The sequence below is a fragment of the Kribbella sp. NPDC049584 genome, assembly GCF_040675555.1.
Taxonomy (GTDB): domain Bacteria; phylum Actinomycetota; class Actinomycetes; order Propionibacteriales; family Kribbellaceae; genus Kribbella.
Window position 1 is genome coordinate 224,841 of sequence record NZ_JBFAPF010000005.1, and the last position, 218,513, is coordinate 443,353.

Sequence of the window (218,513 nt, forward strand, 5' to 3'; positions counted from 1 at the left end):
CTCGGACCGCCGAGCAGATCGAGGCGGACATCGCCGCCACGCGGTTGCGCCTGGCCTCGACCGTCGACGAGTTGGTCGACCGCGCGAACCCGAAGAACGTGGCCCTGCGGCAGGTCGAGCAGGCCAAGTCCCAGGTCTTCGACGAGCAGGGCCGGCTGCGGACCCAGAAGCTCGCCGCGGTCGCCGGTGCGGTGATCGGCGTCGTCGGCATGCTGCTGGTGATCCGCCGGCTGGTGGGTCGCCGGTGACTCCACGCAAGCGGCTGTCCGACGACAAACTCCCGATCCGGATGCTGCACGACCGCGTCCTGGTCTCCCTCGAGCAGGAGGGCGAGCGAAAGTCGTCGGCCGGCATCTTGATCCCTGCCACCGCCCAGATGGGCCGCCGGCTCGCCTGGGCGAAGGTGGTGGCGGTCGGCGCGAACGTACGGACAGTGGAGGTCGACGACCGCGTTCTCTTCGACCCGGAGGACCGGGCCGAGGTGGAGGTGCGCGGCGACGACTACATCCTGCTGCGCGAGCGCGACCTGCACGCGGTCGCGGCCGGCCGTCTCGAAGACGGCCAGACCGGCCTCTATCTCTGAAACCGGCCCTATCTCTGAAATCGGAAGTGGGCCGGAGTGTCCGGCCCACCCGTGACCAGGTCACGGACGAACGCGCCCACCAGCGGCACGAACTTGAAGCCCTGGCCGGAGAACCCGGCGGCCACGGTGATCGGTCCGGCCCGGTCGATCACGAAGGTGGCCGAGGGCGTGTTGTCGTAGAGGCAACTGATCGGAGTGGACCGGGAAGGATCCAGCCCGGGGTACCACTGCTCGACGTACTCCAGCAGCGCCGAGTCCCGCTCCGGCTCCGGCCGGAAGTCGCGCGTGTCCGGGTCGACTTCTGGTCCGCTCGCATGCAGGCCCACCTTCACTCCGGACCCGGGCTCGTAAAGGCCATAGCTGTCCGGACCCCAGTGCACGAAGCTCGGCCACTCCATGTTCTCGGAGAGCGGTGCAAAGAACCGCGGCTGCTCCTGCGTCACTCTGAACTGCGGCAACGGCACCAGACCGCTCAGCAACTTCGGAGTCCACGGTCCAGCGGTCACCACAACCTGCTGCGCCCGCACAGCCCCACCCGGTACGTCGAGCTCCACCATGGCGTCGTGGATCCGTAGCGCCCGTACTGGTGACTGCACGCGGAACTCCGCGCCTAGCCGAGCAGCCACCGTCTGCAACGCGTGCACCGCGCGATCGGCGTACAGCCGACCTGATCCTGGCTGGTAGAGCACCGGACTCTCGAACCGGAACCCGGGCCACCGCTCCGCAGCCTCTTCGGCGGCGAGCACCGACCCGGTTGCCGCGTGCAACAACCGGAACGTGTCGACCGACTCGGGACTCATCCCGTGGTCGATCCCACCGGTCTCCTCGAGCAGCGTCTCGCCCGAGTCGGCCTCCAGTTCGCGCCACAACGGCCGCGCCCTCTCGGTCAGCTCGGCCACCTCGGCGTCGTCCGCAGCCGGCCGGAACAACCTGGTCGCGCCGTGCGAGCCACCTCGCTCGTGGCCGAGCGTGAACTGCTCCAGTACGACGACCTCGCGCCCCGCAGCCGCCAGCGCACGAGCCGCCGCCGACCCCATCGCACCGGCCCCCACCACCGCTACGTCGTACGTCATCCCAGCAGAGTACGGGCGGCGCGCAGACGTCAGAAGGCGTCAGGTTCTCGCGGAGCGGGCAGGCGGAGGCGGTGCGATCGGCAGGCGGGGGAGAATAGGCCCGTGATCTTCGAGACCTCCAGCCGGTTGCCAGATTTCCCGTGGGACAAGCTCGCCCCTTACAAGCAGAAGGCGGCCGAGCATCCCGACGGCATCGTCGACCTGTCCATCGGCAGTCCGGTGGACCCGGTGCCCGAGCTGGTGAAGAAGGCGCTGGCCGACGCCGCGGACGCCCCGTCGTACCCGACGACTCTTGGTACGTCGGCAGCGCGGCAGGCGGCTGTGGACTGGATGGCCCGGCGTCTCGACGTGACCGGAGTGGACCCGCTGACCGGCGTACTGCCCGTGATCGGCACGAAAGAGCTGATCATGATGCTGCCGACGCTGCTGGGCATCGGCGCGGGTGACACCGTCCTCATCCCGGATCTGGCGTATCCGACGTACGAGGCTGGCGCTGCGCTCGCCCGCGCGACCAGCGTGCCCGTGGCGGACCCCACGACGTACGACGGGCCGGCGCGGGTCGCGTACCTCAACTCGCCGCGCAATCCGTCCGGTGAGATCACCTCTGCGGACGATCTGCGCCGGGCGGTCGAGTGGGCGCGGGCGAACGACGTACTGCTGGTCAGCGACGAGTGCTACACCGAGTTCGGCTGGGACGAGAAGCCGGTGTCTGTGCTGCACCCGGACGTGTCCGGTGGCAGCTTCGACAACCTGCTCGCGGTGCACTCGCTGTCGAAGCGGTCCAACCTGGCCGGGTACCGCGGTGGCTTCGTGGCCGGTGACCCGACCGTGGTGACCGAACTGCTTGCCGTACGCAAGCACGCCGGGCTGATGGTGCCGTCGCCGATTCAGGCTGCGATGGCTGCCGCTTTCGCGGACGACGTACACGTGGAGGAGCAGCGTGCTCGCTACCTCCGCCGGCGTGCGGTACTGCGGGAAGCGCTGACCGATGCGGGCTGGGAGATCACGCTGTCCAACGGCGGGCTCTACCTGTGGGCGTCGCACCCGTCGTACGACGCGTACGGCTCGGTCGGGGCGCTGGCGGACCGCGGCATCCTGGTCGCTCCCGGCGCGTTCTACGGCGCCGCTGGTGAGCGACACGTCCGCGTCGCGCTCACCGGGACCGACGAGCGCATCGACTCAGCGGTGAAGCGGCTGCAGGAGTAAACGAAGTCCACGCTCCCCTGTGACGTCTCCCGGTGTGGCCGCCTCTTATAAAGGGTAGGACTTGTCGAGGGGAGGGTGAGGCGGATGAGACGCTTCGTTGGGGTGGCTGTTGCGGTGCTGCTGGGTCTGGGGCCGGTGGGTGTCGCGCACGCGGACGACTCGCCGTCGCCCGGAGTCACGCCAACCGAGACGCCCGCTACGGCGACCCCGACACCTAAGCCGGTGGTGACGCCCGCGGCTACCCCTACGCCTGCCCAGACTCCCACGCCTGCTGCGACACCGACCCCCGCTGCGACCCCAACGCCGGCCTGGTCGATCACCCTGGATCAGCCGGCCGCGTCCTGGGAGGACAAGCCGACGGTCTTCACCGGCAAGATCAGCCAGCCGATCACCGGGTCGTACATCACCTTGTGGCAGCGCGTCCCCGGCGCCTGGGTACTGCGTGCGTCGACCCGCACTACTACCGGCGGGGTGTACCGCTTCAGCTACATCTCGGCGTACACCGGAACCTGGGCGTTCCGGACGATGATCGGTGTGAAGGCGGAGACGGCGCTCGCCATCTCGGCGTACCGGACCGTGCCGATCCAGGACCGGAAGATCCTGATCAACACGCCGGCGGCCTGGTACGCCACGCTCACCGGCGTCTCGGTGACCGGCCGGATGGTGCCGGCCGAGCCGGGCAAGGAGCTCGCGCTGCAGAGCTATCTCGGCAGCGGCAAGTGGCAGCTGCTCAACATCGGGATCATGGATGCCAAGGGCAACTTCCGGCTCCGGCTCCCCGACGACCTTCCGGCCACCCGGACCGTGCGCGTCGTCACCAGGTACGTCAGCCAGGCCGCGATGGAGTACTCCGGGCTCGCCACGATCGTCATCAAAGCCGCCCTGAACCCCAAGGTGTACGCCGTCTCCGCCGCCATGGTGCCGAACACGTACCGGGCCGGCTGTCCGGTCGCGCCGGCGTCGCTGCGGCTCCTGCAGCTGAACTACTGGGGTTTCGACGGCCACGTACACCGCGGCGAGCTGATCCTGCGGGACGCCGCCGTGGCGAAGATGATCACGGTCTGGACCACGACGTTCGCCTCGAAGTTCCCGATCCGGCAGATGCGGCGCGTGGACGTGTTCGGCGGCAGCGACGTGAAGTCGATGGCGGCCGACAACACGTCGGCGTTCAACTGCCGGCGGGTGACCGGTGATCCGTACTCGCTGTCGCCGCACTCGTACGGGTGGGCGATCGACATCAACACCGTCGAGAACCCGTACCTGGCCGCGAACGGCGTCTGGTACCCGTCGAACGGGCTCGCGTACCGCACGCGTACGCCGGCGCATCCCGGCATGCTGTTCGCGAGCAGCGTCGCCACCAAGGCACTGGTCGGGCAGGGCTATTTCTGGGGCGCCGGCTGGGCCAAGCCCGACTACCAGCACTTCGAGCCCAAGTGAGACGTGTCGGGAGCGGCTGGAGTGGCCGGCGCGGAGGCGTCGGTGTCGCTGGGGTGCTGGCCGTCGTACTCGCGGGCTGCACCTCGAACTCGGCTGCCCAGCAGCCCGCACCGGGTGTCGTCCAGCAGTCCGCCACGCCGGTGATCCCGAGCACCGTCGGAGGCACTGTGCCGGTGCCGCCCGCCACGATGAGCACCGCCAAACCCACGGATGCGGCCGTCCCACCGGAGCTGCCGGAGCAGGCGACCGCGCCACCACCCGTCAACGCCGGACCGCTCACGGCCCACAACCTGCCGACTCCCGACAAGCTCGGCCCCGGCTGGAAGACCTACACCGACCCAGGCGGCGCCGAGGCCGGATTCATCGGCAACAACACCTGGACGCGCCGCCGCGACCCCCACCAAGCCTCCTACGAGGCCCTACCGTCCGGCTGCGCAGGTAAGCCCGTCACCGGCACCCTTCCCATCCCGGCGTACGCCCTGACCGGCAGTTACCGCACAGCCGACAACCAGCCCGCCACCGCCCTCCTGCTGCGCTTCAAAGACTCCGGGCAGGCGACGAGCTACTACGCCGGATACCAGGCCCGCATGAAGGCATGCGGCTCGGGCGGCGACCTGTCTGTCAAAGAGCTCTGGACCACAGCCACCGCAACTGCGGCAGTTCGTACCTACGCCGCAGCCGAGTCCTACGTAGACCTCTCGGTGGTCCACGGCTCCACAGTCGCCCTGCTCGCAACCACCTCCGCCCAGCCCGACAAACAGTCCGACTGGGCGCACACCGTCGTACCCGCCCTGGAGCAGGTGATAGACGAGTCCTAACCCCTCGCTCCCGGCGCCGGAGGCGCCGTGCTTCTTCTGGTTACTGTGATTCCGCAGAAGTTGTATTACCTTTCAGTATTCTGTGACCTACACTCCGGTTATGGGTGACTTCGACCGGTATGCCCGTCTGACCGCGGGTCTCGACGCGCCGTACGCGGTGATCGACCTCGACGCCTTCCGCCGGAACGCGGACGACCTGGTCCGCCGCGCCGCGGGTACGCCGATCCGCGTCGCGTCCAAGTCGGTCCGCTGTCGTGCGCTGATCGCCGCGGCGCTGAAGCGTCCGGGCTTCCACGGCGTGATGAGCTATGCACTCCCCGAGGCCCTCTGGCTGGCCCGCAACGGCGTCGACGACATCCTTCTCGGCTACCCGACCACCCACCGCACCGCTCTGCGCGAGCTCTCCGAAGACCCGGAAGCGGCCGCGAGGATCACGCTGATGATCGACTCGCCGGAGCACCTCGCATACATCAAGGCGGCTGCCACCGGTACTGCCCGCATCCAGGTCTGCCTCGACGTCGACGCATCCCTCCGCGTCCTCGGCCAGCATCTCGGCGTACGCCGTTCGCCGCTGCGGACCCCCGCCGACGTCGCGGCCCTCGCCCGTACGGTCGCCGCCGACGACGCGTTCGAGCTGACCGGCGTGATGTTCTACGAGGCGCAGATCGCCGGCCTGCCCGACACCTCACCGGCCGTCCGTTGGGTCAAGCGGCGTTCGGCAGCCGAGCTCGCCGATCGCCGCGGCGCGGTCGTTGATGCCGTCAAGCAGGTCGCCGCGCTCCGGATCGTCAACAGCGGCGGGACGGGCAGCCTGGAGATCAGCAGCGCCGACCCGTCCGTCACCGAGGTCACTGCCGGCTCCGGTCTCTACGGCCCGACCCTCTTCGACAAGTACGACATCTTCCAGCCCGAGCACGCAATGGCGTACGCGCTCGACGTCGTACGCCGTCCGGCGCCGCGCATCGCCACGCTCTTCGGCGGCGGCTACGTGGCGTCGGGGCCGGCGAAGAAGTCGCGTTTGCCCTTGCCTGCTTGGCCGTCCGGCCTGAAGCTGCTCGGCACCGAAGGCGCCGGCGAGGTGCAGACTCCGGTCCAGGGACAATCGGCCGATCGGCTGAATCTCGGCGACAGGGTCTGGATGCGCTACGCGAAGGCGGGCGAGCTGCTGGAGCGGTTCGACGTCGTGCACGCGATCGGCTCAGGCGAGTCGGGCGATCAGGTGAGTGAGTTGATCACCTACCGCGGCGAAGGGAAGAACTTCGGATGAGCACCTGGCGGAACTGGTCCGGCACGGAGTCGGCGACCGGGATCGAGACGCTGCGCCCAGGGTCGACCGACGAGCTCGCGGCCGCGGTCAAGTCCGCCGCCGAGCAGGGCAAGAAGCTCAAGGCGGTCGGCTCGGGGCACTCGTTCACGGGTTGCTCGGTGCCGCAGCAGGTGATGATCCGCCTCGACGGACTGTCGTCGATCACCCATGCCGACAAGGATTCCGGCCGGGTGACGGTCGGCGCGGGCACCGGCCTGCGGAAGCTCAACGCGGGGCTGGCCGCCTTCGACCTCGCGATGGCGAACCTCGGCGACATCGACAAGCAGACGATCTCCGGTGCGATCTCCACCGGCACGCACGGGACCGGCGCGGGGCTCGGCGGCCTCGCCACGCAGGTCGTCGCGCTCGACCTGGTCACCGCGGACGGCTCGGTCCTGCACTGCTCGGCCGAGGAGAATCCGGACGTCTTCGCCGCGGTCCGGGTCTCGGTCGGCGCGCTCGGCGTGATCAGCTCACTCACACTGCAGTGCGTGCCGGCGTTCCTGCTGCGCGCTCAGGAGATGCCGTTACCGCTCGGCGAAGTACTGGACGGCTTCAACGAGCTTGCCGACGGCAACGATCACTTCGAGTTCTACTGGTTCCCCCACACCGACATCGCGCTGACCAAGCGCAACAACCGCGTCGCGCCGGGCGTCGATGCAGCTCCGGTCGGCCGGATCCGCGGCTGGGTCGACGACGAACTGCTGTCCAACAAAGTCTTCGAGCTGACCAACCGCCTCGCCGTACGCCGGCCCGGCATGGTTCCGCGGATCAACCAGCTCGCCTCGCGCGCATTGTCGGCGCGGGAGTACGTCGATGCGTCGTACAAGGTGTTCTGCTCCGAGCGCAACGTGATCTTCCGCGAGTCGGAGTACGCCGTGCCGCGCGAGCACGTGGTCGAGGTGATCCGCCGGCTGCGGGACTGGATCGACACCTCGGGGTCGCGGATCCCGTTTCCGATCGAGGTGCGGGTGGCCGCGCCGGACGACATCTGGCTGTCGACCGCGTCGGGGCGTGAGACGGCGTACATCGCGATCCATCAGTACCACCGGCTGCCGCACGATCCGTATTTCCAAGCGTTCGAGAACATCGTCGCCGAGTACGACGGGCGTCCGCACTGGGGCAAGCTGCACACGCTCACCGCGACCGAGCTACGAGCGCGGTACCCGCACTTCGACGACTTCCTCGCCGTCCGCGACCGCCTCGACCCGCAGCGCACCTTCGAGAACGCCTACACCCGGCAGGTCTTCGGCTGAGCGCTCGCCGGGCGATAGCCTGCCAGGCATGAATGCTGCGGAGGGGCTCGAGCCACTGGCCGAGGATTGGCAGAAAGCGCTGGCGATTGTCGCGCACCCGGACGATCTCGAGTGGGGATCGGCGGCCGCGATCGCGCGCTGGACCGGTCAGGGCAAGCAGATCGCGTACTGCCTGCTGACGTCCGGCGAGGCGGGGATCGACGGCGTCGACCCGGCCGAGTGCGGACCGCTGCGGGAGGCCGAGGAGATCGAGTCGGCCCGGATCGTCGGGGTGTCCTCGGTCGAGTTCCTCGGCCAGCCCGACGGGACGATCGAGTACGGCGTACCGCTGCGGCGCATCATCGCCGCCGCGATCCGCCGGCACCAGCCGGAGATCGTCATCACCGGCAACTTCCGCGACACCTGGGACGGCGACGTGGCGCTGAACCAGGCCGACCACATCAACACCGGCCGCGCGGTGGTCGACGCGGTCCGGGACGCCGCCAACCGGTGGATCTTCCCGGACGCCGGCGACAAGTGGGACGGCGTACGGCAGGTCTGGGCGGCCGGCTCACCAAACTCGCGGCACGGGGTGGACACGACCGACACATTCGAGCTCGGGTTGCAGTCGTTGAAGGCACACCAGGCCTACATCGACGGGCTGAACCGCGCCTTCGACCCGGAGGAGTTCCTCGAGGGCGTCTCGCGTCCCGCCGGCACTCGGCTGGGCACGAAGTACGGCGCGCGGTTCGAGGTCTTCACTCCGTAGGGAGCTCGCGGGACGCCTTCAGGTGCGGAGGCATCGGCTTCGGGTGCCGCGGCTCGCGATCGCCGGCGGTGCCCGGGCCGGGCGGGTTGCCCGGGCCGACCCACGAGCGGACCAGCGCGCGGCCGCCCTTGCGGGTCATCCGGACCAGGTCGATCTGCTGGACCTGGCTGGCCGGGATCCCGAGCTGAGCCAGGCTCCGGTTCGCCATCGCACACGCGGCGTCGTGCTTGCGCGGCGAGAGGTTCTGCTGGAGGACGATCGCGATCGTCCCGTCCGGAAGATCTTCGACCCGCTGGAACCGCATGCCCTTGTCGAGCGACCAGGACTTGAGGGCGAGTTCGAGGTAGGCGGAGTCGGTCAGTCGCCGATCGGTCTTCGCGCGCGCAACCACTTCGTAACGGGCCATATCCCGATCATCCGTCGCCCTGCCGACGTTTTCCAGGAATCTGCGATCAGCGAAGTGCGTTGATCGCCGCCGCGACCTCGGTCGGGTCGGAGATCATCGTCAGGTGATTGGCGTTCGGGATCAGCGTCGGCGCGGGTGCTCCGATGCGAGTGGCGGTCTCGGACGCGTTGCCGCCGTTGGTGTCGAGCGCGCCGAACACGACCGACTTCGGGACGGGCAGCCGGCGGAGTTCGGTCAGGCGATCGGCGGACACGGCCGGGATCCCGTGCGCGGTCATCTGCCAGACCGCCTTCTCGGCGCCCGGCTGCCGGAACGGACGCGTCCAGTCGTCGACGTTCATCGCCGGGCAGTCGGGGGAGCAGACGCTGTTGTAGATCTTCTTGAGCAGCCAGCCCTGGTCGAGCACCAGCCGGAACAGCGAGGTCCGGTACGGCGGGACGATCAGCCACCGCGGCGGCCCGGCCTGCCCGCCCGGCAACGGCAGCGCGTCCCCGTCGAGGAACATGATCCCGGCCATCCGGCTCGGCGCCTCCAGCGTTGCCTCGGCGACGACGCCCGCACCGAGCGAGTGCCCGACCAGGATCGGACGCGGTTCACCGGGCCCGCCGAGGTGCATCGCGTCGAGGAATCCGAGCAGCTGCGTCGCGAGATGCTCGATCGTGTACGGCGCCTTGCGCTCGGAGTACCCGTAGCCGGTGATGTCGTACGCGTAGACGCGGTGGGTCGTCGCGAGCAACGGGACGAGTCGCGACCAGGTGTCGACGGATTCCGCCGCACCGTGGACGAGGACGACGGGCGTGCCCGACGTACCCCAGGTCTCGTAGCGGGTGTTCAGATCGCCGGTCCGGACGTACTTCAGGCCGGGAGGCGGTGTGGCGGTCTTGTCGGTGGCGAGGTTGTAGCCGAGCGATGCTGCGGTGACGATCAGCCAGAGCCCGAGAAGTCCCAGGAACCCCCGCCACAGGAACCGTTTCACGCCCTCAGTCTCGCAGGACCCTCAGACACCCTCTTGCAGCTGCAGGATGCGCTGCGACTCGGCGAGGACCGCGGGGGAGGCCAGCGACTGCCAGCGCGGGATCTGCTCGGCGAGGAACGGAGCGAGTTTGACCGCGCGCTCGGCATCGTTGTCGAGGACGTCGAGCTCGTTGACGATCGTCAGGTCCACGAACTCGCGCAGGTCCTCGGAGCCGAGCTCTTCCGACGTACCGGTGAAGCGATCGGTGACCGTGCGATGCTCGGCGAGGTCGCGCCAGGTGGTCTCGCGGTCGCAGGCGCCGTACCGGTAGACGAGCTGCTCGGCTTCGGCACCGATCACCGCCTCCAGGACCGGACGTTCGGTCTGCCAGTCGAACAGGTGGGTGGGAAAACCGTCCGTCCCGTACGCCGCATGCGCGAGGCCGGCGAGCACCAAGGTGTCGGAGGCGCCGAGGGATCCGAGGCGCTTGGCGACCCGGTGCAGGTGGACGTACAGGCTTCCGCCCGCGTGGTCGATCTCGTCGGCGCCGCGCACCAGCAGCAGCGAACCCAAGTCCTGAAAAGTGCTCATCTGACCTCTTCTCACCCCGGAGCGGCCAAATCGCTCGAACAGATCAGGGCCTGCGGACCGACCCAGGTCACCCACGGTAAGGCCAACCACCCACCCCCGCCCACAGCTCCGGCGTGCCGTTTCGGTCACACCCCGTTCATTTCCTGTTCCCCGAGGTGGCGGCCGAGGCTTCGGCGGTCAGGACTTCACCGGACCGCATCCCGGACCGTCCCCTGAAACCCGGGCTCACCCATTCCCACCGGCGATGCCGCTGCCCACCATGAATCCATGAGTAACGCCGCAGCCCGCTGGACCTTGATCGCCGTCATGGCCACGATGACACTGCTCACCATCACGCTGACCAGCGCGCTGAGCTAAGTCGTTGCTGTCGGCAAGGGATGCAGCGCGCGCCGGGTCTCCTCCAGGAGACGGTGCAGGAGGGGATTCGCGCTGTGTTTGGGCCAGATGAGGGCCAGCACGTTCGGCGTCGCGTCGACCAGCGGCAGCCAGGTGAGCTTGGGATGGGCGAAGTACGTGACGGTCGACGCCGGCGCGATCCAGCAGCCGTGGCCCGCCGCGACCAGGTGCAGACACTCCTCCGGAGTGCGCGCCTGGGGTCCGAAGACCGCGCGGCTGCCGTCCGGCCGCGGGTCGATGAACCAGAAGTTCACCACCGCTTCCGGCATCCCGTCCCGCGGACCGACCACTGGTACGTCGGCGAGATCCTCGATGGACAACGACGTACGCGTCTCCAGCCGATGTCCTGGAGGTAGCGCGACCCAGCGCTCTTCCTCGAGCAGTGGGTGGACGGTGAAGCGCGGATCGTCGCCGATCGGCAGCCACAGGAACGCCGCGTCCGCCCGCCCCTCGACGAGCGCGGCGATCTCGTCCGGCAGGGTGTGGGACGCGATCGGCCGTACTTCGACCTCGGGCGCTCCGCGTCGTAGGGCAGCCTCGACCGCGGGCATGAAGTGCGCCGTGCTCTGCGCCTTGAACGTGATCCGCAGCGGATCCGGCCGACCGGCCGCCGCCACCCGCGCCTCGGTGACCATCGCCTGTGCGGAGGACAACAACGCCGCGCCCTGCTTGAGGACGACCTCGCCTGCCGCGGTCAACTCGATGCCGGTCGGGCGCCGCTCGACCAGCGGGGTCCCGATCACCCGCTCCAGTTGACGGATCTGTCCGCTCACTGCCTGCTGCGTCAGATTCAGGACTCCGGCCGCGCGCGTCATGCTGCCCTCGGCCGCAACGGCTTCGAGCGCCTCCAACAGCCGCAGGCTCAGATCCACGCTGCCCACGCTGTCCATGCCGTCCACGCCGTCCTCGCATCCACGCAGTCATCGTGCCACAACGATCCTTTGTGGCCTCGCCAACAAGTCTCTGTTTCCACCGGGCCGCGCTCTGGCAGGACGATCGAAGCAGGTCTCGGAAGGGAGAACGCAGAGGATGACGCTGAACGGGAAGACGGCGCTGGTCACCGGCTCGTCGAAGGGGCTGGGCCGGGCCATCCTGCTCCGCCTCGCCGCCCAGGGTGCGAACGTCGTGGTCAACTACTCCCGCGACGAGTCCGCCGCGAACGAAGTACTCGACGCGGCCAAGGCCCTCGGCGTGCGGGCCATCTCGGTCGCCGCCGACGTGTCCCAGGTCGACGGGATCCAGCGGCTGTACGACGCGACCGTGGACGAGTTCGGCCAGGTGGACATCGTGGTCGCGAACGCCGGCATGGAGAAGGTGAACGTCCCGGTCGCCGACGTCACCGAAGACGACTTCGACCTGCTGTTCCGCGTCAACACCAAGGGCCCTTACTTCGTCCTGCGCGAGGCGGCCCGCCGGATCGCGGACAACGGCCGGATCATCACGATCTCGTCGAACACCACGACCGTCCCGCAGTTGGGCGTCGGCCTGTACGGCACCAGCAAGGTCGCCACCGGCTACCTGGCCCGGGTGCTCGCGCTGGAACTCGGCCCGCGCGGGATCACCGTGAACACGATCGTGCCGGGGCCGATCGACGGCGCGGGGATCTTCACCGACCCGGCCAACGACGAGTACAAGCAGAGCCTGATCGCGATGGTGCCGATCGGGCGGCTGGGCACCACCGAGGACGTGGCCGGGATCGCGTCCTTCCTTGCCAGTGACGAGGCCGGATTGATCACCGGCCAGCAGATCGTCGCCGACGGCGGAATGCACTGAGCCGAATCTGCCGGCCGGATCTAGAGGCCGAACCGACTGCTACAGAGGAGAGAAATGACTGGAACGATGCGAGCTGCCCAGGTCCAGCAGGCCGGCGGCCCGTTCGTGGTGACCGATGTGCCGATCCCGGAGCCCAAGGCCGGCCAGATCCGGGTGAAGGTCCACGCCTGCGGTATCTGCGGCGGTGACGCGATCCCGCGGAACGCGCTGTTCGGCACCGTGCTGCCGCGGATCCCCGGGCACGAGATCGCCGGTGTCGTGGACGCGGTCGGCGAGGGCGTCACGGTCTGGGAGGTCGGTCAGCGGGTCGGCGTCGGATGGTCCGGTGGCGTCGACTTCACCTGCGAGTACTGCCGGCGCGGCGACTTCACGAACTGCGTGAACCGCACGATCGTCGGTACGTCGTACGACGGCGGGTACGCCGAGTACATGGTGGCGCCGCAGGACGCGGTGGCGCGGATCCCGGAGGGACTGTCCTTCGAGGACGCGGCGCCGTTGATGTGCGGCGGGATCACGGCATTCAACGCCCTTCGGCATGCACACGCGGGTCCGGGAGACACGATCGCGGTGCAGGGCGTCGGCGGTGTCGGTCACCTGGCGATCCAGTTCGCCGACAAGATGGGCTTCCGGACGGTGGCGATCAACCGCGGCCGCGACAAGGAGAAACTCGCCCGTCAGCTCGGGGCGGACGAGTACATCGACAGCACCGAGGGCGATGCCGGCGAGGCGCTGCAGGCGCTCGGCGGTGCGGCCGTCGTCCTCGCGACCGTCTCTCGCGCTGAGCTGCAGTCGGAGCTGGTGAAGGGTCTGCGCCGGAACGGTCAGCTCATCGTGCTCGAGGGCAGCGACCCGATCCAGGTCACCGGCCATGCGCTGTCCGACGGCCGGCTGTCGGTGTCCGGCTGGTACTCCGGGGTTTCCCAGGACTCCGAGGAGACGTTGAACTTCGCGGTGCTGAAGGGCATCCGGCCGATCATCGAGACGTTCCCGCTCGAGGAGGCCGAGGAGGCCTGGCAACACCAGCCCAAGGCGAACCTCCGCATCGTGCTCAAGACCCAACCCGAGTAGATCCCCCAGAACCCGTCCGCAACCACCTCACACAGCTGCGGACGGGTTCTGCATTTGCTGCCCGTGGTGATCAGGGAAGGTGACTACCACGGGGAGTCCTGCGTCGGGATCGGGCTGAACTCAATCCGGCCAGACTCAATCGGCCGGAGGTCAGTCCAGGTCGGCGAGGGCCTTCTTGGCGGCTTCCAGTTCGGCCTCGAGCGCGGCGACCTTGGCGGCCTGCTGGGAGCGGGCCTCCTCGATGACCTCGTCGATCGGGGTCGAGAGGTCCTCGTGCAGCTCCTTGGCCGCGCGGGACACCGCGGCCGCGGCAACGGCCAGGTCGCGCGCCAAGTACGTCGTGCCCTGCTTGAGCTCGGCGTGCCACTCGCCGTCCGCCGTCCCGGTGACGGTGAGTGTGAGCTCGATGGTCTTCGCCTTCTTGCCGGCAGCCTTCTTCGCCGGCGCCTTCCTGGCCTTGGGAACTTCGACCGGAGCGGCTTCGGTCGTCGCCTCGGTCGTCGTTTCCGGCGTGGTCGCCGACGGGTTGATCGGGTCGGGAGTGTCGGCGAGGTCGGACGGCGTCTCTACTGCCAGAGTGTCTACAGTCATCGTTGCGGCGATCTCCTTCTGGGACTGGCGCTGTGTGACTATTAGAACACATGTTCGATTCGTAGGCCAACCAGCTTCACCAGGAAGCGGTCGATCTGGTCTGCCAGCGGCGGTAGGTCGGCCTCCGGTTCGTTGATCCGGATCGAGACCGCGCCATGCACGGCGGCGCGGAGATCCAGGGCCACCGCGGTCGCGTCGTCGTCGGGCGCCAGGCCGGCATCCATACAGGCTTGGACGGCGGCCTTGGCCCGGATCCCCAGCTCATCCTTGAAGGCCAGATTCATCCGCCGGTTCAGCGTGCTCTCGTGCAGCACCTTGTAAAGACCGGAGTACTCGCGCACCCAACCGGCGAGGAACAGGAGCCGCGCGCGGAGCCGGCGTACCGGATCGTCGCCGGCGCTGTCCTCTGCCTGCTCGAGGTCGCGGAGCAGGTCGGTCGTGGACTTCTCCAGCGCCGCGAAGACGAGTTCGTCGCGGTCGGCGAAGTGGATGTAGACCGAGGTTGCCGCGATCCCGACCTCGCGCGCGACCGCGCGGAGCGAGAGCGCCTCGTCGTCACCGAGCTCGTTCAGCATCCGCAGCGCGGCCTCGATGATCTCCTGCCGCAGCAGTTCCCCCTGCCCTCGACGGTTCCGGCTCCGCGACGTTCCAGCATCCATAAAGCCGATTGTATTGCAACGCACGTTGCCTTACAGTCGTAGCACTACAGCTGTTCACTTAAGGATGACCATGAGCGAACGCAACAAACAAGCCGTCCTCGACTTCTACGAGACCGGCTTGAACCAGAAGGACTTCCACGCTGCCGCCAAGCTGATCGGCGACACCTATACGCAGCACAACCCGCGGATCGCGGACGGCACCGCGATCGTCGACATCTTCCGTCTCGACGAGGACGGACGGATCGTCGAGCACTGGGACGTCATGCAGCCGATTCCGGGCGCAGCTGCCAACGCGAACGGGATGTTCTGATGGCGGCCACGCAAGCGCCGGCGGAGCTCGACGTGCGGCGGTGGTGGGCGCTCGGGGCGGTGGCTACGGCTCAGTTGATGGTTGGGGTTGATCTGACCATCGTGAATATCGCGTTGCCGTCGGTGCAGCGGGCGTTGGGGATGTCGGATCCGGCGCGGCAGTGGGTGATCACGCTGTTCGCGCTCGGGTACGGCGGTTTGCTGCTGCTCGGTGGACGGATGAGCGACCTGATCGGGCGGCGCCTTGCGCTGCTCGTCGGGCTGACCGGGTTCGCGGCAGCCTCAGCGCTTGGTGGTGCGGCGACCGGTCCGGCGATGTTGCTGACCGGACGTGCACTGCAAGGGGTCTTCGGCGCATTGCTGACTCCAGCGGTGCTGGCGACGCTGGCGGCGTCGTTCCCGTTGCCGGCTGAGCGCGGGAAGGCGTTCGGCATCTACGGGACGGCGATGGGCAGCGCGTCCGGTTTGGGGGTACTGCTCGGCGGCGTGCTCACGCAGTACCTCGACTGGAGGTGGTGCATGTTCGTGAATCTCCCGATCGCCGCACTGGCAGCAGGAGGTGTCCTGTACGCCGTACGTCCGGTCCCGCGCGTCCCCGGAGTGCGAGTCGACCTAGTCGGTGCGCTGCTGGCGACGGCAGGGCTGATGGCGGTGGTGTTCGGGTTCGCTCGAGCGGAGTCGGACGGCTGGAGCGCACCGGCGACGTACGCGTCCTTGGCAGGCGGAGTGGTGCTGTTAGCCGCCTTCCTGGCCGTGCAGGCACGGGTGAAGTCGCCACTGCTGCCTTTGAGGGTCGTGGCAAACCGCAAGCGGGGTGGCTCGTACGTGGCCGTCTTCAGCGTGGCGATCGGCATGTTCGCCGCGCTGTTCTTCCTGACGTTCTACCTACAGAACATCCAGCACTACTCACCTGTGAAGGCCGGTGTGGCGTTCCTGCCGTTGACAGCGGGGCTGATGGTCGGAGTGCGTGCGGTGAGCACACTGCTCGCCAAAGCTCGAGTGCGGTCCCTCATCTGCCCTGGGCTGCTCACCATCGCCGCTGGACTCGGACTGCTCGGCTTGCTGAGGGCTGACAGCAGCTACTGGCCGCACGTGATGCCGGTGTTGTTCCTCGTCGCTCTGGGGACCGGATGGGTCCTGGTGACCGCCAACAGCACCGCAACCCTGAACGCCGGCCCCGACACCGCGGTGGCCGGTGCCATGGTGATGACCTCTCAGCAGATCGGCGCATCACTCGGCACTGCGCTGCTCAGCACAGTCGCCGGCACAGTCGCCGCCCACTCCGATGCTGTCCACGGGTTCAACGTGGCGAGTCTCGGAGCGGCCGGCTTCCTGTGCGTAGCGGCGGTAGTCGTCTACTGGGTGCTCTCGGAGCGGTCGCCCGACCACTCCAGGTGGAAGCTGCCCTCACGGTCGACGCGCTTGTAGGTGTGCGCACCGAACAGGTCGCGCAGACCCTGGATCAGCGCGGCCGGCAGTCGCTCGGCCCGCAGCCCGTCGTAGTACGACAGCGCCGCCGAGAATCCCGGAGCCGGTACGCCGACCGTCGCGGCGGCAGCCACCACCCGGCGCCACGCCTCCTGCCCGTTGGCGACTGCTTCCTTGAAGTAGTCGTCGACGAGCAGTGAGGGCAGGTCCGGGTTCCGGTCGTACGCCTCTTTGATGCGGTCGAGGAACCGCGCCCGGATGATGCACCCGCCGCGCCAGATCGTCGCCATCGCACCGAGGTCGATGTCCCAGCCGTACTCGTCGCTGGCCGCCCGGATCGCGTCGAAGCCCTGTGCGTAAGCGACCAGCTTCGACGAGTAGAGCGCGTGCCGTACGTCGTCGATGAACGCCTGCCGGTCTGTTGTGTCATGGTCCAGCTTCGGCTGCGCAGGGCCGGGCAGTACGCCGGCCGCCGCCTCCCGCCGTACGACGTCACCCGACAGGGACCGGGCGAAGACGGCCTCGGCCATGCCGCTGACCGGGATGCCCAGGTCGAGCGCGGACTGTACGGTCCAGCGGCCGGTGCCCTTCTGCTCCGCCTGGTCCAGGACGATGTCGATGAACGGGCCGCCCGTGGTCGGGTCGGTCTGGCTGAGCACCTCCGCGGTGATCTCGATCAGGAACGACTCGAGGTCACCGGTGTTCCAGTCGCGGAACACGTCGGCCAGCTCGGCGGGGGACAGGTCGAGGACGTGCCGGAGCAGGTCGTACGCCTCCGCGATCAGCTGCATGTCGGCGTACTCGATGCCGTTGTGCAGCATCTTCACGAAGTGGCCGGCGCCGTCCGGACCGACGTGCACGCAGCACGGCTCGCCGTTCACGTGGGCGGAGATCTTGGTCAGCATCGGCTCCAGCGCCGCGTAGGACTCCGGCGAACCGCCCGGCATGATGCTCGGGCCGTTCAGCGCGCCCTCCTCGCCGCCGGACACGCCGCTGCCGACGAAGTGCAGACCCTTCTCCTTCAGCGCGCTCTCCCGGCGCCGGGTGTCGAGGAAGTGCGCGTTGCCGGCGTCGACGACGATGTCGCCTTCGTCGAGCAGCGGCACCAGTTCGTCGATGACCGCGTCGGTCGGGGCACCGGCCTTCACCAGGATGATGATCTTGCGCGGCTGCTCCAGCGACTCGACGAAGCCGGCCAGGTCGGTCGACGGGACGAAGTCGCCCTCGGAACCGAACTCCTCGACCAGCGAGTCCGTGCGGGCCTGGGTACGGTTGTGCAGAGCGACGCTGAACCCGTTGCGCGCGAGGTTCCGGGCCAGGTTGCGACCCATCACCGCGAGTCCGGTGACACCTATCTGGGCTTTAGCAGAGCTCATCGAATCTCCCGCAGTCTCAAGTTGTGTGCGAGGTCCAGTCTGCTGCCCCTGGCAACCCTGTCGTCCAGCGGGTGCCAGGTCGTGGACAGTTGGACCTTAGGCTCGGCTCGTGAATCCTCTCGAGTCCCGCCGTACTGCGCTCATCCTGATCGACCTCATGCCGCGGATCATCGCGCTGGACACTGCGCCTTTGAGCGGGCCGGTTGTGCTCGAACGATCCGTTGCGCTGGCCGCGGCGACGCGGGCGGCGGGTGGGCTGGTGGTGAACGTGCGGGTCGAGCGGCCCGGCGTCGAGGTGCAGCCCGAGGGGAGCTCGTTCGCGACCGAGGTTGTGCCGCAGCCGGGCGACCTGGAGATCGTGAAACGCACGATCGGCGCGTTCGGCCGCTCACCGCTCGATGCCGAGCTCCAGTCGCGGGAGATCGCGAACGTGGCCCTCGCCGGAATCGCGACCAACTTCGGCGTGGAGTCCACCGGGCGGGCCGCGTCGGACCTCGGCTACGAGACGTTGTTCATCACGGACGCGATGACTGGGTTGGACGCGGCGGCACACGAGTTCGCTGTCACCAAGGTCTTCCCCCGCATCGGCGAGGTCTGCACGACCGCCGAGTACCTGGCCAGTCTGAAGTAGCCCGCCGCGTGCTAGCGGAAGAGTCCGGCGTTCTCGCGGACCCAGGTCTGTAGGGTGCGGGCCGGTCGGCCGGTGACGTCGGTGACGGTGTTGTTGACCGATGTCTCGTCGATGGTCCCGTCCCCGAAGAAGGACTCGATGGCCGCGGCGTACGGCGCCGGCATCGAGGCGAGCAGCGCGTCATGTGTCTCGGACCGACTCATCGGGTCCGCCGTCAGCGCCCGTCCGATCCCCTCACCCAAGATCGCCACCTGCTCGATCGGCGTCAGCGCGACCGGCCCGGTGAGCCGCAGTACCTCACCGTCCGACGAGCCTTGCAGAGCTGCTACCGCGACATCCCCGATATCCCGCGGATGGATCGTCGACACCGGCACCTCCGGGAACTGCACCCGGACCTCGTCGCCGGCCTTGAGCTGATCCAGCCAGCGCAAGGTGTTGGACATGAACGAGTTCGGCCGCAGAAAGGTCCAATCCACGTTCGCCGCGCGGACTGCTTCTTCCGTTGCGTGGTGGTACGCCGCGACCGCGTTCGTCAGCTCACCGTCGAGTGAACTGCTCGACAGCACCACGACCTTCCGGACGCCTGCAGCTACTGCATTCGCGAGCAGTTCCTCGAGGCGGTCGTAGCCGCTCAGCAGGAAGATCGCGGTGACGCCGGTGAGCGCGTCGACGAACGTGTCCGGCTTGTTCAGATCGCCGTACATAGGCTCGATGCCGCTCGGCAGGCTGGCTTCGGAGCGGATCAGCGCACGCGCCGGGACGCCTTGTGCTGCGAGCGATTGCACGACCGCGCCACCCGCGTTGCCGGTCGCGCCCGTCACCAGGATCGTCATAGCTCGTAGCCTGCCACCTCGAGGGCCGACCGCAGGCAGATTCCCGGATCGTCCTCGTGGTAGATCCGCTCGTCGGGCTCGATGTTGTCGAGGAAGCGCTGGTACATCAGCGCATACGTCAGCGGTCCCAGCACGCTCATCGGCCGGAGCGCGCGCAGCGGCTCACAGCCAGGGTGTTCCCGCTGCCAGGCCGCCGACCAGACCTCGCGTGCATGCTCGCGCTTCTCCGCCGGCAGGAAGTCGTGCAGCCGCCTGATGTCGGTCGCCGGATGACCGATGAACGTGTCGGCCCAGTCGACGATCACCCGCTGCGTACCGTCAGACCGCCAGTTCCCCGGATGGAAGTCCCCGTGCACCAAGGAGATCGGCAGCCCCGCGGACTCGAGCTCACCGACGATGGCCGGCAGCCGATCCACCAGCTTCAGCAGACCGTCCACCTCGTCGTCGGACAAGGCAACCCGTGGAATCAGCGCCGCGACCTCGTCCGCCAACTCGTCCGGCAACAGCCGAGGTGCGTCGAGCTCGTCCACCTCCTCGGCGAGAGCCGCCTGGGCCGCGACCCAACGAGGCACGACGCTCTCGACCGACGGCCGGTCCGGCTCCCAGCAGTCCGTCCCCGGCGCGTGGGCGAGCAGCGACCAGCGGTTCTCCCGGGACGTCGCAAGGACGGCGGGCGCGAGTGTCTCGTCGTACCGCCGGACGTGCTCGATGATGTCCGCGTCGACACTGCAGAACCGGCTGGTGGCCTTCGCCCACGCGCCCGGGAACCGCATCAGACATGAGAGGTTCCACGTCTTCACCTGCACGGCGTCGTGCGGTCCGATGACGCTCTGGGCCCACGCGATGAGCCGCGACGGTCCGCCGACCTCGGCCCAGGTCGACCGGTGCGGTTGCGCCGCGATGATCGAATCCCAGTCAGGCAACGGCGTTTCATCGAGTACGCCGGAACTCGGCTCGCCCAGCGCCTCGACGTGGTACACCACCCGCCCGCCGCGTCCGATCACAGCCTCGTCCGCGTGGACGAGCCGCAGTACCAACGTCGGAACGCCCAGCAGTTCGTCGAGGTGCCGGGTGATGGCCTCGACCTCGGACCACCACCCCGGCTCCACGTCGAACGCCGGCGGCCGGCCCACGTACCGGGTGCCAACGCTCACCAAGGCCTCTACCGTCTTGAATTCCACCGGCCTACTGTCGCGTGATCCGGTGCCAAGTGCGAGCGCCCGACTTCAGTACGACGTCTGTCCCGAGGTCGACGGACGCTGCCGGATCATCCGTCCGTACGCCGTTGATCGTCACCGCGCCCTGCCGCAGCAGACGACGCAGCTCGGAGTTGCTGTCCTCAGGCCGAGCCGCCCGCAACAGGTCGAACGCCGTCGCCACGTCACCGCGCACAACCACCGAGGGCATCTCGTCGGGCCGGCCGCGGTCCGAGAAGGTCTGCCGGAAGGCGGCCAGCTCCGTGCGCGCAACGCCCGCGCCGTGGTACCGCGTGACGACCGCCGCGGCCAGCCGGAGCTTGGCGTCGCGCGCCGCCGGACCACCCGAGGCGGCGGAGTCCGCGAGCGCGGCGACCGTCTCGAGCGGCAGTTCGGTGTAGACCCTCGCGTACGGCTCCACCAGTTCGTCCGGGATGCTCATCAGCTTGCCGAACTTGTCCCGCGGGCTGTCCGTCAGCCCGATGTAGTTGTTCAGCGACTTGGATTGCTTGGCCCGGCCATCGATCCCCGGCGTGATCGTCGTCGTGATCACCACCTGCGGCGGCGCCCCCAAGCGCTGCTGGAAGTGCCGTCCCAGCTGCTCGTTGAACAGCTGGTCCGACCCGACGATCGTCAGATCCCTGTCCATCGCGAAGCTGTCGTAGCCCTGCAAGACCGGGTAGACCAATTCGTGGACGGCGATCTCCCGCCCGGCCGCGACCCGTTCGCGGAACATGTCGCGGCTCATCAGCTGAGCCTGCGTGACCTGGGCGAACAGGCCCAACAGCTCCGCCACGGCCATCGCGTCGTACCACTCGGAATTCCGCCGTACTTCGAACACCTCGGGGTCGGTGCGCAGGACCAGCGAGACCTGTTCGAGGAATGACGCGGCGTTCGCATCGATCTGCGAAGGGGTGAGCACCGGACGGGTCTCGGAGCGGCCGGTCGGGTCGCCGACGCGGGTGGTCAGATCGCCGAGCAGGAACACGACCCGGTGCCCGAGGTCCTGCAGTTGCCGCATCATCCACAGGTTGACCGCGTGGCCGAGATGCAGGTCCGGCGCGGTGCAGTCGACGCCGTACTTGATCCGCAGCGGGCGGCCGGAGTCCAGTCGCTCGCGCAGGTCGTCTGCGCCGATGATGGTGTCGGTCGTACGGCGTAATCGTTCGATCACGAAGTTCACGTCAGGGTTCCTCTCAGCGGCGAGGCACCGCCAGTGCCTCCGGCAACGGAAAGAGGCAGGAACCGGACGGTTCCTGCCTCGGAGGCTCTGGGTGGAGCGAGTGCGGGTACTACCGAAGACCGGCTCCTCCCAGAGCCGGTCGATATGCCACGCGTCGCTCGATCACGCGCCCAGATTAGCAGACAGCGCTTAAGCTCGACCGCGTGAGCGACGAGCGGGTAGTGCTGGTGGACGAGGGCGGGTACGCGATCGGGACCGAGGCGAAGGCAACGGTCCATCACGCGGCGACCCCGCTGCATCTCGCGTTCTCCAGCTATGTGATCGACGCGGAGGGCAGGGTCCTGCTCACGCAGCGGGCGTTCGAGAAGCCGACCTGGCCCGGTGTCTGGACCAATAGTTGCTGCGGGCACCCACTTCCGGACGAGCCGGTCGAGCAGGCGGTACGGCGGCGGCTGGCCGACGAGCTCGGGATCGTCGTGGACTCGGTGGATCTCGTGCTGCCCGAGTTCCGGTACCGCGCCGAGATGCCGACCGGCATCGTCGAGAACGAGATCTGCCCGGTCTATCGGGTCAGGTGGACCGGCGACCCGAGGCCGAACCCGGCCGAGGTCGCGGCGTACCGCTGGGTCGAATGGGACGAGCTGCGCGACATCCCCGACCTGTCGCCCTGGTGCCTCCTGCAACTGGACGTGCTCAGTACGCCGCCGGCCGACTGGCCGATCGCCGATCCGACCCGGCTACCACCCGCTGCCCAGGTCTAGCTCCAGAAGATCGTTGTGTACGGCGACAGCCGCCGTGCTCGCATGACCTGCTGCGCCGATCGCGAGCAGTGCCGGCGCCGCCGTCGTACCGACCGCGTAGACACCAGGCACCGTGGTCCGTCCACCCTCGTCCGCGACGACCGCGCCGTCGGCGACCTGGCAACCGAGCTTCTCGGCGAGATCGCTCTGCTGATGCTGGCGCACCACGACGAACAGCCGCTCCGGCGCGAGCACCTCTCCGCTCTCGAGCACTACCCGAGGGGCTGACACCTCCGCGACACGCTCGGTCCTGACCTTTACTCCAGCCAGCGACAGCCGATCGAGCTGCGCGTCGGTCAGCTCGTCCCCGTCCGTGCACAGGACGACGTCAGCGCTCCATCGGCTCAGCAACAACGCACGTGCGACCGAGCGATCCGGAGTACCGCGCATCCCCAGCTGCACCAGCGGTTGATCCCGCACTTCCCACCCGTGACAATGCGGGCACGCTACGACCGACCGACCCCATCCTTCAGCGACGCCGGGCACATCGGGCAGTTCGTCCCACAGCCCGGTCGCCAGCACGACGGCCCGAACCTGTACCCCGTCGACCACGAACCCGTCGTCGTCCACGGTCACGTCCTCGACCCGGGCGTCCCGGAGCTCGACGCCGTACGCCGCGACCTGCCGCCGTCCGGCGGCGAGCAACTCACCCGGCGCCGGATCCTCCGCGCCCAGATAGTTGTGCACATGCTCCGCCGCCCGGTTCCGCGGCTGCCCGTCGTCGAAGAGCACGACCCGCCGTCGCGCCCGTCCCAAGGTCAACGCCGCCTGCAGTCCCGCCAGGCTCCCACCGATCACCGCTACGTCCATGTGATCAATATACGAGAAGATTCGTCTCATACTCTAAAATTGGCGAGCGCCGAGATGATCACGCGCTGCCTAATGGGCGAATGATCGAGATCCGGCCGGTGACGACGGATGCGGACTACGAGGCCTGGCGTCAGGTCCGTATCGCCGTCCTCCCGCACGAGCGGTGTCCAAGCATCGCCGAGCTGCGGGAGTTGGAGACGCCGGAGCGGCTGCTGGTGCTTGCCGAGCTGGACGGCTCTGTCGTCGCCAACGGGCTCGCCGACAGTTCCGACGAGGCTGGGCGCGGCTTCGTGTCACCACGGGTTCGGCCCGAGGCACGCCGGCGCGGAGTCGGCACGAGGTTGCTCGAAGCGTTGGCGGATCACGCGGGTGCGTTGGGCTTCGAGGTCGTCGGGTCGGGCGTCGAGGACGAGGGATCGTTCGCATTCGCCCAGCACTTCGGCTTCGTCGAGACCGGGCGCCAGGTGGAGCAGGTACGCCGGATCGGCGCCGAAACCTGGCCCGCGCGACCGACGGAGTACGACATCGTCACCGTTGCGGAGCGCCCGGAGTTGTGGGCGACGGCGTACGAGCAGGTTGCGCTGCCGACGTTCCCGGACATGGACACTTCGACCCCGCTCCAGGTGTCGGCGGAGGAGTGGGCGACCGAGTGGATCAACGATTCGGCGGCGATGTTCCTGGCTGTCGTCGGGGATGACGTGATCGGGGTAGCCGGGCTGATGCTCGATACCGACAAGCCGGAGCGCGCCGAGGTCGCCTACACCGCCGTACGGCGGGATTGGCGTGGGAAGGCGGTTGCGTCGACCCTCAAGCGGACGAGCATGGCGTGGGCGGCCGAGCATGGCATCAGCGAGGTCTACACCTGGACCCAGCAGGGCAACGCGAACATGCGGCGGCTGAACGAGCACCTCGGCTTCAGCTATGGCGCCGTGAGCATCAACGTACGAGCGAACCTACCGCTGGAGTTCCCGGAGCAGCTCAGCTCCTGACCAGGCCCGGCGATCGGTTTCGGCGGCGCGGATCAGCTCGACCAGCCTCTCGTTGACCGGCGCGGATCGTCCGAGCGACTCCGCGAGCCGGACGACCTCGCCGTTCAGATAGTCGATCTCGGTCGGCCGTCCTGCCTCCAGGTCCTCCCACATCGAGGTCCGCGCGAGCGGGTCGATCGCCAGCATCTTGGACGCGAGCCGGCGGAACAGGAAGTCGGGCAGCCGCAGGATCGCCGGGAACCGGTGCATCGGAACCGCGAGCAACTGCGCCGGCTCGATCCCGGCGATCTCCAGAATTCCCAGCGTTTCGGCCTGCGCCGCAGCCAGACAGCGCCGGTACGCGCGCTGCGACAGCTCGTCGCGCAAGGGCACGTTCGACAGTGCGTTGATCGGGTTGTTCAGGTTCAGCAGGAGCTTCGCCCACTGCACCGGCAGGATGTCGTCGTGCTGCGTCAGCGGCAGCCCGGCCCACTGGAACGCCTCGACGTACGGCGCCAACGCAGCATCACGCTGGACGTCGAGCGCTCCCTCGGTGCCCTGATGAAACACGCCGGCGCCCCGGTTGAGCACGTTGAACGGAACCATCCCGGCCACGACGATCTGCTCGGTCAGCCGCAACCTCAGCAACTCCCCGTTCCGTACTCCGTTCTGAAAACTCACCACCACCGCACCGGGCTTCAACACCGCCGCCAACTCCGCAGCCGCGCCCTCGGTAGCCGCTGACTTCACCGTGACAAGCACCAGATCCGCCCCAGTGGCCGCATCGGGCGTCGTTTCGAAGTCCACGTCAGACACGCGAAGATCCGCACCCAGATAGTCGGTCAGGTGCAGCCCGTGTGCCCCCAGCTCGTCGGCCATCCGCTGCCGCCCGACGAACGTCACAGCCGTCCCGGACGCCGCGAGCCGTCCCCCCACATAACACCCGATCCCCCCGGCGCCGTACACCACGATCTTCACGCAGACAACGTACCGAACGTACCTAGGGACAGGAGGTGCTCGGGAGGTTCTGCCTGGCGTCCGCCCAAGATCGCCAGGTAGAACGCACACCTCCTGTCCTTCGGTGCCACCCCAGGGCGAAACCCGACCAAGGAACCCCGGGAGCTAATGCAGTCGAACGCGTGGATCCAGTACGGCGTACCCGATGTCCACCAGGATGTTCGCCACCACGACGGCCGCCGAGGCGAACAGTACGATCCCGATGATCACCGGCAGGTCCTGCTGGTTGATCGCGACCACGGCGGTCTGACCGAGGCCGGGCAGGCTGAACACGGTCTCCGTGACCACCACACCGCCGATCAGCTGACCGAGGTCGATGCCGAACTGCGTGATCACCGGCGTCAACGCACTCCGCAGACCGTGGACGACGACCACCCGGCTCTCGCTGATGCCCTTCGACCGCGCGGTCCTGATGTAGTCCTCGCCGAGCACGTCCAGCATCGAACCGCGGGTCAGCCGGGTGTACGTTGCTGCCAGCAACAACGCCAGCGCGACCCACGGCAGCACCAGGTGCTGGAACCACGGCCCGACGCCGGCGGCGATCGGCGAGTAGCCGCCGGCTGGGAACCAGTTGAACCCTGCGAGGGTGAGGCGGAAGTACAGGAAGTACAGCAGCAACAGCCCGAGCAGGAACGACGGGAACGAGTAGAAGAACAGCGCGAACAACGTCAGTCCGCGGTCCGCCAGCGACCGTGGGTGCGTCGCCGAGATCACGCCGTTGAACACACCGAGCAGCAACCACAGCACGGCCGCGCCGAGCGCCAGCGACACCGTGATCGGCAGCGCCTGCGCGATGATCTTGGTCACCGGCACCTGGTGGTAGTAGTCGTACCCCAGATTGCCCTTGAGCGCGTTGCCGAGGAAGTGCAGGTACTGCTTCCAGACCGGCAAGTCGAGCCCGAGGCGGTGCTTGATCAGCGCGATCGTCTCCGGCGTCGCCTGCCGGCCGGCCAGCGTCTGCGCGACGTTGCTCGGAGCAACGAAGAACAGGCCGAACACCGCGATGCTGATCAGCCACAGGACCAGGATCCCGTGACCGATCCGGCGAATCAGGAACATGGCCATGGTTCAGGTCCGATCTGCGCGGGGGTCGAAGGCGTCCCGGACGCCGTCACCGAACAGGTTGAAGGCGAGCGTGGTGATCAGCAGCGCCAGACCGGGGAACAGGATGAACCACCACGCGGTCGTGTAGTAGTTCTGCGACGCGCTGATCATCCCGCCCCAGTCCGCCGTCGGCGGCGGCAGACCGAGCCCGAGGAACGACAACGTCGCCTGGGTGACGATCACGACCGGGATCAGCAGCGTGGTGTAGACGATCACCGGCGCCATCACGTTCGGCAGGATGTCGACGAACATGATCCGGCCGTCGCCCGCCCCGAGCGAGCGGGCCGCTTCGACGAACTCACGCTCCCGTAACGACAGCACCTGACCACGGACGATCCTGGCCACCGACGCCCAGCTGAAACAGCCGATCACCAGCACCGTGACGGTCAGACTGGGACCCGTCACCGACACCAGCGCGATCGCCACCAGCAGGAACGGCACCGACAGGACCACGTCGATCAGCCGGGCCAGGATGGTATCGGTGATCCCCCCGAGGAACCCCGCCGCCAATCCCAGCACGACTCCGATGACCACGGTGATGGCGGTCGCGATCACGCCGACCAGCAGCGAGACGCGAGCGCCGTACGCGATCCGGACCAGGACGTCCCGGCCGAGATCGTCGGTCCCGAGCCAGAACGTCCCGTTCGGCCCGCGCGGCAGGCCGTCCGGCGTCAGCCCGATGTCGCGATACTGCTCGTTCGGCGGATGCCCGGTGATCGCAGTGAACACCGGCGCGAAGATCGCCATCAGCACGATCAGCAGGATGACGACGAGCGAGATCATCGCCACCTTGTCCTTGCGCAACCGGTGCACGGCGAGGACGAACGGACTACGACCCTCGATCGCCTTCGGCTCGTCGAGGACGTCGACCATCTCGATGGCGGCGGTCATGATGCCTTCAGATCTGGTACGGCGGTGGACAGGTCCTCGCCCACCGTCAACGGGTAGAAGCAGGCTGTGCGGTGCTGCGAGGAATCGTCGAGGACGGCCTCGAGCGGCGGCTCCTCGCCCGCGCAGTCCAACTTCGCCTTCGGGCATCGCGTGTGGAACCTGCAGCCCGGCGGCGGATTCGTCGCGGAGGGGATGTCGCCGCCGAGGATGATCTGCTCACGGCTGTCCGCCGTGTCCGGGTCCGCCACCGGCAAGGCCGACAGCAGCGCTCGGGTGTACGGATGCCTGGTCTGGCCGAACAGGTCGTCGGTCGGCGCCAGTTCGACGATCTTGCCCAGGTACATCACCGCGATCCGGTCACTCACGTGCCGGACCACGGACAGGTCGTGCGAGATGAACACGTACGTCAGGTCGAACTCCTGCTGCAGATCCGCCAGCAGGTTGATGATCTGCGCCTGGATGGACACGTCCAGCGCCGACACAGGTTCGTCGCAGATCACCAGCTTCGGTCGCAGCGCGAGCGCTCGCGCCACCCCGATCCGTTGCCGTTGGCCCCCACTGAACTCGGCCGGGAACCGGTTGTAGTGCTCGGGGTTGAGCCCGACCAGCTCCATCAGTTCCTGGACCTTCTTCTTCCGTTCATTGCCCGAAGCAATGTTGTGGATCGCGAACGGGTCACCGATGATCGAACCGACCCGGCGGCGCGGGTTCAGCGAGCCGTACGGGTCCTGGAAGATGACCTGGACGTCGCGCCGCAGCGGACGCATCGCCTTGCGCGAGAGCTTGGTGATGTCCTTGCCCTCGAACGTCACCGAGCCAGACGTCACGTCGTACAGGTGGGCCATGCAGCGCGCCAGCGTCGACTTGCCGCAGCCGGTCTCGCCGACCAGACCGAGCGTCTCGCCCTTGTGTACCTCGAGCGAAACGCCGGCGACTGCCTGCACCACTTCTTTGGAGTGCGTGGGGAACTCCTTGCGGACGTTCTCCACCTTGAGCAGGACATCCTCGTTCATGAAGCGATCGCCTCGCTGTTCTCGTGCGGTAGCCAGCAGGCCGACTGGTGCCGCGGATCGCGGGCGACGTCGAGCAGCGGCGGAGCCTCGGCGCGGCACTTGTCGAACACGTGCGGACAGCGGGCCGCGAACGGGCAGCCCTTGGGCAGCCTGATCAGGCTCGGCGGTGTCCCCGGGATCGGGGTCAGCCGATCACCACTGCGGGCCGGCAACGACGCCAGCAGGCCCTGGGTGTACGGATGGTGGTTGCGGTAGAAGATGTCGCGCCGCGGTGCCCGTTCCATCACCGCGCCGGCGTACATCACGACGACCTCGTCGGCCATCTCGGCCACCACACCGAGGTCGTGCGTGATCAGGATGATCGCCGTACCGAACTGCTCCTGCAGGCGGCGCATCACGTTCAGCACCTGGGCCTGCACGGTCACGTCGAGCGCGGTGGTCGGCTCGTCCGCGATCAGCAGGGCCGGGTCGAGCGCCATCGCCATCGCGATCATCACCCGCTGCCGCATCCCGCCGGAGAACTGGTGCGGATAGTCGTCGATCCGCTCCGCGGCCCTGGGGATGCCGACCAGGGTCAGCAGTTCGGCGGCCCGTTTCCGGGCGTCCTGCTTGCTGATCTCGTGGTCGTGCGCCCGGATCATCTCCACGATCTGCCAGCCGATCCGGTACTGCGGATGCAGGCTGGACAGCGGATCCTGGAAGATCATGCCGATCTGGGCGCCGCGCAACCGGCGCAACGTCGACTGGTCCGCGGTGATCAGGTCGGTGCCGTCGAAGAACGCCGTACCGGACACTGTCGCGCCGCGGGTGAGGCCGGTGATGGTCTGGGTGGACACGCTTTTACCGGAGCCCGACTCGCCCACCACCGCGAGCGTCTGGCCGGCTTCAACGTCGTACGACAACCCCCGGACGGCGCGGACGGTGCCGTCCGGGGTGTCGAAGGAGACCCGGAGGTCCCTTACTTCAAGCAGGGCCATGAGGTTCTAGCCGCCCTGCTTGTCTTTGTCGAGCCAGACGTTGGTGGGATCGAACATCTGCATCGCCGGCACGTAGACGGCGTTGTGCACCTGTGCGGCGTAGTAGTTCGGGTTCTTCGGGTTGGTCAGCGGGAAGAACGGCGCGTCGGCCATCACCTGCGCGTCGGCCTTGGCCCACAGGTCCACCGCCTGGTCCTGCGTCGGAGCGGCGATCGCCTGCTTGATCAGGGCGTTGGTCGTCGGGCTGTTGTACAGACCGAAGTTGCTGCCGATCGGCGGGAACGACGGTTCGCCGGAGAACAGCGGGTTGAAGAACGACAGCGCCCCGTTGCCGTACCAGTCAGCACCCCAACCGGCCAGCGACAGGTCCCAGACCCCACGCTGCGCGACGGTCGGCACCTGCAGGTACTTCACGTAGAAGTCCGCGTTCGGCGACGGTACGCCGACGACCTTGATGCCGACCTTCGACAGGTCCTGCTGGATCGTCTGGAACGCCTTGCTGCTGCCCTCGGACGCGTTGCGGTACAGGAACTTGAGCGTCAGGTTCGGGAAGCCGGCCTCCTGCAGCATCTGCTTGGCCTTGTCCACGTTGTTCGGGTACGGATCGATCTGCTTCGAGCCGAGGATGCTGTCCGGCAGCACGTGGGTCAGCGGCGGGTTGATCGTCGGTCCGCCGATGACCTGGAGGATGTGGTCGCGGTTGAGCGCGTAGTTGATCGCCTGCCGGACCTTCACGTTCGCCAGCGCCTTGTTGTTGTTCGGCGACACGGTGTTGTAGACGACGTACGGGTTGCTCGACGCCGTCATGCCCAGGTTCAGCTTCGGGTCCTTCTTCGCGATCAGCGCCGGCAGCTGCGACGGTGGCGGGCCGACGTCGAACTCGAGGTCGGCGGTCGGCGTGCCGGTCTGCAATTGCTGCTGGATCGAGTCCTGGGTGACCGTCTCGTTGACCACGATCTTGTCGACGTACGCCTTGCGCACCGGGTCGGAGGCGGGATCCCACGCGGAGTTGCGGGAGTACGAGATCGACTTGGTCGGCACCCACTTGTCGACCTTGTACGGGCCGTCGGACGGGAAGTTGTTCCCCAGTTCCGTGCTCGCCGGCAGGTACTTGAGCGATTCGACCGGGGCCGGCGAGAAGGCCGGCAGCGTCAGCATGTCGACGAAATACGTCGCCGGCTGGGTGAGGTGGAACTCGATCGTGCTCGCGTCCTTGGCGACGACGCCAGGCAACGGGGTCTTGTCGATGTACGACTGGATCCCGGCGACGGTCTTCGGCGCCTTGGCGAAGCCGTCGGCGAAGGCCTTGTACCCGACGATCAGGCCGGCGAAGTCCGGGATGCCGCCGAACGGCTGGACCGGGTTCGCGGTCCGCTTGACGCCGCGGACCATGTCCTCCGCGGTGACCGCCCGGGCCGGAGTCGTGTCCCACTTCGCGCCGGGCCGGATCTTGATCGTGTACGTCTTGCCGTCGGCGCTGATCCCGCCGTTCGCGGCGGTCGGGATGTCCGTGGCGAGGTCGGCCACCGGCTTGGTGTTGTCGGATCCCGGATCAGCCGGATACGTGAACAGCTGCCTGCTCCACATCCGCAGGTTCAGGTAGCCGATCGAGTAGTAGCTGATGTTGGGGTCCATGTAGTCGACGTCGCCCGCCCCGAGCATGTTCAGGGTGCCGCCGCTCACCGGGGTGGCGGCGGTGCCTCCGGATCCGGACGCCGTTCCGCCGCCGTTGCTGCAGGCCGCGAGCGCAAGACTCGCGGCGGCGGCAAGGGATATTGCCACCAGCCGTCTTCTGGCCATTGGTCCTCCTCCAGGACTCGGTAGGGCCGAAGTTAGGACTTCCGGGCGCAGCCGGAACCGCGGTCACGCAACCGTCAAACAGATGTCAATCCCCGCCCGCCCGAACATGACGGATTCATGACAGCTGTAACCGGCATTGCGCCCGTGCGTGAGCGACACTGGGTCCGTGGCACACAGCTTGCTGCTGGTCGACGACGAGCCGCGGATCCGGCGGGTACTGCGGCTTGCCCTGGAGGACGAGGGCTACGAGGTGGCGGAAGCGGCCAACGGGTACGACGCCCTGGCCGCGCTGCGCCGGGAGCCGCCGGACGTGGTGCTGCTGGACCTGATGCTGCCGGACCGGGACGGGTTCACCGTCTGCCGGGAGATCCGGCGGTCCAGCGACGTACCGGTGATCATGGTGACCGCGCGGACCGACAGCCACGACGTGGTCGCCGGACTGGAAGCCGGCGCGGACGACTACGTGACCAAACCGCTGGTCGCGAAGGAGCTGTCGGCCCGGATCCGGGCCTTGCTCCGTCGGGTCGAGCCGTCCAACGCGCGGCAGGCCGAACTGGTCGAGGTCGGCGACCTGCGCATCGACGTACCGGGCGCCGAGGTGACGCGGGACGGCGAGACGCTGCCGTTGACGCGGACCGAGTTCAAGCTGCTCGCCGAGCTGGCGGGCGCCGAGGGCAAGGTGCTCAGCCGCGAGCAGTTGCTGTCGAAGGTCTGGGGCTACGGGTACTTCGGTGACAGCCGGATCGTCGACGTGCATGTCCGCCGGCTGCGGCTGAAGATCGAGCGCGACCCGGCCAGCCCGAAGCATCTCGTCACCGCCCGCGGCCTGGGCTACCGTCTGGTGAGCTGACCTTGCTGGGACGGTTCAGCCTGCGGAATCGCGTCATGCTGGCGTACGGGCTGCTCGCGCTCGTGCTGTCGACCGTCCTGGCGATCGTGACCTGGGGCGTGGTCTCCGACTACCTCAACAACCAGCGGGATTCGTCCGCGGTGACGATCACGTCCGACAACGCGGCTGCGCTGCGGTACGGGCTGTTCGGCGTACCGCAGCCGTGCAATCCGGCGCGGGTGCGGGGCGAGTGTCAGAGCCCGGAGGTCGTGTCCGGCGTGCACGTGATGGACCTGCTCAACAGCCTGCCGTCCACGGACGCGGCGGCGTCGATGCTCTACTTCGAGGACCACTGGTACGCGTTGACCGGCAAACCGTCCGATCTGCCGCCGGACCTGATCCAGTCGGCGCTCAACGGGAACGTCGTGAGCCGCCGGGTCGAGGTCAGCGGGCAGCCGGTGCTCGCGGTCGGCGTACCGGTGGGGCGGCCGAACGAGGCGTTCTTCGAGTGGCATCCGTTGACGGCTCTCGACAACACACTGCTGAAGCTGAAGCTCACGCTGATCGCGGCGGCGATCGCGACCGCGCTGGCCGGGCTCGCCGTCGGGCGGCTGGCGAGCACGCTGGCGCTGCGGCCGCTGGCCGAGCTGACCCGGGTCGCGGATGCGGTCGCCCGCGGGAAGCTGGACGCGCGGCTGCTGGCCGAGAAGGACCGCGATCTCGGTGGGTTGGCGCGTTCGTTCAACCAGACGGCCTCAGCTCTGGAACGCCGGGTGGCCGCCGATGCACGGTTCGCGGGGGATGTGAGCCATGAGCTGCGTACGCCGTTGATGACGATGCTCAACTCGATGCAGCTGATCCAGAACCACCGCGCCGAGCTGCCGGCCGCCGTACGGGAGCCGGTCGAGCTGCTCGGCGACGACCTGGATCGCTTCCGGCGGTTGGTGATCGACCTGCTGGAGATCTCCCGCGACGACGGCGGCGACCGGGGGAGCCGGGAGATCGTCCGGATCGCCGATCTGGTCCGCGCGGCCGCCGACGCGACCGCCGGGCGGGAGGTGACGACGGTCGAGCCCGACGCCGAAGGGCTCACGCTGCAAGCCGACAAACGCCGTCTCGAACGGGTGATCGCGAACCTGGTCGAGAACGCCGAGGACCACGCCGGCGGGTGCAAGGGCGTGGGCGTCGAGGCCGGCGGTCTGGGCGTCGTCATCACGGTCGACGACGCCGGTCCGGGCATCGCCGCCGAGGACCGCACCCGCATCTTCGAACGCTTCGGCCGCGGCGAAACCTCCGGCCGCGGCCGCGGCGTAGGACTCGGCCTGGCCATCGTCGCCCGCCACGTCCAATGGCACCACGGCACCATCCAGGTAACCACCCGCCCCGGCGGCGGCGCCCGCTTCATCGTCGAGCTTCCGGCAAAAACCAGCTGACGGTTCTTGAGGCCTCCGGTTACTGTGAAGGTATGGCTACTTGCCTCTGTGTCTAGCTGGCGCACTCCATCTGACAGGTGAAGTGCGTCTACTAGTAATCACGGAGAGTAACCATCATGATCACCGCTCGCGGTGTTGATATTCGTGTCGGCGCTCAGCTGCTGCTGGCCGACCTTTCGTTCACAGTCGGCGCGGGGGACCGCGTCGGGCTCGTCGGCCGTAACGGCGCCGGCAAGACCACCCTGCTCACCACGCTGGCCGGCGAACGGCGCCCGGCGGCGGGTGACATCGCCGTCACCGGCTCCGTCGGCTACCTGCCGCAGGACCCGCGGGCGGCCGATCCCGCGATCAGCGTCACCGACCGGATCCTGTCCGCGCGCGGCCTCGACATCGCCGTACGCGATCTCCGCGCGGCCGAGACCGCGATGAGCACCGCGACCGGCGAGGCGCAGGAGAAGGCCATGGCGGCGTACGCGCGCGCTGAGGCAGCCTTCCAGGCCGGCGGCGGATACGCGGCCGAGGCGGAGGCGGCGCGGCTCGCGGCCGGTGTCGGCCTGCCCAATCGCGCGCTGGAACAGCCGGTCGGTCACCTGTCCGGCGGTCAGCGCCGCCGGGTCGAGCTGGCCCGGATCCTGTTCGCGCAGCACGACATGCTGCTGCTCGACGAGCCGACCAACCACCTCGACGCCGATTCCGTGCTCTGGCTGCGGCAGTTCCTGCTGTCGTACGCCGGCGGCCTGATCGTGATCAGCCACGACACCGAGTTGCTCAAGGCAACGGTCAACCGGGTCTTCCACCTGGACCCGCAGCGGCTCACGATCGACATCCACAACACCGGCTGGAAGAAGTACCGCGAACAGCTGGACGTGGACGAGCGGCGCCGGCAGCGCGAGCGTGCGGTCGCCGAGCGCAAGGCGGCGGTCCTGCACGCCCAGGCGGCGAAGATGCAGGCCGGGGCGAGCACCGCCATGGCGGCCAAGAACATGGCCCGCCGCGCGGACAAGCTGCTGTCAGACCTCGAGCCGGTACGCCGGTCCGCGCGCGTCGCCAAGATCCGCCTGCCCGCACCGGCGCCCTCGGGCAAGACCCCGCTGTCCGCCGTCGGCCTGAAGAAGGCGTACGGCGGGTTGCAGGTGCTGAACGGCGTCGACCTGGCCGTCGACCGCGGCAGCCGGGTCGTCATCCTCGGGCTGAACGGCGCCGGCAAGACGACCCTGCTCCGGCTGCTCGCGGGCCGGGAACAGCCGGACGCCGGTCGCGTCGTACCCGGTCACGGCCTGCGGCTCGGGTACTTCGCGCAGGAGCACGACACGCTCGACCTGGCCGGCACCGTCCGGCAGAACCTGGCCGCGGTCGCGCCCGGGCTGACCGACGGCGAGGTCCGGAACGTGCTCGGGTCGTTCCTGTTCAGCGGCGACGACGTCGACAAGCCGGCCGGCGTCCTGTCCGGTGGCGAGAAGACGCGGCTCGCGCTCGCCGGGCTGGTTCACTCGAGTGCGAACGTGCTGCTCCTTGACGAGCCGACCAACAACCTCGACCCGGTGTCGCGGGACGAGGTGCTGGGCGCGGTCGGCAGCTACCCGGGTGCGATCGTGATGGTCACGCACGACGAGGGCGCGATCGAGGCGCTCCGTCCGGATCGAGTGCTGATCCTGCCGGACGCCACCGAGGACCTGTGGTCCGACGACTACCTGGAGCTGGTGTCGCTCGCATGAGTCAACCCTGGGGTTGAGGCTCGGGTTCCACCCGGGTCTCACCTCCGGGCTGACGTCCGGGCGGCCGATTCCGGGGAGTGTTGTCATCAACAACAACTCCTCGGAAGGAACACAGAAATGTCGGCCGTGATCGGTATCTTGGTGGGTCTGCTAGTGCTCGTGCGCGTGATCGGCCGGCAGGTGACCGGTTCGCTCGTCACCCAGAAGTCGCTGTTCCTGATGCCCGTGATCCTCCTGGGCGTCGGTCTCTTCTCGGTCTCGTCCGCCGTCCACGGTGCGACCTCCGGCCAGCTCGCGTTCGTCGTCCTCGACTGCGTTGTACTGGCCGGTCTCGGTATCGCCCGCGGGGCCAGCGTCCGGCTCTCGCCGACCGACCAGGGTCTGTTCCAGAAGGGCACCGCCGCGACGCTGGTGCTCTGGCTGCTGACGATCGCGCTCCGGGTCGGTACGTCGTTCGCCTCCGCCGCGCTCTGGCCGCACAACTCCTTCGGTACGTCGACCCTGGCGCTGACGATCGGCGTCACGCTCGCCGCCCAGAGCGCGATGATCTACCGCCGCTCGCTGGCGATGAACCTCCCGTTCGCCGCCGAACGGGTCTGATCCGGGCATGATGAGGGCATGAGCTCCAGGCTGGCCGACCAGGTGCGGGATTCCTCCGTGCCTGGTCTGCTGCTGCGCGCGATCCCGAGCGTCGTGACGATCCTCTCGGTCGTGCTGGCCGCCCGTCACCCCGACGAGCACCGGCTGCCGTATCCGGTGATCGTCGCGCTCGGTGTGATCGTTGTCATCAGCAACTTCTCGCTGTACTTGCAGCGGTTCGGCGAACCGCTCGGCCGGGCCGGCTACGGCCTGCTGGTGTTCGCGGTCGCCGGATCGGTGCTGTGGTACGCACTGCCCGCGAGCCCGATGATCATCGCCCCGTTCTGGGTCACGCGATCCGCGGTCAGGTTCTACCGGCCGACGCCGCTCGCGTGGGTGATCGTCGCGATCGGCATCCTCGGCGCGAGCGTGCCGGTCTACGTCACGACGCGGTCCGGGCCGGCTGTCGTCGGCGTCGCGTTCGGGGTGGTGGCGCTGACCCTGGCCTCGATCAACCGGCGGAGCCGGGAGCAGCAGCTGGAGGATCTCGAGGTGTCGCTGGCTCGTAAGCAGGCCGCGATCGAGGAGCACGAGCGGGCCGCCGCGCTGGCCGAGCGGGCGCGGATCGCGCGCGACGTGCACGACGTACTCGCTCATTCGCTGGCCGGGTTGTCGCTGAGTCTGCAGGGTGCGCGGCTGATGCTCGTGCGGGACGGCGCGTCGGCGGAAGCGGTCGAGCAGGTGACGCGGGCGCAGGGGCTGGCGGCCGAGGGGCTGGCCGAGGCGCGGCGGGCGGTCGCGGCGCTGCGGGAGGACGCGGTTCCCGACGTACGGGCGCTCGGCGATCTCGTCACGGCGTACCGGCTGGAGAGCGGGGCGACGGCGGAGTTCGACGTGGACGGTACGCCGCGGGAGCTGCCGGCTGACGTGATGAGCACGCTGTACCGGACTGTGCAGGAGGCGCTGGCGAACACCCGCAAGCACGCGCCGGGCGCACCGGTGCACGTCACGCTGTCGTACGGCGACCTGGTCGGCCTGACCGTCGAGGACAGGCCGGGGAAGCGACCGGATCGCGCGGCGCCGGGCGGTTATGGTCTGGTCGGGATGCGTGAACGGGCCGACCTGGTCGGCGGATCATTGGAGGCCGGGCCGACATCCACCGGCTGGCGGGTCGAGCTCAAGGTGAAGGCATGACTGTGCGGGTAGTGGTCGCGGACGATCAAACGGTGGTGCGGGACGGGCTGGTCACGCTGCTCAAACTGCTGCCCGGGATCGATGTGATCGCGGCGGCGTCGGACGGCCAGGAAGCGGTCCAGTTGGTCGCCGAGCACGACCCGGATGTGCTGCTCGTCGATCTCCGGATGCCGACGATGGACGGCGTGGAGGCGACCCGCCTGGTGCGGGCAGATCATCCACGGACCGAGGTCGTCGTACTCACGACGTACAGCGACGACGACTCGGTGCTGTCTGCGCTCCGGGCCGGCGCTCGCGGGTTCCTCACCAAGGACGCCGACGCCGAGTCGATCGGCCGCGCGCTCGAGGCCGCCGCCAACGGCCAGTCGATCGTCGACGCCGAGGTCCAGCGCCGCCTGATCGAAGGCGCCAGCCTCAAACCGCCCGAGCCGACCGACACCGGCCTCACGCCCCGCGAGATCGAGGTGCTCCGCCTGATCGCCGAGGGCCTGTCCAACGCCGAGATCGCGAGGCATCTCGTCGTCAGCGAAGCGACCGTCAAGACCCACATCAACCACCTCTTCGCCAAGGCCAACCTCCGCGACCGGGCCCAGGCCGTCGCCTACGCCTACCGCCTCGGTCTCGCCTGAGATGCGACTAGGTTGCATCTAGAGGTGGACCGGCGTTTACTGACAGATCGTGAGGCGGATGGATGTCAGTAGGCGCGAGTGGGGTGCGATCGGTGGGATGGCGGCGTTCGTGCTGCTGTTGCATCTGGCCGGTTGGGGCGTGCTGGCGCTGATCGTGGCGCCGCGGCATTATCTGCTCGGATCGGCCGGCGTATTCGGGGTCGGGCTCGGCGTGACGGCGTACACGCTCGGGATGCGGCACGCGTTCGACGCCGACCACATCGCCGCGATCGACAACACGACCCGGAAGCTGATGGCGGACGGGCGGCGGCCGTTGTCGGTCGGGTTCTGGTTCTCGCTCGGGCACTCGACCGTGGTGTTCGTGCTGTGCTTCCTGCTCGGGATCGGCGTCCGTACGCTCGCCGGGCAGGTCGCCGACGACTCGTCCCGCCTGCAGCAGGTCACCGGCGTCATCGGCACGGCGGTCTCGGGTGTCTTCCTGTACCTGATCGCCGCGCTCAACCTCGCCGTCCTGGTCGCCGTCGTCAAGGTGTTCCGCCGGATGCGCACCGGCGAGTACGACGAGGCGTCGCTCGAGCAGCACCTCGACAAACGCGGCCTGATGAACCGGATCCTGGCCGGCGTCACCAAGGCCGTCACCCGTCCGTGGCAGATGTACCCGATCGGCTTCCTCTTCGGCCTCGGTTTCGACACGGCGACCGAGGTCAGCCTGCTGGTGCTGGCCGGTGGCGCGGCCGCGTTCAGCCTGCCGTGGTACGCCGTCCTGACGCTGCCGATCCTGTTCGCGGCCGGGATGAGCCTGCTCGACACCATCGACGGCTGCCTGATGAACTTCGCCTACGGCTGGGCCTTCGCGAAACCGGTCCGCAAGGTCTACTACAACATCACGATCACCGGCCTGTCGGTCGCGGTCGCGCTGGTGATCGGCAGCATCGAGCTGCTCTCGATCCTGACCGACAAACTGCACATCGAGCACGGCCCGCTGGCCGCGATCGCCGACGTCGACCTGAACTACGTCGGCTACGCGATCGTCGGCCTGTTCGTGCTCACCTGGGTCATCGCCCAGGCGATCTGGAAGTACGCCCGGATCGAGGAGAAGTGGTCGGCCGCCCGCTGATCGCCTGCTGCCACTCCGCTGCCTCTGCGCTGCCTCTTCGCTGACTGTCCGCCGACCGTCGCTGCGCCGAACCGTTGACACCCGGCCCGGATTCGGTGTCTGATCTGCGAAAGCGCTTTCGCCTACTCGTGTAGATCGGAATGAGGCCGCCCATGCTCGGTTCGCTTCGGAAGCTCGTGGCAGTGCTCGCGGTCGGGTTGCTCGCGGCCGGCCAACTCGCCGTACCGGCGCAGGCCGCGGGTGATCCCGGGATCGTCTTCAGCAGCCCGGTCGCGGCCGACGGTGTCGCCGCCTGGCCCGGCGACGCGGACAAGACTCCCGAGCACGCCGCGTCGACCCGGCTCGGGGTGCCGTGCTGGCAGACGAGCAACGACCCCAAGGACCAGTACATCTACCTGAACATCGACGCGGCCCGGATCCCGGCCGGCGCCACCGACGCGGTGCTCACGGTCAACTACTTCGACACCCCGGGCCAGCAGCTGACAGCGCAGTACGACAGCGTCAGCGCCGCCTTCACCCCGCTGCCGTGGTTCACCTCTCCGGGCAGTGGTGCGTGGGCGAGCACGCAGTTCCGGATGTCCAACGTCAACTTCCAGAACCGCGCGAACGGCGCCGACATCCGGCTGATGGCGAATGCACCTGGTGGTGTCATCAGCTCGGTCTGCATCAGCTCGGTGAGCATCTCGTTCGCGGACACCACCGGTATCACGGTCACCAACCAGAGCCTGGTCTTCCAGCAGGGAACCGGCAGCGTCACGCTCACCTCGACCGCATCATCGATTGCCTGGAGCATCACCGACGACCAGTACCTTCCCGTTGCCTCAGGCAACACCATCAACGGCTCGGTCAACGTGGCGAACCTCGGGCCAGGTTTCTACAACCTCCGTCTGACCGCGGGCAACACCGTCGTCGGCACGACGCTGGCCGTCATCCCACCGCTGCCTGCAGGAATCCAGTCCCCGCAGGGCAAGTGGGGCGTGAACACCCACATGAACCACTACTACAACCTCAGCAGCGCCCTGATCCGCACCCTCGCTCTCGCCGGCTTCTCGCATATCCGGGAAAGCCTCGAGTGGCCGCGGATCGAGTCCGGTTCTCCGGGCAACTACGCGGTCGATCCGCTGGAGGACGCGGTGATCGCGGATGCCAAGGCGAACGGTCTGACCCCGCTGCTGGGTACCGGCTACCGCAACCCGCTCTACGACGGCGGTCACACGCCGAGCACTCCGGAAGGCCTCGCGGCGTACGGCCGCTACCAGAGCTGGTGGCTGAAGCATTTCGCAGGCACGACCAACGACATCGGGACGTACAACGAGTACTACCAGACCGGCTTCAACGACAGCGCCTGCGGTATCACGGGTGCGTGCTTCGTCCAGCTGATGAAGGTGGCGTACGAGCAGACCCATGCCGACAACCCGAACGCGAACGTCCTCGCGGACATCGGCCCGAACAAGGGCGACACGTCGTTCCGTGACCAGATCCTGTCGCTGGGCGGGCTGGCCTACGTGGACTCGATCGACGCACACATCTACACGTTCGCCGGCCCCGAGGGCGATCTGGACACCCAGATCCAGAGCCTGCGTACCCAGGCCGACGCGCACGGGGGCGCCGGCAAGCCGATCTGGATCAGCGAGGAGGGCTACCCGACCGCGCCGAGCTTCGGCGGCTCGATGCTCGACCAGGCCCGCAAGTCGATCCGCAACGACGCGATCATGATCGCGAACAACGTCAGCCAGTTCTACTGGTACGACGCGCTCAACGACGGCACGAACCTCGACGACAAGGAGAGCACGTTCGGCCTCCTGCAGGCACCGGCCGGACCGATCGCCGGCATGGCGCCCAAGCCGGGCCTGGTCGCGAAGGCGACCACGATCCGTGCCCTCACCGGCCTCGCTTACAGCGGCCGCGACACGTTGGCGGCGCCGCTGTACTCGTACCGCTTCGGCTCCGGTACGTCGACCACCCGCGTGCTGTGGTCAACCGGAACCGGCACGTCCTCGGTGCAGCTCAACACCACGGTCCCGCTCGAGGTCACCGATATGTACGGCCACAAGACCACGCTGACGCCGACGGCGGGCGTGGTCACCATGACCGTCGACCAGGATCCGGTCTTCGTGAAGGGCGCGGCCACGGGTGTCGCCGTCACCGCGACGCCTCAGGCAACGGTCGCCGCGGCCGACCCGTCGAACTCCCAGGAGCCGACGGCGGTCACGGTGACGATCAAGGGCTCCGTGCACAACGCCGGTCCGGCAGCCGTGACGGTCGCGGGTCAGACCAAGCAGACGCTGGTAGTGCCTGGGCGGAACACCACCGTCACGATCCCGGTCCCGGCGAGCGACACGCTCGGTCTGCGACACGTCGTCGCTACCGTCTCCCGGCTCGGCAAGACGACCGCTCGCCTGGTCGCCTGGACCAGCGTCGAACCGGCCACGAAGATCCGGGTCGTCCCGCAGCTCACAGCGGCCGCTCCGACCGGTCTCGGTGTCGAGCTGACCAATACGCGAGCCAGCTCGTCGGCGACGATCCAGGACCTGAGCTGGACAATCGCCGGCCAGCACGGTACGGCGGGTGCCGGACAGTCGATCGCGCCGGGGCAGAAGGCAACGATCAGCATCCCGGTGCCAGGCCTGGCGCCGTGGAAGGCGTACGCCTACACCGTCGACCTGACCACGTCCGACGGCAACAAAGTCTCCGCGAAGGGCACCACGGCGTTCGACCCGATCGTGCCCTCAGCAACGACTCCGGCAAGCTCGATGAACCTTGCCACCGACGCCAGCTGGATCGCCTTCACCCGCCCCTGGGGCGGCGCGGCCGACCTGTCCGGTTCGGCCAGCTTCCAGTACGACGCGACTGGTCTGACCATCAACGCAGCTGTCACGGACGACGTCTTCTCGCAGACCGAAACCGCTCCGAATCTGTGGCGCGGCGACAGCCTCCAGTTCGCGATCAGCAACGGGCTTCCCGGCGAGAACGCGACCGCGACAGAGCTCGGCGCCGCACTGCTGCCGACCGGCCCTGCTGTTTATACGTTCGGTACGTCGGACGGCAGCCCGACCGGGACCACACCCGGCGCGACGGCCGCGATCACGCGTGCCGACGGCGTCACGTCGTACCAGGTGAAGGTGCCGTGGACAGCGCTCGGGTTCGCGACTCAACCGGCCGGGCCGGTCGCGATCTCGCTTGCGCTCAACGAGAACGACGGCGCGGGGCGGGCCGGAGCGCTGCAGTGGGGGAGCGGCATCGTCACCGGGAAGACAACGACCCTGTTCCTGCCGGGCACTTTCACGAGTTAGTTGCGGTAGGCGGCGGCGATCGCCTACCGTTGACATATGAACAGATCTGCAGATGTGCAGGCCATTGACGCTTGCAACATCAAGCTGGTCGACCCGGAGCGGGTCGCGAGCGTCAACGCCAGGATGCCCGGCGAGGACGACATCGTCGACACCGCGGACGTTTTCGGGCTGCTCGGCGACCCGCGGCGGCTCAAGCTGCTGGTCGCCCTGCTCGACGGGGAGCTGTGCGTCTGCGATCTCGCCGCGATCACCGGGCTGAGCGAGTCCGCGACGTCGCATGCCCTGCGCCTGCTCCGGGCGCACCGCGTGGTCTCGGTACGGCGGGACGGCCGGAACGCGTTCTACCGCCTCGACGACGCGCATGTCCGGATGCTCGTCGACCTGGCCGTCACACACACCGAGCACACCGACGCCATCCACCCGGAGCGGTCCGAATCATGAGCACCGGCCACGGGCACGAGCAGGACCATGGACAGGACCACGGACAGGGCAACGGGCATGGGCACGGGCATGGTCACGCGGTGAGCGCTGCCGCGGACAAGAAGCTGCTCGGCGGGGCGCTCGCGCTGATCGTTGGCTTCATGGTCGCCGAGGTGATCGTCGGCTTGGCGGCCGGTTCGCTGGCCCTCGTCACCGACGCTGCCCACATGCTGACCGACGCGATCGCCCTCGCGCTCGCGCTGCTCGCGATCCGGCTGGCCGCGAGGCCGCCGGCGGGCGGATTCACGTACGGCTTCAAGCGGGTCGAGATCCTCTCCGCGCAGGCCAACGGCATCACGTTGCTGCTGCTGGCGGCGTACTTCGTCTACGAGGCCGTCAACCGGATGATCCATCCGCCCGAGGTCAAGGGTGCGCTGGTGCTGATCACCGGTGTGGTCGGCATCGCGGTGAATCTGCTCGCCACCTGGCTGATCAGCAAGGCGAACCGGTCCAGCCTGAACGTCGAGGGCGCGTTCCAGCACATCCTCAACGACCTGTTCGCGTTCATCGCGACGGCGATCGCGGGTCTCGTCGTCCTGCTCACCGGGTTCGCCCGGGCGGACGCGATCGCCGCCCTCGTAGTCGCCGTACTGATGCTGAAGGCCGGCATCGGACTGGTCCGCGACTCGGGCCGGATCTTCCTCGAGGCCGCGCCGAACGCAATCGACCCGCAGGCGCTCGGCGCCGAGCTGTGCGCGATCGAGGGCGTCGTCGAGGTCCACGACCTGCACGTCTGGGAGATCACGTCGGGCGAGCCGGCCGCGTCCGCGCACATCATGGTTGCCGAGGGCCTGGACTGTCACCAGATCAGGATCCAGATCGAGCAGGTGCTGGCCGAGCGCCACCACCTGACGCACTCCACGCTCCAGGTCGATCACGCCACCGCCGACGACCGCTCCGCACACTGCAGCGACTCACACGGCGCCGTCCATCGGTCGATCACAACCGCTGCGCAAGCACCCGACCCGGCCAGTCCGGCCCATTGACGCGCGGTACGGCGAACGCGACGTCCTGCGTGAAGCCCTGCGACTCGTAATACCGGACGAGCGCGCCGTCGCCGCCCGCGAAGCAGTCGACCCGCAGCACGCGCACGCCGGCAGCCCGCGCCAGCTCGCGAGCATGGTCGAGCAGTAGCCCGCCGATGTTCTGCCCGGCGGACGCGCGCTCGGTGACCAGGAGCCGAACGTACAGCTCGGGCTCAGTCGCCGGCGGCACGTACTCCATCGCCGCGCCGACCGCGAGCGCGCCGACGACGCGACCCTCCTCCACGCCGACCCATAGCCCGCCGTCCTCGGCGAACCCGGTGATCTGCGTGACCCGGCGCGGGCTGGTCGAGTGCGGCGCCGTACCCCACTGCTCGGTCTGTCCGCGAGCGACCAGCCACTCGGTGGCCCCGTCGAGCAGCGCGAGCACCGCCGGTACGTCGTCCCGCCCGGCCCGGCGGATGATCATCTGCACCTTCCCAGAATAGGTTGGCCCTGGATGTCGAATGCCTGTCCACAGTCTCTACCTAGGGGTGTAGAGAGGAGCTCACCATGAGCAACAAGACCGGAAAGCTCGACAAGACCTTCACCGCGCCGCTGCTGAAGAGCGACGCCAAGGGCGGCTGGACCTACGTGCAGATGCCCGATTCGGCCGAGTACTTCGGCACCCGCGGTCTGGTCAAGGTCCGCGGAACCATGGACGGCCACCCGTTCGAGAGCTCCTTCATGGCCCTCGGTGACGGGACGCACAAACTGCCCGTCAAGGGCGACCTGCGCACCCAGCTCGGCAAGGAGCCGGGCGACGAGATCACCGTGCACCTGGAAGAGCGCCTCGGCTGAGGTTCACCCCGGCGGTCCGCGTGTACACCGGCACGACGTCGAGCGGCACGTCGCGGGTGACGAGTCCGGCGGCGACGGGCTCACCGGTCCAGGCGTCGTACCAGGTGCCCTCGGGGAGGTACGTCGTCCAGGTGGTGGCGCCAGGTTCCAGGACCGGGTTGACCAGCAGGTCGTCACCCAGCAGGTACTGGTACGGATGGTCCCAGATCTCCGGGTCGTCGGCGTGGTCGAAGAAGAGCGGCCGGAGCAACGGACGGTCGGTGGCGATCGTCCGCGCGGCCTGCTCAGCCAGATACGGGACGAGTTGTTCGCGGAGTACGGCGTACCTGCGGAAGATCGGTACGACGCGGTCGTCGCCGGTGGTCTCGGCGACGTGCCACGGCGTCCGGTCGCGGAGCGGACGCTGATGGTGGTTGAACTCCGAGTGGTATTGCATGATCGGCAGGAAGGCCGACGCCGCGGTCGCGCGAAGGTACAGCTCCGCGTCCGGCACCGGCCCGGAGAAGCCGGACAGATCCCAGCCCCAGTAGACGATGCCGCACGACGCGGCGGTCAGGCCGGCCGTGATCGATGACCGGAACGCCTCCCAGGTCGAGTCCTCGTCGCCGGCCCAGAAGATGCCGTGTGCCTGCGAGCCGGTGAAGCCGGCCCGCGAGAACGTCACCGGCGCCTTGCCCGCCGACCGCAGCAGGTCGCCGAAGGCCCGGGCATAGTGCACCGGGAAGAGGTTGTTCCCCTCGTCTCCGCGGCGGCCGTCGGCGTACCGCAGGTCGTGACCCCAGGCGTGCTCACCGCCGTCGGTCTTGAAGCCGTCGACATCGAAGTCCTCGATCAGGTAGCGGCGCTTCTCGGTCCACCAGTCCCGCGTGCGCTGCACGGAGAGGTCGGGCATCAGCGCCTTCGGAAACCACCATCCGCGGTTGTGGTACGGCGTGCCGTCGGCCTCCAGTACTGCGTGACCGTCGCGCACCATCGCGGCGGCGTCGGCGGCGACCTGCCCGGTGTCGAACTCGCTCTTCTGGAGCGGGATCTGCCAGAGCACGACCTTGATATCCCGACGGTGCAACTCGTCGATCATCGCCGCGGGGTCGGGCCAGGCGCCGTCGCTCGGGTAGCTGAAGTCGGCAGCCTTGTGGGCGGTGCCGTCGGATGTGACGGCGTACTGCGCGTCACGCCAGATCGTGATGCCCTCCTCGTCGCTCCAGGCCTCGATCACCACGACGCCAACCGGGATCTCCAGCTCCCGATGGGTGTCCATCCGTGCCATCACCAGGTCCTGGGTGTTCCACTCGTTGCCGGAGGCCCACAACCGGAAGATCCAGTCCGGCAGTTCCTCGGCCCGACCCACTTCGTCCAGGAACGCGGTCAGCACCTCGGTCGGCGATCCCTGGTAGATGCCCAGGTCAACCACCGGTTCATTGCCCAGTGCAACCTCTACGGTGAGGCCGGAACTGTCGGAGGTGAACCAGGTCCGGCGCGACGTCCGCACGTGGAATCCCCAGCCGCCGTTCACCACGTGCGCGAAGGGCATCGGCAGGTACGTGCGCCCGTGCACGCCCTGCGCCTTGTACTGCTCGAACACCACCGCGTCGAGCCGCTTCCCGCGCTGATCCAACTGGTCGTACCGCTCACCGAATCCGACCAGGTGATCGCCGGGCTGCAACGGCATCCTGAACCGCGCCTGATGTACGCCGTCCGCCGACACCAGCCACTCGACGTCGGTCACGCGATCCTCGCCGCCGCGCAGCTCACCGCCTTGGTGCGTCCAGCGCGCCGGTGAGACCTGGAACCACGCCGTGGTCTCGGCGGCAGTGCGGAACCGGTAGCGTACCGGTTCGGTGACCGGCGGAGTCACTACCGACCAGCTGTCGTCGGAGCCGAGCGACGTCGCCTGTGCCGCGCTGAGGTGGCCTTCGCCGCCGGCCAGCGCCGCCGCGTCGGCCGTCGCGGTCTCGGCGGGTGACATGTCCAGCGTCAGCGACCCCCACTCGCACACGACGCCGGTGACATCAGGGGAAGCGACCACACCCAAGCGGAGCTGTTCTCCGACCAGCGGGAGTACCGGCACGCGCTGGTCCGGCGAGTTGGCGTACGGGTGTTCGATGCCGTACGGGCGATGGATGAGCATTCACACCTTCTCGGGGAGCACGCCGAGCTCGTCGGCGAGGATCAAGTACATGCCGTGGGACCAGAGCAGGGGAGTGGCAACACTGCCCCAGCGGGCGATCCACTCGTCCCGGGACCCGGGGTGGAGCAGATGGTGGGGAACCTGCTCAGGAAGCTCGCCCTCCGGCGTGGCCTGCGCGGCGATCCAGCGAAGGTGCCGCCACGCGCCGGCCGTGTCGCCCGCGACAGCCAAGTTCCATCCGAGCAGCGCGGACAGCAGGATCCACTGGCCACCGCCGTAGAAAACGTCAGCTGTGAAGCGGTGTACACCGCCGTCCACGTCGAGGTCGTCGGCCACCGCCGTCAGTGTCGCCGCGCCGACGTCACCGTTGACCAGTCCGAACGGGACCACGCAGGCCGGCAACGATCCGTCGACCGCCTCTGTCCCGAGCCACTTGGTCAGGTGGCCATCATGGATGCCTTCAGCAACTACTAGGGAACGGATGCGCTCGGCAACATCCAGAACGGGGACGTCCGTGTACGGCGCGATGGCAACCAACCCACCATGGATCGCGCCGAGCGTCGACACATGCCGCTGTTCGACGTGCTCCTCCCACCAGTCGTAGCAAGGACGGTCCCAGAACGCGACGAGGTAGTCGACCGCGACGTCGATCCCGCCTCGCCACCGGTCCAGCTCCAGCCCGTGCCGAGCCGCGTGGCTGACCACCGACCACAACCAGATCCCGTAACCGTCGGTCTGGAAGTCCCACCACGGCTCCGACCCGTCGGCCCCGTCGAACGTGAACCGCGTCGGCAGCATCTCGGCGTCATCGGGCCGCTCTCCTCGAGCATGCGCCGCACACAACGCGTCAACCTGGCGGCGGCGTCCCCGCAGTACGCCGTCCACCCAGTCGTGAAACCGATCCGCCGACGCGACGTCGCCGTACCGCGAGACCCCCTCGGCGGTAAACGATCCGTCCCGCAACCACGCATACCCCCGATACGCCGAGAAGACGGGCGCAGCCGGATACGCCCCACCGACATCCTGATGCCGGGTGATGACTGCGTGGCTAGACACGGCCAGCTCACGCAGTCTTTCAACCCCGATTCCTGACGCAATCACTTCTTCAGGAGGCCGTTCACCTTGGACTGGGCGTCTGCCAGTGCTTTCTCGACCGTCTTGCGGCCGGCTGCCGCGGCGGTCAGTTCTTGCGTCACCGTGTCCTGCATCTCCTGCTGGCGTTCGACGACCGGAGGCAGGACCGGCTGCTCGAGCGCGGTGAAGACTGCCTCGCGGTTGGCCGGCTTCGGCTGGTCGAGGTAGCTCTTCAGCTTGCTCTCGTCCGCGATCGGCGGCAGCTCCCACGACGACGCGAGCCGGGTCTTCGTGGTCTCGTCGGACGAGGAGAGATAGGTGATCCACTTCTGCGCGGCATCGGCGTTCTTCGATGCCGCGTTCACCACCAGGCCGTTCGCGAACATCGCCGACGCCTTCTGCGTATTGCCCGGCTCGACCACCACGTCCCAGTCGAACTTCGCGCCGGCCAGCGCGGAGAACATCCAGATCCCGGTGTGCCACATCGCGAGCTTCCCGGACGTGAACAGCTTCGTGTCGAAGTCCGGCGTACCCGCGCCGTCCGCCTCGGTCGGCATCGTCCTGCCGACCTTGTCCACGAGGAACTTCGCTGCCTCGACACCCTGCGGAGAGTTGAAGGTCGCCTCGGTGCGGTCCGTGTTCAGGAACGTGCCGCCGTTCTGCGCCAGCACCTTGTAGAACTCGTTGTACGACACCGGCTGGTAGTCGCCCCACACCTTGGTCGCCTTGTTCGTCAGCTTGGCGGCAGCGGCCTGCTCGTCCTTCCAGGTCCAGTCAGCCGTCGGCTCGGCCACCCCGGCCTGCTTGAACAGCGCCTTGTTGTAGAACAGAACGACGTTCGAGAACGACTCGGGTACGCCGTACTGCTTGCCGTCGGAGTTGAAGGCGTCGTACAGCGACTTCTTGTAGACCGACGAGTCGACGCTCTTCAGCTCGGCCAGCGAACCGTTCGTCGCGTACGTCACGAAGTTCTCGTAGTTCAGCTCGAACGCGTCGGCCGCGGTGCCACCGGCGACCGCGGTCTGCAGCTTGGTGAAGTAGTCCGCGTAAGGCACGGTCTCGACCTGCACCGTGATGTCCGGGTTGGCTGCCTGGAACGCGTTGACGATCGCGGTCAGGTCCTTCTCGTGACCGTCGTTCGACGAGAAGTTCATGTACCGGACGACCGACTTGCCGGCCGGCGCGGCGGCCTGCTTGGTCGCGGACCCCTGCCCGCAGGCGGTCAGCGCGAGCGCGGCCGTCAGCCCGACGGCCGCGAATTTCAGTAGACGCATGATGTGTCCCCTCCTACTTGATGCCGGGCCTATTTGATTCCTGTATGGGCGACACCGGCGATGATGTGGCGCTGCGCGAGCAGGTAGATGACGGCGATCGGCACGATCGAGACCACCGAACCTGCCATCACGACGTTCCATTGCGTGGTGAACTGACCCTGCAGCGTGGACAGGCCGAGCGGCAGCGTCATGAACTCCGGCGACCGGATCACCACCAGCGGCCAGAGGAAGCTGTTCCAGCTGCCCATGAACGCGAACACCGCGACGGTCGCGAGCGCGGGCCGGATCAGCGGCAGCACGATCGTGGTGAAGATGCGCAGATGCCCGGCGCCGTCGATGGTGGCCGCCTCGTCCAGTTCGGCCGGTACGGCGCTGACCGCCTGCCGGAGCAGGAACACGCCGAACGCGGACGCGATCGTCGGCGCGAGCAGGGCGAAGTACGTGTCCTGCAGGTTCAGCGTCTTCATCTCGATGAACAGCGGTACGACGAGCACCTGCAACGGCACCATCAGCGTGGCCAGGTAGCAGGCGAAGATCACGTTCTTCAGCGGGAAATGCAGCCGCGCGAACCCGTACGCCGCCATCGAACCGGTGATCAGCTGGAACCCGGTCGAGGCGATCGCGATCAGCAGCGAGTTCACCAGGATCCGCCAGATCGGCATCGCGTCGAGCAGGGTGCGGTACGCGTCCACGGTCGGGTTGTGCACGATCAGCGTCGGCCCGTCGGCCAGGGAGCCGTCCGGGGTGATCGAGGTGATCACGGTCCACAGGAACGGGAAGAGCATCGCGGCCGCGCCGACCACGACAGCGGCGTACAGCCAGAACCTACGCATAGTGCACCCACTTCCGCTGGCCGCGGACCTGGAGCACGGTGATCAGCAGGATCACGGCGAACAGGATCCAGGACAGCGCGGAGGCCTCACCGGCGCGCCCGTACCGGAACGTCAGGTCGTAGATGTGCCCGACCACGACCTGGCTGCTGCCGGACGGGCCGCCGCCGGTCATCACGTACACCTGATCGAAGACCTGGAAGCCGTTGATCAGCGAGATGACCACAACGAAGAACGTCGACGGTGACAGCAGCGGCAGCGTGATCCGCCAGAACCGTTGCCAGGCGTTCGCGCCGTCCACCAGCGCGGCTTCGTACACGTCCGACGGGATGGCCTGCAGCCCGGCGAGCAGGATCACCATGACGAACCCCAGGTCCTTCCAGGCCGATGACAGGATCACCGCCGGCAAGGCCCAGTGCGGGTCCGTCCACCAGCCGGGCCCGGGCACTCCGAAGAATCCGAGGATCTGGTTGACCAGTCCGTTCGCGGGGTTCAGCAACCATTTCCAGACCAGCGCCACGACCACCCAACTCGTCACGACCGGCAGGAAGTACGTCGCTCGGAGGAAGGCGCGGCCCTTCAAGCGCTGGTTGAGCACCAGCGCCAGCGCCAGCCCACCGGCGTACACCAGGGGGAGGTAGCCGACCACGTAGATCAGCGTGTGCAGGAAGACCTGACGCGTCGTCGGGTCGGTCAGCAGGTTGGTGTAGTTGTCGAGACCCACCCACTGCATCGGTGAGATCAGGTTCCACTTGTGCAGGCTGACCCACAGGCTGGACACCATCGGCACCAGCGTGAAGGCGACCAGCGGTATCGCGCTGGGCAACAGGAAGAACAGCACCCACCCCAAGTTCTTCGCCCTCACGAGGCTCCCAGCCGGGCGCGGACCAGACGGCTCTGCTCGCCCCCGTTCCCGGCGGCGTCGAACGGTGACGCCAGTACCAGGGACGCCGCCCCGCGGGCCCACTGGTCCTCCGTCCACGGCTCGACCAGCACCTGCACGTTTTTGCGGGCCGGCAGCAACGACCGCCGGAAGGACGGCTCGAACCCGCTCTGCCAGAACTCCCATCCGTCCACCCCTTCACCGAGCAGTACGACGACCTCCGGGTCGACCGTGTGGATCACTCCCGCCAGCGCCCGACCGAGCAATTCGCCCGCCTCGGCGTACACCGCCCGGGCCGGCCCGTCGCCAGTTGTTGCCGCACGCAACAGTCCGGCGAGCGTTCCGCGCGGGCCGATCACGCCGCGCTCGCGCGCCGTACGGATCAGCCCGTCGGCGCCGATGTAGGCCTCGAGGCACCCGGTCGAGCCGCAGGTGCAGACCGGCTGGTCCGCGTCGGCCCAGACCGGGATGTGGCCGATCTCCCCGGCGCCGCCGTTCGCGCCCCGGTAGATCGCCCCGTCGACGACGATCCCGCATCCGATCCCGCGCCCGATCGTGACGACCAGGTACGACGAGTGCTCGCGGCCGATCCCGTACAGCCGCTCGGCCGCGGCCAGCGTGTTGACGTCGTTGTCGACGAGCACCGGCGTACCCACGGCCTCCCGCAGGATCGGTCCGACCTGCGCGGCCCGCCAGCCCAGCGTCGGCGCGTCGACGATGCCGGAGGCCTGTGAGTCGACCGATCCGGGCACGCCGACGCCGACTCCCAGCAACTGGTCGTCGAGCTCCGCGACCTCCGCGGTGAGAATGCGGCCGAGCCGGTCGAGCGCGTCGACAGCCCCCGGCTCGAAGTCGTGCGATCGGCTCGACCGGACGGTGCCGTCGAGCTCGACCGTCACGACCGCTACGTGGTCGGCGGTGACCTTGGCGCCGAGGGCGACGCCGGCCTGGCTGACCAGACCGAGCAGCCGTGCGGGCCGGCCGCCGTTCGACGGGACGGACTCGAGCTCCTCGACGATCCCGCGGGCGATCAGGTCCTTCGTCACCTGGGTGACCGTCGCCGGGCTGAGGTCCAGGCTGCGGGCGATGGCGGTCCGGGACGTGGGTCCGCGGGTGCCGAGCAACACCACGATGCCGGACGGCACCAGCTCACCACCACGAGGGCTCTGACCGCTCACCGAACCACTTCCTTCAGGACTAAATTTAGTCCGAAAGTAAGCATTCCGAGGCAGGCTGTCAAGAGTTCTGTGCGGCAGGCCGATGGGAGAACACTCCGAGTGACAGTGACTTCCGTTTGATCTGAGATCACCGTCACAGCCGGTCATGTTCTGAGTAAGGACTCTGTGAAGAATCGGTCCTGACCGGCTGCGCGGGTGGGGATCATCGCGGGCCTGACCGTAAGTTCGATTGTGGGTGGTCCATCGAAGTCAGGAGTGAACGAAGTGCTACGGGGCTCACGGGGTGTGCCGTCGGCATGCCCACAACCAGCAGATCCGGTCTGACCGTGATCACGCTGAACAAGATTCTCGGCGCGGCCGGGGTGGTGCTGCTGCTCGTCGGCGGCCTGCTCGGGTTCCGCTCGGTCTCGGCCGGCGGCGCCCGCTGCGGCTCGGCGTTCCAGCCGGCTGGTGGGATCACACCGATGGCTTGCGACAACGCGCTGAACGGTGCGAGCATGCTGGTCACGATCGTGATCAGCGCCGGTGTGGTCTGCCTGATCGCCGCCGTGGCGGTCAAGGTGGTCCGGGATCGGGCTCACGCCAGGGTCGTCGCCTGAAACCATCTGCTCCGCTGTGGCAGGGTGCCAGGGTGACGATCGAACCGTTCCGGCTGGATGTGCCGGAGAGCGAGCTGGACGACCTCCGCCGGCGCCTCGACCTGGTGCGCTGGCCTGCTGAGCTACCCGGCGCGGAGTGGTCCCGCGGTGTCCCTTTGGCCTACCTCCAAGACCTGGTCGCCTATTGGCGGGACGGGTACGACTGGCGCGCTGCCGAGGCGCGGTTGAAAGAGTGGCCGCAGTACACGACGGTGATCGACGGTGCTCAGGTCCATTTCGCGCATGTTCCGTCGTCGGATCCGTCGGCGGTTCCGCTCGTTCTCACCCACGGGTGGCCGGGGTCGGTCGTCGAGTTCACCGAGGTCGCGAAGCTGCTGACCGACTTCCACCTGGTGATCCCGACCATCCCGGGGTTCACGCTGTCCGGCCCGGTGCAGGAGCCCGGCTGGGAGTTCAAGCGCGTCGCCCGCGCCTGGACTTCGCTGATGACCCGGCTTGGTTACGAGCGGTACGGCGTACAGGGCGGCGACTGGGGTGCGGCGATCTCACGCGAGGTCGGGCGGATCGATCCCGCGCGCGTGATCGGCGTACACCTCAATCTGATCCCTGGTGCGGGTGCGACCTCCGAGCCGACGCCGGAGGAGCTTGCGCCGCTCGATCCGGCCGAGCAGGAACGTACGTGGGCGTCGTGGCGCCGGCAGCAGGCATTCGCCTCGGAGCAGCAGGGGTACGCCGATCTGCAGTCGACGCGACCGCAGACGGTGGCTTATGCGTTGACCGATTCGCCTGTGGGGCAGCTGGCGTGGATCGCCGAGAAGTTCGCGACCTGGTCGGATCCGGCGACGCCGATCGACCGCGATGTGCTGCTGACGAACGTAATGCTCTACTGGCTCACCCGGACCGCGGGATCGGCCGGCGCGATCTATTACGAGCGTGCGCATGCGTCGTACTGGGGTCAACCCGCCGAGCCGTCGCGTACGCCGACGGCGCTGCTCGACCTGGCGCACGAGAACTTCATCCCGCTGCGGCACAAGGTCGCTCGGACCGACAACGTCGTTCGCTGGACCAGTCATCCGCACGGCGGTCATTTCGCTGCTCTTGAACAGCCCGCCGTGCTGGCCGCCGATATCCGGGCGTTCTTCAGGGCTTGAGGATCAGCTTGCCGGTGGTCCGACGGGCCAGGAGATCCTCGTGGGATCGACGCGCATCTTCGAGCGGGTACTCCGCGCCGACGAGCGGGCTGAGCTTCTTCGCAGCGGTGAGTGCGAGCAGCTCGGTCAGCGGTTCGGCGTACCCGTTGGGGAGGTCCATCGCCGGCACCAGCCAGAAGCCGGCGACCGAAAGGTTGCGTTGGGCAAGCGCGCTCGGGTCGACGGACGGTCGACCTTCGCGGCCGGCGTTGCCGTAGTTCACCAGTCGGCCGAATCCGTTGAGACATTCGAGTCCGGCCAGCATCGTTGCCCCACCTGTCGAGTCCAGCACGACGTCGACGCCATCGGTTGCCTTGAGCACCCTCTCGACGTAGCCGTCAGGGTTGTTGTCAACGGCAACGTCTGCGCCGAGCTCCCGGGCGAGCTCTCGCTTGGCGTGCGTCGACGCTGTCGCGATGACCCGCCTGGCCCCGAAGTACTTCGCGAGCTGGATGGCCAGCGACCCGACTCCACCTGCGGCGGCGTTGACCAGGACGGTCTCGCCCGGGCTCAGTTTTGCGCTGTTCTTCAGTACATGCCACGCGGTCAATCCTTGGATGTGCAGCGCGAGCGCCTGCCCGTCGCTGACCTCGTCCGGCACATCGATCGCGCGGTTGACCGGCGCGACGGCGTATTCGGCGTACCCGCCTCCGGTCCCGAAGATGGGGGAGAGGATGCGGCGGCCCGCGTCGGTGCGTCCGACGATCTCGACGCCGGGGACGAACGGGAGCTTGACGCCGCCGCGGTAGGAGCCGTCCGTGCGATGGGTGTCGGCGAAGTTCACTCCGGCGGCGGTGACCTCGACCAGGAGCTGGTCCGGTCCGGCGACCGGTGGGTCCAGCTCGGTCGGGACGAGGACCTCGGGACCGCCGAACTGGGTGACCTGGATCGCGCGCATGGGGGTGTCTGTCCGTTCTGTCGGGCGAACTATCGTTGCCGCATGAGTTTTACCGGGTTTCCGGCTGCGGCGCTGGATTTCTACGACGATCTCGAAATGGACAACACCAAGTCGTTCTGGACGGCGCACAAGCAGGTGTACGAGGAGTCCGTCCGCGCACCGATGGCCGCGCTGCTCGCGGAGCTCGAGGAGGAGTTCGGTACGGCGAAGCTGTTCCGCCCGTACCGCGACGTCCGCTTCGCGAAGGACAAGACGCCGTACAAGACCCACCAGGGCGCGTTCATCGACCTGGCTCCCTCGATGGGCTGGTACGTCCAGGTCTCCGCGCCCGGCGTACGAGTAGCCGCCGGCTTCTACGACGCAACCTCCGAACGCCTCGCGCGGGTCCGCACCGCCATCGACGACGACCGCCGAGGCAAACAACTGGAGAAAATCCTCGCCAAGCTCACTAGAGCCGGCTGGACCGTAGGCGGCGACAAACTGAAGACCAGCCCCCGAGGCTACGACCCGGACCACCCCCGCATAGACCTACTCCGCCACAAGTCCCTCACGGTCTCCAAGTCCTACGGCTTCGAGCCCATCATCCACACCCCCCAACTAGCCACCCAGATCCGCATCGACTGGCAAGCCACCAAACCCCTCCTAACCTGGCTAACCGACAACAGCTGACGGACCGTGAGGGCGCTTGTACCGTGCGAATCCGACCAGTGATAATGGCGGCGATCTCGAATCCGTGAGGTCGGAAACGCGAGGTTGTGGAAAATGCCGAGGCCAGCTGGTCCGCCGACCGTTCGGCTTCGTCGGCTCGCGACTGAGCTGAAGAACCTCCGTGCCGAGGCGCAACTGACCCGCGAGCAGGTCCAGGAACAGAGCGGCGTCAACCAAGGCACCCTCTGGCGCATCGAAAAGGGCCAGGCCAAACCCCACACCGGCACCCTCGAAACCCTCTTCGACCTGTACGACGTCCCACAACCCCGCCGCGCCGAACTCCTCGAAATGATCCGGGGAGCGAGGCAGCCCGGCTGGCTGCGTCAGTTCAAGGATGTGATTCCTCAGGACTACGCCGCCTAGATCAACTTCGAGTCAGAGGCGAAGCTCGTCCACAACTACGAATCGTCGTACATCCCGGGACTCCTGCAGACGGAGGAGTACGCCAGGGCGACAGTGGCTGATTTCCTGCCGCTGGAGCCTGACGTGATCGAGCGGAACGTGCAGGCGCGGATGGAGCGTCAGATCGCCCTGACCGGAAAGCGGGAGGGACGAGCGCCGCTCGAGCTCTGGGCAGTCATCGACGAGGCCGCGCTCCGCCGGGAGGTCGGCAGCCGGGCTGTGATGCGGGCCCAACTCGGCCGCCTGCTGGAGATGGGCGAGCGCTCGAACGTCACGCTCCAGGTGATCCCCTTCGACCGCGGAGCTCATCCCGGAATGACCGGTGCGTTCGTCCGGCTCGCCTTCGGGTCCATGGCACCAGACCTCGTGTACGTCGAGAGCCTTGCCGGCGACATCTTCCTGGAAGCCGAGGCGGAGATCGACCGTTACGGCCTGGTGTTCGATCACCTCCGGGCGATCGCGCTCAGCCCACGCGACTCGACGGCCATGATCGCGGGACTGACCACGCAGTAGTTATCCACAACCTCGCGTTTCGGCCGCGTTCCGGTACGGAGTGGTGCTCGGAATGACCTCTGAGCGAACCGTTCGGGCCGCCTGGATTCGTATGGTGCCGGGGCTCGTCCGGTCCGTACGGTCGTTGCATGGCGATCGCGGCGATGAGTCTGGAGTTCTGGCCCGGCAGCTCACCGGGTCCGGAGTCGGGCACTCAGCGCATCCTGTACTGCTATGCCCACGGGCGCCTCGCTCGGCGGCTGCGTGATCTCGTCGAGGTCCGGAAAGCGGCGCTCCATGCGGCGGAGCAGCGCGGCTATCGCCTTGGGCCGCTCTTCGTCGAAGAAGACGATTCCGGCCAAGCCATGCAGGCGCTGATCGACGCTGCTATGGCACACGCGGGCAGGGCCGCAGTCGCGGTGCCTCATCGCGGACACCTCATCCCGCTCGGCGCACCGCGCGAGTGGCAGCAGTTCCTCGAGGAACTCGTCGATCATCCACTGGTCTTCACCGGCCACACCTCATGACCAGCGGGGCGGGCATGCCGGGTCCCTGACGCCCGTGCCCGTCCCGCTTTCCGCACCGTGCAGATCGGAAGGATCGACCATGCCCAACACGCCGACCGGACGTGCGCAAGCGGCTCTCGATCAGTCCCGGCGAATCTGGGACTGGCGCGTGTCAGCGTTCGAAGTCTTTGCGGATGTCGGTGAGGATGTCGCGGGTTTTGTTCGGGGGTGGGGCTGCGACGCAGAGGGCTTCCATGGTGGCTGTGTACTGGTCGAGGTCTTCGAGCTTGTCCAGGTAGAGGGCGCTCGTGAGGTGCTCGATGTAGACCATGTCGGGCAGGTCCTGCTCCGGGAAACGGAGGATGCTGTAGGCGCCGCCGGTGGCTGCGTGGCCGCCGACGCTGAACGGCATCACCTGGAGGGTGACGTTCGGCATTTGGGACGCGTCGATCAGGTGGTTGAGCTGCTCGATCATGCTCTTGACGCCACCGATCGGCCTCCGGAGGACTGCTTCGTCCACGACGGCCCACAGGCGGACCGGCTCCGGGCGGGTCAGGACGCCCTGGCGGTTGGTCCGCAGCGTCACGCGACGCTCGACCTCGTCGGCCGGGATCATGCCGCGACCCAGCTGGACCACCGCACGGATGTATTCGGGCGTCTGCAGCAGGCCGGGAATGAACTGCAGCTCATAGACACGGATCAGCTGCGCGGCGGCCTCGAGGTCCAGGTACGAGTGGAACCAGCTCGGCAGCACGTCGCCGTACCGGTGCCACCAGCCAGGGTTGTTCGCCTCCCGCGCGAGACGAAGGAGCCGCTCGCGCTCTTCCTCGTCGTCGAGTCCGTAGAGACTGAGCAGGTCGCCGACGTCGCGTTCCTTCAGGCCGACGCGGCCCAGCTCCATCCGGCTGATCTTGGACTCCGACGAGCGGATCTCCCAGCCGGCGTCGGAGCGGCTGATACCGGCGGCCGCCCGCATGCGGCGAAGGTGCGCTCCGAGAATGACGCGAAGCGCGGTCGGTCCGCTTTGCGCGCCCGACTCCGTCACCCCAACCTCCCAGCGGCCCCAGCGGTCTCCATCAACAGCAACCTCACCCGCAAGTGCACATCATCGCACGGCGAGGCGCTGATCTGCCGAAGTTCTTACAAAAGAGCGTCGAATCCGCAGCAGCGATCACGGAGCGTAAGAATAGCCGATCCGCTCCACCCCCGATTTGTCAGTACATACTACTCGAGCAACGTGCCGTCGAACGCCGTTCGGCAGCGGTTGATCCAGCCTGATTCAGGCGGGAGGAGGGCCCTTGTGGTCTCGAATTGGAAAACGTGCGGATGCACGTGCATCGGGCGCTTGCATTCGTCGCGTGCCGACGCCATGATTGCTTCATGCACAGAAGGTGAGCTGGATCTCGCGAAAAGTGACATCGCGTGATCCGGCAGGCCGGTCCTTACAGAGCGCCAATGGCCCCCCGTTGGCTTGACTGGTTGGGGAACCCGAGTCGATGAACGACAACGACAGTGAAGTTGTGGAGCAGACCGCCGGCATCGTCGACGGCCGCGCGCCCGAGGAGCTGACGGAGCGGGAGATCCAGGATCTGGTTGCGCGTTGCCCTGAGCAACAGCGTTGGGCCTTCGAGGGCTGGTTGCGTGGCGTTCGTCAACTCGACGGCGACCCCATCGTGAGCCTGGCTCCATGACCACCGACAGAGCAGTAGGAGGACGGAAGATGGTGCGGATCTGGCTGGGCGACCACCTGATCGCCGAGTACGTCGCCGAGCCGGACCGCGCGTCGCGGTACCAGCGGGTGATGACGCCGAAGTTCACCGGATTGCGAATCACCGTTGACAATGCGGCCACCGGGAAAGCATCCGAGCTGCCGAGCGAACAGCTCTGGCCGCTCACCGTCCAGTAGTTCCGTACTCGCCCCTCAGACACGCCAGGGCTGACTCTCGCCGGAGAGTCGGCCCTGGCGTTTCCATGTGCCGGGCTGATCGTCCAGGCCGCGCCGAAGGGCCCGCCGGCCGCCGTGTCACGTGGTTACGCCGGCCACCCTGCTCCAGCAGTCAGCCGGCTTTCGGGCGCACGAAAGGGCCCCTTCGTCACTCGCCTGGCGAAGGGGCCCTTGCTTCGGTGTTGCCGCTGTGTGTTGTTCAGGCGAGATAGTCGAACTCGCCGTCCTGAACGCCGCCGAGGAACGCCTCGATCTCGGCCTTCGTGAACACCAGGGCCGGGCCTTGGGTGAAGCGCGAGTTGCGCATCGCCACACCACCGTCCGGCAGCTTCGCTACCTCGACGCAGTTGCCTTGGGGGCCGCTTCGCTGGCTCTTCTTCCAGATCAGCTCACTGTTCGAGTCGCCGGGCATGCCGTTGTAGATCGCAGTCATCAGCTGCACCTTCCATACGTCCTTGGCATATGCACGTGCATTTGGCCTTGCATCTGCATCGTACACACTTTTGGGTCATGTGTCCGCTCCCTTACTTCCTGTAACCGTGTCGCGGTCAAACGCTCGTTGGACGGCGTGTCTGGTCGCGATCAGTGACGGTTCCGAAGTTTGTGCATGAAAGCCTGAAGGTGGGGTACGTTTCTCTTGCAGGCATGACCGTGGTTCAGCGAAGTGCCACGCCGTGACGAGACAGTCGCGAGGTCATACCAAATGGTTACGAGCACCATGGAGCGGGTTTCCACCCGCTGCGCCACTCCGGCCGATCGGGCCGCACGTGAAGCAGCTACCCGGGAGCTGATGGAACGCCGGGCTGCCAGCACCGATGAAGGCGAACGGCAGGAACTTCTCGAACAGGTCGTCGAGCTCAATCTGGAAATGGCACAGGGCATCGCCCGCCGTTTCCGCGGGCGAGGCGCCGAGGCGGACGACCTGGAGCAGGTCGCGTACCTAGGGCTGGTGAAAGCAGCCCATCACTACCGGCTCGAGGCGGACACCCCGTTCATCGGGTTTGCCATCCCGACCATCCGCGGCGAGGTCAAGCGGTACTTCCGCGACTGCGCCTGGACGGTCCGGATCCCGCGCCGGCTGCAGGAGATGCAAGGCACGATCGCCACCAAGCTGCCGGAGCTGGAGCAGCAGCTGAATCGCGAGCCGACGCCGGCGGAGATCGCGGAGTACCTCGAGGTCGAGGTGGCCGAGGTCGAGCAGGCGCTCGCGGCGAAGGGCTGTTTCAACGTGTTGTCGCTGGACCGTCCCGCCGAGGCCGACGCCGAACTGACGTTGGCCGACGTGGTCGCGGACGACGACGACGCAAGTATCGACCAGTTGGAGACGGTCGAGATGCTGGAGCCGGTGCTCGCCGATCTCGGTGAGCGCGACCGCCGGATCCTTCAACTGCGCTTCATCGAAGGCTGGACGCAGTCGGAGATCGGCAACGACATCGGCGTCAGCCAGATGCAGGTATCCCGGGTCCTCCGCCGGATCCTCGACGACCTGCGGGACAAACTCGCCCCGGCCCAGGCCGCGGCGTAAGAGTTGCCCGCAGCAACCGTGCCCTGCCGGTCGTAAAGGCACCAGGTGCCGCCGGTCCGTCGTCCCAAAGAGCTGCGACGGACCGGCGCACCGCCTGGTGCGATAGGACACGGCCGGCCTTCCCGTCGACGCCCCGATAGCACTTCTAGACTCGCGGGTCGTTGAGTCTCACCGTCTGTGTCGAGTGGCGGCACAATGGGGGTGGACGAGGGGATACGTAGTTGCTGTTGGCCTTGCGCATGTTCAAGACCGTGCCCGCGGACGCGGTCACGGTACTGCGCGCGTACCCGCCGATGGTCGTGTGCTTCGCGGCCGCGCTCACCGGCACCGCGCTCGTCTTCGACATCTTCTATCTCGTCGCAAGTCCCGGCCTCACGCTGGCACTCGTCTATACAGTGCCGGTGCTCGCCGGTCTGATCGCGGGACTCGTGGCCGCGGCCGACGACGTCGGGCTCGAGCGGCGAGTACTTCTTTGTACGGTCGGTCTGGCGATCGCCCTGGGCATCACCAACGCCATCGTTGTGGCGATGATCGCCGCGATGTCCCGCACCGACCCGTCGAACTGGGCGGCCGGCGGCCAGTCGGTTCTCTTCGCCGGCTGCACGGTGCTCGCCGTCGCGGTCTCGATCGTTGCCTGCAGCAAACTGATCGATGCGCTCGGCATCGAACTGCGCACCCAGCTGCCGCACCGCCGCCGTCCCGTCCCGGCTCCGACCGTTTCACTCGTGGCACCGCGTCAGCGGGTGAGCAAGGAGTCCGCCGCGCGCGCCCATCCCGCCCCGCCGCCTCCTCCTCCGCCGGTGGTCCCGGAGGATGAGGAGGAGACAATCCCAGTCTTCGTCCCGCCACCCCTCAAGGTGGTCGACCCTGACGAGGCCCGCCCGGTGACCGCCTCCGGCCAGATCACCCCCCGCACCCCGCGCACGCGCCGCACCCCCCGCGGCAGCAACAAGCCCGGCCGCCGCCCCGGCACCTAACCCTCCGGTCCCGGGCACTCAACGCCCCACATGCCTGGGCACTCAACGCTCCAGCCCCGGCACGCACTCGCGGCTCAGCACCTAACTCCACGGCTGATGCGAGGTGTGCAGGTCTGCCTGCTGGATCCGGGTTCGCATGGCGCGTGAGGAGTTGTGTGCCGGAACCGTCCTCAAGGCGCGTGGGGAGTTGTGTGCTGGCCCGGGCCCGCATCACGTGTGGGGAGTGCGTGCCGGACCCGGGCTCGCATGGCACATGGGGAGTGCGTGCTGGACCCGTGCTGAAGTCGCGCGTGTTGAATTGCGCGCTGGATCCCGGCTCGCATGGCGCACGGGGAGTGCGTGCCGGAGCCGCGCTCAAGGCGCGTCGGGAGTTGTGTGCTGGCCCGGGCGCGCATCGCCTGTGGGGAGTGCGTGCCGGACCCGGGCTCGCATGGCACATGGGGAGTGCGTGCTGGACCCGTGCTGAAGTCGCGCGTGTTGAGTTGCGTGCTGGATCCGGGCTCGCATGGCGCGTGACGATTGTGTGCCCGACCCGGGCTCGCATGGCGTGTGGGGAGTTGCGTGCCGGACCGGTGGTGAAGTGGCGTGTGGGGAGTTGCGTGCTGGACCCGGGCTGGAGTGGTGCGTCGGGGGTGCTGCGAGACTGGTGTTGTGTGGGATCTGGTGATTGTGGGGGCCGGGCCGGCGGGAGCCGCGGCGGCGCTGGGGGCGTTGGGGGCGGATCCGAGTCTGTCGGTGCTGTTGGTCGACCGGCACGACTTTCCGCGGGACAAGGCCTGTGGGGACGGGATCGCGCCGCACGTACTCGATCTGCTCGCCGGCGTCGGCGTCAAGGGGATCCTCGACGACTGGACCCCGGTACGGCGGTTCGTGCTCAACCGCGGAAGCGCCGGCGTGGATCGGGAGATGTCGCGCCCGACCTGGGTGGTGCCCAGGATGGTGTTCGACCAGCGGCTCGTCGAGGCGGCGCAAGCGGCTGGGGCTCAGTTGATCCGGCGGCGGGTTCGCAGTCTCGCGATACAGCGGCAGTCCATCACGGTCGACGGCGACCTCCACGGCCGTTTCGTGGTCGGCGCGGACGGCGCCCATTCCGTCGTACGCCAGGAGCTCGGCACGAAACCCGGTCCGGTCGCGCTCGCGATCCGCGGTTATGCCCCGACGCCGGCGGCGCGGGCGGCGAGTCAGGTGATCGCGTACGGTCCCGGCCGGCAACCGTCGTACGCGTGGTCCTTCGATCGCGGCGACGGCTGGTCGAATGTTGGGTACGGCGAACTCCTCGCCGGCACCCGCCCCACGCGCGCCGACCTGCTCAAGAACCTCGAGACACTCCTGCCGGGAGCGACCGACGGCGGCAAGTCGTGGTGGGGCCATCATCTGCCGCTCGCCGGCTGGTCCTGGCGACCGCGGAGCGGGCCGGTGCTGCTCGCCGGCGACGCGGCCGGTCTCATCAACCCGATGACCGGTGAGGGCATCTACTACGCAGTCGCAACCGGGCTGCTCGCGGGCCGCTCGATCGCGGACGCGCTGAGGGCAGGCAGCTCAGACGCAGGTACGCCGTACCGTCGCCGGACGTCCCGCCTGCTGTCCAGGCACCTGCGACACACCGCACTCGTCGCGCAGCTCAGCCGCTCCGACCGCATCCTCGACGCAGGCATCCGTGCCGCCAACGCCGACCAGGGCATCTTCGACGACCTCGTAGAACTAGGCCTCGCCGACGGTCACCTAACCCGCCGCCTCCTCCGAAAACTCCTGCCTTAACACCACATCCGACCGCACCCGTCACACGCTCGATAGGCCGGTTCAACTTGGTCGCGAGCTCGTCGGGGGTCAGCAGCCGGTCGCATTCCACGGAGCGGTGAGAACAGAGAGACAGTCCTGGAAGCCTGCTCCGCCGGGCATGTCCGCACTGAGCCGCTGGAAGAACTCGGCCATCTGCGTGAGCCGCTCGCCCGCCGGGTGTCGCGCCCGACCAGGTCGACGCCTCCGGCGGCGGTCTCGGCCCAGTTGAAGTTGGTCCGCGCGCTGATCTCCCAAGCTCTCAGCCAGACGTCCTCGGCGATCACCTAGAGCTGAAGCCGCCGCTCAGGGTCGGGCTCACGATGAACCGTGGCCCACCCGCTCGAGGCATCCGACCGCCTCCGAGATCGACGACGGCCTCACCCGCAACTCCCGCACGAGATCGGCCGCTCTGAGTGTGCGCGAGTCAGACGTATAGAGCAGTGCGCGCACCCGCGACACCATCCACGACAGCCCGCCGTCCACCATCATCTCCGGGAGCCGCCTGACGTACGCCGCGCGCCGTACGACGACCCGCGCCCGCCGTACGACGGCCCGCGCCCGCCGTACGACGGCCCGCGCCCGCCCGTACGACGACCCGCGCCCGCCGTACGACGGCCCGCGCCCGCCGTACGACGACCCGCGCCCGCCCGTACGACGGCCCGCGCCCGCCGTACGACGACCCGCGCCCGCCCGTACGACGACCCGCGCCCCCCGTACGACGACCTGCATCCGCCCGTACGACGACCCGCGCCCCCCGTACGACGACCTGCATCCGCCCGTACGACGACCCGCGCCCGCCGTACGACGACCTGCATCCGCCGCCGTACGACGACAGGCATCCGCCGTATGACGACCCGCATCCATCCGCGGCACGGCGACTTACATCCGGCCGGCGTCGTGCCTGGGACGCCGTCGCGTGGTGTGTGAGTCCGGCTCGAAGGTCACCGAACGCCGCGAGAGCCCTCCGCCGCGTCGCCTGATGGCAGGGTCGCCTGATGACCGGTTGGCCTGATGGCCCGGGTCGCCTAATGGCTGGGTGACCGGGTGATCCGCGCCGTATGACGGCCGGTGGCTCGATGGCCGACAGCGCATGACGGCGTGTCGCCCGAACGCCGCGCCTCGCCCGATGGCCCGGGTCGCACGACGGCCGAGTCGCATGATGGAGGGATGATGCAGGCGTGGGTAGTCGAGCGTCCCGGTCCGATTGACGGCGGTCCGCTCCGCAAGGTACGGCGTCCTGTGCGGGAGCCGGGACCCGGTGAGGTTCTCGTCAAGGTTGAGGCGTGCGGGATCTGCCGTACCGACCTGCACCTCACCGAAGGCGATCTCGCACCGAAGCGCCCCGGCGTCGTACCAGGTCACCAGGCCGTCGGAACGGTAGTCGCCGTAGGCAGAGCGGACCGCCGAGGCACGGCCGACAGCTCCGTGACCGGTGACGGCCCGGCGATCGGTGACCGCTCGGCGACGGGTGATTCCGTGGCGACTGACGACAGCTCCGCGACTGGTGACAGCTCCGCGACCGGCGACGGCTCCGGGCCCAGCGGCCGCTTGGCGGCTGGTGACCGCTCCGTGGGTGGTGAGCGGATCGGGGTGGGGGATCGGGTTGGGATTGCTTGGTTGCGGGGGACGTGTGGGGTGTGTGAGTTCTGTCGTGGGGGTAACGAGAATCTCTGTCCACGGTCGACGTACACGGGCTGGGATGCCGATGGCGGATTTGCGGAGTACGCCGTGGTGCCGGACGACTACGCGTATGCGTTGCCGGCCGACCGGCCCGCGGAGGAGCTGGCGCCGTTTCTGTGTGCGGGGATTATCGGCTACCGCTCGCTGCTTCGCGCCAACCTGCCACCTGGTGGCCGGCTCGGGATCTACGGGTTCGGGTCCAGCGCGCACCTGACTGCACAGCTCGCGATCGCGCAGGGCGCCGAGCTGTTCGTGGTGACGCGTGGCGAGAAGAATCGGGCGCTGGCCCGCGAGCTCGGTGCAGCCTATGTGGGGGACCAGCCGCCGGTGCCGCTGGACTCGGCAATCGTGTTTGCCCCGGCAGGCGACGTGGTCCCGCACGCACTCGAGGCGCTGAAGCCGGGCGGGTCTGTGGCGGTCGCCGGCATCTACCTGTCCGACGTACCGGTGCTGAACTACGAGCGGCATCTCTTTCACGAGCGCGACCTTCGCAGCGTCACCTCCAACACCCGCCGCGACGGCGAAGAGCTGTTCCGCCTGGTGGCCCGTCTGCCGGTTAGAGCGCATACGACGGTCGTCTCGTTCGACAAGGTCGACCAAGCCCTCGCAGACGTCGCCCACGGCCGCGCGAGCGGCTCCCTGGTCGCTGTCCTCGACGGTTGAACCAGTCCGCCCTGCGGCACGTTTCAACTTGGTACGGGAGCGTTAGAAGTGGGTGAAGATTCCGCACGGCGGCCGAGCTGAACTTCAGAGCTGACTGCTAGCTGCGTTAGATTTGATCAAATCTCGCGGATGAGTCGACAGCTGCCAGGGAGTGTGAGCATGCATAGGTGGGATCCGGCCAGGCAACAGCGGTCGATCCTTGCTGCCGCTCCCCGAGAGGACGGCCGGTGCTGAGCAAGGTCCTCGGCGCGGTGGGTCTTCTCCTGCTGATCGTCGGGGCGGTGTTCGCTGTCCGGCCGGTGCACGCCGGTGGTGGCGGCTGCGGCTCGGTCTTCCAGCCCGACAAGGGCATCACGCCGATGCAGTGCGACGCCCGGCTCAGCAGCCGCGCCAACCTGGTCACCGGGTTCGGCGCCGGCGGTGCCGCGCTCGTCGTCACCGCCGTAGCAGTCGCCGCGATCCGCGACCGCCGTACCCGCGTCACTTCCTCCTGACCCCTGACTTTGGGCACCCACCAACCGTTTACGGGGTCGATCGATGGTTGACGGGTGCTCAAGGACGATGAGCGCACGATCGGCGGACGGTCAGCGCACGGATCAGCGCACGATCAGCGCACGATCGTCGCGAGGACGTCGTTGAAGGCCTCGGTTGACGACGGGTGCGTGTAGATCGAGTCGCGCAGTTCGGCGGCTGTGATTCGGTGGCGCATCGCGAGCGTGACGACGTTGATCAGTTCCTGGGCGTCCACGCTCAGCAGCGCCGCCCCGAGGATCTCGTCGGTCTCGGCGTCGATCACGAACTTCATCGCGCCGCGGGTCTCCTCGACGATGTACGCGCGCGGCATCGCGATGATGTCCGCGACGTTCTGCATCCCGATCCGGACCCGGTACCCCGCCTCGCGCGCGGCCTTCTCGGTCAACCCGACGGTCGCGAGCGGCGGCGACATGAACAGCGTCTGCGGTACGGCGACGCGATCGGCCGTCGATCGCTTCCCGCTACCGAGCAGCTGATCCAGCACGATCCGGCTGTCGTCCAGCGAGATGTAGGTGAACTGCGGCCCACCGTTCACATCGCCCAGCGCGAAGATGTGCGGCTGACTGGTCCGCAGATACGAGTCGACCTCGATCGCCCCGGATGCCGTCGTACGGACGCCGGCGTTCTCGAGCCTCAACCCAGCGGTGACCGGCGCACGTCCGGTCGCAGCCAGGATCGCGTCGACCGTGAGCGTGTGCTCGCGCCCGCCCTTGCGGTAGACGACGGTGTCCTCGTCTCGGATCTCCAGTACTTCGGCACCGGCAACGATCTCCACGCCCTCGCCGGTCAGGATGTCCGCCGCCACAGCCGCGACATCGTCGTCCTCGCGGCCGAGGATCCGGTCCGACGACTCGAGCACGGTGACCTGCGTCCCGAACCGGCGGTAGATCGACGCGAACTCGATGCCCTGGTACCCGCCGCCGATCACGGCCAGCCGACCGGGCAGGTGCGCGGTGTGGATCAGATCCACGTTCGTCACGGTCCGCGGGCTCTCGCGCAGACCGGGGATGTTCGGGATGACCGACTCCGAACCGGTGTTGATCAGGATGGTCTCAGCGGTGATCCGTACGTCGCCGACCGCGACGGTGTGCTCGTCGACGAAGGATGCCGTCCCGGTGAGGAGGGTGATGTTCTCGGCGTCGTTCAGCGCGTTGTAGTTCCCGGCCCGGAACGTCGAGGTCAGGGCCTGCACCTCGGCGATCGACCGCTCGAACCACTCTTCGGGCGAGTCGTCGGGCCGCCGCTTGCTGGAGTGATGGACCAGTTGTTTGGTCGGCACACAGCCGACGTTCGGGCAGGTCCCGCCGTACATCTGGTCGGAACGTTCGATCAGGATCACCCGGCGCCCGGCCCGGCCGAGTGCCGCGGCCGTCACCTTCCCGCCCTTGCCGAAACCGATGACGACGACATCTGCCGTCAGGTTGGAAGTCATGCTCTTGAGTCTGCGACGTAGGCTTGAGACGGAACAGTCGGTAAAAGCTCAATTTCCTGCTGAGGCGTCTCATGGATCTGATCAGCCACCTCGTCGGGCTCGCCCGTATCGGGGCGAGGGTCGACAAGCGCTGCCTGTTCGCGGCCGCCACCGAGATGAAGGTTCCCGCGTACGCCGACGACCAGGCCGCGTTCCACTTCATCCTCGACGGCGAGTGCACGCTGGAGTTGCCCGACCGCTCCATCCAGCTGACCGCAGGTGACGCGGTCCTGCTTGCCGGCAGCCCCGCGCATATCGTCCGTACGCCGGGCGCGGGCCGGCCGCGGGCATCCGTCGAGACACCGGGTACGGCGTTCGACACCGTGAACAGCCCGTCCGGCGAAGTCATCACGGACATCTTCTGCGGCCACTACACGGTCGGATCGGGGTCCGGCGTACTGCTCCTGCGCAGCCTGCCTGATCCGCTGGTCGTGTCGTTCGGTCCCGACGAATCGATCCGGACGCTCGCCGAGCTGCTCCGCGCCGAGGCCCGCGAAGAAGGTCCTGGTACGTCGGCGATCCTGGACTCACTGTGTGCCGCGCTGCTCGCGATGATGCTCCGCCGCGGCGGCCTGCCCGGCGCCGCGCCCTGGACCGCCCTGGCCGACCCGCGCATCGCGGCCGCGGTCGAGGGGGTACTGCGGGATCCCGGCGCCGACTGGACCCTCGAACGGCTGGCTGCGACGGCCTCGATGTCCAGGGCAACCTTCGTCCGCCACTTCGCCCGGCTGACCCCGGTCAGCGTCGCTGCTTTCGTCACGCAGCTACGGATGATGGTGGCCGCCGACCTGCTGACCGACGCCGACCAGACCGTGGCAACGGTTGCAGCTCAGGTCGGGTACCGCTCGGAATCGGCGTTCAGCAAGGCGTTCCGGTCGGCCACGGGCAGCACGCCCGGAAGGTACCGCCGTACCCTCGAGGCTTGACCTTGACACTGTGTCAAGCCGGAAGGTCGTGGCATGTTCACTATCGGAGACTTCGCCGCGTTCGGTCAGGTGTCGGCGCGGATGCTGCGGCACTACGACGCGCTCGGGCTGCTCCGCCCGGCCGTCGTCGACGAGGTGACCGGGTACCGGTTCTACTCGGCCGACCAGTTCAGCCGGCTGAACCGCATCGTCGCGCTCAAGGACCTCGGGTTCACCCTGCAGCAGGTCGGCGAGATCGTCGACGCGAAGCTGTCGGCCGACGAACTGCGCGGCATGCTGCGGTTGCGGCAGGCGCAGCTCGAGGACGAGCTCGCCCGCAGTACTGCCCGGTTGACCAGCGTCGAGGCGAGGCTCCGACTCATCGAGAGGGAAGGTCACATGCCTACCGACGACGTCGTCCTCAAACGCATCGCCCCGACACGGGTCGCGGAGCTGTCCGCGATCTCACCGAGCTACGACGGTGAGGACATCGGTCCCGTGCTGCAACCGCTGTTCGGTCAGCTCTTCGAACGCCTCGGGACGGCCGGTCTCAACCCGTGCGGCTCACCGGTCGCGTACTACGAGCAGGCCGACGGCGAGACGATCCGCGTCCACGCCGCCGTACCAGTCGACACCGGCGCTGCTGCCGACGTCGACGTCCTCGAGCTGCCCGAGATCACGCAGGCGGCCACCATCGTCCACAAGGGCGACATGATGGAGGCCGACCGCAGCATGCAGACGCTGGCGCGATGGATCGAGGACAACGGCTATCGCAGCCAGGGGTACGCGCGCGAGGTCACGCTCCAGTTCGACCCGGACAACCCGGCGAACTGGGTGCACGAATTCCAGATCCCGGTCACCAAACCGGTCACAGGACAACGCTGACCGTCGCAAAGGAATGCGGCGGCAGCGTCACCCGCAGGCCGCGGGGTTCCGGTTCGACGCTGAGCGGAGCCGGAGCCACCGCGTCCGGATCGCCGGCCGTGTTACAGGATTGCGGATTGGTTGCCGTCAGCAACCGTCCGGCCGGCTCGCGCACGTCTGCACCGCGCAGATCCAGTACGACGTCCAGCGCCGCGGTCGGATCGAGATTGCTGACCGAAACCAGCGCCCGCCCGTCCTTCACCGACGCGGACGCCGACACCAGTTCCATCGACTCGTACGTCGGCTGCTCGACCACATGCACCGGTACGGCGGTCGCGTCGTGGTGCCCCTTGTTCATCTCGAACACGTGGTACGTCGGCGTCCGCACCAGCCCGCCTTCGTCGTCGGTGAGCAGCATCGCCTGCAGGACATTCACGGTCTGCGCGATGTTCGCCATCACCAACCGCTCCGCGTGCTTGTGGAACACGTCGAAGTGCAGGCTCGCCACCAGCGCGTCGCGCATCGCGTTCTGCTGGTACAGGAAGCCCGGGTTCGTGCCCGGCTCGACGTCCCACCACGTGCCCCACTCGTCCAGCACGAGGCCGAGTTTGCGCTCCGGGTCGTAGGCATCCATCAGCGCGGAGTGCCCGCGGATGACCCGGTCGATGTCCTGCGCCTTGCGGATCGTCGCGTAGTACTCGTCGAGACCGAAGTCGGTCGCGCTGCCCTTGTGCTCCCACGTTCCCGCGACCGTGTAGTAGTGGAACGAGATCGCCTGGAAGAGGTTCTTCGGACCCCGCTCGCACCCGAGACAGCTGACGGCCTTGAGCAACGCCTCGGTCCACGCCAGATCGTCGTCGGACGCACCGGCCGCGATCCGGTACAGCTTGTTGTCGCCGTGATCTTTGAGGAACGTCGCGTACTGCCGGGCCAGATCGGCGTACGCGTCCGCCCGCATGTTGCCGCCGCAGCCCCAGGCCTCGTTGCCGATACCCCAGAACGGGATCTTCCACGGCTCGTCCCGGCCGTTCGCCTTGCGCTCGCGGACCATCGGGCTGTCGCCGTCGCGGGTCAGGTACTCGACCCACTCGCTCATCTCCCGCACGGTGCCGCTGCCGACATTCCCGTTGACGTACGGCGCTGCGCCGAGCAGCTCGCACAACGCCATGAACTCATGGGTGCCGAAGTGGTTGTTCTCCTCGACGTTGCCCCAATGGGTGTTCACCATCGACGGGCGGTCCGCCTTCGGCCCGATCCCGTCCTTCCAGTGGTACTCGTCCGCGAAACACCCACCCGGCCAGCGCAGGTTCGGGATGTTCAGCGCCCGCAGCGCCTCGACCACGTCCAGCCTGATACCGCCCTCGTTCGGGATCGGGGAATCCTCGCCGACGTAGAAACCGCCGTAGATACATCGCCCGAGATGCTCGGCGAAGTGCCCGTACAGATGCCGGCTGATGGTCGGCCCGGGTACGTCGAGATCGATCACGACGCGGGCATTAGAAGCTACGGACAACGGATTTCTCCTTGAGCTGGATAGGGTGGGCGACATGAAGAAGGGCACGACCGCGGTCACGATGGCTGACGTCGCGCGGTCCGCGGGGGTGTCCACGATGACCGTTTCGAACGTGATCAACGGCCGCCCGCGGGTCGGCGCCACTACGCGCGAACGGGTCCTGGCCGCGATCAGCGACCTCGGGTACCAGGTCAATCTGGCCGCCCGGCACCTGCGCGCCGGCCGGACCGGAGTGGTCGGTCTCGCCGTCCCCGAACTCGAGCGCCCGTACTTCGCCCAGCTGGCCGGACGGCTCGCGGACCGGTTCGAGGCGCACGGGCTGCGCATCGTGATGGAGCGCACCGGAGCCAGCCGCGAGGGGGAGGCGGACGCGGTCGCGTTCTCCCGGCTGCGGATGTACGACGGCCTGGTCCTGAGCGTGGTCGACAGCGACCCGGCCGAGCTGACCCAGCTCGGCAGCGACGCGCCGGTGGTGATGATCGGGGAGCGGGCGCTGCCGTCGCGGTACGACCACGTGATGATGGACAACGTCGACGGCGCCCGGCAGGCGACCGCGCACCTGCTCGCTACCGGCGCCCGGCGCATCGCGATGCTCGGCGGCAACCCCGACTGGATCGCGAACATGCCTTCCCTGCGCGCCGAGGGATACGGACTCGCGCACACCGACGCCGGCGTACCGATCGATCCGGAGCTGACGGTCCGCTGCCACTTCACGATGCAGCAGGGGTACCACGCGATCCGGTCGCTGATCGATCGCGGCATCGCCTTCGACGCGGTATTCGCACTGACCGATGTGGTCGCGCTGGGCGCGCTGCGGGCGCTGGCCGACGCGAATCTGCGGGTGCCCGACGACGTCCAGGTGGTCGGCTTCGACGATATCGACGAGGCGGCGTACCTGGTCCCGGCGCTGTCCAGCATCAACCCCGGGCACGAGGAGATGGCGGACTCGATCGTCGCGCTGCTGATGGCCCAGATCAACGACGGACCGGGCGATGAACCACAGGAAGTGATCGCGCCGGCGCGGCTGATCCAGCGCGGCACCACCAAACCTGTCGTCTGACACCACGGCCCACCTCGTCACGCAGCGCGGGAGTTGTTGAGCAGAGATATATCGATAAACCAGCCTCGTGACAAGCCTTCGGCCCGGAACCGCGCTGGGCGGTTACCGGGCCGAGGTGGAGGTGGCTAGTTCTCGATGAGGGTGGCGATCTCCGCCAGTTGGTCGCTCCCGAGCGGGCCGAACGCCATCGCGCCGGCGTTCTCCTCGGCTTGCGCGACGGTCCGGAAGCCCGGGATCGGCACGGTCTTCGGGCTCCGCGCCCACAGCCACGCGAGAGCGCCTTGAGCCAGCGTCCGGCCGTCGCTTTGCAATAGCTCGCGGATCGCGGACACCTTGTCCCACCACTCGGGCGCCGGTACGCCGCCTTCCGCGAAGTACCGCAACCAGGAGGGCGGCAGCGTCCGGATGTCGGCGCCGGTCGCCGGCCTGCTCGCGTCGCGGCGGCCGAGGATGCCCATCCCGAGCGGAGTCCGGTTGATGCTGATCAGATCCTCGCGCTCGCACAGCGCGAAGAAGTCCGGCGCGTCGTGCAGAACGCTCGCCTCGTGCTGTACGGCGGCGCAGTGCTTGCCCTGGGCAAAGAGCTCCGCGCTGTGCAGCGTGTCGGTGCTCCACGCGTAGCTGCGGATCAGCCCTTCGCGCACGAGCTCCTCGCACGCCTCGCGCAGCGGCAACGCGATCTCGTCGGTCGTGTCGAAATGCAGCTGGTACAGATCGAGATAGTCGGTCCCGAGCCGGTCGAGCGAAGCCCGCACTGCTTTGTGTACGTATTCGGGTGTCGTGTCCTGGTGGTGCATGACCCTGGTTGACTCGTCGAACGTGTTGCCCCACTTGGTGGCGATGACCACCTGGTCGCGCATCCCGGCGAGAGCCTTGCCGAGCACGCGCTCGCTGTGGCCCGCGCCGTACACATCGGCGGTGTCGAAGAAGGTCACGCCGAGCTCGACGGCCCGCCGGATCGCCCGCACCGACTCGTCGTCGTCGACCTCGCCCCAGCCCAGCGGCTCGCCGGCCGGGTTACTGAAGGGACCGCCGATCGCCCAGCACCCGAATCCGACCGGGCTGACCTCGATCCCTGTTCGTCCTGATCCGCGCATATCCATGCCATTGACTCAACCAGCCGACGATTCATCCGTCCAATGAATCTTCTGCCAGCAGTTGATGCGCTCAGTGCATCGTTCAGTGCATCATTCGGTGCGTCGTTCGGTCAGGAAGCAGTCGCGCGGGCAGCGAGGGCGCGGTTCATGGCATCGAACTGCGGCTTGATGGTGTTCTTCAGCATCGACCGGGTGAACGGGATCGCCGCACCGGTGAACTTCTCCTCCTGGACCAGGCGCGTGCGGCCGCCTGGCAGTGCGGTCAACCGGAACGAGTGCTCGCCGTCGAACAGTGCGCCGGGCGGGACCTTGCCGATCCAGCGCAGCTCCTGGTCGGGCACGACGGCCAGCAGCGTCGGGGTGAACTTGGTTTCGCTGCCCTTGGTGTCGCGGAGCACGTTGGTGATCTTGTCGCCGACCTTCAGGTCGCCGGTCGAGGAGATGATGAACGGGTTCCACTCCGGGTAGGTCTGGCGGTCCGTCAGCACCTTCCAGACCTGCGCGGGTGACGCGTCGATCTCGAGCTCGGTGTGCAGGGTGAACGGCCGGACGACCGTGTAGACCGTGTAGCCGGCCAGCAGGACGAGAACGCTGCCAAGGGCAACGAGGAACTTCTTCATGACTTCTCCGGTCCGAGAGTGCTGTGCACCAGCGCCCTCACGTAGGCGGGATCGATCGGCTCACCCGTGACGAGGAGCCGGTAGTAGAGCGGTCCGACGAGCTGGTCGACGACGACACCGGGATCGGCGTGTGCCGGCAACAGCCCTTCGGACTGGGCCTGGGCGACGACTGCAGTGACGGCGGCGTGGCGCTCCGCCCAGAGGGCACGGACGCTGTCGCCGACGCGCGGTTCGCGGGCGGCCGCGGCGGTGAGGTCGGCGACCAGTGTGGTCGGGATGACCTCCAGAGTGGCGGCGATGCCGGTGACGAGCTCGGTGAGATCACGTCGCGCATCCCCGCTCGGCTCGAACGGTACGGCGCTGCGCAGGCCGGCGATCATCGCGACCACCAGCTCCGCCTTGCTCGGCCAGCGCCGGTAGATCGTGGTCTTGGCGACCCCGGCCCGCTCGGCGACGCGGTCGACCGACATGCCGTCGTACCCACGGGCGCGCATCTCGGTCATGGCGGCCTCGAGTACGCGCGCCTCGACCCCGGCGTCCCGCGGTCGTCCTCGTCCCACCATCACGGATCCTCTTTTCGCTACTGCGGTGTCGAAAAGAACGGTAGCTCGGACTGATGATTTACGCAACCGGCGTAGCGTAAAAGGATCACTGCCAGCGATTGTCAGGTTTTGCTGCCACCGTTGAGCAGGTGACTTCGAGAACCCGCCTGCTGCTGCCCGCAGCGTTCATCACGTCCCTCGGCAACAACATCCAGCTCCTCGGCGCCGCGCTCCTGCTCGTCCGCGCGCAGGGCTCGATGCTCGACGTCGGCTGGCTGTTCATCGCCGTCGCAGTACCGCAGGCGATCCTCTCGCCGTACTTCGGGCGCCTGGCCGACCGCTTCGACCGGCGCCGCCTGTGGGTGACCTGCGACGTGATCAGCGCCGTCGCCGCTCTGGCGCTTCCCGTCGGCCTCGCTGTGGGCGTCGCGCAACAGCCTCTCGTCTACGCCACCAATTTCACCCTGGCGATCATCGCCGCCCAGTTCACCCCGGCCAGCGCCGCTCTCATCCGCGAACGCGTCCCTGCCGCAGACCTCCGTACCTTCAATGCCCACTACGAGATCGCCCTCCAGTCCGGCATGCTCCTCTCGGCGTCCCTGGGCGGCGTAGCCCTCCAGTACTTCGGCCCCCAACCCCTCTTCATCTTCAACGCGCTAACCTTCGCCCTCTCAGCCGCCCTGGTCCTCGCAGTCGGCGCGAGACACCCCAATGGGTCGCCCGAGGCAACCACCCGCGACAGTCACCCGGCGGCCGAGGCCTCCCCGGCCTCCTCGGCTGGGTCGGTCAGCTCGGTCGGCCCCGTGCGATTGCCGCTTGGGCCTCTTGCCTTGTTGTTTGGGCAGGGGCTGGTGGTGGTGACGGTGTTCAACGCCTTGCTTCCGGTGTTGCTGATTGGTGAGTGGCGTCGTGGGCCGGCTGTTCTTGGCGTGGTCGATGCGGTCGGCGGCGTTGGGTTCCTGCTTGCCGCCGCGGTCTACCGGCGGTCGGCGGCGCGGCTGGGTGATCTGAGGCTCGCGACCGGCGGCTTCCTGGTGTGCAGCGGATTGTTGGTGTTTCAGCCGTTGTTCGGCGTACCCGCGCTGATGGCTCTTGTGCTGCTCGGTGCGTTCCTCTTCGGTCAGGCGCGTATCGCGACCCGCTCGTTGCTCATGACATCGGTCGACGAGTCCCGCGTCGGCCACGCGTTCGGGATCGCCAACGGGTACGGCCTGGCGGCAACGATCGTCGTCATGCTGATCGCCTCCCTCGTCACCGGCCACACCGACACCCGCTACGGCTTCGCAGTACTCGCTTTGATCAGCATCCTCGCCGCCGCCTTCGCCGCCCTCCGGCTGTCAACCTTCTCCAAGCGGACGGCATCGAAAGATCCAGGTGTGACAGCACTTATATAAGTACTGTTATGATCACCTCATGGACGACCCTACCGAGCAGAGTCAGTGGCGGCCGCTGCACGAGTTGCTGGCCCGGATGGATGCCGAGATCGGGCGGATCTACACCGATCGGGAGATCAAGGGCCTGAGGCCGAGCTACGTGCGCGAGCTGATCCAGCTCCACCTCAAGGGCCCGATGACGATCACCGAGCTGGCCGACACGATCGGCCGGACCCACTCGGCGCTCAGCCAGAAGGTCTCCGCGATGCGCACCGCCGGTCTGGTCCGGACCGTGCCGGGCGCGGACGCGCGCAGCAAGAAGGTCACGCTGACCGCCAAATCGAAGAAGCTCGTCGAGCTCCTGACCGCCGAGTGGCAGGCGACCGAGGCAGCCATCGCCGACCTCGAGGCCGAGCTGCCGTACCCGATGACGCAGGTGGTCCGCGATATCGAGCAAGCGCTGGCCCGCAAGAGCTTCCACGACCGCATCACCGAGAAGTTGCAGGGATCCGACCGGTGAAGAACGCGCTCATCGACCTCGCCCCGCTGCGGGTCACGGCGTACCGGCGCCTGTGGATCGGGCAGGTGCTGTCCGGCTTCGGCGGGCAGTTGACGTTCGTCGCGGTCATGTTCCAGGTCTGGGACCAGACGTCGAGCCCGGCCTGGACCGGTGCCGTCGGCCTGGCGCAGGCGCTGCCGCTGATCGTGCTCGGCCTGTTCGCGGGCACCCTCGTCGACCGGCTCGAACGCCGCCGGATCTACCTGATCACGACCTGCGGACAGTTGCTCGCAGCAACAGTCATGGCGAGTCAGTTGCTGTTCGGCCGGGTGCCCGTCGGCGTGCTGCTCGCGCTCATCGCCGTCCAGGCATCGTTCGGCGCGACCGCCGGCCCGGTCGCGCGGACGGTTCTGCCGCAGATCCTGTCCCGCGACCAGCTCGCCGCCGGGATCGCGCTCAACCGGATCGGGTTCCAGGGCGCGATGCTGCTCGGCCCGGCGCTCGGCGGTGTGATCATCGGCGCGTGGGGTGTCGGCGTCTGCTACCTGATCGACGCGCTCAGCTTCCTCGCGGCGCTGTACGGCGTACTCGGACTTCCCCGGATGCGGATCGAGGGGACCGCCAAGCCGGGGTTGCGCGGCGTGTGGGACGGGTTGACGTTCGTGGCGTCGACGCCGGTGATCCGTGGGGCGTTGATCACGGATCTGGCGGCAACTGTGCTGTCGATGCCGATCAGCCTGTTCCCGGTGATCAACGCCGAGCGGTTCGGCAACAATCCGCGGACACTGGGCTTGTTCCTGACCGCGATCGCTGTCGGTGGGGTCGCCGCTTCGCTGTTCTCGGGGTCGTTCACGCGTCTGCCGCGTCATGGCGTCGTGATGCTGTGCGGTTCGGCGGCCTGGGGGATCGCGTTGCTGTTGTTCGCGTTCACGCCGGTCCCGTGGTTGGCCTTGGCCTGTCTGGCGTTCGCCGGCGCGGCGGACACTGTCGCTGTCGTCTCGCGGAGCACGATCGTTCAGCTGCACACGCCGTCCGAGTTGCTCGGCCGGGTCAGCGCCGCTGAGCAGATCGTCGGCCAGGCCGGTCCCGACCTCGGCAACCTCCGCGGCGGCGTGGTCGCACAGCTCACCTCGCCGGTCGCGTCCCTCGCATCCGGCGCACTGCTGTGTGTCGCGGCGGTCGCCGCAGTTGCCGTGAGTACGCCGGGATTGCGGCGGCCCGCGGTCACTCAGGACGCGTGAGGCCGACGGTACGGAAGCCGGCGTTCCCCATCGAGGACTCGGGCGTATTGGAGGATCGGGCAGCGTTGCGGTAGCGGTTGCAGTACGAGTCGTGGCACAGGTACGAGCCGCCGCGGATCACCCGGGCCGCACCGAGCGACGGTCCGGTCGGGTTCTCGTGAGGGGAGAACTTGTAGTACCGCGGGCCGAACCAGTCCCCGCACCACTCCCACACGTTCCCGACCATCTGCCACATCCCATAGCCGTTCGGCTGGAAGGTGCGGACCGGAGCCGTCGTGAGGAAGCCGTCCTCCTCGGTGTTCGACCGCGGGAAGTCGCCCTGCCAGATGTTGCAGCGCCACTCGTCGTCGATCAATTCGTCGCCCCACGGATATCGCGCACCATCGAGGCCGCCGCGGGCCGCGTACTCCCACTCGGCCTCCGTCGGCAGTCGTCGTCCCGCCCACTTGCAGTACGCGACTGCGTCGTTCCAACTCACATGTACGACGGGATGCTCGTCGAGACCGTCCAGGTCGGAGCGCGAGCCGCCCGGATGCCGCCAGTCGGCGCCGCGGACGCCGGCCCACCACGGCGTACCGGACGCGGGCCCCATCAGCTCCTCCGGCTCGGCGGCGAGGGCGAGGTGGAACACAGCGGAGTACCCGAAGATCTCGGCCTCCGTCCGGTACCCGGTCGCGTCGACGAACCGAGCGAAGTCAGCATTCGTCACACTCGTCGCGTCGATGCTGTACGCCGACAGCTCGACCGTGTGCACCGGCGTCTCGCCGTCGCCGGCGTTCTCGTCACCGTTCGTGTTGCCCATCGCGAACGAACCGCCCCCGAGCACCACCTGCTCGATCCCGTGCTCGCCGCGCCCCATCGGGGCCGGAGGAGGCGGCGACGCCTCGTCACGGGAGGGCGCGCAGCAGGACGGGTGCTCGTTCATACCACCAAGCTTCTCAACTCACGACGGAACGAGCGTCCTCAGGTCCTGATGATTGAGATAGACCACGATCTGCCATTCGCCGTCGACCTTGCGGAGCAGATACGTCGACCTGAAGATCGTGCCCTCCGGGACGCTCGACGACTGGGTACGTTCGAGCCGCCAGGTCGACCGCACCAGCGTGTGCTGCTCGTCGACAGGCGACTCCTCGAGCGAGTCCAGGGTCATCCCGGTGATGCCCAGCCGGGCGAAGAACTCCTTGCGTCTGGGCAGGCTGGCGACCACCTGCTCGCGGGTCACCGGCGTCACCGACACGGGGTCCAGCGTGAGCAGGGTGGGATGGAACCCAGCTCCGTCGCTCGCAGTGGCGAACCGGTCGAAGAACTCGGCCACGTCATCGCGTACCTTCATCGAACCCCCCAAGACCTACCATGGGTAGCAGTCTAGACAGTAGCTGTCGCGACAGCAATGCGGAAGGAGGCCGGACATGCCGGGTCCACGGCTCGTGCTGACCAGTTTGGTGACCCAGGTCGCCCGCGGGGTCCGCACGGCACTCGACCAGCGCTTCGGCGAGTTGGGTCTGACTTCGCAGCAGGCCGGCGTGCTCCTGCACGTCTCCGGCGGTACGACGAGTCCGCGCAAGCTTGCCGACCTTCTCGGGACCGATACCGCCGGCATGACGCGCCTGGTCGACCGACTCGTGGAGAAGGCCTACCTCGACCGCCTGCCGGCCACGGACGACCGGCGGACGATCACGGTTGCCCTAACGTCCGCCGGCCGCAAGATCCTTCCCGCGATCAAGCCGATCTTCGACGAGGTCGCCGACACGATCACCGCGGACATCCCGGCGGAGGTGCTGCCCGACGTACTGAAGGCGCTCGAGGCAATGCGAGCCGCTGTGCGGATCAGCTGAGACTCGGCGGGCCTTGCTCGATCCGGCGCAGGACCGGTTCGAGGCGGAAGAAGTCCTTGCCGCGGATCAGCTGCCGCTCGTCCCACCAGGTCGCGCCCGCCTCGGCGAGCGGCTCGATGATCGCGCGGGACTGGGCCGGGTCCGCAGGGCTGATCCCGCCGACGATCACGTCGTACGGCGTACTCCGGTCTTCGCGCTGGTCCTGGATGAAGCTGACCAGATTGCGCAGCTCGTCGACCGGCGGAGCCTCGCCGTGGTTGGCGCTCGCGAACAGCGGTACGGCGCCGTCCCAGCGGGCGGCGCGCCGCATCGGAGCCTTCTTCGGCCAGTAGCCCGCGATCCACACCGGCGGCCGCGGACTCTGAACCGTTGCCGGCAGCATCTCCACATCGTCGACCCGGTAGTGCTTGCCGGTGTGTTTGACCCGTTCGCCGGCCCAGTACGCCGCCAGCAGGTCGAGGCCCTCGTCGAGCCGCTCGGCCAGCACCTTCGGATCGGTCGTGTCGCCGAAACTGCCGAACTCGTCCGCGATCGGGCCGCCTAGACCGGCGCCGAAGATCACCCGGCCGTTGCTCATCGAGTCCAGTGTGGCCACCTGCCGCGCGAGCTGCTCGGGCCTGCGCCGCGCGACCGGCGTGACGAGCGGTCCGAGCTTGATTCGCGAGGTCGCCAGCGCGGCCGCCGTCATCAGCATCCACGGATCGCCGAACGGCTGCCCGCGCCGCTGCTCCTTGCTGTGGACGACGTGGTCCCACAGGAAGAGCCCGTCCCAGCCGGCCTCCTCCGCAGCGGCCGCGACTCGCGCGACCGTGTGCGCGTCGGCGAAATCCCCGAAGTTCGGAATGTTGATCGAAAAGCGCATCGTCACTCGCCCAACCGTAGTTCGACAAAAGGAATCGTGTCGCCGGGCAGCAGGTATGTCTCCACTTCGACGAACCCGTGCGCCTTCGCAAACCGCAGACCGTCCTCGTTGCTCGCCAGGACGTGCGTCTCGAACGTGTCGCCCAGTTCCTGCCCTCGTTGCAGGCAGTGCTGATAGATCGCGTCACCGACTCCACGCCGCCTGTACTCCGGGAGCACTCGCGCGATCACCGTCACCGCTGCGGTCTCCTCCGACGGCGGTCGGACGGTGGAGCATCCGATCAGCGCGTCACCGTCGTACGCAACCTCGAGGACGTTCCGCGTCAGCCGCTCGCGGATGTCGTCGACCGACAACGGCGCCGTCGGGATGATCTCGTTGTGCACCCGCTGCCAGTCCAGCAGCGTGGCGTCGTCCTCCACCGGCACGATCCTCATCCCGCCAGCCAACAGCCCACCGGCTGAACCGGTCAAACTGATTCCGGGGGTAGTACCGTCCGTGTCGTGCGGATTCTCTTCGTGGGTAACAGCTTCACGTCGCGGAACAACCTGCCCGGGTTGATCAAGGGCATGGCCGCCGCGCGGGGGATCGAGGTCGAGCACAAGCTGATCTCGGCGGGCGGCGCCTCGCTGCGGCAACACCTCAACGCGGGCAAGGCTCTCGAGGCGATCGCGAGCGGCGGCTTCGACACCGTCGTACTGCAGGAGCAGAGCACGCTGCCGATCAAGAGTCCCGCGCGTTTCCGCGACAGCGCCCGTGACTTCGTCGCTGCTATCACCGCGGCGGGCGCGCGTACGGCGTTCTACCTGACCTGGGCGCGCCGGAACGCCCCGGAGACGCAGAAGGCCCTGACGGACGCGTACGGCGGCGCGGCAGCCGAGCTCGGTGCGGACCTGGTTCCGGTCGGCCTGGTCTGGGAACGCTTTCTCGCCACCCACGACGAGCCGGCCCTCCATGACGCAGACAACAGCCACCCGGCCCTTGCCGGGAGCTACCTCGCGGCGTGCGTCTTTCTGATCGCCCTTCTCCAGGAGGACCCGGTAGGCATCGCCACTCCGGTCAAGTGCCTGGACCCCGACACGGCCGGCCTCCTCCGCCAGTCCGCCTGGGACATCTGCACCGAGCTCACCACCTGATGCCCAGGCCTTTCGACGTGGGCTGCAAGGGTGTTCCGGTTTAGCTGGATGATGTCGAATCAGGCGGGATGTGTTCGACGCAGGGGTGAATGGCCGCCTACCGGGGTCGCCTAAGCATTCGAGGAGCGCACTATGACTGCCATCTACACCTTCGACGTCTTCGCCAGCCTCGACGGGTTCGCGTCGTACGACAACGCCGACTGGGGACCGTACTGGGGCAAGCAGGGTCCCGAGTTCCTGGACCGGCGGATCGCGCAGTACGACGAGGAGCAGCGGATGGTGTTCGGAGCGGACACGTTCCGGCTGATGATGCAGATGATCGGCTCGAGCAAGATCGCGTCCGAGGAGCTCGACCCGGTGAACGCGCGAATGCGCCCCATGCCGACCACAGTGGTGTCGTCAACTCTCGAAGGACCGTTCGACTGGCCCGACGCAACCGTCGTCACCGGCGACGCCGTCGAGCTGATCGCCCGCCTCAAGGAGGAGTCCGACGTCCCCCTCCGCTCCCACGGCAGCCTCTCCCTCAACCGAGCCCTCATGGCCGCCGGCCTCGTAGACCGCGTCCAACTAACCATCTTCCCCGTCATCGCCGGCCAAACCGGCGTCGAGCCCGTCTTCGGCGGCGCCGCCGACTTCGACCTGGAACTCCTCGAATCCCACACCTTCGACGGCCGCACCCAAGAACTCACCTACCACCCAACCCTCCACGGCTGATCCGTCCGCACTGGCACGGCAGCAACTAACCTCGCGGCATGAGCGAAGCAATCCGGGCCGAAGGAGTGTGGCGGCCGATCGAGTACGCCGAGGCATGGGCCGGGTTCTACTCTCGCTTCGACTTCAAGCCTGACTTCTACGAGCCTGCCGTGCCTGCCATCCGGCTGCCAGAGGTCTGTGTCGTGATCGACCTCGGTCCGATCTTTGCCCACGAAGGTGCCCGGTTCGCGGCTGCCGAGGCGGCGATCAATGCCGTCGCCCTCCGCAGCTTCGTGTGGCTCGCCGACGAGGAAGAGCTGACCGCGCTGGATTGGCAGCACACTCCGTACCGCTACCCACCGGCCAAGCACGCGCTTTTGGAGCTTGGATGGCCCGTCCCGGTGTTCCCGAACGGCGACTACTACATCCACACCACATCGGATCTGAGGTGGGGCACGTTCGGTCACCCGTGGCAGCAGTCGTTGACCGTCTGGGGCGAAGAGCTGGTGCACACCCTCGGCACAGAACTCCTGACCTGGCTACCACGCCACAGGCAATCCCCGTAAATGCAGAGTCGCACAGGATGAATGCCGCCTGACCATCCCTCGTCCGCGTGCGTCGGTGCTGTCTTCCTGGCAGGTCAGGTCCAGCTGTCGGATGTGGAGTTGGGCAGGCGATGCGTGCCAGTGGGGCCGACCTCGAACCTGAACCCGTGGGGCGTGGTCCATTCCAGCGTCTTCACGTCGACGCGGCGGACGTCCCAGCCGCTGGCGTAGGTCTTGACCCGGTGGGCGAACCTGCTGAGCGGCGCAAGATTGCGAGTGCTGGTTTGGCCGGTCGGGCCGTTGGGATCGTAGGGCTGGATGTGGTCGAGGTCGATGGTGCGATGGGTCTCGCGGGTACCGTACGGAAACAGCTCGACCGGGTAGGTGAGCCGTACCCGCTCACGGATCCGGGTCGGGATTTCGTACGCGTCGACGCTGACGGTGTCGTTGAGGTCGATCACCGGCTTGACGGTGTACGGTCCGTGGCCGACGAGTTCGGTGAGCTGATCGGCGAGCAGCGGTCCGATTCCCTCGGCGCGGAGTACCCCGGTGCCAGTGGTCAGCGTGAGGTCGGTGAGGTGCACGACTACCTCGGTTTGTCCAGGACGCAACTGTTTACTCGTGCTCCCGGGGCTCGCCGGGTTCGCCGCGTTAGCGGCGTGCGCGTAGGCGTCGCGTTTCATCTGCGCGAGGCGTGCGTTGAGTGCCCGCTGGGCGGCGGTGTCCAGGGGCTTGCCTTCGTCGGGTTCGCTGCGCGGGCCGGGGATGTACTCGGTCGGCCGGCTGTCGAACGGGTCACTCGGCGGATCCGGATCGTACGGCCCCACACCGTCTTCCAACGGTGGCTCTCGCAGCTCGACCGGGCTAGCTATGGGGTCAGCGATGGAGTCAGTGATCGGATCGGCCAGGTGGGCGTGCAAGCGTTCGGGCGACGGGCTCGCCGTGAGCACCGCAGTGGCACCGCGAGCCGGGTCTGTCGTCGCGGCGTCGCTCGTGTGGTCGAGCGGACCGAACGACCCAGGGTTTGCGGCCGCCGAATGCCTGCTAGAGGTCGGAGCTCGCCGTGAGGTATCCGCAGGCGTGGCGATGGCGTCTGCGGAGGGGGCTGTGGAGGTCGTTGTTGGGGCCGGGTGGTTGCGGGCTTGAGTCAGGAGTTCTTGGGTGAAGCGGGGATCGGCGATGATGCCGATCGCGTCGGCGCGGCGGTGCTGAACCTGCCTGGTGTCACCGAAGGTCTTGAGGGCTTCGGCGATCGCGGCGATGGTCGCGTCGTGGCGGATGACCGCGCCGGCGGGGGCCTTGGCGTAGATGGTCTTGTTGCCGTGGTGGTCGCTGCGGCCGACGAACACACCTCGCTCGCGGGCTGCCTCGGCGGCCTCGTCGCGGGCCAGGTCGGGGTCGGCGTGGAACTTGGCAGCGCGGATGATCGTGTCCAGCCGGTACGGGGTGATCGCGTCGATCAAGGGCGCGACGCGCTTGTCGACGTACCGGGCTGCCCCCTCGGACAGCTTCACGCAGTATGCGACGAGCCGGCGCGCCTTCCACGGGGTGGCATCACCGGCAAGTACCCGGGCCCAGGTGAACGGGAACCGATGACGCAAGGCCAGCGCCTCACCGAGGAGCCCGCGGGCGACCATCGGCGAGACAGCGAGCATCACACCGAACTCGGCGATCGCGAACTCCGCGATCTCCGGACAGCCGTCACCGCCCAGCATCACGGCCCGTTCCCGCCCGTCGGCGGCTCGGCGGCCGGGCCGGACTCCACACGCGGACGGGTGGAAGCGGTCGGCATAGATCTGGGCGTGCTGCAGCAGCCGCGCGTCGGCCTGGTTGGCCAGTGCGCGGTGCTCGGCGGCTGATTCCAGCAGCTCGGCCGTCGAGAGCTCGCTCAGATCGTCATCGAACATGTGTTCGATTCTATCTCTTCGAGACTCGCCTGCCAAATCGGGGCGACCGTCGAAGCGCCTTATTTACAAGGAGAATTGATCCGTGCCCCAATTGCGGTGAGGTTCTGTGGCTGAGTCAGCAGTCTGTGCGAGGGCCGGTTGGTCGCGGCAGGATTTGCAGCTGGGGACGCGGGTCCGGTCGACGTGCCACCAGCGACTGTAGGTCGGGTGCCGCGGGGTGGGGTGCGGTTGGGCGCGCGGGGGTCCGGCAGTAGTGGTTGGGGGGGCCGGTTTGTTGGATGGGTCCGGGTGCGGTGATGGTTCGTGGTCGCCGCCGGAGGCGGCCAATAGAACAGTCGCCGCGGAGCGGTGTCCGATTGACTCCTACCCACATCCACGTTCACGCCTGACGGGTGCGGGCGGGTGGACGATCAGGCCCACCGCCGGAGGCGGCCAATAGAACAGCCGCCGCGGAGCGGTGTCCGTTTTTACTTGGCGTCGTGGAAGACCAAGCCCAGGGTGTGGCGGTGGCCGGATTTGATGGGGGAGACGCCGTGGCGGACGGGGGAGGCGGACCAGCCTCGGGTGGATTTGACGGGGCGGTCTCGGGTGGTGAAGAGGAGGCCGTGGCCTCGGGGGATGAGGGTTGCGGTGCCTCGGGACTGGGCTCGGGGGCGTTGTTCGACCAGGAGGAACTCGCCGCCGGTGTGGTCGACGCCGGGATCGTTCAGGTTGATGACGACCTGCAGCGGGAACACCTTGTCGCCGTACAGGTCCCGGTGCAGCGCGTTCCAATCACCAGCGCCGTACCGCAGCAGGATCGGCGTAGGCCGTGTCTGCCCCGCTGAATGACAAATGTCGAGCCACTCGTCGAGCGTGTCGGGCCACTCCGCCGAGCGGCCCAGCTTCGCGTACCAATCACGCGCGATGGGCAGCAACCGCGGGTACAGCGCCTGCCGCAACGCCTCCACCTCCGCTGGGAAAGGCCGGTCGAAGTACCGGTACTGCCCCTCCCCGAACCGATGCCGCGCCATGTCGATCGTTGCCCGGAAGCGCTTCACGTCGTCGTACAGCGCCGCGATCCGGGCAGCCTCGGTCGGCGTCAGCAACTGAGGGAGCAGTGCGCAGCCGAGATCGTTCACCTCGGCGGTCACGGCGTCCCAGTCGGCTCCGGCTACTCGTCGCTCGTACTTGTTCATACCCATGGAACGCCGTACGCCGCCACCATGTGAGGGCTACCGGGAACCGCGCGACAATTCCTCGAGGACCGTGATCGGCGCCAGCAACGTCGCGTCGTCAAGCGGCCGCTCACCGGTCTCGAGCATTCTCAGGAAAACCTTCAGACCAGGTACGACGTACTCCGCGTCCAACTCGACCGCCTGGCTCGCCAGCCCGGTCTGCCCGACGATCGCCGCATGGAACGGCACCCGCCCATCATCCGTCGGCTTCACGAACTGCAACGTCACCAGAACCCCGTTGCTGCGGTAGCGCGCCACCACAGTCGAGCCGACCCGTTCGACCGAGACCGGACCCGGTTCGCCGGGCGCGAGCCGCTGCGCGAGGTCGGCGATGTGGATGCCGTAGAAGAAGATCCCGCTGTACTCGCTCTCGGGATCAGCCGGCCCCGTCACGGTGACCGTTTGCACCTCGCCGACCTGGGCCTCCGCAAGAGCATCAGCGTCCGCAACCCACCGCACAGCGGAGTACGACGTCACGGGCGCGCCGCCCAGACGCGCCGCATCGAGGATCGCCCGCGCATCCGCCGTACTGGCCGCGAGCGGCTTGTCCACCCAGACCGGGATGCCAGCCTCCAGGAACGGTACGGCGTGCTCGCGGTGCAGCGCGCCGTCGCGGTTGGTGACGATCAGCGCGTCGACCGAGCCGATCAGCTCACCCGACGTGCGGACGACGGCAGCGATCCCGCCAAGAGCCGCGAGCTTGCGGGTCTTCTCGTCGTCGCCGACCAGCGCGACCACCCGCGCGTCCGAGATCTGATCCACATTCAAGGCTCGAACGATGTGGTCGGCGTGGCTGTTCTCCGTCCCGACCAGGGCGATGCGCATCAGGTCTCCTTCAGCTCAACGGGACGCCCCAAGCGGGCAGATTCGTACACAGCGAGCACCGTCGCCAACGACCGGCGCCCGGCCTCCAACGACACGGCCGGGGCACGCCCGTCCCGAACGGCAGCGATGAAGTCGCGGTACTGCGCCAGATGCGCGAGCTCCACCGGGCCCCAATCGGCCGGCCCATCCAGAACAGGCGCCTCAGGCTCACCCGACTCGGCCGAGGCGAAGTACGCGAGCTGATCGTCGTCGAGCACCGCCGTACCTTGATCGCCGTGGATCGTCAGCCGCACCGGACGCCCGGGGTACGCCGCAGTGCTGGCGAGCAGCAACCCGATCGCCCCGCTCTCGAACAGGATCGACGCCCCGGCGAGATCCTCGACCTCGATCCCCGAATGGGCGAGCATGCCGGTCTGCGCGCTGACCTGGACCGGACGTCCGAGCATCCACACCAGCAGATCGAGCGCGTGAATGCCCTGATTCATGAGCGCGCCGCCGCCGTCGATCGCGAGTGTGCCGCGCCAGTCGTCGCCGTCGTAGTACGACTGCGGCCGGAAGAACGCCGACTCGGAGATGCCCGACGTCACGCGACCGAGCGCGCCGGTGTCAATCGCCGTACGGATCTGCGCGACCGGCGGCTGGAAGCGGCGCTGGCTGATGACCGAGACGGTGAGACCCGTGGATCGCTGCGCCTCGATCAGACGGTCGGCGGCCTCGAGCGAGATGTCCACGGGCTTCTCGACGATCACGTGCTTGCCGGCCTGCAACGCCTCGATGGCATACTCCGCGTGCAGCGCGCTCGGCAGGCAGATCGAGACAGCGTCGGCCGACGAAGCGGCGTACACCTCGGCCGGAGTGGCAAACGCTTCGCCGCGGTACTGCTCGACGAGCTTGCCGGCGCGGTCGAGGTCTTGGTCGACCACCGCGACAAGTTCGGCTTCGTTACCGAGAGCTTCGATGAGGCGAGCGTGCACAGTGCCGATGGCGCCGGCACCGATCAGGGCGAAACGCATGAGACCTCTCTTCGATCGGGGATCAAGGGATCAGGGAGTCGTCCAAGGAAGCGGTACGCCGCCGGTCTCGGCGGACTGTTGTGCGAGCAGGGCCAAGCGGGTCGCGAGCAGGCCGCGCTCGGTGGTGATGTCCGGTTCGTTGCCTGCAGCAAGCGCCTGCAAAGGAAGCTCGGCGGGGCGATGGCCGGGCGGCAGCCGCACGTCGTACGGAGCGAGGTCAGTGGTGACGACGAGACGGTTGCGTGCCCAGAGCAGCTCCGCGGTGCCTTCGGTGCCGACGAGCTTCATCCGGTAGTCGCCGTGCATCGGGGAGCCGGCCGGATTCATCCAGTCCACACCGGCGGTGATCAGCGCACCGGATCCGCTCAGCGTCGCCACGCCGTACGACGCGTCAACCACAAAGCCGCTCACGGTCCCACTGGTCAGGCCTGTGAACAGCAGTCCGGCGTCGATGTCGTGGACGGCAAGATCGTTCAGCAAGCCGCCGTACTGCGCTCGGTCGAAGAACCAGGCTGGTCGCGTCGGGCGGTTGAGCTTGTGCGGACCGGAGGCGGTCACACCGTGAATGGTGCCGAGCTGACTGGAGATCTCGAGCGCCGCCAGCGTGACGGGGTAGTAGCGCTTCTCCAGCAGGAGCGTGACGTGGCGGCCGGTGCGTCGCGCGGCTTCGGTGATCGCGTCGAGGTCTTCGAGGGTCGTGCAGAGCGGCTTGTCGGCGATGACGTGGCAGCCGGCATTCAAAGCGTCGACAACCGCCTGACCGCGGTCGCCGTAGATGCCGGCGACCATGACGATGTCGGGCTCGACGTCGCGCAGCATCGCCTGGTGGTCCGTGAACACCTTCGCGTCGTACGGCGCAGCCCATCGCTCGGCGAGCTCCCGGCTCGGATCCGCGACCGCCACCAGTTCGAGCGACTCGACAGCGTCGACCTCCGCGGTCGCATAGGCCACGTGCGGATGGGCAGCTCCGGCGATGGCGATCCGAGTCATCTCGTGATTCCAGCATGCAACCGGTTGCAGGTCAACGCGTCACCCTGCTGGTCACCGCGGCCGTAGTCGCTCTGATCACCAGGTGGGTCGCGATCGTGACGCACTCCGCGGTGGGGTCGTCCAGGAGCTGGATCAGGAGCTTCGCGGCCGCCGTGCCGGCGGTGGCTGCGCCCGCCGAGACGCTCGTGAGCGCCGGCGTGGTGAGCGCGGCGAGCGTGTCGTCGCAGCCGACCAGGCTGAAGTCCGAAGGCACTGAGATGCCGCGCAGTTCGAGCCCGGCCAGAACGCCTTGCGAGACCACGTCGTCGAACGCGATCGCAGCGGTCGCGCCGGACCGCACGATCGCCGACACGGAGTCCCGTCCGGCCGCGTAGCTCGGCCGGCCGACCTCGATGACCTCGACGGTCAAACCCGACGCGGTGGAAGTCAGCACCTCGCGGCGCTGCTGGTCGGACCAGGAGTCACGCGGGCCGGCGAGGTACGCGATCCGCTGGTGACCGAGCTTCTTCAGCAGCATGACCGCCTCGGTCATCCCACCGGAAGAGTCGATCAGCACGCGGGGAATGCCCTCGAGGTCACGGTTCACCAGCACGACCGGACGAGTGGCAGCCAGCTCGCGGATCAGCTCCTCGGACAACCGCGGCGAGGCCAGCACGAACCCCTCGACCTGTGGCGCGAGCCGGGCGATCAGCTTCGCCTCTCGCTCGGCGGACTCGTCCGAGTCGCCGAGGAACACCGCCAGATCGGCAGTCTCCGCGGCCGATTGCAGGCTACGAACCAGCGGCGGGAAGAACGGGTTCGCGATATCGGGTACGACGACCGCGATGTTCCCGAACCGCCCCGTCGACAGCGCTCGCGCCGCCTGGTTCCCGACGTACCCGAGCCGGGACGCGACCGCGCGGACGTGGTCGACGGTCTCCGGACTGAGCAGCTGCGGCCGAGTGAACGCCCGCGACACCGTCGACCGCGAGACCTGGGCTGCGGCAGCGATATCGCCGATGGTGACCCCCGGCGCCCGCTGCAGACGTGGCGACATGCAACAACGATAGTGCAACCGGTTGCAGAATCACTCGCGAACTTCGAAGCGAAGCTCAGGCACGCGCCGGTCGGTCCGGATCACCGCAAGTCCGGCGCGACACGTCCACTGTCTTACCGGTCACGGTGTCTTCATTGATCGCCACCGACGAGTAACACTGGGGAGTGGACGCTTGGTTGGACGACCGGGCGATGGGCACTGGGATGAACATGGTGGACGTCGAGCTGCGGTATTCGCGCATCTGGCGGGCAGCCGTGGGTCTGCTGGCCACAATCGGAGTCATCGCGTCGCTGGTGTTCGTCTCGCCGTCGACGAACCTGGTCGCGTTCCTGGTCGCCGCGTTCACCGCGGGGTCGGTCTGCCTGAGTATCGGCCTGGGCCGCGACCTGCCGTCCGGCGACCTGGTCTACCTCGTCCCGCGGTGGGCGGTGCTCGGCGGACTGTTCGTGCTCGCGGTGTGCGGGTACGCCGCGGCGGTCGGAGCCCGGACGGTCGCGCTCATGCTGCTCGTCGTCGGCGTCTCCCCGCCCATCGTCAGCTGGCTGCGTTCCGGGACGGCCGACCAGCCGCCTCGTGAGGTACGGCGACGCCGGCCGATCAAGTTGCCCACGGCATCGTCCAACTTGCTGCAGGTCATTCAGGCCGACGGCCGTACGGCGGAGGACTGGCCGATGCCGAAGTACCTCACCGCCGTGGTCCGCAGCGTCGGCGAGCTGAGCGACGAGGAACTGTGTCTGGCCTGGCGACGGAGCTTCACCCAGCTCCAGCGGGCCCTCGGTGCGGATCGTCGGCAGGCAATGGTCGACGTACGGCGTGCGTACCTGGACGAACTCGAGCGCCGGCATCCCGACTCGTTCGCCACCTGGCTCGCCTCGAACCCACGGGCCGCCGGGAACCCCGCGCGCTTCTTCACCCACCGCGCCGAGCACTGACGTTGATCACCTGAGCCAATCACCGAGGAGAGTCTTGTCGTGAGCAGCCCGGAGACCGAACAATCGCACCGCACGTTCTTCGGCCATCCGCCGGTCCTGGCCAACCTCTTCGGCGTCGAACTGTGGGAACGCTTCTCGTTCTACGGCATGCAGGGCATCCTGCTCATCTACCTGTACTACACCGCCGAGCGCGGCGGCCTGGGCATCGACGAAGGTACGGCGACCAGCATCGTCGGCGCGTACGGCGGACTTGTCTACCTCTCCACGATCCTCGGCGCCTGGCTGGCCGACCGCCTGCTCGGGCCCGAGCGCACGCTGTTCTACGCCGCGGTCGTGGTGATGGCCGGTCACATCGCGCTGGCGCTGATCCCCGGCCTGGCCGGGGTCGCGGTCGGGCTGGTGCTGATCGCCGTCGGCAGCGGCGGGGTGAAGGCGAACGCCACCTCGCTGGTCGGGACGCTGTACAGCGAGAACGACGACCGCCGGGACGGCGGTTTCTCGCTGTTCTACCTCGGCATCAATCTGGGTGCCTTCGCCGGACCTCTGCTGACCGGCCTGTTGCAGAAGAACGTCGGCTTCCACTACGGCTTCGGGCTGGCCGCGGCGGGGATGTTCCTCGGCCTGGTCCAGTACGGCGCCGGTCGTCGTCGCCTGCCCGACGAGGCCCGCCGGGTGCCGAACCCGCTGACCGCCGACGCACTGCGCCGGGTGGTCATCGCCGCCGCCGTCGCGCTGGTGGTGATCGTCGGGATCCTGATCTCCGGCATCGTGCCCGCCTCGCGGTACGCGCTCGCGGTCGCGGTCATCAGCGCGCTCGCGGCGATCGCCTACTTCGTCGTCATCCTCGGCAGCGGCCGGTTGACCGAGGTCGAACGGAGCCGGGTGCTCGCGTTCATCCCGTTGTTCATCGCGAGCGCGGCGTTCTGGTCGCTCTACCAGCAGCAGTTCACCGTGGTGACCGTCTACTCCGATCAGCGGCTGGACCGGAACATCTTCGGCTGGGAGATGCCGGTGTCGTTCGTGCAGTCGATCAACCCGGTGATGGTGATCATCCTGTCCGGCGTGTTCGCCGCGCTGTGGACGAAACTCGGCTCGCGGCAGCCGTCGACACCGATCAAGTTCAGCGCCGGGCTGGCGATCATGGGCGTCGCGTTCCTGCTGTTCCTGACCATGGCCGGCGGCGGTCCGAACAGCGCGCCGCTGCTCGGACTCACCGGCATCCTGCTGGTCTTCACGATCGCCGAGCTACTGCTCTCGCCGGTCGGTCTCTCCTTGTCGACAAAGCTCGCGCCTGAGGCGTTCCGCACCCAGATGGTCGCCCTGTTCTTCCTCTCCGTCGCGCTCGGCACGGCGATGTCCGGCGTACTCGCGAAGCTCTACAGCACCGATCACGAGACGCCGTACTTCGGTGTGATCGGCGTGGTCGCGCTGGTCCTGGGCGGGCTGCTCGCGCTCGCGTCGCCGGCGATCCGGCGACTTATGAGGGGGGTGCACTGAACGTCGAGCGGAGGTCGGCGCCGATCAGTTCGACCGCATGACGTCCGGCCGACAACGCGGCGGGGAAGTTGAGAAACGCGTGCATGGTGTCGGCGTACTCGACAAGCCTGGTTGGTATACCGGCCTCGTCGAGACGGCTGGCGTAGGCGAGGGCGTCCGGTCGCAGTGAGTCTCGGCCGGCGGCGAGCATCAGTGTGGGCGGGAGGCCTGCGAGCGAGTCTGCGTGGAGCGGTACGCCGGTCGCGGGGATCTCGTCCGTGGCGAAGTACCACTCGTGCCAGTCCTCGTCTGGGTGGAGGTCCAGGGTTGGGTAGCAGAGGATCTGGCGATCGGGGAGTGGGGTGCCTTCGTCCCGCGCCAGCAGGCACGAGCCGGCGGCGAGGGCTGCGCCCGCACTTTGACCGCCGATGACGATCCGGCCGTCACCGTTGAGCTCCGTTCTGTGTTCACGGATCCACTGCAGCGTGTCATAGGTGTCGTGAAGCCCTGCTGGGTAAGGGTTTTCGGGCGCCAGGCGATAGTTGAGTGAGACAACGGTGACGTTGCCGTTGGCAGCGATCCCGGAGGTCGCGTACTCGATGTCGCGCAGGTGACCGCCGATGAAACCGCCGCCGTGCAGCCAGAGCGCGATCGGCCGGGGCTGCGTCGCGTACCGGTAGACCCGCGCTTCCAGCGTGCGTCCCGGTAGTTCGATCGTCAGGTCGTCCAGCGAAACGCGCGGATCGGGTAGGCCGGCCAATGCAGGATCCGGCAGGTCCTCCCGATCCAGAAGCAATGCTTCATAGGAACCGTCGATCGCCGGCGCGTCGGCAAGGACCTTCAGGAGTGCGTCGGTTTCCGAGCCGTACTCCGGGCTGTCGATGAGCTCGTGGTTCATGCGGCGACCGGCTGGAGGTGGCGGGCCGCGTGGGCGAACAGGAATCCGTCCGGCGTCGTGCACACGTATTCGGCCAGAGCCCCGATCCCGCCGTCGAATCCGGCGCCGGTCGACGGGTCGACCCACGCCTGTTCGTCGTACTGCTCGATCTCAGCCAGGACTGCCGCGCCGACGCTGTTGAACCGGTGGAGGACCAGCTCTGACGGGATCCGCCGTCCCGCCTCGACGCCGCCCAGGTTGAGCGCTCGCCCGATCTCGGCGGTCTCCCAGCGCGGGTCGAGGCTCCAGTGCAGCCGGCCCGCTCTGGCATCCCGAAGGACGGCGAGGTTGATCTCGTCCCACATCAGCACGTGGGCGACCAGATCGTGCAACGAGTCGCAGAAGTCCCCGAGCGGGCCGGCGGTCACGTCGTACGGCGCCCGCAGTTCGTCCTCGCTCTTTCCCTTCACCCGGCTCAGTAGGAGTTCCTGGTCCCGGCGGATCATTCCGGCCGCCTGCGCCGGAGTAGTAGTCGGTGTACGCATGCCGACAATCAACCAGCCGGACTGCCCACACCCCGGTGGATTGCGCGAACTTCTCAATCCGTCGCGCGGCTCAGTCGTCAGCTCTCGATCCGAGCGCTGATCCGGGGCTCGCTCGCCGAGCTGGGCTGCCGCGTGAGGACCGCCGCGAACAATGCGCACAGCGTCAGCCCGTAGATCGCAACCCCGACCGGCAGCGCGCTGGTCGCGCTGACGCCGATCATCACGAGCGACCAGATGCCCGCCACAAGCGCGGCGTACCGCTGCCAGCCGGTCCACCCGGGCGAGCGCAGTTCGGCGATGCCGGCCATAGTCAGGCCGATCCCGGTCAGCGCGACACCGAGCCCGAAGAACGCGCCGACCAGTTGCGGACCGGTCTCGTCCAGTCGCTGGTCGGCGATCGGGAGCGAGGCGAATTCGGCGAGGAACAGGATCACCGCGCCGGCCGTGGCGAGCGCGCCCCCGACGCGACCGGCCCGTCGCGTCATCACCTGCAGGAACGCGATCGTCCCGAGGACGACGAGCAGATGGAGTACTGCGTTGGCGATCGAGGCCGGGACCAGGCTGTGACTGGTCCATGGGTAGCTCCACATCTTGTCGGAGACGTCGGATGCCGGTTTCACGACGGCCTCGATGACGATGCCGGACACAGTGGTCAGGGCAGCGCCGACCAGGCCTGCGATGGTCAGATTGCGGTTCATGGTTTCCACCTTTCGACGATTGTGCTTCGACGGTAGGAATCGACGGTTGCGCCGCACATCGGCGGCAGTACGACGTTCACGTAGGTGCCAGCACTGTTGGCGGGACGGTCCGGCGCTGCCACGATGGTGCCGTGCGAGGGCGTCGGCCGGTGCCGGCCGTGATTTTCGGGGTATGCGTGGTCGCGGAGATCGCCGCGATCGGTTTGTCGTGGCGCCTCGAACCGGTCTACGACACGCTGCTGTACGGGCTGTTCGCGCTGGCAACGGTCGGCGCGGGTGCGGTGATCGTGCAGCGGCGGCCGGGGAACGCGATCGGCTGGTTGTTCTGCGGTTTCGGGCTGCTGAACGCGTTCGCGTCGGATCTGGCGCAGGGATGGGGTCTCCGCGCGGCCGCGGAGGGGTGGCCGGGCGGCCCCATCGGCGAGGCGATCTCAGCGGTCAGCTGGCTGCCGAGCGGGTACGGCTGGACGCTGACGTTCCTGCTGTTTCCGACCGGCCGGTTCCTGAGCCGCCGTTGGCGGGCGTTGGCCTGGACCGGCGGAGCCGGTCTGCTGATCAGCATGGCGGCGTGGTCGCTCAGCCCGGACCGTGGTCGCGACTTCGTCTCGGGGCGCAATCCCTGGGCCGTGTCCGCGCTGCCGACCGGGCTGCTGCTCGAGATCGGCATGCCGTTGTTCCTCGGCTCGATGCTCGGAGCGGTCGCCTCACTCGCCGTACGGTTCCGTCGGTCCACCGGACTGGAACGCCAACAGCTGAAGTGGTTCGTGCTCGCCGCCGTGATCGCGGGGATCGCGTTGCCGACCAGCTTCGTGCTCTGGTACGTGAACCCGGCCGCCGGGATCATCGCCGCGATCGCGCTGACCGGGTTGCCGTTGGCGGCGGGCGCCGCGATCCTGCGGTACCGGTTGTACGACATCGACTTCTTCATCAGCCGGACCGTTGCGTATGCAGGCCTGACGATCCTCCTGCTGGCGTCGTACGCCGTCCTGACCGTTGCCCTCGGCGCCTTTCTCGGCCGGGGATCGGCGTGGACGACGGCGGTCGCGACCCTCGTCTGCGCGTTCCTGTTCCGTCCCTTGCGGGGCCGCATCCAGGACGCCGTCGACCGGCGCTTCAATCGGTCCCGGTACGACGCATTGCATCGGATGACGGCGTTCCTCGACGACGTACGCGCCGGCCGACGTCCGCCGGAGGATGTGGAGGCGGTCCTCGGCGAGATCCTCGGCGACCCGACGCTGGAGTTGCTCGTCTTCCTCCCGGAGAGCCGCCGGTACGTCGATCTGTCCGGCGCGACTCGTGAGGACACGGATGCCCGGCACCGGATCGCGATCGAGCGCGGTGATCAGCCGATCGGCGTGGTGCGGTACGACGGGACGAGCGCGCTGGGCCCGGACCTGGTCCGCCGCGTCGTCGAGGACGGCGGGCTCGCGGTCGAGATCGCCCGCCTGCGCGCCGAGCTCAACGTCCAGTTGGTCGAGGTGAAAGCCTCCCGCACCCGCATCATCACGGCCACCCACGCCGAACGCCGCCGCATCGAACGAGACCTCCACGACGGCGCCCAGCAACGCCTGGTCTCCATAGGCCTGGCCCTCCGCCACGCGCAGCACCAACTAGCAACAGCAGCTACCGCAGACATCAGGACCACGTTGGACGGCGCGGTTGCCGAGGCGACTGTTGCCATCGGGGAGTTGCGGGAGCTTGCGCGGGGATTGCCCCCGGCGCAGCTTGACTCGGGGCTTGCCCCTGCATGTGAGGAGTTGGCTCGGCGGGCCCCGTTGCCGGTTTCGGTGCGGATGCCGGGGCGGCGGTTCGACACCGGCGTCGAGGCCGCGGCGTACTTCATCTGTTGTGAGGGCCTCACCAACGCGGTCAAGCACGCCGACGCCACCCGCGTCGACCTGATCGCCGACCACGAGAGCGGGCACCTCGTCGTCCGCGTGGTCGACAACGGCATCGGCGGCGCCGCGCCACGCCGCGGCACCGGACTCACCGGTCTCGCCGATCGGGTAGCGGCGCTCGGTGGCACGTTCCACGTCCAGAGCCGGCCAGGTGCTGGTACGACGCTTGTCGCGGAGCTGCCATGCGGATCGTGATCGCCGAGGACCAGGTGCTGTTGCGCGAAGGGCTCAGGATGCTGTTCGTCGACGGCGGACACGAGGTGGTCGCGACCCTTGGCGACGCGGACGGTCTACTCGAGGCGATCGCGACGTACCAGCCCGATCTTGTCGTCGCGGACATCCGGATGCCGCCGACGCATACGGACGAAGGCGCCCGCGCCGCGCAGGCCGTGAAGAGCGCGTATCCGAAGCTCGGCGTACTGCTTCTTTCGCAGCACATCGAGACGCAGCACGTGGTGGATCTCGTGTCGCGTGGTGGATTCGGGTACCTGCTGAAGGATCGCGTGCTTGACGTGGCCGAGTTCCTCGCCGCGGCCGAGCGGGTCGCGGCCGGCGGTTCGGCGCTGGACCCGCAGGTGGTCGCGGGCCTGGTCGCGCGTCACGATCCGCTCGGGACGCTGACCGACCGCGAGCGCGGCGTACTCGAGCTGATGGCCGAAGGCCTGACCAACAACGGCATCGCCAAACGCCTCTACCTCAGCGAACGAACGGTCGAGGCGCACGTGCGTCACCTCTTCACCAAGCTGTCGCTGCCCGAGAGCGAGGACGGTCACCGCCGCGTGCTCGCCGTACTCGCACATCTCGGCGCGGCCACGCCGGACCGAGGCCGGTGAGTGCGCTCCTCTGTGCGCGCCGCGGTTTCAGTCCTCGGCGAGGCGTTGGAGGAGTCGGGCGAGGGTTTGTTGTTCGGCGTCGGTCAGGCGGGAGAGCTGGCTGACCATCACGTCCCGGCGCTTCTCGCGGAGGGTGTTGAGGATCTGGCGGCCGTCCGGGGTGAGGTCGACGAGGGTGGCCCGCCGGTCGTGGGGGTCCGGCTGACGTTCGACCAGGCCGGCGGCCTCGAGGTCGTCGACGACGGAGGTGGCTGAGCGCGGGACGATACCGAGCTGGGCGGCCAGTTCGCTCAGGCGGAGGGCGCGGTCCGCGCGGTCGAGCGTCCGCAGTACCCGGAACTGCCCGTGCGTGACGCTCTCCCCGAACCCCTCCCGCGAAGCCCGCCGCTGCCGCCGGACAATCCCGTCCAGCAACGCGGCGATCTGTTCCGCAGCATCATCCGGCCCGTGCATGAGCAGAGCCTAGTAGTGCGCGGCCCGTAGGGCCGTCGCGCACGCGAGGGAACAAATGGGGATCTTGTGAGGTCGTCTCATAGTGAGTTAACCTCAGTATAACTGTTCCCTGCCGAAAGGGTCTGTATGTCACAGATTTCTGGACTTCCCGGCGGGGGAGCCGGGGGCGGGCGCGCGATGCGCTCGCTGATGAAAGACTCCTCCGTTCGTCACCACAAGCTTTCCGCCGGCACGCTCCGGCGGATTCTCGGGTTTGCCCGTCCGTACCGCGCCTACCTCGCCTTCTTCCTCGTGCTCGTCGCGTTCGACGCCGGAACCGGCGCGGTCACGCCGCTGCTGTTCCGCGCGATCATCGACAAGGGGATCGTCCCGGGGCATGCCCAGGTCGTCGTCTGGCTCGCCTTCGTCGTCGCCATGCTGGCGGTCGCGAACAGCGCGATCACGCTCGGCGAGCGCTGGTTCTCCGCTCGCATCGGTGAAGGTCTCGTCTACGACCTTCGCACCGCTGTCTTCGACCACGTCCAGCAACTGCCCGTCGCCTTCTTCAGCCGGACGCAGACCGGCGCTTTGATCCAGCGGCTCAACGGCGACGTCCTCGGCGCCCAGCAGGCGTTCACTTCGACGCTCTCGAACGTCGTCAGCAACCTGCTCAGCGTGGCCCTCGTCCTCGGCGCGATGTTCGTGATGTCGTGGCAGATCACGCTGCTCGCACTCGTCGTGATGCCGCTGTTCGTCATCCCGGCCCGGCTCCTCGCCGGGAAGTTGCGTGAGGCAACCGCCGAGACGTACAAACTCAACGCCACGATGGCCCAGACCATGACCGAGCGCTTCAACGTCGCCGGCGCGGTCCTGGCCAAGGTCTTCGGCCGCGCCCAGGACTCGTCGCGTGACTTCGCCGGCAAGGCTGCCCGTGTCCGCGACATCGGTGTCACTACCGCGATGTACGGCAGCATCTTCCGGGTCTCGCTCACCCTCGTCGCCGCGCTCGCGGTCGCTCTCGTGTACGGCGTCGGCGGAGTCTTCGCGGTCGAAGGTGCCCTGGGCATCGGTACGGTCGTTGCCCTGACGGCGTACCTGAACCGGTTGTACGGTCCGCTGACCGCACTGTCCAACATCCAGGTCGACGTGATGACCACGCTGGTCAGCTTCGAGCGGGTGCTCGAGGTTCTCGACCTCCCGCCGATGGTTGCCGACCGCAAGGATGCACGCGAGCTGCCGCCGACCGTGGAGCCGTCGATCGAGTTCGACCACGTCTCGTTCCACTACCCGTCGGCCGAGGAGGTGTCGCTCGCCTCGCTCGAGTCGGTCGCGACGCTGTCGGCCGAGACCGGCGAAGAGGTCCTCAAGGACGTCACGTTCACCGTCGAGCCCGGCCAGCTGGTCGCGGTCGTCGGCCCGTCCGGCGCCGGCAAGTCGACGTTGTCCTCGCTCGTCTCCCGCATGTACGACGCAACCGGCGGAGCCGTCCTCGTCGGCGGCCACGACGTCCGCGAAGTCACGCAGAGCTCGCTTCGCGCGGCGATCGGCGTCGTCACCCAGGACTCGCACATGTACCACGACACGATCCGCGCCAACCTGCTGCTGGCCCGCCCGGATGCCACCAACGACGAGCTGCACAAGGCGCTCGAAGGCGCGCAGATCGCGACGCTCGTCAAGAGCCTGCCCGACGGCTTCGATACCGTGGTCGGCGATCGCGGCTACCGGCTGTCCGGTGGTGAGCGGCAGCGCCTCGCGATTGCCCGGCTCCTGCTCAAGTCGCCCTCGATCGTCATCCTCGACGAGGCGACCGCCCACCTCGACTCCGAATCGGAGGCCGCGGTCCAGGCCGCACTGGCCAACGCGCTGGTCGGCCGGACGTCGCTCGTCATCGCGCACCGCCTGTCGACGATCCGCAACGCTGACGTCATCCTCGTCCTCGACGAGGGCCGCATCCGCGAACGCGGCACCCACGACGAACTCCTCGCCGCGGGCGGCCTGTACGCCGACCTCTACGCAACCCAGTTCGCCAAGGCCGCCTGACCGCCAGCTGGACCCCCGGTCGCGTGGCGGCACGTGCTCGGGGGAGGATCTGCGCATGAGAGATCGGATGACTGCGGCGGCCACCGAACTGACGTACGACGCTCCGGCGGCGGACTGGCTGGAGGCGCTTCCGCTCGGCAACGGCCGGATCGGCGCGATGGCGTTCGGCGGCCCGGGCCGGGACCGGATCGCGCTGAACGACGAGACCCTGTGGTCCGGCAGCCCCGCGACCACCCGCCGCCTGGCCACGCCGGTGGGCGAGGTCGGCGCTGCCGCGGTGGACCGGATCCGGGCTGCGCTGTCGGAGGGCGACGTACGCAAGGCCGAGGAACTCGCGCACGGGTTCCACAGCGGGCACTCGCAGGCGTATCTCCCGCTCGGCGATCTACTGCTCGCCATCCAGGTGACCGGCAGGCTCGACGGCGAAGTCACGAAGTACCGGCGCCGGCTCGATCTGGACAGCGCGGTCGCGCGATCCGAGTACGAGATCGCGGGGGTCGAGGTCTGGCAGGAGGTGTTTGTCAGCGCGCCGGCGCAGGCATTGGTCCTACGTCTGGTCTCCTCGCAGCCGCTTGACGTGACGATCAGCCTGACCTCGCAGCTCCGCGCAACCACGCACACAGTCGACGACAACGGTCTCGCGCTGCTCGCCACCTGTCCGTCGTCCGTCCCGCCGCCGCATGGCAGGGCCGGTCTGGAGATCGAGTACTCCGACGGCGAGGACCGCGGGATGAATGCGGCCGTCGTATTCCGCGCCCGCACCGACGGATCTGTCACGGCGACCGACGAGGCGCTGATCGTCAGCAACTCCACGGACCTCCTGCTCGTGCTCTCGACCGCCACCGGCTATGAGGGCCCGCATACCGCGCCGACCCGGACGGCGTCCGAATGCCGCGATGCCGCCGACACCGCCGTACTCGACGCGCTGGCTCGATCGGAAGAGCTGCGGGACGAGCACGTCGCCGACTACCAGAGCCTCTTCCGGCGTTCGATCCTCACGCTGCCGTCGACCGCAGAGCTGACCACCGACCGTCGGCTGGCGGATGCGTCCGACGATCCCGGCCTGGCCGCGCTGATCTACAACTTCGGCCGCTACCTGATGATCTCCAGCTCCCGCCCCGGCGGTCTGCCGACCAACCTGCAAGGCATCTGGAACGAGCACCTCCAGCCGCCGTGGAGCAGCAACTACACGGTCAACATCAACACCGAGATGAACTACTGGCCGGCCGAGACCACGTCTCTGTCCGAGTGCCACGAGCCGCTGCTCACGTACGTCAAGGACCTTGCCGTCGCAGGACGGCGTACCGCCGAGATCCTGTACGGCGCCAAGGGCTGGGCCGCGCACCACAACGCCGACGCGTGGTGCTGGACCGCGCCCGTCGACGGGAACCCGAAGTGGGCGAACTGGCCGATGGCCGGTGTCTGGATGTGCCGCCACCTCTGGGACCATTTCGCCTTCACCGGCGACCGCGACTACCTCCGCGAGGTCTGGCCCGTCCTGCGGGGCGCGGCCGAGTTCTGTCTCGACTGGCTGATCGAACTCCCGGACGGCACCCTCGGCACCGCGCCGTCCACCTCACCGGAGAACGAGTACATCGCCGCGGACGGCAGCCCGGCCTCGGTCACGATCTCCTCGACGATGGACCTGTCGCTGATCTCCGACCTGTTCGACCGCTGCGTGCAAACGGCGAACGAGCTCGGGCTGGCCGACTCGCTCGTCGACGACCTGGCAACAGCCCGCAAGCGCATTCCCGACCCGCAAATTGGTGGCCGAGGGCAACTACAGGAGTGGCTCGACGACCTGCCGGAAGCGGAACCGCAGCACCGGCACACCTCCCACCTGATCGGTCTGCACCCCGGCGACCAGATCACCCCGGACGGTACGCCGGAACTCGCGCGGGCCGCTGCCCGTACGCTCGAGCTCCGCGGCGACAAGAGCACCGGGTGGTCGCTGGCCTGGCGGATCTCGCTCTGGGCCAGACTGCGTGACGGCGCGGCCGCACACCGTCTCGTCCGCGAGCTGCTCACGCCCGCCGGCGACTCCGGCACGGACTATGTCGGCGACGGTTCCGGCCTGTATCCGAACCTGTTCTGCGCGCACCCGCCGTTCCAGATCGACGGGAACTTCGGGGCCACCGCCGGGATCGCCGAGATGCTCCTCCAGAGTCACACCGGTGAGCTCGAGATCTTTCCCGCGCTCCCGGCCGAATGGTCCGAAGGCGCGATCACCGGCCTGCGGGCCCGGGGCGGCGTCGGCGTCGACCTGGAATGGTCCCCGTCCGCGGCAACCGCCGTACTGACAGCGGATCGGGACACGACAGTGGTGATTCGGTATGGCGATCAGCGCCAGGAGGTGTCGCTCAGCGCAGGTGTCCCGCTGAGCTGTCAGGTCAGGTCGTGAACATGGAGGACGGCGCCGTTGTCGAGGTCGCGGCCGAGAAGCGACCAGATGATGCGGGCCACGTTCTCAGGTTTCGAGAGTTGGCCGAGCGCTTCCATCTCGCGGAACCGGGTCGACTCGGGGACCTCGTCCGGGGTGGACGCCCGGAGCTCGGCCTGCATATCGGTGTCGACCGCGCCGGGTGACACGGAGATCACCCGGCAGCCGGGACTTCGGCGCCGCTGCTCCAGCCCGACCGTGCGCACCCACTGATCGATACCAGCCTTGGCCGCGCAGTAGCTCGACTCACCTTCGTGCGGCTGCATCCCGGCGCCGGACGAGATCATGATCAGGTGCTGCTCGCACTGCCGGCCGGACACTGCGCGCAGGAACGACTGCCCGAGCACCTGAGCGGAAGCCGAGTTCAGCAGAACGTTCCGGGTGTACTGCGCGGTGTCGACGTGATCGGCCGACCCGAGTGGCGTCAACGTCCCGGCGTTGTGGATGAAGATCACCAGTTCCGGATCGCGGGTCGCGATCCGTCGCTGGAAGTCGTCGTCCACCACCGGCCACGAATCCGGGTCGGCCAGATCGACGGCGACGTGGTGCGCGCCCGGCGTACCACCACGACGTGAGATATCGATCAACTCCGCGTTCTCGAACGGAATCGTCGCCGCCAGCGCAGCCCCCAGTCCTGCGGAGGCTCCCGATATCCAGATCAGGATCCGCCGCAGCGAACTCACTTTCCCATCCCCGAGCCCAGGCAAAAATCCAGCATCGTGCAGTTCCCCCCTGCAGCTCCCCACATCCCCTTGGGGCAGTAAGCCTACGACGCAAATCCCTTTAAATGCACCCCTTTCGAGGTTACTGCCTACCAGCTGAGTGTTACCTGAGTGTGGGTGATTACGGCACTCCGAAGAGCCGGCCGTAGTTGGCCGGGCGGGCCCCGCTACCGGCGGCCTGGAGCAAGCCCCAGAGCAATGCGGAGTTCGCGGTCACCACCGGAATCCGCAGATCCTCTTCCAAGGCGGCGATTATGCCGACTGCGCGGAAGCCGTTGCCTCCGATGAAGACCGCATTTGCGTCTGCGGGAGTGTGCCGGACGATCCAGGTGAAGAGTTCCGACGGGTTGATGCTGCGTTGGTTGCTCGGTAGTTCGCAGGAGGCGTGCAGCACGACCTCCAGGCCCTGGGACCGGAAGTACTCCGCGCCGTAGCGGTCCAGTTCGGAGTCGAACCAGGGTGGGTCGAACAACGCGATTCGATCGATGCCTAGTGCACCGAATCCGGCGACGGCGGCGGCACACGGAGCGACCACCGGCATGCCGGCGCGTTCGGTCAAGCGATCGACGACCTTGCGTTCGCCGTCCGGGCCGCCGACGTACGACGAGCTGGTGAAGCCGATGCCGATGGCATTGATCGGTGCTGCGGCCAGCAGGGCCGTGGCTTCGTCGATCGCGGGTGGCTCGACGAAGGCCTGGACGGGTGCCAGCGGGATCGTCGGATCCATCGCTCCGCCGGCCGCCATCCCGCCGAACGGCACGCGGGCCGAGTGGATGCCCACGCCGTCCGGTGCCATCGCCTGCAGTTCTGACTCGGGTCCTACGTCGCCGTGCGGTATCAATACTCCGAGCCGGGTGCGCACATCCCATCCGTCGGATGACCACATGAGCCCCTCCTTCCCCCACAAAGAGTGTGCGCCTCGTTCGGGGTGGTCGGTAGCCTCGCCCGGTGAACAACGACTGGGACTGGCAGTGGGATGCGAGTTTGTACGCCGGGAGCGCTCGGCACTACGCGGTGGGACGGATGGCTTACCCAGTGGCGTTGGGAGAGGCGATCCGGGACGAGCTGGGCCTGGACGGTCGCGGGCGGTTACTGGACGTCGGCTGTGGTCCCGGTTCGCTGACGTTGCTGTTGGCGCCGTACTTCGCGGAAGCGGTCGGGATGGATGCGGACGGTGAGATGGTCGAGGTGGCGGCGTCGCGGGCCGCTGAGCAGAAGCTGAGCAATGTGAAATGGCAGCAGCTGCGCGCGGAGGAACTGCCGGGGGAGCTCGGGACCTTCCAGGTCGTGTCGTTCGCGCAGTCCTTCCATTGGATGGATCAGGCGCTGGTCGCGGACCGGGTGCGCGGGATGCTGGAGCCCGATGGTGCGTGGGTTCATGTCGGCGCGACGACCCATCGCGGGATCGACGGGACGAACGATCTACCCCATCCGCGGCCGCCGTGGAAGGCGATAGAGGGCTTGGTGGCGCGGTATCTCGGCCCGGTACGCCGTGCCGGTAAGAGCGTGCTGCCCGCTGGAACGCGGCCGGGTGAGGAGACGGTGATGCGCGCCGCCGGGTACCGCGGACCGACGCGGCTGGTCGTCGGTGGCAACGAGATCGAGGAGCGCACCGTGGACGATGTCGTCGCCGCGGTGTTCTCCCTCTCGAGCTCGACGCCGCATCAGCTCGGGTCGCAGCTGGCCGCCTTCGAGGCCGACCTCCGGGAACTGTTGACGAAGGCCGCTGACAACGGTCTGTTCTCCGAACAGCGCCGCGAGATCGAAGCCGTCATCTGGCGCTGAACGTAGGCGGGGGTCAAGCCCGGGAGGGCCCGTTCGCCCCGCGGATACAGGGGGCGAACGGGCGAGCCGAGAGGTTAACCGATCACCTGGTCCGGCGGCTCAGGACTCGTTGTCCGGGATGTCGTCGTTCTCCCCGTCGAGGTTGTCCAACTGGTCCTTGGCGGCGTCGGTGCCCTGGTCGATCTTGTCGCCGTACTTGCCGCCGGTCTTCTCGTCGGCGAAGTCGCCGGCCTTGTCCAGACCCTCGCCGACCTTGTCGCCGTGGTCGTCGACCAGGTCGCCGGCCTTGTCCTTCATGTTGTCGAACATGCCCATCGTGTTTCCCCGTTCTCTCGATGGTTGCCTTGCCCTACCAACGCCGTAGTACCCGATCCGCGAGATCGCACACAAGGGGTGGTCAACCGGCAAACGGATTCCGGTCCGCTTGCAACGCCGGCAGGACCGCGCCCGCGAACACGCCGTACAGATGCCGCTGGAACATCGGGCCGAAGCTGATCCGGGCCACGCCTCGCGCTGTGTAGTCGGCGATCGAGTGCGCCCCCTGCCCGTACGCGACATTCACCGGGCCGTCGATCTGCGTCGTCAGCGTGGCGATCAGGTCGAGTTCGCCGACGCCGATCGGGTACACGCAGTCCGCGCCCGCGGCCAGGTAGCGGTCCGCGCGATCGAGCGCGGTCTGTAACTGTTCCTCCGCCGATCCGGCCTTGCGGATGAAGGCATCGATCCGGGCGTTGACGACGAGCTCATCCCCGGCCGCGGCCCGCACCGCGGCGAGGAAGTCCGCCTGCTCGGCCGGATCGACCATCTTCCCGGTCGCGGGATCGGAGTCTTCGAGATTCAGGCCGACGGCGCCGGTGGCGAGGAAGCGTTCGACCAGCTCGGCCGGTGCGAGCCGGTAGCCGCGTTCGAAGTCGACCGTGACCGGCACGGACACCGAGCGGGCGATGTGGGTCGTGGCGGCGAGTACGTCGTCGACCGGGACGTTCTCGCCGTCGTCGTACCCGAGGATCGCCGCCGTGGCGTTGCTGCTGGTGGCGACCGCGCCGAAACCGGCCGCTTCGATAACGCGCGCCGACGCCGCGTCCCAGGCGTTCGGTACGACGAGCGGAGTACCGGGAACATGCAGCTCCCGCAGAGTAGTTGCCAAGGACATCGAAATCAGCTCCTGTGGATCAAAGGCAGCCCGAAGGCGGGGAACAAAGCAGGTTGGTGGAAGGCGAGCACCGACGAGATGCCCGCCGGAGTCAGCGTCAGCACCTTGATCGAGTGCGCGTGGTACTGGTCGTCCGTGCCGCGGATGTAGAGCGCGAAGGCCGGCTGACCGTTCGCCGACGTCTCGACCAGGGCCCGTCGATCCTGACCGGCCCGCAGCTTCGAGTCGAGCAGCCGCAGTACGTCGGAACGCCCGCTGAACCAGGTCGGGATGGGCGGCATCTCCCATCGCGCGTCCTCGGTGAAAAGCCCTTCCAGTACGACGAGATCCTTGCTCTCCATCGCCGCCTGGAACTGGTCGAGCAGAGCCCGCCGCAGTGGCTCGTGCGGCTCGCGCAGCTCGTCCTCGCGGGGCTTCAGCCGGGCCAGCTCGGCGCGCGCCCGCTGCAACGAGCTGTTGACCGCCGCGGTCGTTGTGTCGAGCAACGATGCGACGTCCGCAGCCGGCCAAGTGAGCACTTCGCGCAGGATCAGTACGGCCCGTTGCCGTGGCGGGAGATGTTGCATCGCGGCAACCATGGCCAGACGCAAGCTCTGCCGATCGCCGACCACCGTGGCCGGATCCGCCCCGAGCAACTGATCCGGGAACGGTTCCAGCCACGGCACCTCTAGCGCTTGCGCGTGCAGGTCCTCCGGGTCGTTGCCCGGGGCACCCAGCGCCGACGGAACGACCCGGCGGCTGCTGTGCTGGAGGAGGTTCAGGCACACGTTGGTGGCGATCCGGTACAGCCAGGTGCGGATCGACGAACGGTGCTCGAAGTCCGCATGACCCCGCCAGGCGCGCAGGTAGGTCTCCTGCACCGCGTCCTCGGCGTCGTGCAGCGAGCCGAGCATCCGGTAGCAGTGCGCCACCAGCTCGCCGCGGTGCTGTGCGAACTCCTCCTCGAGGTCCATCAGACTCCTTCCACCACCAACTCGTCGACGTGGTCGTCGGTCCCGGTACGACGGCGCCGCGCCGCGATCGCGAACCCCGAGAGTGCCCCGAGCAACGACAGTACGCCGCCACCCGCGAGCGCCCGCTCGAATCCGTCACCCGTGTAGCCACCGGCCGCCGTGAAGACGGAGCCGAGTACGGCGACTCCGGCCGCGCCACCGAGCTGACGGTTCATGCTGTAGATACCGGACGCGATCCCGACGGCCTCCCGTGGTAGCGCGGACATCGCAGCGCTCTGGGCGGCGGGCATCGCCAACGAGATCCCGCAGCCGCAGATCACCAGCGGTGCAATGAGTTCGTAGTACTGATCGGCGCCTCGGCTCAGCCAGAGCATGCCGATCGTCTGTAGCGCCATACCGATGATGACGAGCGGTCGCTCACCGACGCGATCAACCAGCCGGCCCGCGATCGGTCCGACGACGAACAAGGTCGCCGTCCACGGCAGCAGCTGCAGACCGGCCTTGAACGGCGCCGATCCGAGCTCGGCCTGCATGTACTGCGAGAGGAAGAAGACTGCGCTGATCAGCGCGGCGGTGAGGAAGAAGCCGGCCGAGTTCGCCGCCGTGAACGTCCGGTTGCGGAAGAACGCCAGCGGCACCATCGCGTGATCGGTCCGCCGCTCCCACAGCCCGAACGCCAGCAGCATCACGACCCCGATCGCGAACGCGGTGAGTACTTCGGCACTCGTCCAGCCTGCCGACTCGCCACGCACCGTGCCCCAGACCAGCCCGAGTACGGCGAGACTGATCAGCACCGCGCCGATCAGATCGAGCCGCCTCGCCGGCCCGGTGCTCTCCGGGATCTTCGCCAGCACCAACGCGATCACGACCGCCCCGATCGGCACGTTGATCCAGAAGATCCACTGCCACGACAACCCCTCGGTCACCGCGCCACCGATCAGCGGTCCACCGAGTACGGCGATACCCGTCACGCCGCTGAACACCCCGATCGCCTGCCCGCGACGCTCCGGCGGGAACGCGGCGCCGAGCAGGCCCATCGCCAACGGCATCACCATCGCCGCGCCGACGCCCTGCACGGCCCGGGCCGCGATCAGGAACGGCAGCGTCGTGGCTAGCGCACAGGCGACGGATGCAGCGGTGAACAGCGCCAGCCCGGCCGCATACGTCCGTCGCCGGCCCAGACGGTCGCCGATCGCGGCGGCCGTCATCAGAAGCATCGCGAAACTCAATCCATAGGCGTTGACCGTCCATTCGAGCTGCTCGGCCGACGCGCCGAGGTCGCTCCGGATCGTGGTCAGGGCAGCAGCGACCACGAGGGTGTCCAACGCGACCATGACCGACCCCAAGGAGGTCAGCCCTAGAACCCATCGTTGTTGACCTGTCATTCGTGCAGAAGATTGCTTCACACCAGTACAGACCGGCGCCAGGGCCCGAACTCATCGCCGCGATGAGAAGAAGTTTTCAGCGCTCGGGCTAGGTCAGGGGGACCACGGCTGCTGCGGGCAGGGTTGGGGTGCGGGAGCCGCCTTCGGGTTCGATGGTCAGGCCGAAGGTTGCCATGCCGGTGGTTGAGCCGTTGACCACCTGGGTGATGTCGCCGGTGGAGAGGCCGATTGAGGTGGCCTTGTTGGCGGGGTCCATCATCCAGAGTTGCCAGGTGTGGTCCTTCGGCAGTTTCGGAAGATCGCGGAGTACGACGACCGACTTGTCGGCTTTCGTGGACAGGACGACTGTGGCCTGACCGCCGCCTTCGACCGTGCCGTGGACGGTGCGGGCGTCGGGCTGGGCCAGTACGGCTGCCATCTGCTGGTTGGCGCGCTCGGCGGCGGACCGATCGTGGTACTGGTCGACCGCGACCCCGCCGGCAGCCCCGACCGCGAGCGCCGCCGCGGCCAGGGTGAGTACCGAGCGCCGGGTGAAGCGCTGGGCCTTCGGTGTCGAGGCCGCAGTGGGTACCTGCGGGGGCAACTGGCGAACGTCCTCGATCGCCGCCATCACGTTCGCCTTCAGCCCGAGTGGCGGTGGGGTCGAGACCTGAGTGGCGAGCTTGACCGCGGCTTGTCGCAGTTCGGCGACCTCGGTGGTGCAGAACGTGCACTCGGCCAGGTGCGCCTCGAAGCGGACCCGTTCGTCCTCGGGCAGTGCGTCGAGAACGTACGGGCCGGTCAGGGTGTGTACGTCGGGATCCGTCATGACCTTTGCCCCTCCGTGGTGCCGAGGCAGTCGCGGAGGCGGATCAGGCCGTCGCGCATTCTCGCCTTGATGGTCGGAAGCTTGGCGCCGAGTTGCTGGGCGACCTCCGGGTACGTGTAACCGTTGTAGTACGCCAGCTCGATCGACTCCCGTTGGAGCTCGCTCAGCGATCCGAGACAACGCCGTACCTGCTCGGCCTCGAGGCGCGTGCTGACCGTGTCCGCGACCTGGTCGAAATCGACCTCGGCGGACCGGGCGCCGGCCAGGTCGGTCCGGTCCGCCGCGGCCTGCTCGGAACGCACCCGGTCGACCGCCCGGCGGTGCGCGATCGTGAGGATCCACGAATGCGCCGAGCCGCGGTCGGCGTCGTACCGGGTGGCTGTGCGCCAGACGTCGATCATGACTTCCTGCGTGACCTCCTCCGACTGGGCCGGATTGCGCAGGATCCGGCGTACCAGGCCGAACACCCAGGGGGCGACCCGGTCGTAGAGGGCGCTGAACGCGGCCGTGTCACCGGTCGCGGTCAGCGCGAGCAGGTCACCGTCGGATCGCGCAGGCGATCCGACGGGCCAGGGAAGCGAAGTGGGTTCGTTCACGGTCAGCTTGCCGGGGGCATCAGCACGGAGTCGATCAGGTACACCGTAGCGTTCGCGGTCCGTACTCCGCCGCAGATCACGTTCGCGCCGTTAACCTTCAGGGCGTCGCCGGAGCCGGTGACCGTGACGGTCTGCTTCTCGACGGTCGCGTGCGTGCCGACCACCGCGGACGGGTCGAGCTGACCGGCGACCACGTGGTACGTCAGGATCTTGGTCAGCAGCGCGTTGTTGGTCTTGAGCGTGTTCACGGTAGCGGCTGGGACCTTCGCGAAGGCCGTGTCGACCGGGGCGAAGACGGTGAACTCGCCGCCGTTGAGCGTGGAGACCAGGTCGACTTTCGGGTTCAGCTTGCCGGAGACGGCCGCGACCAGGGTCTTCAGCAGCGGGTTCCCCGAGGCAGCGGTGGCCACCGGTGCGGCTGCCATACCGTCGATCGAGCCGGCGCCGCTCGGGTTGGCCTTCGCGTAGTCGGCGCAACCAGGGCCGACCAGGTCGCTCGAGGCGTTACTCATCGACGGGGTCGCACTCGCGACCGGAGTACTGGAGGCGCTGGCCGGTGCACTGGATGAGCTGCTGCTGTCGTCGGAACCACCACAGGCGGACGCGGTCACGGCGAGTGCCAGCGCGCTGAGGGCGAGACCGGCGCGGGTGAGGTGCTTGGACATGACGTCATCTCTTTCCTGACGAGGTTGGCTGACACCGGTACTTCGGAGCCACTCGCAGGCCGGATGGGTTCGAGATTTTCAAGTGGACAGGCGTGCACCCCGTGCGGCGTACAGTCGCGAGCCGTCCTGGACTGTCACTGGAGAGGGTGGAACAACGTGCTGCGAAAGCTGATCACCGGAGCCGTGGCCGCGAGCACGGTCGGCGGATTCGCGCTACTTGCACCGACCGCGAACGCAACGACGGTGCCGACCATGCCGACGGTGCCGACTGTGCCGACGGTGCCGACTGTGCCGACTGTGCCGACTGTGCCGACTGTGCCGACTGTGCCGAGTGCGCCGGCTGGTGTTCACGAGACCCGGCCGGCGACGTTCGACGGGCTGACCGAGTTGATGATCCAGCGGATCCTGATCGGTGACGACGTCGCGGCGTCGAAGTACTTCAGCGGGAAGCCGGTCGACGACCCGGTCCGTGAGCAGCAGATCCTCGACTCGGTTCGCCGGTCCGCTGTTCAGCTGGGTATCGACCCGGACTCCACCGCGGCGTTCTTCCAGGCGCAGATCGATGCGAGCAAGGTCGTTCAGCGCGGTCTGCTGGCGTACTGGGCCGCCCACCCGGACAAGGCGCCGACCAGCGGGCCCGACCTCAACGTGATCCGTGAGAAGCTCGACGCGCTGGCCACCCAACTGCTGGCCGAACTGGTCCGCGTCGACCACCTTCGCCAGACCGGTCTCCGCTGCGACATCTCGCTCGTCGTGTCCACCGCGACCGGCGAGGCGCGCCACCACCTGGACGTCCTGCACCGCCAGGCCGTGCGGACGGCGTCGGCAACCGTCTGTTAGCCCATGCGCGTGAGCGCGTCTTCGGTGAGCTCGTACTTGAGCGGCTCGTCCGCTGCGAAGCGCTCGATCTCGTCGGCGGTGATGTCGCCCATCTCGAGATAGCACTCGACGGTCGCCGCAGCCTGGTGTGGAGTCAGCAGCACGTTGGCGAGGGTCCGGTACGGGCTGTCGGCCGGTAGCGGCTCCTCGTCGAACACATCCAGCGCTGCGTCGATCCGGCCCGTTCGAAGTTCCGCGAGGAGCGCGGGGGAGTCGATCAGCCACGAGCGGGCGGTGTTGACCAGGGACGAGCCGTCCGGCATGAGGGCGAGCTCGCGGGCGCCGATCAGGTGGTGGGTCTCGGGCAGGGTCGGTGCGTGCAGGGCGACGACCCTGCTGGTGCGGAGCAGCTCGTCCAACGTGGTCCGGCGTACGCCGAGCTGAGCTGCGCGCTCGTCGGTCAGATACGGGTCGTAGACGACCACCTCTGCGCCGAGAGCGACCAGCATCCGGATGTACTCGGAGCCGGTCCGCGAGGCCCCGACCACCCCGATCCGCGACGACCTGAGCCCGTGCTGCGGCGGCGCATCGTCCCGCCACGCACCGTCGTGCATCTGGTGGTCGAAGCGCTGGATCCGGTGCAGCAGGCTCAACGTGAACGCGAGCGACACCTCGGCTACCGGCTCCGCCATCGCCTGCCCCGCCTGGGTGATCCGCAGTCCACGCCGGAAGACCTCGTCGGTGACGAAATGCTTCACCGACGAGGCACTGTGCGCGATCAACCGCAACCGTTCCGCGTGATCCAGCACCTCGGCGGTCAGTGGCGTCGCACCCCACGACGTGATGAGTACGTCGGCCCCGGGCAAGGCCGCCGTCAACGCCGTCGCGTCCCCCGGATCATCGAGTACGACGACGTCCCCAAGCGCCTCCAGCCGCCCGACGCTCGTCGCCCCGAACACCATGTCGCGGAACGACGGCGTCGCCGCCAGCACTATCCGTAGCTTTTCGGCCATGGCCGAATTCTAGTTCACGGAGACGTCGTCGAGCAGGAACGTCGTCGGCGCCCCTTCGTTCTCCGTGCTGGTCCAGGCCAGCGTGACGGCCTTCCCCCGGTACGGCGTGAGGTCGACGGACTGCGTCACGTACGACGACGTACTCCGGCTGAAGGTCTTCACCGCGTGACCGTCAACGGTCAACTGGAGCACGTCATCGCCGCCTGAGACGCGCAGGGCGAACCTCAGAGTCGGATGCCCGAACGAGGGAACGCTCACCCGCTGGCTCAGCGAGTCGGTGTGCGTCGTGCCGGTCCCGCCGAGCCACGCGTATCCGAGCCCGCCGTGGCCGTACTGACCGTCGGCACGGATCACGTCCGGAGTCTGCGCCCAGCCACCGGTGCCGGACTCGAAGTCCCCGTTGGCCACGGCGTTGTTCCGGGTGCTCACTACCCAGCTGATCACGGTGTTGCCACGCGCCTTGGTGGAGTCGGTTCCTGTCACCGTCACCGAATAGGTCCCCGGTGTGGTCGGTCGCCCGTAGATGATCCCGCTCAGCGCGTCGATCTGGAGTCCTGCGGGCAGACCGGTCGCCGAGAACCTCACCAGGCCGTGGCCCGAGTCCGCTGCGCGCGCCCGCAGTGCGACGACCTCGCCGGCCGCAGTGAACTGCTGGGTCGGTGCGGAGATCGTGACGCGGTTGGCCTTGGTCGGCGAGGTCAGGGCGCGGGTGCCGATCGGCGTACCGAGGCCCGTGGGACCGTCCCAGCCGGGCTGCGCCGCGCACAGCGGAGCCGGCGTGCACTCACCGTTGTTGCCTTCGACAACATCGTTGAGGTTGCCGGTGGCCCCGTACGGGTATCCGGCCGGACGGGAGTCCGGAGCGGGGTCACCGGCAAGTGCGTAGGTGGCGGCGATGACCGGGGCGGCCGCGCTGGTTCCGCCGTACACGGCCCAGCCGGAGCCTCCGGTGGTTTGGTAGACCGCGACACCGTTGGCCGGGTCGGCGACCGCGGAGACGTCCGCGATCGCGCGCTTCGGGCAGGTCGCTCCCGGGATCACCGACTGCCAGCTCGGCTTGGCGATCGTGCTCGAGCAGCCCGACCCGGTGCCCTGGCCGGGTCCGTTGTTCCACACCGTCTCGGTCCAGCCGCGGGACGAGTCGTCCTTGGTCAGCGTCGTACCGCCGATCGCGGTCGTGGCTGAGGAGCTGGCGGGGTACGAGACACCGGCGTCGTAGTCGTAGTCACCGGTGGACGCCGTGTACACGACACCGCTCGGGTTGAAGTACAGCTTGTCGAGCTCGGCCAGGCCGGACGACTCCGGTCCGCCCCAGCTCAGCGACACGAACTTGGCACCGAGGTCGTTCGCGGTCTTCACTGCCCTGAGCAGGTCGTCGCTGGGAGAGTCGGACTCGATCAGCGTGATGCCGCAGTTCGGGCAGATCGCCGACACCATGTCGAGGTCGAGCGAGATCTCGCCGGACCACGAGCGGGACGGCGCGGGCAGCGGGCTCGGGAGCCCGTCCTGGTTGAGCTTCTGGAAGCAGCCGTTCGCGGTCGTGCAGGCCGGCAGGCCGAACTGCTGACGGTAGACCGCCAGGTCGGCCTCGGCGCTCGGGTCGTCGTACGCGTCGACGATGTAGACCCGTTGCCCTTGGCCCGCCGTTGCTGAGGGCAACTTGTACGCCGACTGCAGGTCGGACGGGCCGTACCCGGCCGGCGCACCGCCGAGCGCCTTGGCGCGGAAGCCCAGATCGGCCCGCCGCTGCGCGAAGCAGGTGTACTCGCCGGGCTTCACGTTCTGGTCACAGCTCGCGACCACCTTCGGGGGTTCCTGGGTATCCGCGGCCGCGGCCGTCGTCGAACCGGCGACGAGGAGCAGGGCGAGCGGGACCGCCAACCGGCGCAATGAGATCACTGTTCTTCTCCTGAAGGGATCGGCGTCACGCCGGGACGAGAGTGGTCTGCTGCCAGCTCGCGCCGGCGTCATGGCTCACCCAGAGCTGCGTGTTCTGGGTGTACGCCGCATCGCGCTCGACGACCCACGCCGTCGTACCGTTCTGCTGGACCAGGTCATGGATGTGCTCGCTGTTCTCGAGCCATTCCTGGTCGATGCGCCACGACTTCGACAGCGTCGGCCGGTTGTAGACGAGGCTCGCGGTGAGCGTGGAGAGCATGACCGCGCCGTCCGGTCCGACCGACAGCTGGCCGGCCAGGCCGAGCCCGCCAGGAATGGCGTCGTACCGGAAGGTCTTCCCGCCGTCGCCTGAGACGAGCAGGGTCTTGTCGGAGTGGCCGCGGCCGAAATTCGCCATGCAGAGGACGAAGACGCGACCGGGGCCGTTGGTCGCGAGGTCGGTCATCGTGGCGTCCTCGGCGTCGGCGCAGGTGACCGTGCTGGTCGGCCGGACCGAGCCGTTGCGGATCGTGGACAGGCGGCCGGGGCCGACGAACGGCGCGGCCAGGAAGTAGACCGTCGACCCTTCGGCGTCCATGGCGACGTGATCGTCGGCGGCCACCTGGACGTCGAGCTGCTTCCACCCGGTGGACTTGCCGGCGGGTGCGCGCCAGACCTTCAGCGGGCGGTCGTCGCAGATGCCGGTGCCGATCTCGCAGCCCGACGTGACGACGTACGTGCCGTCGGGGGCGGCGAGCAGGTTGAGGACCTTGGCCTCACCGCCGGGCACCGGGATCTGCGTCCAGGTCTTGCCGCCGTCCTTGGTGACCTCGAGGTACGGGTCGTACGCCCAACCGAATTTCGCGTCGGCGAACTGCAGGCTGGTCAGGCCCGGCTCGCCGCTCTTCGCCAGCCCGTTGTGTGTGCGGCCGGCGGCGACCCAGGTCTTGCCGCCGTTATGCGTGGCAAGCACCTCGGCCGGGCAGGGCGCAGGATCGGTTCCAGGACCCGTTTCAGTACTGGTTTCAGTGCCGCAGGCGACGCCGCCGAGCACGTAGCCGTCGGTCTGGGTCGGCCAGACGATCGACTGCGGAGCGAAGGCGGGCTCGGTGGGATCGGCGGTCGCGACGTCGGCCCCGGAACCGACCAGAAGCGCGCCGACGACGGTGCCGATGGTGCCCACCAGCGCGATCGTCTTGCGGCCAGCATGCAGACGCACAGTTCACTCCTCGGACAGGCGACGTTTCCTGGGACACGCTAAGCCCAGATCTCGCGATTACGGCGCCCATTCCGGCCAAACGCCGATCCCGGCCAACTACGCTCGTCAAGTGGCTGATTGGGAAGCGGTTGGGCTGTCAGGAATCGACGCTCAGGTCTATCGGCAGCTCCTGCGTGATCCGGGTCTGCCGGTGGGCCAACTCGGTGAGCTTCTCGAGTTGCCGGACGAAGCGGTGACGCAGGCTGTTGACCGGCTCGTCGCGGCGGGGCTCGTGCGGAGCGGATCGGAGGCCTCGCCGGCGCCGGTCGATCCGCGGTCGGGGTTGGGCATGCTGGTCCGCGAGCGGCGGGCCGCGCTGGACGGCGTTGCGGCGATGACCGATCAGCTCGCCCGCGAGTTCAGCGCCGGGCAGTTGCAGGCGGAGCCGAGCCGGCTGATCGAGATCGCGGTCGGCCGGGACGCGATCGAGGCGCGGATCGACGACATGCTGCGCGGCGCTACCGAGCAGGCGGTCGGGACGGACACCCCGCCGTACGTCGCTGATGGGAGCGCTCAGGTGTCGGGCGCGGAGCTGGCCCTGCTCGATCGTGGCGTGCGGTTCCGCTCGATCTATGCGGCCGAGGTGCTCGACCACCCGGGGTGGGTGGACCGGTTGCGGTCGATGGCCGAGCGGGGTGAGCAGTCCCGGGTGCTGCCGCAGGTGCCGGTCAAGCTGCTGATCGTCGACGGCACTACCGCGATCTTGCCGCTGGCCGGCGGGCCGTCGACACCGGCGCAGCCGCGAGCCGTCGTCGTGTCCGACTCGGCGCTCACGAGTGCGCTGCAGGTCCTGTTCGACCAGCTGTGGAGTCAGGCCACGCCGTTGCGGCTGGCCGAGAACGCGGATCCCAACACGACCCTCATCAACCTGCTGGCCAGCGGGATGAAGGATGAGGCGATCGCCCGTCAGCTCGGCGTGAGCGGCCGGACCTTGCGTAGGCGGATCGCTCAGGTGCAGGAAGAGCTGGGCGCCACCAGCCGCTTCCAAGCCGGCCTCCAAGCCGCCCGCCGCGGCTGGCGCTAACCTGGCCCACCGCTCTCAGGCCGTGGTGGCGCGGTGGCTTGCGCGGGTTACCAAGGCGTGCAGGGTGACGGTGATCGCGAGGATGATGCCGGCGACGCCGAGCAGGCCGTTCGGTGATGCGCCGGCCGTCAGGGCGACGCCGCCGAGGGCGCTGCCGAGGGCCGAGCCGAGCGAGATCGCGCTGCCGTTCAGAGCGATCACGATCGTCGCCGAGTCCGGCGCCATCGTGGCGAGGCGGGCCTGCTGGGGTACGGCGCCGCCGCCGTTGCCGACGCCCGCGGAGAAGAACCAGACCAGGCCCCAGACCGCGGCCACGACGGCCGGTGCGAACATCAGCGCGACCATGCCGACGATCGAGTTCAGCAGCAGGCCGATCAGGACCACGGTCAGCACGCGGATCGCGCTGAAGCGGTCGACCAGCCGGCCGGTGATCGCATTGCCCGCCATGCTCGAGACGCCGTACCCGAACATGATCAGGATGATCGCCCAGTGCGCGTGGAAGTGCGGGCCGAGGATCAGCGTGGCGTAGGTGAAGCACGTGTAGCTGCTGCACAAGATGCCGGTGGTGACGAGCAGCCCGGCGAGCAGCCGTGGTTGCTTGAGCGGGCGCAGGCGGTCGACGAGCGATCCGCCGGGCAGATGCAACTGGGGGAGCCGGAGCAGGATGCCGACGAGTGCGATCGTGCCGACCACCGCGACCATGATCATCGGGAACCGCCAGCTCGACTGCCCGATCACCAGGCCGATCGGTACGCCGAGGGCGGTCGCGGTCATCCAGCCGCCGAGGACGAACGACAGCGCCTTGCCGTGATGCTCGGGCGGCGTCAGCGCGATCACGTACCCCGTGACAGCCGCGTTCAGCAGGCAACCGCCGAGTGCCGCGATCACCCGGCCGCCCAGGGCGATCGGGTAGTTCGTCGCGATCCCGACGACCAGGTTGCCGAGGACGAAGACGGCCAGCGCCAGCGCGATCGTCGTACGGCGTTCCCATCGTGACGTCAATGTTCCGAGCACGGGACCGGCGAGCGCGGCGGTGAACGCGAACACCGACATCAGCTGGCCGGCGGCCGCCGCGGTGACGCTCAGGTCGCCGGCGATCTGCGGGAGCAGACCGGCCAGCACGTACCCGTCGATCCCCATCGAGAACGTCGCGACCGCGAGCCAGATGAACGGCCGGTACGAGAACCCCTGCCCGTCCACCGCGCCCGCGGCCCGCGTCTGCGTCATCTGGACATCTCACCCCGAGCGGCCCACCTCAGGCAAGAGAAATCTGATCAAATCTGTCAAAAAGGCCGCACCTCTGATCACCGATGGGCATCACCACCAGTGGCGCTCGCGGCACCCCAGCAGGGTTGCACGACCTGTTTCATACGAGCGTTTCGTCAAGCGGGGCGGGGTTTGCGCGGCGCCGGCCCGGGCACTGGAGCGGCGCCACGGGGATCGCAAAGCACGAAGGGAAGGAAGAATGGCATTCATCCTGTGGATCATCGCGGTGATCCTCGTCGTGTCCGGCATTGTCTCGCTGTTCCGCGGCCAGGTGATGTGGGGCGCAGCCCTGATCATCATCGGCCTGCTGGTCGGCCCGGGTGGCGTCAGTATCTTCACGTGACCCAGTGGCTGGGGGTCTCCGAACGACCCCCAGCCACTCCACCGCACTGCTAGCCGACCGACGGCCCGAGGCCGAGGGACTGCGGCGTGCTGGAGTCGGGGCTCGGCTGGTGCAGCCCCTCGTCCAGCGCGCCGTACTCCGTCATCAGGGCGGGACTGCCACCCCACGGCGTCTGCTCCTCCGCGATGAGGGTGTTGGTCGTCAACAGAAGACCGGCCACCGACGCGCCGTTCTGCAAGGCCGAACGCGCCACCCTGAGTGGGTCGATGATGCCCATCGCGAGCATGTTGCCGTACACGCCGTCCAGCGCGTCGAAGCCCTCGTCGACTCCCATCTGCGACGTCCGCTCCAGCACCTCGGCGCCGGAGTACCCCGCGTTCGCGGCGATCAGGTACGCCGGTTCGCGCAGCGCCCGCCGCACGATGTCGACGCCGGTCTTGTAGTCGCCCTTGACGTCCAGACCGTCGAGGGCGGACGCGGCATGCAGGAGGGCCATGCCGCCGCCCGCGACGATCCCTTCGGCCATCGCGGCCCGCGTCGCGGACAGCGCGTCCTCGACCCGGTGCTGGAGCTCCTTGAGTTCGGCCGGGGTCGGCGCACCGACCCGGATCACCGCGACCTTGCCCGACAACGCGCCGATCCGCTCGGTCAGGACGTCCTCGTCGACACCGAACGTCGCCCGCTCGAGCTCCGACCGCAGCTGCGCGATCCGGAACGCCACGTCCTTGTCGTGCCCGGTGCCCGCGACGATCGCCGTACGGTCGGCCGTCACCCGCACCTGGTCCGCGCGGCCCAGTTGGTCGATCGTCATCGTCTCGAGGCTGAACCCGGAGTGCCGGCTGTAGACCGCGCCGCCCGTGATCGCCGCGATGTCCTCCAGTTTGTGCAGCCGCCGGTCGCCGAACCCGGGCGCCTTCACCGCCACGCACTGGAACAGCCCGTTGACGTGGTTGTGCACCAACATGCTGAGCGCCGTACCTTCGAGGCTCTCGGCGATGATCACCAGCGGACGCGGCTCGCGCATGATCTTGTCGAGCAGCGGCATGATCTCCTGGACCTTGGTGATCTTCTCGCTGCACAACAGGATGTACGGGTTGTCCAGCACGGCCTGCAGGCTGCCCGGATCGGTCACCATGTACGGCGACAGGTACCCGTTGTCGAACTCGAACCCCTCGACGAAGTTCACGCCCATCCCGTTGATCGAGGACTCCTCGACCGTCACGATGCCGCCGTCGCCGACGGTGTGCAGGGCGTTCGCGATCACCGCGCCGACGATGTCGTCGTCGTTCGCCGAGATCGCCGCGACCCGCGCGTAGTCCTGCTCGGTCACGACCGGGTGCGCGACCTCGCGGAGCCGGTCGACCAGCTTGCCGACGGCCAGGTCGATACCCCGCTTCACCAGAACGGGGTTCCCGCCGGAGCCGATCGCGTGCATACCCTCGCGGATGATGGCCTGCGCGATCACGGTCGCCGTGGTGGTGCCGTCGCCGACGATGTCGTTGGTCTTGATCGCGGCTTCCTTGACCAGCTGGGCGCCCATGTTCTCGAACTGGTTCTTGAGGAAGATCTCGCGGGCGATCGTCACGCCGTCGTTGGTGACCACCGGCGACCCGGTGATCTTCTCCAGGATCACGTTGCGGCCCTTGGGGCCTAATGTGGACTTGACCGCGTCCGCGAGCTGGTCGACGCCGGCGAGCAGCAGATCACGGGCCGACTCACCAAATCTTAGTTCCTTGGCCATCTCAATCCCTCCGGAAAATGGTCCTGTTACGGCACGAGGATTGCGCGGCCGCGAACTCGGCCGGCGTCGAGATCGGCGACCGCGTCGGCGGCCGCGTCGAGCGGGTAGGTCCGGGTGTGCAGCGTGACCTTGCCGGCCTGTGCGAGCGCCATCAGCTCGGCCAGTTCGTTGAACGTGCCGACGATGTTGCCGACGATGTTCCGCTCGGTCGAGATGATGTCCAGGGTCGGGATCTGGATCTGGCCGCCGTACCCGATGACGAAGTACGAGCCGGCCGGCCTGGTCATCGCGAAGCCGTCCTGCTCCGCGCCCTGCTCGGCGACGAAGTCCAGCACGACGTGGGCGCCGGCCCCGTCGGTCAGCTCCAGCACCTTCTCCACCTGCTTGCCGTCAGCAACGACCGTCTGGTCGGCGCCGAGCTGCTCGGCCAGCTTGAGCGCGTCGGGGTTGCGGTCGACGACGATGATCCGCGCCGCCGTCAACGCGGCCAGGCACTGGACGCCGATGTGCCCCAGGCCGCCCGCGCCGATCACCACGGCCGTCGTACCGGGAGGCAACAGTGGCAGAGCCTTCCGGACCGCGTGGTAGGCCGTGATGCCGGCGTCGGCGAGCGCCGCGACATCCTGCGGTCGCGTGCTCGGGTCGAGTTTCACGCAGGCGCGGGCGGAGGTGAGGAGGTACTCCGCCATCCCGCCGTCGCTGTCCAGACCCGGGAACGAGCTGTTCTCGCAGTGCATGTCGTCGCCGGCGCGACAGGCATGACACAGACCGCAGGTCGGCGTCGGGTGCAGGATGACGGTGTCGCCGACCTGCACGTTGGTGACGGCCGAGCCGACCTCGTGCACCCAGCCGGCGTTCTCGTGGCCGATCGTGTACGGCAGCGACGGATGCATCGCCGCGTCCCACTGACCCTCGATGATGTGCAGATCGGTACGGCACACGCCCGCGCCGCCGATCTTGACGATGACGTCCAGCGGGCCCTTGACGACCGGTTCCGGTACGTCCTCGACCACTGGCTGCTGGTGGTACCCGTGCAGTCGAACGGCCTTCATCCCTGCTCCTCCTCGCCCGCACCGGATTCGGTGTACCGGTGCCTCAGCATGCCCCTGCAGATACCGGTGTTGGCCTCGATCCCGGTCCGGGTCAGCCGGGCCAGCCCGAGGTGCCGCGCCGCCGCGGGCGCGGCGACGGCTTCGCCGGTCCCGACGTCGACGAGCAGCGGTGCCTCGGGGCCGGTCGGCAGCCCGAGCTCGGCCCGGCGACGCAGCAGCCGGTCGAGCTCGGCCGACGGCGGCACGTCGGCGATCGTCAGCCGCGCGACCTCCGCCGGGTCGGTGCCAGACGCAACAAAGGGCCGGCAGACCTGATCGGTCCCGGCCAGCACCGCCTTGGCGACGAACGTACGGCGTAACTCGTCCAGCTCCGCCGCCGCCTCGCCGTCGAACGAGGCGACGAACCCCGCCCGCGCCGCCACCCCCGCATTGATCTGGGCCGCGGCGAAATGGTCCTCGAGCGCGACGTCGACCGACCGCAGGCCGGGCAGCGCCGACACCACGTCGTACGCGTCGGCGACCATCAGGAACGCGAAGTTCGGCGCACAGAAGTACGTCGGCAGCCGCAACCGCACGACTGCGTCACCGGCGGCCGACACGACGCAGGTCGAGACGAATCCGAGCGTCGTGATCGGCTCGTCCAGCTCCGGGTCCCGGACCGCACCCAGTGCGTCCAGGACCCGGTCCTTCTCCGTGAACACTGCCGTCATTACGACGCAACCAGCTTCGAGTCGTCCTGTGCGGCGGGTGTCTCCTCCTTCAGTTGCAGCTCGTCCGGCACCTTGATGTCGTAGAGCTTGGCCGCGTTCAGCCCGAGGATCTTCTTCTTCCCGTCCGCCCCGAGCCGCGGGTAGTCCGCGAACTCCGGCTGGTCGGGGAACTCCCAGTCCACGAAGCCCTCGATCTGCCACTTCGGCTCCCAGATGCCGTAGTCGCTGCCGAACGTCATCTTGTCCTCGCCGACCCAGAACAGCAGCTCGCCCATCACCTTGGCGAAGAACTGCGGCCGCGCGTGCATCAGCCCGCCGATGACGACCGACAGACCGGCGTACACGTTGGGCTCCTGGGTGGCCATGAAGCAGAAGTCCTCGATCCGCGGCAGGCCCACGTGCTCGACGATGAAGTTGAGCTCGGGGAAGTCGGTCGCGGCGTGGTCCACGTCGGAGACGTCGAACGCGTCCTTGTCCAGCGGCCAGATCGTGGGGCCCTTGTGGACGTGGATGTTCTTGATCCCGAGCTCCTGCGCCCTGGCGAGGTAGGTGTACGCCGCCGGGTCGGTCAGCTTGTAACCGCGTGAGCCGGCGTTCCACTCGGCCGTGTAGAGCTTGACGCCCCGCGAGCCGTACCGCTCGACGTTCGCCGCCAGCTCCTCCAGGCCGGCGTCACCGTCCCGCGGGTCGAACCGGGTGTTCAGGACGAACATCCCCGGGTGCTTCTCGCCGAGGTTGGCGTTCTGCTCGGTGGTGTTGAAACCCTCCGTGTACCACTCCTTCAGGTACGTCGGCTGGAAGACCGCGACGTCCACGTAGCCGTCCTCGAAGACGTCCTTCATCAGGTCGTCCTCGGTGTAGCTCATGAACTTCTCGATCGTCCAGTGGGTCTCTTTCGGGCCGAGGCTCTGGTACGCGTGGAAGCACTCGATCCAGCCCTTCGCGTACTGCTCCGCACCCTTCACCCAGTTGTCCGGGCCGGCCTTCCACATGTGCATGTGGCTGTCGACCACGAAGTACTTCTCACCGTTCTTCTCGTACACTCCGACACCTCCGATCGGTCAGCTACTGGCGGTCAGGTCGAAGCCGATGTAGTCGGCGGCGTCCTCGGGGTTGGCGAACATGATCGTCCGGTCGTCGAGGTGGACCATGCGCCCGTAGTGGGTCGACATGTTCTCCTCGAACTCGGCCTGGTCGAAGTACCCCGGCTCCTCGCCGAGCGCCTCGGAGATGTCGTCGTAGATGAAGTCCATCCGGCCGATCGCGTCGACCCGGATCATCGACGGCAGCGGCGTCACGGTGACGTTGTCGTAGTCCTTCATCACCTCCGCGACGACCGCGCCGATCTGGTTGTTCATCAGCGTGACACCGCACTTGTTGGACGCCGTGCTGTCGGACTTGAAGGGGCTCTCGACGACTGCCTTGAGCGTGGTCACAGTCCCAACTCCTTCGGTTCTTCGAGGCTCAGCGTGCCGAGGATGCCGCCGAACCGGCTCTTGACCCGGTCGAGGCCGTCCTCGAACCGTGGCGGTTTCGCGTCCGGCTGCGACCACAGCGGCTGCAGCGTGCGGGCCGCGGACAGCGACAGCGCGGTCCACTTCGACGCCCAGTCCTGCAGGATCGACTTGTTGTGGTCCGCGAACTCCTTGTCGTTGGTGAGCAGCTCGAACATCGCCGTCGTGTAGCGCAGATCGCGCTCGGCGAAGTCGTACTCCGCCGCGCCGACGACCGTCGGAGTGACGAAGTCGCCGTTGCGCGGGGCGGCCTGCTGCACCAGCTGGCTGCGGAACAGTTCGCCGACGAGCGGTTCGAAGACGACGTTCGCGGCGAAGATCGCCTCGCACCAGTCGTCGATCGCGGTCAGCTGCTCGGCCACGTCGCGCACGCCCTGCCAGGCCGGATCGTTGTTCCAGGTCTCCAGGTGCGCACTTCCGTCGAAGTCCTCGATCTCCTCGGACAGCGTGAGGTTGTACAGCGCGAGGTCCTGGGCGGCGCGGATCCGGTGCATGCTGTTCACCGAGATCGCGTTGTTGTGCATGTTCGTGGGTGCGCGCCGGTTCGCGTTCGCGTACAGGTACAGGCCGAGCCCGTGGTCGACGTGCATCCAGGCGCCGACGTGCTGCTCGACGAAGCGGACCCAGTTCGTGTTCCACTGCTCGAACGCCTTGGACGCCTTCGCGGCCTCGACGTTCTGGGTGACCTGGCGGACCACGTTCGAGTTGTACCGGTAGAGGGTGAGCTCCCACTCCTCGTTCGGGTCGCGGAACTCGTGCCAACCGGTAGCCGGCCAGTCCTTCACGACCAGGCCGCCGGTGCCCGGTCCACGCTGCGGGCTGGGCTTGTCCGAGCCCCACGCCTTCAGCACGGTCCAGTCCAGCGGGTAGCCGCCGCGGCCGTCGGAGAAGCCGTACAGCCAGCCCTGGGTGAGATAGTGCCGCGGATCGGGCTGTACGTCGACCGTGACGTCCTCGTAGTGGGTCTGCTTGCGCTTCTGCGGCGTGTAGTAGTTGTACCGCCGGGAGTTCGAGTCCGGGAACTCGCGTGCGCCCGCCTCGGCATCGGTGAAGACCGGCTTGGGAACACTGCGTTCGATCTTTCCAGAAGAATCCGGCGCTGCGTCTTGTGTGGTAGTCATCGGCTTCCTGCCTCCAGCACCTTCGAGTCACCGGCGTCGCCGGTCGTGGTGAACTTGTCGTAGTAGATGTGCTTCGTCGCGACACCGAGCCGTTCGAGCAGCGGGATCGCCGCCTCGACCATCGGCGGCGGACCGCACACGTAGGCGTCGGCCCCGGTCAGGTCCGGCTCGAGCCGGCGGACCACGTCGGTGATCAGTCCGCTCTCGCCGTCCCAGTCCTCCTCCGACAGCGCCGGCACGTACCGGAACCGCGGCAGCCGCTGCTCGAGCTCGCGCAACTCCTCCTCGAAACACAGGTCGAGTTGCGTCCGGGACCCGTAGTAGAACGTCGTCGGCCGGTCGATCCCGCGTTCGGCCATCGACCGCAGCAGGGCCAGGATCGGCGCCATCCCGGCCCCGCCGCCGAGGAAGACCAGCCGGGCGTCCGGATTGTCCCGGAGGGTGAACACCCCGAACGGTCCGGTCAGGTCCAACCGGTCACCGACCCGGAGTCGCTGGTCCAGGAACTCCGAGAACATCCCGCCCGGGTAGACCTTGATCACGAACTCCAGTTGCCCGCTCTCCCGGCTGGAGGTGTTCGCCATCGAGAACGAGCGGCTGGCCCCTTCCTCGCCGGCGTCCGGCACCGCGATGTCGACGTACTGCCCGGGAAAGAACTTCAGCTCGCCGGGCTCGGACAGCTTCAGCACCAGGTGCCGGAGGTCGTGCGTCACCGGGGTGATCGCGACGACCTCCGCCGTCCGTTCCTGGATCGGCAGACCCGAGCGGATCATGTCCTCGTCGTAGTTGAGCAGCTCGATCGTGAGGTCCTCGAAGGCGTGCGCCCGGCACAGCAGCGTGTAGCCCTCGTCCAGTTCGTACTCCGGCAGCGCGAAGGTGCTGTAGCGGTCCAGGTCGATGTCCTCACCGTCCAGGACGAACGACTTGCAGGACGCGCACTGTCCCTCCTTGCAGCCGTGCATCAGCATCACGCCCTGCTCGGCCGCTGCGCGCAGGATCGTCTGGTCCTCGTCGACCTCGATCTCGATGCCGACGGGTTCGAACCTCACGACGTGCTTGTCGCCCATGTGAATCAGGCGTCAGCGGGAGCGGGTCGTCCGGCCGGGCCGCCCTTGACGTAGCGCGCCGCGAACGCGGTCCGCTCGTCGTCGGACATCTCGTTCAGCAGCACGTTCGGGCTCGCCAGCGGCGGGCACTTGCGCAGGTGGTCGAGCGTCCACATCTTGCTCGGGTCCAGGTCGAGGTGCGGCTGCGCGACCATCGTCTTGCCGTCGTCGCGGACGAAGCCCATGTCGGAGACCACGTCGGCCCAGTTCCAGCCGTGGTACAGCGTCTCCCACTCGCGGTGGCCGATCAGCTTGCCCATGTTCGGCGTCTGCCGGCCCTGGTACGTCGGCCGGAACGCGGTCTCGTCGGTCCACTTGCACATCTCGTGGCAGTACGTCCGCCACTGGCCGTCGACCTTGGCCATCACCATGTCCTCGCGGACCAGGCAGGGGACCATGCAGGTCCAGCAGCGGTGCGGGTACTCGTAGTCGACGTCCTCGAAGACGATCGGCTTGTGCCCGTTCGGCGTGGACAGCCGGTTGTAGTTCTCCCACCAGGCGCCGTACTTGTCGTACCAGCCCGGGTACTTGTACTCGAACCACTCGAAGTCCTTGTCGGTCATCGGGTCGATCCGCCAGTAGTTGGCGAGCCAGCCGGTGGCGAAGAACTGGGCGACCTCGTGCACGTAGCCCTTGTTCCAGATCTGGTTCCAGGACTCCTCGATCAGGTCGTGCGGGATCTCGAGGCCGTACTTCTCCAGCGGCACGAGATAGCTGCGGTAGTAGTCGTCGTAGATCCAGCGGCGCCACATCTCCGCGTAGGACTCGCGGTCCTTGCGGCGGTCCTTGGTGCCGTACTCGATGAAGGTGCCGATCGCCGCGTCGACGACGCGGTGGTTGTTCCACCAGGCGTACCGCAGGTCGCGGGCGAGCAGCTGATGGTTGTCCTCGTCGGCGAGCGCCATCAGGAGCGTCGCGTAGCCGTTGCTGATGTGCCGGGACTCGTCGGACTGGACCGAGTGGAACACCGTCGGCAGGAGGTAGTCGCCGTTCGCGGCGGCTTCGGCCGGCATCGCGACGAACAGTGTGTTGGTGAAGGCGGTCTCGGCCACGATCGTCAGGTAGATGCTGGCCGCGGTGATCGCGTCACCGGTGATGAAGCCCTCGGCGAACTGGCGGCCGATGGTGCCGCAGTAGTCGCTCTGGAAGTCGCGCAGGCTGGAGTTGAAGCCCGCTGGGTCGATGTAGTTGTTCATGTACAGGCGCTTGAGGTTCTGCTGGATCGTCGAGTGCCTGACCTCGTCGATCATCTGGATGGCCTGCCCGTTGTGCAGTTCGGGGTTCGGCACGGTCCGGAACAGCAGCGGCATCGCCCGCGCGGCCGAGATCTCCGGCAGCGGGATGATGCTCAGGAACAGCTTCTGCCATTCCAGCCAGCGTTCCTGGACCTGGCGGAACATGTTGCCGCGGATCGCGCCGTCCGAGGCGCCGTACACCCGGTGGTCCTTCTCTTCCTGCATCGGGAAGTACGACCGCAGCACCTGCTTCAGGGGGTCTTTCTTCTGCGCCTTACGGAACGTGTAGTCCGTCCCGTACTGGGAGACCGGCTCGTGGTACGCCGGTTCCCATGACAATTCCTGGATCTTCTGGTGGGCCTTCGCCACGCTTTGGCGACTCATGGCTTTCCTCCCGCTCATGTGGCCGGCTGTGTGCTTGAAGTACATCGCCGCCACGAACGGGGTGAGGTCTCAAATTGAGAAGCGTTCAGGACTCGCCGAAGAAGGCCTCGCGCAGCTCGGCGAGCTGCTCCTGCTTCTGCTCCACGAGCCGGTGATCGCCCTGCGGATCGGGCTGGATGCCCAGGCAGCGCAGCAGTTCGGCGGCCGGCTCACCGGGGTGGCCGGTGGCGCCGAGAACGGGATGCAGACCGGCGTCGGCAAGGTGTTCGAACACGAGATGTACGACGGTCCACGGGTTGTAGGACTCCTGCTGGGGCGAGACATCGTTGTCCATGGAAACCTCCAGTCGTCTGTTCGAATCACATGCCCGCGCGGGGCGCCCGGTTGTCTCATTCTGAGACGTCACTTGTGTCGGGCTGCACTACTCTCGGAAGCAACGGGACATGACCTGGTGGGAGGCCCCGTGGACGAACTCGCTCCCTCGATGGAGGACAACCGGCGGGCCGCTGCGGCCCGGTTGAACTTCCTGACCCTCGATCCGGTCAAGCCGCAGGATGTCCGGCCGCCGATCCTTGCCTCCTGGGTACGGTCGCGGCGGTGGAAGCTGCCGGCCGACCGGATCACGCTGCCGTACGTCGCCGACCCCGACCTCGACATCCCGCTGACCCGCAGCGCGGCGCCCGTACTGCAGCAACTGCACCAGAACCTCGACGGCCAGCCGATCAGCGTGATCCTCACCGACCGGACCGGAATGGTCCTGGAGCGGCTGACCGCCGACACCAACCTGGCCCGCTACCTGGACAAGGTCTTCCTGGCGCCAGGATTCAGCTACGCCGAGGAGTTCGCCGGCACGAACGGCATCGGAACCGCGCTCGAGGGCGGTGGACCGATGCACGTGTTCGGGCACGAGCACTACGCCGAGGATCTCGAGGACCTCGCGTGCGCCGGCGTACCGATCAGGCATCCGGTGAACGGGAAGACGATCGGCGCGATCGACCTGACCTGCTGGCGCAAGGACGCCGGATCGCTGCTGATGGCGCTTGCCAAGACCACCGCGGAGAACATCCGGGGTGCTCTGCTGAAGGACAGCTCCGCACGGGAGCTCTCGCTGCTGCAGGCGTATCTGCAGAGCTCACGCCGGCTCGGTGACATGGTGATCGCGGTCGATGACGATCTGCTGCTGATGAACGCGAAGGCCGGTCAGTCGCTCGACGCGTCGGACCAGCGCGCCGTCCTCGGGTATGCGGCCGAGATGCTGGCCCGCGGTTCGACCGAGGCGATCGTGGCCGAGCTGCCGACCGGTTCCTGGGTCCGGATCATGTGCCGTCCGGTCACGTCCGGCGGCCGGGGAGGCGGCGGGATCATCCAGGTCAGCCCGCATTCGCCGGGTATCGGCATTCGTACGCCGGCCGCCGGGCATCGTCCTCCACCGCGTCCTGTTCTTCCCGGGCTCGTGGGTCGTAGTGCGCCGTGGCTCGGAAGCAGTCGCGAGGTGGACAACGCGTGCCGGGCCGGCCAATGGGTCGTGCTGACCGGCGAGCGGGGGACCGGCAAGGTCACGCTGGCGCGGGCTGCGCATCATCAGAACAACCCGGCCGGCTCGTTCCATGTTGTCGATGTCGCCCGGCTGGGTGACGGGTTCGCCGCCGAGTTGGAGTCCGAGCTGGCCGACGACTCGCTCCAGGCGTTGGTGATCCGGCACGTCGAGCGCCTGGACGCGAGCGGTGTCGATGCGACGATCGCGGCGCTGTACGACGTACTCGAACGCCGGCCGGCCGATCCGCCGTGGGTTGCGCTCACCCTCACGTCCGACGACGCGGACACGCCTGATCTCGGGGAATTGCTGTCGCTCTTCCCGTTGACCGTCGAGGTGCCGCCGCTGCGCCACCACATCGAGGATGTCCGCGAGCTCGTCCCGTACTTCCTCAACCAGCTGAGCCACGGCGAGCTGACGTGCGGGCCCGACGCCATGCAGCAGCTGATGCGTTTCGCTTGGCCGGGCAACACCGCCGAGTTGTGCCAGATGCTCAAGCAGGTCGTCGTACGGCGTCGTCGTACGGGAGTCATCACGCCCGCGGACCTGCCGGCCCGGGCGCAGGCGATCAGCCGCCGGAGCCTCAGCCAACTGGAGGCGCTCGAACGGGATGCGATTATTCGCAGCCTGATCGCCAACGACGGCCACAAGGGTCACGCTGCGAAGTCGCTCGGTATGTCCCGAGCTACCATCTACCGCAAGATCCACGACTACGGGATCCAGCCGCCGTAAGCCTCACACGGTGCGGGTGACGACCCAGCGGTGCGGGGAGATGGGCCGGGTGCGGGTGAAGCCGTGGTTCTCGAAGGCGGCCATGGGCCCGGTGTGAAGGAACGAGCCGGACACTTTGCGGTCGTCGGTCTCCTCGGGATAGCCCTCGACGACGCCTCCGCCGTACTGCGCGATCTGCGCCAGCGCACCGCCGAGGGCAGCGTTGGCCACACCGCGGCCGCGCAATCCTTTGCCGGTGAAGAAGCAGGTGATCCGCCAGTCGGGCAGTGTTGTCAGGCCCTTCTCGTACAGCCGGCGACTCTTCACCTCCGGCAGCTCCTCAGGCGACCCGAACTGGCACCACCCCAAACATTTCTCCCCGTCGAACACCAGCGCCGCATGCGTGTCGCCGGTTCGAACCCGCGCTTCCTTCTCCGCCCGATTCTGCTCCGCAGTCCGCCCCTTCCCGAGCTTCACATGAAACCCCATACACCAACACCCACCCCACACCCCGCCATTCGCCTCAACCAACTCAGCAAACCCCGCCCAGCTATCGGTATCCAACGCCCGCACAGAAAACCCCATCCCCACCACCTCCATCCACACCGTACTGTCCTGGAATGCCCATTGACTGGAACGCCGAGGTCGTCGATCAGATCGACACACACTGGCGGGAGCGGCTCCGGCCGCGCCTCGACGGCCTGACAAACGACGAGTACTTCTGGCAGCCCGTCCCCAACTGCTGGACGCTCAGCCGCCGGGGTGAAAGCACCGCGCCGATCTCGTTCGGCTCAGGCGAGTTCACCATGGACTACGCCGAGCCGCCCCACGACCCGGAACCCGTCACCACCATCGCCTGGCGCCTCGCCCACCTGATCGGCGGCTACGCCTCCACCAACGGCCAACGCTTCGGCCGCCCGCCCACCACCGTGTCAACCTTCGAGTACGCCGGGACCGCCGAGGAAGCCCTCGACCAACTCGACGTCCAGTACAACCACTGGCTGACCGGCGTCCGCAACCTCGGCACCTCCGGCCTCGCCGAGCCCCAAGGCGAACCCCCGGCCTTCGCCCACGCCCCCGTGGCCAAGCTGCTCCTCTACTCAAACGTAGAACTGATCCACCACGGCGCCGAAATCTCCCTCCTCCGCGACCTCTACCTGCACAAGGGCTTTGGTCAGCGGTAGGCGTTGGCTTGCAGGTGGTAGAGCTCGGCGTAGGTTCCGTCGGATTCGATCAGGTGCTGGTGATTGCCCGTTTCGAGGATTCTGCCGTTGGCCAGTACGACGATCAGGTCGGCCATGGTGACGGTGGAGAAGCGGTGGGAGATGAGCAGGGTCACGGTTCCCGCGCGCCGCGCCTGTCTGGCGATCTGCTCGAAGAGAGCGTGTTCGGTCGGTGGATCGAGTGCCGCGGTCGGCTCGTCGAAGATGACCACTGAGGGATGGTCGCGCATCAGCCCGCGAGCGAGTGCGAGTTTCTGCCACTGTCCGCCGGAGAGGTCGACGCCGTCCTCCCAGACCGAACCCAGTTGGGTGCCCAAACCGCGAGGAAGAATCGCGGGTACGTCGGTGGCGCCGGCTCGCTCCAGTGCCGCCAGCACGTTCTCGTCGGTGAGCCGGTCGAGGTCCGCGACGCCGACGGTCTCGCGGGCGAGGAACTCGAAGGTCGCGTAGTCCTGGTACGTCCCGCTCACTCGCTGCCACCACGCCGGGATGTCAGCCAGGTCGGTCCCGTCGACGGTGATCCTTCCACTGTCGGGCCGGTAGAAGCCGCTCAGAAGTTTGACCAGGCTCGTCTTTCCGGCACCGTTCTCACCGACCAACGCGACAACCGAACCAGCCGGCAACCGCAGCGAAACGTTGTCGATCACCGGCCGATCGCTGCCGGGATAGGCGAACGACACGTTGTCGAGCTGAATGCCCCGCGACAGTGCGGGACCAGCTCCGATTGTGGGTTGGTCGACAATTCGGGTCCGGTCCTGCAGCGCGACCAGCCGCGTCGCGACGCGCAGTACCCAGAAGAACTGGCCGAGATAGGCGACGCCATTGACGACAGCACCGCCCACCGACCCGGCGAGTCCGATCACCAGAACCACATCACCAGGCGTTGCCGTCCCGCGAACCGCATGCCAGATGATCAGCACGATCGCGCCCACAAACGCAGCGGCAGAGACGAGCGCGTCCAAGGACTCCAGTACCGCGGCCTTGCGATCCGCCGTCTTGCGTACGCCGATGATCCGATCGGAAACGCGGTGGTGACGCGCTCGAAGCTCCGCACCGACGCCGAAGATCCGCAGCTCCTTGCCCGAGTCCGCGCTGGTCGCGACGTCGAAGAGATGGCGCCGCAGCCGCTCCGGCTCACTCGTCGCCTCCTGCGCGGCAACCCGGAGATCTCGTGCGCGCCGGCTGATCACCAGCGACACGAGCGCAACCGCGACGAGAATCAGCAGAACCGGATCCACCCGAGCCAGCAACACCGAAGTGACGACCAGTACCGCCGCCGCGCGGAGGAGACCGGCAACCGCGTTGACCATGCTGCCCAGGCCGTCCCGTTCCTCGCGGACGCGCTGCACCTCGTCCAGGTACTCCGGTTGTTCGCGCTGCGCGAGCTCCGCCGTACCGAGGAGTTCCATCAGCCGTTTGTCGGCGAGCGCCTGCGCTCGTTCGATCACCGAGAACACGCAGTCCACATAGAAGAACAGCGCGACAATGAAGGTGCCTACGGCAACTGCCAGCAGCCCGGCGGCGAACAGACCGGTTTCCAGATCACCGGCGATCGCCGCGTCCACGAGCACCTTCGCGCCGTACGCACCGACCGGTCCGCTCAGCTCGAACACCACGCCGGTGATCAACTGCCAGATCGCCGCCCGCCGCGCGGCTTTGAACCCGAATCCGAGGGCGACCTGGACAGCCCTCCACGTCCTACGCATCCGCGAACCGTTCCGCCTGCAGCCGGAACATGTATGCATACCGGCCGTCCGCGGCGAGCAATTCGTCGTGACTGCCGTCCTCGACGATGCCGCCGTCCGACAGTACGACGATCCGCTCGGCCCGGCGTACGGTCGAGAACCGGTGCGAGATCACCACCGTTGTCAGCCCTGCGGTGAGTTCGAGGAACCGCTGGTACAGATCCGCTTCCGCCCGTACGTCGAGGGCAGCGGTCGGCTCGTCCAGGATCAGCACCTGGGCACCGGTTTCGACGGCGTAGAGCGCCCGGGCGAGCGCGATCCGTTGCCACTGTCCGCCCGACAGGTCGACGCCGTCCTGGTACTCCCGGGACAGAATCGTGTCCCATCCGTGGGGAAGGGACTCCACCAGGCCGACAGCCCCGGCCTTGGCCGCCACACTCGTCATCAGCTCGTCGGCACCGGACGCACCGAGCGCGACATTGTCGCGAGCCGATAGGTGATAGCGGGTGAAGTCCTGGAACAGCACCGCCACCTTCGACCGCCAGGCCGCCGGATCGAGGCCAGCCAGCGGCTGGCCGTCGACGGTGATGGTGCCCGCGGTCGGCTCGTACAAGCGGCACAGCAGCTTGACCAGAGTCGTCTTGCCGCTGCCGTTGTCACCGACGATCGCCAGCGATTGACCTGCCGCGATCGTGAGATCCAACGGCCCGAGGGCATTCCGCTGGGCGCCCGGATAGCGGAACCTGACGCCGGAGAAACGGATCTCGGCCCGCGGAGGGGGCGCACTCTCGCCCGAAGGGCCGTCGGCGACGAGCCGCCCGTCGAGCTCCAGCACCTTGGGCACGGAGACCGTGGCGAAGGCGAGGTGAGCATTGGCATCACTGAAGGCCGGATATCCGTTGGCCGCCGACAGCGCTTGAAGGTAGACGGCGAGAGCACCCAGTGCGAGGTCGCCGCGTGCGCCCGCGAATGCGAGCAGCCCGTAGGAGCCGACGTTCAGCAGGACAATCGTCGCGGTGATCGCGAGCACCAGGAGCAGCCGCGGCCGACGTACCCGCCAGACAGGAATCATCGAGGTCTGCCACGTCGATTCGAACCGGCCGATGAGCCAGTCGAGCATTCCCCACAGCCGCAGTTCCTTCGCGGTCCCAGGGGCAAAGGCAAGATCACGCAGGTACTCCGCGCGGCGCAGTGCTCGGCTCTGGCCGTACCCGAGCTGCCCGACGCGCACGTACTCGCGCTGCATCAAAAGGAACAGCAGCGGCCACGCGAGCAGCCAAGCCAACCCGAGCCACCAATGGAACGCTGACAGTACTGCGGCTGCGCCGAGCGCCTGTAGCGACGGCGCCAAGACCTCGGGCAACGCCTCCACGGCCCGGCTCGGCCTGCTCGACTCCAGGCCCAGTCCGCGAGCGATGCGGATGTCTGCCTGCACCGACGGGTCGTCCAGATGGCCGATGCCCGCCGGCCTGGCCACCGCGGCCATCACCACTTCTTGCAGGTAGCGATCGAGGTCGCGGCCCAGACCCCTCATCAGCAGGCGCAGCAGCGGCTGCACGATCCTTTGCAGCAGGATCAAGCCGGCGACCACGCCGAGCAGCCCCAACGTACGGCGGCCGGCACCGGAGCTGAATCCATCCTCGGCAGCCGCGGGGATCGACCCGATCAGCATCCCGGTGAAGACCGCGATCAGCACCGGCACAACCGCGGCGACCGACACCGCCGTACCCGCCACTCCTGACCGCACCGGCCCGAGCCGGACCACCAACCGGATCACGCCGACGATACCGCGGAGTGCCGAAAGGTCCCTGGTCACGAGCGATCGGCGCGGACGAGGCGCCACTCGTCGCAGGTCAGCAGCGCGTCGAACCGCGCGCGCGACGTCACGCTCTCGTACGTCGTGTGCACCGCCGGGACACCGTCGGCCTCGATCTCGACGTACCGGCTGCGGCGGATCCTGGGATGGTCCTTCCAGAACCGCATGCCCTCGGGCGAGAAGAGCGCCTGTGCATCAAGACTCGAGCTCATCAGGAATCCGCACTGCGGGCAGTCGACTCGCCTCGTATGCGTCCCGACCGGCGATCGGCCGCGCTCGAACGACACTGTGTGCTGATGCTCGGCGAGATGTTCGAACACATCGGTCCAGACGTCGTACGCGTTGGCTGCCGTCCTCCGGTAGAGGGCGCGGAATCCGGTGACGCCGTACGCGCGGGTGACGTGCACCGTTTCGTCGACCCCGTAATGCCACGCCTGGCAGTGCGCGCAGCGGAGGTCGAGCCGGCGCTCCGGCCCGGTGAACCTCCCCAGCCATCTGCTCGACCCGCAGCCCGGACACCAGATCGGGGTCTGCTGCCAGCCGCCGTCGGCCTCGTCGATCAGCCCGTGTGCGATCGCGTCGTCCTGGTACGTCGTGGTCAGAATCTTGCGCAACGCCAGCTTGCCCCGCTGCAACCGCATCTGGACCGCGCCCTCGCTCAGCCCGAGCCGTCGGGCCAGCTCGGCGATCGGCGTCTGCTCGACGAACCTGCGAACCAGCGCCTCACGCGTCTCGTCAGGCAACTCGTCCAGAGCGCGATCGAGCAGCTCAACCAGCTCCCGGCGCTCCAGCTCAGCCTCGATGTCCACGCTGCTCCCGGTCGCCTCGTCGTGGTCGGCGACCAACGCGAGACGCTCATGGTTGCTCAGCCGGCGCTTACACAGGGTTCCGAGGATGACGAAGACCCAACGATCGACACCGGCTGGATCGTAGATCCGGCTCCTCAGCCGCCAGGCCTCGTACAGCGCCTGCTGGGCGAGGTCCTCGGCAGCCTCGGCATCAACCCCGAGCCGCCGGGCACGCCCGACCAGCCGGGCCCGCAGACCCGGCAACAGTTCGTCCCACGACAGCGATGTCATACCTCTTCATCATGGAACAGCCCGCGGACCTCACGCACTTTTCCGGAAAACCGGCCACTGGTTGGCGACTTACACGCGGCGGGAGTGTTTCTTTGTGCGGTGGAGTTGCCAGGTGGGGAGGAGGAGTAGTTCGTCCTGGTTCGAGACGTCGTCGGGGTTGCTGCGGAGGTAGCGAATGGTGCCGTCGGAGTTGACCCGGACGCGGGGGCCCCGGGAGCCGTCGGCGCGGCGGACGAAGGCGCGGCCGGCGCCTCGGTCGAGCCAGCGGACGAAGTCGGCGAGCGACGACTCCTCCGGGTCGAGGCTGCCGGGGTCCCACCGCACGGCAGCGATGTGCTTGAGGTCGGGTTCGCCATTCAGCCCGACCGCGGTCACGTACAGGGTCGTGTAACTCGCCAAGCTGGCCATCGAACTGTTCCTTCGGCGTACGCGGAGAAGTCAGGGTTTCTCCACCTCGGAGGCTAGCCGCCGACCATCGCCTTGTGAAGTGAGTCTCAAAGGATGTCAAAATCCGTCATCGCGACTAGGTCAGGCTTACCTAACCACGGCATTCCCGTCGATGATGGCGGTGGAGACGTTGTCGCCCTGGTTGCCGAGACCTGACATCGGAGGAAACATGCCGCTCGCAAGCTATGGGGTCCTCGTCGGACGGTTGGTGCGGTTCGCGCGGGAGGATCCGAACGACTTCGGGTCCTGGTACCACGGGAAGATGTACGTCGCCGCGCCCGCGGGCGAGTACGAGGGCGCGGTCGACGTGTCGACGCCGAGCGGCATTCCTGTGGAGTATCGCGAGGTGCGCTACCTCGACGCGGAGCTGTTCGCCGCCACCGCCGCACTGCCTGACGGTTGGCACCTGCTCGACAGCACGCCGGACTCCGGCGCACTGGACTACGTCCGCTCAGCACTGCTGGGATCGTCGCAGTCCGGCTGGGTGGAGAGTACTGCGGACAACGCGCTGGACCTGCTCGAGCAACTCCTGAGCGGCTCGCGCCGCGTCTACGTCTACGGCGCGCCGTACGACGAGGGCCTCGGCGTACACGACATCCACTACAACCAGGGCGACCCACCCGGCGAGTTCCAGCACCTCGACGCCATCTGGCAGGACGGCGGCACCATCATCGAACAACCCAGCGGCGAACTCACCGCGTTCCTCACCAAGTTCAAACCCCAAGTCCTGACAACCGACGACAACGGCCTACCGCTCTGACCTCAGCGGCAGCCGCAGAATGACGTGACCCGGGCGGACCTCCAGCTTGCCGTCGACGGCGCTTATGCGGTCCGGGAGCTCGCCCAGGTCCAACCGCTCGGCCTCGACCTGGAGATCGAGCGAGAACCAGTCGTCCACCACGGCACCTGTCACGCAGGTGGCCCCTTGCCGCGCCACCTCAGCGACGAGCAGGTACGCGGTCGTCTCGAGCACATCCGGAAGTCGCCGTGCCGGCAGCTCACCGACGGTGAGATCGTCGGTCTCGCCCAGCGCCCGGAGGGCGGCCGACAAACCCTCGTCCTTGAGTACGACCGGAGACAGGCCGTGCGCGAGGGTTCGAAGATCCGCGATCGTTGCCCTGAGCTCCCGTTCGGCCGCGTCCAACTCGGTGGTCCCCGGTGGAAGTCGGGTCCGGGCCAGCCGCAACGCGAGCGACAATCCGACCAGGCGTTGCTGGGCACCGTCATGAAGATCCCGCTCCAGTCGCCGCCGTTCTTCGTCGCCTGCGGCAACTACCCGCAGCCCGGACGACCGAACCTCGGCCAACTGTGCCAGTGCCTCCGCCTGCAGCCGCTCGTTCTCGAGCCCCAGGTGTACTGCGGACACCAGATCACCGACTGCGCCCGGACCGTCGAACAGTCCGGGACGATGCACGAGTACGGCGAGATCGGCCCCGGCGTACCGCAGTGTCGTCGTTCGCCGATCGCGGTCGGCTGGGAACTGGACCGTACGCGCCATGGCGTCGACATAGCGGCTGCCGTCGTTGACCGGATAGGCAATGACGAGGTCCGGATCACCGAGACTGTCGGCCATCGCGTCCCGCAATCGCCCGGGTGACGCTGCCCGTCCCAGATCGACGACCAGACGAGTCAACGTCCGCTGCATCATCCGTGCCCTCGCGAGGTTGACCAGGACGGCGACGGCCAACAGGGACAGCGCGGTAGCCTGCGCCAACCAGAGAGTGCGATCGGTATCGCCCGTTCCGAGGAAGCCACGGTCCAGACTCGTCGCGTACGTGGCAACGATCAGAGCCAGGTAGCCGAGTGCGCACGTCGACACCAAGGCAATCGCTCGCCGGCCGGCCGTGCTGGCACTGACCACGCGCCACGCAACGGTGAGGAACGCGACGACCGACCAGGCGGTTCCTGCTCGTACGCCGAGCAGGTCGATCGCCGTCTGCGTACTTGGTCGGTCTGCGACCAGCCACAAGTTCGATGCACAGTCCGAGCAACCCTGTGATCCTGGGTCGAAGACTGTGGCGCTGGCCAATCCCTGGATCCCGACGGTGACTACGTATCCCAGCCCGACGACGATCCGGTTGCCCCAGGAGCGGAGCTGCCCGGACGGATACGTCAGTACGACGTGGGCGACTGCCGCCGGGCAGACGGCGTACAGCGCGAGGCCGATCGAGAAGACCGCGCTCGACGAAATGCCGGGGTTGTCCCATTCGGACAGGAACCACGCGCAGCCTGCGAGGTAAAGGCCGAGCGCGGTCCGGTTTCGCGGGCGTTTGAGCGACAGGGCAAGGCCGGCAACCATCAGGCCCCACCCGGTGACGAGCAGGGCCGTCGTACCGAAACTGGTCGTCAGCGCAAAAGACAATCCGGGATCCCCGTGCGCGATCGCCACGGTGAACAATCCGGCCGCGATTCCGGCACCGACCAGAACAAGCCGAACTGGCATACGCTGATTGTTCCAAGACATCGACCAATTGTCTGCGCAGAGAATCCCGACCGGCACAGGGCTTGCCCTCAGGCCGGCGGCGTAGGACCCAGGGCCAGCCCTGATGTGGGCCGCACCCGCCGTGCTTAGCGTCAACGGCATCGATTGGGGAGGTGCTCGATGCACAGGACTAAGTGCCGAAAGTGGGCGGCGACAGGTCTGGTGGCAGGACTGATCGTCGCCACGGCCGCGTGCGGGCCGCAGTCTCTGGACCGCGCCGGTGGGAATGCGGGCAAGGAGACCCAGGTCCTCACGTTCGCGCAGCCCAACGGGGAAGTCCCGGTCCAGTTGCAGACCTGGGCCGACAATGTGGCCCGGCGGTCGGGCGGAACGCTGCGCATCGAGTTCAAGAATGCCTGGCGTGACGGTGAAGCCGATTTCGAGACCGGAACGGTCCGGGATGTTCAGGAGCACAAGGTCGACATGGCGTGGGTCGGCGCGAGGGTGCTGGACAAGGTCGGTGTCACGAGCTTCCAGGCGCTGCTGGCGCCAATGCTCGTCGACAGCTACGACCTCGAGGCGAAGGTGTTCGAGGCGGGAATACCCGGGCAGATGCTGCAAGGTGTCGACGCGATCGACGTGGTCGGCATCGGCGTACTTCCAGGTCCGCTGCGCCGGGTGCTCGGCGTACGCAAACCGCTGGTGACTCCCGCGGCATTCGCGGGAACCACGGTTGCCATGCAGGACTCCGCGCTCACCGCGACCACGCTCAAAGCCTGGGGAGCGGACTCCAAGGCCGTTCCGAGCGGAGCCAAGCTCGACGGACTGGACGGCTACGAACAGCAGTTGGACTCGATCCTGGGCAACCGCTACGTGAAAACGGCACACTACGTGACAGCGAATGTGAACCTGTGGCCGAGGCCGCTGGTGTTACTGATGTCCAAGGACACCGACAAGTCGCTGGACGACAGTCAGCGGAAGACGCTGCGGGATGCGGTAGCTGATGGACTGTCACCGACGGTTGACGCGTTGCGGGCGGAGGACAAGACAGCCACGTCTTCGCTCTGCCAGGCTGGGATGAAGTTCCCCGTCGCGTCGACGGGCGACCTCGCGGAGCTACGCCGCGCCGTGCAGCCGGTGTACGACCAGCTCGGTACGAACGAGAAGACGAAGACCTGGCTTGCCGCGATCGAGAAACTGAAGACGACTGATGCCTCCGGCCCCGATGCGGCGACGTGTGTCGGGGGTGGCGGTGCGGGGCCGCAGACCGCCCTCGATGGCACCTACGAGCAGAAGTTGGTCGACGGCGCAGTAGTCGCGGCGTGCACCGGCACGGCACCGCCCAGATCTCCGGGCGACGAGGCAACCCTCATCTTGGAGCTGAAGAACGGGACCGTGACCCAGTCGGAGCGTCGTCCCGGCGTCGCCGAGGAGATCGGCTGGTCGGGCACTTTCCGGGTCTTCCGCGATCAGATCCAACTGATCGAGGACAGGTCGACCGGCAGCCGGATGACCGCGACGTGGACGTACGACGGCACCCGCTTGACGCTGACCCACCTGACCGGCGGCGAGTGCGGTGACGTCGGCGTCTGGACGACCCATCCCTGGGTCCGGGTCGCCGAGAGGTAGCCGATGCAATGAGTCGCACGCTGCTGATCGTCGACGATCACGCCGGATTCCGGGCACGCGCCAGGGCGCTGCTGGAGGCGGACGGGTACGTCGTGATCGGTGAGGCCGAGGACGGCGCATCCGGGGTTGCGGCGGCCCGCGCCCTGACCCCGGATCTCGTCCTGCTCGATGTGGCGCTCCCGGATATCGACGGTTTCCTGGTGTGCGAACGGATCATGCGGGACGGGCAGCCACCGCCGGTCGTCGTCCTGACGTCGAGCCGCGACATCTCGTCGTACCGGGAGCGGCTCGAGAAGAGCGAGGCACTCGGTTTCGTTGCCAAGAGCGACCTTTCGGGTGCCGCTCTGGAAGCGCTGGCGGGGTGAACGACATGATCATGCTGCTGAGCGACTCGGCTGTCGGGGTGGTGCTGCTCGGCTGCGGACTGGTCGCCTACAGGTCGGGGACCGGCCGGCGGGTCGGTCTGATCATGGTCGCGGCGGCGGGCTGCTGGTTCCTCGGGAACCTCGCCGCCCCGTTCGTCTTTTTGCATCGCGGGCCGCTGGTTCACCTCCACCTCTCCTATCCGACCGGTCGTCTTCGCCGCCCGATCGCGAAGGCGACCGTTGTCGTCGCGTACGCCGTTTCGTTGCTTGAGGCAATCTTCCGTACTCCGTGGCTGACGCTAGGGCTGGCCGCACTCGTTGCCATCGCCGCCGCGGATGTGTTCGCACGGACTTCCGGTCGAGCACGCAAAGCAGCCGGGCCGGCGTTGATCGCGGCGCTGGTGTTCGCCGGAGTGCTCGCCTTCAGCTGCGCCAATCTCCTGCTCGGCTGGGAGATCGACCGGTTCGTCCTCGTCGTGTACGACCTTGCGATCTGTTCGCTGGCCGCTGCCCTCACCGCCGACCTGCGTTCGGGCCGCTGGACCGACGCGACGCTGTCGGACCTGGTGACGCAGCTCGGCGGCGAGTCCGGCACGGGCGGATTGCGAGGGGAGTTGCAGGCGGCGCTGGGCGATCCGACGCTCGTGGTGGGCTACTGGGTGCCGCTTCAAGGCCTGTACGTCGATGAGCGTGGCGTGCCGCTGACATTGCCCGATGCGGAGGACGGGCGATCGGTCACGACGGTCACCGACGGAGGCGAGCCGGTCGCCGTACTCGTTCACGACGACGCAGCGCTTGACGACCGCAAGCTCGTCGCCGGGGTCAGCGCCGCCCTCAGCCTCGCCGTCGCGAATGCGCGGATGCGTGCCGAGGTCCAAGCGCGTGTTGCTGCACTTGCCGCGACCCGCCGGCGCATCGTTGAGGCTGCCGATGCCCAACGCCGAGCGCTGGAGTCGGAGTTGGCACTGGGCGCCGAACGTCGGCTCGGAGAGGTGGCCCGGCTGCTGACCGACGTACAGCGAGGGTCAGCGGCAGATGGACTGGCTGAGGTCGTGTCGGAGGTGGTGGCGGAGGTGCGGGGCGCGCAGACGGAGCTCCGTGAGTTCGCTCAAGGAGTGCGACCCTCGGCTCTTGGATCCGGGGGACTTGCCGCCGCGCTTCCCGTGCTTGCCGCCCGGGCGCCGATGCAGGTCGACCTGATGGTGTCGGTCGGTCGTCTTCCGCCTGCAGTCGAATCCTCCCTGTTCTTCGTGTGCTCGGAAGCCCTCACCAACATCGCCAAGCACGCCAAGGCGGCGTACGTCCAGATGAGCGTCCGGCCTTGCCCGGACGGGGTCGTCGCTACCGTGACCGACGACGGTGTGGGTGGTGCCGACCCACGGGGTTCTGGCCTGCGCGGGCTGGCGGACCGCGTCGAGGCTCTCGGCGGACAGTTCTCGGTAGGTGAGCGCTCCGGGGGCGGCACGCTGGTCGTGGCACGAGTTCCGGTCGAGGATGGACCGAACGGGAGGGTGATCGCGTGAAGGTCGTTATCGCTGACGACTCGATGCTCCTGCGCGAAGGAGTGGCTCGCCTGCTGTCTGATGCCGGGTGCGATGTCGTCGGTACGGCGGAGAACGCCGACCGGTTGATGCGCGAGGTCCAGCTGACCACCCCGGATGTCGCGATCGTCGACATCAAGATGCCGCCTACCCACACCGACGAAGGTATTGCCGCCGCACGCCTGCTCAGGGAACGACATCCTGGCCTTGGAGTTCTAGTGCTGTCGCAGTACCTCGAGTCGGAGTACGCCATGCGGTTGGTCACCGATGCCCCGGGGTACGTCGGCTATCTCCTCAAGGAGCGCGTGTCCGAGGTCGCCGTACTGGTGGATGCTCTGAACCGGCTGATCGACGGCGAGTGCGTGATCGACCCGACGATCGTGGCGCGACTGATGCGCCGACCACAACGCCGGGAGCCGCTGGACGCGCTGACTGCCCGCGAACGCGAGGTCCTCGGCCTGATGGCCGAGGGCCGCTCGAACGAGGCCATCGGATCCCAACTCACCATCGGCCCGAAAACGGTCGAGGCCCACATCCGCCAGATCATGCAAAAACTCAACCTTCCGGAGTCGCCCGACGACAACCGCCGGGTGCTGGCCGTGCTTTCATATCTGCGATCCACGACCTGACCCCAAAGAAGCGCCGTACCTGCGTCGGCCTCGCAGGTACGGCGGACTCTTCACCTGACCAGTGCGCCGCGACGCCGGACCAGCCACACCCCGGCGAGTGCGACGGCTGCCCCGCCGAGTGCGGATCCGCCTGCTTGGACGGCACCGATCGTGTTCCCGCTCGCCGATACGCCGGCCGGCTTCACCGGCGGACTGGAAACGGCAGGCGGGTCGAACTTGTACGCCGGGTACTTGTACTCCGGCGCCTGCTGCCCGAACCCGGGGTAGCCGGCTCCTTCGTCCGGCCAGTCGGGCGACCGGGACTGGTTGACCGACGGGGTGGGTCCCGAGGTCGTGAGCATGGCCGATGCTTCAGGCACGGCGAAGACGACGGTACCCAGTGCGCAGGCGGAGGCGGCGAGGACGGCGTAGCTGCGGTTCATGATTCCCTCCCATGCGGCGGACGCCCCGCCGCTGTAGTGGTGATGCCTTCAGACTCCGCCGCTCCGAAGGCCCCGACATCAGGGCCACCCTGGGTCTCCACACACTCCACATGAGGGCCAGCACCTAGCCCCGCGTCAGCCGATCGCCTTCAGATCGAGTCCGATGCCGGACGGGGCCAGGAGAGTCAACCCGCGGTGCGGGTGGGGTGGAGAATGGGGTATGGCTGAAATCGTGTCGTGTCCGCACTGCGGGCAGAAGAACCGCGTTCAGGCGACCGGCGATGGGAAACCGGTGTGCGGTAACTGCGGCAAGCCGTTGCCCTGGATGGTGCATGCGGGTGACAAGGACTTTGCCGAGGTTGTCGAGATGTCGAACACCCCGGTGCTGGTCGACGTGTGGGCGCCGTGGTGTGGGCCGTGCCGGATGGTCAGCCCGGTGCTCGAGAAGCTCGCCACCGAGAAGGCCGGCCAGATCAAGCTGGTGAAGATCAACGCCGACGAGGCGCCCGACATCTCGCGCCACTTCGACATCCGGTCGATCCCCACGCTGATGGTCTTCCGCCAGGGCAAACCAGTTGCCACGCACATCGGCGCCGCGCCGGCCGCCGTCCTCGGCCCCTGGCTGGACGATGCCCTCAGCAAGTAACCGATCACCGGGGCGTCGATGAGCGCGGGCGTTCGCCAGCTCTTGTCCGTGCTGGTCGGCTGTGTTGTCGGCGCGATCGTTGCGGTCAGCTGGAGTGTTCCGCTGGGTGTGCTGGCGGCGATCGCGGTGATCGGCGCGGCGTTCGTCGTCAGCGCCGTCGTCGTGTTGTGGCCGATGGACGCCGGCGGGACCCGTCGGCACGTCGGCCGCGAGGACTTCCGGCCGGCCGTCGACGAGTTGATCGTGGTGGCGCTGGCGGTCGGCGCCGTCACCGTCATCGCGCTGATCCTGATTCTCGGGCGTTCGCAGGACCGGAACGCCGCGGCCGCGATCGGGCTGGCCGGCGTTTTCATGAACTGGGGTGTGCTGCACATGATGTACGCCGCTCGCTACGCCCACCTTTACTACCTCGCGCCGGTCGGCGGGATCGATTTCAACAGTGACGAGCGCCCGGCGTACAGGGACTTCTTCTACTTCAGTTACAACCTCGGCATGACCTACCAGGTCTCCGACACGAGCGTCTCCAGTTCCGCCATCCGTTCCGTCGTACTGCGGCATTGTCTGCTCTCGTACGTGTTCGGAACGGTCATTCTCGCCGCGACCATCAACCTCGTCGCCGGCATCGTGACGAGCTGAGCCTGGTCAGCGATCGAGTCTGTACTGCGCGATGAGCGCGTTCATGGCCTCGTCGATGGCGGGGTCGATGCGCTGGCGAGTCGGATCCTCGTCGTACCAGGCGATGATCTCGCGGGCTCCGACCTCGAACGGGATCGTGGCCACGAAGTCCGGGACGACCTGGCGGAGCTTGCTGTTGTCGAAGACGGCCGAATGCGTCTTGTCGCCGAGCAGGGCGGCGCCCCAACTGGGATGTACGGCGGCGATCGCGTCGGACGGGACGTGCACGATCTGCGCCGTCGTACCGGCCGCGGCGGCGAGCGAGTTCGCGATCTGGTCCCAGGTCAGGACGTCGTCGGAGGTGAGCTGGAAGGTGTCACCGAGCGTGCGCGGGTGGCCGAGCAGCGGGACGAATCCGCGCGCGAAGTCGCGGTGATGCGTCAGCGTCCACAGCGACGCACCGTCACCGTGGACGACGATGGGTTCGCCACGGCGCATGCGGTCGACGATCGTCCAGCCGCCGTCGAACGGGACCAGCGTGCGGTCGTACGTGTGCGAGGGCCGCACGATCGTGACGGGGAAGTTCTCGTCGCGGTAGAGCGTGGTCAGCAGGTCTTCGCAGGCGATCTTGTCCCGCGAGTACTGCCAGAACGGGTTCCGCAGCGGTGTCGACTCGGTGATCGGCAAGCGGGAGGGAGGTGTCTGGTACGCCGAGGCGGAGCTGATGAACACGTACTGCCCGACGTGACCGCGCAACGCATCGGTCCGAGCCCGCACCTGCTCCGGCGTGAACGCCAGCCAGTCGACCACGACGTCGAAGTCCTGCCTGGCGACCTCGGCGAAGGCGGCGGCGTCCTCGATGTCAGCGTTGATCTGCCGGACCTCCGGCGGCAACGGCCGGCTCGAGGTCTTGCCCCGGTTCACGACCGTCAGGTCGAGCCCGACCTCGACAGCGCGCCAGGAGCACGCCGAGCTGATAATCCCAGTCCCACCCAGAAACAGAACCCGCAGTCCAGTCACCCGCCAAGTCTCCCAGACCCACCCCACCACCGCACTACGCTGTCCACGCCCGCCGTGCCTAGACTCGGGCCCGATGAATGAAGAATCGGAAGTTGACGATGCGAATATAATTTGGATCGGTGGTCCGGCGGCGGCGGGAAAGACGACGGTCAGTCGCCTGTTTGCGCAGAAGTATGGATTTGTCTATTACAGCGTCGATTCCCATGCATTCGCTCACGAGAAGCGCGCTGCCGCGGCCGGTATCCACGTGCTGGGCACCGGACCCGGGAATTTCGATCGCCGACCGATGATCCTCGAAGATGTCCGCGCTCTGGCAGCGGAAACGATGGTTGTTGTCGAAGGCGCCTTCGTGACTCCCGCCATGGCGGGAGTCGGCGAAAATGCAGTCTGGCTGATGCCTTCCGAGCAAGAGCAGCTCGCGCGGCTCGAGCAGAGGAATCCCGGTGGTGACCACGAAGGCCGTATCTGGGGATGGGAATTGGTGCGTAGCCAGCTCGAGGGAACCGCTGCTCGCGTCATCCAGGTCGACGGTCAGAGCGTCGAGGAAACAATCAGGGCGGTCGAGCAGGAATTCGGCACGATACTGGCATCACACAGGTGAGCGGAGAAATGATGCGGGTGCTTACTGGGCGGGTTGTGCTCGGGCTTGCTGGGTTTTCGATGGTGCCGCGGGATCGGGTGGCTGATCTTGCGACGATTCGGGCCGGTATCGCGGCCGGTGCGGGGATTCTTGACACCGCGCGGGCCTACGCCCAGGTAGACGATTCGCTGTACGGCGAACGACTGGCAGCCGAAGCCGCGGATGGGACGAGTGTGATCGTCGGAACGAAGGGCGGCCACTCGCGCGTCAGCGCGGACAGCTGGGACGCAGACATCAGCGCAGACCGGATCCGGAGCGACGTCGAGTCGAGCCTGCGGGTGTTCGGACGCGAGCAACTTGACCTGTACTACCTGCACAGGGTCGACCTGGCCGAGCAACCCGTGGAGGAGGGCGTCGCCGCGCTGGCGGCTCTCCGTGACGAGGGGAAGCTGGCGCGGATCGGCCTGTCGAATGTCACGGTCGCCGAGCTCGATCGCGCGACAGCGATCGCGCCCATCGACGCCGTACAGAACCGCCATACGGCCATGGGTCGTGAGGCGGACGACGTCGTCGCGTGGTGTGAGGCCAACCAGGTCCCGTTCTTCGCGTACTCACCGCTACGCTCGTCGACCCCAGCCCCACGCCTGGCAGCCGTCGCCGCAGAGCAAGGAGTGTCCCTGCAGCGCCTGCAACTCGCCGCTCTGCTGAGCTCGTCGCCGGTCGTGTCCGTGGTCTCCGGCGCTACCCGCCCGCAGACGGCACTCGACTCCATCGCCGCCGAGCACGAGCCGTGGAACGCCGAGCTCCAAGCCGCGTACGAAGCAGACCTGATTTAGAGGCGGTCCAGGAGTTCGTCGTCGGCCTGGATCGGGTCCGGGCCGCGAGGCGCCGGGCGGCGGACGAGGGCCAGGAGCGCACGCAGGCGCCGGACCAGCTCCGCGTCATACGGATCTGGTCCAGATTGCCGGTACCTGCAGCGTCGCATCAACCCAACTCCTCCCAAGGGGATATCGAGCCGGGTGCAGGTGTTGTTACAGGCGCCTCTGGCTCGGAAGGAAGTTCTGTGTCGACGGTCTGCAGATAGAACGGTCGGTCTTGACAACGATGGCACCACGCGCTCGCCGGGCAAAGGTGAGGCTCAGCCCAAGACTCCGAGCAGTTCGTCGGAGATTGCGCGGGCCTCGGTGATCAGGAGCGGGACTGCCTCCTTGGCGAGTTCCGGCGTCATGCGGAAGGTGGGGCCGGAGACGGAGATCGCCATCGAGATCGGGACGTCCGGGATCGCGACGGCGTAGCAGATCACGCCTGGTTCCTGCTCGCCGTTGTCGGTGGCGTAGCCGGTGCAGCGGATGCGACCGAGTTCTTTGCGGAGCTTGGTCAGGTCCGTGATGCTGCGGTCGGTCGCGGCCGGCATGCCGGCGCGACCGACGATACGGGCCATCTGCTCGTCGGGCAGGTCGGCGAGAATCGCCTTCCCGACCCCGGTCAGGTGGGTGTAGGCGCGGTGCCCGACCTCGGTGAACATCCGCATCGCATGCCGCGACGGCGACTGGGCGATGTAGACGACCATGTGTCCTTCGAGTACGGCGAGGTTCGCCGACTCGCCGATCTCGCGGGCGAGCGTGTCAAGGTGCGGCGCCACGATCGGGGTGAGCTGGGAGTCGACCCGGCCGGCCAGCCGCGTCAGCTTGAGCCCGAGTGCGTACTGGCGGTTCGGCAGCTGGCGCACGTACCCGAGCGAGACCAGCGTCTTGAGGAACCGGTGCGTGGTCGGCGCCGGTACGTCGATCGCGGCCGAGAGCTCGGTCAGCGTCGAATCGCCGTTGTCGGCCAGTAGCTCGAGAAGGTGGAACGCCCGTTCGACCGATTGGACACTCCCGGACGTCTTGTTCTCCACCGCGCCAGCATAAGTGCGAGCCGGGAGCTGGCCAGGTCCGGTCACAAGGTTCCACATATCGAAAAAACAATTCCAGATAGTGTTGACAGTCTCGCCGCGGTGAGCGAAAACTGATGCAACACCCGACGACCGATAGCTCGTAGCTCTCTGCCGCCTCGTCGTACATCGGTGTAGAGATCTCTTGCCGCCCAGCCGGTCGAACCCGCTTGCCGAGGGAGACACTCATGACTTCCGGCTCGTTGCTCACCCGCCGCCGACTGCTCCGGTCCGGACTCGGTCTGGCCGCCGCCGGCGTCGCCGGGACCTCGCTGGCCGCGTGCGGCGGCTCCTCGTCCGGTTCGCCCGCGGGCTGGACCGAGGTGACCTTCAGTTCCGTGGGCGATCCGACCACCCAGAAGATGTTCAAGGACATGATCGCGGCTGCTCAGAAGGAGAGCCTCGACGAGCACAAGATCAAGATCATCTGGAAACCCGCACCGGGCGACGACTGGGCCAGCGTGATGCTCCAGTTCGCCTCGGGGACGGCGGCCGACCTGCAGCGCATCGACGACGACCGCGTCTACGACCTGGCCACGAGCGGCAAGATCCTGCAGCTGGACAAGATGATGCAGGACAGCAGCAACGGCTTCGACCTGACCAAGTACAGCCCGACGTTCACCACGAAGGTCGCGGTCGAGGGGTACCAGTTCTCGATCACGCCCGGCATGAGCGCCAATGCCCTGTATTACAACAAGAAACTCTTCGCCGACGCCGGCCTGACCGCGCCGACCTCCTGGGCCGACGCGTGGAGCTGGGACGAGTTCGACGACGCGGTCAAGAAGCTCACGAAGAAGAGCGGCAACCGGACCGACACCTACGGCCTGCAGTACGCCGTCAACACCATCCAGCCCACTGCGTACGGTGCTGGTGACACCGCGCTCTACAACAACCAGACCGAATGCGGTTACGGCAAACCCGAGACACTGGAAGCGATCGACAAGCAGATCTCGTACATCCGTGAGGGGTACGCGCCGACCATCGACGTCGAGTACCTGCCGCTGTTCAACGCGGGCAAGCTCGCGATGACGTGGCAGGCGATGGACATCAGCGCGCAGATCAGCAAGGACGTCGACTGGGACGTGATGCCCTGGCCGAAGACGCCGCTGTTCGCGATGACGAAGAACTACGCCCGTACCTGGGTCATCCCGAAGACCGCGAAGGACCCACAGGCCGCGTTCCTGGCGATGAAGGCCCTGTGCGGTAAGGCGGCTTCGGAGGTCATGGCCAAGGCGCAGTTCGCGGTACCGGCGCTGACCGAGGTCGCCAAGAGCGCGGCGTTCACCGACCATCCGCGACCGAAGACCGCGAACGTCTGGGCCGAGGCGCTCGGCAACGTTGCCGGCAAACCTGTCGACGTACCGTTCCCGCGCGGACCGATCGGTACTGCGCTGGCCGACTCCTTCGTCGAGGGCACCAACGCGAACAACCTGGTCAGCGGCAAGCTGGCGACCGCCGACTACCTCAAGCGCGGCCGGGACGCCGTCAACGCCGAGATCAAGAAGCGCGGCTGGAACGGGAACAAGGGCAAGGAGTTGCTCGAGAAGGGAGGAGCGCTCACCGATCCCGACCTGAAGGTCGCGGCGAAGTGACGGCCGAACAGACCGTCACCGCGAGGCGGCGCAACCTCCGCGGCTGGATGTTCATCGGCCCGGTCGTGATCGGCACGCTGCTGTTCAACGTCCTCCCGGTACTGCCGACGCTGGTGACGAGCTTCACCGACTGGGACGGCCTGGCGGCGCCGAAGTTCACCGGTGTCGCCAACTACAAGGAGATGTTCTCCGGCCAGGATCCGCTGTTCGGCAAGAGCCTGATCAACACGGCCATCTACACGATCGGGTACGTCCCGGTCGGGATCATCATCGGGATCGCCCTGGCCCTGCTGGTGAACAACCGCCTCCGCGGGATGGCCGTGATCCGGGCGCTGATCTTCCTGCCGTACGTGACGTCGCTGGTCGCGGTCGGCGTGATCAGCCGATGGGTGTTCAGCGATCAGTACGGCGTCATCAACGCGGTACTGGCGTCGTTCGGTATCACCGGACCGCACTGGCTCGGTGAACCCGCGTCGGCGATGGCCGCGGTGATCGTGACGGCGATCTGGGCGAACATGGGCTTCAACATGGTCATCGTCCTGGCCGGCCTGCAAGGGGTCCCGGAGACCTTGATCGAGGCGGCCACCCTGGACGGGGCCGGCCGGTTCTCCCGGTTCTTCCACGTGACGTTGCCGTTCCTCACCCCGACGATCTTCCTGCTGCTGATCCTGCAGACGATCGGCTCCTTCCAGGTCTTCGCGCTCATCCTGGTGATGACGGGCGGCGGACCGGGCGATGGCACCTACGTCTACATCTACCACCTCTGGTACGAGGCGTTCTCGCTGCGACGGATGGGCTACGCATCGGCGCTGGCGATCGTGCTCTTCGCTGTGCTGCTCGCCGTCACCTGGATCCAGAACCGCCTGTCGAAGAGGTGGGTGTTCTATCAATGACGATCGAAGACACGCGCGCGAAGCTCGCTCCGCCACGATCGCCGGCACCGGTGCAGGACCACGGCGAGGTACGGCGACGCTGGGTCGGCCGGGTCGTCGCGCCGACGGCGACGTACGTCGTCTGCGTCGTCGTGGCGTTGATTGCCATCGGCCCGTTCCTGTGGATGTTGTCCAGCTCGTTCAAGGAGCCGGGCGACGTGATCAGCCTGACGCCGCATCTGCTGCCGAACCCGTTCACGTTCGAGAACTACGAGTACCTGGTCGACAACGGCGTCCTGCCGTTCATCCGGTTCCTCGGGAACAGCGCCTACATCACGGTGCTGGTGATCATCGGCCGGCTGATGGTCTGCGCCCTCGGCGCCTACGGCTTCGCGCGGCTGCAGTTCCGCGGCCGGGACGCGGCCTTCGGGCTGCTGCTCGCGTCGCTGATGATCCCGGACATGCTGATGGTGCTGCCGCTGTACTCGGCGTACGTGAAAGCCGGCCTGATAGACACCCATTTCCCGTTGATCGTCCCGCCGATCGTCGCCAACACGTTCGGCACGTTCCTGCTGCGGCAGTTCTTCATGACGATTCCCAAGGAGTACGACGAGGCCGCGTTGGTCGACGGAGCGAGTCATTTCCGGATCTTCGTGAGCATCATCCTGCCGCTGTCGAAACCGGCTCTGGCCACGCTGGCAGTGCTGACCTTCGTCAACGTCTGGAACGACTTCTTCGGCCCGTTGGTCTACCTCAGCGATGTCAACAAGTTCACCGTCCCGGTCGGGCTGGCGTTCTTCCAGACGCAGGACAGCACGCAGTACGGCCCGCTGATGGCGGGCGCGACGCTGGCCATCATCCCGACCGTCCTGGTCTTCGTGTTCGCGCAGAAGTACTTCACCCGCGGGATCTCGATGACCGGAATCAAATGATGCCTCTGATGCTCGTGGACAAGGAGACACTGTGACCAAGTACGTCGTGGCGACGGTCGACGAGATTGCCCCCGGCCAGCGGAAGGTGGTCGAGATCGCCAACAGGTCGATCGGCGTGTTCAATGTCAAAGGCAACTACTACGCGATCCGCAACCTGTGCCCGCACGGCGGCGGACCGATGTGCGAGGGCGTGACGTCCGGACTGGTCCGGTCGGACCGGCCGGGGAACTACGACTACATCATGCGCGGGGAGATCATCCGCTGTCCCTGGCACGGCTGGGAGTTCGAGATCGCCACCGGGCAGTCCTGGTTCGACCCCGCGAAGACCAAGGTGAAGGCCTATCCCGCCGGAGTGGAGTCCGGGGAGACGCTGGCCAAGAATCCGGAGCTGTCCGCGGCCGGTTTCCAGCCCGGCCCGTACTCCGGTGAGACGTATGAGGTCGAGGTCGATCGCGACTATGTCATTGTCAATATCTGACGCCGCCGCGATGGTGGGCGAGACCACCATCCCGTTGCGGGTGCAGTCCACCAGGCAGATCTCGGTCGGGGTGACGGAGCTGGTGCTCGTCGCGGACGACGGCTCGGAGCTGCCGTCGTGGACGCCGGGGAGCCACGTCGACGTGGAGATTCGGCCCGGCCTCCTCCGGCAGTACTCACTGTGCAGTGATCCCGAGGACCGCGGCCGGTGGCGCATCGCCGTACTGCGGGAGCCGGAGAGCCGTGGTGGCTCGATCGTGCTGTGCGAGCGGGTCCGCGCCGGCGACGTACTGACGGCGACCGGGCCGCGCAACCACTTCCCGCTGCACGAGTCGCCGCGGTACCTGTTCATTGCCGGCGGCATCGGAATCACGCCGATCATCCCGATGATCAAGGCCGCACATGAAGCCGGCGCCGACTGGCGGCTGGTGTACGGCGGTCGCAGCGAGGCGTCGATGGCCTATCGGGACGAGGTCGGCAGGATCGATCCCGCGCGCGTGCTCGAATGGCCGCAGGACCTTCGCGGCCTGATCGAACTGGATCGACTCCTGGCCGAACCGCAGCCCGGCACGTTGATCTACTGCTGCGGTCCCGAGCCGTTGATCGCCGCCGTCGAGGCGCGGAGTGCGCATTGGCCGCACAAAACCCTGCAGGTGGAGCGGTTCGCGCCGCGGCCGCTGACCGGTGTACCGCCGAACACGTCGTTCGAGATCGAACTCGCCGACAGCGACGAGGTGCTCGTCGTACCGCCGGACAGATCCATCCTCGAGGTCGTGGACGAGGCCGGGATCTTCGTCTTGTCGAACTGTGAGGAAGGCACCTGCGGGACCTGCCAGACAACTGTGCTGGAAGGCGTTCCGGACCATCGCGACTCCGTTCTCGACGAGGACGAGCGCGCCGCCAACGACACGATGATGATCTGCGTCTCCCGCGCGCTGTCGTCCCGACTGGTCCTCGACCTGTGAAAGGTGAGATCACGTGGCTGTACAACAACTTGAGAATTACGCCCGGCCCCCGCAATGGACCGGACTCGACCTGGTCGACACCGACGTACATATCAATCTCCCCGGGCTGAAGAACCTCTTCCCGTATCTCGAGGCGCGGTGGCGTGACTACATCACCGAGTCCGGCATGGGCGGACTGCCGTCGGACCTCTATCCGTCGAACGCGCCGAATCTGTTCCTCGACGGATCCCGACCGGAGCAGGGGCCGGCCGGGTCGAGCCTCGAGCTCCTGCAGGGGCAGCTGCTCGACCCGTGGGAGTTGCAGTACGCGATCGTGAACTGCACCTACGCCATCGACTCGATCCACAACGACGACCTGGCGGCCGCGCTCGCGCGGGCGTTGAATCGCTGGCAGTTGCACGAGTGGCTGGAGCAGGACGACAGGCTGCGCGGATCCGCCGTACTCCCGCTGCAGAATCCGGCCTTCGCGGCGAAGGAGGTCGAGTGGGCCGCGGAGCACAGTCAGTTCGTCCAGGTGACGGTTCCGTCGCGCAGCCGTGAGCCGCTCGGTCGGCGCGGATTCTGGCCGATCTATCAGGCAGCGCAGGCCGCCGGCTTCGTGGTCGGCGTCCTCGCCGGTGGTTCGAGTGGCAATCCGGTGACGCCGGTCGGCTGGCCGACGTACTTCGTCGAGGACTACGTGAACGTTCCGCTGGCGTTCCAGACCCAGCTGATGAGCTTCGTCACCGAAGGTGTCTTCGTCGAGTTCCCCGAGCTGAAGGTCGCGACGATCGAGGGCGGCTTCAGCTGGCTGCCGCCGCTGATGTGGCGGTTCGACAAGGACTGGAAGGGATTGCGTCGTGAGGTTCCGTGGGTGGAGCGTCCGCCGTCGGAGGTGATCCGCGACCACGTCCGGATGACGATCGCGCCGCTCGACCGGCCGGCCGTCCCGCAGTACCTGCTCGACGTCATCGATCAGTTGCTCAGCGACGACATGTTGATGTTCTCCACCGACTATCCGCACGCGCACTTCGCGAACTCCGCCGACGCGCTGCCGGAGGGGATCTCCGGCGAGCTGCAGACCAAGATCATGTCCGGCAACGCGCACGCGACGTACAGGAGGCTTTCATGACGCCGACACAGACACAGACGCAGCCGCGGGCCGCGCGCCGTACCGCTGCGCAACAGATGATCATCGACTGCGACATCCACAACGTGATGGCCCCCGGTGCTCTGGAGCCCTATCTCTCGAATCGCTGGCTTCGCCATCTGAGGACCTTCGGCTCCCGCCAGCACTCGGGGAACGTGTATCCGAAGGGATCACCGGCCCGGTACGACGCTTTCCCGCCGTCGGGGCTGCCCGCGGGCGCCGATCTCGGGTTCATGCAGAAACAGCATCTCGACGGACTGAACGTCGAGTTCGGGATCCTCGGCCCGCTCAGCGGTTCGGGCAGCCAGCTCGATCCGGAGTTCTCCGCGGCGTTGTCGGCGGCAACCAACGACTGGCAGATCAAGGAGTGGCTGGAGCCGGAGCCGCGGCTGCGCTCGGGCATGATCGTGCCGGCGGAGCACAGCGAGCAGGCCGTCGCGGAGATCGAGCGGCTCGCCGGCCATCCGGGGTTCGTGCAGGTGCTCCTGGTCGCGCGCAGCTCGGCGCCGCTCGGCGATCGCAGGTACTGGAAGATGTACGAGGCTGCCGCCCGGCACGACCTGCCCATCGGGATTCATTACGGCGGGGGCGTTCGCGGCGTACCGATCAGCAGTGCGGGCTGGCCGTCGTTCTACCTGGAGGACCACGCGGGGATGTCCGCGGCGTTCCAGGCGCATGTGGCGAGCCTGATCTTCGGCGGGATCTTCGAACGGCTGCCCAATCTGCGGATCGCGTTGATCGAAGGCGGGTTCGCCTGGCTGCCGTCGCTGGCCTGGCGGATGGACACGCACTGGGAGCGGTTCCGCGACGAGGTGCCACAGGTACGGCGGAGGCCGTCGGAGTACCTGCGCGACCATTTCTGGATGACGACGCAGCCGATCGAGGAACCGCATCGGCCGGCCGACCTGCAGAAGGTGTTCGAGCACCTCGGCGGCACCGACAAGGTGATGTTCTCCACGGACTATCCGCACTGGGACTTCGACCATCCCCGGCACGCCTTCAAGGTCCGGCTGTCCGCGGAGCAGCGGGACAGCATCTACACGGAGAACGCCCGGGCGTTCTACAAGCTGCCGGCGCGGGCGGAATCGCTTTGACCAGGATCACCTCGATCGAGACGTTCGACGGCCACGGCTGCATCGTCCGCGTTCGGACCGACGACGGTCTCGAAGGCTACGGGCAGACCGCGCACTCCGAGGCCCGGATCACCGGGGAGGTGTTGCACACCCTGGTCGCGCGGAACTATCTCGGCCGCGACCCGTTCGATGTCATGACGCTGGCCGAGGAGTGCGCGCGTGCGGAGTACAAGTACTTCGGCAGCTTCCTGTTCCGGGCGCTGGCCGGTGTCGACACCGCCCTGTGGGACCTCGTAGGGAAGGCGAGGTCCCAGCCGGTCTACCAGCTGCTCGGCGGAAAGTTCCGGCCGTCGGTGCCGGTCTACGGGTCGGGGATGCGTCGTGACACGACGCCCGAGCAAGAGGTCGACCGGATGGTCGCGGCCGTCGCCGAGCACGGGTTCCGCGCGGTGAAGATCAAGATCGGTGAGCGCAACGGTCGCGATGCCGAGTCGCGGACCGGCCGGACCTGGCGGCTGGTTCCGCTGTTGCGCAAGGAGCTCGGCGACGACATCGAGCTCAGCGCGGATGCGAACGGCGCCTACTCACCCGGGCAGGCGGTCCGGATCGGGCGGCTGCTCGAGGAATACGACTATCTGCACTTCGAGGAGCCGGTGCCGTTCTGGGAGTACGAGAACGCCAGGAGCGTCGCGGCAGCCCTAGACATCCCCGTCGGGCTGGGGGAGCAGGAGTTCTCCGTCGACACCCTGCGGCGGATCATCCAGGACGGCGTGGCGGACGTCATCCAGCCCGACGTCTGCTACATCGGCGGCATCACGCGCGCCCGGCAGGTTGCCGAGCTGGCGAACCTTGCCGGGCTCCCGTGCGTACCGCATTCATCGGGCAGATCACTGACGGCGATCTTCACCGCGCATCTGGTGACTGCGATGCCGGCCTGCAACCTCTTCCACGAATGGACCATCGAAGACGCCTCGTCCATGCACGTCTACGAGCCGTTCCCGGTCGCCCACAACGGCGAGGTAGTCCTCTCCGATGCCCCAGGGTGGGGCGTCGAGATCGCCGACTCGGTGTTGCGGCGCATGGAGCACCGGGTGTCGTTGCTCTAGATGGTTTGATCAGGCGGTGTCGAGTGATCGGGTGGCGGGGCCGTCTAGGACGGAGCCGTCGGGGGAGAACCGGGAGCCGTGACAACTGCAGTCCCAGGTCGTGTCGGCCTGGTTCCAGCTCAGGCTGCATCCCAGGTGCGTGCAGACCGGTTTGACCGTGTGCAGTTCGCCGTCCTGGTCGCAGTAGGCGCCGACCGTCCGGCCGTCGCGGTTGTACAGCCCGCCTTCCCCGACTTCGAGATGGTCGAGGCCGCTGGTCAGGATCCGCGCTGCGTGACCGGTGGCGAACTCCTTGCCCACCTCGAGGTTGGTCTTGATCATTGCGGCAACCGCCCGGGCGTCGCCGATCCGGCCGGCGTCGTACAGGGCCGCCGCCGGATTGTCGCGACCGAGAATCAGGTCGCGAAGTACGCCGGCCGCGGCGGTGCCGTTGCTGAGGCCCCATTTGTGCATGCCGGTGGCGATCAGGATTCCTTCGTTGCCAGGCGCGCGTCCGACGTACGGCAGGAGATCCGCGCTGGCGTAGTCGTGCGCGGACCAGCGGAACTCCGGCTGTGCATCGAAGTTCCAGGTCGACCCGACCCAATCCACCAACGCCTGGTACGCCGCTGTCGTGTCGTCGGCCCGGCCGACCTTGTGACCTGAGCCGACGACGATGAGCCCGGTCGGGCCTCCGCCGGGCCAGGGCCGGGTGGAGCGGACCGGCGCGTCGACGGAGATGGCCATTCCCGTCGGGGCCTCGACCGGCAGCCGTACGGCGATGCCGTGCGACTGCTCGGGTGCGTTCCGGGCGAAGTACCCGCCGATGGTTCCGATCGGCAGCAGAGTTGCGGTCACGGCGTGCCGCGCCCGTACAACGTTGCCGGACGCAACCTTCACCTCGACCCCGCCGTCCGTGTCGTCGATGGACATCGCGCGACTCTGCTCGTAGATACGACCGCCGGCGTCGACGAGGGCCCGCGCAACCCCGGCCAGGTAGCGAACCGGATGCAGTTGGAGCTGGTCGTCGAACCGCACCGCGTCAACCGCCGGCACGCCGACCTCGTGGCCGTCGACAAGCTGCGCAGGCAGTCCGAGTTGGGCCGCAGCTTCGGCTTCATCGAGCAGGCTGGTCGCCGGGTCTGTGGTGTAGACGTACGACGGCGTTCTGGACAAATCGCAGTCGATCCCCAGCCGGTCGACGAGCGTGGCCACCTGCGTCACCGCGTTCTGGTTGGTATCCGCGTACAGCCGGGCCACGTCGTCGCCGTGCCGGTCTCGCAGCGCCGCGTAGATCGCGCCGTGCTGCGAGGTGACCTTGCCCGTGGTGTTTCCGCTGGTGCGTCTGGCGACGCGTCCACCTTCGATCACCACCACGCCGGCGCCCTCCTCGGCCAGGAGCAGGGCTGTCGTCAGCCCGATCCAGCCACCACCGACCACGACGACGTCGCAAGTCACGTCATCCTCGAGTGCGCCGTACTGCGGGATCTCGGCGGTCTCCGTCCAAACAGATGCCATGTCCTTCAGTACCCGCCCCCAATCCGCAGGCACTGCGTCATCGGTGCGGCGTCAAGGCGTGGACTGCTTCTCCGTCGTCGCGGCGCTCACCGGCCGGTGAGTTTGCCGCGTCGACGGGTAGACGGCGGAGGCGTTCCTCCAGGAAGCGGACCAGTACTCGGTCCTCGACGGTTGGCTCGCCTTCCCAGATCTCGTGGATCAGCACGGCGGCGAGCTTGCCGGCCGGCGCCTGGGTCTGCTCCGACCAGGTGCGGAGCAGTTCGTCACAGTCGGCGGCTTCGACGCCGAACCACGTGGTGAGGATCGATCGTGCTTCGTTGATGCCTGCGGCCCGCTTCATAGCGCTTCTCTTTCACGAATAGGGCGGGCCGGTGACAGGCTGATGGTCCAACCAGATCGGCGTCGCCGTGCCGTCAACGCGACAGCACTGTCCGGTGCCCGCATTCGCGCCAAAACATGCCGCTCGCGGCCTAGCGGCGAGCAGCGCGGATCGCCTTCTCCAATTCGGACTTGGTCATCGTCGAGCGGCCCTTCACGTCGAGCCGCTGGGCTTCGGCGTACAACTGCTCCTTGGTCTGTTCGCGTTCGCGTTGGGTCGGTGGGCGGGATCCACTGATCGGGCCGGCCATCGCGTCGGTGCGCGGTTCGGTGTCCTCGGCGGTGAGCTTCTCGGCGACGCCCTTCAATCCGCCCTTGAGGTTCTGCACCTGCTTCTCGAGCTTGTCGCCCAGGGATTCCTTGGCCATGGTCACTCCTTCATCAGGTTTCGAGATCGTCGGGCAGGAAGACATTCAGCAGCCAGCTCACGACACTCACGATCAGCGAGCCGACCAGCGCGGTCCAGAAGCCGTCGACATGGAACGCGAGGCCGAGCGCGCCGCTGATCCACGAGGTGAGTAGCAGCATCAGCGCGTTGATCACGAAGATCAGCAGACCCAGCGTCAGCACGATGAACGGCAGCGAGAGCAGTTTGGCGAGCGGCCGCACGAACGAGTTGATCACCGCGAAGATCGCGGCGACGACCAGCAGTGTGATGACGCGCGCGGTCGTGCTCGATCCGCGCAGCGTGATCCCCGACAGCGCCCAGATCGCGACCCCGAGCGCGACCGCGTTGACCAGCAACCTCACGACCAGTCTCATGACGGGCTCCTCAGTGCCCGGTCACTGACGACCAGAGCCGCCGGGACCGTTTGCCGACCTTCTTCTGGGTCCGGTGCGCCCGTTTGCCCACGTCCTTTCTGGTGTGGTGGGCCCGTTTGCCGACATCCTTCTTCGTCCGGTGCGCTCGTTTGCCCAGGTCCTTGGCGGCTTTCTCGCCCGCCTGCCGGACGTCCTTCGGACGGGGCAGGAACAGTTTCACGCCGCGCATGTACAGGCGGAGCCCGACGGCGAACAGCGGGATCCCGATCGGCAGCAGCAGGATGGTCACGCACAGGATCAGAGCGACCAGCATCAGCAGGGTGGCCACGATCCAGAGCCCGGCGCCACCCGCACCTCGTAGTACTCGCATGACTTCACCTCATTGGTCGAGGAGGGAACCCAGCGGCCCGAGGTCGAGGTTCAGGTCTGCCGGGGTCAGGTCGAAGCGGGACCGCAGGGTGGTCATCGCTTCCTCGAGGCGCATCAGGCCGAGGCCGAGTTCCTCGACCTGGTCGTCGGACAGCCCGCCGGCGTCCATTCGCCGCAGGGCCTGCCGTTCCATGAGTTGACGAACGAGCTCGACGATCGTCAGGACCAGCCGGACCAGGTCACGTTCGACATGATCGGCATCCGTCTCGAGGCGCTGGGGGAGCTGGGTCATCGCATCGTCTCCAGTTCGTCCGTCACCGTGCGGATCACCGCGGCGAGATGCACCTGGACCAGGTCGACCCCGGCCAGCGAGATGACGACTTCGCCGGCCAGGACGACGCCGGTCCCCAGCAGCCGGTCGAGCAGGTCGACGACGCTGATCGGCTGGCTCTGCAGACGGGTATCGACCTCGGTCACGTCGACTCCAGCGTGGTGAATGAGTACGGCGGCCACGGGCCGTCCACCATCAGCCGTACGGCGGGCCGTTGCGCGACGAGCTGGTCGATGACGGCCCGGAAGGACCCGGCATCACGGTCGTCGACGAGATAGCTTCCGTTCAGGATCATCGGGTCGGGGTAGCCGGTGAGGCGCCGGTCCTGAGGTGGCAGCCGACGGCACGCCTGCGCAGAGGCGGCGACCTCGTGGTGGAGCTCCTCGGCGATCGCCTCGGCGTCGACGGCCGCCTGCTGCCGCTGATCGAGCTCACGACGGCGCCGCAGCAGGTACGCCGTACCTGTCGACGCGCCCTCGTCGTCCGTGTCGTCCGTGTCGTCCGTGTCGTTCACGGGCTCCGCGGGCAGGAACGCCTTGACGCTCCACTCGCTGCGGCCTTCGACCCGGTCCAGCGCGCGGGTGAGTTCGTCGTACCTGGTCTCGAGGCGCTCCCGGACGCTGTCGTCGGTGCGGCAGATGGTGGCGAGCCGGAACGGCGCGACCAGACCGCTCGCGAGCCAGACCGCGCGGATGATCTCGTCATGCCGGCGGGCCACCTGTTCGAGCCAATCGAGGTCCTCGAAGTGACGCCTGAGCGCTGCCTCGCCGAACTCGTCGAGGTCGACCGTGCTGACCACCGCGGCCAGGTCGCGGTGGTGCAGGATCCGCAACGGGGCGTCGCGTAAGCCGGTGATGCCGTCGAGAGCGCCGGGCTCGATCCGGCGGCAGGCGGCGTAGATGTAGGCGCCGGTCTCAGCCATGGTCGGCCTCCAGCTCCTCCCTCTCCGCCTCGAGCTGCGCGACCCGCCGCCGCAGGTCCTCGAGCTCGTCGCTGTCCGAGCCGTCGACCTCGTCGGATCCGCGGGCCTTACTGGAAAGCATCGGGTCCCGGGTCCACCAGTCGATGCCCATCTCCATCGCCTTGTCGACCGACACCACCAGCAGCCGGATCTTGATCGTCAGCAGCTCGATCTCGAGCAGATCGATCTTGATGTCACCGGCGATGATGATGCCCTTGTCCAACACCCGTTCGAGCAGGTCCGCCAGGCTGTCCGGCTGCGGCCGGCCGCCGGCGGCGTTGTACGGCTGCGACTGCATGGTCATGAGCCGGCCCGCTCCTCGAACTTGCCGCGCACATAACGGTCGGCGCGGCGGTACGACACCAGGGATCCGTTGCTGTCGGCAAGTACTTCGTAGACCGCGAGGATCGACGTGGTGTCCGGGATCCGCTGCGACTCGACCACCTCGACCTGGATCTTCCACTCGTCGCCGTCCAGGCGCTCGACGCCGACGACACTCTCCGGATCACGTCCGATCAGCTCCTGCAGCTCGCCGGCCGCCCGCAGCACAACCTGCCGCATCGGCACGCGACCGTTGCGGGCCGCCCTGGATTCCTTCTCAGGCCTCTGCTCGGACGGTTGCTCAGCTGCCTCGGGGGCGGTCCGCTTCGCGGCTGTCCTGCGTGGCGCGGCCGCCTTCTTCCGGGGAGCAGCGTCCCTGCGGGGGGATACCTTCTCAGCAGTACCTGAGGTGGTGGTCTTCCGTGGGGTCGCCATCGTTCAGCGCCCTCCTTCCATCAGCTCGCGGCCGGCCAGTAGACGTTCGAGCAGCTCCTCCTCGAGCGCCTCCGCATCCGCTTCGTCGATGAGGCCCTCCGACCGCAGCCGCTCGATATCTTCGAGCTGACGCTGGATCCGTCCCGGGTCGTAGTACTCGCGCATCGCTTGCTGCCGGATCTGCTCCGCGACCGCGACGGTGCCACGCAGCGGCGCCAGCGGCAGCGTGAGAAGACCCGACAGGAGACCCATGCTCAACCCTCAGGAACGAAGTCGTACGGCGCGGTCGGGCCCATCAGCTGCAGCCGGACACGCCCCGTCAGGGCGCGCGCGACGGACTCGGCGGCCCGGTCGAACTCGGACCGCTTGTCGTCCTCGACCAGGAACGCGACGTCGACCAGCTGGTCGACACCGCCGCGTCCCTCCCGCATGCTGTACGCCGCGGCATGCGAGGCGATCGGTTCCAGCACGGCAGGCGTGTCCACCTCGCGCTTGCGAGTCAGGGCGGACGACACCAGCTCGCCGAGCTGGATGCGCGCGTTCATGGTCGAGTCCTCGGGCCTGCCGCGGGTCTGCTCCCGCAGTTCGGCGACCCGGGGATCCTCGGCGACGATCTCGGTCAGCACGCGCTCCTCGTCGTAGCGGGCGCGCAGCGTGAACTGCGACCGGCCGTCGAGCTGTTCGAGGATCGCCTTGAACCGCTCCGCCTGGGCTTCCAGGAGATCCTCGGCCACGGCTGCGCGACCGGCGACCACCGTGCCGAAGCGGAGCGGGATGACCGCGGCCTGGGAGGCGAGGGCGTCGAGGACCCGGCAGTGCGCAAGGAGCTGCGCCTTCCGTCCGATCCGGTGGCCGCTGGCGACGTCACTGACCACGGCTGCCAGCACCCCGTCGCGCACCAGATCGATCGGCCGGTCGTCGAGTCCGTCGACGCCCTCGGGCAGTTTCACGCCGTCGTACGTGATGCCGTAGACGTAGCACAGTTCGTCCGCTTCGCTCATTCGCTGTCCGACCTCCGGCGGCGCGCCGCGGCCTTACTCGGGGGCCGGCGCCGCGGCCGCTCCACGCGCTCTTGCTCCTCGTCCTCGTCCTCGTCGTCGGAGCCGAGGATCGCCTCCTTCGCGCCGCTGAGGATGCCCTTGGTCCGACCGCGCCCGCCGCTCTCCTGCATCTGTCCGATCATCTCGGGCAGGTCCTTGCCGCCGTGCTCGTACAGGTCAAGCCGGTTGGTCGCCTCGGCGAACCGCAGATAGGTGTCCACGCTCGCGATCACGATGCGGGCGTCGATGGTGAGCAGCTCGATGCCGACCAGCGAAACCCGGACGTAGGCGTCGATCACGAGGCCCTTGTCGAGGATGCTGTCGATGACATCGGCCAGGCCGCTCGGGGCGGGGCGTTCCAGATATCCGCCACCTGAGCGGCGTTGTCCAACGGCCGAAACCGTCATGGGTACTACCTCCCAATCCTGTCGTCAGCTTGCCCGCCGGCGGGACGGCCGGTCGTCCTCTTCGTCCTCGTCCTCTTCGTCGTCGTACGCGTCCTCGTCCTCGTACTCGTCGTCCGCGCCGTCGTCGGCCTCGTCCTCGGCCATGTCGTCGACGTCGTCCTCGTCAGCCACGTCGTCCTCGTCAGCCTCATCGGCTTCCTCGGGCTCGTCGTACTCGTCCTCGTCGTCGTACGCCTCGTCGTCTTCCTCGGCGTCGTCGCCTTCGGCTTCGTCGGCCTCGTCGGCTTCATCAGCCTCGTCGGGCTCGTCGTCGTACTCGTCGTCCGCGTACTCGTCCTCGGGTTCGCCGTCGTCGGCCTCGTCCTCTTCGGCCTCGTCGTCCGGCTCCTCCTCGTCGTCGTACTCGTCGGAGTCGTCGTACTCGTCCTCAGGTACGTCGTCCTGGTCGTCTCGGGCGTCGTCCTGGTCGTCCCGGTCGTCCTGGTCGTCGGCCTCGTCGCCGTAGTCCTCGCCGGTGTCCTCGCCGTACTCGTCCGACCTGTCCTCTTCGTCGGGCCCGCGGGTGACCTGCGAGTCGTGGATCTCCCCGCGCCAGCCCTCGACCTCGTCCGGCTCGAGGATGGTCCGGGTCATCACGTGCCGGCGGAAGTGCTTCAGCTCCAGCCGGGCACGTCGGCCCTGGGCGCGCCAGATGTTCCCGGTCCGCTCGAACAGGCCCTGCGGGTAGTACTCGAGCACCACCAGGATCCGGGTCAGGTTCGGCGCCAGTTCGTGGAAGGTGACGGCGCCGTCGACATGCCCCTTCTGACCCTTGGAGCGCCAGACGATCCGGTCGTTCGGGACCTGATCGAGGATGGTGGCCTCCCAGGTGCGGTGCGACCAGACGATCTTCGCCTTCCAGGTGACCTTCTCCTCGGACTGCTGCTCGACGTTCTCGACCTTCTTCATGAAGCTCGGGAAGTCCTGGAACTGCGTCCACTGGTCGTAGACGATATCGATCGGCACACCGACATCGACGGACTCGACGATGTTCGTGGCCTTGGTCGCCTTTCCCGGCTTGCTGCCACCGCCACCGCCACCGCCACCGCCGGTGAGCGCGTCCTTCGCCTTGCCCATCACGCTGGAGAGCCCTCCCTTGAGCGCGCCGGCCAGCATCCCGCCCTTGAGGCCGCCACCGAGCAGGCTGCCGCCGTCTGCGACGTCGGTGAGCCTGGTGGTCAGGTCGGTGACCTTGTCACCGGCCGCGTCGATCGCGCGCTCGGCCACTGCGGTCAGGGCGTCCTGCACTTCGCTCTTCAGCCGGTCGAGCGGCAGTTCGTCGAGGATCGACGACAGGAAATCAGGCTGCGCCTTCTCGAGCGCTTTGTCCTTGGTCTGTTGGTCGGCCATCACCGTCACCCACGCTTCCGGGCGGAACCTGCGGTCTTCTTCGCCGCGGTCTTCTTGGCCGCTGTCTTCTTCGCGGCTGTCTTCTTCGCTGCTGCGGTCTTCTTCGCCGCCGTCTTGCGCGGGGCGGAGGTCTTCTTGGCTGCGGCCTTCTTCGCAGGCGCCTTCTTGGCCGGCGCCTTCTTGGCGGGCCGCGTGGCTGCGGAGGTGGTCTTCTTCGCCGCGCTCTTGGCCGCGGTCTTCTTGGCCGTAGCCTTACGCGCCGGACGCCCACCGCCTCTCGAGCTACTACTGGAGCTACTGCTGCTACCGCCGGAGCCGCTGCCGCCGGAGCCGCCAGTGCTGCTGCCACCGGAGCTGCTGCCACCGGAGCTGCTGCCACCGGAGCTACTGCCACCGGAGCTACTGCGGCTTGAGCCGCCCCGGCTGGAGCTGCCGCCGGAGCTACTGCGGCCGTTGCCGCCGCCCGAGCCGCCGCCGGAGCCGCCGCCCGAGCTACTGCCGCCCGAGCTGCTCTCGGAGGAGCTGCTGTCCGAGGAGCGGCTACCGCTACGGCGACCGGACGGCCGCCGACTCGACGAGCCGCTGCCCGAGGACTCGCTCGACGACCTGCGTGACGTTCCGCCGCTGGTCGACCTGCTCGACGACCTGCGGGGAGATCCCTCGCTGGACCGGCGCGACGGTCCGCTGCCCGACGACCTGCGGGACGATCCACCGCTGGACGGCCTGTCATCAGCTGATCCGCTGCTGGAGGTACGGCGTCCTCGCCTCGGCCGGCGGCCGCGGCGGCGTTCGCCGACCTCGTCGTCCGGAGCGCTCTCGTCCTCGGAGTCCTCCCCGGACCGGTCCTGCCCGCGGTCCTCGCGGTCGTCCTCGTCGTCCTCGTCCTCGTCGTCCTCGGCCTCGTCGTCCTCGTCGGCCTCGTCGGCCTCGTCGCCTGCGCCGCCTTCGTCGTCCTCGTAGGCGTCGTCGTACTCGTCGTCCTCGTACTGGTCCTCATCCTCGTCGTCAGAACGCGAGGAGGGTGCGTCGCCCGGACCAGCCAACAGCTTGTCCGTACGTCCGCGAATGGAGTCACTGACCTTGTTCAGTCGCTGGCTCGCAGCGGCGATCGCGGCGTCACGTCCGGCCTGCACGAGCTTGCCCCGGACCTGCCCGGACAGCCGCGACAACTCGGGGTTCTGCTCGATCAGGCCGTTCAACTGGTGGGCGATCCCGCGGGGATCGGTCGCGATGCGCTTGCCGGCCAGCAGGCCACCGACCGTGATGGCGAGCCGGAGTTTCTTCGTGCGGCCGAGCAGGTATCCACTCGCGACCGCTGCGGCCACTTTTGCGGTCGTGTTCATCGGTTACTCCCTCAATTGGTTTCTGAATTCCCCGCGAGCTATTGGCAGATCATTGGGCCAGGGCTGCGAGACGCTGCAGCATGGGGATACTCGGGAAGACCTCGGAATCGATCTTCCGGACCAGAAGAGCCACATACATCGAGACCTCGTCCGGTCTCAGCAGGTCCTCGATCATGTCGAGCATCGTGGTGGACGGAAATGGATCGTCCGCAACCCTGCGGAGGAGTGACCGCAGCAGGATCGAGCGGGCATCGTGCTCATGGTGCTGGTTCTCTGCCATCAGACGACCGTCATTCCTGAATGTTGCGACGTTCCTGGACAGAAACGTGGCTGGTGTGTGCGCGCTGGTTCGCGAAAATCAGAGCAACCACCAGGCCGATCACGCCGGCACCCATCAAGATGTAGCCGACCGCGGTCAGGTCGACGCCGGCGATACCGTCGTGGACGGCGAACGCCAGAATTCCGCCGAGTGCCAGAAAGAACACCGAAATCCCGATTCCCATGGACCCTCCTGCATAGGACGACCCCCGTAATGACTTCATTCGGGTACCCCGCGGTTTCACCAGCAAACGACCTGGAACACGTCCGGTGTAACTTTCCTTCTACGCGCCCGTAACATCACCTAGTGCAGTGAAAGAATTGTTTGATTCATTCATTTGCTTTACCCGCGAGCGTCGGCCTCACGGCTTCTTGTGCGGGTGTGGTTTCGGGGTCTTGTGGTGGTCTTTGCCCGGCGACTTCTGTGGCGGCTGCGGCTTCGTCGAGGGGCCGCGGGGAGTGGTTCTGACCGGCGCCGACGTGGACGCGTCGGACGTGGCCGGTCGGCTGGTGGGCTTCGCGACAGGAGTCGTCCGGGCGGTCGCGGTCGATCGGGGTGAGCTCGGAACGGTCGAGCTGGTGCTTGCGGGGAGATCATCCGTTCGCGGCCGAGGTACGCCGGTCCGGTCGAGCAGAACGCCGGCAGTCGCTGCCAGGACGACGGCGATTGTTGCCCCGCTCGCTGCGAGGATTTGCCGCCGTGAAACGCGTGCCCGCGTCGGCTTGCTTTGTACGACGGTGTCTGCGGTCCGGTCTACGACAGGCGGCGGAGTAGCGCCGGCTGCGACTTGCTGAGCGGTCGGCCGGTTCGACGGATCCTTCTCGAGCATCCAGAACAGCAGAGCCTCGACGTCCGGGGGAATGGCCGGTAGGAGTTCTGTAGGCCGCGGTGCCTCCGCTTGGAGGTGCTGGTACATGACGGCGGCCGGGTCGTCACCGGTGAACGGCGGGTGGCCGGTCAGCAGCTGGTAAAGCACGCAGCCCAAGGCATAGATGTCGGACGCCGGGAGGGCCGGCCGCCCTGCGATGCGCTCCGGCGCCAGATAGTGGCTCGAGCCAACGATCTGGCCCGTCGCGGTGAGCGTCGTCGTACTGTCGTCGAGGAGCCGGACGATGCCGAAATCGGTGATCTTGAGCGTTCCGTCCGCCGACAGCAGGAGGTTTCCGGGCTTGATGTCACGGTGTACGACGCCGCAGCGGTGCGCCGCGGCGAGCCCGCGTGCTGCCTGCCGAACCAGGTCGACGGCTCGCGCGGGAGTGAAGGGTCCGTACTCGCGCACCGCCTCGCCGACGGTCGGGCCCTCGACGAGCTCCATCGCGAGGTAAAAGCCATCGCCGTACTCACCGAAGTCGTACGACGTCACGACATGCGGATCGGCGATCTTCGCGGCAGCTCTGGCCTCCCTGCGGAACCGCTCCTCGGCCGCGAGCGTGTCCGCCACGGGCAGCATCACCTTGATGGCGACGGAGCGGCCCAGGAGTTCGTCAGTCGCGCGGTAGACCTCGCCCATGCCGCCACGGCCCAGCCGCACACCCAGCCGATATCGCCCGGCCACGACAGCGCTTTGCTCTCCGATCACGACAGAGACTCAGGCATGCCGACGTCGGTGGCCGGGGCGACGAAGCTCCCCAGCTCGGTAAGCGAGCCACAGCCGACCTGCACCGACCAGTGCGATGACGCCCAAGATCCAGGCTGACTTGTCCATTTCCCCACCCTCTTCCCGCGAGCTCGACGCGTTCGCCAGCCACAACCGGTACCCCGGTGCAATCGCTCACAAGCGGGCACATCACCAATCCGTGCCGTTGCTGCGGCGTCGGAGGGTGGGGATGGCGCAGGCGATTGCGCCTGCCAGGGTGCAGCCGGTGGCGGAGGCGGCCAGGATCGGTGTGGGGGAGAACTGGTCGGCGGCTACGGCTCCGGCTGCGGCGCCTATCGGAGCGGCGAGGGCCAGCAGGGCGCGTTGGGTGCCGAAGATCCTGCCGTGGTCACGCGGATCGGTCCAGCGTTGCAGTGCGGTGGTCTCGATCGCGGAGTACGGACCCCAGATCGCACCGGCGACCGCAAACCCCACGGCGGCGATGACCAAATGGTCGGTGAACGCGAGTGGGAGCATCAGTCCGCCCCACGCGATCGCGCCAACCGCGTTGACGAGACCCGGTCGCCCGCGGGAGAGCCGGGCTGCAGCGGGCAGGCTCAGAAGCGCTGTGCCGCCGAACAGGGCCCAAAGCAACGTATACCCGCCCAAGCCGGACCCCAGCTGATCGCGGACGAAGTAGGGCAACACGGTCTCGTAGGGTCCGTAGGTGAAGTAGTACGCGACGGAAAGCCCGATCAGGGCGATCACGGCCTTCGGGCGGCGGCGGCGCGCTTGCCCGGGGCTCGATGGCACAGGATCGACGTCGTACGTCGGCGTACGGCGAAGAGCGAACACGATGGCCGTCACGCCGAGCATCATCAGAAGCGGAAGGACGAAGGCTGGGCCCGGGCCGAGCAAGGAAAGCGCCGGCCCAGCTAGAACGGCTCCGAGCAGCATCGGCAACTGGTCGCCGATGCTGAGCAACGCGTTGGCCTTGCCGAGCAGTTCAGGTGGGACCTGGCGCGGTATCAGTGTTCTGGCGGCCGAGTAGCTGAGCGGTGCAGTGGCTCCGGCAGTTGCTCCGAGGGCGAGCACGATCCAGATGTCGAAGGTCCCGTCGGCGCCGGCGATGACCAGGCCGCCCATGAGCGCTGTCCTGGCTGCGCCGTCGAGCATCATCATGCGCACCGGTCCGAACCTGTCTACTGCGCGCCCGCCGAGTACGCCGCCGAGAAGCGTGGGCAGCCGTACGGCGACGACCAATATGGCGGTCTCGACCCCGGACCAGCCTTGTGGGCCTGCGATCCAGAGCAGCACGAACAGAAGAAAGCTGTCGGCGGTCGAGGAGAGCGTCCATCCGCCCGCCAGCCAAAGGGTCGCGGTAGGTAGCGTCTGAGTCGAAGTACGAACCGTGGTCGTCACGGCTGCGTCACCGACTTGTCGACCGGGCATTGGCGACAGGCACGCCAGTCGCACAACCGGCAGGTGGTATCCGCGTCGACGCGGATCCGTTCGGTCTCGCGAAGTCCTTGCGCGAGCAATGCCGCGAGCTGCTTGCGCTGACTCGTGGTCAGCCCGCGCAAGACCTCCCGACTGGCGGCCTCGCGTGCCTGGTTCCACCCTCGGAGTGCTTCCTCTCCGGCCTCGACCAGGCTCAGTCGCACGGATCTGCCGGCCTTCTCTCGTGACAGATAGCCGAGACCTTCCAGCCGGTCGACCAGGCGGACGGTACCCGACTGGGTCAGACCGATCCGCGCCCACAGCCAGTCGGCGGAGCAGCCCTGATGGCTGCCGATCAACGTGAGCGCCGCCGCGTCCCGCAGGCCGAGCCCCGTCGGCAGCGCAGCGGTCAGCGCGTCGTGGCTGCGCAGCGTCCACGCGGCCCAGAGATTGCTCTCATGCATGAGTCATTCATATATCCGCGAAGACGAGAGCGCCACCCTCCGGGTGAGTTGGCGTCGGGGTCAGTTGGACGTGAGGGACTCGAGGTCTGCGGTGACGCCGAAGTGGTCGGAGCCGTGGACGCCTTCGGTCGGGGTGTCGAAGATGCGGTCGGCGGAGTGGATGCGGAGAGTCGGGCCGCGGTCGTCGCAACGGACCATGATGTAGTCGATCCGTCTGGGCGGGATCCGCGACCAGTCCGCCTCTGCCACGATCGACGGGTTCTCGATGGTGAACGTATGTCCGTCCTCAGCTGGGCGGGCCATCTCCCAGACGTCCTGGTAGTTCACGCTGTAGTCGGCGAGAGACTGCCGCCCGGTGAGGAACCGGACGCCGCCTGTTTCAGGTCTTGCGTCGAAATCGCCTGCCAGGACGACGTGGAGGTCGTCCCGGTCGGCGGCCAGCTCGTCGATCCACCGTGCGACGCCGAGGGCCTGCAATTCGCGCTCGCGTTCGTATCCGACCTGCCAATTCGGCTTGTGATTGACGAAGAGCACGGACCCCAAGGGCGTTTCGAACTCTGCGGCGGTCGACCGTCCAGGGAAGTCCTGCGGGTTCACTCGCTCGGTCACGCACAGATCGATCTCCTCGACACGCACCGCCGGCCATCGGCTGACCACGGAGCAGCCAACACCTTCTGGCGTACGCCGGCCCTGGTGCAGTACGGCGTACTCATCACCGAAGATCTCGCGAACCTGGTCGCCGGCCTCGTCGACGACGGTCTCCTGCAGCGCAACGAGGTCCGGGCGCAGTTGCTTGAATCCTTCGCGGAGTACGTCGCGCCGGGCGGGCCAGTCGCCGTGACGGCACCAGATGTTGAGCGTCGCCACGCGGATCCGATCAGCCACGCAGATCTCCTCCGAAAACTCAGGGCCTGAAACGAGTCGTAAGTGTCACCGCGACCTCGAACAGCGCGACCGCCGCGCACAGAGAGACCACGAACAGCAGGAACTGGGACGAGCCGAAGAGGGCCAGGAACACGGCTGTGGCGAGGCAGAGGGCGAAGGCCGCGGTGGTGACGATCAGTTCCAGCCGGTCACGCCGGGCTGCCGATCGTCTCGGGCCGGTCGATCGCATCAATCATCACCTGTCCTGGTGCACGTCCAGACGGGACCACCTGTTCCCCGATCGAGCCTGTCCAAATCGTGTTTCGTGGCGAAGTGGCAGGGAACCGGGTCGCGAGCACAAACGGAAGGCAGGTAAGGGATATGAGCACGATCACGCAGTCGATCGATGTCGACGTGCCGGTGACGACGGCGTACAACCAGTGGACGCAGTTCGAGTCGTTCCCGCAGTTCATGGAAGGCGTCGAGGAGATTCGCCAGCTGGACGCGACGCACAACCACTGGGTGGTGAAGGTCGGCGGCGCGACGCGCGAGTTCGACGCCACGGTGACCGAGCAGCACCCGGACGAACGGATCGCCTGGAAGTCCGACTCTGGGCCCAACCATGCCGGCGTCGTCACCTTCCACAAGCTGTCCGACAGCACCAGCCGGGTGACCGCGCAGATGGACATCGACCCCGAAGGTTTCCTGGAGAAGGTCGGTGACAAGTTCGGTGTGGTGGAGGGCCGTGTGAAGGGGGATCTCCAGCGGTTCAAGGCGTTCATCGAGAGCCGCGGCGCCGAGACCGGCACCTGGCGCGGCGACGTGCCCCGGTAGTCCAGTTACAGGAAGGTGCGGAGCGCCCGGATGAGGTCGTGGGGGTTGCGTTCGGCGATGTGGTGGGTGCTCTTGATGCCGTAGCCGTCGACCTCACGGCACCAAGGGCGCCACACGTCGACGACATCGCCGTATAGCTGTTCCATGTCGTCGTCGGTGGACCACAGGGCGAGGGTGGGACATTCGATGCGGCGTCCGGCGGCTCGATCGAGTTCGTCGTTGTGTCGGTCGATGGTGAGGCCGGCCCGGTAGTCCTCGAGCATCGCGTGCACGGTTGCCGGGTTGCGGATTGCGGCCAGGAAGTCGGCGTGGTTGTCCGGGCCGAGAGCCTGCGGCGAGTTCTTCGTCCAGGCTTCGTACCAGGTGTCGGGGTCGGCGCAGATAACCCGCTCGGCGGGCTTTTCCTGCTGGGCGAAGAACCACCAGTGCCACCACGCTGCGGCGAACTCCGCGCCGCAGCGTTCCAACGCCTCGACCACCGGAACGCTGTCCATCACGACGAGCTTGCTGACGCGGTCGGGATGGTCGAGCGCGGTCCGGTAGGCGACGTACGAGCCGCGGTCGTGGCCGGCAACGGCGAACCGTTCGTGGCCCAGCGCGTCCATCAGGCCGACGATGTCGCGGGCCATCGCGCGCTTGGAGTACGGCGTGTGGCCGGCGTCGGTGACCGGTTTGCCGGATTGGCCGTACCCGCGGAGGTCCGGGCAGACGACCGTGAATCCGGCTGCTGCGAGCTCCGGCGCGACGGCGTACCAGGTCGTGTGCGTCCGCGGATGGCCGTGGAGCAGTACGACGGCCGGCCCGCGTCCGCCGTACCGAACCCGGAGGAGCTGACCGTCGACGTCGAACTGCTCCAGCGTGAAGTCCTCGAACATGGATCGCCGGTACCCATTCCCGAACCGGCACGGCGCCTTGTCCGGACGCTGCGTTCTTCGCCGAACTGCTGTACGATGTCATCCAATCGATGACAGAATTCTCTGTCATCTGGCAGATGACGGGTTACCGGCGAACGACGACCTCGCCCGCCGAACGACGCAAGGAGGTAACCAGACATGACCGCTCCCGCCCCGACTGACGGCAACGTCCGGACCATCGCGCCGCACGACCCATTGGCCGCCGCACCCGAGGGTTTCATCGAGACTTACTACCGCAACGGCGCATGGCACTCGCGCCGCTACGACAGCGAGGTCCCCTTCTCCACCGGACGCGACGAGCTCGACCAGATTGCTCTCGGTTCCCAAGTCGCCCGCTGGAACCGCCTACCCCACATCGTCCGCACAACCGCCGGCGAAATCGCCGAAATCCTAGACGCTTGCTAGGCGTGGCGACTTCCAGTTGGTGAGTAGGTGTTCGGCGAAGAGGTTGTCGATCGTGAGGGAGCAGCTGGCGCCGAAGAGTACGTCGGCGATTGCGTCGGGGTGTTGTTGGACGTAGTTGCCGCACAGGTCGTAGGCGGCGATCTGTTCGTGGACGGCGTCGGCTTCGACGTGCTCGGTGAAGTAACCCGCCTGATCCTCCGAGGCGCCCAGCCGGAAGGCCCCCGCGGCGTACTGGCGATTGGGCAGGGTCGAGGTCATCTCGAGTGCAGCCAGGTGACCGACTAGCGCACCGGTCCAGCGCCGATGGATCGCGAACAGCGACATCACGTTCGACACCGCGAGTGTCACGGCTGGTACGACGTCGACGTACGAGCCGTAGCTGTCGTCGAGGCCGAGCCAGCGCATCGTCGTACGGAACAGCTCGGAGTGCATGCGTTCGGGGCGGCCGCCGCCGTACTCGTCGGCCTCGATCTCGACCAGGGCCGCTTTGGCCGCGCCGTCGAGCCGCGGGATGCCGAAGCTGTGCGGGTCGGCCTCCTTCAGCTGGTACACGGACCGGTTGAGGACGAAGTCGCGGAACTGTTCCTTGGTGGCATGCCGACGCAGGTACGGCGCCAAGCGCGGACCGTCGTCGGAAGCAATCAACGCCTTCAGTTGCACCGCGACAGGCTCCGTGGTCGGCGTGACTCGGCAGTTCGCCTCGAGCCAATCGCTCCAGGGCTGCTCCAGCCTCGACCGGAACGCGATGACGTCGGTATCCCACTGGAAGTCGGCGTCCACGCCGTCAAAACCGCGGTACTGGAGCTCGTAGGCGATCCACAGCGCGAGCTGCAGATCCTCGTCGGCGTACGGGCGATCGAGTCGTTCGATCTCAAAGGTGAGCGCTGCGTGGTCGCGTCGTGTCAGCCGGTTGGTCAACCAGCCGCTGAGCGGCCCACGCGGGGAAGGTAGCTGCATGCATCCAGGTACCCGCCCGGATTCGCCTGTGGGTACAGCGTTTTCATGAACGAGATTCGTGCCTACCCGGACGGTCCGCTGCTGGTCCGCGGCGACTTTCAGCTCGTGGACGAGGACGGCGAACCGATCCCCGCGTCCCGGCGTACCGTCGCGTTGTGCCGCTGCGGACGCACCGGCATCCCGCCGTTCTGCGACGGCACCCACACGCTGCCGATCAAACGCCGCTGAACACCTCTGCCAGCCAGGGCACGACGCGGTCGGGGCCGAGCGCCCGGAGATGCTCGACCGGCGGGTTGTCCACCAGCGCCCGCGCGTCGTCCAATCCGCCCGGCGCATAGGGTTCCGCGACATCGATCAGTGTGTGCAGACAGCCGCGGGTGGACCGTCGTACGCCGGTGTGCAGGTCGAGCAAGTCGCCGCGGACGCCGTCTCGTAGGGCTGCCCAACGGTTCTCCGCGATCCTCCACGTCGGCGCCGGCGGCGGCAGCTCACCGCGACAGTGCAGGTCGGCAAGCCCTGCCCCGAGAGCGTGCACGAACCGAACGAGCGCGCTGGTCCGATCCACAGTCGCCTGTACGTCGAGGACCCGCAGCTCGAGCGTGCCGTAGCGGATGTGCGGCCGCAGCTCCCACCACCACTCCGAGGCGTCGGCGAATGCACCCCCTCGGACGGCCCAGGCGAGGTCGTCCGCGTACTGCTCCCACGAGCTGATGGCCGGCGGAACACCTTGGCGGGGCAACTGCGCGGCGATCACCGGCCGTACGGAGCACAAGCCGGTGTCTCGTCCCGCAGCGAACGGCGCCGCACCGGCCAGCGCGGCCAACTCCGGTAGCAGGTTCCGCAGGCCGTGATAGACCCCCAGCGTGCAGGCCGCGTCACCGAAGGCGAGGTGCACCTGCAACGACGAGACGAGCTGTCGGCCCATGACCTCGCGATAGCGGGCTCCGAGCCCGGCCGCCCGATCTGTCCGCGACAGCGCGACAGGACCGTCGACCAACGGGTGAACCGGCGCCGCGATCGCCGCCAATTCAGGACCACAGGCGGCAGCCACCATCGCCCGGCACGCACGCAGCTCCTCGACCGCATCCAGCGCGTTCTTGTGGACCGAGGTCGCGATCTCGAGCTGACAAGCCGGAAGCTCCTGCTTCACCCGCGGGTCCCCGATCTCCGCAACCACATGGGCGACGTCCGCCGGGAGCCAATTCCCCCGGCGGACGAGCAACAGCTCTTCTTCCAGCCCCACCGTCCCGGCGACAGTGCCGGTAAACAGTCCACTGAGCGTCACGCCGTCCCGGTACCCGTTCCGACACGGCCTTGCTGGAACGGTCCCTGCGCTACTGGTCAGAACGCAGAGACCTGGGAATCACCAGTCCCTCGAGCGGACCAATGCTCCTTACTGTGTGCGGTGCCCCGGCTCTCAGCAGTTACACATCTGCGTCGTTTCGCAGGGGATGCGGAGGGCACCGGGGCGCTGTCCGTTGCCGACAGCCACCAGGAGGTGTGTCGATGCGTATCGGCTTCAAGCTGATCGCCGAGGCCTACTCACCGACCGAGATCGTCGCGCAGGCGGTCAAGGCGGAGGAGGCCGGATTCGACTTCGTGGAGGTGAGCGATCATTTCCACCCATGGGTCAGCGAGCACGAGCACTCGGGTTTCGCGTTCTCGATGCTTGCCGCGATCGCCGCGCGGACCTCGCGGCTCGAGCTGGCGACCGGCGTGACCTGTCCGTTCATCCGCTATCACCCGGCGATCGTGGCGCAGGCCGCAGCCACGACAGCGCTGCTGTCGGACGGGCGCTTCACGCTCGGTGTCGGCGCCGGTGAGCGACTGAACGAGCACGTCGTCGGACAGGGTTGGCCGGCGGCGACGACCCGGCACGAAATGCTCCGCGAGGCGCTCGAGATCATCCGCTTGTTGTGGAGCGGCGGCTACCAGTCGTACGACGGCAAGCATCTTCGGCTCGAGGACGCGAGGGTCTTCGATCTGCCGGATGAGTTGCCGGGGATCGCAGTAGCCGCGGGTGGGACCGAGGCAGCCCGGTTGGCCGGCGAGCTGGGCGACGCGTTGTTCGTCACAGAGCCGCGGCCGGATCTGATCGACGAGTTCGTGAAGGCTGGAGGCAGCGGGCCGCGGTACGCCGAGGTGCCGCTGGCGTGGGCGCCGTCGGTGGACGAGGCGGCAGAGTCGGCGCGGCGCCTGTTCCGGTTCGGCGTGACCGGCTGGCCTGTGCAGTCCGAGCTCCCCAATCCGCTGAACTTCGACGCGGCGACGGAGCTCGTCACGGCCGAGCACATGCGCGACCAGTTCGGCTGCGGTCCCGACGTACGGCGTCACCTCGAGGTCGCAACGCAGTACGCCGATGCCGGCTATGACCACCTGGCGCTCATCAACGCGGGACCGGACATGGACGGCTTCTTCGACTTCTTCCGCACCGACCTCGGCCCAGCACTGAGGTCGGCCGATGCACAGGGGAACTGAGTTTCGATGAAAGCGCTGACGTGGCAAGGCAAGCGAAAGATCGAGTACGGCGAGGTGCCGGATCCGCGGATCGAGGACCCGACCGATGCGATCGTGCGGGTCACATCCTCGGGGATCTGTGGGTCGGACCTGCATCTTTACGAGGTGATGGGCCCCTTCCTGGACGCCGGAGACGTGCTCGGGCACGAGGTGATCGGGGTGGTCGAGGAGACGGGGTCTGAGGTCCCCGGGTTGAGCCCGGGCGACCGGGTCGTCATTCCGTTCCAGATCGCCTGCGGGTCCTGCTTCATGTGCGATCAAGGGCTGCAAACGCAGTGCGAGACGACGCAGGTTCGTGAGCACGGGATGGGCGCCGCGCTGTTCGGCTACACCAAGCTGTACGGGCAGGTTCCGGGGGGACAGGCGGAGTACCTGCGCGTGCCGCAAGCGCAGTACGGCCCGATCAAGGTGCCGGACGGCCCGCCGGATGACCGCTTCGTCTATCTCTCCGATGTGCTTCCGACGGCCTGGCAGGCGGTGGAGTACGCCGGGATCCCGGACGGTGGCACGGTCGTCGTCCTCGGTCTGGGCCCGATCGGTGACATGGCCGCCCGGATCGCGAAGCATCGCGGCCATCGGGTGATCGCCGTCGACCTCGTTCCGGAGCGGCTGGAACGCGCCCGGGGCAACGGGGTCGAGACCGTCGAGTACGCCGCCGACGCCGCCGACACGATCCGCGACCGGACTGCCGGGCGCGGCCCGGACGCGGTGATCGACGCGGTCGGGATGGAGGCCCACGGCTCGCCGGTCGCGCGGATCACGCAGCAGGTCGCCGGCCTGCTGCCGGATACGGTCCAGCGAACGTTCATGCAGAAGGCCGGCGTCGATCGGCTCGCGGCGTTACTGCTCGCCGTGGACGCCGTGCGCCGCGGCGGCACGATCTCGCTGGTCGGCGTGTACGGCGGGGCCGCGGATCCGTTGCCGATGCTGACGATGTTCGACAAACAGATCCAGCTCCGGATGGGGCAGGCGAACGTCCGCCGGTGGAGCGGCCAGATCCTCCCGCTCCTGACCGACGACGATCCGTTGGGCGTCGACAGTTTCGCGACCCATCACCTGCCGCTGTCGGACGGCGTCGCGGCGTACCAGATGTTCCAGCAGAAGGCCGACGGCGCGGTGAAAGTCCTGCTCCAGCCCTGAATCAAGGCGTAACCCCGGGGGTACCGGCGCGGCATGGCTGATCGTGTTCAAGATGTTTGGGGGCCGCGGACGCCGCACGGCCGGGACACCGAGTGGCCCGTGCGGGTCGATCAAGAGCTCGCGGTGGCCGAGGACGAGGTGGACCGCTGGGTGCAGTCGGCGTGTGTGCTGTGCAGCAACGGCTGTGCCTGCGACATCGCGGTGAAGGACGGGCGGATGGTCGGCGTCCGCGGACGGGCAGGGGACCGCGTCAACCATGGCCGGCTCGGTCCGAAGGGGCTGTACGCCTCGTGGCAGTGGAGCGATCAGGACCGCTTGACCCGTCCGCTCGTACGACAGGACGGCACGCTGGTCGAGACGAGCTGGGACGCCGCGATGGACCGGATCGTTGCCGAGTCGAAGCGTCGTCAGCCGTTGCAGCACGGCTTTTACACCAGCGGTCAGCTCTTCCTCGAGGAGTACTACACCCTCGCCGTGATCGGGAAAGCCGGACTCGGTACGCCGCACATGGACGGCAACACCCGGCTCTGTACGGCGACGGCGGCCGCGTCGCTGAAGGAGACGTTCGGCTCAGACGGTCAGCCGGGAAGCTACAACGACATCGAGGCCTGTGACGCGCTCTTCCTGTTCGGGCACAACATGGCCGCGACGCAGACCGTGCTCTGGTCGCGCGTCCTCGACCGGATCGAGGGCGCCGACACGCCTGCGATTGTTGCCGTCGACCCGCGGATGACACCGGTCGCCGAGGCCGCGGTCCGCACCGGGGGCGTACATCTGCGTCCACTCCCGGGGACAAACCAGGCCTTGATGAACGGGCTGATCCACGAGCTCATTGCTCACGAGTGGATCGACCACGCCTGGGTCGATCAACACACCCTCGGGTACGACGACCTCGCGCAAACCGTCGAGCCTTACACGCCGGAGAAGGTCGCCGAGATCTGCGACGTACCCGCGGGCGATCTGCGCCGCGCGGCCGAGGTCTTCGGCACCAGCGAGCGGGTCCTGTCCACTGTGCTGCAGGGCTTCTACCAGTCCCATCAGGCGACCGCGGCGTCGTGCCAGGTCAACAACCTGCACCTGCTCCGCGGCATGATCGGCAAGCCGGGCTGCGGCGTACTGCAGATGAACGGTCAGCCGACCGCCGAGAACACCCGGGAGTGCGGTGCGGACGGCGATCTGCCCGGCTTCCGGAACTGGGCGAACCCCGACCACATCGACGAGCTGGCTCAGCTGTGGAACGTCGACCGGCAGGTGATCCCGCACTGGGCGCCGCCGACGCACGCGATGCAGCTGTGGCGGTACGTCGAACAAGGTTCGATCGACTTCCTCTGGATCTCCGCCACCAACCCGGCCGTCTCGTTGCCCGAGCTCGGCCGGATCCGCGAGATCCTCGGCAAGCAGGACCTGTTCCTCGTCGTCCAGGACGGCTTCTTCACCGAGACGGCGGCGTACGCCGATGTGGTCCTGCCGGCCGCGCTGTGGGGCGAGAAGCAGGGCACGTTCACGAACGCGAGCCGGACCGTCCATCTGTCCGAGCAGGCGGTCGCGCCGCCCGGAGAAGCGCGGAGCGACCTCGAGATCTTCCTCGATTACGCCGAGCGGATGGACTTCCGCGACCGGGACGGGCATCGCCTGATCGGCTGGAAGACACCGGAGGGCGCGTTCGAGGCCTGGAAGGAATGCAGCCGCGGCCGGCCGTGTGACTACAGCGGTCTGACGTACGACGCCCTTCGCGGCGGGAGCGGGATCCCGTGGCCGTGCACGGCTGATCAGCCCGAGGGCGCCGACCGGCTGTACACGGATGGGGTGTTCCCGACCGATCCCGCGGTGTGCGAGGACTTCGGGCACGACCTGAGCACCGGCGGCTCGACGACGCCCGAGAAGTACAAGGCACAGCAGCCGGGCGGCAAAGCGTTCCTCAAAGCGGCCGACTTCAGACCGCCACCGGAGACGACCTCGGCCGAGTTCCCGCTGATCGGCACGACCGGGAGGTCGCCGTACCACTTCCACACGCGGACGAAGACGGGCCGATCGCCGAGGCTGCGCCGTGCGGAGCCGCGGATGTGGGTCGAGCTCTCCGCGGAAGACGCTGCTGAGTTGCAGGTGGCGGCGGGGGAGACCGTGATGGTCGAGTCGGCTCGCGGCCGCGTCGAGGCCGAGTGCCGGGTGGGTACGCCGCGCCCTGGCGTCGTGTTCCTGCCGTTCCACTTCGGCTACTGGGACAACGCGGACGGGCCGCCGACGGCCGCGAACGAAGTGACGATCACCGAGTGGGATCCGGTGTCGAAGCAGCCGCTTTTCAAGGTGGCCGCGGTCCGGGTACGGAAGGTGGAGCGCTGATGCATGTCTCGACATACCTCGGACTGTTGCGGCACGCGGAGGGTGCTTTGGCCGACGCGTTCGACCAGATCGGGCAGGGGCACGGCGACGAGCCGGACATCGTGCAGCTGTGCGAGCTGCTCGCCGGCAAGTCGCGTGCGCATGTGGAGCAATTGCAAGCAGCTGTCGACCGGTACGGCGAGGACGCGGACAACGAGCCGGAGCGTCTGAAGGCCGCGGAGTTCGGCGGCGCGCGCTCGGGCGGGGTCGGGCTGCTGCGCGATCTCCAGGACCTGTACGCACTCGGATCGTTCGTCGACGTCACGTGGACCGTCATCGCCCAGGCTGCCCAAGGCCTTCGGGATGCTGATCTGCTCCGAACCGCGTCCGCCTGCCAGGCCGAGACGAGTCAGCAGCTCACCTGGCTCAACACCCGCATCAAACAGGCCGCGCCCCAAGCGCTGATCGTCGCTCCCTGAACGCGTTGGAGCCAGTGGTGTTTCCGTGGGTACACCTGCCGATGCTGGCATGATTGCCGCATGGACGAACCTGGCGGTGCGGACCACGGCGCTCGCCGGCCGCGCGCCGAGCTCACCGCGGCCGAGCGAGCGGACCTGTTCGCGCGCCTCGCGGTGAGTCTGCACGATTCCGGAGGGGTCGAGGAGACCGTGCAGGCGGTGGTGGATTTCGCATTGCAGGCCCTGAATTGCTCGCACGCCGGTGTCGCCCTCGCCCGCGCCGGCAAGCCCGAGGTTCCGGCGGCCACCGACCCGGTGGTGGAAGAGATCTTCCTGTGGCTGATGGCGGGGCGGGAAGGCCCGTTGATCGAGTCGATGCGCGAGCACACGACCGTCTTGGTCCGCGACACCGAGCTCGACGACCGCTGGCCCGACTGGGCCTCGAAGGTAATCTCATTGGGCGTGCGGAGCGTCCTCGACGTTCCGCTCACCACTGCGGCCGGAACCGTGGGTGTATTGGGTCTGTACAGCGTGAAACCGGATGCGTTCGACGCCGATGACCAGGCGATCGCCCAGATCCTGGCCAGGCACGCATCGGTCGCGGTCGCCACCGCCCGCAAGGAGCAAAGTCTGGCGCTGGCGATCGATGCCCGCAAACTGGTCGGACAGGCCATGGGCATCCTGATGGAGCGCTACCAGCTCGACGAAGCCCGCGCGTTCGAGGTGCTGAAACGCTATTCCCAGGACACCAACACCAAACTGCGCGACGTGGCCCAGCAACTGATCGATACCCGCAAACTGCCCCACTGACCACACCGCGACCCGGTCGATTGGCCGTCTACTAGTTGTGACGATCTCCTTACTCTCTGGAGTGTCAAGGGTGTCGAGGCAGCCTGTTCCGCAATAGGCTGGTCTTCCCCGGAGGGCCCAGGCTCGGCGCAACCCCACACGCGCTGCTGGGCCCTTCGCCGCTCACCGGGCTCGGGCCACGGGGATGACTTTGGGTACCGGTTCGGCATGAGATTGTGGGCCGGTTGCGTAGTTCTGGGCACGATTGTGCTCGCGGTCACTTCATGTGGAGCACGGTTACCTGCTGCTTCGTCGAGCGTGGCGGAGCAGTTCTATCAGGCGATCCAGCGCAACGACGGGGCTGCCGCCTGCGCCTTGCTGGCGCCGCAGACTGTGCATGAGGTGGAGCAGTCGTCGCAGGCGCGGTGCGCCTCGGCGATCCTCGATGAAGACATCCCCGCCGGTGGCACGGTGGTCGAGTTGCGGCAGTACGGCACGCAGGCCCAGGCGCGGACCGGTCGCGACACCGCCTTCCTCGCCGACTTCGACGACGGCTGGAAGGTCGTGGCTGCCGCGTGTACTGCGCAGGGGCAGTTGCCGTACGACTGCAAGGTCAAGGGGTGATGGCCGGTGCGCGTGATCTTCATCGTCTACCTGGCCGTGATCGTCATCGGTCTGGCCTACTTCTTCACCCTGGGACTGATACAGCGATGAGTCGGGTCCGTGGCTTCGTGCGCACCAACTCGCTCAGTCTTGTCTTCGGCGGGCTCTTCCTTGCGGCGCTGGTCGGACAGGCCTTCGCCGGTCTGGCGGAGTACAACAATCAGCAGATCACCGACGGCCTGGCGACGGTGACATTCGGCCGTTACGTCACGTCGGCCGACTTCGCCGTGGACGTGACCGAGAACTGGCAGAGCGAGTACCTGCAGTTCCTGCTCTACATAGTCCTGACTGTTTGGTTGGTGCAACGCGGCTCACCGGAATCGAAGCCGCTGGACAAGGCGGGGCGGGAGTCCGACGAGGAGCAGAAGGTCGGTGCCTATGCCGGCCCTGATTCGCCGCGTTGGGCGCGAGTCGGCGGTTGGCGGACCAAGCTGTTCTCCTCGTCGCTCGGTCTGGTGATGGGGGCGGTGTTCCTCGCCTGTTGGCTGGTGCAGTCGGTCGCGGGCTGGTCGACGTTCAACGAGGACCAGTTGAGGCAGCTTCAGGATCCGGTGTCATGGCGGTCCTATGTCGGCTCGGCCGACTTCTGGAGCCGAAGTCTGCAGAACTGGCAGTCGGAGCTCCTCGCGGTCGGGTCGATGGCCGTGCTGAGCATCTACCTGCGCGAACGCGGATCCCCGGAGAGCAAGCCGGTCGGCACGTCACACGACGCGACCGGCATCGAGGGCTGACCGAGCTCCCTCGAGCTGACCAACCCGCGCCCGCGACGACTTTGACGCCTGAGGCAACGGTTGCATGGTCGGGGGTACCGGCGAATCAAGGCAATTCGATTCGGGAGGACTGGATATGGCTGCGGATGTCGTCGACCTGATCATGCAGGACCACCGTGAGGTCGAGCGGTTGTTCGACGAGTTGAAGGACAACCCGGAGAAGCGACCGAACCTGTTGCCGGTGCTCACCACCCTGCTCACCGCTCACAGCCGGGCCGAGGAGGCGGAGGTCTATCCCGTCGCGGCCGCGGAAGCCGGTGAGAAGGAGGAGGTCTCGCACAGCCAGCAGGAGCACATCGAGGCCGATCAGCTCCTGGCCAAGCTCGCCGAGACCGACCCGACCTCGGCGGCGTTCGACAAGGCCCTGCAGAACCTCATCGACGCTGTGTCCCACCACGTCGAGGAGGAGGAGTCCAAGGTGCTGCCGGGGATGCGGTCGAACCTGTCCGACGAACGGCGCGCGCAGCTCGGCGAGGCGTTCGCCGCGAGCCGCAAGCAGCACCTCGGTGAACAGCCCGGCGACATGACGCGCGAGCAACTCGCCCAGCAGGCGAAGAACGCGGACATCTCCGGTACGGCGGGTCTGTCCAAAGATGAGCTGAAGAAGAAGGTCGAGAGCGAAGCCGACCTCTGAGCCGGCAACCATCTCCTCACCCGACCGCGAGGCCGGGTGAGGAGACATGACTGGGGACATCACTGGGGACATGACTGGGGACATGGCTGACGGCGACCGCGCCGGCATCGCCGGCGAGATCGCGGAGCGCATCGGTGGTACGGCGCTTGCGCAGGGGCTGAGCGTTGCCGTGGCGGAATCGCTGACCAGCGGGGCGATCGCCTCAAAGCTCGGCGCCGCCGCCGATTCGAGTGTCTGGTTCGCCGGCGGAGTTGTCGCGTATGCGGCCGAGACGAAGTTCCGCGTGCTGAACGTAGATACCGGACCAGTGGTGAACGCGCGCTGCGCCGTACAGATGGCCAAAGGCTGCGCTGATCTGCTCGGCGCCGACGTTGTCGTCGCAGTCACCGGAGTGGGCGGACCGGATCCCGAGGAGGGTCACCGGCCCGGGACCGTCTATGTCGCGCTCAGCTCGTCCGACGGCGAGGTTGTGGATCAGCACAGGTTCGACGGCGACCCGTCAGAGGTCGTCGCACAGGCCACCCTGGCTGCCCTGGAAATGCTTCTCGCTGCACTCGCCAAGCGCTGACAGCGAAGATCAGTGGGGCAGTTTGCGGGTTTCGATCAGCTGCTGCGCCACGTCGCGAAGCTTCGTGTTGGTGTCCTGGGAATACCGGCGCAGTACTTCGAAGGCCCTGTCGCCGTCAAGGTTGTAGCGCTCCATCAGAATGCCCATCGCCTGGCCGACGAGTTTGCGGGCGTCGACGGCCTGGGCGAGGTTGACTTCGTGGCGGGCGCTGGCGACGGCGACCGAGGCGTGACGGGCGAGGATGTGGGCGATGGCTTCTTCGTCGGGGCCGAAGGCGTCCGGCCGGGTGCTGTAGAGACCTAGCACGCCGACGGTGCCGGCTGCGGTGGTGAGCAGCGGGACGTCCAGGACGCTGCGCACGCCGAGCTCGAGAACCTTGCCGGCCCACTCCGGCCAGCGGTCGTCCGTGGTGGTGTCGCGGACCAGAACGATCGTGTGCTCGCGCATCGACACCGCCAGCGGACCTGTGTCGCCGCCGATCTGCAATGCGTAGATCTCGGCGACCACCGGGTCGGTGGTCGCCGGAATCTCCAGCCTTCCGCCGCGGACGATCAGCGCGACACCGGCATGGGAACATGCCAGTGCCTGCAAGGCGAAGTCGACGACTGCCTGGACGGTCTCGTCGACCCCACCGGAGTCGTGCAGGTCGAGGGCGAGTTGTGCGAATTGCTCGGCCCCCGCACTGCCGGCCAGATCGATGATGCTCATACCAGGCTCCTCCGGGCGTGTGTCCGCGACCTCTCGGCGGGAATGCCGGCCCGGGTCGTGCCGGGGGTTACTCCAAGCCGGCTCCTGGCCGAGCCGCGCGGTTGCCGACCCAGCCGCACCTGCACCCGTAACTGCCGGCCGCGGTCCGGCCCGGCGGTCTCGCGAACGGTCACCAGATAGTTCAGCTTCGTCAGCGTGCACGGCTCGGAGACGACCACGAAGGTGCGGTCGTCGATCCAGAACGACGTGCCGTGCCGCAGGTCGTCGACCGCGAGCAGGAACTGTCCTGGCCCTAGCCGTACGGCGGCGATCGGAGCTGCAGCGTTGTCCGGCTGCGGGTCGGAAGAGGGGAGTTGGCCCATGTCGTCAAGGTAGCTTGACGTGAACCCTTGCGTCAAGCTACCTTGACGTGATGGGTGATGACACGGCAGCGACTTCGGAGCCGGTGGATGTCAGAAGCCTGGAAGAGCTGCTCGAGGTGCTGCGAATCAGCGATCAGCGGGAGCTCTACGAGCGCGGGATCGAGCAAGAGCGGGAAGCGGGCCATTCGGTGGCAGTTCTGGTGAAGGCGCTGGCCGATCTGCCCGGCGTGACCGGGCTGGAGGCCCTGCGGGCAAGCCGACGGGTGGTCGAGCTGCTCACCGGGGCGCGGTGGCACATGATGCGCCAAGCCCGCGAAGAAGGCTCCAGCTGGAGCGAGGTCGGCGCCGCCTTGGGCATGAGCAAGCAGGCCGCCTACGACTTCTACCGTCGCAAACTCGACCAGCAGGACAAATCACCCGACCCGGAATCTGCCAGCTCCCCTCGATCGCGAGCAGCACTGGGAAAGCCCACCGCCTGACCACTCAAGTTGCGGCTCAGGACAGAGCCGCAGTGGTGCGGCGGACTGCGGGCTGGGGGAGCAGAGCAGGAGGGCGGTCAGGCTGATGCCTGGTCCGCGGGGTAGTCGCGAAGGGCGGCCGTTACCACCAGGACGTCGTCGTGAAGGTGGCGCAGATCGGCGAGCTCATCGCCCGGTACGGCGTCGCGCAACCGCCGGAGGCTCGCGCGATGACCGGCCTCGTACTGCGTCGGCGCCTGTACGGCGCCGTCCGGGCCGACCGTGATCAGCCGGGCGGGCTGGGCCGTGTCCCCCGACGGGATCAGGAGTTCGACGCTCCCGTCGGAGGTCAGCAGCCGGACCGTGGCTGAAGGCGGCACGGCCGAGGTGCAGATGATGCTGACGTCGATCGTGACGCCGGCGTCCGTCGAACCTTCGGCGTACACGGCGTCGGCGGATCGGTGGTGGAGGTGCAGTTTCTGCACCGGGGCGAGCAGGACACGGATCAGCGCCAGCTCAGCGAGCAATGCGGTCGCGAAGTCCGCGCCTGGTGCCACGATCACGCGGCATTCGAGGCGGCTGCCGTTGGTGGTCGCGGTACGGAACGCGTCGGTGCTGGTCACCGGGTTGGACGCCCAGGCGGAGTCGACGACGACAATGGTCGAGGTGGCCTGGGGAAGGACGAACTCGGCGGCCCGCGGCTGAACGATGACGACTCCGGTGACACCGGCGTCGATCGCGTTCTTCGCCTCCGTGGGCCAGTCGTTGGCCCCGTCAACAATGACGACATCGCCGGGGTTCTTGATCGAGAGGGGCAGAGTGGCCAGGGCCGATCGTGCGTGGAGAGCGGTCATGCGGCACCCTCCGTTCGGTGCGCCGATCGGAGGATGTCCGCGGCGGAATCGGCGACTGCGACAGTGAATCGCAGATCATCGACGAGCGCGTCGATATCGGGCGGTGCGACCTCGCCGCGCACGATGGCCGCGAGCTCGAGCCACTCCGCCTCGTAGCCGTTGGCATCGGTCGGTCCGAACACCTGCGCCGACCCAGCGGTCGTCAGGGTGCTGACCGAAGATCCGGCGTGCACGTACGACGGGGTGAACTCGGTGTGCAGGACCTGGTCGTCGGCGTACGCCTCGAGCACCCAACTCGGCTGCCACGTTCCGGACACCACCGCCTGCAGCTCGATAAACTTGCCTCCAGCAACCATCAGGATGCGATAACCGAAGGGTGGCAGGACTGTCGCACTGATGACGCGCAGATCGTCGTACCGCGTCAGCAGGCTGCGGATCAGAGGGAGGTCGTGCACCGCGAGGCCCATCACGCCGGCATGGACCATGCCTGCGCGTACCTCCACGTCCGACCAGTCCGGTGTGGGGAAGTCAGGCCGTGCGAGCATCTCCGTGGCGACGTCCTCGAACCGTGCGTTCGGCGGCAGGATGATCGACGAGCGGATCGTGTGACTGCTCGCGGGGAGTTCACCCCAGTGTGCGACGGCGGCGCGCCAGCCAGGATCGAAGACGTGCATGGCGCCGACGACGATCGGCACGCCGGTCTCCTTCGCGACGGCAGCGATCGCGCCGGCCTCGTCGGCCGACATCGCGAACGGCTTCTCGCACAGAACTGCCTTCTTGGCCGCACGGCAGGCGGCGATCGCCTGCTCCGCATGGAACGCGCGTGGGCTGCAGATGGCGACGACGTCGACCGCCGGATCGTCGAGCAGCACCTCCAGGGACGTGGAATGCGCTGCGCCGGCGCGTGTCGCCAGCCGCTCGGCGACGGACGCGTCGATGTCGTTGACGTGGCGGACGGTGAATTCCCGGCCCAGGCGGGCCAGCGTCGGCAGGTGGATGGCCTGTGTCACGGGCCCGGCACCCAGGAATCCGACTCCGAGAGTGGACTGCATACCTGCTCCTCGTCAGAGCGAAAACAAACCAGTCGTTCAGGTTTCGGCAAACGTAAACGGCTGGTAAGGTTTCGTCAACAGCTCGGCGACACCATCCCGGGGGGACTCGTGGCAGGCGAGACGACGGCACCGACGCTCCGCGGCCCGTATCGCAAGGGCATCGCGCGGCGGGAGCAGATCGTGAAGACCGCGGCTCAGGTCTTCGGTGAGCTCGGGTACGTCGGCGGTTCGTTGCGTGCCATCGCCGAACGGGTCGGCGCCTCACCGGCAACCCTGATCCAGTACTTCGGCAGCAAGGAGGGCCTGCTCGCGGCGGTCCTCGAGGACTGGACGGTTCGGAGCGGACTGTCGGCCCTGCCCGACGGCGTACGCGGAGTCGCGTACTTCCGGCAGATGCGCGACCTGATGGAGTTCCATGTCCAGAACCGTGGGCTGCTGGAGCTCTTCATCACGCTCGCCGCGGAGGCGACCAACCCCAGTCACCCGGCCCGGGACTTCATCCGCCGGCGGTACGACCACGGACTCCAGTTGTGGGCCGGCAAGCTCCGCGAAGCGGTCGATGACGGCGAGATCGCCGTACTCACCGATCAGCAGATCGAGGCCGAGGTACGCGTCCTGATAGCGGCCCTCGACGGCATCGAACTGCAGTGGCTACTGGGCGCGGACATCGACCTCCCGGCTCTCGTCGCGACCCACGTCGAACAGGCCATCACCCGCTGGCAGGCATAGCTGTCAGCGGGCCGTCCTCCCCAGCGCTTCAGCACCGCCGACACCTGTGTCTCGAGGCAGTAGGCAATCTCGAGCTCGTCTACGAGAGCGTCGACATGCGCGCCGGCGACACGGGCCAACCCAGCGTAATCAGCGCTCGCAGGCACAATGGCCGGGTGACGACGTGGTGGTCTGTGGTGGTGGGTGCAGCGGCAGGTGTCTTGCTGTTGTGGATGGCTTTGATTGTGGCGCTCTGGTTTGTCCGGCCTGACGAGCTGCGGATCCGGGACGCGCTGCGCCTGCTACCGGACCTCGTGCGGCTCCTCCGTCGACTGGCGGCCGACCGCTCACTGCCCCGCGGAGTACGGATCCGGCTCTGGTTGCTGCTGGCCTACCTTGCCATGCCGTTCGACCTCGTGCCGGACTTCATCCCAGTGATCGGGTACGCCGATGACGCGGTGATCGTCGCGTTCGCGCTCCGGTCGGTCACACGCCGAGCTGGGCCTGCCGCGCTCGATCGGCACTGGCCAGGGTCGCCCGACGGGCTCGCGGCCGTCCGCCGCCTCGCCGGGCTCCCGGCGGCCTCCTGAGACATGCTGACCGATTTCCTGCCGACCTTTCTCATCGCTTCTGCGGCCGCGTTCGGGCTCGCCGCGTTGTCGGCGGTCGCCGGATTCGGCGGCGGAGTCCTCTTGCTGCCGGTCTTCACGGCGCTGTTCGGCCTGCGGGTAGCGGTGCCGATGCTGACGCTGACCCAGCTGTCCAGCAACGGTTCCCGGGCCTGGCTCAATCGGCACGACCTCCGCTGGCCGCTGATCGGCTGGTTCTCCCTCGGCGCGGTGCCGTGCGCGGTCGCCGGCGGCCTCCTGCTCGCGCACGCGCCCCTCGCGCCTCTGAAACGACTGCTCGGTGTGTTCTTGATCGGCGTGGTGCTTTGGCGGCATCTCAAGCCACATCCGCGCAAACCCACGGATCCCGTCTTCGCCGCGGTCGGCGCAGCGTCCGGCCTCGGCTCGGCACTGCTCGGATCCGTCGGCCCGTTGACCGCACCGTTCTTCCTGGCGTACGGCCTCACCCGCGCTGCCTACATCGGCACCGAAGCCGCCAGCGCGCTGACGATGCACCTGACCAAGATCGCGACGTACGGCGCCGGCGACCTGCTCACCCGCCAGGTCCTGCTGTACGGCGTTGCGCTCACCCCCGCGACCCTGCTCGGCGCGTGGACCGGCAAGAGGATCGTCGGCCGCATCAGCGACCGCCTCTTCGTCCTCCTCGTCGAACTCGGCCTCCTCGCCGCCGGCATCTTCTTCCTCATCGGCCTCTGACACACGCCGAACGCGCGACGGGCCCGACCGGTAGCGGTCAAACATGTGTAACACCTGAGAGTCGGGGAACCGCACTCGGTAAGGAGCATCGGTCGCTCGAGAGGCCGATGAATCCCAGGTCCCAGCGTTCCGACCAGCAGCGCAGGGACCGCCGCACCTACGGTCACCGCCCCGCCGGACGAGTTCCAGGCGCGGGCGGTGAGCTGCTTGGTTGTGCGTTTGGCGGGCGGGTACCGGACCGCTGGTTTCGTTGGTGGTACGACAGAGTGCCATTTCGGTAAGTCCTTGTTGCGAGGCAGAGATGCTGCGCCCTTCGGCCTGAGCAGGCAACCTTCTCAGCTCTTCCTTGCCGTGCTTCTCGTACGGCGGATCGCGCACGCCTGGTCCCTCGCGACGTCAGTCAGTCAATGCTCCTGGAAGGAGCGTCACATGTCGCATACGACGAATCATCGGATGGATCCGGGGAGTCCGCCGGCAGAGGGTGTGGCCGAAGTGGCCCGCGGCGAGGCCGGGAACTTGAAGGAGACCTCGGCCGAGGCTGTCGGTCAGGTCGCGGGCACGGTCAAGGAGAAGGCGTCGGACCTGACGTCGGAGATCCGCGAGCAGACCCGGCGGTTGGCCGGTCAGACCCGGGACGAGTTGGCCGGACAGGTCAACCAGCAGAAGGAGCGCGCCACCACCGGTCTTCGCTCGGTGAGCGATGAACTGCGGGGGATGGCCGAACACGGTCAGTCGGGACTCGGGGCTCAGCTGGCACGTCACGGTGCATCCTTCACGGATCAGGCCGCGGATTTTCTGCAGCAACGCGAACCGGGGGAGTTGCTGGACGAGGTCCGCGGGTTCGCGCGGCGTAAGCCGGGCACGTTCCTGCTGGTAGCCGTCGGAGCGGGTGTCGTCGCGGGCCGCCTCACGCGCGCGCTGGCAGCAGGCAGCAGCAACACCTCGAGCACCACCGGTACGTCGGCACGCACAGCGATGCCGACCCACCCGGGGATGCCGATGAGCAATGGTTCGCCCGGCGGCGTCGGCCTGCCGGAGCAGCCGGTCGGCGGCGTGGTCGGCGGCGTTGCCGGCGACGAGTATCTCGTCCCGCCGCCAGGATCGGAGCAGTGAGATGACTGTAGGCGATCGACCACCGGGTAGCGGGATGCACCGGCTGTCGGTGGACGAGTCGGTCGGTGAGCTGGTTTCGCAGCTGACCAGCGATCTGGGCCAACTGACACGCCAGGAGCTGGCGCTGGCGAAGGCCGAGCTCCAGGTCGAGGCGAAGAAGGCGGGCAAGGGAGCGGGCATGCTCGGCGGCGCGGCCTTCGCCGGCTGGATGGCGGCTCTCTTCGTCTCTCTGACGGCGATGTGGGCCCTGGACAAGGTAATGGACCTCATCTGGGCTGCGCTGATCGTGGCGGTCGTGTGGGCCGTCGTGGCCGTCGTACTGGCGGCGAAGGGGCGCAAGGAGCTTCAGGAGGTCAACCCGAAACCCGACCAGACGGTCGAATCGCTCAAGGAGGACGCGAAATGGCTGAAGACCCAGAAGAGCTGAAACGCAGCATCGAGCAGACCCGCCGCGAGGTGGGCCGTGACGTGGACGCGTTGACGGAGAAGGTCAGTCCCGGTCGCGTCGTCGGCCGGCGGGTCGAGCGGGCCCGCGCCGGGGTCAACCGGTTGAAGGAACACGTGATGGGGTCGGAGGACTCCGTCGGCGGCTCCGTGACCGATACCGCCGGTTCGGCCCTGTCCACGGTCCAGGACGCGGGGAGCAAGGTCGGTGACGCAGTCGGATCGGCGCCGGGCGCAGCGCTGGCGCGGACACGCGGTACGCCGCTCGCCGCCGGACTGATCGCCTTCGCGGCAGGGTGGGTCGTAGCCGCTGCGGTTCCCGCGTCGACGCGGGAACGCGACCTGGCCGAGGCATCCAAGGACAAGGCGATGGAGGCTGCCGGTCCGGTGAAGGAAGAAGCCGCTCAGGTGGTTCAAGAGGTGAAGGACAACCTCCGAGAACCCGCGCAGGAGTCTGTCGGCAACGTCAAGCAGTCCGCATCCGAGGCAGCGACCGATGTGGCCGCCGAGGGGCGTTCGGCCGCTCAGCAGGTCGCGGACGGTGCGAAGGATTCGGCAGACAATGTCCGCGAGGCGGGCTCTTCGAGCTGATGCGTCAGAGCCGGAACGTCGCAGGGTCGGGTGGGCTGAACACCAGCTCACCCGACCCCGCGCCGGAGGTAACCTCGGTGCGAGTGGTGTGTTGGCGCGGTGATCGGGTACCGGCGGAACCGTGAACGAGGACCGATTGTTGGCCGTGGCGCAGCATCTGATGGAGACGCTGACGCCCGGCGACCTCGACCACACGCTCAGCCGGATCACGACTGCAGCGGTCGAGGCGCTGCCCGAAACGGACTACGCGAGTATCACGGTCCTGCACGCCGACGGCCGGCTCGAGACCGTCGCGCCGACGGACGACCTGCTGTGGGGCGTCGACGCAGCGCAGTACGAACTCCGGGAAGGTCCTTGCTACGAAGCGGCTGCGGACGCCGTTCATGTCGCATCGCCTGATCTGGCTCAGGACGACCGGTTTCCCCGGTACGCCGCCAGCGCGGTGGCCGCGGGTCTGCGAGCCCAAGCCGGCATCCGCCTCTTCGACGCTCCCAAGGCGCGCGGAGCTCTCAATCTGTACTCCGAGCACGTCGGGGCTTTCAGCGATCTGGGCGCCCTGGGCGAGCTGTTCCGGCATCAGGCCGCAACGGCGATCGACTATGCCCGCGAGATCGGGAATCTGCGCGAAGCGGTACGGACGCGGACCATGATCGGGACGGCGGTCGGCATCGTGATGGAGCGATACCAGCTGAGCGACGACCGCGCCTTCGCCTTCCTGACCAGATTGTCCCAGGACAGCAACGTGAAGCTCCGGGAGATCGCCAGACGCCTCATCGCGCTCACGCAGGGGTGACCCGAGGCCGGGTTGAACCGCAGGACTTGTGCGCGTAGCCTGCAAGCACCGCGAACACGAGGTCCAACACGTGGCTTCGCCTGGTTCGCGGATTCTTTGGTTGGAGCTCCTCGATGAGCACAACGCCCTACCGTCTGGACCATCTACGGCGTGACGGCCGATTCGTCGCGCGGTTCGCTCACCAGTTGACCGTCGCCTCCGGCGTGCCGGTCGGCTCACGCTGGAGTCCCGTGGCCGACGACCCCACGAAAATGTGGCAGATCGCCTGGTGGAACGGGCCCACGGTCGCACTGATGCGCTTCCTCGCCGCTGACTTGGCCGGCAGCGTCGTCGGCGTCGACGTCGAGAATCTGCAGTGGAATCGAACCATCACCCCGGAAGCGTTCGCCCTCGCTCTCATCGCGAACGTCCGGGCCGGTCGCCCGCCCCTGGGCTCGCACGCCAGCTGTGGACAGCTGATGGCAGCGCTCGAGCGGGTCGATCATCCTCAGCGAGGCACGTCGCGTGACCTGGAACTCGCCCGCCGGCTCGTCCGGCTCGGGGATCACCTCGAGCACGGCATGTTGGCTTTCCTCCAGCACCACGGCCTGGCCGGGCTGGGCGAAGGACCCCTGCTGCCTCACGTGGTGGATTTACGGACGAGTTCCCGCGCTGAAACCCTGTAGTAGGACCGACGAGCTTCTCGGTCAGCTTCGGGGCCAGAGGCAACGATCGGCGATGCGTGGCGGTCAGTCCGGCGGCTCGACGGGCCGTCCCTCATCGCCGGCTGTGATGTCTTCGTCCCGCGGAGTACGGCGTACGTCGTCAGCCCGCTCAGGGCCGGGAGAACGCTGCCCTTCGTCGTGCTCGACGTCGTCGAAATCCACACCGGTCTTCTCGAGCTCGCCGCTCTCCAACGCCTCGTTGAGCTCGGTGTCGCTGACCGTCTTGTGCTTGTCATCAGGATTGGGCCGGTCGAAACTCATCATCGCCTCCTGGGGTGGACGCCTACCCGGTTACCCGGCTGAGGCCCGCGCAATCGCCGGTGTTTGCCTGGGGGCGTCGGATGGGTACCGGTTCGCTGGACTCGTCGGACAGTGAGCGAGTGGTGCGCTGCTGCCTGACGGAGGTCGAGAAATGACGATGGTTGGGGGATCCGCCCAGGAACGACCTCTCGCGCCGGTCGCGGAGGTCAGGTTGGAGAGCAGCGCCGGGCTGGTGCGCATCGTGATCGACGGGTCGTTCTCCGAGGCCGCTTCGGCGATGGCGCGAGAGTTGCTGTTGGACGCTTGCGACAGGGCCACTGCCGGTGTGGTGCTGGCTCTCGAGGCGACGGTCGCTGCGGCCGATTACGACGTACTGCGCCACTTGGTGGACGTCGCTCAGCGGCGTTGCTGGGCGGCTAGTTGCCGGTTAGAGGTGACGGCAGCCGATCCCGACGTCTGTGAAGTTCTGGCCGCGGCCGGTATCTGGCCGGCAAACCAACAAGCAGAAGGTGACGAAGGCGCATGACTGAAGGCAACGACTCGGCAGCGACTGTCGCGGAACTGGTTGATCGCGCGAGGATCTGTATGTTGACGACGATGACGCCGGACGGTCAGCACGTCGCTCGCCCGATGGCTGTTCAGGAGGTCGAGTTCGACGGTGACCTCTGGTTCTTCGCGTACGCCGAATCGGAGAAGGTCGGCGAGATCGGGGCGAATCCACAGGTCAACGTGTCCTTCTCGAACCCGAAGCAGAGCGAGTGGACCTCGATAGCAGGTACCGCCGAGATCGTGATCGACCCGGCGAAGGCCGAGGAACTGTGGTCCGCGCCGTTGCGGGCCTGGTTTCCCGACGGGCCGAAGTCGCCCGGCCTCGTCCTGCTCAAGGTGCATGCCGACACCGCGGAGTACTGGTCCGGCCCGAGCAGCAAGGTCGTCAGACTGCTCGGTGCGGCCCGCGCGGCGATCGCCCGCGATCCGGACAAGTTCCCGGCCGACAACGAGACCGTCAACCTCTCGGGAAACCCGTCATGAGCCAGCAGACCGTCCGTACCGTGGCGATCACGGGCGCCGGGAGCGGCATCGGTGCGGCGACAGTCGTCCGGTTGGACAAGGCCGACTGGCGGGTGTTCGCGGGGGTGCACGGTACGCACGACGCGGAGATCCTCGATCGGCAGACCTCGGAGCGGGTGACGGTAGCTCCACTCGACGTGACGAGTCCGGAGTCGATCAAGGAGTTCGGCGGTCTCGTCGATCTGGAGTTGGGTTCCGGAGGCCTGCATGGCTTGGTCGACAACGCCGGCAAGGGCGTGGCCGGACCGCTGGAGACGCTGCCGATCGAGAGCCTGCGTGAGCAGTTCGAAGTCAACGTCGTCGGTCAGGTCGCGGTGACACAACGATTCCTGCCGATGCTGCGCCGTGCTGAGAAACCGCGCATCGTGTTCGTGGGGTCAGTCGGTGGCTTGGTCGCAGTCGGCTTCGCAGGCGCCTATCACGCGTCGAAGTACGCGATGGAGGCGATCGCTGACGCCTGGCGGCAGGAGTTGGCGCCGGACGGCGTAGAAGTCGCATTGGTCGAGCCCGGCCCGTTGGCAACGCCGATCTGGTCGAAAGCGGCACGAGGTCTCGACGCGTTGCCGGAGAACGAGCGCTACCGGGAGCGGGTCGAGGCGTTCCGCCATCGCCTTCTGAAGATGGGCAAGCAGAACCCCGGGCCCGAACAGGCCGTCGAGCTGATCCTGCACGCCCTCACCGCGGCGCGTCCGCACACCCGATACTCCGGGGGAATCACGACGACTGTTCTGCCGAAGGTACGGCGCCTGGTCCCCGACCGCCTGTTCGACCGCGTCTCCCGCCACCTGACGGCTGACGATTAGCCCGCTCGCGCATCCCGGCGCGGCTGCAGCGACGCGCGAGCCGCGCGCATCTCTGAATGCTCTCGGGATCGTGACTCGCGTGGTCAGACCCCTGCTTGTGCGGAGACGTGTTCGTTGGCTTGGTGGGTCTCGAGTCTCGCTACGGCGATGGCCAGTGTTCGGGATGCATTGTTGATCGCCTCGGCCAGGGCGAGCGTCGCGTGTACACCTGCCATTTCGATCGAGGCGGTGTTGGGATGGCCGTCGAGGGTTGGCAGTGCGGCAGTGGCGAGGAGGTCGGCGGCCGCGTCCGCATGGAAGCTCATGGCGACTCCTCCTTTTCTACTCGGCTGGACGCGGGTTGGTAACTCGAGTGGCTTGCCGGCGCCTTATTGGTGCCCAACGAACGGGGCCCACCCGAAGGGCTGGCTCAGGACTGCGCGATGCAGTCCATGACCTATCCGTCGCCGCGTAGGCCGATTCGGCTGCGGTATCTACAGCGGGTGTCGCCTGGGTCGTGGGGCGCTTCGCGTTGTCGTAGGCCGCGCGAGCCACGGGGTCACGGAGTACGGCGTAAGCGGCCAGAATCTCCTGGAAATGTTGACTGTCAGGCAGCGGCGGCTCGCTGGTGTTGACACCTGCCTGGTCGATTTCCTGATGCTGCGCGTCGGGATGGTGGCGACGCGCCAGTGCTCGGAATGCCTGGTCGAGTTGGTGCGCGTCGGCGTCCGCGGCTACGTGGAGAACCTTGTAGAGATCGGTTTGCCCCGGCGATTTCATGACTCGTCCCTCCCGGGTTCGCCAGGTCGCTCGGCGGCGCGCTGGGTTTGACGGACCCGGTCGAGACTGATCCAGAACAACCGGTTCGAGTGTCCGATGAGGGCTTGGGCGCCGCGTCGGCCTTGCCGGAGCGCGTGGGCGGTGGTGGTGATCCAGTCTCCGCCGATCAGGACGCTCACTCGCGCCGGCAGCGGTCCGAGACGGATTCGCGCCTCTGATGCGGAGGTTTCGTCGGCCTCGCCTGCGCGGCCGACTATCCGTCTGGTCGCTGCCGAGGTCTGAGCGGCTGCCTTGGAAGCTGAGGAGAGGTCGGTGACCCGGAGCGCGTCACGGTCAGATGGTGAACTGGTCATCATTGGCTCCTCCCGGTAAGTGACTCGGGGTGGTTCGGGCCGAAGCCGAGGATGCTGGAAGGGTGAGCTGGGACGGGGCGATGTGGCGGCCTGCTGCGCAGCGCCCGTGAGTCGGGCTGCTGCGTGACCCATTGGCGTCCAAGAGGACAGGGCGTCTGTGGCTGAAGACGCACAGGGAAGATGTGGGTCGCAGGCGACCACATCGCCGGTCCCTCGCTTGCTCGTTCGCGTGTCTAGTATCTCGTGTCTGGCTGCGTCCACCTCCTTCACGTCAGAGTTCACGCTTGTGGCCGACTACGTCCGGTCGAGGATCTGGTCAGCTCGGAGGGCCGCGCTGCCTGGCCTCGGCGTCTCGCAGCGGCCGGCGCGTGATGGGACCGCCGGGTGCTGGATCCGGCGACCGCCGTGGCCGAGGTTTGGGCTCCGGTCGTCGCGGCCGGGTCGGCGGTGTCGGCGGTGACTCGTCCCAGCAGGCGGCGATCAGGTCGTCGAACTCGGCCCGCAGCATCTCCGGGTCGTCACAGACGACGTCCCAGAACGTGTCGAGCTGGTCGACTGATCCTGGAGTCATCGTTGTCATCGGCATTCACCAACTCATCGCGCGCCTCGCCAACGCAGTACGGCGGCTTGTCAGGCGTCGATCTGCTTGTGTCCTGCGTCTGTGGCGGTGATGGCGATCTTGCGCGGCTTGGCCTGTTCGGCGATCGGGATGCGGAGTGTCAGTACACCGCCGTCGTACGAGGCCTCGACCCGTTCCGGATCGAGAGTGTCGCCGAGGAGCACCTGTCGGGAGAAGACGCCGAGCGGGCGCTCGGACACCTGCATCTCGACGTCTTCGCCGACCTCCGGCGGACGCCGTTCTGCCTTCACCGTCAGGACATTGCGCTCGACGTCCAGGTCGATCGCGTCGGCCGCTACGCCTGGCAGGTCGAACGCGACGACGTACTGGTCACCGTCGCGGTAGGCGTCCATCGGCATCGGATTCGGCCGCGTCCAGGTGCCGGGACTATTGGCGCCCCCGAAGAATTGCTGGGTCAGGCGGTCCAGCTCACGGAACGGATCGGTTCGGATCAACATCTCTGTCTGCACCTCCCGTGGATCCTTGCAGGTGAACCTGTTTCGCGTTCTGTGCGGTGCTCAGCACCTACTCCCGATATAACATGTCATCGAAACGATGACAAGAGATGTCGTCAAGATTCCGTCGACAGCCAGGCGCTCGGAGGACCGGTGCCGCGACACCGAGGAAAGAGTGTTCCCGCCGCCGCCTTCAGGCGGTAGGGGGTGCAGACTGAGGATGGCGCGTGTGACTGGTTCGGTCTGCGCGGGGAGGTGCTTGTCATGGAGATGCATGAGCTCATCACCGTGGTCAACGAGGTGGCTACCTCGTTGTTGGTGCCGATCGATCTGCAGACGACGCTCGACCGGATCACCCGCAGTGCCACCGAGGCGATTCCCGGGATCGACTACGCCAGCATCTCGGTCACCAGCAAGACCGGCCGGATCGAGACCCTCGCCCCGACTCACCGCGTTGCGATCCAAGCCGATCAGCTCCAGTACGAGCTGTGCGAGGGGCCATGCTATGCGGCGGTGGCCGGCGTACCAGTGGTGCAGGTCGACGATCTGGCCTCGGATCTGCGTTGGCCGGCGTACGGTCCGAGAGCGGCCGCCTCGTTCGGGCTCGGGTCGCAGTTGGCGTTCCAGTTCCATGCCGAACCGCATGCCCGCGGCGCACTGAATCTCTATGCGACCCGCGCCCACGAGATTGATACAGATTCCCGGCAGTTGGGGATGATGTTCGCGCGGCTCGTAGCGGTGGCTCTGGGGTGGGCACGACATGACGAGACCTTGAGTGAAGCTCTGCACAGTCGTCAGCTGATCGGGCAAGCCGTCGGCATCATCATGGAGCGCTACCGGCTCGACCCCGACCGCGCGTTCGCCTTCCTCGTCCGGGTCTCCCAGACCGGCAACGTCAAGCTCCGCGAGGTGGCGGCCGGAATCATCGCCAACACCCTCGCCCCAGTCGACTGCCGGCCACACCGCCCGGGCAAACCTTCGAGGCCGGCGCATCCCCCGGCCTAGCTCGAGGCTGGCGAGTATTGCTACGTGGAAGAGCGCCGCGAGGACGTCTTCTTGGCGTTCTTCTTCGTGCTCTTCTTGGTGGCCTTGTTCGTCGCCTTCTGGGCTGCCGACCTCGCCTTCGACTTCACCGTCCCCTTCAGGTCCTGCATGGTCGAGTACGTGCCGAACAGTGTCGGGTCGGGGGCCGGGGCTGACGCAGGGCCTCCGAGGGGTTCGGGATCGGTCAGGTACTCCAATGGGTCGTCGCCTCCGGTCCAGCCACCGTTGGGACCGTCCGTGCCGTCGGAGAGTCGCCAGATGGTGTGATTGTGTTCCTGGTCCTCCTCGTCGAACAACGCATTCGGCACGATCGGGGTCTCGAGTCCGTCGGCCTCGAGTTCCTCGATCGCTTTCAGCCATTGCTTCTGGTGCACGGTGTCGCGGGCGAGGTTGAACTGCAGGGTCGCCTTGACACCCGGATCATCGGTCATGTTGTACAGCCGCGCGGTCTGCAGCCGGCCGTGGGCCTCGGCGGCGGCGTTCGCGCGGAAGTCCGCCAAGAGATTGCCGCTGGCAACGATGTAGCCGCCGTTCCACGGCACGCCCTGGGAGTTGGCCGGCAGCGCTCCACCGCCGGCGATGATGGCCTGTTGCGGGTCCATCCCGCCGATGATGGCCGCCATCACCGGATCCTGGACGGCTTCGGCTGTCATGGTCGCGGGGGCGCCTTCGAGCAGTCGCGCGACCATGGTCGCCAACATCTCGATGTGGCCGATCTCCTCGGTGGCGGTGTCCATGAGGAGATCCTTGTACTTGCCCTCGATGCGGCAGTTCCAGCCCTGGAAGAGGTACTGCATCGTCACACTCATCTCGCCGTACGCTCCTCCGATCAGCTCCTGCAACTTGCGCGCGTAGATCGGATCCGGACGCTCGGGCTTGGCTTCGAACTGCAACCGTTTGGTATGGCGGAACATGGCGACTCCCTTGTCGGCTCCCGACACCGAACCATTGCGGGTCCCGGATGGACCGGCGGTTGGCTGGTCGGCCCTCTGTACCCGGTACACGTCCGCATATGCTGACCTGCCCCGGCGAAAGTCCGGAATCCGGTTATTGGCTTGCGGGGTGTAGTGCGGACGCGGGTCCGGTGGCACACTGCGACACACCGGCGTGTTGGACAGTCAGCAGCCGTGGGTACTTCGGGGTGTCGGGAGGACCGATGACTGTCGGTGGCGTTGATACGTACTACGACTACGACGAGAAACAGTGGAAGAGTCGAAAGCTCGGCGGGGGCCCGATCCGCCGCGGACCAGTGTGCCCAGCACCGAGGACGGCTTCCAACGAGCAGCATGGCACCAGTACGTCGACCTCCGGCCCAGTCGGCCGTCCGAACAAGCCTGTAACACGCACCATCAGCGACTACGCCAAGCGCGCGGAGTGACGTACTCGGCAATGGTTGTCAGGTGTTTTTGACGGCCCGGGTGGAGTTCCAGAGGACGCCTCGGTTGAGGCGGTTGGGGTACTCCTCGAGTACTGCGTTGTAGAGGTCGAGCGCGGTGTTCGTCCGGGACTCGGCCGCGGCGAAAGCTTTGAGGTAGCGGCGGGTCTCGTCGATGTAGCGGGGGTCGTCGGAGGCGTCGGCCTGGCGGTGACCGGACACGACTGCGGTCGGGTGCAGGCCTTCGAGTGCGTCGAGGGCGGCCAGCCATTGGTCGATGCCTCCGGCAACCGACTCCGCCAGGTAGAGGTGGACTTCGTCGTACGCGACGTCACCGGCGACGACCAGGCCGATCGACGGGACGTGCAACGCGGAGGTGCCATCGGTGTCGGTGTGGCCCAGCTCGATCGCGACCAGCTGCTTGCCCTCCAGCGTGAAGGTGTCGCGTTCCAGTGGTTCAGCGACGACGAACCGGTCGGGCAACTGCCCGGGGAAGCGGTCGCGCCAGAATCCGTCCAGCCACGCCGGGCTGAGGTTCTGCTTCATCCCCTCGACGACCGCCGCCGTCGCGACCACTTTGGCATCGGGGAACCGGTCGAGAACCGGCGCAGCGCCGAACCAGTGGTCGCCGTGGCCGTGCGTGACGTAGATCGTGGTCAGGTTCTTGCCGCTCGCCGCGACCCAGCCGGCCAGATCCTCACCCTCGGCCTGAGTCATCAGCGGGTCGACCAGGACCGCGTCGCGCTCGCCGTAGATCAGCGTCGCCGCGGTCGGCGACCACATCCGCCGTACCTCACCGGGCGGGAGATCGTTGGAGACGGCCGGCTTGGAGGGTGCCACATACGTCGAATAACTCAACATCTTGAGCTCCTGAGAAGTCTGGGTGGCCCGGCGGCCACACAGACAGCGTCGATCCCCGCGTCGATGCCAGGAAGGCCGCGACTTCCTGGGTGTGCCGCACCCAGGAAGCTCAGGACGACGCGAGCTGAGCCAGCGCTTCGGCGCTCGGGCTGCCCGGTTCCGCCGTACCCACGAGCAGTTGCAGGCCGGGCGCGGCACGGACGTCGAACGTCTGGTAGGTCAGCTCGACGCGGCCGACCTCGGGGTGATGGAAGATCTTGTAAGCCCGGCTGAACCCGCGCGCGGTCTGGTCCTCCCACAGCGCGCGGAACTCCGGCGACTTCGGCAGCAGGTCAGCCACCAGCGCCGCGATCTCGGGGTCGTCCGGGTACGCCGCCGCGTTGAAGCGGACGGCGTACACCGCCCGCCGGACGACAGCTTCCCAGTCGCCGAAGATCACGCGTGCCTGTGGATGCTCGAACATCATCCGCAGGATGTTGGTCATCCCGAACGGCTCGAGCAGGCCTTGCGCGATCCGGTTCGTCGCAAGGATCTCGTACGCCGAATTCAGCACGTACGCCGCCGCGGCCGGGAACTGATCCAGGAGCTGGAGGAGCGCCGGGTGAACCTGATCGCGCGCCGACCCCAGCCGCGGCGTCGGCGCCAACCCGGCGAGCCTGAACAGGTGCCCCCGCGCGTCGGCATCCAGCCGCAACGCGTGCGCGATCCCGTTCAGCACCGCGGCGGACGGATTCCGCTCACGCCCCTGCTCGAGTCGCGTGTAGTAGTCCGCGCTCACAACCGCCAGAACGGCGACTTCCTCCCGCCGCAAACCCACAACCCGCCGATCACCACCAGCCGGCAACCCAACCGCCGCCGGCTCCACGCGAGCCCGCTGCGCCCGCAAAAACGAACCCAGCTCACCAACCGCACCACGCATGCCTGCCAGATTACGCGGCAACCGCTCCCGCTCCGGACCAACCGCAGCCGACGCTTCCGATCGCAGGGTCGCAGCTCACGCGGACTCGCAGACACAGAGTTGAAGGGCCGCGTCCCCGGCGAACGGTCCACCGGACCAGTCGCCGAAACGCTCGACGAGCCGAAGGCCGCCGAGCGAGACGAGCAGCGGCAGCTCCTGCGGGAAGATGCTCCTGATCTCGAGCGGTGCAACGACAAAGTCGCGCTCTGAGTTCGTCGAGAGGTACCACGTCCCGCGGGTAACTTGCGCGGGCGCGTCGTAGGTCTCAGCGACGTCCACGCTGACGGTGCCACGGTCAGGATCCACGAACGACAACGACTCCCGGGTGCGCCGCACGCCATCGGCTTCGGCAAGCAGGCTGACACTCGGGTTGAAGACATCGAAGACGAACCGTGCTCCAGGTGCGAGGTGTCTTCGAACCGACCGGAAGCAGCTCACCAGATCCTCAGCCTCGTGTAGATGCAGTAGGGAATTGGCTGTGATGAACACGAAGTCGAAGGTGCGGCCGAGGTCGAAGGCCTGCATGTCGCCCCGCATCCATTCCACCGCTACGCCGCGCGCGTCCGCCTTTCGCTGAGCCTCGGCCAGCATGTCTGACGAGAAGTCCAGTCCGACGCACGGATGCCCGTCGTACGCGATTGGGATCAGCTTCTGCCCGGTGCCGCACCCGAGTTCAAGTACGCGCGCGCCGTGCTGATTCGCCTCGGCCCGGTAGAAGTCGACTGCGGGCCTGCTGCCCGGGAACATAAGGTCGTACAGCCTCGCGTGCGAGTAGAACGCTCGACTCACTCAGCTCCGCCTCCTTTCCGACTCACTCTCACTTAGCCCCCTCGGTTGGCTGCAATTGGGAAGTCCGGAGTCCGTCCATGAGGAGGTTTAGTAGGCGGGTTGCCAGTGCGGAGTGGGCGGGTGGGGTGGCGACGGTGAAGATGCCGATGAGAGAGGCGGCGATGTCTTCGGCGGGGATGCCGGTGCGGAGTTGGCCGGTTGTGCGGCCGGCTTCCAGGATGTGGTCGATGGCGGCAAGTAGCTCGGTTCGGGTGTGGGCATGGGCGATCTCGCCCGATTCGACCATCGCGAGCAGGGTGTCGAGCATCCCGTTCTTGGTTGCGATCCAGTCCCCGAACAGGTCCATCCAGCGGCGCAGCGCTGCGGGCGGGTCGAGCTGGAGGAGTAGGTCGCGGGCGCCGGCGGTGAGCCGCGAGACCTGGTCCTGGTAGACCGCGTCGACCAGCGACTCGCGGGTGGGGAAGTGCCGGTACAGGGTGGCGATGCCGACCCCGGCTTCGTTGGCGATCGCGCGCATCGACGGCTCGGTCCCGGCTGAGGCGAACAAGCGGGTCGCCACGTCCAGCAGCTGTTCGCGGTTGCGGGTCGCGTCTGCTCGCGGTCTACGGCCTTCGTCGGCAGCCAAAACGGATCACGCTCCGGTTGTGCTAGGTTGGATCACTGAAACGGAGCATAATCCGTTTACGTTCCACGAGCCGCTCCGGGAGACGAGCATGAAGGAACCGAGCTACCCGACGACCACGGGCCGGGCGGTGCAGTTCGAGTCGTTCGGCGGACCAGACGCATTGAGCGTCCGCGAGGTCCCCGTGCCGCAGGCCGGCCCGGGGCAGATCCGCGTGCGGGTCACCGCGGCCGGCCTCAACCCCATGGACTGGTTCATGACCTCTGATGCAGAGACCGCCGCGCGATTCGGCTTGAGCCTGCCGTGCGGGTTCGGCACCGACTACGCCGGCGTCGTCGACCAGGTCGGTGAGGGCGTGAGCAAGTTCGTCGTCGGTGGCCGGGTGTTCGGCGGCGCGTTGTCCCGCGCGGTCGCCGACTACATCATCGTGGATGAGGTGGGGACGATCGTGGCGGGCGGCGAGGCGCACCGCACCCCTGATGGCGTCGACGACCGCACAGCCGCCACCCTGACCATCGCCGGCCGTACCGCGTCCGCGGCGCTGGCGGTCGTCAAGCCGGGCCCAGGCGACACGGTTCTCGTCGGCGGCGCGGGAGGCGGGGTAGGCGTGTTCGCCGTCCAGCTGGCGCGCCTCGCCGGCGCTCGCGTGATCGGGACAGGGTCGGCGGCCTCGGCCGATGCCCTGCGCGCCTTGGGCGCCGAGCCGGTCGCGTACGGCGATGGTCTGGTCGACCGGGTCCGTGCGCTGGCTCCAGCTGGCGTCACTGCGGCCATGGACCTGCACGGTACGGACACGGCGCAAGCAGCCCGCAAACTCGGCGTACCTGACGAGCGCATCACCACCATTGCCGCTCAGATCGACGGAATCACCTCGGCGAACGGCGCCAACGCAGCCTCGGGCGCTCTTGAGGAGATCGCCGGCCTGGTCGCGATGGGCCGGATCCGGGTTCCGATCGCGGCAACCTTCCCGGTCGAGCAGATCCGCGCCGCGGTCAACCTGCAGGCGGCTCGGCACGTGCACGGCAAGGTCGTCATCGCCCTCTAACAGCCGCCGCGATTCGGTTGCCCAAAGCAACTACGGCCTGCGCCGCGAGGCGGCTCAAGCTCGGAGCTTGGTCTCCTGGGTCTGTGCGGCCTTGAGATCGGCGAGCAGCGTGTCGCGGCAACTGTGCAGGTCGGTCAGCAGTGCGGCAACGGCCTCGTCCGGGTCGCCATTGCGGATGGCCTCCAGAATGGCGGCGTGGCGGTCGGTCAGAGCGATCAGGTCGAGACCGGCGTGGGCTCGCACCTGGGCGATGCACAGCTGTGTCTCGCCCATGACGGTCTCGTGCATCCGGCGCAGGCGCGCGCTCCCGGTGGCGGCGACCAACGCGCGGTGCAAGGCGATATCCGACTCGGTGTGCTCGGCGTGCTGATCATGCTCAGCAGCCATCCGCATCAGGAGCAGCGACCGATCCGCGTCGCCGGGCACCTCGCGGCGGTTCGCGAGCGTCATCACGGCGCGAGACTCGATCGGCTCCCTGGCGAAGTAGAGGTCACTCACATCGTCGGCAGACAGTTGAGGGACGACCGCGGTACGGCGCGGACCTCGCCGCAGGAGTCCTTCGTTCGTGAGCCGATCCAGGGCAGCCTTGGCGGTGGGCCGGGCGACGGTGAACCGGTTTGCGACCCAGATCTCCGAGAGCTTCTCGCCCGGTGCGATCTCGCTGGCAACGATCTGCTTGCGTAGCGCCGTGGTCAGCGAGTCGGTCAGCGAAGTGCTCTCGAGTTCGACGCTCACTTCCACCGCCTCCTTAAGGTTCCGCACCCGATTCGGGTCTCGATCGGTCTGTGCGCATACTAATTGATCGCTAGCCAACCTGCCTGACAGATGTGCTGATCATCGGAGGGTCACCCGCTCGTTGTCAGGTTTCGGGATCGCCGAAGCCCGATGGTCAGCAAGAGGTTCGCGTACAGACGCTCTTCGCCGGTGGCGATCACGAGACCGACGTCGGGGGAGCGGACGATGTCGTAGAAGTCGAACCGGTCGACCTGCTCCATCGGTACGTCGTCCCCGAGGCATCGGCGGTACTCCTCCTGTACGGATGCGTCCACTCCTTCGGCAGGACGCATCACGACGGCGCTCTCGAAGGTCACCGCGGTCTGGATCAGCGGGAGTACGTCGGTCACCGTGAGCAGGCCGGGTGCGACGTTGAGATGCACCAGGCGGGCCCTCGGGTTGATCATCGTGAGGTACGGGTAGTTCCCGTCCGCAAGGAGGATGCGCGAACCGTGCCCGGCGACAGCCAGAGCCTCGAGCAGTGGCGGGTGTATGAGCTCGTAGTTGAGCATGATGAATCCCTTCTCTGATCAGCGGTCGCCGTGAGCCTGGGGGGATCCGTAGCCGTTCCAGCCTGGGATCGTGCCGTCGACGTCCCAGAGGTCCAGCCACGACTCCGATCCCTCCCAGAGGAACACTTGTCCCTTGATGAGGCGGTTGTTGCGTTCGACTCCGCGCATGTCTTCGATCTCGGCCGGCGTGAGCGGATCGGACAGGACAGTAGCGATATTCGCGGCGTACTGCTCCGGCTTGACCGAGAAGGGAATGGGGATCTGACCGCGCGCAACGGCCCATTTCAGACAGATGAGGGCTGGGTGTACGCCGTGGTCGCGTGCGATGCGCTGAACAGTGGGGTGCTCCACGTCGACGAGGTCGTCCTGGCTTCGGTCGCGCTCGGGGCGTGACGGCGAGCCCAGGGGGGAGTAGCCGATTGGTTGTACGCCGTGATCCACGGCGTACCGGAACAATTCCGGTTGCTGAAAGCACGGGTGGAGCTCCATCTCGATGAGAGCGGGAGCGATTCGAGCGTCTCGGAGGATCAGCGAGAGTTTCGGGATCGTCACGTTCGAAGTGCCCAGGTGCCGCACCAAGCCCACGTCGACGAGATTCTCGAGCGCGTGCCACAGCTCCATGTACCGCTCATGTACGTATGGCCGCGCCTGCGGATCGCGCGTCCCGGCGACTGCGTGTGGCGGGTGATGGTTGGGGAACGGCCAGTGCACGAACACCGCGTCGAGGTACTCCAGGCGAAGGTGTCGCAGCGACTCGTGGACGGAGGCAACTGCATCCGCGGGGGCGTGCGCATCGTTCCAGACCTTCGACATGACGAAGAAGTCCTCTCGAGGAGCGACTTCTGCAAAGGCGTTTTCCAGTACGACGCCGATCTGCGACTCGTTGCCGTAAACGGCAGCGCAGTCGACAAGGCGATAGCCGCAACGGATTGCGCCCGCGACTGCGGTGGCGACATCGTCCGCGGAGTAGCGGTCGGAGCCGAAGGTGCCCATTCCGATCGGAGGGATAGGCGCTCCGGATGCGAGCACCCGTGAGGGCAGCAGACCTGGATCGATCTGGGTCGGCACGGACGTCATAGTGAGACTTCTCCTAGTGCTGGTTGGCAAGACGGTCCCCGAAGTCGCGTGCGAGGCGCGCATCGCGGCGTACGTCCTCGAGGTAGAAGGGATAGCCGAAGATGCGGTCGACGCGAGCCATCTGGTACGGCTGATAGTGCTGACTCCAGAAGAAGCCGAGGGCGATCCAGTGTTCGACGGCCTCGTCGAGCAGTTCGGCTGACCGTACGGCGCGTTCCGGCTCGCCGTGCTCCTCGGCGCGGGCGAGCTCCAGGGCCGCCTCGATCTTCGCCGCGTAGTACCTGCCCAGGGCCGCCGTGGCACGGAGGTCGAGGATCGCGCAGGTGGCGTGCGGTTCTCGCCATGACGGGTTGCGGTCCTGCGCCGCCGCTGCGAATTCTTCGGCCGCGCGTGATTCCTCGGTCAGGATCGCGATCACGTCGAGGGGGGTCTCGACAGACGCGTCAGTTCCGCCGAGCCGTTCGGTCTTAGCGAACTCGCGGATGCCGATCGCCCCCGCGCCGGGCATGGGAGAGCTGTCGAGGAAGTCGAGCACGGTCCGGAGCCCGTGGTCGCGAGTCAGGCAACCTTCTGGATGCCACTGGAAGTCGAGGTCCAGCCAGCACAGTCGATTGACCGCGGGGATGATCTTCGACGCGTGGCGGAGCCCTTCGTACAGAGTGGAAGCGTCGTCGCCGTAGTCGAGCCGTGCCAGGCGTTCGAAGACATCCGACGCGGTGTCGGGGTCGTAGGCGAGACGGCCCCACAGCTGGAATTGCAGCCGGTGACGCTCGAAGTCCCAGCGCCAAGCCTTGTGGCCGTGGTCGACATGCTGGAAGTCACGGGCCCAGAGATACCCGTCCGCGCCCCAGTAGAAGCCGTGGACGTAGCTCTTCGCGGCCATCCCGCGGACATACTCCCGAACGTAGTCCACGTCACCCCAGCGGTGCGTGTGGACGTCGTCGTTCCGCACGGTGAAGAGGAACTGTGTCTGCTCGAGGTCCACGCCGTCCCACGCGTGGAGCAGCTCCTCGAAGGCGGGACGAGGGTGTGAGTAGCAGTGCGCGATCGAATACTTCCAGCTGATGTAGAAGCGACTGGGATCCATCCTGGGCTTGGCCATCGCGATGATGTCGGCGGTGCTTTGCATGTTCGTGCGGTGCAGGAACTTCACCCGTCGTCCCGACCGCTCGATGCCGCGGAGGTAGGTGTCGACCACCCACTGCTCCTTCTCGCTGCCCGTGCCGCTCATCGCCTCGCTGCCGCTGGTGCCGATGCCGTCCAGTTCGGGATAGGTCACCAACAGGCGGTAGATCATCTCCTCGTAGTAGGCGGCCACCTGCGGCGCGCGTTGCCTGGCCCGGGCAGCGTCCCAACGATTGATGGTCTCGGTGCCTTCGCTGCTGTTCGCCAGGGCGGCGGGCAAGCCGAGGCCACGAGCCACGGGTTCGGGCAGGTAGATGTTCCAGGTGAACAGATAGACGTCGATGCCGCGAGCTCGGGCGTGGCCGAACAGTGCGTGGAAGAACCTCTCGTGGTCGGCGATCTCGTCGTCGGTGAAGGGATTCGCGTCCCGGAACTCGGGAGAGCTCACCATCAGATGGAACGGATGGAGCGACCACAGACTCAGACAGTTGTAGCGATTGCGGGCAAGCTCGTCGAGGTAGTCGCGCCAGAACTCCAGATCGAAGCACGTCTCGAGGTTCTGCCGGAACGGGTCGCCGTCGGAGTACGGCTCGTACGGCAGGTTGAACTTGACGCCGCGCACAGCGAGGGTCGGAGACTTCGCGATGGCGAGTCCCTCGTCCGCCCATCGCTCGGCTCGAATGAGATCGGCAACCTCGAGACAGCCGTACAGGAGGCCACGAGGATGCGCGGCTTCGATGACGACCCGGCCTCCGGCGCCGCTGACGGTGAAGGACTCGTCCGGGTACGTCGGACCGGCGTGGCCGTCGGCGCCCGCGATGAACGCATCGACCTCGTCGGACGAATTGTCCGCTCGTACGACGATCATCGGCCTGGGCGCTGGGTCGTCGCGCAGCTCTGGCCAGGGGCCGACGGCATCGAGGCGCGCTGCGTCGAGAGCCTTGCGGATCTCTGCGAGACCGAAGTCCACGAGGGGCGACCGCACCTCGCTGACCAGATAGACGGTGTTCATCGGCCCCCCAGTCCGCTCAGCCGCACGCCTTCGACGAATGTCCGCTGCGCGAGGAAGAAGACGATGAGGATCGGGAGCAGAGAGATGATCCCGACCGCCATCATTTGGTTGTACTGCGTCTCGTACTGGCCCTTGAACAGGCTGAGGCCGAGGGCGAGGGTGAAGTTGTTCTGCGTGCGCAGGTAGATCAGCGGTGTGAGGAAGTTGTTCCAGTTGCCGACGAAGCTGAAGATGGCGACGGCCGCGATGGCGGGTTTCGACATCGGCAAGAAGATCGACCAGAGCGTGCGAAGGTGACCGGCGCCGTCGATGCTGGCAGCATCGGTGATCTCCTGCGGGATCGACTTGAAGAACTGGCGCAGCAGGAAGATGAAGAAGGCGTAGCCGAACCAGGCCGGCAGGAACAGCGGCCAGTAGGTGTTCACCATGTTGAGCTTGCTGAACATGATGAACGTCGGCACCAGCGTGACCTCGGCCGGGATCGCCATGGTTGCGACCATGAGGGCAAACATCGCCGATCGTGAGCGCGCCCGCAGCCGCGCGAACGCGTACGCCGGTAGCACGCACGAGACCAGGTTCCCGATCACCGACAGGCCCGTGATGATGATCGAGTTGATCAGGAACGTGGTGAAGGGCAGCGAGGTCCAAGCGGTCGGATAGTTGTCCCACTGTGGCGTCGCGGGCAGCAGTTTGGGCGGGTAGGCGAGGACCTCCTGCGAAGTTTTGAGGGAAGTCGTCAGCATCCAGAGGAACGGGACGATGAACACCGCCGTACCGGCGATGAGCAGGATGTAGCTACTGATCTTCCGGGTTCGCTCGACGGAGGTCTGGCTGGCGCTGTGGGTCCAGCGTCGTACCGGCTCGGCCTGCTGGGCCGGCGTCGCTGTCAAGGTCATAGTGGGGCTCCGGTAGATGGTCGGATCAGGCGTCGTAGTGCACCCAGCGGCGAGCGAGCAGGAACTGCAGGGCGGTCGCAACGCCGATGAGCGCGAACATCGCCCACGACAGGGCGGCCGCGTAGCCCATGTCGAAGTACTCGAAGGCCTGGCGGTAGATGTAGAGGCCCAGCATCAGAGTCGCGTTGTTCGGTCCACCCTCGGTCATCACCAGGACCAAGGTGTAGGCCTGCAAGCTGGCGATGAGACTCGTGACGACGTTGAAGAAGATGACCGGCGACATCATCGGAACGGTGACGTTCCAGAACCGGTTCCACCATCCGGCGCCGTCGAGGAGCGCAGCTTCGTAGAGCGCGGGGGAGATGCTTTGCAGACCCGCGAGGTAGATCACGATGGTGTTGCCCGCACCCCACACCGACATGAGGATGAGACCGGGGATCGCCCAGTGCTCGGAGACCAGCCAGCCAGGTCCCTTGATGCCGAAGAGCCCGAGGAAGTGGTTGATGAGGCCGTAGTCGGGCTGCAGGATGTTGACCCACAGGATCGCTGTGGCGACACCGGCCACGACGGAAGGCAGATAGAAGACGGTGCGGAAGAACCCGAGGCCGCGGACCTTCTGGTTCAGCAGGATCGCGAGCAGGAAGCTCGTGACCACGCCCAGACAGACAGAGCCCGCGCCGAAGTAGACCGTGTTCGCGATCGACTTGTAGAACAGCGGATCTGCGAACATCTTCCGGTAGTTCGCCAGGCCGGCCCAGCTGGGCGTGGAGAGCAGTGACCAGTGGGCGAAACTGAGCAGGAGGGCGGCAACGACCGGACCGCCGCCGAACAGGATGAAGCCGAGGATCCACGGAGACGCGAAGCCGTAGAACGCTCGCGCCTCCCGACGGGCCAGCGGGCTGGTGCCTCCTGTCCGCCGTGTTGTCGTTTCGAGTGCAGGGGCAGCCTGTGCCATACCGATTCTCGTCTCAGCCCGCGACGTTCTTCTTCAGCAGCGGCTGGATAGTCCCCGCGATCTTCTTGCACGCGTCGGAGACGCTGAGGGACTTACCCATCACCTGATCCCAGATCGGAGTCACCGCATTCGTGATCTGCGGCGTCGCCGGACCGAACACGACACCCTTGCTGGTCGCATATGTGTTGAGCGCGTTGTAGATGGCGTCGGCCCCCTCCGGGGCAGCCTCCGACTTGAGATAGGCCGGCCACGCCGACTTCCTGGTCATGTTGCCCTTGCCGGTGCTGGCGAACATGAACACCTGACCCGAGGTCGAGAGGTATTCGTTGAGGTAGATCCACGCCGCGTCCTTGTTCGAGCTCTTCGAGGTGATCGAGTAGGCGCTGCCAACCGCAGCCGTGGAGTGCCCCTTCGGGCCGGCCGGCCAGTCCGCAATGCCCCACTCGAAGTTCGCTTGCTCGCGTAGCGCTGGGGCTCCCCACGAGCCATCCACCTTGATAGCGGCGCGGCCCAGGGTGAAGGCGTCGGCCTGCGACATGCCTTGCAACTCCGAGGGAGACGGGAACACGCCCTTCTGCAGGTACATGTCCATCCACCACTGCACCGCGGCGATCGAATCGGGCTGGTCCAGGAGGACCTGCGTCTCGTCGTCGCTCAGGTAGTGGCCACCGAGCGGAGACAGGCGCACCGGGTCCCAGAACGTGTCCGCGGGGGTCACCGGAAGAGACAGACCGAAGGTCTTGGACCCGCCTTGACCACTCGTCGTCGCCAGGATCGCGTTGCGCAGGTCGTCGAACTTCCACTTCGCGGTCGGCAGTTCGACGCCTGCCTTCGTGAAAATGTTCTTGTTGTAGTAGATCATCACCGGCCCGCAGTCGTACGGCACCGAATACTGCTTCCCGTCGCGCTTGTAATATCCGGTCGACACCTCGGTGAAGTCCGAGGGGTTGAAGTTCGGCTCACCGGAGATGTAGTCGTTGAGCGCAAGAAATGCGCCGGATCCGATGAAGTTCTGCGCGAAGCCGAAGCCGTTGTACATGACGTCCGGCAGGCTGCCGCCCGCAGCCTGGCTCGAGTACTTCTTCAGGTAGTCCGCCGAACTGTCGCCGGCGTTCTCGGCCACGATCTTGATGTTCGGATGACGCTTCTGGAAGAAGTAGTCGAACTGCTGCTGGCGCACGAAGTCCGCCGGCGACCACGAATGCGCGACCGTGATAGTCACCGAGGACTTCGGGTCGGCCACGGCCGACTTGCCCCAATCGAAGCTGTCGTTGAGCTTCTGGGCGTCCGCGGACGGGTAGAGCTTGGACTCGACCAACGAGGTCGTCGTCGGGCTCGATGACGAACACGCTGCGAGGGCGCTCGCCCCGGTGGCCGCGAACGCCGTTGCACCCGCCGCCCGCAAGAATGTGCGTCGGCTCAATCCTGCTGCCGCAGGGATGCTGCGTGGTGGCATCATTCCTCCTGTATAAGAATTTCGAACCACATTTCTTGACGAGCTTGGGCGGGCGTCAGCCGCCGGCAGTGCCTGGTGTGCGGAACTTGAGCTCCGGGCCGCGGACGTCGAGAAGCGCGGTGCGGCCAAGTGCGCGCACGGCATAAAGCCGGCCGGGCTCCGCGCGGAAGGGAGCGTGCACGACCGAGTCCTCATCGGCGACGAGTTCGGTGGGTGTCCACTCGTCCGGGCGTTCCATGGTGTCCATGCCGGTGATGTCCTGATACTCGGCGCCCAGCAGGACGGACTCCGACGATCCGCGCGCCAGGACCGCAACACCGACCGAGATGGTTGAGGTCGCTTCGTCCCACGACGCATCCACTGTGGAGATCCGGGTCGGTTCGGCCGCCGCTTCGACGTTGGTCAGCTTGATGACGACCGGGTTGGGCCACTTCTTGTCGTTGTACAGGCGTTGCGCATTGAGAGCCGAGACCACCAGACCGGCCTCGGTCTGCTCCCATCGCGGCGTTGCGTCCAGCTCCGGCCGGTACTCCATCAGCTGTCCGCTCTGCCCCAGGATGGAGACCTCGGTGTGCTCGGTCGCCTTGATCGAGCGGAGCTGGAACTCCCGCCGCTCACCCCATTTCCAGCGCTCACCGGTGACGATGACGTACACGGTCTTGGCGTCCTTCGACGCGGTGAACCAGAGCCCGCCTTCATTCGTGACGACCCAGGGGCGGGTGGCGTAGATCGCCTCCCCGTTGACGAACATCCACAGTCCGAGCTCCTGAAGTCGTGCCTCCTGCTCGACCGGGATGGTTCCGTCCGGCTTCGGGCCGATGTTGAGCAACAGGTTCCCGCCCTTGGCGCGGGTCTCGATCAGGATCTCGATCAAGCGGGTGCCGGACTTGTAGGTCTCGTTCGTGGGTTTGTAGGTCCACTGCGTGCCCATGGTGAGGTTGGACTCCCAGGCCCCGTCGATCGGCTGACCCGGGATGTACTGCTCGGGGGTGGGCAGCGCGCCGCGAGTGACCACCACAGCGGAGTCCGTCTTCCACGCATGGTCGCGCAGCCCTTCGGCCTCGCCGTCGAAGAAGACCAGGTCGACCGTGCCGAACTCGGTGAGCAGCTCGGTGATCTGTGCCTTCGCCAGCTCCATCAGTCCGGGGTTGGCGGCCGGTTGCACGCTTGGAATCGAACGCTGGATCGGGATGCCCTGCTCCCAGAGCCAGGCGAAGTCGTCGGGGGAGAAGTAGACGCCGGCGGCGATGCCGCGCTCCCGGAAGGCATCGAGAATCTCGGCGGTCACGTCCCGCCCGAACGGCGTATTGCCCACGTGGCGCTCGGTCGTCGCCGTGCGGAACATGCAGAAGCCGTTGTGATGCTTGGTCGTGAACACCACGTATCGCATGCCCACGAGGTCGGCGAGCTCGGCCCACTCGGTGGGGTCGAAGCGCCGCGGACGGAAGCGGCGCGGGAGCTCGTCGTAGTACCGCTGGACGAAATCCTCGGAGGCGCCGACGAGCGGATGGCTGACGTCGGAGCCGAGTTGCGTGTCGATGCTCCAGTGGATGAACAACCCCAGCCCGAGGTCGCGGAACCACTCGACACGATCAGCTGCGTTGCCGTCGGCACTGGCATGCGCCACGGGATTGGACTCGATCAGCACCAGATACTCCTCATCGAACCTGCCGGGAGTCGATTGCATATCGACTCACCAGCTAACTTGTCAGGCAAGTTAGCACGTAACGTTTCGCGGTGTCTACGATCGTGTTGGCGAAGGATTCTCACGAAGGGATCCCTGTTGCGGGTCGTCTGTCACCGCAGCGATGGCAATATCGATTTACCCTGGGTGGCGCTACGAGTGGGCGATCTGCCTGCACCGGTCCGGTGTGCTGGGTCGTCGTGGACCAGGCGAAACGTTACGATTCCCGTTCTTGGATGCGAGGAGGGGCGATGGCCACGTATAAAGACATCCAGCGCGAGACAGGGCTGTCGCTGGCGACGATCTCGAAGTACTTCAACGGCCGAACCGTGCTCGAGTCGAATCGCGTTGCGATCGAGGCTGCCGCCGCCGCGCTCGACTTCCGCCCCAATGCGATGGCCCGCGGCCTACGGTCGAGGCGATCGGGAACCATCGGCGTCGTCCTGCCGGCCCTCAACAACGATTTCCACCTGACGATCATCGCGGGAGTCGAGGCTGCCCTCAGGTCCGCCGGCATCAGCGTGATCGTGGCGGCCAGTCCGTCTGGACAAGAGGACACGGTAGGACTGCTGTTGAGCCAGATGGTGGACGGCATCATCGCCGTGCCGTCCGGACACGACATCGAAGCTCTGCGCACGGCAATGCAGCGCGTGCCGGTCGTCCTCATCGACTGGGAAGCGGACGAACTCCATACCGATGGGATCTTCCTCGACAATGCCGCCGCCGGCGCGATGGCCGCTCGCCTCCTGCTGGATCATGGGCATCGACGCATCGCGCTAGTGGCTGGGCCTCCGTCGGTCTCGACCATGCGCCTGCGAGCGTCGGGCTTCACCGAGCGCCTTGCGGAGGCCGGCGTTGCCCTGTCCCCGGAGTACGAGGCTCGCGGTCCACTGGTCGTCCGTACTGGACATGACTCGATCAGTCGTTTCCTGGCGATGCGCGACCGGCCCACCGCGATCTTCTGCGCGAACTACGAACTCACGCTGGGCGCTCTGATCGCGATCAACGAGTCGGGCCTGCGGTTAGGGCGTGACATCTCGTTGGTGGGTTTCGACGGCGCGGAGCTGGCTCAGGCCACCGTGCCGCGCCTCACCGTCATCGCACAGCCCACCCAGGACATCGCGACGGAAGCCGCCGATCTCCTGCGTCGACGGCTGGACGGCTCCGGCCCGCCGCTGCCACGATCGCCCGTTGTTCGGTTTCTCCCCGCCCAGCTTGTGCCCGGTGGTTCGGTCGAACGCGTGAACGACTGAGCGCCAGGCCGATGTACTTCGGCGGACGGCTCGCTCGCCATGAGCGTTACGAGGCGCGGAACTCGTGGTCGAGCCAGTCGCAGACCACCTTGGCCACCTCGGTGGCCGAAAGACCAGACGTCTCGACGACCAGGTCGGGATTGGCCGCCTGTTTGGGCAGGGTGTTCTGGTGCAGGGACAGACCGGCGGGGTGCCGATGCCGGCGCTGCCGGTCGGCCAGTGGCTCGTCGGCGGCCACCAGTTCAATCACGGCAACCCTGGCCAGACCCTGCGCCCGCAGGTCAGCGAGGCGCTGCTCCAGGTCTGCATTGACCTGAGGCTCGAACGCCTGCCCATCGACGATCACCCCGACTCCGGAAGTCAGCATCGCCACGATCGCTGCATTCATCGCCAGCAGCATCGCGATCGCATCCGGACCGACTTGGATCCGGCGCGTCCCCGGCCACTCCGGCACGTCCTGATAGCTGAATCCCCGCTCGACCGCATACCGCGCCCCAACGACCCCACCGGCCCACTGCCCCGGCACCATCCGATACAACTCATCCACCCCGAACCGCAACAACGGCTCGGCCAGATGATCCTGCACGGCCTCGGTCAGGGTCGATTTCCCGGCCGCAGACGGCCCATTGACGACAACACACAGCGGCAGCCGATCAGACATACAAACATCACTCTCGAGGTCATCGGTCAGCAGTCGAATCAAGATCTCCACGAACGCCCGCCTCGCCGTGGACAACCCGGCAACCGGCGCACGCGCGTAGCGTACCCGCGCTCTTGGTGGGTGGGGGATCGGGTTTCGGGGGCCAGGTGGCGAAGGGGGCGGAGGGGCCGAGGTCGGCTTCGATCTTGAGGAGGCGGTTCCATTTGGCGGTTCGTTCGGAGCGGGTGGTCGAGCCGACTTTGATCTGGCCGGTGCGCCAGGCGACGGCCAGGTCGGCGAGCCAGGAGTCCTCGGTGTCGCCGGAGCGTGCCGACAGCACGGTGTTGTAGCCGGCCTGTCGGGCTGCGGTGACGACGTCGTACGCGTCGGTCAGCGTGCCTACCTGATTGGGCTTGACCAGGATGGCGTTCGCCACGCCGGCCTCGATCCCCTGGCGCAGCCGTGCGGCGTTCGTGGCGAACAGGTCGTCGCCCAGCAGCTGTACGCCGCCGAGCTGCTCGGTTGCGTCCCGCCAGCCGGTCCAATCGTCCTCGGCGAGCACGTCTTCCAGCGACACGATCGGGAAGTCCCGGACCCATTCGGCGAGCTCTGACACCAGCTCGGCGGCTGACACCCGGCGATCCTCCGAGCGAAGATCGTACCTGTTGCCGTCGGCAAACGTCGTCGCCGCCACATCCACGGCCAGCGCCACCTCGGTGCCTGCCGCGAGGCCCGAGCGGTCGATGCCCTGTGCAACGAGTTCGACGGCGGCGCGGTTGGTGGCAAGGCGCGGTCCGAGTCCACCTTCGTCGGCGACCAACGCGGTCGGCAATCCTTGCGCCTCTGCGCACTCGGCCGTCGCCCGGCGGACGCGCCAGGCCCACTCGAGCGCCTGCCTGAACGTGCCGGCTCCAACTGGTACGACGAGGACATCCTGGATGTCGAGCGTGCCACCGGCGTGGGCTCCGCCGGAAACGACGTTCACCATCGGCATCGGGAGCAGCGGCGCGTGATTGCCGACCGCGTACAACGGCACCCGGGATGCGCGCGAGACGGCAGTGGCGAGGGAGATCGCAAGGACCGCGTTCGCGCCGTACCGGCTGAGATCTGGTGTGCCGTCCGCGGCACGCAGAGCCCCGTCGACCCCACGTTGGTCCGCAGCATCGAGCCCGGAGACAGCCCGTGCCAATGGACCTTCGACATTGGCGACCGCTCTCAGCACGCCGGCACCGGCGTACCGTGCTCCGCCGTCGCGGAGCTCGACGGCCTCGTGCCGACCGGTGGAAGCACCACTGGGTACGACGGCGGTTCCGCGTGATCCGTCGGACAAGATCACCTCGCAGCCGACGGTCGGCGTACCACGGGAGTCGAGCGCCTCCCATGCCCGAACCTCGACGATGGTCTGTTCAGCCATCGACGGCCTGCCAGATCGCGGACAGATCGCCCGACCCGCACAAGGTGTCCAGTGCGAGGCGCCGCACCCGGACTGCCTCGTCGCTCGTCAGGTACTCCGCCGGCGACTTCCCGTCCACCCGCGCTAGCAGCAGGCATCCGACCTGGCCGGCGAGATAGTCGTCCGGCCGGCGCAACGAGTCGGGAACTGCGGCGTCGTACCTGCGGAGGAACGTGTCCGCCAGCTCTCGATAGGCCCGCGACGATGCTGGCCGATGGACCGCCTTCAACAGCAGATGCGTCTGGAGAAAGGCGACGTCGAACACCGGATCGCCATAGTGCGCCACCTCCCAGTCGAGCACGCTCACCTGCGCGCCGTCGGCCAGTACGTTCTTGGGGGAGAAGTCACCGTGCACCAGGCATAGGCGATGTCCGAGCAGCCCGTCAGCGAGGTCGTCGATCCGGGTCGCGACTGCCGGATGTCGCTCACTGATCCAGTGGTGGTACGGCGAGATCCGCAACTCCACGAACGCGCCCGTACCGAACCGCTCCCGCCACTGCGGCCGGTCCGCGGTGGACGTGTGCCAGGCCGCGAGCGCATCGGCCAATCGGTCGGCGGTGCGATCGTCCACCGACCCGGCCAACAGATCTGATTTCCAATTGCGCAGCCGGCGATCGGCTCGCGAGATCGTCAGCGTCATGGCGGTGTCATCGACGTCGACGACAGCCGGAACGTCGTGAGGACGGATCGACGAGGCGACGCGCAAGGCGTCCGCCTCGGTCAGAATCCGGCGTACATCGGCCTGCCACTCGGCGGCGACTCGTAGCTGCGGGAGAGCCTGCTTGACGACCAGGTCGAGCCCGTCGCCCGTCACCGCGAAGACGTCGTTCGACACGCCGCCGGGCAGAACCTCAGCGGAGACGGGCCCATCACCGAGAACACCGCGTTCACGCAGGTAGGCGGCCACAGAACCTGCCGTGAGCTGGAACGCCACTGCGAACTCCTGACGCTAGGAGACGGGCATGGACCACCGCGGCCCCAGATACTAGTATGCAAGCATTCCAGTCCGCCACTACCGGAAGGTTTTGCCTCGGATGGACACCATCGCCGCGACCGTTCGGCTCGCAGTCCGTGCCGAGGCGCGAGTTGGTGAGGGCCCGGTCTGGGATCCGGGTTCGGGACGTCTGCACTGGGTCGACATCCTCGCGGGTGCCGTTCACACCAGCGATCTTGCGAATGGTTGGACAACGACCCGGGTCCTGCCGACCCTCGTCGGAGCCGTGTCGCCCAAACGGACCGGTGGGCTTGTCGCAGCGGTGACGGAGGGGTTCGCGGACGTGTCCGACGAGTACGTCGTTCGGCAGCACGTCCTCGGCGACGGCATCCGGATGAACGATGCCAAATGCGATCCGGACGGACGCTTCTGGGCCGGCAGTACGGCGATGGACTTCGCCGCCGGGCGGGGTGCGTTGCACGTCCTCGAGGCGGATTGGTCGACGCGGGTCGTGCTCGACGGTCTGACCCAGCCCAACGGTCTGGGCTGGAGCCCCGACGGCAGGACGTTCTACCTCGCCGACACCGCCGAGCGTGAGATCAGCGCGTTCGATGTCTTCGGCAACCAACTCGCGGGCCGTCGGCTGCTCTGTTCGTTCGCGGATAGCGACGTGCCGGACGGACTGTGCGTGGACGCGGCCGGCTGCCTGTGGGTTGCCTTGTGGGGCGGCGGGCGCCTGGTCCGCATCGCGCCGGACGGACGGATGCTGAGCACGTTGCGGGTGCCGGTTGTGCAGCCGTCGTCGTGCGCGTTCGTCGGTCCGGATCTGGACCTTCTGTGCGTGACGTCGGCCTGCGAAGGCATCGAGCCGGCCGACAATGCTGAGGACGGTACCTCGTACGACGGATCCGTGCTGATCGTCGCCGGCCTCGGAGTTTCCGGCGTACCGGTCGCGGGATTCGCGGGCTGAGGCCGCATCGATGGCAGTACCTCCTCCCGACGCCACGCTCGTCCTGCGCAGCCCCCAACTGGAAGTCGTCCTGCTTCCCGGCAAGGGAGCGGATGTGTACTCCGTGATCGATCGCGCGTCCGGAATCGACGTGCTGTTCAGATCACCGTGGGGCTGGCGTGACCCCGCGACCGTGCCGCCGATGGGGGATAGCCAGGCCGACTGGCTCGCGCGGTATCCAGGCGGGTGGCAACTCCTCGTGCCTAACGCAGGGCCTGAGCGGGAGTACGACGGCGTACTGCGAGGCTTCCACGGCGAGGCCGCGTTGATCGCCTGGAATGTGGACGAGCACACCGCCGGCACGGCTCGGCTGAGTGCAGACCTGACGACCGCGCCACTGCACCTGGAACGCGACTTCGTTGCTGATGGCCCTGACCTCACTGTCGTCACCTTGATCCGGAACACATCGCCCAGGCCGGTGCCGGTCATGTGCGTGGAGCACGCGGCCTTCGGTGCGCCGTTCCTCGATGCGCGATGCCGGCTGGACACCAGCGCCCGCCGGATCGCCGCCGCGGCCGGCTACGACGAGATCGTGGACATCGCGGTGGTGCCACCCGCCGGGGCGCAACGCTCGGTGTTCGCCGGACTGTCCGGGTTCGACGATGCGTGGGTGTCGATCGCGAGTCCGTCGGCCGGCTTCGGGATCCGCATGGCCTGGGACACTACGACGCTGCGGCACGCCTGGCTGTGGGAGGAGGCCGGCGGGGTCCTTGGCTATCCATGGTTCGGCCGTGCCTACGTTGCCGGAGTGGAGCCCGCCAACGTGCTGCCGGACGACGGACCGGCCGAAACTCCGGTGCTCGGCGCGTACCAGGAGTGGCGGACCAGGGTGACCCTCAGTCGGTTCGAGCTCTGATCGCCCCGGCTGGCGTACATGTATGGTAGTACCTTAGCATGGTGATCAGCCCACAGCTGGGAGATGCTGATGACACCTGGACAGAGCCGGCCTGACGTCGTCGTTGCCGGCGGCGGGCTCGGAGGCGTCGCCGCCGCGCTGACAGCCGCCGCCCTCGGTCGCACGGTCGTGCTGACAGAGGAACTCGACTGGCTCGGCGGCCAGCTCACAGCTCAAGCTGTCCCGCCGGACGAGAACGCCTGGATCGAAGGCCCGTACAGCTCGGCGAGCTACCAGCGCCTGCGCGCCGGCATTCGCGACTACTACCGCCGCAACTATCCGATGACGGCCGCCGCGCGGGACGACGTACTCCTGAATCCGGGACGTGGCCTGGTCAGCGGGCTGTGCCACGAGCCGCCGGTGGCCGTCGCGGTTCTGTCCGAGCTGTTGGCGCCGTACGTGTCGTCGGGCCAGATTCGTGTGCTGATGCGACACGTCCCGGTCGCCGTGGAGATCGAGGGGGACGAGGTTCGCTCGGTCACGGTTCGCAGCCTGGAGACGGGAGCCGAGCAGACCTTCGACGCGCCGTACGTCGTCGACGCGACCGAACTCGGTGATCTGCTCGAGCTCGGCGGCGTCGAGCATGTGATCGGGGCGGAGTCACAGGAGGAGACCGCCGAGCCGCACGCGCTGCCAGGCCGGGCGGATCCGCTCGACCAACAGGCCATCACCTGGTGCTGCGCCATCGAGCACCGGCCCGGCGAGGACCACACCCTCGACAAGCCGGCGAGCTACGACTTCTGGCTGACCCACGAATCGGGCGTCTGGCCAGGTGCGCAGCTCAGCCTGGCCGATGTCGATCCGGGGACCCTCGTCGCTCGCGAGCTGCCGCTGTTCGGTGAAGTTGCCGACAGCAAGATTCCTCGCACCCGCTGGTGCTACCGGCGGATCCGCAGCGCCGATCAGTTCACCGGCGTACTCACCACCGACGTCAGCCTGATGAACTGGCCGCAGAACGACTACTGGCTCAAACCACTGCTGGGCGTCGACCAGGTGACCCGGCAGGATGCTCTCGAGGCAAGCCGCGACCTGACACGCTCGCTGGTGTACTGGTTGCAGACCTCCGTGGCCAGGCCGGACGGTGGCACCGGGTACCCGGGTCTGCGGCTGTGCCCCGAGGCCGTCGGGACCGACGACGGCCTCGCGAAAGCGCCGTACATCCGGGAGGGGCGGCGGATCCGCGCCGAGTTCACCGTGACCGAGAACCACGTCGCAGTTGCCGCTCGGGAGGGACTCGGCGGTCCCGAACAGTTCGGGGACAGTGTCGGAATCGGTGCCTACCGGATCGATCTGCACCCGAGCACCTCTGGGCGGACGTACGTCGATATGGACACGCATCCGTTCCAGATCCCGCTCGGATCGCTGCTGCCACGACGGGTTCGCAACCTGCTGCCCGCGAACAAGAACATCGGCTCGACGCACATCACCAACGGCTGCTATCGCCTGCACCCGGTGGAGTGGGCGATCGGTGAGGCTGTCGGTGCGCTGACCGCGTTCTGTTTGTCGGAGAAGGCGTTGCCCACGCAGGTGCGCAGCGATCCGCGGTTGCTTGCCGACTATCAGCGGCTGCTGTCCGGGACATTCGGCGTACCGCTGGAGTGGCCGGAGCAGATCCGCACCCGGCCACTCGCCGACGCGGCCTATCGGCTGGATGCTGCGAGTACTCCGCTGCCGGCAGGAGTCTGATGCGCGTCGTGCTCGGCCAGTTCCACGAGCCGACCGAGGAACTGCTGACGTTCGCGCGCCAACTGGGCCTGTCCGGCGTCCAGGTCAACACGCCGTGGCTACCCGGTGAGCGGCGCTGGGAGCTCGCTGACCTGATCGCGTTGCGGCGGCGGTGCGAGCGCGGGGGTCTCACGCTCGAGGCGATCGAGAACATCCCGCAGTCGTTCTACCAGAAAG

Annotated in this window: 239 protein-coding genes (2 of these 239 cut by a window edge); 109 read left to right on the forward strand and 130 right to left on the reverse strand. The window is 67.6% G+C overall.

Translation table 11 applies throughout. The features are described 5' to 3' along the window. Positions 1-248: the 3' portion of a DUF3618 domain-containing protein gene (locus tag AB0J62_RS19920; protein ID WP_363872655.1), read on the forward strand. The gene continues 16 nt to the left of window position 1, outside the view; the window shows 248 of its 264 coding nt (coding positions 17-264); its start codon lies off the left edge, out of view; its stop codon occupies positions 246-248. Positions 249-289: 41 nt separating this feature from the next. Beyond that, on the forward strand, positions 290-583 hold the full coding sequence (locus AB0J62_RS19925; RefSeq protein WP_130445451.1) for a co-chaperone GroES: 294 nt from the start codon (positions 290-292) through the stop codon (positions 581-583). A gap of 8 nt (positions 584-591) precedes the next feature. On the opposite strand, the gene AB0J62_RS19930 is transcribed toward AB0J62_RS19925, so the two are convergent. Further along, on the reverse strand, positions 592-1,656 hold the full coding sequence (locus tag AB0J62_RS19930; protein ID WP_363872659.1) for an FAD-dependent oxidoreductase: 1,065 nt from the start codon (positions 1,654-1,656) through the stop codon (positions 592-594). Positions 1,657-1,761: 105 nt separating this feature from the next. Here AB0J62_RS19930 and dapC point away from each other — a divergent pair, with 105 nt between their 5' ends. From dapC to AB0J62_RS19960, 6 genes are all read left to right on the forward strand, one after another. Beyond that, the gene (gene dapC, locus AB0J62_RS19935; protein WP_363873502.1) at positions 1,762-2,862 is read left to right on the forward strand and encodes a succinyldiaminopimelate transaminase; all 1,101 of its coding nucleotides are present in this window, start codon (positions 1,762-1,764) and stop codon (positions 2,860-2,862) included. Positions 2,863-2,946: 84 nt separating this feature from the next. Beyond that, positions 2,947-4,299: a M15 family metallopeptidase gene (locus AB0J62_RS19940; RefSeq protein ID WP_363872662.1), complete on the forward strand. Its 1,353-nt coding sequence runs from the start codon at positions 2,947-2,949 to the stop codon at positions 4,297-4,299. Beyond that, complete coding sequence (locus AB0J62_RS19945) at positions 4,296-5,117, forward strand: hypothetical protein (RefSeq protein WP_363872666.1); 822 nt, start codon at positions 4,296-4,298, stop codon at positions 5,115-5,117. The genes AB0J62_RS19940 and AB0J62_RS19945 overlap by 4 nt, the downstream gene beginning before the upstream one ends. A 100-nt stretch (positions 5,118-5,217) precedes the next feature. Beyond that, positions 5,218-6,384, forward strand: a complete 1,167-nt coding sequence (locus AB0J62_RS19950; RefSeq protein ID WP_363872669.1) for an amino acid deaminase/aldolase — start codon at positions 5,218-5,220, stop codon at positions 6,382-6,384. Continuing rightward, positions 6,381-7,679, forward strand: a complete 1,299-nt coding sequence (locus AB0J62_RS19955) for a D-arabinono-1,4-lactone oxidase (RefSeq protein ID WP_363872672.1) — start codon at positions 6,381-6,383, stop codon at positions 7,677-7,679. Before AB0J62_RS19950 ends, AB0J62_RS19955 begins: the two co-directional genes overlap by 4 nt. A 28-nt stretch (positions 7,680-7,707) precedes the next feature. Beyond that, complete coding sequence (locus AB0J62_RS19960; RefSeq protein ID WP_363872675.1) at positions 7,708-8,427, forward strand: PIG-L deacetylase family protein; 720 nt, start codon at positions 7,708-7,710, stop codon at positions 8,425-8,427. Here the strand turns inward: AB0J62_RS19960 and AB0J62_RS19965 are convergent. The 4 genes from AB0J62_RS19965 to AB0J62_RS19980 all read right to left on the reverse strand — a co-directional run bounded on the left by AB0J62_RS19965 (position 8,417) and on the right by AB0J62_RS19980 (position 11,647). Next, on the reverse strand, positions 8,417-8,833 hold the full coding sequence (locus AB0J62_RS19965; protein ID WP_363872678.1) for a hypothetical protein: 417 nt from the start codon (positions 8,831-8,833) through the stop codon (positions 8,417-8,419). The genes AB0J62_RS19960 and AB0J62_RS19965 overlap by 11 nt on opposite strands. Before the next feature lie 46 nt (positions 8,834-8,879). Further along, positions 8,880-9,809: an alpha/beta hydrolase gene (locus AB0J62_RS19970; protein ID WP_363872681.1), complete on the reverse strand. Its 930-nt coding sequence runs from the start codon at positions 9,807-9,809 to the stop codon at positions 8,880-8,882. A gap of 21 nt (positions 9,810-9,830) precedes the next feature. Continuing rightward, a complete protein-coding gene (locus AB0J62_RS19975; protein ID WP_363872684.1) occupies positions 9,831-10,379 on the reverse strand; it encodes a DUF6817 domain-containing protein in 549 nt (182 codons plus the stop codon). A gap of 353 nt (positions 10,380-10,732) precedes the next feature. Beyond that, positions 10,733-11,647, reverse strand: a complete 915-nt coding sequence (locus AB0J62_RS19980) for a LysR family transcriptional regulator (RefSeq protein ID WP_363872687.1) — start codon at positions 11,645-11,647, stop codon at positions 10,733-10,735. Positions 11,648-11,804: 157 nt separating this feature from the next. Here AB0J62_RS19980 and AB0J62_RS19985 point away from each other — a divergent pair, with 157 nt between their 5' ends. Next, positions 11,805-12,548 carry a glucose 1-dehydrogenase gene (locus AB0J62_RS19985; RefSeq protein WP_363872691.1) on the forward strand — a complete coding sequence of 248 codons (744 nt, stop codon included), beginning with the start codon at positions 11,805-11,807 and terminating at the stop codon, positions 12,546-12,548. A 54-nt stretch (positions 12,549-12,602) separates the two neighbouring features. Further along, positions 12,603-13,616 (forward strand): alcohol dehydrogenase catalytic domain-containing protein, encoded by a 1,014-nt coding sequence (locus AB0J62_RS19990; RefSeq protein WP_363872695.1) that lies wholly within the window; start codon positions 12,603-12,605, stop codon positions 13,614-13,616. A gap of 150 nt (positions 13,617-13,766) precedes the next feature. On the opposite strand, the gene AB0J62_RS19995 is transcribed toward AB0J62_RS19990, so the two are convergent. Both AB0J62_RS19995 and AB0J62_RS20000 read right to left on the reverse strand, forming a co-directional pair. Beyond that, positions 13,767-14,207: a DUF6319 family protein gene (locus AB0J62_RS19995; protein ID WP_363872698.1), complete on the reverse strand. Its 441-nt coding sequence runs from the start codon at positions 14,205-14,207 to the stop codon at positions 13,767-13,769. 41 nt (positions 14,208-14,248) lie between these two features. Further along, entirely contained in the window at positions 14,249-14,866 is a 618-nt protein-coding gene (locus tag AB0J62_RS20000; RefSeq protein ID WP_363872701.1) for a TetR/AcrR family transcriptional regulator, read from the reverse strand. Between the two features lie 70 nt (positions 14,867-14,936). Between AB0J62_RS20000 and AB0J62_RS20005 the strand changes: the two genes are divergently transcribed. Together AB0J62_RS20005 and AB0J62_RS20010 are read left to right on the forward strand one after the other, a co-directional pair. Continuing rightward, complete coding sequence (locus AB0J62_RS20005) at positions 14,937-15,176, forward strand: hypothetical protein (protein ID WP_363872704.1); 240 nt, start codon at positions 14,937-14,939, stop codon at positions 15,174-15,176. Beyond that, on the forward strand, positions 15,176-16,603 hold the full coding sequence (locus AB0J62_RS20010; protein ID WP_363872707.1) for an MFS transporter: 1,428 nt from the start codon (positions 15,176-15,178) through the stop codon (positions 16,601-16,603). The genes AB0J62_RS20005 and AB0J62_RS20010 overlap by 1 nt, the downstream gene beginning before the upstream one ends. Here AB0J62_RS20010 and gndA read toward each other — a convergent pair. Next, positions 16,531-17,979 carry an NADP-dependent phosphogluconate dehydrogenase gene (gene gndA, locus AB0J62_RS20015; RefSeq protein WP_363872710.1) on the reverse strand — a complete coding sequence of 483 codons (1,449 nt, stop codon included), beginning with the start codon at positions 17,977-17,979 and terminating at the stop codon, positions 16,531-16,533. The genes AB0J62_RS20010 and gndA overlap by 73 nt on opposite strands. Before the next feature lie 109 nt (positions 17,980-18,088). On the opposite strand from gndA, the gene AB0J62_RS20020 reads away from it, so the two are divergent. Further along, a complete protein-coding gene (locus AB0J62_RS20020; protein ID WP_363872713.1) occupies positions 18,089-18,610 on the forward strand; it encodes an isochorismatase family protein in 522 nt (173 codons plus the stop codon). 11 nt (positions 18,611-18,621) lie between these two features. Here AB0J62_RS20020 and AB0J62_RS20025 read toward each other — a convergent pair whose 3' ends face one another. Genes AB0J62_RS20025 through tyrS form a run of 3 tightly spaced genes read right to left on the reverse strand, consistent with a single transcriptional unit; the run spans position 18,622 to position 21,822 of the window. Further along, positions 18,622-19,443 carry an NAD(P)H-binding protein gene (locus tag AB0J62_RS20025; RefSeq protein WP_363872716.1) on the reverse strand — a complete coding sequence of 274 codons (822 nt, stop codon included), beginning with the start codon at positions 19,441-19,443 and terminating at the stop codon, positions 18,622-18,624. Beyond that, a complete protein-coding gene (locus tag AB0J62_RS20030; RefSeq protein WP_363872719.1) occupies positions 19,440-20,624 on the reverse strand; it encodes an aminoglycoside phosphotransferase family protein in 1,185 nt (394 codons plus the stop codon). Before AB0J62_RS20030 ends, AB0J62_RS20025 begins: the two co-directional genes overlap by 4 nt. Before the next feature lie 4 nt (positions 20,625-20,628). Continuing rightward, positions 20,629-21,822 (reverse strand): tyrosine--tRNA ligase, encoded by a 1,194-nt coding sequence (tyrS, locus tag AB0J62_RS20035; RefSeq protein ID WP_363872722.1) that lies wholly within the window; start codon positions 21,820-21,822, stop codon positions 20,629-20,631. Positions 21,823-22,025: 203 nt separating this feature from the next. On the opposite strand from tyrS, the gene idi reads away from it, so the two are divergent. Further along, positions 22,026-22,583, forward strand: a complete 558-nt coding sequence (gene idi, locus AB0J62_RS20040; protein WP_363872725.1) for an isopentenyl-diphosphate Delta-isomerase — start codon at positions 22,026-22,028, stop codon at positions 22,581-22,583. Here idi and AB0J62_RS20045 read toward each other — a convergent pair. Continuing rightward, positions 22,560-23,432 (reverse strand): NAD(P)/FAD-dependent oxidoreductase, encoded by an 873-nt coding sequence (locus AB0J62_RS20045; protein WP_363872728.1) that lies wholly within the window; start codon positions 23,430-23,432, stop codon positions 22,560-22,562. The two genes, idi and AB0J62_RS20045, sit on opposite strands and share 24 nt — an antisense overlap. 80 nt (positions 23,433-23,512) lie before the next feature. On the opposite strand from AB0J62_RS20045, the gene AB0J62_RS20050 reads away from it, so the two are divergent. After that, positions 23,513-24,421, forward strand: a complete 909-nt coding sequence (locus AB0J62_RS20050) for a GNAT family N-acetyltransferase (protein ID WP_363872731.1) — start codon at positions 23,513-23,515, stop codon at positions 24,419-24,421. Here AB0J62_RS20050 and AB0J62_RS20055 read toward each other — a convergent pair. From AB0J62_RS20055 to AB0J62_RS20080, 6 genes are all read right to left on the reverse strand, one after another. Next, entirely contained in the window at positions 24,386-25,378 is a 993-nt protein-coding gene (locus tag AB0J62_RS20055) for a 2-dehydropantoate 2-reductase (protein WP_363872734.1), read from the reverse strand. The genes AB0J62_RS20050 and AB0J62_RS20055 overlap by 36 nt on opposite strands. A 144-nt stretch (positions 25,379-25,522) precedes the next feature. After that, a complete protein-coding gene (locus tag AB0J62_RS20060; RefSeq protein WP_363872737.1) occupies positions 25,523-26,482 on the reverse strand; it encodes an ABC transporter permease in 960 nt (319 codons plus the stop codon). Between the two features lie 3 nt (positions 26,483-26,485). Next, positions 26,486-27,412 (reverse strand): ABC transporter permease, encoded by a 927-nt coding sequence (locus AB0J62_RS20065; protein WP_363872739.1) that lies wholly within the window; start codon positions 27,410-27,412, stop codon positions 26,486-26,488. Next, positions 27,409-28,425: an oligopeptide/dipeptide ABC transporter ATP-binding protein gene (locus tag AB0J62_RS20070; RefSeq protein WP_363872742.1), complete on the reverse strand. Its 1,017-nt coding sequence runs from the start codon at positions 28,423-28,425 to the stop codon at positions 27,409-27,411. Before AB0J62_RS20070 ends, AB0J62_RS20065 begins: the two co-directional genes overlap by 4 nt. Next, the gene (locus tag AB0J62_RS20075; RefSeq protein WP_363872745.1) at positions 28,422-29,402 is read right to left on the reverse strand and encodes an ABC transporter ATP-binding protein; all 981 of its coding nucleotides are present in this window, start codon (positions 29,400-29,402) and stop codon (positions 28,422-28,424) included. Before AB0J62_RS20075 ends, AB0J62_RS20070 begins: the two co-directional genes overlap by 4 nt. A 6-nt stretch (positions 29,403-29,408) precedes the next feature. Next, complete coding sequence (locus AB0J62_RS20080) at positions 29,409-31,202, reverse strand: ABC transporter substrate-binding protein (protein WP_363872748.1); 1,794 nt, start codon at positions 31,200-31,202, stop codon at positions 29,409-29,411. A 166-nt stretch (positions 31,203-31,368) separates the two neighbouring features. Between AB0J62_RS20080 and AB0J62_RS20085 the strand changes: the two genes are divergently transcribed. From AB0J62_RS20085 to AB0J62_RS20130, 10 genes are all read left to right on the forward strand, one after another. Continuing rightward, complete coding sequence (locus AB0J62_RS20085) at positions 31,369-32,052, forward strand: response regulator transcription factor (RefSeq protein ID WP_363872751.1); 684 nt, start codon at positions 31,369-31,371, stop codon at positions 32,050-32,052. A gap of 35 nt (positions 32,053-32,087) precedes the next feature. Next, the gene (locus AB0J62_RS20090; RefSeq protein ID WP_363872754.1) at positions 32,088-33,464 is read left to right on the forward strand and encodes a HAMP domain-containing sensor histidine kinase; all 1,377 of its coding nucleotides are present in this window, start codon (positions 32,088-32,090) and stop codon (positions 33,462-33,464) included. A gap of 116 nt (positions 33,465-33,580) precedes the next feature. Next, positions 33,581-35,179: an ABC-F family ATP-binding cassette domain-containing protein gene (locus AB0J62_RS20095; RefSeq protein WP_363872757.1), complete on the forward strand. Its 1,599-nt coding sequence runs from the start codon at positions 33,581-33,583 to the stop codon at positions 35,177-35,179. A 117-nt stretch (positions 35,180-35,296) separates the two neighbouring features. Continuing rightward, positions 35,297-35,779, forward strand: a complete 483-nt coding sequence (locus tag AB0J62_RS20100; protein ID WP_363872761.1) for a hypothetical protein — start codon at positions 35,297-35,299, stop codon at positions 35,777-35,779. Positions 35,780-35,797: 18 nt separating this feature from the next. After that, complete coding sequence (locus tag AB0J62_RS20105) at positions 35,798-36,952, forward strand: histidine kinase (protein ID WP_363872764.1); 1,155 nt, start codon at positions 35,798-35,800, stop codon at positions 36,950-36,952. After that, the gene (locus AB0J62_RS20110; RefSeq protein ID WP_363872767.1) at positions 36,949-37,581 is read left to right on the forward strand and encodes a response regulator transcription factor; all 633 of its coding nucleotides are present in this window, start codon (positions 36,949-36,951) and stop codon (positions 37,579-37,581) included. The genes AB0J62_RS20105 and AB0J62_RS20110 overlap by 4 nt, the downstream gene beginning before the upstream one ends. Before the next feature lie 58 nt (positions 37,582-37,639). Next, positions 37,640-38,698: a HoxN/HupN/NixA family nickel/cobalt transporter gene (locus AB0J62_RS20115; RefSeq protein WP_363872770.1), complete on the forward strand. Its 1,059-nt coding sequence runs from the start codon at positions 37,640-37,642 to the stop codon at positions 38,696-38,698. A 152-nt stretch (positions 38,699-38,850) separates the two neighbouring features. Continuing rightward, on the forward strand, positions 38,851-41,991 hold the full coding sequence (locus AB0J62_RS20120; RefSeq protein ID WP_363872773.1) for a sugar-binding protein: 3,141 nt from the start codon (positions 38,851-38,853) through the stop codon (positions 41,989-41,991). Positions 41,992-42,027: 36 nt separating this feature from the next. After that, positions 42,028-42,432 (forward strand): metalloregulator ArsR/SmtB family transcription factor, encoded by a 405-nt coding sequence (locus AB0J62_RS20125; protein ID WP_134104706.1) that lies wholly within the window; start codon positions 42,028-42,030, stop codon positions 42,430-42,432. Further along, positions 42,429-43,457, forward strand: a complete 1,029-nt coding sequence (locus tag AB0J62_RS20130) for a cation diffusion facilitator family transporter (RefSeq protein WP_363872778.1) — start codon at positions 42,429-42,431, stop codon at positions 43,455-43,457. Before AB0J62_RS20125 ends, AB0J62_RS20130 begins: the two co-directional genes overlap by 4 nt. On the opposite strand, the gene AB0J62_RS20135 is transcribed toward AB0J62_RS20130, so the two are convergent. Then, positions 43,411-43,923 carry a GNAT family N-acetyltransferase gene (locus AB0J62_RS20135; RefSeq protein WP_363873505.1) on the reverse strand — a complete coding sequence of 171 codons (513 nt, stop codon included), beginning with the start codon at positions 43,921-43,923 and terminating at the stop codon, positions 43,411-43,413. The genes AB0J62_RS20130 and AB0J62_RS20135 overlap by 47 nt on opposite strands. 83 nt (positions 43,924-44,006) lie before the next feature. On the opposite strand from AB0J62_RS20135, the gene AB0J62_RS20140 reads away from it, so the two are divergent. Further along, the gene (locus AB0J62_RS20140) at positions 44,007-44,294 is read left to right on the forward strand and encodes a DUF1905 domain-containing protein (RefSeq protein ID WP_363872781.1); all 288 of its coding nucleotides are present in this window, start codon (positions 44,007-44,009) and stop codon (positions 44,292-44,294) included. Here the strand turns inward: AB0J62_RS20140 and AB0J62_RS20145 are convergent. Genes AB0J62_RS20145 through AB0J62_RS20170 form a run of 6 tightly spaced genes read right to left on the reverse strand, consistent with a single transcriptional unit; the run spans position 44,263 to position 51,661 of the window. Then, on the reverse strand, positions 44,263-46,422 hold the full coding sequence (locus tag AB0J62_RS20145; RefSeq protein ID WP_363872784.1) for a TIM-barrel domain-containing protein: 2,160 nt from the start codon (positions 46,420-46,422) through the stop codon (positions 44,263-44,265). The two genes, AB0J62_RS20140 and AB0J62_RS20145, sit on opposite strands and share 32 nt — an antisense overlap. Next, complete coding sequence (locus AB0J62_RS20150; RefSeq protein ID WP_363872787.1) at positions 46,423-47,478, reverse strand: glycoside hydrolase family 15 protein; 1,056 nt, start codon at positions 47,476-47,478, stop codon at positions 46,423-46,425. A gap of 41 nt (positions 47,479-47,519) precedes the next feature. Further along, positions 47,520-48,770: a sugar ABC transporter substrate-binding protein gene (locus tag AB0J62_RS20155; protein ID WP_363872790.1), complete on the reverse strand. Its 1,251-nt coding sequence runs from the start codon at positions 48,768-48,770 to the stop codon at positions 47,520-47,522. Between the two features lie 29 nt (positions 48,771-48,799). After that, a complete protein-coding gene (locus AB0J62_RS20160) occupies positions 48,800-49,603 on the reverse strand; it encodes a carbohydrate ABC transporter permease (protein ID WP_363872793.1) in 804 nt (267 codons plus the stop codon). Beyond that, positions 49,596-50,465 carry a sugar ABC transporter permease gene (locus AB0J62_RS20165; protein WP_363872796.1) on the reverse strand — a complete coding sequence of 290 codons (870 nt, stop codon included), beginning with the start codon at positions 50,463-50,465 and terminating at the stop codon, positions 49,596-49,598. Before AB0J62_RS20165 ends, AB0J62_RS20160 begins: the two co-directional genes overlap by 8 nt. After that, the gene (locus AB0J62_RS20170) at positions 50,462-51,661 is read right to left on the reverse strand and encodes an ROK family transcriptional regulator (protein WP_363872799.1); all 1,200 of its coding nucleotides are present in this window, start codon (positions 51,659-51,661) and stop codon (positions 50,462-50,464) included. Before AB0J62_RS20170 ends, AB0J62_RS20165 begins: the two co-directional genes overlap by 4 nt. 296 nt (positions 51,662-51,957) lie before the next feature. Between AB0J62_RS20170 and AB0J62_RS20175 the strand changes: the two genes are divergently transcribed. Both AB0J62_RS20175 and AB0J62_RS20180 read left to right on the forward strand, forming a co-directional pair. After that, positions 51,958-52,260: a hypothetical protein gene (locus tag AB0J62_RS20175; protein ID WP_363872802.1), complete on the forward strand. Its 303-nt coding sequence runs from the start codon at positions 51,958-51,960 to the stop codon at positions 52,258-52,260. 32 nt (positions 52,261-52,292) lie between these two features. Next, the gene (locus tag AB0J62_RS20180; RefSeq protein WP_363872805.1) at positions 52,293-53,411 is read left to right on the forward strand and encodes an epoxide hydrolase family protein; all 1,119 of its coding nucleotides are present in this window, start codon (positions 52,293-52,295) and stop codon (positions 53,409-53,411) included. On the opposite strand, the gene AB0J62_RS20185 is transcribed toward AB0J62_RS20180, so the two are convergent. After that, complete coding sequence (locus AB0J62_RS20185) at positions 53,401-54,348, reverse strand: zinc-binding dehydrogenase (protein WP_363872808.1); 948 nt, start codon at positions 54,346-54,348, stop codon at positions 53,401-53,403. The two genes, AB0J62_RS20180 and AB0J62_RS20185, sit on opposite strands and share 11 nt — an antisense overlap. A gap of 42 nt (positions 54,349-54,390) precedes the next feature. Here AB0J62_RS20185 and AB0J62_RS20190 point away from each other — a divergent pair, with 42 nt between their 5' ends. The 4 genes from AB0J62_RS20190 to AB0J62_RS20205 all read left to right on the forward strand — a co-directional run bounded on the left by AB0J62_RS20190 (position 54,391) and on the right by AB0J62_RS20205 (position 56,477). Next, a complete protein-coding gene (locus AB0J62_RS20190; protein WP_363872811.1) occupies positions 54,391-55,017 on the forward strand; it encodes a DUF2461 domain-containing protein in 627 nt (208 codons plus the stop codon). A 93-nt stretch (positions 55,018-55,110) separates the two neighbouring features. Beyond that, positions 55,111-55,419 (forward strand): helix-turn-helix transcriptional regulator, encoded by a 309-nt coding sequence (locus AB0J62_RS20195; protein ID WP_363872814.1) that lies wholly within the window; start codon positions 55,111-55,113, stop codon positions 55,417-55,419. Next, complete coding sequence (locus AB0J62_RS20200) at positions 55,420-55,971, forward strand: DUF5753 domain-containing protein (protein ID WP_363873508.1); 552 nt, start codon at positions 55,420-55,422, stop codon at positions 55,969-55,971. It abuts the gene before it with no gap. Between the two features lie 128 nt (positions 55,972-56,099). Beyond that, positions 56,100-56,477 (forward strand): hypothetical protein, encoded by a 378-nt coding sequence (locus AB0J62_RS20205; protein WP_363872817.1) that lies wholly within the window; start codon positions 56,100-56,102, stop codon positions 56,475-56,477. A 151-nt stretch (positions 56,478-56,628) separates the two neighbouring features. Here the strand turns inward: AB0J62_RS20205 and AB0J62_RS20210 are convergent, their stop codons facing one another. Next, positions 56,629-57,501 (reverse strand): helix-turn-helix transcriptional regulator, encoded by an 873-nt coding sequence (locus AB0J62_RS20210; RefSeq protein ID WP_363872820.1) that lies wholly within the window; start codon positions 57,499-57,501, stop codon positions 56,629-56,631. A gap of 451 nt (positions 57,502-57,952) precedes the next feature. Here AB0J62_RS20210 and AB0J62_RS20215 point away from each other — a divergent pair, with 451 nt between their 5' ends. Then, on the forward strand, positions 57,953-58,147 hold the full coding sequence (locus AB0J62_RS20215) for a hypothetical protein (RefSeq protein WP_363872823.1): 195 nt from the start codon (positions 57,953-57,955) through the stop codon (positions 58,145-58,147). Then, a complete protein-coding gene (locus tag AB0J62_RS20220) occupies positions 58,144-58,362 on the forward strand; it encodes a hypothetical protein (protein WP_233714578.1) in 219 nt (72 codons plus the stop codon). The genes AB0J62_RS20215 and AB0J62_RS20220 overlap by 4 nt, the downstream gene beginning before the upstream one ends. Before the next feature lie 238 nt (positions 58,363-58,600). On the opposite strand, the gene AB0J62_RS20225 is transcribed toward AB0J62_RS20220, so the two are convergent. Next, positions 58,601-58,834 (reverse strand): DUF397 domain-containing protein, encoded by a 234-nt coding sequence (locus tag AB0J62_RS20225; protein ID WP_134104684.1) that lies wholly within the window; start codon positions 58,832-58,834, stop codon positions 58,601-58,603. Positions 58,835-59,104: 270 nt separating this feature from the next. Between AB0J62_RS20225 and AB0J62_RS20230 the strand changes: the two genes are divergently transcribed. The 3 genes from AB0J62_RS20230 to AB0J62_RS20240 all read left to right on the forward strand — a co-directional run bounded on the left by AB0J62_RS20230 (position 59,105) and on the right by AB0J62_RS20240 (position 62,661). Beyond that, positions 59,105-59,926 carry a SigB/SigF/SigG family RNA polymerase sigma factor gene (locus AB0J62_RS20230; RefSeq protein ID WP_363872828.1) on the forward strand — a complete coding sequence of 274 codons (822 nt, stop codon included), beginning with the start codon at positions 59,105-59,107 and terminating at the stop codon, positions 59,924-59,926. Positions 59,927-60,165: 239 nt separating this feature from the next. Further along, positions 60,166-60,903: a hypothetical protein gene (locus AB0J62_RS20235; RefSeq protein ID WP_363872831.1), complete on the forward strand. Its 738-nt coding sequence runs from the start codon at positions 60,166-60,168 to the stop codon at positions 60,901-60,903. Positions 60,904-61,554: 651 nt separating this feature from the next. Beyond that, positions 61,555-62,661 (forward strand): NAD(P)/FAD-dependent oxidoreductase, encoded by a 1,107-nt coding sequence (locus AB0J62_RS20240; protein ID WP_363872834.1) that lies wholly within the window; start codon positions 61,555-61,557, stop codon positions 62,659-62,661. A gap of 336 nt (positions 62,662-62,997) precedes the next feature. Here the strand turns inward: AB0J62_RS20240 and AB0J62_RS20245 are convergent, their stop codons facing one another. Continuing rightward, positions 62,998-63,546 carry a hypothetical protein gene (locus tag AB0J62_RS20245; RefSeq protein WP_363872837.1) on the reverse strand — a complete coding sequence of 183 codons (549 nt, stop codon included), beginning with the start codon at positions 63,544-63,546 and terminating at the stop codon, positions 62,998-63,000. Positions 63,547-63,852: 306 nt separating this feature from the next. Between AB0J62_RS20245 and AB0J62_RS20250 the strand changes: the two genes are divergently transcribed. Together AB0J62_RS20250 and AB0J62_RS20255 are read left to right on the forward strand one after the other, a co-directional pair. Continuing rightward, positions 63,853-65,025: a zinc-dependent alcohol dehydrogenase family protein gene (locus AB0J62_RS20250; protein ID WP_363872840.1), complete on the forward strand. Its 1,173-nt coding sequence runs from the start codon at positions 63,853-63,855 to the stop codon at positions 65,023-65,025. A 227-nt stretch (positions 65,026-65,252) separates the two neighbouring features. Beyond that, on the forward strand, positions 65,253-65,519 hold the full coding sequence (locus AB0J62_RS20255) for a hypothetical protein (protein ID WP_363872843.1): 267 nt from the start codon (positions 65,253-65,255) through the stop codon (positions 65,517-65,519). 113 nt (positions 65,520-65,632) lie between these two features. On the opposite strand, the gene AB0J62_RS20260 is transcribed toward AB0J62_RS20255, so the two are convergent. After that, the gene (locus AB0J62_RS20260) at positions 65,633-66,991 is read right to left on the reverse strand and encodes an FAD-dependent oxidoreductase (RefSeq protein WP_363872846.1); all 1,359 of its coding nucleotides are present in this window, start codon (positions 66,989-66,991) and stop codon (positions 65,633-65,635) included. 71 nt (positions 66,992-67,062) lie between these two features. Here AB0J62_RS20260 and AB0J62_RS20265 point away from each other — a divergent pair, with 71 nt between their 5' ends. Both AB0J62_RS20265 and AB0J62_RS20270 read left to right on the forward strand, forming a co-directional pair. Next, the gene (locus tag AB0J62_RS20265) at positions 67,063-67,956 is read left to right on the forward strand and encodes an AraC family transcriptional regulator (protein ID WP_363872849.1); all 894 of its coding nucleotides are present in this window, start codon (positions 67,063-67,065) and stop codon (positions 67,954-67,956) included. Positions 67,957-67,989: 33 nt separating this feature from the next. Further along, positions 67,990-68,820, forward strand: coding sequence for a MerR family transcriptional regulator (locus tag AB0J62_RS20270; protein ID WP_363872852.1), 831 nt, complete (start codon positions 67,990-67,992; stop codon positions 68,818-68,820). Here AB0J62_RS20270 and AB0J62_RS20275 read toward each other — a convergent pair. After that, positions 68,804-70,312 carry an alpha-L-arabinofuranosidase C-terminal domain-containing protein gene (locus AB0J62_RS20275; protein ID WP_363872855.1) on the reverse strand — a complete coding sequence of 503 codons (1,509 nt, stop codon included), beginning with the start codon at positions 70,310-70,312 and terminating at the stop codon, positions 68,804-68,806. The genes AB0J62_RS20270 and AB0J62_RS20275 overlap by 17 nt on opposite strands. A gap of 34 nt (positions 70,313-70,346) precedes the next feature. Between AB0J62_RS20275 and AB0J62_RS20280 the strand changes: the two genes are divergently transcribed. Then, positions 70,347-71,372 carry a LacI family DNA-binding transcriptional regulator gene (locus tag AB0J62_RS20280; RefSeq protein ID WP_363872858.1) on the forward strand — a complete coding sequence of 342 codons (1,026 nt, stop codon included), beginning with the start codon at positions 70,347-70,349 and terminating at the stop codon, positions 71,370-71,372. A gap of 125 nt (positions 71,373-71,497) precedes the next feature. Here AB0J62_RS20280 and AB0J62_RS20285 read toward each other — a convergent pair whose 3' ends face one another. From AB0J62_RS20285 to AB0J62_RS20295, 3 genes are all read right to left on the reverse strand, one after another. After that, positions 71,498-72,475: an aldo/keto reductase gene (locus tag AB0J62_RS20285; protein WP_363872861.1), complete on the reverse strand. Its 978-nt coding sequence runs from the start codon at positions 72,473-72,475 to the stop codon at positions 71,498-71,500. 104 nt (positions 72,476-72,579) lie between these two features. Beyond that, positions 72,580-73,089: an SRPBCC domain-containing protein gene (locus AB0J62_RS20290; RefSeq protein WP_363872864.1), complete on the reverse strand. Its 510-nt coding sequence runs from the start codon at positions 73,087-73,089 to the stop codon at positions 72,580-72,582. Further along, a complete protein-coding gene (locus AB0J62_RS20295) occupies positions 73,086-73,652 on the reverse strand; it encodes a TetR/AcrR family transcriptional regulator (RefSeq protein WP_363872867.1) in 567 nt (188 codons plus the stop codon). Before AB0J62_RS20295 ends, AB0J62_RS20290 begins: the two co-directional genes overlap by 4 nt. 128 nt (positions 73,653-73,780) lie before the next feature. Between AB0J62_RS20295 and AB0J62_RS20300 the strand changes: the two genes are divergently transcribed. Genes AB0J62_RS20300 through AB0J62_RS20310 form a run of 3 tightly spaced genes read left to right on the forward strand, consistent with a single transcriptional unit; the run spans position 73,781 to position 76,744 of the window. Further along, a complete protein-coding gene (locus AB0J62_RS20300) occupies positions 73,781-75,025 on the forward strand; it encodes an MFS transporter (RefSeq protein WP_363872870.1) in 1,245 nt (414 codons plus the stop codon). Positions 75,026-75,044: 19 nt separating this feature from the next. Further along, complete coding sequence (locus tag AB0J62_RS20305; protein ID WP_363872873.1) at positions 75,045-75,524, forward strand: MarR family transcriptional regulator; 480 nt, start codon at positions 75,045-75,047, stop codon at positions 75,522-75,524. Next, on the forward strand, positions 75,521-76,744 hold the full coding sequence (locus AB0J62_RS20310) for an MFS transporter (RefSeq protein WP_363872876.1): 1,224 nt from the start codon (positions 75,521-75,523) through the stop codon (positions 76,742-76,744). The genes AB0J62_RS20305 and AB0J62_RS20310 overlap by 4 nt, the downstream gene beginning before the upstream one ends. On the opposite strand, the gene AB0J62_RS20315 is transcribed toward AB0J62_RS20310, so the two are convergent. Both AB0J62_RS20315 and AB0J62_RS20320 read right to left on the reverse strand, forming a co-directional pair. Then, positions 76,728-77,669, reverse strand: a complete 942-nt coding sequence (locus AB0J62_RS20315) for a formylglycine-generating enzyme family protein (RefSeq protein ID WP_363872879.1) — start codon at positions 77,667-77,669, stop codon at positions 76,728-76,730. The genes AB0J62_RS20310 and AB0J62_RS20315 overlap by 17 nt on opposite strands. An 18-nt stretch (positions 77,670-77,687) precedes the next feature. Beyond that, complete coding sequence (locus tag AB0J62_RS20320; RefSeq protein WP_363872882.1) at positions 77,688-78,077, reverse strand: hypothetical protein; 390 nt, start codon at positions 78,075-78,077, stop codon at positions 77,688-77,690. Between the two features lie 76 nt (positions 78,078-78,153). Here AB0J62_RS20320 and AB0J62_RS20325 point away from each other — a divergent pair, with 76 nt between their 5' ends. Continuing rightward, positions 78,154-78,579 (forward strand): MarR family transcriptional regulator, encoded by a 426-nt coding sequence (locus AB0J62_RS20325; RefSeq protein WP_363872885.1) that lies wholly within the window; start codon positions 78,154-78,156, stop codon positions 78,577-78,579. Here the strand turns inward: AB0J62_RS20325 and AB0J62_RS20330 are convergent. Together AB0J62_RS20330 and AB0J62_RS20335 are read right to left on the reverse strand one after the other, a co-directional pair. After that, positions 78,572-79,441 carry an LLM class flavin-dependent oxidoreductase gene (locus tag AB0J62_RS20330; RefSeq protein ID WP_363873511.1) on the reverse strand — a complete coding sequence of 290 codons (870 nt, stop codon included), beginning with the start codon at positions 79,439-79,441 and terminating at the stop codon, positions 78,572-78,574. The genes AB0J62_RS20325 and AB0J62_RS20330 overlap by 8 nt on opposite strands. Before the next feature lie 2 nt (positions 79,442-79,443). Continuing rightward, positions 79,444-79,875 (reverse strand): GNAT family N-acetyltransferase, encoded by a 432-nt coding sequence (locus AB0J62_RS20335; protein WP_363872888.1) that lies wholly within the window; start codon positions 79,873-79,875, stop codon positions 79,444-79,446. Between the two features lie 66 nt (positions 79,876-79,941). Between AB0J62_RS20335 and AB0J62_RS20340 the strand changes: the two genes are divergently transcribed. From AB0J62_RS20340 to AB0J62_RS20350, 3 genes are all read left to right on the forward strand, one after another. Continuing rightward, the gene (locus tag AB0J62_RS20340; RefSeq protein WP_363872891.1) at positions 79,942-80,574 is read left to right on the forward strand and encodes a hypothetical protein; all 633 of its coding nucleotides are present in this window, start codon (positions 79,942-79,944) and stop codon (positions 80,572-80,574) included. 132 nt (positions 80,575-80,706) lie between these two features. Then, positions 80,707-81,288 (forward strand): dihydrofolate reductase family protein, encoded by a 582-nt coding sequence (locus AB0J62_RS20345; RefSeq protein ID WP_363872894.1) that lies wholly within the window; start codon positions 80,707-80,709, stop codon positions 81,286-81,288. Positions 81,289-81,326: 38 nt separating this feature from the next. Further along, positions 81,327-81,833 (forward strand): DUF2716 domain-containing protein, encoded by a 507-nt coding sequence (locus AB0J62_RS20350; RefSeq protein WP_363872897.1) that lies wholly within the window; start codon positions 81,327-81,329, stop codon positions 81,831-81,833. Positions 81,834-81,907: 74 nt separating this feature from the next. Here AB0J62_RS20350 and AB0J62_RS20355 read toward each other — a convergent pair whose 3' ends face one another. The 6 genes from AB0J62_RS20355 to AB0J62_RS20380 form a co-directional block, all read right to left on the reverse strand. After that, a complete protein-coding gene (locus AB0J62_RS20355) occupies positions 81,908-83,719 on the reverse strand; it encodes a hypothetical protein (RefSeq protein ID WP_363872901.1) in 1,812 nt (603 codons plus the stop codon). Positions 83,720-84,186: 467 nt separating this feature from the next. Further along, positions 84,187-84,897, reverse strand: a complete 711-nt coding sequence (locus AB0J62_RS20360) for a 2OG-Fe(II) oxygenase (RefSeq protein ID WP_363872904.1) — start codon at positions 84,895-84,897, stop codon at positions 84,187-84,189. A 36-nt stretch (positions 84,898-84,933) separates the two neighbouring features. Beyond that, complete coding sequence (locus tag AB0J62_RS20365) at positions 84,934-85,761, reverse strand: Gfo/Idh/MocA family oxidoreductase (RefSeq protein ID WP_363872907.1); 828 nt, start codon at positions 85,759-85,761, stop codon at positions 84,934-84,936. Next, a complete protein-coding gene (locus AB0J62_RS20370) occupies positions 85,761-86,774 on the reverse strand; it encodes a Gfo/Idh/MocA family oxidoreductase (protein WP_363872910.1) in 1,014 nt (337 codons plus the stop codon). The genes AB0J62_RS20365 and AB0J62_RS20370 overlap by 1 nt, the downstream gene beginning before the upstream one ends. A 30-nt stretch (positions 86,775-86,804) precedes the next feature. Then, positions 86,805-87,764 carry a Gfo/Idh/MocA family oxidoreductase gene (locus tag AB0J62_RS20375; protein WP_363872913.1) on the reverse strand — a complete coding sequence of 320 codons (960 nt, stop codon included), beginning with the start codon at positions 87,762-87,764 and terminating at the stop codon, positions 86,805-86,807. 31 nt (positions 87,765-87,795) lie between these two features. Continuing rightward, the gene (locus AB0J62_RS20380) at positions 87,796-88,800 is read right to left on the reverse strand and encodes a LacI family DNA-binding transcriptional regulator (RefSeq protein ID WP_363872916.1); all 1,005 of its coding nucleotides are present in this window, start codon (positions 88,798-88,800) and stop codon (positions 87,796-87,798) included. Between the two features lie 164 nt (positions 88,801-88,964). Between AB0J62_RS20380 and AB0J62_RS20385 the strand changes: the two genes are divergently transcribed. Continuing rightward, a complete protein-coding gene (locus AB0J62_RS20385) occupies positions 88,965-89,732 on the forward strand; it encodes a hypothetical protein (protein WP_363872919.1) in 768 nt (255 codons plus the stop codon). A gap of 39 nt (positions 89,733-89,771) precedes the next feature. Further along, a complete protein-coding gene (locus AB0J62_RS20390; protein WP_363872922.1) occupies positions 89,772-91,229 on the forward strand; it encodes a peptide MFS transporter in 1,458 nt (485 codons plus the stop codon). Here the strand turns inward: AB0J62_RS20390 and AB0J62_RS20395 are convergent. From AB0J62_RS20395 to AB0J62_RS20405, 3 genes are all read right to left on the reverse strand, one after another. Then, the gene (locus AB0J62_RS20395; RefSeq protein ID WP_363872925.1) at positions 91,210-92,106 is read right to left on the reverse strand and encodes an alpha/beta hydrolase; all 897 of its coding nucleotides are present in this window, start codon (positions 92,104-92,106) and stop codon (positions 91,210-91,212) included. The genes AB0J62_RS20390 and AB0J62_RS20395 overlap by 20 nt on opposite strands. Continuing rightward, positions 92,103-92,630, reverse strand: coding sequence for a hypothetical protein (locus tag AB0J62_RS20400; RefSeq protein WP_363872928.1), 528 nt, complete (start codon positions 92,628-92,630; stop codon positions 92,103-92,105). The genes AB0J62_RS20395 and AB0J62_RS20400 overlap by 4 nt, the downstream gene beginning before the upstream one ends. Positions 92,631-92,707: 77 nt before the next feature. Beyond that, positions 92,708-93,328, reverse strand: coding sequence for a hypothetical protein (locus AB0J62_RS20405; protein ID WP_363872932.1), 621 nt, complete (start codon positions 93,326-93,328; stop codon positions 92,708-92,710). A gap of 158 nt (positions 93,329-93,486) precedes the next feature. Here AB0J62_RS20405 and AB0J62_RS20410 point away from each other — a divergent pair, with 158 nt between their 5' ends. Together AB0J62_RS20410 and AB0J62_RS20415 are read left to right on the forward strand one after the other, a co-directional pair. Next, complete coding sequence (locus AB0J62_RS20410; RefSeq protein ID WP_363872935.1) at positions 93,487-95,421, forward strand: histidine kinase; 1,935 nt, start codon at positions 93,487-93,489, stop codon at positions 95,419-95,421. Further along, on the forward strand, positions 95,409-96,059 hold the full coding sequence (locus AB0J62_RS20415; protein ID WP_363872938.1) for a response regulator transcription factor: 651 nt from the start codon (positions 95,409-95,411) through the stop codon (positions 96,057-96,059). Before AB0J62_RS20410 ends, AB0J62_RS20415 begins: the two co-directional genes overlap by 13 nt. A 27-nt stretch (positions 96,060-96,086) precedes the next feature. Here the strand turns inward: AB0J62_RS20415 and AB0J62_RS20420 are convergent, their stop codons facing one another. Beyond that, complete coding sequence (locus tag AB0J62_RS20420) at positions 96,087-96,512, reverse strand: MarR family transcriptional regulator (RefSeq protein ID WP_363872941.1); 426 nt, start codon at positions 96,510-96,512, stop codon at positions 96,087-96,089. 189 nt (positions 96,513-96,701) lie between these two features. Between AB0J62_RS20420 and AB0J62_RS20425 the strand changes: the two genes are divergently transcribed. Together AB0J62_RS20425 and AB0J62_RS20430 are read left to right on the forward strand one after the other, a co-directional pair. Further along, positions 96,702-98,531: an ABC transporter ATP-binding protein gene (locus AB0J62_RS20425; RefSeq protein ID WP_363872944.1), complete on the forward strand. Its 1,830-nt coding sequence runs from the start codon at positions 96,702-96,704 to the stop codon at positions 98,529-98,531. A 55-nt stretch (positions 98,532-98,586) separates the two neighbouring features. Continuing rightward, positions 98,587-100,932, forward strand: coding sequence for a glycoside hydrolase family 95 protein (locus AB0J62_RS20430; protein ID WP_363872947.1), 2,346 nt, complete (start codon positions 98,587-98,589; stop codon positions 100,930-100,932). Here AB0J62_RS20430 and AB0J62_RS20435 read toward each other — a convergent pair. Both AB0J62_RS20435 and AB0J62_RS20440 read right to left on the reverse strand, forming a co-directional pair. Beyond that, positions 100,917-101,654: an SDR family NAD(P)-dependent oxidoreductase gene (locus AB0J62_RS20435; RefSeq protein WP_363872950.1), complete on the reverse strand. Its 738-nt coding sequence runs from the start codon at positions 101,652-101,654 to the stop codon at positions 100,917-100,919. The genes AB0J62_RS20430 and AB0J62_RS20435 overlap by 16 nt on opposite strands. Before the next feature lie 160 nt (positions 101,655-101,814). Continuing rightward, the gene (locus AB0J62_RS20440) at positions 101,815-102,579 is read right to left on the reverse strand and encodes a maleate cis-trans isomerase (RefSeq protein WP_363872953.1); all 765 of its coding nucleotides are present in this window, start codon (positions 102,577-102,579) and stop codon (positions 101,815-101,817) included. Positions 102,580-102,641: 62 nt separating this feature from the next. On the opposite strand from AB0J62_RS20440, the gene AB0J62_RS20445 reads away from it, so the two are divergent. Beyond that, positions 102,642-103,478 (forward strand): class I SAM-dependent methyltransferase, encoded by an 837-nt coding sequence (locus AB0J62_RS20445; protein WP_363872956.1) that lies wholly within the window; start codon positions 102,642-102,644, stop codon positions 103,476-103,478. A gap of 99 nt (positions 103,479-103,577) precedes the next feature. Here the strand turns inward: AB0J62_RS20445 and AB0J62_RS20450 are convergent, their stop codons facing one another. The 7 genes from AB0J62_RS20450 to AB0J62_RS20480 all read right to left on the reverse strand — a co-directional run bounded on the left by AB0J62_RS20450 (position 103,578) and on the right by AB0J62_RS20480 (position 109,038). Continuing rightward, complete coding sequence (locus tag AB0J62_RS20450) at positions 103,578-103,793, reverse strand: antitoxin (RefSeq protein WP_363872959.1); 216 nt, start codon at positions 103,791-103,793, stop codon at positions 103,578-103,580. An 82-nt stretch (positions 103,794-103,875) separates the two neighbouring features. Next, positions 103,876-104,631, reverse strand: coding sequence for an isocitrate lyase/phosphoenolpyruvate mutase family protein (locus tag AB0J62_RS20455; RefSeq protein ID WP_363872962.1), 756 nt, complete (start codon positions 104,629-104,631; stop codon positions 103,876-103,878). 5 nt (positions 104,632-104,636) lie between these two features. Continuing rightward, on the reverse strand, positions 104,637-105,584 hold the full coding sequence (locus tag AB0J62_RS20460; protein ID WP_363872965.1) for a sigma-70 family RNA polymerase sigma factor: 948 nt from the start codon (positions 105,582-105,584) through the stop codon (positions 104,637-104,639). Next, a complete protein-coding gene (locus AB0J62_RS20465) occupies positions 105,584-106,918 on the reverse strand; it encodes an MFS transporter (protein ID WP_363872968.1) in 1,335 nt (444 codons plus the stop codon). The genes AB0J62_RS20460 and AB0J62_RS20465 overlap by 1 nt, the downstream gene beginning before the upstream one ends. Positions 106,919-107,057: 139 nt before the next feature. Next, positions 107,058-107,777, reverse strand: a complete 720-nt coding sequence (locus AB0J62_RS20470) for an anti-sigma factor (protein WP_363872971.1) — start codon at positions 107,775-107,777, stop codon at positions 107,058-107,060. Next, positions 107,774-108,373 carry an ECF RNA polymerase sigma factor SigK gene (gene sigK / locus AB0J62_RS20475; RefSeq protein WP_363872974.1) on the reverse strand — a complete coding sequence of 200 codons (600 nt, stop codon included), beginning with the start codon at positions 108,371-108,373 and terminating at the stop codon, positions 107,774-107,776. Before sigK ends, AB0J62_RS20470 begins: the two co-directional genes overlap by 4 nt. Positions 108,374-108,375: 2 nt before the next feature. Then, positions 108,376-109,038 (reverse strand): fasciclin domain-containing protein, encoded by a 663-nt coding sequence (locus AB0J62_RS20480; protein WP_363872977.1) that lies wholly within the window; start codon positions 109,036-109,038, stop codon positions 108,376-108,378. 156 nt (positions 109,039-109,194) lie between these two features. Here AB0J62_RS20480 and aroQ point away from each other — a divergent pair, with 156 nt between their 5' ends. Continuing rightward, on the forward strand, positions 109,195-109,878 hold the full coding sequence (aroQ, locus tag AB0J62_RS20485; RefSeq protein ID WP_363872980.1) for a gamma subclass chorismate mutase AroQ: 684 nt from the start codon (positions 109,195-109,197) through the stop codon (positions 109,876-109,878). Here aroQ and AB0J62_RS20490 read toward each other — a convergent pair. The 3 genes from AB0J62_RS20490 to AB0J62_RS20500 are packed head-to-tail and all read right to left on the reverse strand — an operon-like array spanning position 109,875 to position 113,967. After that, a complete protein-coding gene (locus AB0J62_RS20490) occupies positions 109,875-110,870 on the reverse strand; it encodes a hydroxyacid dehydrogenase (RefSeq protein WP_363872983.1) in 996 nt (331 codons plus the stop codon). The genes aroQ and AB0J62_RS20490 overlap by 4 nt on opposite strands. Before the next feature lie 9 nt (positions 110,871-110,879). After that, positions 110,880-112,769, reverse strand: a complete 1,890-nt coding sequence (locus AB0J62_RS20495) for a putative Ig domain-containing protein (RefSeq protein WP_363872986.1) — start codon at positions 112,767-112,769, stop codon at positions 110,880-110,882. A 25-nt stretch (positions 112,770-112,794) separates the two neighbouring features. After that, positions 112,795-113,967, reverse strand: coding sequence for a hypothetical protein (locus AB0J62_RS20500; RefSeq protein WP_363872989.1), 1,173 nt, complete (start codon positions 113,965-113,967; stop codon positions 112,795-112,797). 109 nt (positions 113,968-114,076) lie between these two features. Here AB0J62_RS20500 and AB0J62_RS20505 point away from each other — a divergent pair, with 109 nt between their 5' ends. Further along, positions 114,077-115,030: a MarR family transcriptional regulator gene (locus AB0J62_RS20505; RefSeq protein WP_363872992.1), complete on the forward strand. Its 954-nt coding sequence runs from the start codon at positions 114,077-114,079 to the stop codon at positions 115,028-115,030. Between the two features lie 15 nt (positions 115,031-115,045). On the opposite strand, the gene AB0J62_RS20510 is transcribed toward AB0J62_RS20505, so the two are convergent. Continuing rightward, on the reverse strand, positions 115,046-116,257 hold the full coding sequence (locus AB0J62_RS20510) for an MFS transporter (protein ID WP_363872995.1): 1,212 nt from the start codon (positions 116,255-116,257) through the stop codon (positions 115,046-115,048). 238 nt (positions 116,258-116,495) lie between these two features. Between AB0J62_RS20510 and AB0J62_RS20515 the strand changes: the two genes are divergently transcribed. Further along, positions 116,496-116,639, forward strand: coding sequence for a GPGG-motif small membrane protein (locus AB0J62_RS20515; protein WP_166678160.1), 144 nt, complete (start codon positions 116,496-116,498; stop codon positions 116,637-116,639). Positions 116,640-116,688: 49 nt separating this feature from the next. Here the strand turns inward: AB0J62_RS20515 and groL are convergent, their stop codons facing one another. From groL to AB0J62_RS20560, 9 genes are all read right to left on the reverse strand, one after another. Continuing rightward, on the reverse strand, positions 116,689-118,380 hold the full coding sequence (gene groL, locus AB0J62_RS20520; RefSeq protein ID WP_363873000.1) for a chaperonin GroEL: 1,692 nt from the start codon (positions 118,378-118,380) through the stop codon (positions 116,689-116,691). A 26-nt stretch (positions 118,381-118,406) separates the two neighbouring features. After that, complete coding sequence (locus AB0J62_RS20525) at positions 118,407-119,432, reverse strand: NAD(P)-dependent alcohol dehydrogenase (protein ID WP_363873003.1); 1,026 nt, start codon at positions 119,430-119,432, stop codon at positions 118,407-118,409. Further along, complete coding sequence (locus tag AB0J62_RS20530) at positions 119,429-120,142, reverse strand: iron-sulfur cluster assembly protein (protein WP_363873006.1); 714 nt, start codon at positions 120,140-120,142, stop codon at positions 119,429-119,431. The genes AB0J62_RS20525 and AB0J62_RS20530 overlap by 4 nt, the downstream gene beginning before the upstream one ends. Then, entirely contained in the window at positions 120,142-121,185 is a 1,044-nt protein-coding gene (locus AB0J62_RS20535) for an amidohydrolase family protein (RefSeq protein ID WP_363873009.1), read from the reverse strand. The genes AB0J62_RS20530 and AB0J62_RS20535 overlap by 1 nt, the downstream gene beginning before the upstream one ends. An 18-nt stretch (positions 121,186-121,203) precedes the next feature. Next, positions 121,204-121,578 (reverse strand): propane 2-monooxygenase effector subunit MimD, encoded by a 375-nt coding sequence (mimD, locus tag AB0J62_RS20540; RefSeq protein WP_363873012.1) that lies wholly within the window; start codon positions 121,576-121,578, stop codon positions 121,204-121,206. Then, positions 121,575-122,777 (reverse strand): hypothetical protein, encoded by a 1,203-nt coding sequence (locus AB0J62_RS20545; RefSeq protein ID WP_363873015.1) that lies wholly within the window; start codon positions 122,775-122,777, stop codon positions 121,575-121,577. Before AB0J62_RS20545 ends, mimD begins: the two co-directional genes overlap by 4 nt. Beyond that, the gene (locus AB0J62_RS20550; protein ID WP_363873018.1) at positions 122,774-123,826 is read right to left on the reverse strand and encodes a 2Fe-2S iron-sulfur cluster binding domain-containing protein; all 1,053 of its coding nucleotides are present in this window, start codon (positions 123,824-123,826) and stop codon (positions 122,774-122,776) included. The genes AB0J62_RS20545 and AB0J62_RS20550 overlap by 4 nt, the downstream gene beginning before the upstream one ends. Positions 123,827-123,849: 23 nt before the next feature. Further along, a complete protein-coding gene (locus AB0J62_RS20555) occupies positions 123,850-125,502 on the reverse strand; it encodes a hypothetical protein (protein ID WP_363873021.1) in 1,653 nt (550 codons plus the stop codon). 85 nt (positions 125,503-125,587) lie between these two features. Further along, positions 125,588-125,836 (reverse strand): hypothetical protein, encoded by a 249-nt coding sequence (locus AB0J62_RS20560; protein ID WP_363873024.1) that lies wholly within the window; start codon positions 125,834-125,836, stop codon positions 125,588-125,590. A gap of 129 nt (positions 125,837-125,965) precedes the next feature. On the opposite strand from AB0J62_RS20560, the gene AB0J62_RS20565 reads away from it, so the two are divergent. Next, positions 125,966-127,768 (forward strand): GAF domain-containing protein, encoded by a 1,803-nt coding sequence (locus tag AB0J62_RS20565; protein WP_363873027.1) that lies wholly within the window; start codon positions 125,966-125,968, stop codon positions 127,766-127,768. Between the two features lie 3 nt (positions 127,769-127,771). Here the strand turns inward: AB0J62_RS20565 and AB0J62_RS20570 are convergent, their stop codons facing one another. Continuing rightward, positions 127,772-128,236, reverse strand: a complete 465-nt coding sequence (locus AB0J62_RS20570) for a GNAT family N-acetyltransferase (RefSeq protein ID WP_363873030.1) — start codon at positions 128,234-128,236, stop codon at positions 127,772-127,774. A gap of 131 nt (positions 128,237-128,367) precedes the next feature. Between AB0J62_RS20570 and AB0J62_RS20575 the strand changes: the two genes are divergently transcribed. Continuing rightward, complete coding sequence (locus AB0J62_RS20575; protein WP_363873033.1) at positions 128,368-128,931, forward strand: DinB family protein; 564 nt, start codon at positions 128,368-128,370, stop codon at positions 128,929-128,931. On the opposite strand, the gene AB0J62_RS20580 is transcribed toward AB0J62_RS20575, so the two are convergent. From AB0J62_RS20580 to AB0J62_RS20595, 4 genes are all read right to left on the reverse strand, one after another. After that, positions 128,922-130,676, reverse strand: a complete 1,755-nt coding sequence (locus tag AB0J62_RS20580) for an ABC transporter ATP-binding protein (RefSeq protein ID WP_363873036.1) — start codon at positions 130,674-130,676, stop codon at positions 128,922-128,924. The genes AB0J62_RS20575 and AB0J62_RS20580 overlap by 10 nt on opposite strands. Beyond that, positions 130,669-132,471 carry an ABC transporter ATP-binding protein gene (locus AB0J62_RS20585; protein ID WP_363873039.1) on the reverse strand — a complete coding sequence of 601 codons (1,803 nt, stop codon included), beginning with the start codon at positions 132,469-132,471 and terminating at the stop codon, positions 130,669-130,671. The genes AB0J62_RS20580 and AB0J62_RS20585 overlap by 8 nt, the downstream gene beginning before the upstream one ends. Next, positions 132,468-133,550, reverse strand: a complete 1,083-nt coding sequence (locus tag AB0J62_RS20590; RefSeq protein ID WP_363873042.1) for a sigma-70 family RNA polymerase sigma factor — start codon at positions 133,548-133,550, stop codon at positions 132,468-132,470. Before AB0J62_RS20590 ends, AB0J62_RS20585 begins: the two co-directional genes overlap by 4 nt. Positions 133,551-133,619: 69 nt before the next feature. Beyond that, positions 133,620-133,958 carry a hypothetical protein gene (locus tag AB0J62_RS20595; RefSeq protein ID WP_363873045.1) on the reverse strand — a complete coding sequence of 113 codons (339 nt, stop codon included), beginning with the start codon at positions 133,956-133,958 and terminating at the stop codon, positions 133,620-133,622. A 208-nt stretch (positions 133,959-134,166) separates the two neighbouring features. Here AB0J62_RS20595 and AB0J62_RS20600 point away from each other — a divergent pair, with 208 nt between their 5' ends. Further along, a complete protein-coding gene (locus tag AB0J62_RS20600; RefSeq protein ID WP_363873048.1) occupies positions 134,167-134,757 on the forward strand; it encodes a DUF2278 family protein in 591 nt (196 codons plus the stop codon). On the opposite strand, the gene AB0J62_RS20605 is transcribed toward AB0J62_RS20600, so the two are convergent. Beyond that, complete coding sequence (locus AB0J62_RS20605) at positions 134,746-136,440, reverse strand: histidine kinase (protein WP_363873051.1); 1,695 nt, start codon at positions 136,438-136,440, stop codon at positions 134,746-134,748. The two genes, AB0J62_RS20600 and AB0J62_RS20605, sit on opposite strands and share 12 nt — an antisense overlap. A 201-nt stretch (positions 136,441-136,641) precedes the next feature. On the opposite strand from AB0J62_RS20605, the gene dctP reads away from it, so the two are divergent. The 4 genes from dctP to AB0J62_RS20625 are packed head-to-tail and all read left to right on the forward strand — an operon-like array spanning position 136,642 to position 140,583. Continuing rightward, the gene (dctP, locus tag AB0J62_RS20610; protein ID WP_363873054.1) at positions 136,642-138,048 is read left to right on the forward strand and encodes a TRAP transporter substrate-binding protein DctP; all 1,407 of its coding nucleotides are present in this window, start codon (positions 136,642-136,644) and stop codon (positions 138,046-138,048) included. An 8-nt stretch (positions 138,049-138,056) separates the two neighbouring features. Beyond that, on the forward strand, positions 138,057-138,413 hold the full coding sequence (locus tag AB0J62_RS20615) for a response regulator (RefSeq protein ID WP_363873057.1): 357 nt from the start codon (positions 138,057-138,059) through the stop codon (positions 138,411-138,413). Positions 138,414-138,418: 5 nt separating this feature from the next. Beyond that, positions 138,419-139,936 carry an ATP-binding protein gene (locus AB0J62_RS20620; RefSeq protein WP_363873060.1) on the forward strand — a complete coding sequence of 506 codons (1,518 nt, stop codon included), beginning with the start codon at positions 138,419-138,421 and terminating at the stop codon, positions 139,934-139,936. After that, complete coding sequence (locus AB0J62_RS20625) at positions 139,933-140,583, forward strand: response regulator transcription factor (RefSeq protein ID WP_363873063.1); 651 nt, start codon at positions 139,933-139,935, stop codon at positions 140,581-140,583. Before AB0J62_RS20620 ends, AB0J62_RS20625 begins: the two co-directional genes overlap by 4 nt. A gap of 50 nt (positions 140,584-140,633) precedes the next feature. Here AB0J62_RS20625 and AB0J62_RS20630 read toward each other — a convergent pair whose 3' ends face one another. After that, on the reverse strand, positions 140,634-141,005 hold the full coding sequence (locus AB0J62_RS20630; protein ID WP_363873066.1) for a hypothetical protein: 372 nt from the start codon (positions 141,003-141,005) through the stop codon (positions 140,634-140,636). Positions 141,006-141,225: 220 nt separating this feature from the next. On the opposite strand from AB0J62_RS20630, the gene trxA reads away from it, so the two are divergent. Both trxA and AB0J62_RS20640 read left to right on the forward strand, forming a co-directional pair. After that, positions 141,226-141,651, forward strand: coding sequence for a thioredoxin (gene trxA / locus AB0J62_RS20635; protein ID WP_363873069.1), 426 nt, complete (start codon positions 141,226-141,228; stop codon positions 141,649-141,651). 18 nt (positions 141,652-141,669) lie between these two features. Further along, positions 141,670-142,287 (forward strand): DUF1345 domain-containing protein, encoded by a 618-nt coding sequence (locus tag AB0J62_RS20640; RefSeq protein ID WP_363873072.1) that lies wholly within the window; start codon positions 141,670-141,672, stop codon positions 142,285-142,287. A gap of 6 nt (positions 142,288-142,293) precedes the next feature. Here AB0J62_RS20640 and AB0J62_RS20645 read toward each other — a convergent pair whose 3' ends face one another. Next, the gene (locus AB0J62_RS20645; RefSeq protein WP_363873075.1) at positions 142,294-143,286 is read right to left on the reverse strand and encodes an SDR family oxidoreductase; all 993 of its coding nucleotides are present in this window, start codon (positions 143,284-143,286) and stop codon (positions 142,294-142,296) included. Positions 143,287-143,359: 73 nt separating this feature from the next. Here AB0J62_RS20645 and AB0J62_RS20650 point away from each other — a divergent pair, with 73 nt between their 5' ends. Continuing rightward, positions 143,360-143,887 (forward strand): hypothetical protein, encoded by a 528-nt coding sequence (locus AB0J62_RS20650; RefSeq protein ID WP_363873078.1) that lies wholly within the window; start codon positions 143,360-143,362, stop codon positions 143,885-143,887. An 11-nt stretch (positions 143,888-143,898) separates the two neighbouring features. Further along, entirely contained in the window at positions 143,899-144,702 is an 804-nt protein-coding gene (locus AB0J62_RS20655; protein ID WP_363873081.1) for an aldo/keto reductase, read from the forward strand. On the opposite strand, the gene AB0J62_RS20660 is transcribed toward AB0J62_RS20655, so the two are convergent. Further along, on the reverse strand, positions 144,699-144,851 hold the full coding sequence (locus AB0J62_RS20660; protein WP_363873084.1) for a hypothetical protein: 153 nt from the start codon (positions 144,849-144,851) through the stop codon (positions 144,699-144,701). The two genes, AB0J62_RS20655 and AB0J62_RS20660, sit on opposite strands and share 4 nt — an antisense overlap. A 153-nt stretch (positions 144,852-145,004) precedes the next feature. Beyond that, positions 145,005-145,763, reverse strand: coding sequence for an IclR family transcriptional regulator (locus AB0J62_RS20665; protein WP_363873087.1), 759 nt, complete (start codon positions 145,761-145,763; stop codon positions 145,005-145,007). Positions 145,764-145,987: 224 nt separating this feature from the next. Here AB0J62_RS20665 and AB0J62_RS20670 point away from each other — a divergent pair, with 224 nt between their 5' ends. The 8 genes from AB0J62_RS20670 to AB0J62_RS20705 are packed head-to-tail and all read left to right on the forward strand — an operon-like array spanning position 145,988 to position 153,945. After that, a complete protein-coding gene (locus AB0J62_RS20670) occupies positions 145,988-147,391 on the forward strand; it encodes an extracellular solute-binding protein (protein WP_363873090.1) in 1,404 nt (467 codons plus the stop codon). Further along, positions 147,388-148,284: a sugar ABC transporter permease gene (locus tag AB0J62_RS20675; protein WP_363873093.1), complete on the forward strand. Its 897-nt coding sequence runs from the start codon at positions 147,388-147,390 to the stop codon at positions 148,282-148,284. The genes AB0J62_RS20670 and AB0J62_RS20675 overlap by 4 nt, the downstream gene beginning before the upstream one ends. Then, on the forward strand, positions 148,281-149,195 hold the full coding sequence (locus AB0J62_RS20680; RefSeq protein WP_363873096.1) for a carbohydrate ABC transporter permease: 915 nt from the start codon (positions 148,281-148,283) through the stop codon (positions 149,193-149,195). The genes AB0J62_RS20675 and AB0J62_RS20680 overlap by 4 nt, the downstream gene beginning before the upstream one ends. Positions 149,196-149,226: 31 nt before the next feature. Then, a complete protein-coding gene (locus tag AB0J62_RS20685) occupies positions 149,227-149,673 on the forward strand; it encodes a Rieske (2Fe-2S) protein (protein ID WP_134104532.1) in 447 nt (148 codons plus the stop codon). Between the two features lie 10 nt (positions 149,674-149,683). After that, positions 149,684-150,637, forward strand: a complete 954-nt coding sequence (locus tag AB0J62_RS20690; RefSeq protein ID WP_363873100.1) for a PDR/VanB family oxidoreductase — start codon at positions 149,684-149,686, stop codon at positions 150,635-150,637. 13 nt (positions 150,638-150,650) lie between these two features. Next, positions 150,651-151,748: an amidohydrolase family protein gene (locus tag AB0J62_RS20695; protein ID WP_363873103.1), complete on the forward strand. Its 1,098-nt coding sequence runs from the start codon at positions 150,651-150,653 to the stop codon at positions 151,746-151,748. After that, positions 151,745-152,860: an amidohydrolase family protein gene (locus AB0J62_RS20700; RefSeq protein WP_363873107.1), complete on the forward strand. Its 1,116-nt coding sequence runs from the start codon at positions 151,745-151,747 to the stop codon at positions 152,858-152,860. The genes AB0J62_RS20695 and AB0J62_RS20700 overlap by 4 nt, the downstream gene beginning before the upstream one ends. Then, positions 152,857-153,945: a mandelate racemase/muconate lactonizing enzyme family protein gene (locus tag AB0J62_RS20705; RefSeq protein WP_363873110.1), complete on the forward strand. Its 1,089-nt coding sequence runs from the start codon at positions 152,857-152,859 to the stop codon at positions 153,943-153,945. Before AB0J62_RS20700 ends, AB0J62_RS20705 begins: the two co-directional genes overlap by 4 nt. Before the next feature lie 9 nt (positions 153,946-153,954). Here AB0J62_RS20705 and AB0J62_RS20710 read toward each other — a convergent pair whose 3' ends face one another. The 22 genes from AB0J62_RS20710 to AB0J62_RS20815 form a co-directional block, all read right to left on the reverse strand. Continuing rightward, on the reverse strand, positions 153,955-155,442 hold the full coding sequence (locus tag AB0J62_RS20710; RefSeq protein ID WP_363873113.1) for an FAD-dependent oxidoreductase: 1,488 nt from the start codon (positions 155,440-155,442) through the stop codon (positions 153,955-153,957). A gap of 37 nt (positions 155,443-155,479) precedes the next feature. After that, on the reverse strand, positions 155,480-155,782 hold the full coding sequence (locus tag AB0J62_RS20715) for a hypothetical protein (RefSeq protein ID WP_363873116.1): 303 nt from the start codon (positions 155,780-155,782) through the stop codon (positions 155,480-155,482). A gap of 130 nt (positions 155,783-155,912) precedes the next feature. Further along, positions 155,913-156,188 (reverse strand): hypothetical protein, encoded by a 276-nt coding sequence (locus AB0J62_RS20720; protein ID WP_363873119.1) that lies wholly within the window; start codon positions 156,186-156,188, stop codon positions 155,913-155,915. 13 nt (positions 156,189-156,201) lie between these two features. After that, complete coding sequence (locus tag AB0J62_RS20725; protein ID WP_363873122.1) at positions 156,202-156,582, reverse strand: phage holin family protein; 381 nt, start codon at positions 156,580-156,582, stop codon at positions 156,202-156,204. Between the two features lie 10 nt (positions 156,583-156,592). After that, on the reverse strand, positions 156,593-156,952 hold the full coding sequence (locus AB0J62_RS20730) for a hypothetical protein (protein WP_363873125.1): 360 nt from the start codon (positions 156,950-156,952) through the stop codon (positions 156,593-156,595). Positions 156,953-156,961: 9 nt separating this feature from the next. Further along, positions 156,962-157,243: a gas vesicle protein K gene (locus AB0J62_RS20735; RefSeq protein ID WP_363873128.1), complete on the reverse strand. Its 282-nt coding sequence runs from the start codon at positions 157,241-157,243 to the stop codon at positions 156,962-156,964. Beyond that, complete coding sequence (locus AB0J62_RS20740) at positions 157,240-157,428, reverse strand: gas vesicle protein (RefSeq protein WP_363873131.1); 189 nt, start codon at positions 157,426-157,428, stop codon at positions 157,240-157,242. The genes AB0J62_RS20735 and AB0J62_RS20740 overlap by 4 nt, the downstream gene beginning before the upstream one ends. Continuing rightward, a complete protein-coding gene (locus AB0J62_RS20745) occupies positions 157,425-158,204 on the reverse strand; it encodes a GvpL/GvpF family gas vesicle protein (protein ID WP_363873134.1) in 780 nt (259 codons plus the stop codon). Before AB0J62_RS20745 ends, AB0J62_RS20740 begins: the two co-directional genes overlap by 4 nt. Then, complete coding sequence (locus AB0J62_RS20750) at positions 158,197-158,547, reverse strand: gas vesicle protein (RefSeq protein WP_363873137.1); 351 nt, start codon at positions 158,545-158,547, stop codon at positions 158,197-158,199. Before AB0J62_RS20750 ends, AB0J62_RS20745 begins: the two co-directional genes overlap by 8 nt. Continuing rightward, positions 158,544-158,999 (reverse strand): gas vesicle protein GvpO, encoded by a 456-nt coding sequence (gene gvpO, locus AB0J62_RS20755; protein WP_363873140.1) that lies wholly within the window; start codon positions 158,997-158,999, stop codon positions 158,544-158,546. Before gvpO ends, AB0J62_RS20750 begins: the two co-directional genes overlap by 4 nt. Positions 159,000-159,002: 3 nt before the next feature. Then, positions 159,003-159,251 carry a gas vesicle protein GvpG gene (locus AB0J62_RS20760; protein ID WP_363873143.1) on the reverse strand — a complete coding sequence of 83 codons (249 nt, stop codon included), beginning with the start codon at positions 159,249-159,251 and terminating at the stop codon, positions 159,003-159,005. Between the two features lie 2 nt (positions 159,252-159,253). Continuing rightward, on the reverse strand, positions 159,254-160,000 hold the full coding sequence (locus AB0J62_RS20765) for a GvpL/GvpF family gas vesicle protein (RefSeq protein ID WP_363873146.1): 747 nt from the start codon (positions 159,998-160,000) through the stop codon (positions 159,254-159,256). Then, complete coding sequence (gene gvpJ / locus AB0J62_RS20770) at positions 159,997-160,446, reverse strand: gas vesicle protein GvpJ (protein WP_363873149.1); 450 nt, start codon at positions 160,444-160,446, stop codon at positions 159,997-159,999. The genes AB0J62_RS20765 and gvpJ overlap by 4 nt, the downstream gene beginning before the upstream one ends. Before the next feature lie 24 nt (positions 160,447-160,470). Further along, positions 160,471-161,835: an SRPBCC family protein gene (locus tag AB0J62_RS20775; protein WP_363873152.1), complete on the reverse strand. Its 1,365-nt coding sequence runs from the start codon at positions 161,833-161,835 to the stop codon at positions 160,471-160,473. Positions 161,836-161,840: 5 nt separating this feature from the next. Next, positions 161,841-163,178, reverse strand: coding sequence for a hypothetical protein (locus tag AB0J62_RS20780; protein ID WP_363873155.1), 1,338 nt, complete (start codon positions 163,176-163,178; stop codon positions 161,841-161,843). Between the two features lie 49 nt (positions 163,179-163,227). After that, positions 163,228-163,458 carry a hypothetical protein gene (locus tag AB0J62_RS20785; protein ID WP_363873158.1) on the reverse strand — a complete coding sequence of 77 codons (231 nt, stop codon included), beginning with the start codon at positions 163,456-163,458 and terminating at the stop codon, positions 163,228-163,230. A 10-nt stretch (positions 163,459-163,468) separates the two neighbouring features. Continuing rightward, positions 163,469-163,681 carry a DUF6458 family protein gene (locus AB0J62_RS20790; RefSeq protein WP_363873161.1) on the reverse strand — a complete coding sequence of 71 codons (213 nt, stop codon included), beginning with the start codon at positions 163,679-163,681 and terminating at the stop codon, positions 163,469-163,471. 177 nt (positions 163,682-163,858) lie between these two features. Continuing rightward, positions 163,859-165,076 carry a serine/threonine-protein kinase gene (locus AB0J62_RS20795; protein WP_363873164.1) on the reverse strand — a complete coding sequence of 406 codons (1,218 nt, stop codon included), beginning with the start codon at positions 165,074-165,076 and terminating at the stop codon, positions 163,859-163,861. A gap of 207 nt (positions 165,077-165,283) precedes the next feature. After that, on the reverse strand, positions 165,284-166,525 hold the full coding sequence (locus tag AB0J62_RS20800) for an MFS transporter (protein ID WP_363873168.1): 1,242 nt from the start codon (positions 166,523-166,525) through the stop codon (positions 165,284-165,286). Next, complete coding sequence (locus AB0J62_RS20805; RefSeq protein WP_363873171.1) at positions 166,492-166,977, reverse strand: MarR family transcriptional regulator; 486 nt, start codon at positions 166,975-166,977, stop codon at positions 166,492-166,494. Before AB0J62_RS20805 ends, AB0J62_RS20800 begins: the two co-directional genes overlap by 34 nt. Before the next feature lie 60 nt (positions 166,978-167,037). Next, positions 167,038-167,862 (reverse strand): endonuclease/exonuclease/phosphatase family protein, encoded by an 825-nt coding sequence (locus AB0J62_RS20810; protein WP_363873174.1) that lies wholly within the window; start codon positions 167,860-167,862, stop codon positions 167,038-167,040. Positions 167,863-167,881: 19 nt separating this feature from the next. Continuing rightward, on the reverse strand, positions 167,882-168,091 hold the full coding sequence (locus AB0J62_RS20815) for a hypothetical protein (RefSeq protein WP_363873177.1): 210 nt from the start codon (positions 168,089-168,091) through the stop codon (positions 167,882-167,884). 131 nt (positions 168,092-168,222) lie between these two features. On the opposite strand from AB0J62_RS20815, the gene AB0J62_RS20820 reads away from it, so the two are divergent. Continuing rightward, positions 168,223-168,675, forward strand: coding sequence for an SRPBCC family protein (locus AB0J62_RS20820; RefSeq protein WP_363873180.1), 453 nt, complete (start codon positions 168,223-168,225; stop codon positions 168,673-168,675). 5 nt (positions 168,676-168,680) lie between these two features. On the opposite strand, the gene AB0J62_RS20825 is transcribed toward AB0J62_RS20820, so the two are convergent. Continuing rightward, complete coding sequence (locus tag AB0J62_RS20825; protein WP_363873183.1) at positions 168,681-169,550, reverse strand: alpha/beta hydrolase; 870 nt, start codon at positions 169,548-169,550, stop codon at positions 168,681-168,683. A 177-nt stretch (positions 169,551-169,727) separates the two neighbouring features. On the opposite strand from AB0J62_RS20825, the gene AB0J62_RS20830 reads away from it, so the two are divergent. Then, on the forward strand, positions 169,728-169,994 hold the full coding sequence (locus AB0J62_RS20830; protein ID WP_363873187.1) for a hypothetical protein: 267 nt from the start codon (positions 169,728-169,730) through the stop codon (positions 169,992-169,994). Here the strand turns inward: AB0J62_RS20830 and AB0J62_RS20835 are convergent. Further along, positions 169,980-170,951 carry an iron-containing redox enzyme family protein gene (locus AB0J62_RS20835; RefSeq protein ID WP_363873191.1) on the reverse strand — a complete coding sequence of 324 codons (972 nt, stop codon included), beginning with the start codon at positions 170,949-170,951 and terminating at the stop codon, positions 169,980-169,982. The genes AB0J62_RS20830 and AB0J62_RS20835 overlap by 15 nt on opposite strands. A gap of 45 nt (positions 170,952-170,996) precedes the next feature. Between AB0J62_RS20835 and AB0J62_RS20840 the strand changes: the two genes are divergently transcribed. Beyond that, positions 170,997-171,179, forward strand: a complete 183-nt coding sequence (locus AB0J62_RS20840; RefSeq protein WP_134104470.1) for a CDGSH iron-sulfur domain-containing protein — start codon at positions 170,997-170,999, stop codon at positions 171,177-171,179. Here AB0J62_RS20840 and AB0J62_RS20845 read toward each other — a convergent pair. After that, a complete protein-coding gene (locus tag AB0J62_RS20845; RefSeq protein ID WP_363873195.1) occupies positions 171,166-172,236 on the reverse strand; it encodes a YbdK family carboxylate-amine ligase in 1,071 nt (356 codons plus the stop codon). The genes AB0J62_RS20840 and AB0J62_RS20845 overlap by 14 nt on opposite strands. A 221-nt stretch (positions 172,237-172,457) precedes the next feature. On the opposite strand from AB0J62_RS20845, the gene AB0J62_RS20850 reads away from it, so the two are divergent. The 9 genes from AB0J62_RS20850 to AB0J62_RS20890 all read left to right on the forward strand — a co-directional run bounded on the left by AB0J62_RS20850 (position 172,458) and on the right by AB0J62_RS20890 (position 180,809). Then, a complete protein-coding gene (locus tag AB0J62_RS20850) occupies positions 172,458-173,429 on the forward strand; it encodes a TIGR03557 family F420-dependent LLM class oxidoreductase (RefSeq protein WP_363873198.1) in 972 nt (323 codons plus the stop codon). A gap of 6 nt (positions 173,430-173,435) precedes the next feature. Next, entirely contained in the window at positions 173,436-174,608 is a 1,173-nt protein-coding gene (locus AB0J62_RS20855; protein WP_363873201.1) for an alcohol dehydrogenase catalytic domain-containing protein, read from the forward strand. 99 nt (positions 174,609-174,707) lie between these two features. Continuing rightward, a complete protein-coding gene (locus AB0J62_RS20860) occupies positions 174,708-176,948 on the forward strand; it encodes a nitrate reductase (RefSeq protein ID WP_363873204.1) in 2,241 nt (746 codons plus the stop codon). After that, positions 176,948-177,406 (forward strand): hypothetical protein, encoded by a 459-nt coding sequence (locus AB0J62_RS20865; protein WP_363873207.1) that lies wholly within the window; start codon positions 176,948-176,950, stop codon positions 177,404-177,406. Before AB0J62_RS20860 ends, AB0J62_RS20865 begins: the two co-directional genes overlap by 1 nt. A 60-nt stretch (positions 177,407-177,466) precedes the next feature. After that, positions 177,467-178,195, forward strand: a complete 729-nt coding sequence (locus AB0J62_RS20870; RefSeq protein WP_363873210.1) for a GAF and ANTAR domain-containing protein — start codon at positions 177,467-177,469, stop codon at positions 178,193-178,195. A gap of 297 nt (positions 178,196-178,492) precedes the next feature. Further along, positions 178,493-178,798: a hypothetical protein gene (locus AB0J62_RS20875; protein ID WP_363873213.1), complete on the forward strand. Its 306-nt coding sequence runs from the start codon at positions 178,493-178,495 to the stop codon at positions 178,796-178,798. An 86-nt stretch (positions 178,799-178,884) separates the two neighbouring features. Further along, positions 178,885-179,568 carry a DUF6766 family protein gene (locus tag AB0J62_RS20880; protein ID WP_363873216.1) on the forward strand — a complete coding sequence of 228 codons (684 nt, stop codon included), beginning with the start codon at positions 178,885-178,887 and terminating at the stop codon, positions 179,566-179,568. Between the two features lie 115 nt (positions 179,569-179,683). Continuing rightward, positions 179,684-180,241: a hemerythrin domain-containing protein gene (locus AB0J62_RS20885; protein ID WP_363873219.1), complete on the forward strand. Its 558-nt coding sequence runs from the start codon at positions 179,684-179,686 to the stop codon at positions 180,239-180,241. 70 nt (positions 180,242-180,311) lie between these two features. Then, positions 180,312-180,809 (forward strand): CinA family protein, encoded by a 498-nt coding sequence (locus AB0J62_RS20890; RefSeq protein WP_363873222.1) that lies wholly within the window; start codon positions 180,312-180,314, stop codon positions 180,807-180,809. Positions 180,810-180,818: 9 nt separating this feature from the next. Here the strand turns inward: AB0J62_RS20890 and AB0J62_RS20895 are convergent, their stop codons facing one another. Together AB0J62_RS20895 and AB0J62_RS20900 are read right to left on the reverse strand one after the other, a co-directional pair. Next, positions 180,819-181,517 carry a GAF and ANTAR domain-containing protein gene (locus AB0J62_RS20895; RefSeq protein WP_363873225.1) on the reverse strand — a complete coding sequence of 233 codons (699 nt, stop codon included), beginning with the start codon at positions 181,515-181,517 and terminating at the stop codon, positions 180,819-180,821. After that, complete coding sequence (locus AB0J62_RS20900; RefSeq protein WP_363873228.1) at positions 181,514-181,879, reverse strand: hypothetical protein; 366 nt, start codon at positions 181,877-181,879, stop codon at positions 181,514-181,516. The genes AB0J62_RS20895 and AB0J62_RS20900 overlap by 4 nt, the downstream gene beginning before the upstream one ends. Before the next feature lie 50 nt (positions 181,880-181,929). On the opposite strand from AB0J62_RS20900, the gene AB0J62_RS20905 reads away from it, so the two are divergent. Continuing rightward, positions 181,930-182,358 carry a hypothetical protein gene (locus AB0J62_RS20905; RefSeq protein WP_363873232.1) on the forward strand — a complete coding sequence of 143 codons (429 nt, stop codon included), beginning with the start codon at positions 181,930-181,932 and terminating at the stop codon, positions 182,356-182,358. Positions 182,359-182,435: 77 nt separating this feature from the next. Here the strand turns inward: AB0J62_RS20905 and AB0J62_RS20910 are convergent, their stop codons facing one another. Further along, the gene (locus AB0J62_RS20910; protein WP_363873235.1) at positions 182,436-183,191 is read right to left on the reverse strand and encodes a hypothetical protein; all 756 of its coding nucleotides are present in this window, start codon (positions 183,189-183,191) and stop codon (positions 182,436-182,438) included. Beyond that, positions 183,188-184,243 carry a Gfo/Idh/MocA family oxidoreductase gene (locus AB0J62_RS20915; RefSeq protein WP_363873238.1) on the reverse strand — a complete coding sequence of 352 codons (1,056 nt, stop codon included), beginning with the start codon at positions 184,241-184,243 and terminating at the stop codon, positions 183,188-183,190. Before AB0J62_RS20915 ends, AB0J62_RS20910 begins: the two co-directional genes overlap by 4 nt. A 108-nt stretch (positions 184,244-184,351) precedes the next feature. On the opposite strand from AB0J62_RS20915, the gene AB0J62_RS20920 reads away from it, so the two are divergent. The 8 genes from AB0J62_RS20920 (at position 184,352) to AB0J62_RS20955 (ending at position 189,882) form a co-directional block, all read left to right on the forward strand. Next, positions 184,352-184,972, forward strand: coding sequence for a TetR/AcrR family transcriptional regulator (locus AB0J62_RS20920; RefSeq protein ID WP_363873241.1), 621 nt, complete (start codon positions 184,352-184,354; stop codon positions 184,970-184,972). Positions 184,973-185,184: 212 nt separating this feature from the next. Then, complete coding sequence (locus tag AB0J62_RS20925; protein WP_363873244.1) at positions 185,185-185,541, forward strand: DUF1232 domain-containing protein; 357 nt, start codon at positions 185,185-185,187, stop codon at positions 185,539-185,541. 3 nt (positions 185,542-185,544) lie between these two features. Next, positions 185,545-186,276, forward strand: coding sequence for a sulfite exporter TauE/SafE family protein (locus tag AB0J62_RS20930; RefSeq protein WP_363873247.1), 732 nt, complete (start codon positions 185,545-185,547; stop codon positions 186,274-186,276). Positions 186,277-186,705: 429 nt separating this feature from the next. Continuing rightward, complete coding sequence (locus AB0J62_RS20935; protein WP_363873250.1) at positions 186,706-187,389, forward strand: hypothetical protein; 684 nt, start codon at positions 186,706-186,708, stop codon at positions 187,387-187,389. Position 187,390: 1 nt separating this feature from the next. Continuing rightward, the gene (locus AB0J62_RS20940) at positions 187,391-187,816 is read left to right on the forward strand and encodes a phage holin family protein (RefSeq protein WP_363873252.1); all 426 of its coding nucleotides are present in this window, start codon (positions 187,391-187,393) and stop codon (positions 187,814-187,816) included. Then, positions 187,792-188,424, forward strand: a complete 633-nt coding sequence (locus AB0J62_RS20945; RefSeq protein ID WP_363873255.1) for a DUF3618 domain-containing protein — start codon at positions 187,792-187,794, stop codon at positions 188,422-188,424. Before AB0J62_RS20940 ends, AB0J62_RS20945 begins: the two co-directional genes overlap by 25 nt. A 121-nt stretch (positions 188,425-188,545) precedes the next feature. Then, entirely contained in the window at positions 188,546-189,217 is a 672-nt protein-coding gene (locus AB0J62_RS20950) for a GAF and ANTAR domain-containing protein (protein WP_363873257.1), read from the forward strand. Positions 189,218-189,330: 113 nt separating this feature from the next. Then, positions 189,331-189,882 carry a hypothetical protein gene (locus tag AB0J62_RS20955; RefSeq protein WP_363873260.1) on the forward strand — a complete coding sequence of 184 codons (552 nt, stop codon included), beginning with the start codon at positions 189,331-189,333 and terminating at the stop codon, positions 189,880-189,882. Between the two features lie 63 nt (positions 189,883-189,945). On the opposite strand, the gene AB0J62_RS20960 is transcribed toward AB0J62_RS20955, so the two are convergent. After that, positions 189,946-190,182 (reverse strand): hypothetical protein, encoded by a 237-nt coding sequence (locus tag AB0J62_RS20960; RefSeq protein WP_363873263.1) that lies wholly within the window; start codon positions 190,180-190,182, stop codon positions 189,946-189,948. Between the two features lie 151 nt (positions 190,183-190,333). Here AB0J62_RS20960 and AB0J62_RS20965 point away from each other — a divergent pair, with 151 nt between their 5' ends. From AB0J62_RS20965 to AB0J62_RS20975, 3 genes are read left to right on the forward strand one after another with little or no spacing between them, the layout of a single operon-like run. Continuing rightward, on the forward strand, positions 190,334-190,708 hold the full coding sequence (locus tag AB0J62_RS20965; protein ID WP_363873266.1) for a hypothetical protein: 375 nt from the start codon (positions 190,334-190,336) through the stop codon (positions 190,706-190,708). Further along, on the forward strand, positions 190,705-191,214 hold the full coding sequence (locus tag AB0J62_RS20970) for a pyridoxamine 5'-phosphate oxidase family protein (protein ID WP_363873269.1): 510 nt from the start codon (positions 190,705-190,707) through the stop codon (positions 191,212-191,214). The genes AB0J62_RS20965 and AB0J62_RS20970 overlap by 4 nt, the downstream gene beginning before the upstream one ends. Next, positions 191,211-192,056 carry an SDR family oxidoreductase gene (locus AB0J62_RS20975; RefSeq protein ID WP_363873272.1) on the forward strand — a complete coding sequence of 282 codons (846 nt, stop codon included), beginning with the start codon at positions 191,211-191,213 and terminating at the stop codon, positions 192,054-192,056. Before AB0J62_RS20970 ends, AB0J62_RS20975 begins: the two co-directional genes overlap by 4 nt. Before the next feature lie 83 nt (positions 192,057-192,139). Here AB0J62_RS20975 and AB0J62_RS20980 read toward each other — a convergent pair whose 3' ends face one another. From AB0J62_RS20980 to AB0J62_RS20995, 4 genes are all read right to left on the reverse strand, one after another. Then, on the reverse strand, positions 192,140-192,361 hold the full coding sequence (locus AB0J62_RS20980; protein ID WP_363873275.1) for a hypothetical protein: 222 nt from the start codon (positions 192,359-192,361) through the stop codon (positions 192,140-192,142). Between the two features lie 16 nt (positions 192,362-192,377). Then, positions 192,378-192,815 carry a J domain-containing protein gene (locus AB0J62_RS20985; RefSeq protein ID WP_363873278.1) on the reverse strand — a complete coding sequence of 146 codons (438 nt, stop codon included), beginning with the start codon at positions 192,813-192,815 and terminating at the stop codon, positions 192,378-192,380. A 669-nt stretch (positions 192,816-193,484) separates the two neighbouring features. After that, positions 193,485-193,748 (reverse strand): hypothetical protein, encoded by a 264-nt coding sequence (locus tag AB0J62_RS20990; protein WP_363873282.1) that lies wholly within the window; start codon positions 193,746-193,748, stop codon positions 193,485-193,487. Between the two features lie 50 nt (positions 193,749-193,798). Then, complete coding sequence (locus tag AB0J62_RS20995; RefSeq protein WP_363873285.1) at positions 193,799-194,245, reverse strand: Hsp20/alpha crystallin family protein; 447 nt, start codon at positions 194,243-194,245, stop codon at positions 193,799-193,801. 261 nt (positions 194,246-194,506) lie between these two features. On the opposite strand from AB0J62_RS20995, the gene AB0J62_RS21000 reads away from it, so the two are divergent. Beyond that, complete coding sequence (locus AB0J62_RS21000; RefSeq protein WP_363873288.1) at positions 194,507-195,247, forward strand: GAF and ANTAR domain-containing protein; 741 nt, start codon at positions 194,507-194,509, stop codon at positions 195,245-195,247. 20 nt (positions 195,248-195,267) lie between these two features. Here AB0J62_RS21000 and AB0J62_RS21005 read toward each other — a convergent pair whose 3' ends face one another. The 5 genes from AB0J62_RS21005 to AB0J62_RS21025 all read right to left on the reverse strand — a co-directional run bounded on the left by AB0J62_RS21005 (position 195,268) and on the right by AB0J62_RS21025 (position 199,828). Next, the gene (locus tag AB0J62_RS21005; RefSeq protein ID WP_363873291.1) at positions 195,268-196,200 is read right to left on the reverse strand and encodes a manganese catalase family protein; all 933 of its coding nucleotides are present in this window, start codon (positions 196,198-196,200) and stop codon (positions 195,268-195,270) included. Positions 196,201-196,682: 482 nt separating this feature from the next. Then, on the reverse strand, positions 196,683-197,522 hold the full coding sequence (locus AB0J62_RS21010) for an MBL fold metallo-hydrolase (protein WP_363873294.1): 840 nt from the start codon (positions 197,520-197,522) through the stop codon (positions 196,683-196,685). A gap of 109 nt (positions 197,523-197,631) precedes the next feature. Beyond that, a complete protein-coding gene (locus tag AB0J62_RS21015) occupies positions 197,632-198,441 on the reverse strand; it encodes a helix-turn-helix transcriptional regulator (RefSeq protein ID WP_363873297.1) in 810 nt (269 codons plus the stop codon). A 75-nt stretch (positions 198,442-198,516) separates the two neighbouring features. Beyond that, positions 198,517-199,269 carry a class I SAM-dependent methyltransferase gene (locus AB0J62_RS21020; protein WP_363873300.1) on the reverse strand — a complete coding sequence of 251 codons (753 nt, stop codon included), beginning with the start codon at positions 199,267-199,269 and terminating at the stop codon, positions 198,517-198,519. A gap of 28 nt (positions 199,270-199,297) precedes the next feature. Next, the gene (locus AB0J62_RS21025; protein ID WP_363873303.1) at positions 199,298-199,828 is read right to left on the reverse strand and encodes a helix-turn-helix domain-containing protein; all 531 of its coding nucleotides are present in this window, start codon (positions 199,826-199,828) and stop codon (positions 199,298-199,300) included. Positions 199,829-199,982: 154 nt separating this feature from the next. Here AB0J62_RS21025 and AB0J62_RS21030 point away from each other — a divergent pair, with 154 nt between their 5' ends. Further along, positions 199,983-200,936, forward strand: a complete 954-nt coding sequence (locus AB0J62_RS21030) for an NADP-dependent oxidoreductase (RefSeq protein WP_363873306.1) — start codon at positions 199,983-199,985, stop codon at positions 200,934-200,936. Positions 200,937-200,990: 54 nt separating this feature from the next. Here the strand turns inward: AB0J62_RS21030 and AB0J62_RS21035 are convergent, their stop codons facing one another. The 8 genes from AB0J62_RS21035 to AB0J62_RS21070 all read right to left on the reverse strand — a co-directional run bounded on the left by AB0J62_RS21035 (position 200,991) and on the right by AB0J62_RS21070 (position 210,391). Continuing rightward, positions 200,991-201,671 (reverse strand): GntR family transcriptional regulator, encoded by a 681-nt coding sequence (locus AB0J62_RS21035; protein WP_363873309.1) that lies wholly within the window; start codon positions 201,669-201,671, stop codon positions 200,991-200,993. 110 nt (positions 201,672-201,781) lie between these two features. Next, positions 201,782-202,222, reverse strand: coding sequence for an RbsD/FucU family protein (locus AB0J62_RS21040; protein WP_363873312.1), 441 nt, complete (start codon positions 202,220-202,222; stop codon positions 201,782-201,784). Between the two features lie 18 nt (positions 202,223-202,240). Next, complete coding sequence (locus AB0J62_RS21045; RefSeq protein WP_363873315.1) at positions 202,241-203,299, reverse strand: aldo/keto reductase; 1,059 nt, start codon at positions 203,297-203,299, stop codon at positions 202,241-202,243. 13 nt (positions 203,300-203,312) lie between these two features. Further along, positions 203,313-205,436 carry a hypothetical protein gene (locus AB0J62_RS21050; RefSeq protein ID WP_363873318.1) on the reverse strand — a complete coding sequence of 708 codons (2,124 nt, stop codon included), beginning with the start codon at positions 205,434-205,436 and terminating at the stop codon, positions 203,313-203,315. Next, positions 205,433-206,332: a carbohydrate ABC transporter permease gene (locus AB0J62_RS21055; RefSeq protein ID WP_363873321.1), complete on the reverse strand. Its 900-nt coding sequence runs from the start codon at positions 206,330-206,332 to the stop codon at positions 205,433-205,435. Before AB0J62_RS21055 ends, AB0J62_RS21050 begins: the two co-directional genes overlap by 4 nt. 25 nt (positions 206,333-206,357) lie before the next feature. After that, the gene (locus AB0J62_RS21060) at positions 206,358-207,287 is read right to left on the reverse strand and encodes a sugar ABC transporter permease (RefSeq protein WP_363873324.1); all 930 of its coding nucleotides are present in this window, start codon (positions 207,285-207,287) and stop codon (positions 206,358-206,360) included. A 13-nt stretch (positions 207,288-207,300) separates the two neighbouring features. Further along, the gene (locus tag AB0J62_RS21065; RefSeq protein WP_363873327.1) at positions 207,301-208,710 is read right to left on the reverse strand and encodes a sugar ABC transporter substrate-binding protein; all 1,410 of its coding nucleotides are present in this window, start codon (positions 208,708-208,710) and stop codon (positions 207,301-207,303) included. An 88-nt stretch (positions 208,711-208,798) separates the two neighbouring features. Next, positions 208,799-210,391 carry an alpha-L-fucosidase gene (locus tag AB0J62_RS21070; protein ID WP_363873330.1) on the reverse strand — a complete coding sequence of 531 codons (1,593 nt, stop codon included), beginning with the start codon at positions 210,389-210,391 and terminating at the stop codon, positions 208,799-208,801. A gap of 89 nt (positions 210,392-210,480) precedes the next feature. Between AB0J62_RS21070 and AB0J62_RS21075 the strand changes: the two genes are divergently transcribed. After that, positions 210,481-211,680, forward strand: coding sequence for a LacI family DNA-binding transcriptional regulator (locus tag AB0J62_RS21075; RefSeq protein ID WP_363873333.1), 1,200 nt, complete (start codon positions 210,481-210,483; stop codon positions 211,678-211,680). A gap of 46 nt (positions 211,681-211,726) precedes the next feature. Here the strand turns inward: AB0J62_RS21075 and AB0J62_RS21080 are convergent, their stop codons facing one another. The 3 genes from AB0J62_RS21080 to AB0J62_RS21090 are packed head-to-tail and all read right to left on the reverse strand — an operon-like array spanning position 211,727 to position 214,707. Continuing rightward, entirely contained in the window at positions 211,727-212,341 is a 615-nt protein-coding gene (locus tag AB0J62_RS21080) for a hypothetical protein (protein WP_363873336.1), read from the reverse strand. Positions 212,342-212,360: 19 nt separating this feature from the next. Then, positions 212,361-213,734 carry a phosphopyruvate hydratase gene (gene eno / locus AB0J62_RS21085; protein ID WP_363873340.1) on the reverse strand — a complete coding sequence of 458 codons (1,374 nt, stop codon included), beginning with the start codon at positions 213,732-213,734 and terminating at the stop codon, positions 212,361-212,363. After that, the gene (locus tag AB0J62_RS21090; RefSeq protein WP_363873343.1) at positions 213,727-214,707 is read right to left on the reverse strand and encodes an aminoglycoside phosphotransferase family protein; all 981 of its coding nucleotides are present in this window, start codon (positions 214,705-214,707) and stop codon (positions 213,727-213,729) included. The genes eno and AB0J62_RS21090 overlap by 8 nt, the downstream gene beginning before the upstream one ends. A 100-nt stretch (positions 214,708-214,807) precedes the next feature. Here AB0J62_RS21090 and AB0J62_RS21095 point away from each other — a divergent pair, with 100 nt between their 5' ends. The 4 genes from AB0J62_RS21095 to AB0J62_RS21110 all read left to right on the forward strand — a co-directional run. Further along, entirely contained in the window at positions 214,808-215,677 is an 870-nt protein-coding gene (locus AB0J62_RS21095) for an SMP-30/gluconolactonase/LRE family protein (RefSeq protein ID WP_363873346.1), read from the forward strand. Positions 215,678-215,687: 10 nt separating this feature from the next. After that, entirely contained in the window at positions 215,688-216,572 is an 885-nt protein-coding gene (locus AB0J62_RS21100) for a DUF4432 family protein (protein WP_363873349.1), read from the forward strand. A 69-nt stretch (positions 216,573-216,641) separates the two neighbouring features. Continuing rightward, positions 216,642-218,297 carry an FAD-dependent oxidoreductase gene (locus tag AB0J62_RS21105; protein WP_363873352.1) on the forward strand — a complete coding sequence of 552 codons (1,656 nt, stop codon included), beginning with the start codon at positions 216,642-216,644 and terminating at the stop codon, positions 218,295-218,297. Then, positions 218,297-218,513, forward strand: the start of a protein-coding gene (locus tag AB0J62_RS21110) for a mannonate dehydratase (protein ID WP_363873355.1). It continues 875 nt past the right edge of the window; only the first 217 of its 1,092 coding nucleotides appear in the window; it begins with the start codon at positions 218,297-218,299; its stop codon lies off the right edge, out of view. The genes AB0J62_RS21105 and AB0J62_RS21110 overlap by 1 nt, the downstream gene beginning before the upstream one ends.

Bases quoted from the DNA above. Each gene is read 5' to 3' on its own strand.
- AB0J62_RS19925 (WP_130445451.1), top strand. From the start codon at position 290: ATGCTGCACGACCGCGTCCTGGTCTCCCTCGAGCAGGAGGGCGAGCGA.
- AB0J62_RS19930 (WP_363872659.1), bottom strand. From the start codon at position 1,656: ATGACGTACGACGTAGCGGTGGTGGGGGCCGGTGCGATGGGGTCGGCG.
- AB0J62_RS19940 (WP_363872662.1), top strand. From the start codon at position 2,947: ATGAGACGCTTCGTTGGGGTGGCTGTTGCGGTGCTGCTGGGTCTGGGG.
- AB0J62_RS19950 (WP_363872669.1), top strand. From the start codon at position 5,218: ATGGGTGACTTCGACCGGTATGCCCGTCTGACCGCGGGTCTCGACGCG.
- AB0J62_RS19955 (WP_363872672.1), top strand. From the start codon at position 6,381: ATGAGCACCTGGCGGAACTGGTCCGGCACGGAGTCGGCGACCGGGATC.
- AB0J62_RS19960 (WP_363872675.1), top strand. From the start codon at position 7,708: ATGAATGCTGCGGAGGGGCTCGAGCCACTGGCCGAGGATTGGCAGAAA.
- AB0J62_RS19965 (WP_363872678.1), bottom strand. From the start codon at position 8,833: ATGGCCCGTTACGAAGTGGTTGCGCGCGCGAAGACCGATCGGCGACTG.
- AB0J62_RS19975 (WP_363872684.1), bottom strand. From the start codon at position 10,379: ATGAGCACTTTTCAGGACTTGGGTTCGCTGCTGCTGGTGCGCGGCGCC.
- AB0J62_RS19985 (WP_363872691.1), top strand. From the start codon at position 11,805: ATGACGCTGAACGGGAAGACGGCGCTGGTCACCGGCTCGTCGAAGGGG.
- AB0J62_RS19990 (WP_363872695.1), top strand. From the start codon at position 12,603: ATGACTGGAACGATGCGAGCTGCCCAGGTCCAGCAGGCCGGCGGCCCG.
- AB0J62_RS19995 (WP_363872698.1), bottom strand. From the start codon at position 14,207: ATGACTGTAGACACTCTGGCAGTAGAGACGCCGTCCGACCTCGCCGAC.
- AB0J62_RS20000 (WP_363872701.1), bottom strand. From the start codon at position 14,866: ATGGATGCTGGAACGTCGCGGAGCCGGAACCGTCGAGGGCAGGGGGAA.
- AB0J62_RS20005 (WP_363872704.1), top strand. From the start codon at position 14,937: ATGAGCGAACGCAACAAACAAGCCGTCCTCGACTTCTACGAGACCGGC.
- AB0J62_RS20010 (WP_363872707.1), top strand. From the start codon at position 15,176: ATGGCGGCCACGCAAGCGCCGGCGGAGCTCGACGTGCGGCGGTGGTGG.
- gndA (WP_363872710.1), bottom strand. From the start codon at position 17,979: ATGAGCTCTGCTAAAGCCCAGATAGGTGTCACCGGACTCGCGGTGATG.
- AB0J62_RS20025 (WP_363872716.1), bottom strand. From the start codon at position 19,443: ATGACGATCCTGGTGACGGGCGCGACCGGCAACGCGGGTGGCGCGGTC.
- AB0J62_RS20045 (WP_363872728.1), bottom strand. From the start codon at position 23,432: ATGGACGTAGCGGTGATCGGTGGGAGCCTGGCGGGACTGCAGGCGGCG.
- AB0J62_RS20050 (WP_363872731.1), top strand. From the start codon at position 23,513: ATGATCGAGATCCGGCCGGTGACGACGGATGCGGACTACGAGGCCTGG.
- AB0J62_RS20060 (WP_363872737.1), bottom strand. From the start codon at position 26,482: ATGGCCATGTTCCTGATTCGCCGGATCGGTCACGGGATCCTGGTCCTG.
- AB0J62_RS20065 (WP_363872739.1), bottom strand. From the start codon at position 27,412: ATGACCGCCGCCATCGAGATGGTCGACGTCCTCGACGAGCCGAAGGCG.
- AB0J62_RS20070 (WP_363872742.1), bottom strand. From the start codon at position 28,425: ATGAACGAGGATGTCCTGCTCAAGGTGGAGAACGTCCGCAAGGAGTTC.
- AB0J62_RS20075 (WP_363872745.1), bottom strand. From the start codon at position 29,402: ATGGCCCTGCTTGAAGTAAGGGACCTCCGGGTCTCCTTCGACACCCCG.
- AB0J62_RS20080 (WP_363872748.1), bottom strand. From the start codon at position 31,202: ATGGCCAGAAGACGGCTGGTGGCAATATCCCTTGCCGCCGCCGCGAGT.
- AB0J62_RS20090 (WP_363872754.1), top strand. From the start codon at position 32,088: ATGCTGGCGTACGGGCTGCTCGCGCTCGTGCTGTCGACCGTCCTGGCG.
- AB0J62_RS20095 (WP_363872757.1), top strand. From the start codon at position 33,581: ATGATCACCGCTCGCGGTGTTGATATTCGTGTCGGCGCTCAGCTGCTG.
- AB0J62_RS20100 (WP_363872761.1), top strand. From the start codon at position 35,297: ATGTCGGCCGTGATCGGTATCTTGGTGGGTCTGCTAGTGCTCGTGCGC.
- AB0J62_RS20105 (WP_363872764.1), top strand. From the start codon at position 35,798: ATGAGCTCCAGGCTGGCCGACCAGGTGCGGGATTCCTCCGTGCCTGGT.
- AB0J62_RS20110 (WP_363872767.1), top strand. From the start codon at position 36,949: ATGACTGTGCGGGTAGTGGTCGCGGACGATCAAACGGTGGTGCGGGAC.
- AB0J62_RS20115 (WP_363872770.1), top strand. From the start codon at position 37,640: ATGGATGTCAGTAGGCGCGAGTGGGGTGCGATCGGTGGGATGGCGGCG.
- AB0J62_RS20120 (WP_363872773.1), top strand. From the start codon at position 38,851: ATGCTCGGTTCGCTTCGGAAGCTCGTGGCAGTGCTCGCGGTCGGGTTG.
- AB0J62_RS20125 (WP_134104706.1), top strand. From the start codon at position 42,028: ATGAACAGATCTGCAGATGTGCAGGCCATTGACGCTTGCAACATCAAG.
- AB0J62_RS20130 (WP_363872778.1), top strand. From the start codon at position 42,429: ATGAGCACCGGCCACGGGCACGAGCAGGACCATGGACAGGACCACGGA.
- AB0J62_RS20135 (WP_363873505.1), bottom strand. From the start codon at position 43,923: ATGATCATCCGCCGGGCCGGGCGGGACGACGTACCGGCGGTGCTCGCG.
- AB0J62_RS20140 (WP_363872781.1), top strand. From the start codon at position 44,007: ATGAGCAACAAGACCGGAAAGCTCGACAAGACCTTCACCGCGCCGCTG.
- AB0J62_RS20145 (WP_363872784.1), bottom strand. From the start codon at position 46,422: ATGCTCATCCATCGCCCGTACGGCATCGAACACCCGTACGCCAACTCG.
- AB0J62_RS20155 (WP_363872790.1), bottom strand. From the start codon at position 48,770: ATGCGTCTACTGAAATTCGCGGCCGTCGGGCTGACGGCCGCGCTCGCG.
- AB0J62_RS20160 (WP_363872793.1), bottom strand. From the start codon at position 49,603: ATGCGTAGGTTCTGGCTGTACGCCGCTGTCGTGGTCGGCGCGGCCGCG.
- AB0J62_RS20175 (WP_363872802.1), top strand. From the start codon at position 51,958: ATGCCCACAACCAGCAGATCCGGTCTGACCGTGATCACGCTGAACAAG.
- AB0J62_RS20185 (WP_363872808.1), bottom strand. From the start codon at position 54,348: ATGCGCGCGATCCAGGTCACCCAGTTCGGCGGTCCCGAGGTCCTCGTC.
- AB0J62_RS20190 (WP_363872811.1), top strand. From the start codon at position 54,391: ATGAGTTTTACCGGGTTTCCGGCTGCGGCGCTGGATTTCTACGACGAT.
- AB0J62_RS20195 (WP_363872814.1), top strand. From the start codon at position 55,111: ATGCCGAGGCCAGCTGGTCCGCCGACCGTTCGGCTTCGTCGGCTCGCG.
- AB0J62_RS20205 (WP_363872817.1), top strand. From the start codon at position 56,100: ATGGCGATCGCGGCGATGAGTCTGGAGTTCTGGCCCGGCAGCTCACCG.
- AB0J62_RS20215 (WP_363872823.1), top strand. From the start codon at position 57,953: ATGAACGACAACGACAGTGAAGTTGTGGAGCAGACCGCCGGCATCGTC.
- AB0J62_RS20220 (WP_233714578.1), top strand. From the start codon at position 58,144: ATGACCACCGACAGAGCAGTAGGAGGACGGAAGATGGTGCGGATCTGG.
- AB0J62_RS20225 (WP_134104684.1), bottom strand. From the start codon at position 58,834: ATGACTGCGATCTACAACGGCATGCCCGGCGACTCGAACAGTGAGCTG.
- AB0J62_RS20230 (WP_363872828.1), top strand. From the start codon at position 59,105: ATGGTTACGAGCACCATGGAGCGGGTTTCCACCCGCTGCGCCACTCCG.
- AB0J62_RS20235 (WP_363872831.1), top strand. From the start codon at position 60,166: ATGTTCAAGACCGTGCCCGCGGACGCGGTCACGGTACTGCGCGCGTAC.
- AB0J62_RS20245 (WP_363872837.1), bottom strand. From the start codon at position 63,546: ATGGATGCGGGTCGTCATACGGCGGATGCCTGTCGTCGTACGGCGGCG.
- AB0J62_RS20250 (WP_363872840.1), top strand. From the start codon at position 63,853: ATGCAGGCGTGGGTAGTCGAGCGTCCCGGTCCGATTGACGGCGGTCCG.
- AB0J62_RS20260 (WP_363872846.1), bottom strand. From the start codon at position 66,991: ATGACTTCCAACCTGACGGCAGATGTCGTCGTCATCGGTTTCGGCAAG.
- AB0J62_RS20265 (WP_363872849.1), top strand. From the start codon at position 67,063: ATGGATCTGATCAGCCACCTCGTCGGGCTCGCCCGTATCGGGGCGAGG.
- AB0J62_RS20270 (WP_363872852.1), top strand. From the start codon at position 67,990: ATGTTCACTATCGGAGACTTCGCCGCGTTCGGTCAGGTGTCGGCGCGG.
- AB0J62_RS20280 (WP_363872858.1), top strand. From the start codon at position 70,347: ATGAAGAAGGGCACGACCGCGGTCACGATGGCTGACGTCGCGCGGTCC.
- AB0J62_RS20285 (WP_363872861.1), bottom strand. From the start codon at position 72,475: ATGGATATGCGCGGATCAGGACGAACAGGGATCGAGGTCAGCCCGGTC.
- AB0J62_RS20290 (WP_363872864.1), bottom strand. From the start codon at position 73,089: ATGAAGAAGTTCCTCGTTGCCCTTGGCAGCGTTCTCGTCCTGCTGGCC.
- AB0J62_RS20295 (WP_363872867.1), bottom strand. From the start codon at position 73,652: ATGGTGGGACGAGGACGACCGCGGGACGCCGGGGTCGAGGCGCGCGTA.
- AB0J62_RS20305 (WP_363872873.1), top strand. From the start codon at position 75,045: ATGGACGACCCTACCGAGCAGAGTCAGTGGCGGCCGCTGCACGAGTTG.
- AB0J62_RS20315 (WP_363872879.1), bottom strand. From the start codon at position 77,669: ATGAACGAGCACCCGTCCTGCTGCGCGCCCTCCCGTGACGAGGCGTCG.
- AB0J62_RS20320 (WP_363872882.1), bottom strand. From the start codon at position 78,077: ATGAAGGTACGCGATGACGTGGCCGAGTTCTTCGACCGGTTCGCCACT.
- AB0J62_RS20325 (WP_363872885.1), top strand. From the start codon at position 78,154: ATGCCGGGTCCACGGCTCGTGCTGACCAGTTTGGTGACCCAGGTCGCC.
- AB0J62_RS20330 (WP_363873511.1), bottom strand. From the start codon at position 79,441: ATGCGCTTTTCGATCAACATTCCGAACTTCGGGGATTTCGCCGACGCG.
- AB0J62_RS20335 (WP_363872888.1), bottom strand. From the start codon at position 79,875: ATGAGGATCGTGCCGGTGGAGGACGACGCCACGCTGCTGGACTGGCAG.
- AB0J62_RS20345 (WP_363872894.1), top strand. From the start codon at position 80,707: ATGACTGCCATCTACACCTTCGACGTCTTCGCCAGCCTCGACGGGTTC.
- AB0J62_RS20350 (WP_363872897.1), top strand. From the start codon at position 81,327: ATGAGCGAAGCAATCCGGGCCGAAGGAGTGTGGCGGCCGATCGAGTAC.
- AB0J62_RS20355 (WP_363872901.1), bottom strand. From the start codon at position 83,719: ATGTTCGATGACGATCTGAGCGAGCTCTCGACGGCCGAGCTGCTGGAA.
- AB0J62_RS20360 (WP_363872904.1), bottom strand. From the start codon at position 84,897: ATGAACAAGTACGAGCGACGAGTAGCCGGAGCCGACTGGGACGCCGTG.
- AB0J62_RS20365 (WP_363872907.1), bottom strand. From the start codon at position 85,761: ATGCGCATCGCCCTGGTCGGGACGGAGAACAGCCACGCCGACCACATC.
- AB0J62_RS20370 (WP_363872910.1), bottom strand. From the start codon at position 86,774: ATGCGTTTCGCCCTGATCGGTGCCGGCGCCATCGGCACTGTGCACGCT.
- AB0J62_RS20375 (WP_363872913.1), bottom strand. From the start codon at position 87,764: ATGACTCGGATCGCCATCGCCGGAGCTGCCCATCCGCACGTGGCCTAT.
- AB0J62_RS20380 (WP_363872916.1), bottom strand. From the start codon at position 88,800: ATGTCGCCACGTCTGCAGCGGGCGCCGGGGGTCACCATCGGCGATATC.
- AB0J62_RS20395 (WP_363872925.1), bottom strand. From the start codon at position 92,106: ATGAACCACGAGCTCATCGACAGCCCGGAGTACGGCTCGGAAACCGAC.
- AB0J62_RS20400 (WP_363872928.1), bottom strand. From the start codon at position 92,630: ATGCGTACACCGACTACTACTCCGGCGCAGGCGGCCGGAATGATCCGC.
- AB0J62_RS20405 (WP_363872932.1), bottom strand. From the start codon at position 93,328: ATGAACCGCAATCTGACCATCGCAGGCCTGGTCGGCGCTGCCCTGACC.
- AB0J62_RS20415 (WP_363872938.1), top strand. From the start codon at position 95,409: ATGCGGATCGTGATCGCCGAGGACCAGGTGCTGTTGCGCGAAGGGCTC.
- AB0J62_RS20420 (WP_363872941.1), bottom strand. From the start codon at position 96,512: ATGCACGGGCCGGATGATGCTGCGGAACAGATCGCCGCGTTGCTGGAC.
- AB0J62_RS20425 (WP_363872944.1), top strand. From the start codon at position 96,702: ATGAAAGACTCCTCCGTTCGTCACCACAAGCTTTCCGCCGGCACGCTC.
- AB0J62_RS20430 (WP_363872947.1), top strand. From the start codon at position 98,587: ATGAGAGATCGGATGACTGCGGCGGCCACCGAACTGACGTACGACGCT.
- AB0J62_RS20440 (WP_363872953.1), bottom strand. From the start codon at position 102,579: ATGTGGTCATCCGACGGATGGGATGTGCGCACCCGGCTCGGAGTATTG.
- AB0J62_RS20450 (WP_363872959.1), bottom strand. From the start codon at position 103,793: ATGGGCATGTTCGACAACATGAAGGACAAGGCCGGCGACCTGGTCGAC.
- AB0J62_RS20455 (WP_363872962.1), bottom strand. From the start codon at position 104,631: ATGTCCTTGGCAACTACTCTGCGGGAGCTGCATGTTCCCGGTACTCCG.
- AB0J62_RS20460 (WP_363872965.1), bottom strand. From the start codon at position 105,584: ATGGACCTCGAGGAGGAGTTCGCACAGCACCGCGGCGAGCTGGTGGCG.
- AB0J62_RS20465 (WP_363872968.1), bottom strand. From the start codon at position 106,918: ATGGTCGCGTTGGACACCCTCGTGGTCGCTGCTGCCCTGACCACGATC.
- AB0J62_RS20470 (WP_363872971.1), bottom strand. From the start codon at position 107,777: ATGACGGATCCCGACGTACACACCCTGACCGGCCCGTACGTTCTCGAC.
- AB0J62_RS20480 (WP_363872977.1), bottom strand. From the start codon at position 109,038: ATGTCCAAGCACCTCACCCGCGCCGGTCTCGCCCTCAGCGCGCTGGCA.
- AB0J62_RS20490 (WP_363872983.1), bottom strand. From the start codon at position 110,870: ATGGCCGAAAAGCTACGGATAGTGCTGGCGGCGACGCCGTCGTTCCGC.
- AB0J62_RS20510 (WP_363872995.1), bottom strand. From the start codon at position 116,257: ATGACGCAGACGCGGGCCGCGGGCGCGGTGGACGGGCAGGGGTTCTCG.
- AB0J62_RS20515 (WP_166678160.1), top strand. From the start codon at position 116,496: ATGGCATTCATCCTGTGGATCATCGCGGTGATCCTCGTCGTGTCCGGC.
- groL (WP_363873000.1), bottom strand. From the start codon at position 118,380: ATGGCCAAGGAACTAAGATTTGGTGAGTCGGCCCGTGATCTGCTGCTC.
- AB0J62_RS20525 (WP_363873003.1), bottom strand. From the start codon at position 119,432: ATGAAGGCCGTTCGACTGCACGGGTACCACCAGCAGCCAGTGGTCGAG.
- AB0J62_RS20530 (WP_363873006.1), bottom strand. From the start codon at position 120,142: ATGACGGCAGTGTTCACGGAGAAGGACCGGGTCCTGGACGCACTGGGT.
- AB0J62_RS20545 (WP_363873015.1), bottom strand. From the start codon at position 122,777: ATGACTACCACACAAGACGCAGCGCCGGATTCTTCTGGAAAGATCGAA.
- AB0J62_RS20555 (WP_363873021.1), bottom strand. From the start codon at position 125,502: ATGAGTCGCCAAAGCGTGGCGAAGGCCCACCAGAAGATCCAGGAATTG.
- AB0J62_RS20560 (WP_363873024.1), bottom strand. From the start codon at position 125,836: ATGGACAACGATGTCTCGCCCCAGCAGGAGTCCTACAACCCGTGGACC.
- AB0J62_RS20570 (WP_363873030.1), bottom strand. From the start codon at position 128,236: ATGGGGTTTCATGTGAAGCTCGGGAAGGGGCGGACTGCGGAGCAGAAT.
- AB0J62_RS20575 (WP_363873033.1), top strand. From the start codon at position 128,368: ATGCCCATTGACTGGAACGCCGAGGTCGTCGATCAGATCGACACACAC.
- AB0J62_RS20580 (WP_363873036.1), bottom strand. From the start codon at position 130,676: ATGCGTAGGACGTGGAGGGCTGTCCAGGTCGCCCTCGGATTCGGGTTC.
- AB0J62_RS20590 (WP_363873042.1), bottom strand. From the start codon at position 133,550: ATGACATCGCTGTCGTGGGACGAACTGTTGCCGGGTCTGCGGGCCCGG.
- AB0J62_RS20595 (WP_363873045.1), bottom strand. From the start codon at position 133,958: ATGGCCAGCTTGGCGAGTTACACGACCCTGTACGTGACCGCGGTCGGG.
- AB0J62_RS20600 (WP_363873048.1), top strand. From the start codon at position 134,167: ATGCCGCTCGCAAGCTATGGGGTCCTCGTCGGACGGTTGGTGCGGTTC.
- AB0J62_RS20605 (WP_363873051.1), bottom strand. From the start codon at position 136,440: ATGCCAGTTCGGCTTGTTCTGGTCGGTGCCGGAATCGCGGCCGGATTG.
- AB0J62_RS20615 (WP_363873057.1), top strand. From the start codon at position 138,057: ATGAGTCGCACGCTGCTGATCGTCGACGATCACGCCGGATTCCGGGCA.
- AB0J62_RS20620 (WP_363873060.1), top strand. From the start codon at position 138,419: ATGATCATGCTGCTGAGCGACTCGGCTGTCGGGGTGGTGCTGCTCGGC.
- AB0J62_RS20630 (WP_363873066.1), bottom strand. From the start codon at position 141,005: ATGAACCGCAGCTACGCCGTCCTCGCCGCCTCCGCCTGCGCACTGGGT.
- trxA (WP_363873069.1), top strand. From the start codon at position 141,226: ATGGCTGAAATCGTGTCGTGTCCGCACTGCGGGCAGAAGAACCGCGTT.
- AB0J62_RS20640 (WP_363873072.1), top strand. From the start codon at position 141,670: ATGAGCGCGGGCGTTCGCCAGCTCTTGTCCGTGCTGGTCGGCTGTGTT.
- AB0J62_RS20650 (WP_363873078.1), top strand. From the start codon at position 143,360: ATGAATGAAGAATCGGAAGTTGACGATGCGAATATAATTTGGATCGGT.
- AB0J62_RS20655 (WP_363873081.1), top strand. From the start codon at position 143,899: ATGCGGGTGCTTACTGGGCGGGTTGTGCTCGGGCTTGCTGGGTTTTCG.
- AB0J62_RS20660 (WP_363873084.1), bottom strand. From the start codon at position 144,851: ATGCGACGCTGCAGGTACCGGCAATCTGGACCAGATCCGTATGACGCG.
- AB0J62_RS20670 (WP_363873090.1), top strand. From the start codon at position 145,988: ATGACTTCCGGCTCGTTGCTCACCCGCCGCCGACTGCTCCGGTCCGGA.
- AB0J62_RS20680 (WP_363873096.1), top strand. From the start codon at position 148,281: ATGACGATCGAAGACACGCGCGCGAAGCTCGCTCCGCCACGATCGCCG.
- AB0J62_RS20690 (WP_363873100.1), top strand. From the start codon at position 149,684: ATGGTGGGCGAGACCACCATCCCGTTGCGGGTGCAGTCCACCAGGCAG.
- AB0J62_RS20700 (WP_363873107.1), top strand. From the start codon at position 151,745: ATGACGCCGACACAGACACAGACGCAGCCGCGGGCCGCGCGCCGTACC.
- AB0J62_RS20710 (WP_363873113.1), bottom strand. From the start codon at position 155,442: ATGGCATCTGTTTGGACGGAGACCGCCGAGATCCCGCAGTACGGCGCA.
- AB0J62_RS20715 (WP_363873116.1), bottom strand. From the start codon at position 155,782: ATGAAGCGGGCCGCAGGCATCAACGAAGCACGATCGATCCTCACCACG.
- AB0J62_RS20720 (WP_363873119.1), bottom strand. From the start codon at position 156,188: ATGGCCAAGGAATCCCTGGGCGACAAGCTCGAGAAGCAGGTGCAGAAC.
- AB0J62_RS20725 (WP_363873122.1), bottom strand. From the start codon at position 156,582: ATGAGACTGGTCGTGAGGTTGCTGGTCAACGCGGTCGCGCTCGGGGTC.
- AB0J62_RS20730 (WP_363873125.1), bottom strand. From the start codon at position 156,952: ATGCGAGTACTACGAGGTGCGGGTGGCGCCGGGCTCTGGATCGTGGCC.
- AB0J62_RS20735 (WP_363873128.1), bottom strand. From the start codon at position 157,243: ATGACCCAGCTCCCCCAGCGCCTCGAGACGGATGCCGATCATGTCGAA.
- AB0J62_RS20745 (WP_363873134.1), bottom strand. From the start codon at position 158,204: ATGGCTGAGACCGGCGCCTACATCTACGCCGCCTGCCGCCGGATCGAG.
- AB0J62_RS20750 (WP_363873137.1), bottom strand. From the start codon at position 158,547: ATGACCATGCAGTCGCAGCCGTACAACGCCGCCGGCGGCCGGCCGCAG.
- gvpO (WP_363873140.1), bottom strand. From the start codon at position 158,999: ATGGCGACCCCACGGAAGACCACCACCTCAGGTACTGCTGAGAAGGTA.
- AB0J62_RS20760 (WP_363873143.1), bottom strand. From the start codon at position 159,251: ATGGGTCTCCTGTCGGGTCTTCTCACGCTGCCGCTGGCGCCGCTGCGT.
- AB0J62_RS20765 (WP_363873146.1), bottom strand. From the start codon at position 160,000: ATGAGCGAAGCGGACGAACTGTGCTACGTCTACGGCATCACGTACGAC.
- gvpJ (WP_363873149.1), bottom strand. From the start codon at position 160,446: ATGACGGTTTCGGCCGTTGGACAACGCCGCTCAGGTGGCGGATATCTG.
- AB0J62_RS20775 (WP_363873152.1), bottom strand. From the start codon at position 161,835: ATGGCCGACCAACAGACCAAGGACAAAGCGCTCGAGAAGGCGCAGCCT.
- AB0J62_RS20780 (WP_363873155.1), bottom strand. From the start codon at position 163,178: ATGAACACGACCGCAAAAGTGGCCGCAGCGGTCGCGAGTGGATACCTG.
- AB0J62_RS20785 (WP_363873158.1), bottom strand. From the start codon at position 163,458: ATGGCAGAGAACCAGCACCATGAGCACGATGCCCGCTCGATCCTGCTG.
- AB0J62_RS20790 (WP_363873161.1), bottom strand. From the start codon at position 163,681: ATGGGAATCGGGATTTCGGTGTTCTTTCTGGCACTCGGCGGAATTCTG.
- AB0J62_RS20800 (WP_363873168.1), bottom strand. From the start codon at position 166,525: ATGCCCGGTCGACAAGTCGGTGACGCAGCCGTGACGACCACGGTTCGT.
- AB0J62_RS20805 (WP_363873171.1), bottom strand. From the start codon at position 166,977: ATGCATGAGAGCAATCTCTGGGCCGCGTGGACGCTGCGCAGCCACGAC.
- AB0J62_RS20815 (WP_363873177.1), bottom strand. From the start codon at position 168,091: ATGCGATCGACCGGCCCGAGACGATCGGCAGCCCGGCGTGACCGGCTG.
- AB0J62_RS20820 (WP_363873180.1), top strand. From the start codon at position 168,223: ATGAGCACGATCACGCAGTCGATCGATGTCGACGTGCCGGTGACGACG.
- AB0J62_RS20825 (WP_363873183.1), bottom strand. From the start codon at position 169,550: ATGTTCGAGGACTTCACGCTGGAGCAGTTCGACGTCGACGGTCAGCTC.
- AB0J62_RS20830 (WP_363873187.1), top strand. From the start codon at position 169,728: ATGACCGCTCCCGCCCCGACTGACGGCAACGTCCGGACCATCGCGCCG.
- AB0J62_RS20835 (WP_363873191.1), bottom strand. From the start codon at position 170,951: ATGCAGCTACCTTCCCCGCGTGGGCCGCTCAGCGGCTGGTTGACCAAC.
- AB0J62_RS20840 (WP_134104470.1), top strand. From the start codon at position 170,997: ATGAACGAGATTCGTGCCTACCCGGACGGTCCGCTGCTGGTCCGCGGC.
- AB0J62_RS20850 (WP_363873198.1), top strand. From the start codon at position 172,458: ATGCGTATCGGCTTCAAGCTGATCGCCGAGGCCTACTCACCGACCGAG.
- AB0J62_RS20855 (WP_363873201.1), top strand. From the start codon at position 173,436: ATGAAAGCGCTGACGTGGCAAGGCAAGCGAAAGATCGAGTACGGCGAG.
- AB0J62_RS20865 (WP_363873207.1), top strand. From the start codon at position 176,948: ATGCATGTCTCGACATACCTCGGACTGTTGCGGCACGCGGAGGGTGCT.
- AB0J62_RS20870 (WP_363873210.1), top strand. From the start codon at position 177,467: ATGGACGAACCTGGCGGTGCGGACCACGGCGCTCGCCGGCCGCGCGCC.
- AB0J62_RS20880 (WP_363873216.1), top strand. From the start codon at position 178,885: ATGAGTCGGGTCCGTGGCTTCGTGCGCACCAACTCGCTCAGTCTTGTC.
- AB0J62_RS20885 (WP_363873219.1), top strand. From the start codon at position 179,684: ATGGCTGCGGATGTCGTCGACCTGATCATGCAGGACCACCGTGAGGTC.
- AB0J62_RS20890 (WP_363873222.1), top strand. From the start codon at position 180,312: ATGACTGGGGACATGGCTGACGGCGACCGCGCCGGCATCGCCGGCGAG.
- AB0J62_RS20895 (WP_363873225.1), bottom strand. From the start codon at position 181,517: ATGAGCATCATCGATCTGGCCGGCAGTGCGGGGGCCGAGCAATTCGCA.
- AB0J62_RS20900 (WP_363873228.1), bottom strand. From the start codon at position 181,879: ATGGGCCAACTCCCCTCTTCCGACCCGCAGCCGGACAACGCTGCAGCT.
- AB0J62_RS20905 (WP_363873232.1), top strand. From the start codon at position 181,930: ATGGGTGATGACACGGCAGCGACTTCGGAGCCGGTGGATGTCAGAAGC.
- AB0J62_RS20910 (WP_363873235.1), bottom strand. From the start codon at position 183,191: ATGACCGCTCTCCACGCACGATCGGCCCTGGCCACTCTGCCCCTCTCG.
- AB0J62_RS20915 (WP_363873238.1), bottom strand. From the start codon at position 184,243: ATGCAGTCCACTCTCGGAGTCGGATTCCTGGGTGCCGGGCCCGTGACA.
- AB0J62_RS20925 (WP_363873244.1), top strand. From the start codon at position 185,185: ATGGCTTTGATTGTGGCGCTCTGGTTTGTCCGGCCTGACGAGCTGCGG.
- AB0J62_RS20930 (WP_363873247.1), top strand. From the start codon at position 185,545: ATGCTGACCGATTTCCTGCCGACCTTTCTCATCGCTTCTGCGGCCGCG.
- AB0J62_RS20935 (WP_363873250.1), top strand. From the start codon at position 186,706: ATGTCGCATACGACGAATCATCGGATGGATCCGGGGAGTCCGCCGGCA.
- AB0J62_RS20940 (WP_363873252.1), top strand. From the start codon at position 187,391: ATGACTGTAGGCGATCGACCACCGGGTAGCGGGATGCACCGGCTGTCG.
- AB0J62_RS20945 (WP_363873255.1), top strand. From the start codon at position 187,792: ATGGCTGAAGACCCAGAAGAGCTGAAACGCAGCATCGAGCAGACCCGC.
- AB0J62_RS20955 (WP_363873260.1), top strand. From the start codon at position 189,331: ATGAGCACAACGCCCTACCGTCTGGACCATCTACGGCGTGACGGCCGA.
- AB0J62_RS20960 (WP_363873263.1), bottom strand. From the start codon at position 190,182: ATGAGTTTCGACCGGCCCAATCCTGATGACAAGCACAAGACGGTCAGC.
- AB0J62_RS20965 (WP_363873266.1), top strand. From the start codon at position 190,334: ATGACGATGGTTGGGGGATCCGCCCAGGAACGACCTCTCGCGCCGGTC.
- AB0J62_RS20970 (WP_363873269.1), top strand. From the start codon at position 190,705: ATGACTGAAGGCAACGACTCGGCAGCGACTGTCGCGGAACTGGTTGAT.
- AB0J62_RS20975 (WP_363873272.1), top strand. From the start codon at position 191,211: ATGAGCCAGCAGACCGTCCGTACCGTGGCGATCACGGGCGCCGGGAGC.
- AB0J62_RS20980 (WP_363873275.1), bottom strand. From the start codon at position 192,361: ATGAGCTTCCATGCGGACGCGGCCGCCGACCTCCTCGCCACTGCCGCA.
- AB0J62_RS20985 (WP_363873278.1), bottom strand. From the start codon at position 192,815: ATGAAATCGCCGGGGCAAACCGATCTCTACAAGGTTCTCCACGTAGCC.
- AB0J62_RS20990 (WP_363873282.1), bottom strand. From the start codon at position 193,748: ATGACAACGATGACTCCAGGATCAGTCGACCAGCTCGACACGTTCTGG.
- AB0J62_RS20995 (WP_363873285.1), bottom strand. From the start codon at position 194,245: ATGTTGATCCGAACCGATCCGTTCCGTGAGCTGGACCGCCTGACCCAG.
- AB0J62_RS21000 (WP_363873288.1), top strand. From the start codon at position 194,507: ATGGAGATGCATGAGCTCATCACCGTGGTCAACGAGGTGGCTACCTCG.
- AB0J62_RS21005 (WP_363873291.1), bottom strand. From the start codon at position 196,200: ATGTTCCGCCATACCAAACGGTTGCAGTTCGAAGCCAAGCCCGAGCGT.
- AB0J62_RS21010 (WP_363873294.1), bottom strand. From the start codon at position 197,522: ATGTTGAGTTATTCGACGTATGTGGCACCCTCCAAGCCGGCCGTCTCC.
- AB0J62_RS21015 (WP_363873297.1), bottom strand. From the start codon at position 198,441: ATGCGTGGTGCGGTTGGTGAGCTGGGTTCGTTTTTGCGGGCGCAGCGG.
- AB0J62_RS21030 (WP_363873306.1), top strand. From the start codon at position 199,983: ATGAAGGAACCGAGCTACCCGACGACCACGGGCCGGGCGGTGCAGTTC.
- AB0J62_RS21040 (WP_363873312.1), bottom strand. From the start codon at position 202,222: ATGCTCAACTACGAGCTCATACACCCGCCACTGCTCGAGGCTCTGGCT.
- AB0J62_RS21045 (WP_363873315.1), bottom strand. From the start codon at position 203,299: ATGACGTCCGTGCCGACCCAGATCGATCCAGGTCTGCTGCCCTCACGG.
- AB0J62_RS21050 (WP_363873318.1), bottom strand. From the start codon at position 205,436: ATGAACACCGTCTATCTGGTCAGCGAGGTGCGGTCGCCCCTCGTGGAC.
- AB0J62_RS21055 (WP_363873321.1), bottom strand. From the start codon at position 206,332: ATGACCTTGACAGCGACGCCGGCCCAGCAGGCCGAGCCGGTACGACGC.
- AB0J62_RS21060 (WP_363873324.1), bottom strand. From the start codon at position 207,287: ATGGCACAGGCTGCCCCTGCACTCGAAACGACAACACGGCGGACAGGA.
- AB0J62_RS21080 (WP_363873336.1), bottom strand. From the start codon at position 212,341: ATGTCTGATCGGCTGCCGCTGTGTGTTGTCGTCAATGGGCCGTCTGCG.
- eno (WP_363873340.1), bottom strand. From the start codon at position 213,734: ATGGCTGAACAGACCATCGTCGAGGTTCGGGCATGGGAGGCGCTCGAC.
- AB0J62_RS21095 (WP_363873346.1), top strand. From the start codon at position 214,808: ATGGACACCATCGCCGCGACCGTTCGGCTCGCAGTCCGTGCCGAGGCG.
- AB0J62_RS21100 (WP_363873349.1), top strand. From the start codon at position 215,688: ATGGCAGTACCTCCTCCCGACGCCACGCTCGTCCTGCGCAGCCCCCAA.
- AB0J62_RS21105 (WP_363873352.1), top strand. From the start codon at position 216,642: ATGACACCTGGACAGAGCCGGCCTGACGTCGTCGTTGCCGGCGGCGGG.